The organism is Nocardioides sp. URHA0020 (assembly GCF_000620705.1).
GTDB lineage: Bacteria > Actinomycetota > Actinomycetes > Propionibacteriales > Nocardioidaceae > Nocardioides.
In genome coordinates, this window is record NZ_KK211169.1 from 285895 (window position 1) to 516580 (window position 230686).

204 protein-coding genes and 2 tRNA genes (1 of these 206 cut by a window edge) are annotated in these 230686 nt (G+C 72.1%); 125 read left to right on the plus strand and 81 right to left on the minus strand.

The window, feature by feature from the left end:
- Positions 1–68 precede the first annotated feature (68 nt).
- Genes N542_RS0116265 through N542_RS0116300 form a run of 8 tightly spaced genes read right to left on the minus strand, consistent with a single transcriptional unit; the run spans position 69 to position 8243 of the window.
- Positions 69–1013, minus strand: a complete 945-nt coding sequence (locus N542_RS0116265; protein WP_028644838.1) for an alpha/beta hydrolase — start codon at positions 1011–1013, stop codon at positions 69–71.
- A gap of 9 nt (positions 1014–1022) precedes the next feature.
- A complete protein-coding gene (locus N542_RS0116270) occupies positions 1023–2174 on the minus strand; it encodes an acyl-CoA dehydrogenase family protein (RefSeq protein ID WP_028644839.1) in 1152 nt (383 codons plus the stop codon).
- A 1-nt stretch (position 2175) separates the two neighbouring features.
- Positions 2176–3228: an acyl-CoA dehydrogenase family protein gene (locus N542_RS0116275; protein ID WP_028644840.1), complete on the minus strand. Its 1053-nt coding sequence runs from the start codon at positions 3226–3228 to the stop codon at positions 2176–2178.
- Positions 3225–4403, minus strand: a complete 1179-nt coding sequence (locus tag N542_RS0116280; protein ID WP_028644841.1) for an acyl-CoA dehydrogenase family protein — start codon at positions 4401–4403, stop codon at positions 3225–3227. Before N542_RS0116280 ends, N542_RS0116275 begins: the two co-directional genes overlap by 4 nt.
- Positions 4396–5637, minus strand: coding sequence for an acyl-CoA dehydrogenase family protein (locus tag N542_RS0116285; protein ID WP_028644842.1), 1242 nt, complete (start codon positions 5635–5637; stop codon positions 4396–4398). Before N542_RS0116285 ends, N542_RS0116280 begins: the two co-directional genes overlap by 8 nt.
- Before the next feature lies 1 nt (position 5638).
- The gene (locus tag N542_RS0116290; protein ID WP_028644843.1) at positions 5639–6694 is read right to left on the minus strand and encodes a phosphotransferase family protein; all 1056 of its coding nucleotides are present in this window, start codon (positions 6692–6694) and stop codon (positions 5639–5641) included.
- On the minus strand, positions 6694–7491 hold the full coding sequence (locus N542_RS0116295; RefSeq protein ID WP_028644844.1) for an SDR family NAD(P)-dependent oxidoreductase: 798 nt from the start codon (positions 7489–7491) through the stop codon (positions 6694–6696). The genes N542_RS0116290 and N542_RS0116295 overlap by 1 nt, the downstream gene beginning before the upstream one ends.
- Complete coding sequence (locus tag N542_RS0116300; protein WP_028644845.1) at positions 7491–8243, minus strand: SDR family oxidoreductase; 753 nt, start codon at positions 8241–8243, stop codon at positions 7491–7493. The genes N542_RS0116295 and N542_RS0116300 overlap by 1 nt, the downstream gene beginning before the upstream one ends.
- Before the next feature lie 39 nt (positions 8244–8282).
- Between N542_RS0116300 and N542_RS0116305 the strand changes: the two genes are divergently transcribed.
- The 4 genes from N542_RS0116305 (at position 8283) to N542_RS0116325 (ending at position 11296) form a co-directional block, all read left to right on the plus strand.
- Positions 8283–8921 carry a TetR/AcrR family transcriptional regulator gene (locus tag N542_RS0116305; RefSeq protein WP_028644846.1) on the plus strand — a complete coding sequence of 213 codons (639 nt, stop codon included), beginning with the start codon at positions 8283–8285 and terminating at the stop codon, positions 8919–8921.
- A gap of 191 nt (positions 8922–9112) precedes the next feature.
- Positions 9113–10153 carry an L-glyceraldehyde 3-phosphate reductase gene (mgrA, locus tag N542_RS0116310; protein ID WP_028644847.1) on the plus strand — a complete coding sequence of 347 codons (1041 nt, stop codon included), beginning with the start codon at positions 9113–9115 and terminating at the stop codon, positions 10151–10153.
- A gap of 13 nt (positions 10154–10166) precedes the next feature.
- Complete coding sequence (locus N542_RS25215) at positions 10167–10829, plus strand: GntR family transcriptional regulator (RefSeq protein ID WP_051551903.1); 663 nt, start codon at positions 10167–10169, stop codon at positions 10827–10829.
- Between the two features lie 14 nt (positions 10830–10843).
- Positions 10844–11296 (plus strand): hypothetical protein, encoded by a 453-nt coding sequence (locus N542_RS0116325; protein WP_028644848.1) that lies wholly within the window; start codon positions 10844–10846, stop codon positions 11294–11296.
- A gap of 7 nt (positions 11297–11303) precedes the next feature.
- Here the strand turns inward: N542_RS0116325 and N542_RS25220 are convergent, their stop codons facing one another.
- Positions 11304–12278, minus strand: coding sequence for a phosphatase PAP2 family protein (locus N542_RS25220; protein WP_051551905.1), 975 nt, complete (start codon positions 12276–12278; stop codon positions 11304–11306).
- Between the two features lie 102 nt (positions 12279–12380).
- On the opposite strand from N542_RS25220, the gene N542_RS0116335 reads away from it, so the two are divergent.
- Together N542_RS0116335 and N542_RS0116340 are read left to right on the plus strand one after the other, a co-directional pair.
- Positions 12381–14075 carry an ABC-F family ATP-binding cassette domain-containing protein gene (locus N542_RS0116335; protein WP_028644849.1) on the plus strand — a complete coding sequence of 565 codons (1695 nt, stop codon included), beginning with the start codon at positions 12381–12383 and terminating at the stop codon, positions 14073–14075.
- Entirely contained in the window at positions 14072–15115 is a 1044-nt protein-coding gene (locus N542_RS0116340; RefSeq protein WP_028644850.1) for a GNAT family N-acetyltransferase, read from the plus strand. The genes N542_RS0116335 and N542_RS0116340 overlap by 4 nt, the downstream gene beginning before the upstream one ends.
- A gap of 79 nt (positions 15116–15194) precedes the next feature.
- On the opposite strand, the gene N542_RS0116345 is transcribed toward N542_RS0116340, so the two are convergent.
- A complete protein-coding gene (locus N542_RS0116345; protein WP_028644851.1) occupies positions 15195–16454 on the minus strand; it encodes a S1C family serine protease in 1260 nt (419 codons plus the stop codon).
- A gap of 67 nt (positions 16455–16521) precedes the next feature.
- Positions 16522–17043 (minus strand): MarR family winged helix-turn-helix transcriptional regulator, encoded by a 522-nt coding sequence (locus tag N542_RS0116350; RefSeq protein ID WP_028644852.1) that lies wholly within the window; start codon positions 17041–17043, stop codon positions 16522–16524.
- 57 nt (positions 17044–17100) lie between these two features.
- Between N542_RS0116350 and N542_RS0116355 the strand changes: the two genes are divergently transcribed.
- Positions 17101–18342: an MFS transporter gene (locus tag N542_RS0116355; protein WP_028644853.1), complete on the plus strand. Its 1242-nt coding sequence runs from the start codon at positions 17101–17103 to the stop codon at positions 18340–18342.
- A 53-nt stretch (positions 18343–18395) separates the two neighbouring features.
- Here the strand turns inward: N542_RS0116355 and N542_RS0116360 are convergent, their stop codons facing one another.
- Both N542_RS0116360 and N542_RS25225 read right to left on the minus strand, forming a co-directional pair.
- Positions 18396–18989, minus strand: a complete 594-nt coding sequence (locus tag N542_RS0116360) for an HAD family hydrolase (protein ID WP_028644854.1) — start codon at positions 18987–18989, stop codon at positions 18396–18398.
- A gap of 53 nt (positions 18990–19042) precedes the next feature.
- The gene (locus tag N542_RS25225; protein ID WP_051551909.1) at positions 19043–20332 is read right to left on the minus strand and encodes a citrate synthase; all 1290 of its coding nucleotides are present in this window, start codon (positions 20330–20332) and stop codon (positions 19043–19045) included.
- 260 nt (positions 20333–20592) lie between these two features.
- On the opposite strand from N542_RS25225, the gene rplM reads away from it, so the two are divergent.
- The 4 genes from rplM (at position 20593) to N542_RS0116385 (ending at position 23588) form a co-directional block, all read left to right on the plus strand.
- The gene (gene rplM, locus N542_RS0116370; protein ID WP_028644855.1) at positions 20593–21036 is read left to right on the plus strand and encodes a 50S ribosomal protein L13; all 444 of its coding nucleotides are present in this window, start codon (positions 20593–20595) and stop codon (positions 21034–21036) included.
- Positions 21037–21073: 37 nt separating this feature from the next.
- Entirely contained in the window at positions 21074–21571 is a 498-nt protein-coding gene (gene rpsI / locus N542_RS0116375) for a 30S ribosomal protein S9 (protein WP_028644856.1), read from the plus strand.
- A 10-nt stretch (positions 21572–21581) separates the two neighbouring features.
- Positions 21582–22928: a phosphoglucosamine mutase gene (gene glmM / locus N542_RS0116380; protein ID WP_028644857.1), complete on the plus strand. Its 1347-nt coding sequence runs from the start codon at positions 21582–21584 to the stop codon at positions 22926–22928.
- Between the two features lie 66 nt (positions 22929–22994).
- Positions 22995–23588, plus strand: a complete 594-nt coding sequence (locus N542_RS0116385) for a hypothetical protein (RefSeq protein ID WP_028644858.1) — start codon at positions 22995–22997, stop codon at positions 23586–23588.
- On the opposite strand, the gene coaA is transcribed toward N542_RS0116385, so the two are convergent.
- Positions 23585–24565: a type I pantothenate kinase gene (coaA, locus tag N542_RS0116390; RefSeq protein ID WP_036508204.1), complete on the minus strand. Its 981-nt coding sequence runs from the start codon at positions 24563–24565 to the stop codon at positions 23585–23587. The two genes, N542_RS0116385 and coaA, sit on opposite strands and share 4 nt — an antisense overlap.
- A 65-nt stretch (positions 24566–24630) precedes the next feature.
- On the opposite strand from coaA, the gene glmS reads away from it, so the two are divergent.
- Genes glmS through tsaE form a run of 6 tightly spaced genes read left to right on the plus strand, consistent with a single transcriptional unit; the run spans position 24631 to position 31402 of the window.
- Positions 24631–26475, plus strand: coding sequence for a glutamine--fructose-6-phosphate transaminase (isomerizing) (gene glmS / locus N542_RS0116395; RefSeq protein ID WP_028644860.1), 1845 nt, complete (start codon positions 24631–24633; stop codon positions 26473–26475).
- Between the two features lie 7 nt (positions 26476–26482).
- Complete coding sequence (locus tag N542_RS0116400) at positions 26483–26833, plus strand: holo-ACP synthase (RefSeq protein WP_028644861.1); 351 nt, start codon at positions 26483–26485, stop codon at positions 26831–26833.
- Between the two features lie 40 nt (positions 26834–26873).
- Entirely contained in the window at positions 26874–28274 is a 1401-nt protein-coding gene (locus tag N542_RS0116405) for an NAD(P)H-hydrate dehydratase (RefSeq protein WP_028644862.1), read from the plus strand.
- Positions 28275–28290: 16 nt separating this feature from the next.
- Positions 28291–29421: an alanine racemase gene (gene alr, locus N542_RS0116410; protein WP_028644863.1), complete on the plus strand. Its 1131-nt coding sequence runs from the start codon at positions 28291–28293 to the stop codon at positions 29419–29421.
- 2 nt (positions 29422–29423) lie between these two features.
- Entirely contained in the window at positions 29424–30491 is a 1068-nt protein-coding gene (locus N542_RS25230; RefSeq protein WP_231482702.1) for an alpha/beta fold hydrolase, read from the plus strand.
- Positions 30488–31402: a tRNA (adenosine(37)-N6)-threonylcarbamoyltransferase complex ATPase subunit type 1 TsaE gene (tsaE, locus tag N542_RS26745; protein ID WP_028644864.1), complete on the plus strand. Its 915-nt coding sequence runs from the start codon at positions 30488–30490 to the stop codon at positions 31400–31402. Before N542_RS25230 ends, tsaE begins: the two co-directional genes overlap by 4 nt.
- Positions 31403–31461: 59 nt before the next feature.
- Here the strand turns inward: tsaE and N542_RS0116425 are convergent, their stop codons facing one another.
- Together N542_RS0116425 and N542_RS0116430 are read right to left on the minus strand one after the other, a co-directional pair.
- Positions 31462–32019, minus strand: coding sequence for a hypothetical protein (locus N542_RS0116425; protein ID WP_028644865.1), 558 nt, complete (start codon positions 32017–32019; stop codon positions 31462–31464).
- 11 nt (positions 32020–32030) lie between these two features.
- Positions 32031–33116: an ATP-dependent DNA ligase gene (locus N542_RS0116430; protein ID WP_028644866.1), complete on the minus strand. Its 1086-nt coding sequence runs from the start codon at positions 33114–33116 to the stop codon at positions 32031–32033.
- A 110-nt stretch (positions 33117–33226) separates the two neighbouring features.
- On the opposite strand from N542_RS0116430, the gene N542_RS0116435 reads away from it, so the two are divergent.
- The 6 genes from N542_RS0116435 to N542_RS0116460 all read left to right on the plus strand — a co-directional run bounded on the left by N542_RS0116435 (position 33227) and on the right by N542_RS0116460 (position 38197).
- The gene (locus tag N542_RS0116435; RefSeq protein WP_028644867.1) at positions 33227–33643 is read left to right on the plus strand and encodes an adenylyltransferase/cytidyltransferase family protein; all 417 of its coding nucleotides are present in this window, start codon (positions 33227–33229) and stop codon (positions 33641–33643) included.
- A complete protein-coding gene (locus N542_RS25240) occupies positions 33640–35238 on the plus strand; it encodes a class I SAM-dependent methyltransferase (protein ID WP_051551910.1) in 1599 nt (532 codons plus the stop codon). The genes N542_RS0116435 and N542_RS25240 overlap by 4 nt, the downstream gene beginning before the upstream one ends.
- Positions 35235–35489, plus strand: a complete 255-nt coding sequence (locus N542_RS0116445; protein ID WP_231482703.1) for a DUF6752 domain-containing protein — start codon at positions 35235–35237, stop codon at positions 35487–35489. The genes N542_RS25240 and N542_RS0116445 overlap by 4 nt, the downstream gene beginning before the upstream one ends.
- 109 nt (positions 35490–35598) lie before the next feature.
- Positions 35599–35677: transfer RNA gene (locus tag N542_RS0116450), tRNA-Gln, on the plus strand.
- A 1-nt stretch (position 35678) separates the two neighbouring features.
- Entirely contained in the window at positions 35679–37184 is a 1506-nt protein-coding gene (gene glmU, locus N542_RS25245; protein WP_051551912.1) for a bifunctional UDP-N-acetylglucosamine diphosphorylase/glucosamine-1-phosphate N-acetyltransferase GlmU, read from the plus strand.
- Positions 37185–37216: 32 nt separating this feature from the next.
- Complete coding sequence (locus N542_RS0116460; RefSeq protein WP_028644869.1) at positions 37217–38197, plus strand: ribose-phosphate diphosphokinase; 981 nt, start codon at positions 37217–37219, stop codon at positions 38195–38197.
- A 12-nt stretch (positions 38198–38209) separates the two neighbouring features.
- Here N542_RS0116460 and N542_RS25250 read toward each other — a convergent pair whose 3' ends face one another.
- Positions 38210–39232 carry an LCP family protein gene (locus N542_RS25250; protein ID WP_051551915.1) on the minus strand — a complete coding sequence of 341 codons (1023 nt, stop codon included), beginning with the start codon at positions 39230–39232 and terminating at the stop codon, positions 38210–38212.
- A 254-nt stretch (positions 39233–39486) separates the two neighbouring features.
- On the opposite strand from N542_RS25250, the gene N542_RS0116470 reads away from it, so the two are divergent.
- Positions 39487–40482 carry a hypothetical protein gene (locus N542_RS0116470; protein WP_155993143.1) on the plus strand — a complete coding sequence of 332 codons (996 nt, stop codon included), beginning with the start codon at positions 39487–39489 and terminating at the stop codon, positions 40480–40482.
- Positions 40483–40497: 15 nt separating this feature from the next.
- Here N542_RS0116470 and N542_RS0116475 read toward each other — a convergent pair whose 3' ends face one another.
- The 9 genes from N542_RS0116475 to N542_RS0116515 are packed head-to-tail and all read right to left on the minus strand — an operon-like array spanning position 40498 to position 50607.
- Positions 40498–41082, minus strand: coding sequence for an acyltransferase (locus N542_RS0116475; RefSeq protein WP_081795243.1), 585 nt, complete (start codon positions 41080–41082; stop codon positions 40498–40500).
- Complete coding sequence (locus N542_RS0116480; protein ID WP_036508209.1) at positions 41082–42005, minus strand: glycosyltransferase family 2 protein; 924 nt, start codon at positions 42003–42005, stop codon at positions 41082–41084. The genes N542_RS0116475 and N542_RS0116480 overlap by 1 nt, the downstream gene beginning before the upstream one ends.
- Before the next feature lie 11 nt (positions 42006–42016).
- On the minus strand, positions 42017–42937 hold the full coding sequence (locus N542_RS0116485) for a sulfotransferase (protein ID WP_028644873.1): 921 nt from the start codon (positions 42935–42937) through the stop codon (positions 42017–42019).
- The gene (locus N542_RS0116490) at positions 42934–43893 is read right to left on the minus strand and encodes a glycoside hydrolase family 26 protein (RefSeq protein ID WP_051551916.1); all 960 of its coding nucleotides are present in this window, start codon (positions 43891–43893) and stop codon (positions 42934–42936) included. Before N542_RS0116490 ends, N542_RS0116485 begins: the two co-directional genes overlap by 4 nt.
- Positions 43887–45356, minus strand: coding sequence for a lipopolysaccharide biosynthesis protein (locus N542_RS25255; RefSeq protein WP_051551918.1), 1470 nt, complete (start codon positions 45354–45356; stop codon positions 43887–43889). Before N542_RS25255 ends, N542_RS0116490 begins: the two co-directional genes overlap by 7 nt.
- Entirely contained in the window at positions 45349–46236 is an 888-nt protein-coding gene (locus N542_RS0116500) for a sulfotransferase (protein ID WP_028644875.1), read from the minus strand. The genes N542_RS25255 and N542_RS0116500 overlap by 8 nt, the downstream gene beginning before the upstream one ends.
- Positions 46233–47387 carry a hypothetical protein gene (locus N542_RS0116505; protein WP_028644876.1) on the minus strand — a complete coding sequence of 385 codons (1155 nt, stop codon included), beginning with the start codon at positions 47385–47387 and terminating at the stop codon, positions 46233–46235. Before N542_RS0116505 ends, N542_RS0116500 begins: the two co-directional genes overlap by 4 nt.
- Positions 47384–48778 carry an O-antigen ligase family protein gene (locus N542_RS25260; RefSeq protein WP_197025990.1) on the minus strand — a complete coding sequence of 465 codons (1395 nt, stop codon included), beginning with the start codon at positions 48776–48778 and terminating at the stop codon, positions 47384–47386. Before N542_RS25260 ends, N542_RS0116505 begins: the two co-directional genes overlap by 4 nt.
- On the minus strand, positions 48775–50607 hold the full coding sequence (locus tag N542_RS0116515; protein WP_081795244.1) for a YveK family protein: 1833 nt from the start codon (positions 50605–50607) through the stop codon (positions 48775–48777). The genes N542_RS25260 and N542_RS0116515 overlap by 4 nt, the downstream gene beginning before the upstream one ends.
- Before the next feature lie 202 nt (positions 50608–50809).
- Between N542_RS0116515 and N542_RS0116520 the strand changes: the two genes are divergently transcribed.
- From N542_RS0116520 to N542_RS27930, 4 genes are all read left to right on the plus strand, one after another.
- Positions 50810–51607 carry a hypothetical protein gene (locus tag N542_RS0116520; protein WP_028644878.1) on the plus strand — a complete coding sequence of 266 codons (798 nt, stop codon included), beginning with the start codon at positions 50810–50812 and terminating at the stop codon, positions 51605–51607.
- 154 nt (positions 51608–51761) lie between these two features.
- The gene (locus N542_RS25265; protein ID WP_231482704.1) at positions 51762–52835 is read left to right on the plus strand and encodes a hypothetical protein; all 1074 of its coding nucleotides are present in this window, start codon (positions 51762–51764) and stop codon (positions 52833–52835) included.
- 108 nt (positions 52836–52943) lie between these two features.
- Complete coding sequence (locus N542_RS25270; RefSeq protein WP_155993147.1) at positions 52944–56312, plus strand: PKD domain-containing protein; 3369 nt, start codon at positions 52944–52946, stop codon at positions 56310–56312.
- Entirely contained in the window at positions 56309–56968 is a 660-nt protein-coding gene (locus N542_RS27930) for a hypothetical protein (RefSeq protein ID WP_197025991.1), read from the plus strand. The genes N542_RS25270 and N542_RS27930 overlap by 4 nt, the downstream gene beginning before the upstream one ends.
- On the opposite strand, the gene N542_RS0116535 is transcribed toward N542_RS27930, so the two are convergent.
- The 3 genes from N542_RS0116535 to N542_RS0116545 all read right to left on the minus strand — a co-directional run bounded on the left by N542_RS0116535 (position 56884) and on the right by N542_RS0116545 (position 60225).
- Complete coding sequence (locus N542_RS0116535) at positions 56884–57759, minus strand: helix-turn-helix transcriptional regulator (RefSeq protein WP_155993149.1); 876 nt, start codon at positions 57757–57759, stop codon at positions 56884–56886. The genes N542_RS27930 and N542_RS0116535 overlap by 85 nt on opposite strands.
- 147 nt (positions 57760–57906) lie before the next feature.
- Positions 57907–59361: an exopolysaccharide biosynthesis polyprenyl glycosylphosphotransferase gene (locus N542_RS0116540; protein WP_036508212.1), complete on the minus strand. Its 1455-nt coding sequence runs from the start codon at positions 59359–59361 to the stop codon at positions 57907–57909.
- Between the two features lie 174 nt (positions 59362–59535).
- Positions 59536–60225 carry a helix-turn-helix transcriptional regulator gene (locus N542_RS0116545; RefSeq protein ID WP_036508215.1) on the minus strand — a complete coding sequence of 230 codons (690 nt, stop codon included), beginning with the start codon at positions 60223–60225 and terminating at the stop codon, positions 59536–59538.
- A gap of 567 nt (positions 60226–60792) precedes the next feature.
- Here N542_RS0116545 and N542_RS0116550 point away from each other — a divergent pair.
- The gene (locus tag N542_RS0116550) at positions 60793–61515 is read left to right on the plus strand and encodes a helix-turn-helix transcriptional regulator (protein WP_028644882.1); all 723 of its coding nucleotides are present in this window, start codon (positions 60793–60795) and stop codon (positions 61513–61515) included.
- Positions 61516–61533: 18 nt separating this feature from the next.
- Here the strand turns inward: N542_RS0116550 and N542_RS0116555 are convergent, their stop codons facing one another.
- The 3 genes from N542_RS0116555 to pepN form a co-directional block, all read right to left on the minus strand.
- Positions 61534–62211 (minus strand): LuxR C-terminal-related transcriptional regulator, encoded by a 678-nt coding sequence (locus tag N542_RS0116555; RefSeq protein ID WP_028644883.1) that lies wholly within the window; start codon positions 62209–62211, stop codon positions 61534–61536.
- The gene (locus tag N542_RS0116560) at positions 62201–63634 is read right to left on the minus strand and encodes a sensor histidine kinase (RefSeq protein ID WP_028644884.1); all 1434 of its coding nucleotides are present in this window, start codon (positions 63632–63634) and stop codon (positions 62201–62203) included. Before N542_RS0116560 ends, N542_RS0116555 begins: the two co-directional genes overlap by 11 nt.
- Before the next feature lie 465 nt (positions 63635–64099).
- A complete protein-coding gene (gene pepN / locus N542_RS0116565; RefSeq protein WP_028644885.1) occupies positions 64100–66529 on the minus strand; it encodes an aminopeptidase N in 2430 nt (809 codons plus the stop codon).
- Positions 66530–66713: 184 nt separating this feature from the next.
- Between pepN and N542_RS0116570 the strand changes: the two genes are divergently transcribed.
- The 28 genes from N542_RS0116570 to N542_RS25310 all read left to right on the plus strand — a co-directional run bounded on the left by N542_RS0116570 (position 66714) and on the right by N542_RS25310 (position 104519).
- Positions 66714–67379, plus strand: a complete 666-nt coding sequence (locus tag N542_RS0116570; RefSeq protein ID WP_028644886.1) for a 50S ribosomal protein L25/general stress protein Ctc — start codon at positions 66714–66716, stop codon at positions 67377–67379.
- A gap of 50 nt (positions 67380–67429) precedes the next feature.
- Positions 67430–68029: an aminoacyl-tRNA hydrolase gene (gene pth / locus N542_RS0116575; RefSeq protein ID WP_028644887.1), complete on the plus strand. Its 600-nt coding sequence runs from the start codon at positions 67430–67432 to the stop codon at positions 68027–68029.
- 46 nt (positions 68030–68075) lie between these two features.
- Positions 68076–68786 carry a hypothetical protein gene (locus tag N542_RS0116580; protein WP_155993153.1) on the plus strand — a complete coding sequence of 237 codons (711 nt, stop codon included), beginning with the start codon at positions 68076–68078 and terminating at the stop codon, positions 68784–68786.
- 37 nt (positions 68787–68823) lie between these two features.
- On the plus strand, positions 68824–69612 hold the full coding sequence (locus tag N542_RS0116585; RefSeq protein WP_028644889.1) for a 3'(2'),5'-bisphosphate nucleotidase CysQ: 789 nt from the start codon (positions 68824–68826) through the stop codon (positions 69610–69612).
- A 264-nt stretch (positions 69613–69876) separates the two neighbouring features.
- Positions 69877–70923: a phosphate ABC transporter permease subunit PstC gene (gene pstC / locus N542_RS0116590; RefSeq protein WP_081795247.1), complete on the plus strand. Its 1047-nt coding sequence runs from the start codon at positions 69877–69879 to the stop codon at positions 70921–70923.
- Positions 70920–72020, plus strand: a complete 1101-nt coding sequence (gene pstA, locus N542_RS25275) for a phosphate ABC transporter permease PstA (RefSeq protein ID WP_231482706.1) — start codon at positions 70920–70922, stop codon at positions 72018–72020. Before pstC (N542_RS0116590) ends, pstA (N542_RS25275) begins: the two co-directional genes overlap by 4 nt.
- A complete protein-coding gene (locus N542_RS25280; protein ID WP_036508218.1) occupies positions 72017–73747 on the plus strand; it encodes a substrate-binding domain-containing protein in 1731 nt (576 codons plus the stop codon). Before pstA (N542_RS25275) ends, N542_RS25280 begins: the two co-directional genes overlap by 4 nt.
- Positions 73744–76608, plus strand: coding sequence for a hypothetical protein (locus N542_RS0116605; RefSeq protein WP_028644891.1), 2865 nt, complete (start codon positions 73744–73746; stop codon positions 76606–76608). Before N542_RS25280 ends, N542_RS0116605 begins: the two co-directional genes overlap by 4 nt.
- Positions 76605–77519, plus strand: coding sequence for a sortase (locus N542_RS25285; RefSeq protein WP_155993155.1), 915 nt, complete (start codon positions 76605–76607; stop codon positions 77517–77519). The genes N542_RS0116605 and N542_RS25285 overlap by 4 nt, the downstream gene beginning before the upstream one ends.
- A 145-nt stretch (positions 77520–77664) precedes the next feature.
- A complete protein-coding gene (locus N542_RS0116615) occupies positions 77665–78897 on the plus strand; it encodes a hypothetical protein (protein ID WP_028644892.1) in 1233 nt (410 codons plus the stop codon).
- Between the two features lie 28 nt (positions 78898–78925).
- Positions 78926–79570 (plus strand): hypothetical protein, encoded by a 645-nt coding sequence (locus N542_RS0116620; protein ID WP_155993157.1) that lies wholly within the window; start codon positions 78926–78928, stop codon positions 79568–79570.
- A gap of 39 nt (positions 79571–79609) precedes the next feature.
- Positions 79610–81076, plus strand: a complete 1467-nt coding sequence (locus tag N542_RS0116625; protein WP_028644894.1) for an Ig-like domain-containing protein — start codon at positions 79610–79612, stop codon at positions 81074–81076.
- A 94-nt stretch (positions 81077–81170) separates the two neighbouring features.
- The gene (locus tag N542_RS0116630) at positions 81171–82010 is read left to right on the plus strand and encodes a phosphate ABC transporter ATP-binding protein (protein ID WP_028644895.1); all 840 of its coding nucleotides are present in this window, start codon (positions 81171–81173) and stop codon (positions 82008–82010) included.
- A gap of 137 nt (positions 82011–82147) precedes the next feature.
- Positions 82148–82543: a VOC family protein gene (locus tag N542_RS0116635; protein WP_028644896.1), complete on the plus strand. Its 396-nt coding sequence runs from the start codon at positions 82148–82150 to the stop codon at positions 82541–82543.
- A 971-nt stretch (positions 82544–83514) separates the two neighbouring features.
- Positions 83515–84528, plus strand: a complete 1014-nt coding sequence (pstC, locus tag N542_RS0116640) for a phosphate ABC transporter permease subunit PstC (protein WP_081795248.1) — start codon at positions 83515–83517, stop codon at positions 84526–84528.
- Position 84529: 1 nt separating this feature from the next.
- On the plus strand, positions 84530–85711 hold the full coding sequence (gene pstA / locus N542_RS25290) for a phosphate ABC transporter permease PstA (RefSeq protein ID WP_051551927.1): 1182 nt from the start codon (positions 84530–84532) through the stop codon (positions 85709–85711).
- The gene (locus N542_RS0116650; RefSeq protein ID WP_028644898.1) at positions 85708–87363 is read left to right on the plus strand and encodes a substrate-binding domain-containing protein; all 1656 of its coding nucleotides are present in this window, start codon (positions 85708–85710) and stop codon (positions 87361–87363) included. The genes pstA (N542_RS25290) and N542_RS0116650 overlap by 4 nt, the downstream gene beginning before the upstream one ends.
- A complete protein-coding gene (locus N542_RS25295) occupies positions 87363–90014 on the plus strand; it encodes a hypothetical protein (protein ID WP_036508223.1) in 2652 nt (883 codons plus the stop codon). Before N542_RS0116650 ends, N542_RS25295 begins: the two co-directional genes overlap by 1 nt.
- 8 nt (positions 90015–90022) lie before the next feature.
- Positions 90023–90976: a class E sortase gene (locus N542_RS25300; protein ID WP_197025993.1), complete on the plus strand. Its 954-nt coding sequence runs from the start codon at positions 90023–90025 to the stop codon at positions 90974–90976.
- A 90-nt stretch (positions 90977–91066) separates the two neighbouring features.
- Positions 91067–92665 (plus strand): Ig-like domain repeat protein, encoded by a 1599-nt coding sequence (locus N542_RS0116665; RefSeq protein ID WP_028644899.1) that lies wholly within the window; start codon positions 91067–91069, stop codon positions 92663–92665.
- 101 nt (positions 92666–92766) lie between these two features.
- Positions 92767–93612: a phosphate ABC transporter ATP-binding protein PstB gene (gene pstB, locus N542_RS0116670; protein ID WP_028644900.1), complete on the plus strand. Its 846-nt coding sequence runs from the start codon at positions 92767–92769 to the stop codon at positions 93610–93612.
- A gap of 10 nt (positions 93613–93622) precedes the next feature.
- Positions 93623–94369, plus strand: coding sequence for a lytic transglycosylase domain-containing protein (locus N542_RS0116675; protein WP_028644901.1), 747 nt, complete (start codon positions 93623–93625; stop codon positions 94367–94369).
- Between the two features lie 149 nt (positions 94370–94518).
- A complete protein-coding gene (locus N542_RS0116680) occupies positions 94519–97143 on the plus strand; it encodes a right-handed parallel beta-helix repeat-containing protein (protein WP_155993159.1) in 2625 nt (874 codons plus the stop codon).
- A 104-nt stretch (positions 97144–97247) separates the two neighbouring features.
- On the plus strand, positions 97248–100802 hold the full coding sequence (gene mfd / locus N542_RS0116685) for a transcription-repair coupling factor (RefSeq protein ID WP_028644903.1): 3555 nt from the start codon (positions 97248–97250) through the stop codon (positions 100800–100802).
- Positions 100799–101464, plus strand: coding sequence for a hypothetical protein (locus N542_RS0116690; protein WP_155993161.1), 666 nt, complete (start codon positions 100799–100801; stop codon positions 101462–101464). Before mfd ends, N542_RS0116690 begins: the two co-directional genes overlap by 4 nt.
- 3 nt (positions 101465–101467) lie before the next feature.
- Entirely contained in the window at positions 101468–102091 is a 624-nt protein-coding gene (locus tag N542_RS25305) for a MazG family protein (protein ID WP_081795250.1), read from the plus strand.
- Between the two features lie 17 nt (positions 102092–102108).
- Entirely contained in the window at positions 102109–102489 is a 381-nt protein-coding gene (locus tag N542_RS0116700) for a response regulator (protein WP_028644905.1), read from the plus strand.
- Complete coding sequence (locus tag N542_RS25310) at positions 102486–104519, plus strand: ATP-binding protein (protein WP_051551930.1); 2034 nt, start codon at positions 102486–102488, stop codon at positions 104517–104519. The genes N542_RS0116700 and N542_RS25310 overlap by 4 nt, the downstream gene beginning before the upstream one ends.
- Positions 104520–104576: 57 nt before the next feature.
- Here the strand turns inward: N542_RS25310 and N542_RS0116710 are convergent, their stop codons facing one another.
- Entirely contained in the window at positions 104577–104849 is a 273-nt protein-coding gene (locus tag N542_RS0116710; protein WP_028644906.1) for a DUF4242 domain-containing protein, read from the minus strand.
- 79 nt (positions 104850–104928) lie between these two features.
- Entirely contained in the window at positions 104929–107511 is a 2583-nt protein-coding gene (locus N542_RS0116715) for an ATP-binding protein (RefSeq protein WP_028644907.1), read from the minus strand.
- Between the two features lie 63 nt (positions 107512–107574).
- Here N542_RS0116715 and eno point away from each other — a divergent pair, with 63 nt between their 5' ends.
- From eno to N542_RS0116765, 10 genes are all read left to right on the plus strand, one after another.
- Positions 107575–108852, plus strand: coding sequence for a phosphopyruvate hydratase (gene eno / locus N542_RS0116720; protein ID WP_028644908.1), 1278 nt, complete (start codon positions 107575–107577; stop codon positions 108850–108852).
- Positions 108853–108867: 15 nt separating this feature from the next.
- Complete coding sequence (locus tag N542_RS0116725) at positions 108868–109452, plus strand: FtsB family cell division protein (RefSeq protein ID WP_028644909.1); 585 nt, start codon at positions 108868–108870, stop codon at positions 109450–109452.
- A gap of 170 nt (positions 109453–109622) precedes the next feature.
- Positions 109623–110117, plus strand: coding sequence for a DUF501 domain-containing protein (locus tag N542_RS0116730; protein WP_028644910.1), 495 nt, complete (start codon positions 109623–109625; stop codon positions 110115–110117).
- Positions 110108–111016 (plus strand): Ppx/GppA phosphatase family protein, encoded by a 909-nt coding sequence (locus N542_RS0116735; RefSeq protein WP_028644911.1) that lies wholly within the window; start codon positions 110108–110110, stop codon positions 111014–111016. Before N542_RS0116730 ends, N542_RS0116735 begins: the two co-directional genes overlap by 10 nt.
- Positions 111017–111120: 104 nt before the next feature.
- Complete coding sequence (locus N542_RS27935) at positions 111121–111345, plus strand: hypothetical protein (RefSeq protein ID WP_051551932.1); 225 nt, start codon at positions 111121–111123, stop codon at positions 111343–111345.
- 12 nt (positions 111346–111357) lie between these two features.
- Entirely contained in the window at positions 111358–112158 is an 801-nt protein-coding gene (locus N542_RS0116745; protein ID WP_028644912.1) for a uracil-DNA glycosylase, read from the plus strand.
- Positions 112155–112673: a glycine cleavage system protein R gene (locus tag N542_RS0116750; protein ID WP_028644913.1), complete on the plus strand. Its 519-nt coding sequence runs from the start codon at positions 112155–112157 to the stop codon at positions 112671–112673. The genes N542_RS0116745 and N542_RS0116750 overlap by 4 nt, the downstream gene beginning before the upstream one ends.
- Complete coding sequence (def, locus tag N542_RS0116755; RefSeq protein ID WP_051551934.1) at positions 112670–113194, plus strand: peptide deformylase; 525 nt, start codon at positions 112670–112672, stop codon at positions 113192–113194. The genes N542_RS0116750 and def overlap by 4 nt, the downstream gene beginning before the upstream one ends.
- A 13-nt stretch (positions 113195–113207) precedes the next feature.
- Positions 113208–113281, plus strand: a tRNA-Leu gene (locus tag N542_RS0116760).
- Between the two features lie 24 nt (positions 113282–113305).
- Positions 113306–113638, plus strand: coding sequence for a hypothetical protein (locus N542_RS0116765; protein WP_028644915.1), 333 nt, complete (start codon positions 113306–113308; stop codon positions 113636–113638).
- Between the two features lie 4 nt (positions 113639–113642).
- On the opposite strand, the gene N542_RS0116770 is transcribed toward N542_RS0116765, so the two are convergent.
- Complete coding sequence (locus tag N542_RS0116770; protein ID WP_197025994.1) at positions 113643–114716, minus strand: hypothetical protein; 1074 nt, start codon at positions 114714–114716, stop codon at positions 113643–113645.
- A 141-nt stretch (positions 114717–114857) separates the two neighbouring features.
- On the opposite strand from N542_RS0116770, the gene N542_RS25320 reads away from it, so the two are divergent.
- On the plus strand, positions 114858–116729 hold the full coding sequence (locus tag N542_RS25320; RefSeq protein ID WP_081795253.1) for a glycosyl hydrolase family 18 protein: 1872 nt from the start codon (positions 114858–114860) through the stop codon (positions 116727–116729).
- Between the two features lie 7 nt (positions 116730–116736).
- Here the strand turns inward: N542_RS25320 and N542_RS0116780 are convergent, their stop codons facing one another.
- Positions 116737–117090 (minus strand): MmcQ/YjbR family DNA-binding protein, encoded by a 354-nt coding sequence (locus N542_RS0116780; RefSeq protein WP_036508234.1) that lies wholly within the window; start codon positions 117088–117090, stop codon positions 116737–116739.
- An 82-nt stretch (positions 117091–117172) separates the two neighbouring features.
- On the opposite strand from N542_RS0116780, the gene N542_RS0116785 reads away from it, so the two are divergent.
- Both N542_RS0116785 and N542_RS0116790 read left to right on the plus strand, forming a co-directional pair.
- Positions 117173–118048 (plus strand): Bax inhibitor-1/YccA family protein, encoded by an 876-nt coding sequence (locus N542_RS0116785; protein ID WP_231482708.1) that lies wholly within the window; start codon positions 117173–117175, stop codon positions 118046–118048.
- Positions 118049–118459: 411 nt separating this feature from the next.
- Positions 118460–119035 (plus strand): fasciclin domain-containing protein, encoded by a 576-nt coding sequence (locus tag N542_RS0116790; protein WP_197025995.1) that lies wholly within the window; start codon positions 118460–118462, stop codon positions 119033–119035.
- Between the two features lie 220 nt (positions 119036–119255).
- Here the strand turns inward: N542_RS0116790 and N542_RS25325 are convergent, their stop codons facing one another.
- Positions 119256–119873 (minus strand): TetR/AcrR family transcriptional regulator, encoded by a 618-nt coding sequence (locus N542_RS25325; protein ID WP_051551937.1) that lies wholly within the window; start codon positions 119871–119873, stop codon positions 119256–119258.
- On the minus strand, positions 119866–120702 hold the full coding sequence (locus tag N542_RS0116800; protein ID WP_028644920.1) for an alpha/beta fold hydrolase: 837 nt from the start codon (positions 120700–120702) through the stop codon (positions 119866–119868). Before N542_RS0116800 ends, N542_RS25325 begins: the two co-directional genes overlap by 8 nt.
- Before the next feature lie 99 nt (positions 120703–120801).
- Here N542_RS0116800 and N542_RS0116805 point away from each other — a divergent pair, with 99 nt between their 5' ends.
- Positions 120802–121413, plus strand: coding sequence for a hypothetical protein (locus N542_RS0116805; protein WP_028644921.1), 612 nt, complete (start codon positions 120802–120804; stop codon positions 121411–121413).
- Positions 121414–121426: 13 nt separating this feature from the next.
- On the opposite strand, the gene N542_RS0116810 is transcribed toward N542_RS0116805, so the two are convergent.
- On the minus strand, positions 121427–122602 hold the full coding sequence (locus N542_RS0116810; RefSeq protein ID WP_028644922.1) for a hypothetical protein: 1176 nt from the start codon (positions 122600–122602) through the stop codon (positions 121427–121429).
- Positions 122603–122621: 19 nt separating this feature from the next.
- The gene (locus N542_RS0116815) at positions 122622–123647 is read right to left on the minus strand and encodes an SGNH/GDSL hydrolase family protein (protein WP_028644923.1); all 1026 of its coding nucleotides are present in this window, start codon (positions 123645–123647) and stop codon (positions 122622–122624) included.
- Positions 123648–123725: 78 nt separating this feature from the next.
- Between N542_RS0116815 and N542_RS0116820 the strand changes: the two genes are divergently transcribed.
- The 9 genes from N542_RS0116820 to N542_RS0116860 all read left to right on the plus strand — a co-directional run bounded on the left by N542_RS0116820 (position 123726) and on the right by N542_RS0116860 (position 135275).
- Positions 123726–125123, plus strand: coding sequence for a cystathionine beta-synthase (locus N542_RS0116820; protein ID WP_028644924.1), 1398 nt, complete (start codon positions 123726–123728; stop codon positions 125121–125123).
- Between the two features lie 24 nt (positions 125124–125147).
- Positions 125148–126671, plus strand: a complete 1524-nt coding sequence (locus N542_RS25330; RefSeq protein WP_197025996.1) for a glycosyltransferase family 2 protein — start codon at positions 125148–125150, stop codon at positions 126669–126671.
- Complete coding sequence (locus tag N542_RS27615; RefSeq protein ID WP_155993163.1) at positions 126668–126808, plus strand: hypothetical protein; 141 nt, start codon at positions 126668–126670, stop codon at positions 126806–126808. Before N542_RS25330 ends, N542_RS27615 begins: the two co-directional genes overlap by 4 nt.
- Positions 126809–126851: 43 nt before the next feature.
- Complete coding sequence (locus N542_RS0116835) at positions 126852–127304, plus strand: Zn-ribbon domain-containing OB-fold protein (RefSeq protein WP_028644926.1); 453 nt, start codon at positions 126852–126854, stop codon at positions 127302–127304.
- Positions 127301–128494 carry a lipid-transfer protein gene (locus N542_RS0116840; protein WP_028644927.1) on the plus strand — a complete coding sequence of 398 codons (1194 nt, stop codon included), beginning with the start codon at positions 127301–127303 and terminating at the stop codon, positions 128492–128494. The genes N542_RS0116835 and N542_RS0116840 overlap by 4 nt, the downstream gene beginning before the upstream one ends.
- 412 nt (positions 128495–128906) lie before the next feature.
- Positions 128907–130361 (plus strand): cytochrome ubiquinol oxidase subunit I, encoded by a 1455-nt coding sequence (locus N542_RS0116845; protein WP_028644928.1) that lies wholly within the window; start codon positions 128907–128909, stop codon positions 130359–130361.
- 14 nt (positions 130362–130375) lie between these two features.
- Positions 130376–131392 carry a cytochrome d ubiquinol oxidase subunit II gene (gene cydB, locus N542_RS0116850; RefSeq protein WP_028644929.1) on the plus strand — a complete coding sequence of 339 codons (1017 nt, stop codon included), beginning with the start codon at positions 130376–130378 and terminating at the stop codon, positions 131390–131392.
- A complete protein-coding gene (gene cydD / locus N542_RS25335; RefSeq protein ID WP_036508239.1) occupies positions 131389–134625 on the plus strand; it encodes a thiol reductant ABC exporter subunit CydD in 3237 nt (1078 codons plus the stop codon). The genes cydB and cydD overlap by 4 nt, the downstream gene beginning before the upstream one ends.
- A complete protein-coding gene (locus N542_RS0116860) occupies positions 134622–135275 on the plus strand; it encodes a response regulator (protein WP_028644930.1) in 654 nt (217 codons plus the stop codon). Before cydD ends, N542_RS0116860 begins: the two co-directional genes overlap by 4 nt.
- 11 nt (positions 135276–135286) lie before the next feature.
- Here N542_RS0116860 and N542_RS25340 read toward each other — a convergent pair whose 3' ends face one another.
- From N542_RS25340 to N542_RS0116880, 4 genes are all read right to left on the minus strand, one after another.
- Positions 135287–136858: a GAF domain-containing sensor histidine kinase gene (locus N542_RS25340; RefSeq protein ID WP_051551940.1), complete on the minus strand. Its 1572-nt coding sequence runs from the start codon at positions 136856–136858 to the stop codon at positions 135287–135289.
- Between the two features lie 35 nt (positions 136859–136893).
- On the minus strand, positions 136894–137334 hold the full coding sequence (locus N542_RS27940) for a pyridoxamine 5'-phosphate oxidase family protein (protein ID WP_051551942.1): 441 nt from the start codon (positions 137332–137334) through the stop codon (positions 136894–136896).
- A gap of 341 nt (positions 137335–137675) precedes the next feature.
- Positions 137676–138179 (minus strand): GNAT family N-acetyltransferase, encoded by a 504-nt coding sequence (locus N542_RS0116875; RefSeq protein WP_051551944.1) that lies wholly within the window; start codon positions 138177–138179, stop codon positions 137676–137678.
- Complete coding sequence (locus N542_RS0116880) at positions 138176–138541, minus strand: YchJ family protein (protein ID WP_028644932.1); 366 nt, start codon at positions 138539–138541, stop codon at positions 138176–138178. Before N542_RS0116880 ends, N542_RS0116875 begins: the two co-directional genes overlap by 4 nt.
- Positions 138542–138626: 85 nt before the next feature.
- On the opposite strand from N542_RS0116880, the gene N542_RS0116885 reads away from it, so the two are divergent.
- The 3 genes from N542_RS0116885 to N542_RS25350 are packed head-to-tail and all read left to right on the plus strand — an operon-like array spanning position 138627 to position 142430.
- The gene (locus N542_RS0116885) at positions 138627–140027 is read left to right on the plus strand and encodes a sigma 54-interacting transcriptional regulator (RefSeq protein WP_028644933.1); all 1401 of its coding nucleotides are present in this window, start codon (positions 138627–138629) and stop codon (positions 140025–140027) included.
- Complete coding sequence (locus N542_RS0116890; RefSeq protein WP_028644934.1) at positions 140020–140406, plus strand: OsmC family protein; 387 nt, start codon at positions 140020–140022, stop codon at positions 140404–140406. The genes N542_RS0116885 and N542_RS0116890 overlap by 8 nt, the downstream gene beginning before the upstream one ends.
- Positions 140403–142430 carry a vWA domain-containing protein gene (locus N542_RS25350; protein WP_036508245.1) on the plus strand — a complete coding sequence of 676 codons (2028 nt, stop codon included), beginning with the start codon at positions 140403–140405 and terminating at the stop codon, positions 142428–142430. Before N542_RS0116890 ends, N542_RS25350 begins: the two co-directional genes overlap by 4 nt.
- A gap of 370 nt (positions 142431–142800) precedes the next feature.
- On the opposite strand, the gene N542_RS25355 is transcribed toward N542_RS25350, so the two are convergent.
- From N542_RS25355 to N542_RS0116910, 3 genes are all read right to left on the minus strand, one after another.
- Positions 142801–143214 (minus strand): DUF2695 domain-containing protein, encoded by a 414-nt coding sequence (locus tag N542_RS25355; protein ID WP_051551946.1) that lies wholly within the window; start codon positions 143212–143214, stop codon positions 142801–142803.
- A 34-nt stretch (positions 143215–143248) separates the two neighbouring features.
- Positions 143249–144100, minus strand: coding sequence for an ABC transporter substrate-binding protein (locus N542_RS0116905; RefSeq protein ID WP_028644935.1), 852 nt, complete (start codon positions 144098–144100; stop codon positions 143249–143251).
- Positions 144101–144188: 88 nt separating this feature from the next.
- Complete coding sequence (locus tag N542_RS0116910; RefSeq protein WP_028644936.1) at positions 144189–144869, minus strand: hypothetical protein; 681 nt, start codon at positions 144867–144869, stop codon at positions 144189–144191.
- A gap of 93 nt (positions 144870–144962) precedes the next feature.
- Here N542_RS0116910 and N542_RS0116915 point away from each other — a divergent pair, with 93 nt between their 5' ends.
- Genes N542_RS0116915 through N542_RS0116935 form a run of 5 tightly spaced genes read left to right on the plus strand, consistent with a single transcriptional unit; the run spans position 144963 to position 147922 of the window.
- Entirely contained in the window at positions 144963–145745 is a 783-nt protein-coding gene (locus tag N542_RS0116915) for a sulfite exporter TauE/SafE family protein (RefSeq protein WP_028644937.1), read from the plus strand.
- Positions 145742–146371, plus strand: a complete 630-nt coding sequence (locus N542_RS0116920; RefSeq protein WP_051551947.1) for a YigZ family protein — start codon at positions 145742–145744, stop codon at positions 146369–146371. Before N542_RS0116915 ends, N542_RS0116920 begins: the two co-directional genes overlap by 4 nt.
- Complete coding sequence (locus N542_RS0116925; RefSeq protein WP_028644939.1) at positions 146368–146682, plus strand: hypothetical protein; 315 nt, start codon at positions 146368–146370, stop codon at positions 146680–146682. Before N542_RS0116920 ends, N542_RS0116925 begins: the two co-directional genes overlap by 4 nt.
- Complete coding sequence (locus tag N542_RS0116930; RefSeq protein ID WP_036508249.1) at positions 146679–147413, plus strand: VOC family protein; 735 nt, start codon at positions 146679–146681, stop codon at positions 147411–147413. Before N542_RS0116925 ends, N542_RS0116930 begins: the two co-directional genes overlap by 4 nt.
- Positions 147410–147922 (plus strand): DinB family protein, encoded by a 513-nt coding sequence (locus N542_RS0116935; RefSeq protein WP_028644941.1) that lies wholly within the window; start codon positions 147410–147412, stop codon positions 147920–147922. The genes N542_RS0116930 and N542_RS0116935 overlap by 4 nt, the downstream gene beginning before the upstream one ends.
- A 3-nt stretch (positions 147923–147925) precedes the next feature.
- On the opposite strand, the gene N542_RS0116940 is transcribed toward N542_RS0116935, so the two are convergent.
- From N542_RS0116940 to msrA, 3 genes are all read right to left on the minus strand, one after another.
- Complete coding sequence (locus tag N542_RS0116940; RefSeq protein WP_028644942.1) at positions 147926–149263, minus strand: ABC1 kinase family protein; 1338 nt, start codon at positions 149261–149263, stop codon at positions 147926–147928.
- Positions 149264–149303: 40 nt separating this feature from the next.
- Positions 149304–149663 (minus strand): VOC family protein, encoded by a 360-nt coding sequence (locus N542_RS0116945; protein WP_028644943.1) that lies wholly within the window; start codon positions 149661–149663, stop codon positions 149304–149306.
- Between the two features lie 162 nt (positions 149664–149825).
- Positions 149826–150464, minus strand: coding sequence for a peptide-methionine (S)-S-oxide reductase MsrA (gene msrA / locus N542_RS0116950; RefSeq protein ID WP_028644944.1), 639 nt, complete (start codon positions 150462–150464; stop codon positions 149826–149828).
- A gap of 95 nt (positions 150465–150559) precedes the next feature.
- On the opposite strand from msrA, the gene N542_RS0116955 reads away from it, so the two are divergent.
- The 3 genes from N542_RS0116955 to ilvA are packed head-to-tail and all read left to right on the plus strand — an operon-like array spanning position 150560 to position 154307.
- Positions 150560–151723, plus strand: coding sequence for a cystathionine gamma-synthase (locus N542_RS0116955; RefSeq protein WP_028644945.1), 1164 nt, complete (start codon positions 150560–150562; stop codon positions 151721–151723).
- A gap of 24 nt (positions 151724–151747) precedes the next feature.
- Positions 151748–153100 (plus strand): AI-2E family transporter, encoded by a 1353-nt coding sequence (locus N542_RS0116960; protein ID WP_028644946.1) that lies wholly within the window; start codon positions 151748–151750, stop codon positions 153098–153100.
- A complete protein-coding gene (ilvA, locus tag N542_RS0116965) occupies positions 153093–154307 on the plus strand; it encodes a threonine ammonia-lyase (RefSeq protein ID WP_028644947.1) in 1215 nt (404 codons plus the stop codon). Before N542_RS0116960 ends, ilvA begins: the two co-directional genes overlap by 8 nt.
- Before the next feature lie 88 nt (positions 154308–154395).
- On the opposite strand, the gene greA is transcribed toward ilvA, so the two are convergent.
- Positions 154396–154905 (minus strand): transcription elongation factor GreA, encoded by a 510-nt coding sequence (gene greA, locus N542_RS0116970; protein ID WP_028644948.1) that lies wholly within the window; start codon positions 154903–154905, stop codon positions 154396–154398.
- Positions 154906–155084: 179 nt separating this feature from the next.
- The gene (locus N542_RS0116975) at positions 155085–155483 is read right to left on the minus strand and encodes a DUF4307 domain-containing protein (protein ID WP_028644949.1); all 399 of its coding nucleotides are present in this window, start codon (positions 155481–155483) and stop codon (positions 155085–155087) included.
- A 71-nt stretch (positions 155484–155554) separates the two neighbouring features.
- On the opposite strand from N542_RS0116975, the gene mca reads away from it, so the two are divergent.
- From mca to N542_RS0117040, 13 genes are all read left to right on the plus strand, one after another.
- The gene (gene mca / locus N542_RS0116980; protein WP_036508518.1) at positions 155555–156406 is read left to right on the plus strand and encodes a mycothiol conjugate amidase Mca; all 852 of its coding nucleotides are present in this window, start codon (positions 155555–155557) and stop codon (positions 156404–156406) included.
- Between the two features lie 12 nt (positions 156407–156418).
- On the plus strand, positions 156419–156676 hold the full coding sequence (locus tag N542_RS0116985) for a hypothetical protein (RefSeq protein WP_028644951.1): 258 nt from the start codon (positions 156419–156421) through the stop codon (positions 156674–156676).
- Between the two features lie 49 nt (positions 156677–156725).
- Complete coding sequence (locus tag N542_RS0116990; protein WP_197025997.1) at positions 156726–157748, plus strand: LacI family DNA-binding transcriptional regulator; 1023 nt, start codon at positions 156726–156728, stop codon at positions 157746–157748.
- 28 nt (positions 157749–157776) lie between these two features.
- Positions 157777–158823, plus strand: coding sequence for an aldose epimerase family protein (locus tag N542_RS0116995; protein ID WP_197025998.1), 1047 nt, complete (start codon positions 157777–157779; stop codon positions 158821–158823).
- Positions 158824–158986: 163 nt separating this feature from the next.
- Positions 158987–159988, plus strand: coding sequence for an ABC transporter substrate-binding protein (locus N542_RS0117000; RefSeq protein ID WP_028644954.1), 1002 nt, complete (start codon positions 158987–158989; stop codon positions 159986–159988).
- 137 nt (positions 159989–160125) lie between these two features.
- A complete protein-coding gene (locus tag N542_RS0117005) occupies positions 160126–161700 on the plus strand; it encodes a sugar ABC transporter ATP-binding protein (protein ID WP_028644955.1) in 1575 nt (524 codons plus the stop codon).
- Positions 161693–162769 carry an ABC transporter permease gene (locus tag N542_RS25360; protein ID WP_155993165.1) on the plus strand — a complete coding sequence of 359 codons (1077 nt, stop codon included), beginning with the start codon at positions 161693–161695 and terminating at the stop codon, positions 162767–162769. The genes N542_RS0117005 and N542_RS25360 overlap by 8 nt, the downstream gene beginning before the upstream one ends.
- Positions 162766–163767: a galactofuranose ABC transporter, permease protein YjfF gene (yjfF, locus tag N542_RS0117015; RefSeq protein ID WP_028644956.1), complete on the plus strand. Its 1002-nt coding sequence runs from the start codon at positions 162766–162768 to the stop codon at positions 163765–163767. The genes N542_RS25360 and yjfF overlap by 4 nt, the downstream gene beginning before the upstream one ends.
- Positions 163764–164810 (plus strand): LacI family DNA-binding transcriptional regulator, encoded by a 1047-nt coding sequence (locus N542_RS0117020; RefSeq protein ID WP_197025999.1) that lies wholly within the window; start codon positions 163764–163766, stop codon positions 164808–164810. The genes yjfF and N542_RS0117020 overlap by 4 nt, the downstream gene beginning before the upstream one ends.
- 3 nt (positions 164811–164813) lie before the next feature.
- Complete coding sequence (gene araB / locus N542_RS0117025) at positions 164814–166493, plus strand: ribulokinase (protein ID WP_028644958.1); 1680 nt, start codon at positions 164814–164816, stop codon at positions 166491–166493.
- A complete protein-coding gene (locus N542_RS0117030; RefSeq protein ID WP_028644959.1) occupies positions 166490–167167 on the plus strand; it encodes an L-ribulose-5-phosphate 4-epimerase in 678 nt (225 codons plus the stop codon). The genes araB and N542_RS0117030 overlap by 4 nt, the downstream gene beginning before the upstream one ends.
- Before the next feature lie 24 nt (positions 167168–167191).
- On the plus strand, positions 167192–168688 hold the full coding sequence (gene araA, locus N542_RS0117035; protein WP_028644960.1) for an L-arabinose isomerase: 1497 nt from the start codon (positions 167192–167194) through the stop codon (positions 168686–168688).
- On the plus strand, positions 168685–170460 hold the full coding sequence (locus tag N542_RS0117040) for an amylo-alpha-1,6-glucosidase (RefSeq protein ID WP_028644961.1): 1776 nt from the start codon (positions 168685–168687) through the stop codon (positions 170458–170460). The genes araA and N542_RS0117040 overlap by 4 nt, the downstream gene beginning before the upstream one ends.
- 14 nt (positions 170461–170474) lie before the next feature.
- Here N542_RS0117040 and N542_RS0117045 read toward each other — a convergent pair whose 3' ends face one another.
- The 4 genes from N542_RS0117045 to N542_RS0117060 all read right to left on the minus strand — a co-directional run bounded on the left by N542_RS0117045 (position 170475) and on the right by N542_RS0117060 (position 175871).
- On the minus strand, positions 170475–170975 hold the full coding sequence (locus tag N542_RS0117045; RefSeq protein ID WP_028644962.1) for a DUF1269 domain-containing protein: 501 nt from the start codon (positions 170973–170975) through the stop codon (positions 170475–170477).
- A 155-nt stretch (positions 170976–171130) separates the two neighbouring features.
- Entirely contained in the window at positions 171131–172771 is a 1641-nt protein-coding gene (locus N542_RS25365) for an acetyl-CoA acetyltransferase (protein WP_081795270.1), read from the minus strand.
- A gap of 92 nt (positions 172772–172863) precedes the next feature.
- The gene (pntB, locus tag N542_RS0117055; RefSeq protein WP_231482709.1) at positions 172864–174330 is read right to left on the minus strand and encodes a Re/Si-specific NAD(P)(+) transhydrogenase subunit beta; all 1467 of its coding nucleotides are present in this window, start codon (positions 174328–174330) and stop codon (positions 172864–172866) included.
- 5 nt (positions 174331–174335) lie between these two features.
- Entirely contained in the window at positions 174336–175871 is a 1536-nt protein-coding gene (locus N542_RS0117060; RefSeq protein WP_028644964.1) for a Re/Si-specific NAD(P)(+) transhydrogenase subunit alpha, read from the minus strand.
- A 216-nt stretch (positions 175872–176087) separates the two neighbouring features.
- Here N542_RS0117060 and N542_RS0117065 point away from each other — a divergent pair, with 216 nt between their 5' ends.
- From N542_RS0117065 to N542_RS0117120, 12 genes are all read left to right on the plus strand, one after another.
- A complete protein-coding gene (locus N542_RS0117065) occupies positions 176088–177320 on the plus strand; it encodes a cytochrome P450 (protein WP_028644965.1) in 1233 nt (410 codons plus the stop codon).
- On the plus strand, positions 177320–178096 hold the full coding sequence (locus N542_RS0117070) for an SDR family oxidoreductase (protein ID WP_028644966.1): 777 nt from the start codon (positions 177320–177322) through the stop codon (positions 178094–178096). The genes N542_RS0117065 and N542_RS0117070 overlap by 1 nt, the downstream gene beginning before the upstream one ends.
- Entirely contained in the window at positions 178093–179448 is a 1356-nt protein-coding gene (locus tag N542_RS0117075; RefSeq protein ID WP_081795256.1) for a cytochrome P450, read from the plus strand. The genes N542_RS0117070 and N542_RS0117075 overlap by 4 nt, the downstream gene beginning before the upstream one ends.
- A complete protein-coding gene (locus N542_RS0117080) occupies positions 179445–179651 on the plus strand; it encodes a ferredoxin (RefSeq protein WP_028644968.1) in 207 nt (68 codons plus the stop codon). Before N542_RS0117075 ends, N542_RS0117080 begins: the two co-directional genes overlap by 4 nt.
- Positions 179648–180277 (plus strand): hypothetical protein, encoded by a 630-nt coding sequence (locus N542_RS25370; RefSeq protein WP_051551949.1) that lies wholly within the window; start codon positions 179648–179650, stop codon positions 180275–180277. The genes N542_RS0117080 and N542_RS25370 overlap by 4 nt, the downstream gene beginning before the upstream one ends.
- Entirely contained in the window at positions 180274–181734 is a 1461-nt protein-coding gene (locus N542_RS0117090) for an aldehyde dehydrogenase (protein WP_028644969.1), read from the plus strand. The genes N542_RS25370 and N542_RS0117090 overlap by 4 nt, the downstream gene beginning before the upstream one ends.
- A gap of 115 nt (positions 181735–181849) precedes the next feature.
- Positions 181850–182602, plus strand: coding sequence for an SDR family oxidoreductase (locus N542_RS0117095; protein ID WP_028644970.1), 753 nt, complete (start codon positions 181850–181852; stop codon positions 182600–182602).
- On the plus strand, positions 182548–183444 hold the full coding sequence (locus tag N542_RS0117100) for an NAD(P)-dependent oxidoreductase (RefSeq protein WP_231482710.1): 897 nt from the start codon (positions 182548–182550) through the stop codon (positions 183442–183444). The genes N542_RS0117095 and N542_RS0117100 overlap by 55 nt, the downstream gene beginning before the upstream one ends.
- Positions 183441–183839, plus strand: coding sequence for a carboxymuconolactone decarboxylase family protein (locus N542_RS0117105; protein ID WP_028644972.1), 399 nt, complete (start codon positions 183441–183443; stop codon positions 183837–183839). The genes N542_RS0117100 and N542_RS0117105 overlap by 4 nt, the downstream gene beginning before the upstream one ends.
- Positions 183840–183851: 12 nt before the next feature.
- Positions 183852–184445 carry a TetR/AcrR family transcriptional regulator gene (locus tag N542_RS0117110; RefSeq protein ID WP_028644973.1) on the plus strand — a complete coding sequence of 198 codons (594 nt, stop codon included), beginning with the start codon at positions 183852–183854 and terminating at the stop codon, positions 184443–184445.
- A gap of 57 nt (positions 184446–184502) precedes the next feature.
- Positions 184503–186596 carry an acyltransferase family protein gene (locus tag N542_RS0117115; protein ID WP_197026000.1) on the plus strand — a complete coding sequence of 698 codons (2094 nt, stop codon included), beginning with the start codon at positions 184503–184505 and terminating at the stop codon, positions 186594–186596.
- A gap of 43 nt (positions 186597–186639) precedes the next feature.
- The gene (locus N542_RS0117120; protein ID WP_028644975.1) at positions 186640–188130 is read left to right on the plus strand and encodes an aldehyde dehydrogenase family protein; all 1491 of its coding nucleotides are present in this window, start codon (positions 186640–186642) and stop codon (positions 188128–188130) included.
- 15 nt (positions 188131–188145) lie between these two features.
- Here the strand turns inward: N542_RS0117120 and N542_RS0117125 are convergent, their stop codons facing one another.
- From N542_RS0117125 to N542_RS0117190, 13 genes are all read right to left on the minus strand, one after another.
- Complete coding sequence (locus tag N542_RS0117125) at positions 188146–189714, minus strand: methyl-accepting chemotaxis protein (RefSeq protein ID WP_036508262.1); 1569 nt, start codon at positions 189712–189714, stop codon at positions 188146–188148.
- 188 nt (positions 189715–189902) lie between these two features.
- Entirely contained in the window at positions 189903–190481 is a 579-nt protein-coding gene (locus N542_RS0117130; RefSeq protein WP_155993167.1) for a hypothetical protein, read from the minus strand.
- Positions 190478–191065, minus strand: a complete 588-nt coding sequence (locus N542_RS0117135; protein ID WP_231482712.1) for a phage tail protein — start codon at positions 191063–191065, stop codon at positions 190478–190480. Before N542_RS0117135 ends, N542_RS0117130 begins: the two co-directional genes overlap by 4 nt.
- Entirely contained in the window at positions 191062–193011 is a 1950-nt protein-coding gene (locus N542_RS0117140) for a putative baseplate assembly protein (protein WP_028644979.1), read from the minus strand. Before N542_RS0117140 ends, N542_RS0117135 begins: the two co-directional genes overlap by 4 nt.
- Positions 193012–193019: 8 nt before the next feature.
- Positions 193020–193463: a GPW/gp25 family protein gene (locus N542_RS0117145; protein WP_051551950.1), complete on the minus strand. Its 444-nt coding sequence runs from the start codon at positions 193461–193463 to the stop codon at positions 193020–193022.
- Positions 193463–195241, minus strand: coding sequence for a phage baseplate assembly protein V (locus tag N542_RS0117150; RefSeq protein WP_028644981.1), 1779 nt, complete (start codon positions 195239–195241; stop codon positions 193463–193465). The genes N542_RS0117145 and N542_RS0117150 overlap by 1 nt, the downstream gene beginning before the upstream one ends.
- On the minus strand, positions 195234–195899 hold the full coding sequence (locus N542_RS0117155; protein WP_028644982.1) for a CIS tube protein: 666 nt from the start codon (positions 195897–195899) through the stop codon (positions 195234–195236). Before N542_RS0117155 ends, N542_RS0117150 begins: the two co-directional genes overlap by 8 nt.
- Complete coding sequence (locus tag N542_RS28325) at positions 195899–199228, minus strand: hypothetical protein (protein WP_155993169.1); 3330 nt, start codon at positions 199226–199228, stop codon at positions 195899–195901. Before N542_RS28325 ends, N542_RS0117155 begins: the two co-directional genes overlap by 1 nt.
- Positions 199225–199707, minus strand: coding sequence for a phage tail protein (locus N542_RS0117170; protein ID WP_036508269.1), 483 nt, complete (start codon positions 199705–199707; stop codon positions 199225–199227). Before N542_RS0117170 ends, N542_RS28325 begins: the two co-directional genes overlap by 4 nt.
- Entirely contained in the window at positions 199694–199873 is a 180-nt protein-coding gene (locus N542_RS0117175) for a DUF6760 family protein (RefSeq protein WP_028644986.1), read from the minus strand. Before N542_RS0117175 ends, N542_RS0117170 begins: the two co-directional genes overlap by 14 nt.
- Positions 199874–199925: 52 nt before the next feature.
- Positions 199926–200423 (minus strand): hypothetical protein, encoded by a 498-nt coding sequence (locus tag N542_RS0117180; protein ID WP_231482719.1) that lies wholly within the window; start codon positions 200421–200423, stop codon positions 199926–199928.
- 4 nt (positions 200424–200427) lie between these two features.
- Complete coding sequence (locus N542_RS0117185; protein WP_028644988.1) at positions 200428–200901, minus strand: phage tail protein; 474 nt, start codon at positions 200899–200901, stop codon at positions 200428–200430.
- 53 nt (positions 200902–200954) lie between these two features.
- Positions 200955–202529, minus strand: coding sequence for a phage tail sheath family protein (locus tag N542_RS0117190; RefSeq protein ID WP_028644989.1), 1575 nt, complete (start codon positions 202527–202529; stop codon positions 200955–200957).
- A gap of 158 nt (positions 202530–202687) precedes the next feature.
- Between N542_RS0117190 and N542_RS27225 the strand changes: the two genes are divergently transcribed.
- Complete coding sequence (locus N542_RS27225) at positions 202688–203689, plus strand: helix-turn-helix domain-containing protein (protein ID WP_081795258.1); 1002 nt, start codon at positions 202688–202690, stop codon at positions 203687–203689.
- 19 nt (positions 203690–203708) lie between these two features.
- On the opposite strand, the gene N542_RS0117205 is transcribed toward N542_RS27225, so the two are convergent.
- The 3 genes from N542_RS0117205 to N542_RS25380 are packed head-to-tail and all read right to left on the minus strand — an operon-like array spanning position 203709 to position 205153.
- Entirely contained in the window at positions 203709–204098 is a 390-nt protein-coding gene (locus N542_RS0117205) for a DUF4280 domain-containing protein (protein WP_028644991.1), read from the minus strand.
- 10 nt (positions 204099–204108) lie between these two features.
- Positions 204109–204594 carry a septum formation family protein gene (locus N542_RS0117210; RefSeq protein WP_028644992.1) on the minus strand — a complete coding sequence of 162 codons (486 nt, stop codon included), beginning with the start codon at positions 204592–204594 and terminating at the stop codon, positions 204109–204111.
- Positions 204587–205153 (minus strand): DUF4255 domain-containing protein, encoded by a 567-nt coding sequence (locus N542_RS25380; RefSeq protein WP_051551952.1) that lies wholly within the window; start codon positions 205151–205153, stop codon positions 204587–204589. Before N542_RS25380 ends, N542_RS0117210 begins: the two co-directional genes overlap by 8 nt.
- 321 nt (positions 205154–205474) lie before the next feature.
- On the opposite strand from N542_RS25380, the gene N542_RS0117220 reads away from it, so the two are divergent.
- The 3 genes from N542_RS0117220 to N542_RS0117235 are packed head-to-tail and all read left to right on the plus strand — an operon-like array spanning position 205475 to position 216575.
- A complete protein-coding gene (locus N542_RS0117220) occupies positions 205475–207844 on the plus strand; it encodes a carboxypeptidase-like regulatory domain-containing protein (protein WP_028644993.1) in 2370 nt (789 codons plus the stop codon).
- Positions 207844–210432, plus strand: a complete 2589-nt coding sequence (locus N542_RS0117225; protein WP_028644994.1) for a carboxypeptidase-like regulatory domain-containing protein — start codon at positions 207844–207846, stop codon at positions 210430–210432. The genes N542_RS0117220 and N542_RS0117225 overlap by 1 nt, the downstream gene beginning before the upstream one ends.
- Positions 210429–216575: a carboxypeptidase-like regulatory domain-containing protein gene (locus N542_RS0117235; protein ID WP_051551953.1), complete on the plus strand. Its 6147-nt coding sequence runs from the start codon at positions 210429–210431 to the stop codon at positions 216573–216575. The genes N542_RS0117225 and N542_RS0117235 overlap by 4 nt, the downstream gene beginning before the upstream one ends.
- Before the next feature lie 33 nt (positions 216576–216608).
- Here the strand turns inward: N542_RS0117235 and trhA are convergent, their stop codons facing one another.
- A complete protein-coding gene (gene trhA / locus N542_RS0117240) occupies positions 216609–217340 on the minus strand; it encodes a PAQR family membrane homeostasis protein TrhA (protein ID WP_051551955.1) in 732 nt (243 codons plus the stop codon).
- 92 nt (positions 217341–217432) lie between these two features.
- Between trhA and N542_RS0117245 the strand changes: the two genes are divergently transcribed.
- From N542_RS0117245 to N542_RS0117255, 3 genes are all read left to right on the plus strand, one after another.
- Complete coding sequence (locus tag N542_RS0117245) at positions 217433–218206, plus strand: isoprenyl transferase (RefSeq protein WP_036508275.1); 774 nt, start codon at positions 217433–217435, stop codon at positions 218204–218206.
- Positions 218207–218584: 378 nt separating this feature from the next.
- Complete coding sequence (locus tag N542_RS0117250) at positions 218585–219862, plus strand: PhoH family protein (protein ID WP_231482743.1); 1278 nt, start codon at positions 218585–218587, stop codon at positions 219860–219862.
- Positions 219863–220168: 306 nt separating this feature from the next.
- Complete coding sequence (locus N542_RS0117255; RefSeq protein WP_231482721.1) at positions 220169–220747, plus strand: lytic transglycosylase domain-containing protein; 579 nt, start codon at positions 220169–220171, stop codon at positions 220745–220747.
- A gap of 97 nt (positions 220748–220844) precedes the next feature.
- Here the strand turns inward: N542_RS0117255 and N542_RS0117260 are convergent, their stop codons facing one another.
- The 4 genes from N542_RS0117260 to N542_RS0117275 are packed head-to-tail and all read right to left on the minus strand — an operon-like array spanning position 220845 to position 224944.
- Positions 220845–222227 carry a class II fumarate hydratase gene (locus tag N542_RS0117260; RefSeq protein ID WP_028645000.1) on the minus strand — a complete coding sequence of 461 codons (1383 nt, stop codon included), beginning with the start codon at positions 222225–222227 and terminating at the stop codon, positions 220845–220847.
- Positions 222224–222907, minus strand: a complete 684-nt coding sequence (locus N542_RS0117265; RefSeq protein WP_028645001.1) for a hypothetical protein — start codon at positions 222905–222907, stop codon at positions 222224–222226. Before N542_RS0117265 ends, N542_RS0117260 begins: the two co-directional genes overlap by 4 nt.
- Positions 222908–222928: 21 nt before the next feature.
- Positions 222929–223198, minus strand: coding sequence for a TFIIB-type zinc ribbon-containing protein (locus N542_RS0117270; RefSeq protein WP_028645002.1), 270 nt, complete (start codon positions 223196–223198; stop codon positions 222929–222931).
- A gap of 54 nt (positions 223199–223252) precedes the next feature.
- Positions 223253–224944 carry a fumarate hydratase gene (locus N542_RS0117275; protein WP_231482722.1) on the minus strand — a complete coding sequence of 564 codons (1692 nt, stop codon included), beginning with the start codon at positions 224942–224944 and terminating at the stop codon, positions 223253–223255.
- A gap of 94 nt (positions 224945–225038) precedes the next feature.
- Between N542_RS0117275 and N542_RS0117280 the strand changes: the two genes are divergently transcribed.
- Positions 225039–225653, plus strand: a complete 615-nt coding sequence (locus N542_RS0117280) for a hypothetical protein (RefSeq protein ID WP_155993171.1) — start codon at positions 225039–225041, stop codon at positions 225651–225653.
- 9 nt (positions 225654–225662) lie between these two features.
- Here N542_RS0117280 and N542_RS0117285 read toward each other — a convergent pair whose 3' ends face one another.
- Genes N542_RS0117285 through N542_RS0117300 form a run of 4 tightly spaced genes read right to left on the minus strand, consistent with a single transcriptional unit; the run spans position 225663 to position 229975 of the window.
- On the minus strand, positions 225663–226898 hold the full coding sequence (locus N542_RS0117285) for an ABC transporter ATP-binding protein (RefSeq protein WP_028645005.1): 1236 nt from the start codon (positions 226896–226898) through the stop codon (positions 225663–225665).
- Between the two features lie 4 nt (positions 226899–226902).
- Positions 226903–227736, minus strand: a complete 834-nt coding sequence (locus tag N542_RS0117290) for a carbohydrate ABC transporter permease (protein WP_036508282.1) — start codon at positions 227734–227736, stop codon at positions 226903–226905.
- A complete protein-coding gene (locus N542_RS0117295; RefSeq protein ID WP_231482723.1) occupies positions 227736–228707 on the minus strand; it encodes a carbohydrate ABC transporter permease in 972 nt (323 codons plus the stop codon). The genes N542_RS0117290 and N542_RS0117295 overlap by 1 nt, the downstream gene beginning before the upstream one ends.
- Positions 228704–229975: an extracellular solute-binding protein gene (locus tag N542_RS0117300; protein WP_028645008.1), complete on the minus strand. Its 1272-nt coding sequence runs from the start codon at positions 229973–229975 to the stop codon at positions 228704–228706. The genes N542_RS0117295 and N542_RS0117300 overlap by 4 nt, the downstream gene beginning before the upstream one ends.
- 161 nt (positions 229976–230136) lie before the next feature.
- Here N542_RS0117300 and N542_RS0117305 point away from each other — a divergent pair, with 161 nt between their 5' ends.
- Positions 230137–230686: the 5' portion of an ABC transporter ATP-binding protein gene (locus tag N542_RS0117305; RefSeq protein WP_028645009.1), read on the plus strand. It continues 533 nt past the right edge of the window; the window shows 550 of its 1083 coding nt (coding positions 1–550); its start codon is at positions 230137–230139; the stop codon falls past the right edge of the window.

Below are 230686 nucleotides of genomic sequence, written 5' to 3' on the forward strand. Positions count from 1 at the left end.
TCGGGTGCGGGGGTCTCGACGACGCTCGCTGGCGCTCGCTGCTCGACCACCGGGACCCCCGGGTGGTTTCAACCACCGGCGTGGAGGACCTTCCGGAAGAGGGCGCAGGTCTCGTCGATGGCGGCTTGGGCGGCGGGGGAGTGGCGGCCCATGTCGACGAAGCCGTGGATCATGCCGTCGAAGGTGCGGACCTCGACGGGGACGCCGGCGGCCGAGAGGGCGGCGGCGTAGGCGAGGCCGTCGTCGCGGAGGGGGTCGAACTCGGCGACCACCACGACGGCCGGGGCGAGTCCGGCGAGGTCGCCGTGCAGCGGCGCGAGGCGCGGGTCAGCGGCGTCGACGTCGGTGAGGTGGCCGACGTACTGCTGGTCGAACCAGACCATGGTGTCGATGTCGAGGAAGTAGCCGGTGCCGTTCTCGGTGTGGGAGGCGTAGCTGCCCCGACCGTCGGTGACCGGGTAGAGGAGCAGCTGCCCGGCGAGCTGGACACCCTCGTCGCGCATGGTCTGGGCGACCACGGCGGACAGGTTGCCGCCGGCGCTGTCACCCGCGACGGCGAGGCGCGGGTCGCCACCGAGGGAGTCGAGCGACGTCGAGGCCCAGCGGGTCGCGGCGACGGCGTCCTCGAGGCCGGCCGGCCACGGGTCCTCCGGCGCGAGCCGGTAGTCGACGGAGACGACCACGGCCGCGCACTCGTTGGCCAGCGTGCGGGCCGTCAGGTCGTGGGTGTCGAGGTCGCCGATCACGAAGCCGCCGCCGTGCAGCAGCACGATCGTCGGCAGCGGACCGGGCAGTGCGGGGCGGTAGACGCGGGCCGGTCGTGGCCCGGCGCCGCCGGGAACGGTGATGTCCTCGACGGAGTCCACCTCCGGCAGCGACTCCGGCGGCCGTGCGTCGACGGTGAGCGCGCGGAAGCCGGCGCGCGCCATCTCCGGCGTGCCTGCCGACATGGGCGGCAGGCCGGCGGACTCGATGAAGTCGAGCAGTCCCTGGAGGTGCGGATCGAGCGGCATGGTGTCTCCCTAGGTGAACGCGTTGATGCCGGTCTCGGCGCGGCCGATGAGCAGCTTCTGGATCTGGCTGGTGCCCTCGTAGAGGGTCATCACGCGGGCGTCCCGGAGGTACTTCTCGGCCGGGTACTCGTCGACGTATCCGGCTCCGCCGTACACCTGGATCGCGTTGTTGGCGGCGCGTACGGCGGCCTCGGACGCGAACAGCTTGGCCTTCGACGCAGCGGTGCCGAACGGCTCACCGCGGTCGATCAGGTCGGCGCAGCGCCAGACCAGGAGCCGCGCCGCGTCGGCGTCGACGGACATGTCGGAGATCAGTGCCTGCACGAGCTGGAAGCCGGCGAGCGGCTTGCCGAACTGCGTGCGGGTGGTGGCGTACTCGACCGAGCTCTCGAGGCAGCCCTGCACGATCCCGACGCACCCGGCACCGACGGCGACCCGGCCCTTGTCGAGCGTCGTCATCGCGATCTTGAAGCCCTTGCCCTCCTCGCCGAGGAGGGCGGACGCCGGAAGGCGTACGTCGGAGAGGAACAGCTCGGCCGTGGCCTGGCCGCGCAGCCCGAGCTTGCCCTTGATCTCGCGCGCCTCGAAGCCGGGCGTGTCCGTCGGGACCAGGAACGCCGAGACGCCGCGCGGGCCGTCGTCGCTGGTGCGGGCGAAGACGAGCGCGACATCGGCCCAGGTGCCGTTGGTGATGAAGAGCTTCTGACCGTTCAGGACGTAGTCGCCGCCGTCCTTGCGGGCCCGCGACGTCAGGTTGCCGGCGTCCGAGCCCGTGTCGGGCTCGGTCAGCCCGAAGCACCCGAGTGCGGTGCCGCTGGAGATCCGCGGCAGCCACTCCTGCTTCTGCTCCTCGGTGCCGAAGCCCAGGACCGACTTGCCGAAAAGGCCGCTGGACACCGACACGATGCCCCGCAGCGCGGAGTCGGCCCGGCCGAGCTCCTCCATGCCGAGCACGTAGGTCAGGTAGTCGCCGCCCAGGCCGCCGTACTCCTCGGGGATGGTCAGCCCGAAGAACCCGATCTCGGCCATCTTCGCGATGATGTCGAGGTCGACCGCCTCGTCGCGGTCCCACCGGGTCCGGTGGGGGATCGCCTCGCGGTCCAGGAAGTCGCGGGCGAGGTCGCGGAACGCCTGCTGCTCCTCGTTGAGTGTCAGGTCCATGTCATGCTCCTGGTGCTGGCAGGTCGACGAGTACGGCGAGCGCGGCGCGGTGCGCCTCGGAGGAACCGAGCAGCAGCGCGTCGGCCTTGGCCCGCTTGAGGTGCAGGTGGGCGGGGTGCTCCCAGGTCATGCCCAGACCGCCGTGCAGCTGGACGGCCTCCTCGACCGCGTGCACCGCGACCTCGCCGCAGAAGGCGGCCGCGACCGCGACCGCGATCGGAGCGTCGGCGTCGTCGGTCGCCAGCGTCGCCGCGGCGTACCGAGCGGCCGCATCGGCCTGCTCCACCTCGGCGTAGAGGTCGGCGAGCCGGTGCTTGAGGGCCTGGAAGCCGCCGACGACACGGCCGAACTGCCGGCGCTCCTTGAGGTAGCCGATCGTCGTCTCGAGCGCCCAGCGCGCGACGCCGACCTGCTCGGCGGCGAGCAGTCCGGCACCGGTGAGCAGGGCCCGGTCGATCGCGGCGGCCGCGTCGTCGGAGACCAGGGTCCGCTCGGCCCCCGAGAGGTCGACCTCGCCGAGCGGGCGGGTCATGTCGAGCGAGGAGAGCCGGGTGGAGGTGGCGCCGCGTACGGCGTACAGCGCGTCGCCCTCGGGCAGCAGCAGCACGTCCGCGGGCAGGCCGACGGTCGTGAGCGCGGCCGGTCCGTGGTGCCGCGCGGTCGGGCGGACCAGCAGCGCCGCCGTGTGCTCGCCGGAGGCGAGCGACGGCAGGATCGTGGTGTCACCCAGCGCCGCGAGCAGGGTGGTCGCGACGACGCTCGACGTCAGGTACGGCGACGGCGCGGCCGCCCGGCCGAGCTCCTCGAGCACGGCCGCGGCCTCGACCGCGGACGCGCCGGCGCCACCGAGGGACTCGGGGACCAGCAGCCCCGGCAGGCCGAGCTCGACGAACGCCGACCACAGCGGTGCGGACACGTCGTCCGTGCCGTCGTAGAGAGCGTTCACGCGGTCGGTCGGCGCGTGCCTGTCGAGCACCTTGCGCACCGACGCGCGCAGGTCGGTCTCGACGTCGTCGGCCAGCAGGCTGACGTCGGCAGGAGCGGTGAGGCTCATCGGGGGAGGTCCTTCCACGGCACGTCCTTGTCGACGCGGTGCTCGGTGGGCAGGCCGAGGACACGCTCGGAGACGACGTTGCGCAGCACCTCCGACGTCCCGCCCTCGATCGAGTTGCCCTTGGCGCGCAGGTAGCGGTAGCCGGCGTCCTTGCCGAAGAAGTCGACGCGGGTCGGCCGCTTCATCTCCCAGCTCTCGTAGCGCAGCCCGTCGTCGCCGAGCAGGTCGACCTCCAGGCCGGAGAGCTGCTGGTTGATCCGCGCGAAGGAGAGCTTCATCGCCGAGCCCTCCGGGCCGGGCACGCCGGCGGCCATCTTCTGCCGCAGCCGGGTGGCCGTGATGCGGGCGACCTCGGTGTCGATCCAGCCGCGGAGCAGGCGCTCGTGGGTCTCCGCGGTGCGCAGCTCGGGGCGCTCGCGCCAGGTCTTCGCGACGTTCATGACCATGCCGAACTCGCGCGGGAACGCACCACCGCCGATCGCCACCCGCTCGTTGGAGAGCGTCGCGTTGGCGACCTTCCACCCCTCGCCCACCGCGCCCAGCCGGTCGGCGTCGGCGATCCGCGCATCGGTCAGGAAGACCTCGTTGAACTCGGCCTCGCCGGTGATCTGGCGCAGCGGACGCACCTCGACCCCCGGGTCGTGCATGTCGAGGAGGAAGTACGACAGCCCTGCGTGCTTGGGCTGGTCGGGGTCGGTGCGCACGATCAGGATCGCCCGGTCGGCGATGTGGGCCGACGACGTCCAGACCTTCTGGCCGTTGACGATCCAGGTATCGCCGTCGAGCACCGCCCGCGTCGACAGGCCCGCGAGGTCGGAGCCGGCCCCCGGCTCGGAGAAGAGCTGGCACCACACCTCCTCGCCGCACCACAGCGGGCGCAGGTAGCGCTGCTTCTGCTCCTCGGTCCCGAAGGCGAGGATCGTGGGTGCGGCCATGCCCAGGCCGATGCCGATCTTGCGCGGGTCGTTGTCGGGGGCACCGGCGGCGTGGAAGGCCTTCTCCACGATCGGCTGCATCCCCCGTGGCAGCCCGAGGCCGCCGAGTCCCTCCGGGAAGTGCACCCAGGCGAGACCGGCGTCGTAGCGCGCGTGCAGGAAGTCGAGCCGCTCGGTCGACGCCGCCGGGTGGGCCTCGAGGAGCGCGGCGACGCGGGCGACGAGCTCGGTCTCATCCATCGGTGGTGTGCTCCGCGGTGTGGCGGGCGATCTCGGTCTTGGCCAGCGAGTTCTTGTGCACCTCGTCGGGGCCGTCGGCGAAGCGCAGGGTGCGGATCCCGGCGTACGCCGACGCGAGCGGGAAGTCCTCCGAGAGACCGCCGGCGCCGTGCACCTGGATGGCCTTGTCGAGGATCCACTGCACGGTCTGGGGAGTGGCGATCTTGATCGCCTGGATCTCGGTGTGGGCGCCGCGGTTGCCCACGGTGTCCATCAGCCACGCGGTCTTGAGCACCAGCAGCCGCAGCTGCTCGATGCGCACCCGGGACTCGGCGATCCAGTCGCGGATCACGCCCTGGTTGGCGAGCGGCCGGCCGAAGGCGACGCGCGAGGCCGCACGCTGGCACATCAGCTCGATGGCCGACTCGGCCACGCCGATCGCGCGCATGCAGTGGTGGATGCGCCCGGGGCCCAAGCGGGCCTGCGCGATCGCGAAGCCGGCACCCTCCTCGCCGATGAGGTTGGAGACCGGGACGCGGACGTCGGTGAACCTGAGCTCGGCGTGCCCGCCGTGCTCGTGGTCGTCGTACCCGTAGACGGTCATGCCCCGCAGCACCTCGAGGCCCGGGGTGTCGCGGGGCACGAGCACCTGGCTCTGCTGCCGGTGCCGCGACGCCGAGGGGTCGGTCTTGCCCATCACGATCATGATCTCGGCGTGCGGGTTCATCGCGCCGGTGATCCACCACTTGCGGCCGTTGAGGACGTACTCGTCGCCGTCCCGCTCGATCCGGGTCTCGATGTTGGTGGCGTCCGACGAGGCCACGTCGGGCTCGGTCATCGCGAAGGACGACCGGATCTCCGCTGCCAGCAGGGGCCGGAGCCACCGCTCCTTCTGCTCCGGGGTGCCGAAGAGCGACAGCACCTCCATGTTGCCGGTGTCGGGCGCCGCGCAGTTGAGCACGGCGGGCGCGAGGTGCCCGGCGTGGCCGGTCAGCTCGGCGAGCGGCGCGTACTGCAGGTTCGTCAGGCCGGGGCTGTCGGCGTGCTCGCGGGGCAGGAAGAGGTTCCACAGCCCGAGCTCGCGCGCCTCGGCCTGGAGCTCCTTGAGGATCGGCGCCTCCGACCACGCCCAGCGGTCGTCGAGCTCGCCGAGCTGCTGGTGGAAGACCGGGCCGGACGGCACGATCCGCTCCGCCATGAAGGTCGAGAGCCGGTCGTGCAGCTCGGTGGTCCTGTCGTCGAGACCGAAGTCCATGTCAGTCCTCTGCTCGGTGTTGGCCGAGGGCGTCGAGCCCCGCGGCGATCAGTGGGTCGAAGCCGGCGCCGATCTGGTCGAAGCCGGCGCCGACGGTCTGGCCCTGGAGGTAGCGGAAGTTGATGCCTTCGAGGATCACCGCGAGCTTGAAGTAGGCGAGCCCGAGGTGGAAGCCCATGTCGCCGAGGTCGCGGCCGCTGGCCGCGGCGTACCTCTCGAGCTGGGTGGCGGTGTCCGGGTAGCCCGGTGCGGTGCTGACGTCGGAGACCAGCCCGCTGCCCGGGAGCGAGGCGAGCCGGTCGTAGACGAGCAGCAGCGCGATGTCGGTGCGGGTGTCGCCGAGCGTCGCCATCTCCCAGTCGACGACGGCCTTGATCTGGTCGTCGTCGCCGGTCAGCAGGTTGTCGAGGCGGTAGTCGCCGTGGACGATCCCGACGTACTGCCCCGACGGGTCGGCGTCATCGCCCGGCACCCGCTCGGTGAGCCGACGGTGCAGCTCCTCGGCGTCCGGGTGCTCGCGGGTCTTCGAGCCCTCGAGCTGCTTGCCCCACCGGCGCACCTGACGCTCCAGGAAGCCGGCCGGCCGGCCGAGCCCGTCGAGCCCGACCGCAGCGGGGTCGACCGCGTGCAAGGTGGCGAGGACGTCGACCATTCGGCCCGCGATGGCGGCGGTGCGCTCAGCGCCGAGGGGCTCGAGCTGGGTGCGGTTCCGGTACGCCGTGCCGATGATCCGCTCCATCACGTAGAACGGCGCGCCGAGCACCTCCGGGTCCGCGCAGTGCGCGTACGTCGTCGGCACCGGGACGTCGGTCGGCACCAGGGCGCTCATCGCCGTGAACTCCCGCCCCATGTCGTGCGCGGTGGCCTGCACGTGGCCGAGCGGCGGGCGACGCACGATCCACCACGACGCACCGTCGGTGACCTCGTAGGTCAGGTTGGACCGGCCGCCGGCGATCACCTGGCCGCTGAGCTCGCCGTCGATCTCGCCGGGGCGCTGGGCGTCGTACCAGCGGCGGAAGACGTCGAGGTCGAGGCCGGGGATGTCCTTCGTCTGCATCACGGCGCTCCTGCCTCGTCGACCTTCTGCTGCAGCCGGCGCATGCCGCCCAGCCACCGGTCCGTGTCGGCGGCGCGAGCGGCGTAGTAGCCCGCCACCTCCGGGTGGGGCAGGACCAGGAAGCGGCCCTCGGCGATGGCGGCGACGGCCGCGTCCGCGACCGCCTCCGGGGGCAGCGCGCTGTCGCGGGAGAGCAGTGCCTGCAGGGGTCCTGCGTCCTCGAGCATCTTGGTCTGCACGCCCTGCGGGCAGATCGCGTGCACGTCGACCCCGCGCGCGCCGTACGTCACGGAGAGCCACTCGGCGAAGCCGACGGCGGCGTGCTTGGTGACGGAGTACGGCGCGCTGCCGATCATCGTGAGCAGTCCGGCCGCCGACGCGGTGACGACGAACCGGCCGCCGAGGCCGTCGTCCAGCCAGCGCGGCACCAGCTCGCGCGCCGCCCGCACGTGGGCCATCACGTTGACGTCCATGACTTTGTCCCAGACGTCGTCGGGCGTCTGCAGGCTGTCGGTGCCACCGGCGCCGTCGATGCCGGCGTTGGCGAAGAAGACGTCGATCCGGCCCAGGGCCTCGGTCGCGGAGCCGATGACGGCCCGCACCCCCTCGGTCGAGGAGACGTCGCCCGGCACCGGCGTGCCGCCGATCTCCGCGGCGACCGCGCGGGCGTTGTCGGCGTCGAGGTCGTTGACGACGACGCGGGCGCCCTCGGCGGCCATCCGGACGGCCAGGGCGCGACCGATGCCACGCCCGGCCCCGGTCACGACGATTCCCTTGCCGTGGAGCTGCTCGGTCATCACACGCCGCCGGTCAGGGTGACGCCGCCGTCGAGGACGACGGTCTGGCCGGTCAGCCAGGCGGCGTCGTCGGAGAGCAGGAAGGCGACCGACCCGGCGACGTCCTCGGGGACGCCGAGGCGCTTGAGCGGGTAGGCGCGCGACACCTCCTCCTCGCGACCCTCGAAGAGCAGGCTGGCGAACTGGGTCTTCACCACCGCCGGCGCGACCGCGTTGACGCGGATCGTCGGGCCGAGCTCGACGGCGAGCGACTCGGTGAGGCTGATCATCATCGCCTTGGAGGCGCCGTACATGGAGATGCCCGGCGCGGGCCGCACCCCCGAGACCGAGGAGATGTTGACGATCGCGCCCCCGTGCTCGCCCATCCAGGCGGCGTACGCCTCCTGCGCCCAGGCGAGCGCGCCGAGCGCGTTGACCTCGACGATCTTGCGGGCCGCGCCGAGGTCGATCTCGATCAGGGGTCCGGCGACCGGGTTGATGCCGGCGTTGTTGACCAGGAAGTCCAGGCTGCCGAACGTCTCGAGGGTGCGGCGTACGGCGTCGGCGCGGTGCTCCGGGTCGTCCGCCTTGCCGGCCACGGCGATCGCGTGGTCCGGTCCGCCGAGGACGGCGACCGCCTCGTCGAGCGCCTCCTGCTTGCGGGCCGTGAGGCACACCCGGGCGCCCTCGTCGACCAGCCGCTGGGCGATGCCCAGCCCGATGCCTCGGCTGGCTCCGGTGACGATCGCGACCTTGCCGTCCAGTCCCTGCACGTGTGCGCTCCTTGTCGTTTGACTAAGCGCTTGCTTACCATGTCCCCCGTGAGTGCGTCCACCCCCGCGAACCCGCTGCTCCCCGAGCAGCCCGACGCCCGGACCCGGCTGGCCCGGGCGGCGGTCGAGGCGTTCGCCACGCGCGGCTTCCACGGCACGACCACGCGCGACATCTCGACCGCGGCGGGCATGAGCCCGGCCGCGCTCTACGTGCACCACCGGTCCAAGGAGGAGCTGCTCTTCGAGCTCGCCCTGGTGGGTCACGAGCGGGTGCTCGCGATGGTGCGGGCGTCGGTGGCGCTCTCCGCCGACCCCGTCGAGCAGCTCGGCGTCCTGGTCGAGGACTTCGTGCGCGACCACGCGCTCGTGCACACCGGTGCGCGGGTGATCAACTACGAGCTCGCGGCCCTGAGCGAGGAGCACCTCGCCGAGATCGTCGCCGTCCGACACGAGATCGACCTCGCCGTCCGCGACGTCATCGACCGCGGCGTCGCGGCCGGTGCCTTCCACACCCCCGACGCCCACATGACCGCGCTCGCGGTGCTGTCGCTCGGGATCGACGTCGCGCGCTGGTTCCGCGACGAGGGGCGCTGGACGCCCGACGAGGTCGCGGTGCACTACCGGCTGCTGGCGCTGCGGATGGCCGGCGCCGAGGGTGGTTTCGAGGCTCGGCGCTAGCGCGCCTCGCACCTCAACCACCGGCCTTCCCTCGCACCTCAACGACCGGGTCCGCGCCGAGGGTGGTTTCGAGGCTCGGCGCTAGCGCGCCTCGCACCTCAACGACCGGCCCTCCCTCGCACCTCGACCACCGGCCCCTCCCTCGCACCTCGGCCATCGGGCTCGCCACCACCCAGTGGCAGGATCGGCCCATGAGCTACGAAGCAGCCGAGAACCGGTACGACGCCTCGACCGGGATGACCTACCGCCACACCGGTCGCAGTGGTCTGCAGCTCCCGGTGATCTCCCTGGGGCTGTGGCAGAACTTCGGCACCGACCGGCCGGAGGAGACCCAGCGAGCGATCCTGCGGCGGGCCTTCGACCGCGGCGTGACGCACTTCGACCTGGCCAACAACTACGGGCCGCCGTACGGCCGCGCGGAGGAGAACTTCGGGCGCTACCTGCGCGACGACTTCGCGCCCTACCGCGACGAGCTGGTCATCTCCACCAAGGCCGGCTACGACATGTGGCCGGGTCCCTACGGGCAGGGCGGCGGCTCACGGAAGTACGTCCTCTCCTCGCTCGACCAGTCGCTGGGCCGGATGGGGCTCGACTACGTCGACATCTTCTACAGCCACCGCTTCGACCCGGACACCCCGGTCGAGGAGACGATGATGGCCCTGGACCAGGCGGTGCGGCAGGGCAAGGCGCTCTACGCCGGCATCTCGTCGTACTCCGCCGCGCAGACCAACGAGGCGGCCTCGATCGCGCGCGACCTCGGCACGCCGCTGCTGATCCACCAGCCGTCGTACTCCATGCTGAACCGCTGGATCGAGGAGGACCTGCTCGACGAGCTCGAGCAGCAGGGGATGGGGTGCATCGTCTTCTCGCCGCTGGCGCAGGGGCTGCTGACCGACCGCTACCTCGACGGCGTCCCGGCGGACTCGCGGGCCGCGCGCGACGGCTCCAGCCTGGGCAGTGACCACCTCGAGGAGTCCAGGCTGCGCCACGTGCGCCGGCTCAACGAGATCGCGCAGGGGCGCGGCCAGAAGCTCGCCCAGCTCGCCCTGCAGTGGGCGGTCCGCGACCCGCGCGTCACGTCGGCGGTCATCGGTGCCTCGAGCGTCTCGCAGCTCGACGCCAACCTGGACGCGCTGAGCTTCCCGGACCTGACCGAGGCCGAGCTCGGCGCCATCGACGAGGACGCCGTCGAGGCAGGCATCAATCTCTGGGTCACGAAGCCCGCGGAGTGAGTACGGTTCGGTCATGACCGTCGGGCACCAGCACGGAGCACTCCGGGAGCACCTCGTGGCAGCCCTCCGCGAGGACATCGTCTCGGGGCAGCTGGCGCCGGGCACGCCACTGCGCACCGAGGTGGTCATGCAGCGCTTCGGGGTCTCCAACTCCCCGCTGCGCGAGGCCTTCGCCCAGCTGGCCTCGGAGGGGCTGGTCGTCGTCCAGCGCAACCGGGGTGCCGTCGTCGCCCCGCTCGACCGGGCCCATGCCGCCGACGTCTTCCGGGTCAGCGTGCTGCTGATGGAGCACGTGCTGCGCTGGAGCCTGCCGCACGTGGTGGCCGGTGACATGGCGACGTTGCGCCGGATCGCGCTGGACTTCGACCTCGCCTACCGCAGCGGCGACCTCGTCACCGCGTTCGCGGAGTCCGACCGGTTCGGGGAGGCGCTGCTGGACCGGTGCGGCAGCCCCGAGCTCGCCCGCGCCGTGAGGACGCTCCTGCCCCAGCTGCAGCGGCTGGTCCGCCTGATCGACGCGGTGGACTTCCTCGCGCTCCAGCACTCGTGGCAGTCCGCCGTCCTGGCCTCGGCCGAGGACCGCGACGTCGAGAGCGCGGTCGTCGCCCTCCGCTCGATCTGGCGGCAGGTCGAGCGCGCGGTCGAGGACGTGGACGACGACGTCATCGGCGCCTGAGTGCGGACCGGACCATGACCGCTCCGGACCTGCACCCGGCCGTCGTGGCCCTGCGTCGCAAGCAGCGTGCCGGTGCGATCAACCGTCGCGTCGGCTGGGTCCTGCTGCCGGTCGTGGTCGCGGCGACGGCGTCGCACTACCTGCCGGGGGACCGGACCGCGCTCGGCGTGGTCCTCGTGGCGGCCGTCGTGGGACTGAACACGACCCACCTGGGACTGTCGGTCTACGTGTTCGGCCTGGTGCGGCCACGGCGCACGCTGAAGGTCTTCCACATCTACTTCGGCTACGCGCTCGGGGTGGTGATCTGGACCTCCCAGACCAACCTGGACAACGAGCCGCTGCACACCTACCTGACGATCCTGATGTTCCTCGGGATCGCCGGCCACCTCGTGCTCGCCGTGCGCTACGCCGCCCGGCGCCGGGCCGCGCAGCAGGTCGCCGCGGCGAGCTGGGGACCGTGGCCGTGACGCCGGGTCAGGTGCGGTCGCGGGCGCGGTCGCGGCTGTTCTCCCACAGCTGGCAGCCCACGAGCACGACGACGGCGAGCAGTGCGCCGGCCAGCACGTCGATCACGTAGTGCTCGGCGTAGTAGACGAGCGCCGTGCACATCGCGAGCGGGTAGAGCACGAGGAGCCAGCGGTACGGCGTCCGCAGCCGCTGGATGCCGTAGAGCGCGATCAGGAACGTGATGCCGGCATGTAGCGACGGCATCGCCGCGACCGGGTTGCCGACGCCCTGGAGCACCACGTCCATCCGGCCCAGGCCGATGTCGTGCCAGCCGCGGCCGGTGATCCGGATGACCCGCGCGTGCAGGGCGCCCTGCTCGGAGGCCATCCACGGCGGCGCCATCGGGTAGAGCATGTAGATCGCGAGCGCGCCGAAGTTGATGATCACGTAGCGACGCATCCACTTGATCCACTCGCCGCGGTTGCGCACCCAGAGCACGGCGGCGATCGTCAGCCCGGTCACGAAGTGGGTCGCGTAGACGGTCGTGAAGAGCACGTCGTACCAGCGCGGCTCGCTCGACCGCAGGCACGGGTCGCCGCACAGCGCGCGCTGGAGCCGCTCGGTCGGCGTCTGCCCGAAGCCGACCCACTCGTCGAAGCGGATCGGCATGGTCACGTGCACCGGCAGCCCGATCTCGTCGGTCAGCCCGCGGGTGAAGAAGTAGATGACCAGCCCGGCGACCGGGAGCCACCAGTCCTTGAGGAAGTTCAGGTGATAGCTCGGGCGCGCCTGGATGTTCCAGGCCACCGTGCCGAGCCAGAGCCACAGGAAGACCCCGACGGTGTCGTTGGGGATGCCCAGCGTCTCCGACCACAGCACCAGCAGCGCGGCGTACCCGAGCATCGCGGCGACCCGGACCTTGCGACTGGTGCGCGGGTAGGGCAGCGGCCGGGCCGTGGGGGCGGCGACGGTCTGCTCGTCCTCCTCGGCTCCCCTGGTCACAGAGGGATTCTAAGGACCGCCCGCACGTACGACGGACCGGGCACCGGTCTCGCCAACAACCCGGTGGCCGGGAGGGCCGCCGATGGCGGACAATCCTCCGACGTGGGACACGTGGATGTGGCAGGGGTGCGCTACGAGCTGCCGGACGGCCGGGTGCTGCTCGACGACGTGTCGTTCCGGGTGGGCGAGGGGGCCAAGGTCGCACTCGTCGGGGCCAACGGCGCCGGCAAGACGACGCTCCTGCGGATCATCACCGGCGACCTGTCCCCGCACGCCGGGGCGGTCACCCGCTCCGGAGGGCTCGGGGTGATGCGCCAGGCCGTCGGAGCCGCGCTCGGCGACGACCCCACCGTGAAGGACCTGCTGCTGAGCGTCTCGCCGCCGCGGGTCCGCGCGGCGGCGGCCGAGGTCGACCGCTGCGAGCTGGCGCTGATGGAGACCGACGACGAGAAGTCGCAGATGGCCTACGCCCACGCGCTGTCGGAGTTCACCGACGCCGGTGGCTACGACATCGAGGTCACCTGGGACGTCTGCACGATGGCGGCGCTGGCGCTGTCCTACGACCGCGCGAAGTACCGCACCCTCGGCACCCTCTCCGGTGGCGAGCAGAAGCGACTGGTCCTGGAGTTCCTGCTCCGCGGTCCCGACGAGGTGCTGCTGCTCGACGAGCCCGACAACTACCTCGACGTCCCCGGCAAGATCTGGCTCGAGGGCCGGGTCCGCGAGTCCGACAAGACCATCCTGATGATCAGCCACGACCGCGAGCTGCTCGACAACACCGCCACCCGCGTCGTGACGGTCGAGCTGGGCCACGCCGGCAACACCGTGTGGACCCACCCGGGCGGCTTCTCGTCGTACCACCAGGCGCGCCGCGACCGGTTCCTGCGCTTCGAGGAGCTCCGCAAGCGCTGGGACGAGGAGCACGCCAAGCTCAAGCAGCTGGTGCTCCACTACAAGATCAAGTCGGAGTACAACGACGGCATGGCGTCGCAGTACCGCGCCGCCCAGACCCGGCTGCGCAAGTTCGAGGAGGCCGGCCCGCCGACCGAGCAGCCCCGCGAGCAGCAGGTCACGATGCGGCTGCAGGGCGGCCGGACCGGCAAGCGTGCGGTCGTCTGCGAGGGCCTCGAGCTGACCGGGCTGATGAGGCCCTTCGACCTCGAGGTCTGGTACGGCGAGCGCGTGGCCGTGCTGGGCTCCAACGGCTCGGGCAAGTCCCACTTCCTGCGGCTGCTCGCCGCCGGTGGCAGCGACCCGGACGTCGAGCACCGCCCGGTCGGCGACGTCGAGATCAAGCCGGTCCCGCACGTCGGCAAGGCCAAGCTCGGCGCCCGGGTGCGCCCCGGCTGGTTCGTCCAGACCCATGAGCACCCCGAGCTGATGGGACGCACGCTGCTCGAGATCCTGCACCGCGGCGACGGCTCGCCCAACGGCCGCTCGGGGATGGGCCGCGAGCAGGCGGCGCGGGTCCTGGACCGCTACGAGCTGGCGCACGCGGGCGAGCAGCGGTTCGAGTCCCTCTCCGGCGGTCAGCAGGCCCGCTTCCAGATCCTGCTGCTCGAGCTGTCGGGCGCCACGCTGCTGCTCCTCGACGAGCCCACCGACAACCTCGACGTGCAGTCGGCCGAGGCGCTCGAGGAGGGGCTCGAGGCCTTCGACGGCACGGTCCTCGCGGTCACCCACGACCGCTGGTTCGCGCGCGGCTTCGACCGGTTCCTGGTGTACGGCGCCGACGGCGAGGTCTACGAGTCCGACGGCCCCGTCTGGGACGAGGGTCGGGTGCAGCGCGCCCGATGAGCGCGCTCCAGATCGTCGAGGTCGACGTCTTCGACGACGCGGCCCTCGACGCCTGGCACCGCGTCTACGAGGCCGCGGAGCGTGCGTGCGGGCCGGAGGTGGCCGCGACCTGGCAGCTCGAGGAGGTCCGGGCCCTGATGCAGGCCCGGGGCACCCGCTACTGGGACGGCGGCTACTCCGGCTTCGCCGACGGCCGGCTGGTGACCGTCGGGTGGGCCCAGCTGACCCTCCTCGACAACACCGAGCGGGCCGAGCTCGCCGTCCACACCCTGCCCGACGCACGCCGTCGCGGGCACGCGAGCGCGATGCTCGCCCACCTCGAAGGGGTCGCCCGCGACCGCGGCCGCACCATCCTGGTGGGAGAGAGCTCCTGGCCGTACGCCGCCGGGCCGTCGGGGGCCGGCCAGCCGGGTCGCGAGCTCGCCCGGTCCGCCGGCTACGATCTCGCCCTCGGTGACGTGAAGCGCCGGCTGGCGCTGCCGGTGGCCGACGAGGTCCTCGACGAGCTGGCTGCGGAGGCGGCGGGGCACCACGCCGGCTACCTGCTGCGCTCGTGGATCGGGCCGGTCCCGGACGAGCTCGTCGACGGCTGGGCCCGACTCACCTCGTCCCTCGACACCGAGGCGCCCACCGGCGAGCTGCACCTGGAGCCGGCGTACGCCGACGTGGCGACCGTGCGTGAGGGCGAGGCTCTCCTCGTCGCCCAGGGCCGCACCAAGGTCAACACCGTCGCCCTCGACCCCGAGGGTCAGGTCGTCGCCTACTCCGACATCGCGACGACGGTGCACGAGCCCGGCCGCGCCTACCAGTGGGGCACGCTCGTACGCCGCGACGCGCGCGGCCACCGCCTGGGGCTGGCCGTGAAGGTCGCCAACCAGCGGCTGCTCCAGCGCGAGCACCCGGACGTGCGCGAGCTGATCACCTACAACGCCGAGGTCAACCGCCACATGATCGGGGTCAACGAGCGGCTCGGGTTCGTCCCGGTCGCCCGCCTGGGCGAGTTCCAGAAGCGGGTGACGGAGAAAGGCCCCACCGGCTGACGGGAGACGGGCCGGTCAGTCGGTGGGGCCTGGAGCCCCTTCCTGGGTCTCGGGTCCAGGTCGGGGTGGTTCGGGTGAGTCAGGACTTGGACGAGGTGGCGTCCGAGTCGAGCGTGAGCGACGCGGTCTTGGTGTCGCCGCCGGACGTGTAGGTGACGGTGACCTTCTCGCCCGGCCGGTAGGAGCGGATCGTCGCGACCAGCGAGTCGGCGCCGGTGATCAGCTGGTCGTCGATCTTGGTGATCACGTCGCCCTTGGCGATCCCGGCGTCCGAGGCGGTCGAGCCGGAGCTGACGTCCTGGACCTGGGCGCCCTGGAGCACCTCCGCGCCGTCCTTGCTGGCGACGTCGGAGACCGAGATGCCGAGGCGCGCGTGGGTCGGGGTCTCGCCCTTGCTCATCTGGTCGACGATCGGCAGCACCTCGTCCATCGGGATCGCGAAGCCGAGGCCGATGGATCCGGCCTGCTCCTCCGAGGAGCTGGCGGTGCGGATCGAGGAGTTGATGCCGACGACGTTGCCGTCCAGGTCGACCAGCGCGCCTCCGCTGTTGCCGGGGTTGATCGCGGCGTCGGTCTGGATGGCGGGGTAGGTCGTGCTGTTGTTCTGGCTGTCGGTGCCCACGTCGACCGGTCGGTTCAGGGCGCTGACGATGCCGCTGGTGACCGTCGAGTCGAGCCCGAAGGGGGAGCCGATCGCGACCACGCTCTCGCCGACCTTGAGGTCGGCGGACTTGCCGATGGTCGCGGGGGTCAGGCCCGAGACGTCCTCGGCCTTGATGACCGCGGTGTCGGTCAGCGGGTCGGTGCCCACGACCTTGGCGGCGGCCGAGGTGCCGTCGTTGAAGAAGACGGTCATCGAGCCCCCGTCGCCGGCGATCGCCGCGACGTGGTTGTTGGTGAGGATCTCGCCGTCCGAGCTGAGGATGATGCCCGAGCCCGAGCCGGAGCCCTGGCTGCCGGTCACGTCGATCTTCACGACCGACGGGAGGACCTTCGAGGCCACCGCCTCGACCGAGCCCTCCGCGGCAGGGGAGTCGGGGGTGTCGACGACCTGCGAGCTGCTGTGGTCGGTCGGGCTCGCGGCGCTGCCGGAGCCGTTGTCGTCGTAGGCGCTCCAGGCGGCCGCACCGCCGACGCCCGCCGCGCCGCCGACGACCAGGGCCGTCGCCACGACGGCGGCGGCCAGGCCGGCGCGCCGGGGGCGACGCTGGGTGGGGAGGGTCTGGGTCTCGGGAGCGGCGTACGACGGGGGACCCTCGGGGGCCGGTCCCTGGGGCGCCGGGTACGAGAAGTACGGGTTCTGCGGGCCTTGCGGGGGGTTCGTCGGCTGCTCGCTCATGCCCCCACTGTGTTGGCACTGCCTGTGATCTACCTGAGACCCCGCTGGGCAGCCTCGAAGAAAGCGGCTAGTCCGGCTCGGTGACGGCCTCGGTGGCCAGGGTCATCTTCTTCAGCAGCGACGCCAGGGCGGCGCGCTCCTCGGCGTCCAGGACGTGCACCAGCTCGTCCTCGGCCCGGCCGCGCAGGCTCATCGCCCGACGCCAGATCGCCGCCCCGCTGCGGGTGACCTCGATGCCGACGCGGCGCCGGTCGTCGACGTCGGGCCGGCGCTGGATCCAGCCGGCCCGCTCGAGCGAGTCGAGCCGGCCCGTCATGCCGGCGTTGCTGATCTCCAGCGAGGCCGCCAGGGTCGACGGGCTGGCGTGCCCGGGGGTGTCGCTGACCATCAGGTGGTGGAGCGTGTCGTACTCGAAGTCCTGGAGCCCGGCCTCGACCAGCGCCTGCTGCTTGGTCAGCCTGAAGTGCTGCCGCAGCCGGCCGATCCGCACGACGATCGCCTCGACGTCGTCGTCGAACTCGACGTCGATCCAGTGGTCGCGCCAGCGGGCGACGTGCCGGTCGGCCCAGTCCTCGTCGGATGCGGTCACGACCGCAGCGTACGGCGTCGGGTGGCGGATAGTTCGCCAGCGAAGTAATGTGCGCGGGTGAGCTCTCGCCTGTCGGCCCTGCGCTACCGGGACTTCCGGTTCCTCGTCGGCGGCACGACGGCAAGCGCGCTCGGCAACGCGATCACCCCGATCGCCCTCGCCTTCGCCGTGCTCGACCTCGGCGGCTCGGCCTCGGAGCTCGGGCTGGTCGTGGCGGCCTTCGCGCTCGCGGAGGTCGTGACGGCGCTCTTCGGCGGCGTCCTGGGTGACCGGCTCCCGCGCAAGCTGATGATGGAGGGCTCGGCCGCCGGCAGCGCCGTCACGCAGCTCGTGATCGCGACCTCCCTGGTCGCCGGCTTCGCGACCATCCCGATGCTCGGCGTGGTGGGCGCGCTCAACGGCTGCCTGGCGGCGCTCAGCCAGCCGTCGTCGCGGGCGATGACGCGGCTGACGGTGCCGCCGGAGGAGCTCGCTTCCGCCGTGTCGATCCGGCCGCTGCTGCAGACCAGCGCCTCCACCGTCGGCTACACGCTCGGCGGCGTGCTGGTCGCGGTCGTCGGGTCCGGTTGGGCGATCGGCGTCGACGCGCTGACCTTCGCGATCGCGGCGTGCTGCTACTCCCGGATGCGCGTCGAGCAGACGCTGCCGACCGGGCCGCGCACCTCCATCCTCGCCGACCTCGGCGACGGCGCTCGCGAGGTCCTCGCGCACGCGTGGCTCTGGCTCCTGATCGGGCAGGCGATGCTCTACCACCTGTTCTACGGTGGGGCGCAGACCGTCCTGGGCCCGATCCTGATCGGCGGTGAGATCGGCCGGTCCGCGTGGGGCCTCGCGCTCGGGACGCTGATGGCGGGCTTCGTCGTGGGTGGGCTGCTCTGCCTGCGCTGGCGCCCGCGCCGCGGTCTGCTGATCGGCACCGTGCTGCTGAGCCTCACTGCGCTCTTCCCGCTGGCGATGGCGCTGTCGGACCACCTGTGGGTGATCCTCGTCGGGGCGTTCCTGCACGGCTTCGGGCTGCAGGTCTTCGACGTCTTCTGGGACCTCTCGATCCAGCAGAACGTCGCGCCGGACAAGCTGGCGCGGGTCTACTCCTTCGACATCGTGGGCTCCTTCGTGGCCCGGCCGGTCGGGCTGGCGCTCACCGGGCCGATCGCGCTGGCGGTCGGCTTCCGCGAGTGGATGCTGGTGGTCGGCTGCATCATGGGCGCCTCCGCGCTGCTGGCCCTGACCTCCTCGGAGGTGCGCCACCTCACCCGCGACCCGGTCGGCTCCGCGGCGACCGATCGTGTCCCTGCCTGAGGCGACCTCGGCGTACGGCGCCGGCCACCGCGGTCGTGCGGCTCCGCCGATGATCAGACCGGCAGGCCGCGACCGCGCAGCTCGCGGCGCAGGGCGTCGGCGCCGATGAAGACGACGGCGTGCATGCCGAGCGCGGCCGCCGCGTCGACGTTGGCCTGCCGGTCGTCGACGAAGACCAGCCGGTCCAGCGCGAGCCCGCTGCGCTCGGCGACGAGCTCGTAGGCGCGTGGGTCCGGCTTCGCCGCGCCGACCTCGCCGGAGACCACCACGTCGTCGAAGAGCGCGAGGAAGTCGAAGCGGGCCGGGGCGTGGGGATAGAGCTCGGCCGACCAGTTGGTGAGCCCCAGCAGCGGTACGCCGCGGGCGTGCAGCTCGGCGACGAGCTCGGGCATGCCCGGCACCGGCCCGAGCAAGGAGGCCGCGAAGTGGGCGCGGTAGGCCAGCGCGTGCTCGAGCCAGTGCGGGTGCGAGCGGCGTACGGCGTCCTCCGCGTCGGCCCAGGAGTCCCCGGAGTCGGGGCCGTGGTTCCACGCCATGAAGTCGAAGTCGTCGGCGTCCAGGAAGCGGCGCGCCTCGTCGGCGCCGACCCCCGCAGCGATGGCGTGCGCGGGGTCCCAGTCGATCAGGACGTTCCCGAAATCGAACACGACCCCGGACGGTGCGTCCGGGGCCGTGTCCTGGTGATCGGGGTGAGCTGCGCTCACTTCCACCGCTCGGACGCGGGGGCGAAGGTCAGCCCGCGGTCGCCGGTGTAGATCTGCTTCGGGCGGGCGATCTTCTGCTCCTTGTCCTGGACCAGCTCGGACCACTGGGACAGCCAGCCCGGCGTCCGGCCGATCGCGAAGAGGACCGTGAACATCTCCGGCGGGAACTGGAACGCCTCGTAGATCAGGCCCGAGTAGAAGTCCACGTTGGGGTAGAGCTTGCGCTTGATGAAGTACTCGTCCTCGAGCGCGATCTTCTCGAGCTCCTTGGCGATGCTGAGGAGCGGGTTGACCCCGGTGACCTCGAAGACGTCGTCGCAGGCCTTCTTGATGATCGTCGCGCGCGGGTCGAAGTTCTTGTAGACCCGGTGCCCGAAGCCCATCAGCTTCTCGTTGCCGTTCTTCACGCCCTCGATGAAGGCGGGGATGTTCTCCTTGGAGCCGATGCGCCGCAGCATCCGCAGCACCGCCTCGTTGGCGCCACCGTGCAGCGGGCCGTAGAGGGCGCCGACGCCGGCGGCGACCGCGGAGTACGGGTCGACCTGCGAGGAGCCCACCGAGCGCACGGCGTTGGTCGAGCAGTTCTGCTCGTGGTCGGCGTGCAGGATGAAGAGCACGTCGAGGGCCTTGACCAGGCGCTCGTCGGCCTCGAACTTCGACTCGCTCATCTTGAAGAGCATCGAGAGGAAGTTGGCGGTGTAGCTCAGGTCGTTGTCCGGGTAGACGTACGGCTTGCCCTGCGCGTGGCGGAACGCCCAGGCGCCGAGCGTCGGCATCTTGGCGATCATCCGGACGATCTGGATGTGCCGGTTCTCGGCGTCGCTGATGTTGCGCGCGTCGGGGTAGAACGTCGAGAGGGCTCCCACCGACGCCATCAGCATCCCCATGGGGTGCGCGTCGTACCGGAAGCCCTGCATGAACGACTTGACGTTCTCGTGCACGAACGTGTGATAAGTGATCTCGTGCACCCACGCCTCGTACTCCACCTTGGTGGGCAGCGCGCCGTGGACGAGGAGGTAGGCCACCTCGAGGAAGCTGGACTTCTCGGCCAGCTGCTCGATCGGGTAGCCCCGGTACTCCAGGATGCCCTTCTCCCCGTCGATGTAGGTGACGGAGCTGCGGCAGGACGCGGTGTTGACGAAACCCGGGTCGTAGACCGCGAGGCCCGGATTGTCCTCGCCGGCCTTGATCTTGCCCAGATCGGCGGCCTTGATGGTGCCGTCGGCGATCGGGACCTCGTACTCCTGTCCGGTGCGGTTGTCACGGACGGTGAGAGAATCAGTCACCCTCTCAACTTAGTCGGCGCCGTGGAGCCGTGCGAACCCGGTCTCCGTTGATGGACCCCGCGCCTGTCAATTCGACACGGTCAGCGACCCGCCCGTACTCTTGCTAGTCGCGCCTTCTGCCGCGTCGGGACACCTGCCACGGAGTCCCGGTGCAGACCCGGACGAGTTCGAGCCGGGCAGAGTTCGTCAGAGGGCGCCGAAGCACCAACACCCGTGCGGCACAGGGTCGCGCGGGACCTACGAACGAAGGAAGTTCCTCCGTGCGCACGTACGCCCCCAAGGCCGGCGACATCACGCGAGAGTGGCTCGTCATCGACGCCACCGACGTGGTCCTCGGCCGCCTCGCTGCTCAGACCGCCAATCTCCTGCGCGGCAAGCACAAGGCGATCTTCGCCCCCAACGCTGACACCGGTGACTTCGTCATCATCATCAACGCTGAGAAGGTCGCGCTGTCCGGCGACAAGAAGGTCACCAAGATGGCCTACCGCCACTCCGGCTACCCGGGTGGTCTGTCTGCCACTCCGATCGGTGAGGTCCTCGAGAAGGACGCCCGCAAGGCCATCGAGAAGGCCGTGTGGGGAATGCTGCCGAAGAACAAGCTCGGCCGCCAGGTCCTCAAGAAGCTGAAGGTCTACTCGGGTCCCAACCACCCGCACCAGGCCCAGCAGGCCACTCCGTACGAGATCAAGCAGATCTCCCAGTAATCGTCTTTTCGTCGAGAAAGTCTGAGTGAGGAACATCGTGGCTGACACCACCGAGGTCGAAGAGACCTACGAGGCCGACGAGCAGGGCATCGCCTACAGCTCCGAGAGCGCCCCGTCCGCTGACACCCCCGCCCGTCCGGCGACCATCGCTCCTGCTGCGGCCACCGGCCGTCGCAAGGAGGCCGTCGCCCGCGTCCGCATCGTCCCCGGCACCGGCCAGTGGACGGTCAACGGCCGGACGCTGGACTCCTACTTCCCCAACAAGCTGCACCAGCAGGTCGTGAACGAGCCGTTCGCCAACCTGCAGCTCGAGGGGCGCTTCGACGTCATCGCCCGCATCCACGGCGGTGGCATCACCGGTCAGGCCGGCGCGCTGCGTCTCGGCGTGGCCCGGTGCCTGAACGCGATCGACACCGAGACCAACCGCCCCTCGCTCAAGAAGGCCGGGCTGCTCACGCGTGACGCCCGCGTCATCGAGCGCAAGAAGGCCGGTCTCAAGAAGGCCCGCAAGGCGCCTCAGTACAGCAAGCGCTGACGTACTGCGCATGCCGCGTATCTTCGGCACGGACGGGGTCCGGGGCCTGGCCAACGGTCATCTGACCGCTGAGCTGGCCCTGGACCTTTCCGTTGCTGCTGCCCGGGTCCTGGCCGACCGCGGCGAGTTCGAGGGCCACCGCCCTCGTGCCGTCGTCGGCCGGGACACCCGCATCTCGGGACAGTTCCTCGAGCACGCTGTCGTGGCCGGCCTGGCCTCGGCCGGGGTCGACGTGCTGCTGCTGGAGGTGCTGCCGACCCCCGGGGTCGCGTTCATGACCCAGGCGCTCGACGCCGACCTCGGTGTCGTCATCAGCGCCTCGCACAACCCGATGCCCGACAACGGCATCAAGTTCCTCGCCCGCGGCGGGCTCAAGCTCGACGACGCCGTCGAGCGCGACATCGAGAAGCACCTCGACGAGCCGTGGGAGCGCCCCCTCGGGGGCGCGGTCGGCCGCGTGACGCCGTACGCGACCGCGGTGCAGGAGTACGTCGACCACCTCGTCGGCACCCTCGCCCGGCCGCTCGCCGGCATCAAGGTGGTGCTCGACTGCGCCCACGGTGCGGCGTACGACGCCGGTCCGCAGGCCCTGCGTGCCGCCGGCGCCGAGGTGATCGCGATCTGCGCCGACCCCGACGGCCTCAACATCAACGACGGCTGCGGCTCGACCCACCTCGGCCCGCTGCGCGCGGCCGTGGTCGAGCACGGCGCCGACGCCGGGTTCGCCCTCGACGGCGACGCCGACCGCTGCCTGGCCGTGGACCACACCGGCGCCGACGTCGACGGTGACCAGATCATGGCGATCCTCGCGGTCGGCATGTCGGAGTCCGGCCACCTCCCGAAGAACACCGTCGTCGCGACGGTGATGAGCAACCTCGGCTTCGTGCAGGCGATGCGCGCGGCCGGCATCGGCGTGCGCCAGACCAAGGTCGGCGACCGCTACGTCCTCGAGGCGATGCGGGTCTCCGGCTACGGGCTCGGCGGCGAGCAGTCCGGCCACGTGATCATGAGCGAGTACGCCACCACCGGCGACGGCACCCTGACCGCGCTGCACGTGCTGGAGCGGATGGCCGTCAGCGGTCAGACGCTGCAGTCGTTGGCGGCGGTCATGACCCGGCTGCCGCAGGTGCTGATCAACGTGCCCGACGTGGACAAGCGCCGTGCCAACGACGACCCCGTCGTCGCGGCCGCCGTCGCCGAGGAGGAGGCCGCGCTCGGTGACTCCGGCCGGGTGCTGCTGCGCCCCTCCGGCACCGAGGACCTGGTCCGGGTGATGGTCGAGGCGACGACTGCCGACGACGCCCGCGCGGTGGCCGAGCGGCTCGCCGACGTCGTCAAGCGCCAGCTCAGCCTCTGATCCACAGCTCGGGCCGCATCGTCGCGGTGCGGGTGCCTCGCGCCTGATCGTGGGTAGGACCCGGCTATGACCCGAGTCCGCGTCGCGCTGCTGATGGGCACCGTCGCGGTCCTGGCCGTGCTGGCGACCGCGGCGCTGGCGGTCACGACGTACGTCGCCGACGACCGCGCGCCCGCCGCGCCCGCCGCGCGTCCGCTCGTGGTGAGGGATCCCGCGACCGGCGCCCGGTTCGAGGTGCCGGGACGGCTCTGGGAGGTGCGCGGGGAGCGCAGCCGCATCTACCTCGCCGACGACAGCGGCCGCCCGACGGCGGTCGTGACCGGGCCGGCCGTCTACCGCGACGGCTACTGCGAGGAGCAGCCCGGCGACTCCAACCGCGGCTTCGCGGGCTTCACCGACGGGTCGTTCGACGCCTGGCGGGCGAGCCTGGGCGGCTCGGGGGAGGCTCACCGGGGCCGGATCGACCTGGCGGACGGCTCGGCGGCGTCGTTGCGCTGGGTGCTGGCGCCCGGTGGGACCGGGCCGTGCGCAGCGGCCCGGGTCGAGCTCGCGATGGTGAGCGCGGGCGACGTGCGGGTGGTGCTGGTCGCGGACGCGGGGGAGGGCGACACGCTCGCGCACGCCGACATCGTGCGGGTCCTGAGCAGCCTGAGGCGCTAGAGCTTGCGGAGTCGGACGTAGCGCACCGAGTGGTCACGGTCCTTGCGCAGCACCAGCGTCGCGCGCGAGCGGGTGGGAAGCACGTTCTGCGAGAGGTTGGGGCCGTTGATGGAGTCCCAGATCCGGGTCGCCTCGGCGATCGCCTCCTCGCGCGAGAGGGCGCCGTACTTCGCGAAGTAGGAGCCCGGGTCGCGGAACGCCGTCTCCCGCAGGCGCTGGAACCGCTCGACGTACCAGTCCTTGATGTGCGAGGTGCCGGCGTCGACGTACACCGAGAAGTCGAAGAAGTCGCTCAGCGTCAGCCCGCTGCGGCCGTCCTCGCGCACCCGCGCGGGCTGCAGGACGTTGAGGCCCTCGATGATCACGATGTCGGGCCGCTTGACGACCACCTTCTCGCCGGGGAGCACGTCGTAGGTCAGGTGGGAGTAGACGGGCGCCTCGACCTCGTCCTTGCCCGACTTGATGTCGACGACGAAGCGCATCAGCGCGCGGCGGTCGTAGGACTCCGGGAAGCCCTTGCGCTGCAGGAGCCCGCGGCGCTCGAGCTCGGCGTTGGGGTAGAGGAAGCCGTCGGTGGTGACCAGGGCGACGTTGGGGTGCTCGGGCCAGTGGGCGAGCATCTGCTGGAGCACGCGGGCCGTGGTCGACTTGCCGACCGCCACCGACCCGGCCAGGCCGATCACGAACGGCGTCCGGGTCGGCTGCACCTGGTGGAGGAACTCCTCCTGGTGCCGGTACAGCCCGCCCGCTGCCTCGACGTACAGGCTGAGCAGGCGGGAGAGCGGGAGGTAGATCTGCTGGACCTCCTCGAGGTCCAGCTGGTCGCCGAGACCGCGCAGCCGGCGGATCTCCTCGGCGCTGAGCGGGTTCTCCACCTCGGCGGCCAGCGCGGCCCAGGCGGACCGGTCGAGCTCGATGTAGGGCGACGACTCCCGGGTCGACTCGTCGGACACGCCCGAGCCGCCGTGGGAAGACATGCGCCAGATTGTTGCAGCCGGTGCGGGCGGGCGGTCGGGCGGTGCCGGTCGATACAGTGACCCCCATGTGCGGGATCGTGGGGTATGTCGGGGAGAAGCAGGCCCAAGATGTCGTCATCGCAGGGCTGCGACGGCTGGAGTACCGCGGCTACGACTCCGCCGGGGTCGCGCTGGTCGCCGGCGGCGTGATCGCCTCGGACAAGCGGGCCGGCAAGCTGGCCAACCTCGAGAAGGCGATCGCCGACCACCCCCTGCCCGGCTCGACGATCGGCATCGGGCACACCCGCTGGGCCACGCACGGTGCCCCGACCGACGCCAACGCGCACCCGCACAGCGGCGGCGTACGCCGGGTCGCGGTCGTGCACAACGGCATCATCGAGAACTTCGCCGAGCTCCGCGGCGAGCTGGAGGCGGCCGACCACGTGCTGCTGTCCGAGACCGACACCGAGGTCGCCGCCCAGCTGCTCGAGCTGCTGGTGCTGTCGGGACTCGACCTGACCGCGGCCATGCTGCAGCTGGTCGCGCGGCTCGAGGGCGCCTTCACCCTCGTCGCGGTCGACGCGCACGACCGCTCCCGCGTGGTGGCGGCGCGACGCAACTCGCCACTGGTCGTCGGGATCGGCGAGGGCGAGAACTTCCTCGGCTCCGACGTCTCCGCCTTCATCGAGCACACCCGCGAGGCGATGGAGCTCGGCCAGGACCAGGTCGTGACGATCACCCGCGACGGCGTCGAGGTGCTGAACTTCGACGGCACCCCGGCCGAGGGCCGCCGCTACCACGTCGACTGGGACCTGTCGGCCGCCGAGAAGGACGGCCACGACTGGTTCATGCGCAAGGAGATCCACGAGCAGCCGCGGGCCGTGGCCGACTCGCTGCTGGGCCGTCGTACGCCGGAGGGGCACCTGCACCTCGACGAGATGCGCCTGTCCGACCAGGAGCTCCGCGACGTCGACAAGGTCATCATCATCGCGTGCGGCACGTCCTTCTACGCGGGCATGGTCGCGAAGTACGCGATCGAGCACTGGACGCGGGTGCCGGTCGAGGTCGAGCTGGCCTCGGAGTTCCGCTACCGCGACCCGATCCTCGACTACTCCACGCTGGTCGTCGCGATCAGCCAGTCCGGCGAGACCGCCGACACCCTGCAGGCCATCCGGCACGCACGCACCCAGCGTTCGAAGGTGCTCGCGATCTGCAACACCAACGGCTCGACGATCCCGCGGGAGTCCGACGCCGTCATCTACACGCACGCGGGCCCCGAGATCGGGGTCGCGTCGACCAAGGGCTTCCTGACCCAGCTGGTGGCCTGCTACCTGCTGGCGCTCTACCTGGCGCAGGTCAAGGGCACGCGGTACGGCGACGAGATCGACCAGGTCATGCAGCAGCTGGAGGCGATCCCGGAGCAGGTGCAGCGGGTCCTCGACGACGCCGCCCAGGTCTACGACATGGCCGCCGACCACGTCGGCACCCGGTCGGTGCTCTTCCTGGGCCGGCACGCCGGCTACCCGGTCGCGCTCGAGGGGGCGCTGAAGCTCAAGGAGCTGGCCTACATCCACGCCGAGGGCTTCGCCGCCGGTGAGCTGAAGCACGGCCCGATCGCGCTGATCGAGGAGGGGCTGCCGGTGCTGTGCGTCGTGCCCCCGGCCGGTCGGGACCAGCTGCGCGACAAGATGGTCAGCGGCATCCAGGAGGTGCGGGCGCGCGGCGCTCGCACGATCTGCCTGGTCGAGGACGGCGATGACGCGATCACGCCGTACGCCGACGTGATCATCCGGCTGCCCAAGGTGCCGGTGCTGCTGCAGCCGCTGGTGGCCGTCGTGCCCCTCCAGCTCTTCGCCTGCGAGCTCGCGACCCTGATGGGCCACGACGTCGACCAGCCGCGCAACCTGGCCAAGTCCGTCACGGTCGAGTGATCGCCCGGTGATCGTCGGGGTGGGGATCGATGTCGTCGACATCGAGCGCTTCGGGGAGTCGCTGACGCGCACGCCCGGCCTGTCCGCCCGGCTCTTCACGCCGTCGGAGGCGTCTCGACCGCTGGCCTCGCTGGCCGCGCGGTTCGCCGCCAAGGAGGCGGTGGCCAAGGCGCTCGGCGCCCCCGTGGGACTGCACTGGCACGACGCCGAGATCGTGTCGGAGTCCTCGGGCCGCCCGCTCCTCGAGCTGCGGGGCTCGGTGCTCGCCCGTGCCGACGAGCTCGGGGTCGCCTCCGTGCACGTCTCGCTCTCCCACGACGCCGGCATCGCCTCGGCGGTCGTGGTGCTGGAGTCCTGAGGCCCTCTGCCGCGCTGGCCGGCCCGCTAGCGTGGGCGGCATGAGGCGTGCGCACACGGTGGAGCAGGTGCGGGCGGCCGAGCGGCACCTGATGGGTCGGCTGCCCGACGGAGCCCTGATGCAGCGCGCCGCTGCCGGGCTGGCGTACGCCGTGATCGACCTGCTCGGCTCGGCGTACGGACGGCGGGTGCTGCTGCTGGTCGGCTCGGGGGACAACGGCGGTGACGCGTTGTACGCCGGCGCCCTGCTCGCGCGGCGCGGCGCCCAGGTGGAGGCGTGGCTGCTGTCCGACCACGCCCACGAGGCCGGGACGGCGGCCCTGCGGGCGGCGGGTGGCCGGGTCGTCCGCCTCCCGCATGTCTCTGCGCATGCAGGAGGCGGACGACCCGAGGTGGTGGTGGACGGGATCGTCGGGATCGGGGGCCGAGCCGGGCTGCGGGCCGAGGCGCAGGAGGCCCTGGCGCTGGTCCGGGGGATCCCGGTGGTCGCCGTCGACGTCCCGAGCGGGGTCGACGTCGACACCGGCGAGCTCGACGGTCCGCACGTGAGCGCGGACGTCACGGTCACCTTCGGCACCCACAAGGTCGCGCACCTCGTCGACCCGGCGGCGGCCGCGTGCGGCGTCGTCCACCTCGTCGATCTCGGCCTGGGGCTGCCGGACCCGGTCGTCGAGGCGCTCCAGCCCGCCGACGTGGCCGCGCTGGTGCCGCGACCGGCGCCCGACGCGCAGAAGTACAGCCGCGGGGTCGTCGGCATCCGGGCGGGCAGCGCGCAGTACCCCGGGGCGGCGCTGCTCAGCGTCGCCGGCGCGGCCAGCGGCCTCGTCGGGATGGTGCGGTACGTCGGGCCGGAGTCCGTCGCCGACACGATCCGCGTGGTCCACCCCGAGGTGGTCGGCGACGGGCGGGTGCAGGCCTGGGTCGTCGGCTCCGGCGGTGGCGACCGGGCGGCCGCCGAGCTCGCCACGGCCGTCGAGGACGGGGTGCCGCTCGTGGTCGACGCGGATGCGCTCGCCCACGTCGAGGGCCGGCTCCCCACCTCGACGGTGCTCACCCCGCACGCCGGCGAGCTGGCGGCGATGCTCGGGGTGGACCGCACGACGATCGAGGCCCGGCCGCTCGAGCACGCCCGCCACGCGGCCACGACGTACGGCGCCGTCGTGCTGCTCAAGGGCCGCCACACCCTGGTCGCCCACCCCGACGGACGGGTCCGCGTCACGACGACCGGCACGCCGTGGCTCGCGACCGCCGGGGCCGGCGACGTGCTGGGCGGCCTCATCGGCGCGCTCCTGGCCGCCGGGCTCACGGCGTACGACGCCGCCTCGGTCGGCTCCTGGCTCCACGGGGCCGCCGCGACCCTCGCCGGGCGGGGTGGCCCGCTGGTCGCGAGCCAGGTCGCGGCGTCCATCCCGGCAGCCGTCCGGGGACTGCCGCGGGCGTGATGGGACAATCGGGTCCATGAGTCCGCTGCCGGTCGCCCGCGCCGAGATCGTCGTCGATCTCGCCGCGATCCGGCACAACGTCCGGCGCCTGCGCGAGCTGAGCGGCGTCCAGATGATGACGGTCGTCAAGGCGGACGGCTACGGCCACGGCATGTCCGAGGTCGCCCGCGCCGCCCGCGAGGCCGGGGCCGACTGGATCGGCGTCGCCACGATCGCGGAGGCGCTCGCCCTGCGCGCCGGGGGCGACACCGGCCGGGTGCTCTGCTGGCTGACCGTGCCCGGGGAGGACTGGGCGGCCGCCGTCTCCGCCGACGTCGACGTCACCGCCTACTCCGTGGCCGAGCTCGACGAGATCGAGGCCGCCGTCGCGACCTCGGGCCGCCCGGCCCGGGTGCAGCTGAAGATCGACACCGGGCTGTCCCGCGGCGGGGCCCCGGTGGACACCTGGCCCGACGTGGTCGCCGCGGCTCGCGCCGGTGAGCGGGCCGGCACCTGGCGGGTCACCGGCATCTGGTCCCACCTCGCCGCCAGCGACGAGCCGGAGCACCCCGCCAACGACGCCCAGGAGGCCGTCTTCCGGGACGCCCTGGCCGTGGCCGAGACGGCCGGGCTCCGGCCCGAGGTCCGTCACCTCGCCAACTCGGCCGCGGCGATCCTGCGGCCGTCGGCCAGGTTCGACCTGGTGCGCGTCGGGCTGGCGTCGTACGGTCTCGACCCCGCACCGGGGCACACCCCCGACCTCGGGCTGCGCCCCGCGATGACGGTCCGGGCGCTGCTCGCGCAGACCAAGCCCCTCGCCGCCGGCGCCTCGGTCTCCTACGGCCACACCTGGACCGCAGACACCGCGACCTCGGTGGGACTGGTCCCCGTGGGGTACGGCGACGGGGTGCCCCGCCACGCGAGCAACACCGCCCAGGTCCAGGTCGACGGCAAGCGCCGTACGATCCGGGGCCGGGTGTGCATGGACCAGTTCGTCGTCGACCTCGACGGTGACCTGCCCGCCGCCGGTGAGGAGGTCGTGCTGTTCGGGCCCGGCCAGCACGGCGAGCCGACCGCCCAGGACTGGGCCGAGGCCAGCGGCACCATCTCCTACGAGATCGTCACCCGCGTCGGCGGGCGCCTGACGAGAAGGTACGTCGAGTCATGAGCATGCGTGGACGACTGATCGGCGCCATCACGGTCGGAGCCGTCGGGATCGCGGCCGCCGGCGCGGGCGTCGGGGTCAACCGGCAGCGCCGGCGGATCGCTGGGCGAGCACCCGACGACGTCCCGGCCTTCGGCTCCCTGCACTCGGACCCGATCACCGTGGTCGCCGACGACGGCACCCCGCTGCACGTCGAGGTCGACGAGCCCGAGCGGCCGACCCGCGGGCGGCGCAAGCCGAAGCCGCCCCTCACCGTGATCTTCGCCCACGGCTACGCCCTGGAGCTGGACTGCTGGCACTTCCAGCGCGAGCACTACCGGGGCCGGGTCCGCACCGTCTTCTACGACCAGCGCTCGCACGGCAGCTCGGGCCGATCCCCGCGCGAGAACGCCACCATCGACCAGCTCGGCCGCGACCTGCTCAGCGTCATGGACGCCGTGGCGCCCGAGGGCCCGGTGGTGCTCGTCGGCCACTCGATGGGCGGCATGACCGTGGTCGCGCTCGCCGAGCAGCACCCCGAGCTCTTCGGCGACCGGGTGGTGGGCGCCGCGTTGATCTCGACCACCGCGGGTGGGCTCGAGCCCAGCCGCATCCTCTTCCCGATGGTGCCGGCGTGGGGGAGCGCGGGCCCCGTGGGTCGCACCATCTCGACCCTCGCCCGCACCCACCGGATCGTCGACGGCGTACGCCGCGTCGGCAAGGACGTCGCGCTCGTGGCGACCGCCCAGCTCGCGTTCGGCGACGACGTGCCCGGCAGCTACGTGGAGTTCGTGGACCGGATGCTGTCCTCGACGCCGTTCGAGGTGGTCGCGGAGTTCTTCCCCGGCTTCTCCTCCCTCGACAAGTTCGACTCGGTCGAGGTGCTGGCGAAGGTGCCGACCACGGTCATCTGTGGCACCGACGACAAGCTGACCTCGGTCGGCCACAGCCGCAAGCTGCACGCGCGCATCGACGGGTCGACGCTGCTGGAGTGCCACGGAGCCGGCCACATGGTGCTCCTGGAGCGGCACTCCGAGGTCAACGGCGAGCTCGACCAACTGCTGGCCGCGACCGGAGCCGAGGACGCCCGATGACGGTGGAGATCACCCGCGTCGGCCCCGAGTCGGCCCCCGACGTCCTCACGGTCGTCCGCGCCGCCTTCGAGGCCCGGCCTCCGCTGGACCCGCCGGCCGCAGCGCTCGACGAGACCGAGGAGTCGGTCGCGGCCAGGCTGGGCGCTCACGGTGGGCTGCTCGCCTGTCTCGACGGTCGCCCGGTGGGCGCCCTCGTGCTCGACCCGGTCGGCAGCACGACGTACCTCCGTCGCTTCGGGGTCGTCCCGGATGCGCAGGGTCACGGGGTCGCCGCCGCGCTGATCGACGCCGCCGTCGAGGCGGCCGCGGGCTCGGACGACCTCACCGTGGTGGCTCGCGAGGAGCTGCCGGAGACCGTGCGGTTCTGGGAGCGGCAGGGCTTCCGGGAGATCCGGCGGGACTCGCCGAACGTCGAGCTGCGCCGTCCGCTGCGCACCCACGTCTTCCAGGCGCCGGACGCCGACGCGATGCGGGGGCTGGGCCGCTCGCTGGCCGGGCAGCTGACGCGGGGCGACCTGATCGTGCTGAGCGGCGAGCTGGGCGCCGGCAAGACCACCTTCACCCAGGGCCTCGGCTCGGGTCTGGGGGTGCGCGGCGACATCACCTCGCCGACCTTCGTGATCGCCCGGGTGCACCCCTCGCTGGTCGGCGGGCCGGAGCTGGTGCACGTCGATGCCTACCGCCTCGGTGGGCTCGAGGAGCTCGACGACCTCGACCTCGACACGTCGCTGGACGACGCCGTCACCGTCGTCGAGTGGGGCGAGGGCCTGGCCGAGGGCCTCTCGGAGTCACGGCTGGAGGTCGCGATCGTCCGTGGCGACGAGGCGCACGACGGCCTGGACCCGCGCCGGGTCGAGCTCACCCCGGTCGGTCCGCGCTGGCACGCGCTGTCCTTCCGCGCCCTGGGCTGACGGCACCCCGTCGCCTCGGCCGTGTCGCGACGCGGGCACGGCCCCGCGAACGCGTCCCGCTAGAGGCCGGTGATGCCCTCGTCGCCGTAGCCCTCGGCCTGCCCGTCGAAGGTCTCGTGCTCGAGCAGGTGCAGGATCGGCACGCCCAGCCGACGCCGGGCCTTGGAGGTCCAGTCGAGGTGGAAGAACTCGGCGACGACGTGCGGGCGCGTCAGGATGATCGCCTCCCGGCCGTCGACCGCGGCCACCTTGGCCGCCAGGGCGTCGATCGGCGGGTCGGTGACGACCTCGCCGCGCGCGATCGCACCGCTCCTGGTCAGGGCGGAGAGCGTCTGCTCCAGCTCCGAGCCGGACCGCTCCGCGCAGTCCTTGCGGACGGCCTCGAGGTCGACCTCGCTCATCGGCATCGTCGGCGACGCGAGCATGTCGCCGGCGGTCAGCGAACCCATCGCGGACTCGATCCGCGCCGCGGCGTCCTCGAGCGGCAGCAGCACGTGGTAGGTCACCTGCTGGTCGAGACCCTCGTGGAGCGAGTGCACCTGCGCGGCGTCCTGCTCGCTGAGGGCCTGCTCGATGAGGAGTACGACGTCGTAGCCCTCGATTGCGTTCTCCGACATGTGTGCCTCTCTCAGTCGACGCTGAGGATCTTAGTCAGGTCGTAGCTCACCGGTTCATCGAGTTGCTCGTAGCCGCACGACTCCGGGTCGCGGTCGGTGCGCCAGCGCCGGAACTGGGCGGTGTGCCGGAAGCGTCGCCCCTCCATGTGGTCGTAGGCGACCTCGAGCACCCGCTCGGGACGCAGGGGGGTGAAGGACAGGTCCTTGCCGGCGCTCCAGCGGCTCTGCGTGCCGGGGACCCGGTCGGGATTGGCGACGGCCCACTCGGCCCACTCGCCCCAGGGATGCTCGCTGATGTCGCACACCAGCGGCTGGAGCTCCTCGATGAGCTCGGCCCGGCGGGCGGCGGTGAAGCTCGCGCTCACCCCGATGTGCTGCAGCGTGCCGTCGCTGTAGAGGCCGAGCAGGAGACTGCCCAGCAACGGCTTCTCGGGGGTGCTGGTCTTGTGCTCGCGGTAGCCGGCGACGACCACGTCGGCGGTGCGCTCGTGCTTGATCTTCAGCATGGTGCGGGCGTTCTGCTGGTACGGCGCGCTCAGCGGCTTGGCGACGACCCCGTCGAGCCCAGCACCCTCGAACTGGTGGAACCACTCCTCGGCCTCGGCCGGGTCCGTCGTCGTGCGGGTGAGGTAGCAGGGTCCCTCGAGCCCGGCCAGCGCCCCCTCGAGCGCCTCGCGACGCTCGGCGAGCGGCCGGTCGGCGTACGACGTGTCGCCCAGCGCCAGCAGGTCGAAGGCGACGTACGACGCGGGCGTCTTCTCGGCCAGCATCGCGACCCGCGACGCGGCCGGGTGGATGCGCTCCTGGAGCACCTCGAACTCCAGCCGGTCGCCGACAGCGACGAAGATCTCGCCGTCGAGCACGCAGCGCTCCGGCAGCTGCTCGCGCATCGCGGCGACGACCTCGGGGAAGTAGCGGGTCAGCGACTTGGTGTTGCGGCTGGCCAGCTCGACCTCGTCGCCGTCCTTGAAGACGATGCACCGGAAGCCGTCCCACTTCGGCTCGAAGCTCAGTCCACCGTGCTTCGCCGGGTCGGGGATGCCGGTGACGGACTTGGCGAGCATCGGCTGGACGGGGGGCAGCACGGGCAGGTCCACGTCGCGAGAGTAGCCCGGCGCGCCCCCGGGGGGACGTCGTCGGATGCGGTCGCCGACCCCCGATGCGCTAATCTGAGCGGGTCCTCCGTGCCCTAAGAGATGAGCAATGCATGAGTCAGGTGATCGGTTATGTGCCGGGGGTCTACGACCTTTTCCACATCGGCCACCTCAACATGCTGCGTCAGGCCCGTGAGGGCTGCGACGTCCTCGTCGCCGGCGTCGTCTCCGACGAGATGTGCATCCTCGCCAAGGGCGTGAAGCCGTTCGTGCCGCTCGAGGAGCGGCTTGCGATCGTCGACGCCATCGGCATCGTCGACGCGACGTACGCCGAGGTGACGCCCGACAAGCTCGACTCCTGGCGTGACATCGGCTTCCACAAGGTCTTCAAGGGCGACGATTGGCGCGACACCCAGCGTGGCCGCGACCTCGAGGCCAAGGTCGGTTCCGTGGGGGTCGAGGTCGTCTACTTCCCGTACACCGCGCACACCTCGAGCACCGAGCTGCGGCGCGTGATCGCCGCCTCGTGAGCGAACCGGTCACTGCGAGCCGCAGCACCGCGGTCTCCGACGCCGGCCTGGTGCTGCGCGAGACGCCGCCCGGGGCGCAGGTCGTCAGCTTCGACGGCCGCTACATCTGGGCCTTCACCGCTGTCCGCGACGGTCGGGCCGCGCCCGGCGGGCTCCTCGTCGAATGGCCCCCGGTGCTCAAGCGCTTCCTCAACGGCACCGTCCGGGTCGAGGTCTCCGACGTCGCCGGCGGGCGGGTGCTCATCGACGAGGAGGTCGTGCTCGGTGACGGCGCCGACGGGGCACGGGTGGAGGTCGTCGACGGCAGCGGCCTGCCGCTCGCCATCGACAAGGTGGGCCACCTGTGCCGCGCGTTCGAGGACACCGACGAGGGCATCCGCGACGAGATCCTGCTCGGGACCCGGCGGGCGCTCGACGACCTGCGTGACGTGTGCCACGTCGAGGCCTACCTCAACTACGGCGCCCTGCTCGGCGCCATCCGCGACGGCGCGATGATCGCGCACGACTCCGACACCGACGTCTGCTACCTCAGCCGCCATCGCCAGCCCGCCGACATCATCGCGGAGTCCTACCGCATCGAGCGCGTGATGCAGGAGCGCGGCTGGCGGCTGCTGCGGATGTCCGGGGGCGACATCAAGCTGCTGCTGCCGCTCAGCGACGGCCGCCAGTGCCACATCGACATCTTCGTCGCCTTCCGGGTGGGGGAGACCTTCTACCAGCTCGGCAACCGCAGCGGCCACCTCCCCGAGTCCGCGATCCTGCCGGTCTCCACGATCACGCTGCACGGTGTCGACTTCCCGGCGCCCGCGGACCCCGAGGCGATGCTGGCCTTCATCTACGGCCCGGGCTGGCGGGTCCCGGACCCGTCCTTCAAGTACGCCGACCCGGCGGCCGGCGTACGACGCCTCGACGGGTGGCTGCGCGGCTTCCGCACGACCATGGCGCCGTGGGCCGACTTCCACAACGGGCCCGGCAACGAGCTCCGCGGCCGCCGCTCGATGTTCGCGAAGTGGGTCGACGGTCAGCTGCCCCGCGGCGCGGCCATCGCCGAGATCGGCTCCGGCACCGGCCGCGACGCCATCTGGTTCGCCAAGCGCGGCCGCCCGGTGATCGCCTTTGACTTCTCCCGCGCCGCGCGCGCCGTGGTGTCCCGCCGCGCCGAGAGCCGCGACCTCCCGGTCGAGGTGCGTCCGCTGATCCTCAACGAGCTGCGGACCGTGCTCGTGACCGGCGCCGAGCTGGCGCGGGACCCGCACCACCTCTACGCCCGACACGTCATCGGTGCCCTCGACGACCAGGCCCGGGCCCAGCTCTGGGTGCTGTGCCGGATGGCGCTGCGCTCGGGCGGGTTCCTCTTCCTCGAGTTCAGCGCCGACGAGGGGACCGACGACCCGGACCCCCAGCCCGAGGGGCTGGTCCGTCGGCTCGACCCGGCGCTGGTGCGCCGCGAGATCGAGGCGGCCGGTGGTGTCGTCGAGCGCGAGCGGCACCGCAGTGGCCAGGACGTGCTCGGCAACGACGATCCCAGCGTCTGCCGGATGCGGGTCCGCTGGCCGCGCCCCAGACCACCCCAACCACGGAGGACAGAGCCATGACCGCTCCGCTGCTCACGCGAGCACAGGCCCGCACGCGGGCCGCCCAGGCGCGCTTCCAGTCGATGCGACGCCGCCAGAGCGTCCACGCCCGGCTGGCCGCGCTGGAGGAGGAGCTGCAGGAGTCGCGCCAGCTCAACCGGCGCATCACCGAGCTCATCGACGTGGTCGCCGAGCTCCTGGTCCCGATCGTGGACCGGGACGAGGAGCGCGTCAACGAGGTGCTCGAGCAGTACCGCAAGAGCATCGTCTGAGACCGTGCCGACCGCTGGCCCTAGGCTGGCGGGGTTCGTTGAACACCATCCCCGGTTGGTCTGCCGGGCGGAGCTGCCAGCCCCGCCAGGCGGGCCTCTGAGGATGCAATCCCCGGTTGGTCTGCCGGCAGGGCCCGCCTGACTTTGAATCAGGACTAGCGACGTAGGTTCGACTCCTACCCGGGGAGCATGAGCACTGAAGTGAAGACGGGTCTCACGGTCATCGTGCTGGCTGCCGGCGGCGGCACCCGGATGAGGTCCAAGACGATGAAGGTGCTGCACCGGATCGGCGGGCGCAGCATGATCGCGCACGTCCTGGTCGCCGCGCAGGCCCTCGACCCGGAGCGCGTGGTCGCCGTCATCGGCCACCAGCGCGAGGCGGTCGCCGCGCACATCCACGAGTCGTTCCCCGACGTCGTGCTGGCGGTGCAGGAGGAGCAGCGCGGCACCGGTCACGCCGTACGGATGGCCGTCGACGCCGCGGGCGAGATCTCCGGCACCGTCGTCATCGCCTACGGCGACACGCCCCTGCTCCGGGGCGACTCGCTGCGTGCGTTCGCCGACGAGCACGAGGCCGCCCAGCGGGCGGTCAGCATCCTGAGCGGCATCGTCGTCGACCCCTTCGGCTACGGCCGGGTGCTGCGCAACGAGGAGGGCGACGTCGAGGCCATCGTCGAGGAGAAGGACGCGACGCCCGCGCAGCGCCAGGTCCTCGAGATCAACTCGGGGATCCTGGCCTTCGACGCCGAGTTCCTGCGCAGCGCGCTGCCGCGGATCGGCAACGACAACGCCAACGGCGAGTACTACCTCACCGACACGATCGCGATCGCCCGCGAGGACGGCCTGACCGTCGGTGCCCACGCCATCGACGACGTGATGCAGACCGAGGGCGTCAACGACCGGGTGCAGCTGGCCCGGATCGGCGCCGAGCTCAACCGGCGCATCGTCGAGGGCTGGATGCGCGAGGGTGTCACCGTGATGGACCCGGCGACGACCTGGATCGACGCCGACGTGGTGCTCGCGACCGACGTGACGGTCCTGCCGGGCACCCAGCTGCTCGGCCTGACGGTGGTCGGCGAGGACGCCGTCGTCGGCCCTGACAGCACGCTCAAGGACTGCGAGATCGGGCCGGGCGCCCGCGTCGTCCGCACCCACGCGGAGCTGGCGGTCGTGGGTGGCGAGGCCACCGTGGGGCCCTTCTCCTACCTGCGGCCCGGCACCGTCCTGGGCGAGCGCGGCAAGATCGGCGGCTTCGTCGAGACCAAGAACGCCGTGATCGGCGACGGGGCCAAGGTGCCGCACCTGTCGTACGTGGGCGACGCGGAGATCGGGGAGGGCACGAACGTCGGCGCCGGCACGATCTTCGCCAACTACGACGGCGTGCACAAGCACCGCACGACGATCGGCCGGCACGCCCGTACGGGCTCCAACAACACGTTCGTCGCGCCGGTGGCGATCGGCGACGGCGCCTCGACCGGCGCCGGGACGGTCGTGCGCGAGGACGTCCCTCCGGGGGCGCTGGCGGTGTCGGCCGGACCGCAGCGCAACCTCGAGGAGTGGGCCCTGCGCAAGCGGGCCGGCACGGCGCAGGGGGACGCGGCCGAGGCCGCCCTGTCCGGTGGTGCGGCCGACGGCGTGTCCGACGGTCCGGGCGCCGGTCGAGGGACCCCCCGACCCATGGCAGAATCAGACTGAGACCTCTCCGGCGACCGAGGAGCAACAAGACCGTGACCGGAATGAAGAAGACCACCGAGAAGAACCTGATGGTCTTCAGCGGACGGGCCCACCCCGTGCTCGCCGAGGAGGTCGCGGCGCTGCTCGGCACCGATCTGGTGCCGACGTCGGCGTACGAGTTCGCCAACTCGGAGATCTACGTCCGCTACGAGGAGTCCGTCCGCGGGTGCGACGCCTTCGTGATCCAGAGCCACACGGCTCCGATCAACGAGTGGATCATGGAGCACCTGATCATGGTCGACGCCCTGAAGCGGGCGAGCGCCAAGCGGATCACCGTCGTGATGCCGTTCTACGGCTACGCGCGTCAGGACAAGAAGCACCGCGGCCGTGAGCCGATCTCGGCCCGCCTGATGGCCGACCTCTTCAAGACGGCGGGCGCCGACCGCCTGATCGCGGTCGACCTGCACGCCGACCAGGTCCAGGGCTTCTTCGACGGCCCCGTCGACCACCTGATGGCGCTGCCGATCCTGGCCGACCACATCAAGGTGAAGTACGGCAACCAGCCGCTCGCGATCGTCTCCCCGGACGCCGGCCGGATCAAGGTCGCCGAGCGGTGGTCCGCCCGGCTCGGTGGCGCGCCGCTGGCCTTCATCCACAAGTCCCGGCGCACCGACCGTCCCAACGAGACCGTCGCGAACCGGGTCGTCGGTGACGTCAAGGGCCGGATGTGCGTGCTCGTCGACGACATGATCGACACCGGTGGCACCATCGCCAACGCGGCCGACGCCCTGATGGCCGACGGCGCCGCCGGCGTGGTCATCGCCGCGACCCACGCGATCCTGTCCGACCCCGCGGTCGACCGCCTCAAGAACTGCCCCGCCGTCGAGGTCGTGGTCACCAACACCCTGCCGCTGTCCTCGGACCAGGAGTTCGACAAGCTGACCTGCCTGTCGATCGCGCCGTTGGTCGCCCGCGCGATCCGTGAGGTCTTCGAGGACGGCTCGGTCACCTCGATGTTCGACGGGCACACCTGAGCCCGGTCGGTCTCAGCGGACCTGCTGCGGGGTCCGGGTGATCGGGTTGAGGTTGGCCCACCGCGTCGTCCGGTCCGAGCGCACCGCCTTCCAGAGCCCCTGGGCGCGCTTGAGGTCCAGGTAGACGACGCTCTGCTGGCCCTCGTAGCCCAGCCCGGCGATCGGGGTGGTGAGGAACTCCACCTTGTCGGAGCGCATCCCCGTCATGGTGTTCATCAGGTCGCGCAGCTCGCGGGTGCTGAAGCCCTCGTCGACCGTGAGGTGCCGGGTCGCGGCATCGATCAGGTGGTACGACGAGCGGGGGTTGGCCAGCGAGAACTCGTGCCGCACCGAGTCCATCATCGCCCGCAGGAAGTACTGCTGACGCTGGATCCGGTCGAAGTCACCGCCGGGCAGCCCGTGCCGCTGCCGGACGTAGAGCAGCGCGTCCTTGCCGTCGAGCGTGTGCATGCCGCGGTCCCAGGTGACGTCGCGGGCGGAGTCGTAGACGGTCCGCGGGACCCACACCCGGACCCCGCCGAGGACGTCGGTGAGCGCCTCGAACCCGGACCAGTCGATCCAGGCGAGGTGGTCGATGTGGATCGAGGTGAGCTGCTCGACCGTGGCGACGGCCAGTGAGGGTCCGCCCCACGAGAACGCGGCGTTGATCTTGGCCCGGCCGTGGCCCGGGACGTCCACCCAGCTGTCGCGCGGGAAGGAGACGATCGCCGCCGTCTTCCGGTCGGCCGACAGGTGCAGCAGCATCAAGGTGTCGCTGCGCTGCGCGCCCGGTGTCCACCCGGCCGTCGCGGCCGAGCCCGTGGTCGCCTGGTCGGTGCGGGCGTCGGTCCCGATCAGGAGGATGTTGAGCGCGTCGGCCGCGGGACCCTCGGCGACGCGAGCGGGACGGTCGTCGAGCCCGTCGAAGACGCCGTCCATGCGGGTCACCTGCGAGTCGAGCCGGTGCTGGACGACGAGCAGCGTGCCGGCCGCACCGACCGCCAGCACGGTCAGGCAGCAGAAGAGACCAAGAAGCGCCTTGGTGGTCGAGCTCATGGGTCCCTGTCGTCGTCGACGCAGCACCGGATTGCCCCCTGTGGTGTCCCCTGGCCGACCTCCCCGACGTGCCCGCCGCGAGTCACGCTAGGCAGGTCCCGCAGCCGGTTCACCCGACGCCGGGCGTCGTACCCCGTATTGGTGACGGCACGGTCGCGGCCTACCCACAAACCGGGTAACTGCGGGCCACGACCCCAGGGCCGACCCGTCCGTGCCCTGCGATGGACCCCACACGTCGATCAGGGGAGTCGTCCATGTCATCGAGCCCACACGCGGGCGGCCCGTCCAGGACCACGCGAGCGGGGGCCCGACCGGTGCTGCTGGTCAGTTCCTGCGGCGGCCACTTCACCGAGCTCGAGCTGATCGCCGACCGGCGGGGGATCCATCGCGACGAGCGCCACTGGGTGGTGCCGCGGACGCCGCAGACCGAGACCGCGCTCGCGGGCGAGCGGGTCACCTGGGTGCGTCGCGTCGAGTCCCGTCAGCTGGGCTCCGCCGCCCGCAACCTCGCCACGGCGATCGCCCTGCACCACCGGCTCCAGCCACGCCTGGTCATCAGCGCCGGGGCCGCCCAGGCGGTGCCCCACCTGGTGGCCGCGGCGCTGCACCGGACGCCGGTCGAGTACGACGAGAGCGTGGCCCGCGTGGACGGCCCGTCGCTCACCGGCCGGATCGCCTCGCACCTGCCGTCGACCTCGCTGGTCGCACCCGTCGAGGGCTGGGGCCGGCGGTGGCACCACGAGCCGGACCTCTTCAGTGCGTTCACGGTCTCGGAGGGTCCCCGGTCGAAGGTGACGAGCGCGCTGCTGAGCCTCGGCACCGAGCACTTCGCGTTCGCCCGCGCCGTCCAGATGATGATGCTGCACCTGCCGCAGGACGCGGTGACGTGGCAGGTCGGCAACACCGACGTGCTCGGCGATGGTGCCCAGCTCAACCGCTGGCTGCCGCCGGACGTGCTGGCGACGGTGATGGCGACGACCTCGGTGGTCGTCGTGCACGGCGGGGCCGGCTCGATCCTCACCGCCCTCGGCTGCGGTCGGGTGCCCGTGGTGCTCGCGAGGTCGGCCGCGCTGGGCGAGCACGTCGACGACCACCAGGTCCGGATGTGCGAGTCGCTCGCGGCGCGCGGCCTGATCGTGCTGGTGCGGCCCGACGAGACGCTGCGGTGGGGGCACCTGGAGCGGGCGGCCTCACTGCGCGCGGACTACCGGTGGACGTTGCCCACCGGCCAGCCGCGCGTCGCCTCCTGACTGACGTGCACGGGGTCAGGCGAGCGGCTCGGGGTCGTCGAACTTCTTCACGATCCGAGCCGGGTTGCCGGACACCACGACGCGCTCCGGGACGTTGCCGCGGACGACGGCCCCGGCGCCGACGACCGAGTCCCTGCCGATCTCGGTGCCCTTGAGCACCAGCGCGTGCGCGCCGACCCAGACGTTGTCCTCGATGCGGACCGGTCGCCGGGTGGCGTCGTCCGGGGGGAGGTGCCGGCGGTCGGGATCGAGGTTGTGGAAGTCGCTGTCGGTGATGCCGCAGTCCGACACCAGGCACCCCGCGCCGAGGGTCACCTCCGTGGCGGCCACGATCCAGCAGCCGTTGAGCAGCGTGTCCGGGCCGACCCGCACCCGGCCGCCGCCGTTGACGATGACCCGACCGCGGACGCGGGTCCGGTCGCCCAGCTCGAGGCGGGTGCCCTCCGCGAGGCGCAACCGCCCGAGGATCACCACGTCGCGCCCGAGGCGGAGGCGACGGGGGTAGCGCACTCGGTAGGCGAGGCTGACCAGCCGCAGGGCCGCGCGCGCGGGGCCGCGCACCAGCGTCGGGAGCCCGCGCACGCGGTCCTCGGCGGACATCAGACCCCCCGGCCGAAGCGGTGGAGCGTGTTGAGGACCTGCTCGGGCCGGACGATCCCGGCGGCGACGGGCAGCGCGGCCACGGCTCGCCACTGCAGGGGGTTGGCCCGCAACGCACGGCCGGCCCAGCGCATCGACGACCGGCGCTCGCCGAGGGCGGCCTCGCCGAAGGCGAGCTGCCCGTAGACGCGGCTCGCGCCGTGGGCGTCCGCCGAGATCTGCGGGTGGTTCTCGAGCATCCAGACGAACGACTGGTTCTTGGTCTCCCAGGCCCGCGCGAACATCGAGGAGCGGCCCCACTGAACGGTGATCAGTGGCTCGTCCACGTGCGCGATCGGGCGCCGGGAGGCGGCGCGCAGCTTGATGTCCCAGTCCTCGTTCTGGCTGCCCGGGATGTCCTCGTTGACCAGACCCATGTCCAGCAGGGCGGAGCGGTCGAAGAGCATCCCCGAGGAGTGCAGCATCGCCATGATCGACCGGGTCAGCCGGGCATGGGTCACCTCGGCGGTGCCGGCGAGGCGCGGCGTACGGTGCCCGTCGAAGTCCACGAGCATCGCGCAGGTGATCATCTCCGGGCGGTCGGGCCGGGTGGCCCGCTCGATCTGGCGCGCCAGCTTGGTGGGCTCCCAGTGGTCGTCGTCGTCGCAGAACGCGACGTAGTCGGTGGCGAGCGCCAGGATGCCGGTGTTGCGGGCGCCGGCCAGCCCGGGGGTGCGGGTGTTGGCGACGGCGTGGACCGGTCGTGCGTCATCGCGGTGCACGGTCTCGTCCACCGGCGTCCCGTCGTGCACGACGACGGTCTCGATGCGCCCGGGGTAGGTCTGGCGTGCCACGGACGCGAGTGCTCGGCGCAGCAGCTCGGCGCGGTCCCGGGTCGGGATCACGACACCGACGCTGGGGTAGGTGGTGGAAGGGGACGGCATCGTTGCTCCTGTCACAGGGGGTAGCCGTAGCGGGCGAGCAGGGGAGCGGTGAGCGCGGTGACGGCACGTCGCTGCCGGTGCGGAGCGGAGGCACGCCAGGCCTCGTCGGCGCGGACCGGCACCGCGCCCGTGCGGAAGCGCATCGGGTTGCCGGCGCACGAGTGGCTGCTGCCGAGCAGGATCGTGTCCGCACCGACGTGGTCGACGGGCGCGTCGACCTCCGCCAGCTCGAGGACGTCGCGGGTGACCCGCGCCGGATCGGCGACGAAGTCCTCGTAGCGCAGCCGCTGGACCGGCACCCGCCGACGCAGCGCCTCGATCTCCGCGTTGTGCAGGAGCCAGAGCGCGGAGACCGCCGGCGCGGAGTAGCGCGGCATCCGGCCGTACTCCTCCGACACCGCCTCCGGACGCGCGACGTCCTTGCTCCAGGAGTAGGCGACGCCGCGGCTGTCCCGGACGCAGTGCACGACCCGGAGGTCGATCTCCGGCCGGGTCTGCAGGCACCACGCGAGCGACACCTGCTTGCTGGAGTCGACGACGACACCGCCGGTGAGCTCGGACGCGGCCCGGTAGAGCCGCACGTAGTGGTCGGCGTACTCGCGGACCTCCGCGGCCAGGGACCGGGGCCGCCCGGAGGCCACCGCCGGGACCCGCGTCGCGCGGTCGACGCGGGCCTTGAGGTGAGCCATCCGGGCGGCGTCCACGTGGTCCCAGCCGCCGAAGGCGAGCTCGCCGACCTCGTGCCAGAACGGGCAGTCGCGGAACGGAGCGCCGCAGCCGCAGAGCTCGCCGCGCACCAGGCCGCGGTCCCACAGGTGCATCACCTCGCCGAGCGCGGTCACGCCGTCCACCTCGGCCAGGGTGCGCTCCACCAGGGTCGTGCCGCTCCGTCCGACGCCCGCGAGGAAGACCACCCGGACCGGGGCGCTCATGACGACCGTCCCTGGTCGTCGGCGCGCGCGAGCTGGTCGAACGCGAGCGCGGTCGCGGTGCCGGGGTCGATGCCGAACTGCAGCACGCGCGCGGTGGGCTCGACGTCGAGGTCGAAGTAGACGACGGCCCGGACGAGCGGCTCGTCGGCCAGCCAGCGTCCGGCGGCTCCGAGCCAGGCGGCCCGCGCGTCGTCGTCCGCGGTGCGCGGCACCCCGAACTCGCCGATCATGACGGGCTTGTCGTGGCCCTCCGCCCAGGACAGGAACGGCGCGAGCAGCGTCGCGAGCGGCGTGAGCTCCCGGCCGGGGTAGGCGTCCGCGCAGAGCCAGTCCACGACGTCGTCCCCGGGATAGAACGCAGCGGCGTCGCGTCCGGGTGCGAAGCCGTCCGCGGTCGGGCACCACACCCACGAGACGCTGGGCGTGCCGACGTCGGCGAAGATCCGGTGCACCCGTCGCCAGGCCGCGACGTACGCCTCGGGGGAGCCGACCGACGTGCGGAGGTTGGGGCGGTCCATCTCCCAGCGGAACCGCAGGAACGTCGGCACCCCGGAGTCGGCCAGTGCCGTCGCCTGCTCCCGGATGCGCCGGTCGTAGCGGCCGCTGACGATGCCGGCGATGTCGGCGCCGTTCCACGACAGCATGGGGTACTTGCCGTCGGCGGCGACCTGGCTGAGGTCGGGCGGTACGAGGTCCTGGTCCCACGTCCGGAAGAGGTGCGCGATCTGGGTGTCGGTGCCCAGCTCGTCGTCGAAGCGCGTGTACGCCGCCGCCTGCGGTCCGTCGGCCGGCAGCTGGCGCGGCACCGCCGCACCGACCAGCAGCGAGGAGGCCGGGATGCGCGGCGGGGTGTCGCGTGCCGCCGGCCAGTCGCCGGTCGAACCGCCGCCGCTCGAGCACCCGGCGGCCCCGACGACGACCAGTGCCAGCGCGCCGACCGCGAGCCGGGTCAGCACGCCGCCGCCACGGGTTCCGGCCTGGTGCGAGCACGACCGAAGAGCCGGGCGAGGCCGAGCTCGCCGCGCAGCGCGACGTACGCCGCCGCGAGGAGGGTCCCGCCCACGACGACGCCGGTCCAGCGCCCCGGAGGGCCCCAGGCCAGGCCGCACGCCAGCGGCAGTGCGCCGACCAGGACGACGTTGAGGCACGCGCCGAGCAGCCAGGCCCGGCCGAACGGCAGTCCCGGCAGGGTGCCGCGGAGCTGGGCCAGGGCGAGCAGGTTCTTGACCACGATCGCCGCCGCCCACCCGCACGCGGCGCCGACGGCACCGAGACCCGGCACCAGCAGCAGGTCGAGGCCGACCATCACGACCAGGGCGGCGACGTTGTTGACCAGGAGCACGGTCGCGCGTCCGCCCATGTTGAGCACGGTCTCGACCATCCCGACCCCGGTCGCGACCAGCATCGCGAGCGTCAGCACCACGACGACGTCGACGCCGGTGCGGTACGCCGGCCCGAAGACGCCCAGCCACTCCGGGGACACCACGGCAGCCGTGATCAGCATCGGCCACAGGAGGGTGAGCACCCACAGCGTGGTCGTGCGATAGATGCCCAGGGCGGCGGGGAGCTCGCGGCGCGCCATGGTGCGCCCCAGCGCCGGCTCCCCGGCCGTGGCGATGGCCTGCTGCACGAGCTGGGCCACGGTGACGAAGCGGGTGGCCACGGTGTAGAGCGCGGCCTGGGCCGGCCCGGCGAGCGCCGCGACGAGCACGATGTCGAGACGCGCGAAGCAGATCTGGATCACCGACGCGGCGCCGCGCGCCAGCACGAAGTCACGGAACTCACGACCCTCGCCGTCGGGTCCGGGGGGCCACGTGCGCGACCGCAGGGCCGGGGTCAGCGCCCAGGCGGCGACCAGGGCGACGACGTACGGCACGGACCACGCGACGACCACCGTCGGCACGGTCGGGTGCAGCGCCGCGAGGCCGGTGAGCGCGAGCTGGAGCACCGGTCGACCCACCCGGTCGACCAGGACCGTCGGCACCATGTCGTGCTCGCCCCGGGTGACCGCGAGCACCGTGTCCAGCGCGGTCGCGGCGGGCAGGCACAGGGCGAGCACGACCACGACGACGGCGCCGGTGCCGAGCGCGGCACCGAGCCGGTCGGCCAGGGCGAGCGCGACGACGCCCACGCCGGCCGACGCGAGCAGCACCGGACGGACGCCCCGACGCGCGATGCGTCGCGACGTGCCGCCCGTGGCGTCGTCGGCGCGGGAGACGAAGAGCACGACCCCGGTCGGCGTCCCTGCTCGGAGCACCGCGGCCAGGATGAGGAACGCCGAGGTCACCGCGAACACGCGGCCGGCCTCGGCGGGGGTCAGCACCCGCGCCGTGAGCACCACGAGCGCGAGCGTGCTGAGCGCGGAGCCGGCGGCTCCCGCGAGGTTGACCAGGCTGCCCTGGCTCAGCCGGTCAGACACGCCACGAGGGCGCTCGCCCCAGCCACTCGCCGAGCTGCTCGTCGTACGGCTCGAAGTGCCTCTGGAGGTCCTGGCGCACGCTGTCGGCCAGGGGCAGCCGCACGCGGGCGTTGTGCCGGTCGAAGGCCGGGTCGGTGACCACCCGGGTGCCGAGCCACCCGAGCAGGTCGGCGAAGACGGGCTCCGGCTCCTGGAAGAACCGGTGGCTGTCGATCACGTGGATCCGGTCGCGGCCCAGGATCCCCGCCAGCCGCTCGAGCTGCGGCGCGTACTCGCCACGCGTGCGGTAGGCCTGGTGCCGGTGGGCCGGCGAGCTGTAGCGCGGGTCGGTGACCATCCGCTCCTCCTCGCCGCTCAGCCGGTCGTCCTCGGCGGCGAGGGCCGCCTCGAAGGGCAGCGTCTCGAACCCGCGCGCGAGCTCGTGGGCGTGGGCGGAGTAGGCCCGCTCGACGGGGTCGCGCACCAGCACGACGACGCGTACGCCGGGCAGCGTCGACCGGATCCGGTGCGCAGCGGCGGGATGGAACATGTAGTAGGGGCTGGACTCGAAGCAGAGCGCCTCCGTGTGGTGCCGCGCCGCCGCCCGGGCCACCGTCGACTCGTACGGGAAGTGGGACCGGTACCAGTCCGACCCGCGCTCGTAGGAGACGTCGAAGTAGTGGACACCCTTGCGCCACACGGGCCGGAAGAGGTGGGGCTGCTGGGCGAGCGCCTTGTAGAGGGACGTCGTCCCGCAGCGCTGGCCGCCGATGATCAGCAGCGACGGGAGGGCGCGACGCTGGGCGGTGGCCCGTCCCACCACGTCGCGCAGCGCTCGCGCGCCGGGACGCAGGCGGTCCTGGGAGCGGGCCGGGCGGAACCTGGTCGGGCTCGTGGTCATCGCGTCGTCCCCCTTGTCGAGCCGTAGAGGCTCCCCGTCTGCCGCAGCACCGGAGCGACCCACGCGGCCACCCCGGCACCCGGCGAGCTGGTGCCGACCTGTCCGTCACCCAGGTAGCGGGTCGCGAGCTCGAGCAGGAGGAGGACGGCGACGCTGCGCGCCCTCGCCGGGCGAGCCCGACCCTGCCAGTCGCCGAGGAGGGCCGGTGCCTCGTCGAGGAGCCTTACCCCAGGTTGGGTATTGCCCCGCTCACGGAGCAGCTGCTGGAGCCGGAAGTGCGCGGTGTCGAAGCCCCGCGGGCGTCCCACCGCGAAGCGCTCCCAGTCCCAGGCGGCCACGCTGCCACCGCACGCGGCGACGTTCTGGGGCGACCAGTCGCCGTGCCACGGTGCGGACGGCCAGTGGTCGAGGTCGACGACGTCGCCCACCCCGCGGGCGGCCGCGACGTACTCGGCCCGCGGTGCCGGGTCGGGCAGCCGGTCGATCCGAGCGCAGAGGTCGTCGACGTACGCCCGGACCGGTGGGTGCTCGGGGACCTCCAGGGTCGCGATGGCCTCCTCGGCCAGGTGTCGTGGCACCGGCGCGGGGATGCGGTGCCGGGACGGCACCGTCAACGCTCCCTGCACCAGCAGCGGGCGACCGCCCCAGGACTCGAGACCGAGCAGCTCCGGCACCAGCAGGTGGGGGCCCGTGCGGCCGGCGAGCACCCGCAGCGCCTCCGCCTCGTGAGCGACCAGGCGGGCACTGAGGTCGTCCACCCCCAGCTTGGCGACCAGCACCAGCCGCCCGGCGCCGTCGAGCGCCTGGACGACGGGCTTGCGGTTGGCACGCGGCGGGCCGAAGTGGACGGCGAGGTGGACCTCGGTCCCGGCGAGCTCGCTCAGGCGCTGCCGCAACGGATCGCCGTCGCGCTCGTCGGGCCTCGACCGACCCAGGCGCAGCCGGGTGCCCGCGGCGGACGCCACCAGGCGACGCGCGAGGTGGCGGCCGACCCCCTCCGGGCCGTTGCTGCGGGCCAGGGCGGAGCGCAGGAGCAGGGGGCTCGCCGTCGGCAGCAGCGACCGCACGACGCCGCCACGGGACAGCGGGAGGTACGACGCGGGCGCGGTCGTCCCCGGCCAGAGCTGGTCCGCGAACGGGATCTCCGTCACGGCGCCGCGTCCGTCGTCCGCAGGTCTGGCCGGTCCACGACCTCCGCTGGCGACTCCGCCCGGGCGCTCTCGAGCAGCGCCTTCGCAGCGAGCCCGATGGCCAGGAACTCCAGGCAGCCGGTCGGTCCGGTCCGGTCGTAGACGACGGAGAACCACAGGGCGATCACCATCGTGGCCGCTCCGGCCGTCGCCAGGACGTTCCTCGAGGCGAGGAACCGACGCAGCAGCACCAGGTGGAACATCAGGTAGAAGAAGGCCCCGAGGAAGCCCTGGCCGACGATCACGAACCACAGCTGGCCGTTGGTGCCGATCGGCAGGTTGCCGCAGTTGGAGCAGGTGGGCGACTTGCCGACGGCGATCGTGTCCTGGCTGCCGGCCTGAGCACGAGTGCCGCCGTAGCCGAGCACCGGTGACTCGTCACCGAGCTGGAGCGCCCGCGAGATGCTGAACCCCCGGATGTCGTCGCTGGGGGCGTCTCCCGTCTGGCGCTGCTCGGCCACCGCTCCCAGCGGGCTGACGGCGACCAGCACCAGCACGCACGCCGCCAGGCCGAGGCAGGCGATGCCGAGCAGCTCGCGGCCGGTGAGCAGGAGGCGGACCACCGCGAAGCCGATGACGATGACCAGGCCGATCCACAGCCCCCGGTTGAGCGAGAGCACCGTGGGCACGAGGGCGGCCAGCACGAGCACGGTCCACCGGGTCCGGGCCGCGTGGGTCCGGGCCAGCACCGCCGCCGCCACCGCCCACGGGATCAGCAGCCCCAGAGCGTTGCCCCAGGAGTTGGTGTAGGCGAACGGTGCCGAGGGACGCCCGTTGCCCGTCCCGATCACGTCCTGGATCTGGGCGGCGGCCGGGTGGACGAGCGCCAGCACGTACGCGTTGGTCAGCAGTCCTCCTGGCAGCAGGCGCTCCATGAGGGAGGTGACCTGGAAGTCCGGCGCGATCACACCGAGGAGCCCGCCGGCCACCGTCCACACCAGCATCAGGGAGAGCAGCCGCGCCAGTCGCGCGGCGGGCACCCGGACGGGGTCGACGTTGAGGGCCCAGAGCATCATCACGGTCGCCGAGCCGTACTCGGCGAACCGGAACAGCACCGGCACCACACGCGCCCCGGCGCCCTCGGCGACCGTGCCGGCGGGGTTGACGGGCAGCATCGAGACGCTGAGGACCAGCCACAGCAGGAAGGCCAGCCACCACCCGAAGCCGGGCGGGAGCCGCCACCGGCGCCAGGACACCAGCGAGATCGCCATGGGCACCGCGGCGATGAACCACCCGAGGTTGGCCAGGCCCAGGTACCACCACACCGGCAGCGGGACGATCAGCCAGGCCAGGGGAGCGAGCGGGTCGCGCGGCAGCAGCGCTGCCGCGATCCCCGCGTCGCGGGTGGTCACCATCTCCGGCTGCGCCGCGGCCACGTACGTCGCGCCGGATCACCGGCGGGCCCGACCACGGGGTCGGGGATCCAGGGGGCCGACGGTCGGCCCGGCTTCGTGCGGTGCCGGAGGTCGACCGGGGTGGGTGCCGGCCGGGTGGCGGGGCGGCGCACCGCGACCTCCGGTGTCGCGGCGGGAGCCGGCTCCGGCGCGTCGTCGAGACCGTCCTCGACGGAGCTCTCCTCGCCGGCGCCATCGTCGACGGTCTCCTCGTCGGCGCCATCGTCGAGGGTGCCCTCGTCGAGGGTGCCCGCGTCCGCCGCGTCGGCCGCTTCCTCGTCGAGGTTGCCGCCGTCGTTCTCACCGGCGCCAGCCGTGCCGGACAGCGCCCGCAGCTGGCTCGCCCACCGGGTCGCCGGGGGGTAGCCGTGGTGCAGGACCACCCCGACGACCTGCACCCCGCCTCCGGCGGAGAGGGTCTTCAGTGCCCGTCTGGCCAGCGGCGCCCGGTCCTTGCGGGCCTGGACGAGCAGGACGGCGGTGTCGCCGGGGGACGTCAGGAGCTCGACCAGGGGGCTGGCGCGGCGCAGGCAGACGACGGTGACGCCCTCGGCCGGCGCCGTGACGTGGGAGGCCGACTCGACGTGGTCGCCGAGGTCGTGGACCGTGAGCGGCGCCCGGGTGTGGAGCACGCCGTCGCCGACGAAGGTGCCGCGCAGCAGCCTGCTCCCGGGTGCGGCCGGTCGCAGGTCGACCCCCGGGGGGTGGTCACCCCCGTCCAGGACGACGTCGGCGCGGACGCCGGCGTGGGCGTACTGCCACCCGAGGTTGAAGGCCACGTGCAGTGCCGCGGGACCGTCGGAGGTGGAGGCGACGACGATCCGACGAGGCCCCGCACCTGCGGTGTGCAGCAGGTCGAGACGGCGACGCAGCTGCCCGAACGACAGGGCCTGGGGCGACTCCGGGGTGGCCACGAGGTGGACGACGCCGGTGGCGGGTCGGCGGATCTCCGCCAGCGCCGTCACCTGGAGCTCCCGCTGGGCGTCCTCCTCGTCGTCGAGGCGAGGTCGGACCCGTTCGCGGTAGACGCTGAAGCCGACGCCGGCGAGCAGGCCGAGCGCGCCGCCGGAGAGGAGCAGCATCTTCAGGTTCGGCGAGGCCGCCCGGGTGGGCAGGGCGGGCTGGTTGATCACCCGGCCGGGCGTGACCACGGTGCTCTCGGCGGCGACCAGCCCCTCCGAGAGGGTGGCGATCCGCGCGGCGATGGTCTGCAGCCGGGTCTGGATGTCGGTGGTGAGGTCGTCCGATGCGCCCCGGAGCTGGGAGCGGAGCTTGAGCTGCTCGCTCTGCGCGGCCTTCAGCCGTGTCTCGTAGCTCGTGGCCGAGTGGTCGAGCGACTCCTGGGCGACGTCCTCACGGTTGGCGAGGTAGGCGGCCGCGAACGCCTCGGCCCCCTTCTGGGCCGCTCGCGGGGTCCCCGCCGTGAACGTGATGTCCAGCACGGTGGTGTTCGCCGGCACCTGCACGCTCACCTGGCTCGCCACCGTGGCGGCGGAGAACTGGTCGCCGGTCTGGTCGAGCACGCGGTCGATCACGTCCGCCGACTTCAGCAGCTGTGCCTCGGTGTCGAGGTTGACGTCACCGCCGGTGGTGCGCTCGCCCACGGCCGTCGTCTGGGCCGCGCCGGTGTCGGTGACCAGCACCGACGCCGTGGCGGCGTACGTCCGCGGCGCCAGGGCGCAGGCGAGCCCGCCGAGGACGAAGCCCAGGGCCGTCGCCGCCATGATCGGCCGCCAGCCCCGGCGGAGTACGCGGACATAGAAACCTGCGTCGGACGTCGGGTCCATCGAATGCTTCCCCCTTGCTCACCCGGTGCACCGGACTCCAGCCTCGGCCGGTCCGATCGACGAGCGACCGGTTGTCCCGGACGGTCCCCTCAATTGGGGATACCTGGCCCCCAATCACCGTGCTGAGCGTCGGGTCCGCTGAGGCTTGTCGTGTTGCCGGTAGGTCACCGGTGCGTCGTCGGACGCCGAGACGGAGGTCGGGATGGTCGAGCTCGAGGTGCATCGCGCCCCGGCCACCCGGTCGTCGGCGACGGCATGGTTCGTCGCTTTCATCGTCGTCGAGGCCGCCGTGCTCCTGGCGATCGTGACGGGTCTCCTCCCGCACCTGCTGCCGGCGGGGCTGGCCACGCAGGTCGGGCACAACAGCGAGTCCTTCGCCCTGGCGATCCTGCTCTCGTGCACGGTTCTGTGGCAGCGCCGTCGCCCCGACGACGGCGGCCGGTGGTGGACGGCCGGCATGGCCGCGACCGCGGTCGCGCTCGGCGTGCTGGGTCTGCTGCTCCTCGGTCTGGACGGCGCGCCCCGTCTCAAGACGCTCAACGAACCCGTCTTCGCGGCCGCTCTGCTGGTGCCGTACTGCGCGGTCCGTCCTCGGAGCCGGTGGCTGGCGACCACGTCCCTGGTCGTGCTGGTCCTGACGGTCGCGCTCTTCGGCACCGACCTGGTCCGGTTGCAGGCCGAGTGCGTCGTCGCCCTGATCCTCGCGCCGGTCGGTCTGGACCTGGTCGCCCGCTGGATGCTGGCGCGACAGGTGAGCGACTCGGTCGCCGCGGCCTGGGTGTGGACGGCGTTCCTCTTCCTGACCCCCTTCGCCCTGATGGCGCTCAAGCCACTCGACCTCGGCTCGTTCCTGGACGCCACCGTGCTGTACGCCGCTCGCGGCAACGAGGCGTTCTGGGGCCTCGCCCTGGTGCATGCCCTGGGACTGCTCGCCTGGGCTCCGCGCGCCACCGGGCTGCGCCGAGGCGCCCACCCGACGGAGCAGGTGATGCCGGGCTGACCGACGCCCGCCCGGTCCCGCGACAGCGTGGGAGCGACAACTGCAGGACGTGACCGCACCGATCGATCGACATACCCATAATTGGGGAGGATGTCGCGTCGATCGGTATCTCGCGGCTACGGTCTGGGCTTCTCCTCGGGAGGGAGCTCAGTAGATGAACCCCGTCTTCACCCGGGTGCCCCGAGACCGAATGTCCTGGTCGGTCCTCGTCGCACCCCTGCTTGCCCTGTTGTTGTCCACCGGCCTGGTCCTCGTCGTGCCGTCGTCGACCGCGTCGGCTGCGGCCGCGCCGTCGTGCCGACTCTCACGCACCTTGGTGCCGAGCTGCCCGGGCGCTCTGTCCGGCGCGTTCATCGCGCCGCACTCCGGCGAGAGCCCCGCGGCCTCGGTCAGCCGGTTCGAGCGCGAGTCCGGCCGCCGGGCCAGCATCGTGCACTACTACTACCGCGGCGACCGGCTCTTTCCGAGCACCGCCGAGTCGCGCTCGTTGCGCGTGGGCTCCGGGCGCCGGATCCTCTTCGCCAACTGGAAGCCCGACGACGGGTACACCTGGCGACAGGTGGCGAACGGCGCCGCCGACGGTCGCCTGATCCGCGAGGCCCGGCACCTGCGCCAGAACTGGAACTACCGGACGTTCCTGGCGATCCACCACGAGCCCGAGAACGAGGTCGTCGCCCAGGCGGGCTCCGGGTTCACCGCTCTCGACTACCGCGCCATGTACCGGCACGTCGTGAAGGTGTTCCGCGCCCAGGGCGCGAGCAACGTCGTGTGGGTGATGAACTACATGGGCGCTCAGAAGTGGGCCACGCAGCCGTGGTACGACCAGCTGTGGCCCGGCCGCAGCTACGTCGACTGGATCGCGTTCGACCCGTACAAGACCGCCGGCCTCGGCGGCCAGGACGGAGGGTTCTCCACGCTGGTCAACCAGTACTGGGGAGCGACGTCGTGGCGGGGCGCCTACCGGTGGGCCCGTCAGAAGCACCCGCTGAAGCCGGTGATGCTGGCCGAGTGGGGGGTCGGCGAGCGATCGGGTGATGCCGGCTGGAAGCGCGACTTCTTCCGCGGCATCGCGCAGCAGCTGCCGAAGTTCCCGGCGCTGCGGGCCCTGGTCTACTTCGACAACGACGCCGCTGACATCGCGGGCAACGTCTCGATCGACACCACATCCCAGAGCCTGCAGGGGTTCCGCAGCTTCGTGCGCAGCGGAGCGGTCGCCAGAATTGGGTAATCCCCCCGGCTTCTCCTGATCCGTCCGGGACACCCGGCGAGCCTCGGTTTCGAGCCCCCATCCAGCGGGGCACGACGCAGGGGAAGTGCGGCCGTGAGAAGAACACTGGTGGGGATCCTCGTCGGGGCACTGGCCACGACACTGACATTCGTCGCAGCACCCGGCGTCGCCGCGCCAGGACACACCGTCCTGCCGTCGGCGACGCCGTCGGGTGTGACACCGGCGATCAACAACGGGCAGGTCAACTCGATCGTCCAGGTCGGCTCGACCGTGGTCGTCGGCGGCACCTTCACCAGCGTCACCCCGCCGGGTGGGGGCGCTCAGACCCGCAACTACGTGATCGCGTTCGACGCAAGCACCGGAGCCCTGCGGACGTTCGCGGCGAACCTCAACGGGACCGTGCAGGACGTCATGGCGGGGCCGACGGCCGGCACCGTGTACGTCGCCGGCTCCTTCACCACGGTCAACGGCACCGCGCAGAGTCACGTGACGCTGCTCGACGTGACGAGCGGCGCCATCGTCGGCGCCTTCCGTCCGGCGGCCACCAACGGGGTCGTCAACGCGCTCACGATGGCGCGGGGCCGACTCGTCCTCGGCGGCAACTTCACCTCGGCCGGCGGAGCGGCGCACGGTGGCCTCGCGGCGGTCAACCCGACCACGGGTGCCATCGACAACGGCTTCCTGGCGGTCGACGTCGCGGACCGGCACAACGACACGGGCAGTGGAGCCCAGGGCGCGGTGGGCGTCCGCGACCTCGAGGCCACCTCGAGCGGCGACAAGGTCGCAGTGATCGGCAACTTCAAGCACGTCGACGGACTCGACCGGGACCAGCTCGTGGTCCTCGACGCCACGACGACCTCCGCCAGCGTGGACCCCGACTGGCAGTCGAACCGCTACAAGCCCTACTGCTTCAACTTCGCCTTCGACACCTACGTCCGGGGGGTGGCGGTGGCACCGGACGACTCGTACTTCGTGGTCACCGCGACCGGTGGCCAGAACGGTGGGACCCTGTGCGACACCGCCGCCCGCTTCGAGTTCGGCTCGACCGGCAACGACATCCAGCCGACCTGGATCGACTACACCGGTGGCGACACCCTCTGGTCGGTCGAGGTCACCGAGAACGCCGTGTACGTCGGCGGGCACCAGCGGTGGATGAACAACTCCGACGCCAGTGACAGCAACGGCCAGGGCTCCGTCCCGCGCCCCGGCCTGGCGGCCCTCGACCCGGACTCCGGCATGCCGTTCGCCTGGAACCCGGGCCGCAACCCTCGCGGTGCCGCCGCGTTCGCCCTCTACGCCTCGTCGACGGGTCTGTGGGTCGGCAGCGACACCGAGTGGATCGGCGACTTCCGCTACAAGCGACCTCGGCTCGCGTTCTTCCCGCTGGCCGGCGGGTCCGCTCCAGCGGTGGAGACCACGCCCGGGCTGCCCGGCAACGTCCAGCTCGGTGGCTCGACGGCCACGTCGCAGGGCAACGTGCTCTACCGCGTCAACGCCGGTGGACCCGACATCGACTCCGTGGACGGCGGTCCGTCGTGGACCGCCGACGACGGTGGGTCGAACCCCTACCGCAACGACGGCAGCAACGCCGCCGGCTGGGGTCCCGGTGCGACGATCGACGGGACCGTCCCGGCGAGCACGCCGTCCGCCGTCTTCGACTCCGAGCGCTGGTCGCCCTCGGACGACCCACGGATGTCGTGGGACTTCCCGGTCGCGAACGGGGTGCCGATCCAGGTCCGGCTGTTCTTCGCCAACCGGTGCGGCTGCACCTCGTCGCCCGGCTCCCGGATCTTCGACGTGGACCTCGACGGCACCCGCGTGCTCGACGACTTCGACATCGTCGCGGCCGCCGGCGACCAGCGGGGCACGATGAGGGCGTTCGACGTCACCAGTGACGGCAACGTCGACATCGACTTCGCCCACGTGAACGAGAACCCGCTCGTCAACGCGATCGAGATCGTCCGCCGCGACCTGCCCCCGCCCTCGGGTGGCACCAACTCGCTCACCTCGATCCCCTTCGACGGGACGACGGCCGGCACGCCGGCGTCGGCGGACACCCGGGGTATCGACTGGCTCAGCGTCCGTGGCGCGTTCGTCGTCGGCAGCACCCTCTTCTACGGCCGCACCGACGGCTACCTCTACCGCCGGCAGATCACGGCGACGCAGACCGGTGCGGAGGTCCGGATCGACCCGTACAACGATCCCGCCTGGAGCGACGTCGACACCGGGTCCAACAACACCTACCGGGGTCGGCTGCCCAACTTCTACGGCGAGCTGTCGTCGGTCACGGGCATGGCGTACGCCGCCGACCGCATCTACTACACCCGGTCGGGCGACCCGAACCTCTACTGGCGCTGGTTCAGCGTCGACAGCGGCATCGTCGGCAGCCAGGTGTTCACCGCGAACGCGGGCCGGTCGTGGTCGGACACGCGCGGTCTGATGATCGTGGGCGCCAAGCTGTACGTCGTCAGCCGGACCAACGGCGGCATCTCCGTGATGGACTTCGCCGACGGGTCGCCGCAGGGTGCGCCGTCGCCCATCAGCACCTCGGTGGACTGGCGCGGTCGCGCCCTGTTCGTCGGCCCCGGCGCTCCGGCGAACAAGCCCCCGGTCGCGTCCTTCACGGCCAGCTGCTCGGGCCTGACCTGCCAGGTCGACGCCGGCGCCTCGAGCGACCCCGACGGCTCGGTGCAGGGCTACCAGTGGACGTTCGGCGACGGCCAGTCCGCGAGCGGGAAGACCGCGTCCAACACGTACGCAGCGGACGGCGGGTACACGATCACGCTGACCGTCACCGACGACGACGGTGCCACCGCGTCGACGACCAGGCCGGTCTCGGTGACGACACCGCCGCCCGGCACGGCCATCAGCTATGTCGGGTCGTCGACCTCCAACGCCAACACCGCGTCGCCCTCGGTCGGTGTGCCCGGTGCAGTGCAGGCGGACGACGTGCTCGTCCTGGTTGGCAGCTACGGCGCTGACGCGACACCCGCGACGCCATCCGGGTGGACGCTCAGGGACCAACGCGCGGTGAGCGGCATGACGAGCTTCGTCTGGACCAGGCGCGCGACCTCGGGTGACGCCGGCGCGAGCGTGGTCACCCAGCTCCCGGCCGTGGTGAAGTCGGCGCTGGTGCTGACGGCGTACCGAGGAGTGGACCCCACGCAGCCCCTCAATGCGATCGCCAGCAGCACCGACTCCGGCACGGCCCAGCACGTGAGCCCGACCGCGGCCGGCGTGGCGAACGGCTGGACGCTCCAGATCTGGACCGACAAGTCGTCGGGCACCACGAGCTGGACGCCGCCGGGCTCCGTCACGACCCGTGGCTCGACGTACGGGACGGGCGCCGGTCGGGTGACGGCCATCGCCACCGACTCCGCCGGTGGAGCCGGGACCGTCGGCGGGCAGACGGCCGTCACGGACGTCGCGTCCGGTCGGGGCATCGCGTGGACGATCACCGTGCGGAGGGCGTCATGATCCGCCCACGATCGGTACGCGCGGGATGTGCCTGGGCGGCGGTCGCCGTCATCCTCACAGGCTGCTCGTCCGCGGACTCCGATGACCCAGCTCCGGAGGCGGCCAGCCCGCCTGCCGCGGGCGCGACCGCGGGTGCGAGCAAGGACGCCGGTGCGACGGCGGGTGCGAGCAAGGACGCCGGTGCGACGGCGGGTGCGAGCAAGGACGCGGGTGCGACGGACGGTTCCACCGGTGCCGTCGCACCTGCCTCACCGACGGCGTCTCCCGGCCTGCCGCAACTCGGGGCGCACGGCGACCAGTCGGACGTGCTCGCCCGCCTGCCCGGGAAGGACACTGGCTGCGTCGCCGTGGGAGCAGAGCGGGACGTGCGCTCCGGGAGCTTCGCTGCCGGCCCCTTCGACACCGCGAGCTCCGAGGCGGGCTCGGGCAGCGTGCGTCTCTACTTCATCCCGCGGCACGCCGGGCGGATGCCGGGCGTGCGGGTGACCGGGCGCAACCTGGCGACCGGGGAGACGTTCGCGCGTCGCCAGCGCACCGTCGCGGATGCCGGACGGTTCCAGCTCTACGACCTTCAGGTCCCGGCAGCACGGGGCAGCTGGGAGATCACCGCAGTGGCCGGCCGTGACCGCGGCTGCTGGTCGGTGGACCTGGGTTGAGCGCCCGACCGGGGCCGGGCGCGTGGCAACGGGCTCGGCTGGGGGTCCCAGCCGGCCTGGCGCGCGACGGCGACGGCGGACAGCTGGGAGCTGACCTCGAGCTTGCTCAGCACCCGGCTGATCTGGGTGCGGACCGTCGCGATGGAGACGACGTGCCCGCGGGCGATGTCATCGGCTGTGTGGCCGCGCATCAGCGCGCGCAGGATGCGCGCCTCGGCCGGCGCCAGCCGACCCAGGTTGCGCTGCACGTGCGTGTCGGGCCCGGGCGCGACCTGCTCGAGGCGCGGCCGCGCGAGGTCGGTCGCTGCGCTCCTGCGGTGCTCGGGCCGGTCCGGGTTCTCTGACGACCCAGACGGCCCGGACAGCTCGGACACCAGGGCCGCGATGACATCGGTGATGCCGGCATCGCACCGGACCGAGACCGCTCCGGCCTGCTGGTAGCGGGCCTCGTCGAGGTCGTTGAGAGCCGGACCGCTCACCAGGACGGTCACCCCGCGCGAGCTGAGCTCCTCGACGAGCGTGACGACGTCCGTGACGCCACCACGGCTCAGGCTGAGCACCACGATCGAGGCTCCGGTGCGCAGCACGGCCTGGCACACGTCGGCCGTCGAGCACAGGGGCCGCAGCGCGACCACGACGGGGGTGCAGGTGCCGCTGTGGGACAGCGTCATCGCGATGGCCTCGGCCACCAGCGCGAAGCGGTCGACCACCGCCACCCGGCGGCGGTCGCCGGCGCGGCGCGCGACGTCGCTGGGGCGCTGGGCCCGTTCGGTGCATCGAACGTCTGCCACCGTCGATCATCCCCCTGCCGTGCCACCCCCGAGGTGGTCGGTCGGAGTGGAGCAGACGCGGATCGACGTGACCACAGCCCCAGTCGGATCTGGTGCTTTCGGTCTAGGCAGAATGCCTGAACGGGCCAGTGGATGCAATCGGTCTAGTCAATATGCGCCACGGTGCGCCAGCACCGCTGAGACCGTGCGCAGCACGATCACCGCGTCCAGGCGCAGCGACCAGTGGTCGACGTAGTGCAGGTCGAGCCGCACGGCCTCCGCCCACGTCAGGTCCGAGCGCCCGGACACCTGCCACAGCCCGGTCAGGCCGGGCTTCACGACCAGTCGGTGGCGTGGGTCGACGTCGTACCTCTCCACCTCACCCGGCAGGGCGGGTCGGGGGCCGACCAGCGACATCTGACCGAGGAGCACGTTGACGAGCTGCGGGAGCTCGTCCAGCGAGTAGCGACGGACCCACGTGCCGACCCGGGTGACCCGGGGGTCCTGACGCATCTTGAAGAGGACCCCGGACCCCTCGTTGTGGTCGAGCAGACCGTCGACCTGTGCGGCGGCGCCGGTCGACATGGTCCGGAACTTGTACATCGTGAACGGCACGCCGTCGCGCCCGACGCGCTGCTGGCGGAAGATCGCCGGTCCCGGGCTGTCGCGGCGGATGAGCAGCGCGATGATGCCCATCAACGGCAGGAGGAGCAGGAGCACCAGGGCCGCGCCGACGCGATCGAGGAGCTCCTTCACCCCGCGGGCCGCGGAGGGCGACGTCGCGTGCCGCAGTCGGAGCAGACCGGCGGTGCCGGCCGGGACCAGCCGGGCCGAGCGTGGGCCGACGTCGAGCAGCCCGGTGCCGACGTACACGTCGAGACCGGCCGCGTGCGCCGCCCACCCCAACCGGCGGGCGGACGAGGGGTCGAGGTCCCGGCCGGGGGCCAGGACCACCGCCGACGCCCGCGCAGCACGCGCCGCGTCCGTCGCGGTGTCCACGCCGATCCAGATGGCGACACCCTCCGCCGAGGCATCGAGCGGAGCTGCGTCGTCGGCGCCGTCGGCGGTCATGCACACCGCCGCCACGTCCCACCGCGAGCGCGGCCCGGCCCGCAGGTCGCCGAGCAGGCGGTGCACCTCGGGGCCGTCCCCGACCAGCACCACCCGCGTCGGTCCGCGGGTGCTGGCGAGACCCTGCGCCAGGAGCCGCGGCAGGAGGGTGGCGAGCATCAGGGCGGCCGTGGCCGCCACGAGCTGTGCGGGCGTCGCCGCCGGCGACCAGGCGGCCTCCGCGACCCAGCAGCCGACGCCGAGGATCGCGGCGGCCCGCGGGACCGCCCGCAGCCGGTCTCCACGGGTGTGGGCCGACCAGGCGCCCGACAGCCCGAGGGCGAGCGCCCAGGTGAGGCCGACCAGGCCGAGCGCCGCCGCGGACGGTGCGCTCCCGGCGGCCCGCAGGGGCACGAGCAGCACGACGGCGGCGACCAGGAGGTCGATCGCCGGCCACCACTGCTGGAGGTGTGACCTCGACAGCGCTGCGGAGGGTGCGCGGTCGGCGACCGCTGCGGCGACGGGCAGGGGCAGGAGCTCGGTGTCGGTCTCGGTGATCGACTGCGTCGTCATGCCCCAGCCCTGAGGTCGCGGATGCGGTCCCACCGACGCACACCACTGATGGCCAAAAACTAGGCAGTAACCGCGCCCGGGGCATGCCCCAAATCGGGCAAAGGTGACGCCGGTTCTGTCACGCGTCGCGGCAGGGCACTGCCCCGCGCCCCGCTCGTCCGGGCCGACGGAGTGCTAGCGGCTCGCCGGTCGCCAGCCGGCGCTGTTGGCGAGGCCCACGGCGGCCAGCTGGGAGGAGACCTCGAGCTTGGCGAGGATCGACTTCACCTGGGTGCGCACGGTCGCCTCCGAGACCACGCTGGCGGTCGCGATGTCGCGGACCGTCCGGCCGAGCATCAGCTCGCCGAGCACGGCCTCCTCGCGCGGCGTGAGCTGGGTCAGCCGCTGCTTGAGCGCCGCACGCTCCTCGCGGTGCTCGTGCCAGTGCCCGACGAGCGCCTCGCGCTCCTCGCGGTCGATGACCGGGAAGCCCTGGTTGATGCGTCGGACGGTCGCGAGGATGTCGTTGAGGGGCTGGGTCTTGCTCAGCACCTTGCGCGCGCCGTGCACGAGGCACTCTCCCCAGCGCGCCCGCTCGGTGGAGGCGGTGACGACCACGACGTTCACGCCGGCCTTCACCAGCGGCGTGATCAGCCGGACGCCGTCGCCGAGGCGTCCGAGGTCGAGGTCGAGCAGGACGATGCGAGGTCGCATCCGCACGACGGAGGTCAGCATGGCCTGGGCCGAGCCGTTGGTGTCCGCGTCCGCGATGCGGCGCACGGCGTACCCCTCGAGGTTCAGCGCCAGCTCCAGCGACTCCGCGAACAGCGTGTGGTCCTCGATGATGACGACCTTCACCTGGCTGCGCGGGCTGGGGGTGCTCAACGCAGCTCCCGGGTCCTGGGCAGGGTCCCGCGGCCCGCCATGGTCGGGCTCGGGATGGTCAGGAGCGGGTCGGGTGGCGCGGCGTCGGCGCCCCGGGCTCCGCGGCGCGGGCTCGCGCCGCACCGGCACTCGTCAGCGGTCTCGGCAACTCCACGCACGGCTCTCCCCCCGGACGCCACAGCCACACGCAGCCGGCCCCGGCACCCAACCCACATCGGTTTGCCCGCCGACGACAAGCCCGAGAGACGACTGCGGTGTCGTTCTCAGCGTCTCACAACGAGCACAGGATCCGTCGGGAATCGGCGGTCGCGGGACTGCTGGGGGTGCGACATACCCCAAATTGGGCATGGCCCCACCCGGGGTGACCGAGCCGACCGCAGCAGTCGCACGAGGTCTCGGTCACGGGGGATGGTGTCGGGGCCTCGGCCTGCCACGGCCGGCTCGCCGGCTCGGCCGAGCCGGGTCCCACCCTCGGTCGACGCGGTGGTCCGCCGCATCCCGAAAGTAGGGGAGATCACGGCTCGCGCGGATCACAGCAGTCCCAGCGGCCGCACGATGTGACACCTGATGATGGCCAGTATCACGACCACGGACGGCACGGGACCGCAGCCGACTCCAGCCACGCGGTCACGCCGCGCGGTCGAGGTGGTGCTCGCCTCGGACCTCTCCCTGGTGGCGGAGGCGGTCGCGGCCGCGCTCGCCAGCCGGGACATCCGCACCTCGCTGCTCTCCTGGCCGCGGGTGCCGCGCGACGACCCGGCGTACCGCCAGCTGAGCCGGATCAGGCCCGACGTGGCGATCCTGCTGTACGACGTCGACCTGTCGATCCGGATGGCCGAGGCCGGCGCGCTGATCCGGGGCTGGGACGGTCCCTGGCTCGTGCTGACCGGGGCGAGTCCCGGCGTCGCGTGGGGCGGGCTCCGCAGCGCCGGTGCGGCCGCGGTCCGCACCAGCATGACCGACCTCGACGAGCTGGAGGCCCTGATCCGGCACCTCTCCGCCGGCGAGGAGGCGCCGTGCGCCGAGCTCCTCGACGACTACGCCGTGGCCTGGCGCGAGGCCCAGGAGGAGAACGCCGAGGTCCAGTCGCGGGTGGACAGCCTCACGCCTCGGGAGCGGCAGGTGCTCGACCTGCTCCGCCACGGCATCCGGGTCCGGGGGATCGCCTCCATGCTGGGGCTGTCGGAGTCGACCGTGCGCAGCCAGGTGCGGTCCGTGCTGCGCAAGCTCGACGTCCGCTCCCAGCTGGCCGCCGTGGCGATGCTTCGTGCGATGGACGAGGCGGGCTGACGGCCGCGAGCGCTGCGGTCAGCTCACGTCGTCGAAGGATCCCCAGCCGAGGTCGTTGGCGAGCAGGACCGCCTCCAGCCAGCTCGTCACCTGCAGCTTGTCGACGATCGCCTGGACCTGCGACCGCACGTCGACGGACGTGAGCCCCGCGTCCCGCGCGATGTCGCGCATCTCGGAGCCCTCGACCAGCCGTTCGAGGACCCAGTGCTCGAGGTGGTTGAGCTGGGAGAACCGGGCGGCCAGCTCCTGACGCCTCCGGGTCTGTCGCTGGCGCTCGGCGAGCAGCCCGAGCCGCTCGGCGGCGTCGACCACCGGCAGCCCCGCCCGGATCCGGTGTGCGACGGTGAGCACGTCGGCCATCGGCGCCGTCTTCGCGAGCACCTGGACGGCGCCGCGGGTGAGGCAGTCGGCCCACACCGCCCGGTCGTCCGTGGCCGTCACCACCACGACCCGTGCGCCGAGCGCCGTGAACGTGGTGATCAGGTCGAGCGGGTCCCACCGCGACCCGAGGTCGAGGTCGAGCACGGCGATGAGCGGGGGGTCGTCGGCGTGCCGGGCGTCCTGTCCGCTGCGGGCGACTGCGGCATCGGCGTCCAGCCGGTGCGCGTCGAAGCCGTCGACCTCCAAGGCGGCGCACAGGGACTCGGCGAAGAGGGTCGGGTCATCGATGACCAGGACCTCGGTGTCAGCTCGCAAGAGCGGTCCTCGTCCGGGGCGCCGTGGGCGCGGTCCGGTGCGCCAGTGCGACGACGAACGCTGCTCCCGGCGAGTGGCTGGTGTCCAGGGTGAGCGTCATCCCCAGATCCGTCAGGATGCTGGCAGCGCGAGCGAGGCCGACCCCCTGGCCGTCGGAGTCGCTGCCGCGGCGGCCCCAGTCGAAGATGTTGGCCTGCAGGTCCGGAGGCACGCCGGGGCCGCTGTCGGCCACGACGAGCTGGAGCTCGCCCTCCTGCAGGCGCGTGTAGACGTGGACGCGGCTGTGGGCCGCGTGCACGCTGGCGTTGTGCAGCAGGATGCTGACCACCTCGGCGAAGGAGTCGGCCTCGACGCGGACCGGGGTCTCGCTGGCGGTCCACGTCACGTCGTGGCCCTGGGCGCGGCGCGCGAGCACGAGCGGGCGTACGACGTCGTCGAGGTCGGCCAGCTCCGCAGGTGCGTGCGTCGCATGCGTGTGGATCAGCCGCTGCAGCCGCGCCGCCTCGACGGCGAGCATCTCCTCGAGCCGCTCCCGGTGCTGGTGCGACAGGCGCGCCTCGTGCCGGATCAGCTCCGACGCCGAGGCGATGCCGGCGATGGAGCCCTTGACCTCGTGCAGGTGCTCGATGTCCTCGCGGGCGTGGGCGCGCAGCGTGCGCAGCTGGATCTGGAGTCGCAGTGCCGCCGCCTGGTCGTCCTGCACGGCCACCCACAGCAGGTCCAGGGCGGCGGAGGAGAAGAGGACGCAGGTCGTCGTGCTGGCCAGGATGGCCACCACCGCCCATGCCGGCGTGGTCGTCCATCCCGCCGCGCTCAGCCCGACCCCGACCGACCACAGCACCACGCTGGCGCTCACGCGTCGCGGACCGACCGGCAGCGTGGACGTGCGGGTCACCAGCACGCCGATGACGAGGGACACCAGCAGCAGTACGGCCAGCTCGACCGGTGGCAGCAGGTCGGCCAGCGCGGAGTCCCCGGACGGCAGGTCGGGCGCGGGCACCGAGGGCGACCAGCGACTCCACCCGGCCCGGCCGAGCAGCAGCAGCAGGCCGATGCCGACGCCGACCGGCACCGGCGAGGCCCGCAGGGTGTAGCGCCGCGCGAGCCGGGTCGTGACCAGGAGCAGGATGCCCACGACGACCGCCGAGGACAGGGCCACCGGGCTGCGGAGCGAGGAGTCGGTGCTGTCGGCGAGCAGGGGCAGGCTCTGGACCCCGACCAAGGTCGCGGCCGCAGCGAGCCAGGCCACCCCGTCGCGGGGGTAGAGGCGGCAGGCGATGCAGAGGAACGCCGCGCTCGCGAGCGCCGCCGGCAGGATCAGCTGCCCGGCCAGCGCCGCGGCGGCGGCCCAGGTGCGTGAGTCGGGCACCGTCAGGAGCACGCTCAGGTAGGTGGCGGCGACCGCGACGGCCGGCAGCGCCACGCTGCTCCTGATGAGATTCCTCGTTCGAGCGCCCCGTGACATCTGCTGTCCCCAATCCCCGCATGCCGAGCAAGCCCGGCGTCCCCCTGCTGTGAACGTGAACCGCACTGAGCCGAGTGCGGCGGAAAGGTGTCTCGTCGCGGACCGAGAACACCTGACGATCATTGGTAGTACCCCCCATCCGGCGGACAAACCGTTCGGAACGCTCCATGCCGAATATTGGGGACAGCGCGAGGACGACCATCGCCGTTCGTGGAGCTCACCAGCCGCCGGGTCACCCGTCGGGCCGATGGTCCCGGCCCGTCGAGGCGTGGCGGCGGGCCGTTGGGGACGACAGCGCCGCGCGCACGGGGCTCCCTCCCGAGTGTCTGCGACTGGTGAGCCCCGTACTCCAGGGTCGGCCGCGACCGCCCGCTGCGCATCCCCAAAATCGACGCCTCTCCCGATCGGTCGGGCGTCAGCGGCTCAGGAGACGGGCCTCGTCGCCGTGAGGTCGTCGCGCCAGTCCTCCCACTGCCGGCGCAGCACGGTGTGCAGGTCGCCGGTGAGCGCGTCGTCGAGCAGCGCGGCCTGGTCCTCGGTGAGGGCCAGCGGCGGACGGGCCTGGCCGACCGCCTGGGCGAAGGCCTGTCCCCGCCGGGCCCAGCCGGGCGCCTCGCGCAGGTAGCGCTCGACGTACGGCGCCAGCAGCTCGGGCTGCTCGGGCGACCACAGCCCGGTCATCAGCGCGACGAAGACCCGGTTGCCGACGGCCGGGCTGCTGAGCTCCGCCCACGCGGACTCCTTGGCCGAGACGCTCGGGCGGGCCGCCAGTGCTGCGGCGGCCCCGAGCTCGGCGTCGCTGCCGCGCTCGCGGACCCGTTCGGCCTCGACCTCGGCGGCGTCGTACGCCCCGAGCTCGGCGAGGCGGCGCACGACCCGCCACCGCAGCCTCGGCGTCAGCGGGAGGCTGCCGACGGCGTCGGAGCGCAGCCAGCCCGCCAACGTCTCGACGTCGTGGGAGCCCGCGGCGAACCCGTCGGCGAACGCCGAGGCCAGCTCGGGCGAGGTCGCGTGCAGCAGGCCGGTGCCACAGGTCGCGGCGAGCTGCTCGAGCAGCGCCGGCGCCGACGAGCCGGGCGCCCGCAGCGGGAGCACCCGGGTGAGCGCGCGGGTCAGCACGGCCGTCACGATGGCGGCGCTGCGCTCGCCGGGGAGGTGACGCGCGGCGAGGTCCACGAACGCGGCGGCGCCGATCGACCCCGTGTGCACGCGGTCGATGACCATCGCCCACAGCACGGCCCGCACGAGGTCGTCCTCGATCCGGCAGAGCCCGGCGTCGACCGCGCTCCAGGACGAGTCGTCCAGCACGATCCGGGCGAACGTCTCACCGTGGGAGTTCGGCACGACGACCAGCCCGGCGTACACCGGCAGCCGCACCGGCTCGTCGGCGACGTCGGCCAGCGTCGACCCGACCGCGACGCCGAGGCCGTCGTACGCCGTGACGCGCACCCGGTGCGGGCGGGTGCCGTCGCGGTGCAGCACGGGGACGTCGCCGTCGCGCTCGACGCGGAGCGTGTCGAAGCCCGTGGTGCGCAGCCACTGCTCGACCCACGTGCGGACGTCGCGGTCGGTGGTCTCGTCGAGCGCGTCGACGAGGTCGGCGAGCGTGGCGTTGCCGAACCGGTGGCGCGTCAGGTGCAGGTTGACACCGCGCAGGAACGCCTCGTCGCCCAGCCAGGTCGCCAGCTGGCGGAGCACCGAGTTGCCCTTGCTGTAGGAGATGGCGTCGAAGATCGTCGCCGCGGAGTCGACGTCGGGCACGTCCTCGGGCACCGGCGCGACCGGGTGGGTGGAGCGGCGCTGGTCCGCGTCGTACGCCGACGGCTTGCGGCCGACCTCGTGCCCGACCAGGGAGCCGGGGAAGCCCGCGGCGTCGCCCGCGACCCGGTAGCCCATGTAGTCCGCGAAGGACTCCTGCAGCCAGGTGTCCTCCCACCAGGTCATCGTCATCAGGTCGCCGAACCACATGTGCGACATCTCGTGCGCGATCACGGACGCCCGGAGGTCGCGGAGGTCCCCGGGCACGGCGCCGCGGGGGAGCAGCTCGTCGCGGTACGTGACGCAGCCGGGCATCTCCTGGGCACCCCAGTTCAGGCCCGGGACGAAGACCTGGTCGTAGGAGTCAAACGCGTAGGGCTCGTCGAACAGCTCCGCGAAGTGGTCGTAGCAGTCCTCGGTGATGCGGCGCAGCTCCTCGACGTCCCGGGCGAGCTCGCCGGCCAGCGAGGCGCGGGCGTGCCACCCGAACGGCAGCCCGGCGTGCTCCCACCGCACCGACGCCCAGGGCCCGGCGGCGACCACGACCAGCGACGGCGGGATCGGCGGGGTGGTGGCGAAGTGCCACCGACCGTCGGTCGGCGTGCCGCCCAGCGGACGGCCGTTGGCGAGCACCGTCCAGGCCGGGTCGGCTGCGACCGACATCGCGATCGGCGCCTTGAGGTCGTACTGGTCGAAGCAGGCGAAGACCTTCTGGCCGACGTCCATGCCCAGGTAGGCGCCGACGTACGTCGCGCCGTCGGCCGGGTCGACGGTGCGGTGCATGCCGTCCCCGTCGCTGACGTAGGGGAGGTCGGCGACGACGACGACCTCGTTGGCGGCGTCGGTGCGCAGCGCGGTGAGGTGGACCCGCCCGCCGTCGTACGCCGCCGGCGTGAGCTCGCCGTTGACCAGGACCGTCAGCCCGGTGGCCGCGACGAGCTCGAGGAAGGTCTCGCTGCCGCTGGAGCGGAACCGGACGGTGGTGCGCGACCCGAAGGTCGGCGAGGCCGGCTCGGTGAGGTCGAGAGCGACGTCGTACGCCACCTCGAAGAGCTGGGCGGCGCGCGCACGGGCTTCGTCGAGGGTCAGGCTCACGTCCCGACTGTAGGGATTTCGCCCTGGGGGCGCTGCGCCGGTAGTCTTCTGCAGTTGCCTCGGCGAGGGAGCACCGCAAGGTGGCTCCGTGATCGACAGGGCTGGCTATCCCGTCCGGATGCGCCGCCGTCGAGCCGAGGCCCCAGGACTCAGAAACAGCCAGCACGTACGAGGAGAGCACCCCATGAGCGAGAAGATCACCGCGGAGACCCGCACCGAGTTCGGCAAGGGCGCCGCCCGCCGCATCCGTCGCGACAACAAGGTGCCGGCCGTCATCTACGGCCACGGCAACGAGCCGATCCACGTGACCCTGCCGGGCCACTCCACGATGATGGCGCTCAAGCACGGTGGCGTGAACGCGCTGCTCGAACTCGACATCGAGGGCACGACCCAGCTCGCCCTGACCAAGCAGGTCCAGGTCGACCCGATCAAGCGCGTGCTCGAGCACATCGACTTCGTCGCCGTCGTCAAGGGCGAGAAGGTCACCGTCGAGGTGCCCGTGCACCTGAACGGCGAGGCGGCCCGCGAGACGCTCGTCGTCACCGAGACCTCGACCATCCAGCTCGAGGCCGAGGCCACCCACATCCCCGAGTTCGTCGAGGTCGACATCGAGGGCGCCAAGGCCGGCACCCAGATCCACGCCTCCGACCTCAAGCTCCCCCCGGGCAGCGTCCTGCTCCTCGACGCCGACACGCTGATCGTCAACATCACCGAGATGCAGTCGCAGGCGTCGCTGGACGCCGAGCTCGAGGAGGCCGAGGCCGAGGCCGGCATCGAGCGCGACGAGTCCGAGAACGACGTCGACGAGGTCGGCGCCCAGGACAGCACCGAGGCCCCTGCGGCGGAGTGATCCGCCGCCCGTCACCGGGCAACCTGCTCCACAGAAAGGGCCGGGGTTCCATGACCGACTCCACCACCCCCGTGTGGTTGGTGGTCGGGCTGGGGAACCCCGGCCCTTCCTACGCCGGCCACCGGCACAACGTCGGCTACCTCGTCGTTGACGAGCTCGCGTCCCGGATGGGCTCGCCGTTCCGGGCGCACAAGTCCGGGCGCGCGGAGGTCGTCGAGGGCCGGATGGGCGCCCCCGGCACCGAGGCGCCGCGCGTCGTGCTCATGAAGGCGCGCTGCTACATGAACGAGCTGGGCGGACCGGTCAAGCAGCTCGCCGGCTTCTACAAGGTGCCACCCGAGCGGGTCGTGGCGATCCACGACGAGCTCGACCTCCCCTTCGACACGATGCGGGTCAAGATCGGCGGCGGCGACAACGGCCACAACGGCCTGCGCTCGATGCGCTCCTCGCTGGCCACCGGTGACTTCCACCGGGTGCGGGTCGGCATCGGGCGTCCGCCGGGTCGCCAGGACGTCGCCGACTTCGTGCTCTCCAACTACTCCTCGGCCGAGAAGAAGATCCTGCCCTTCCAGGTCGACACCGCCGCGGACGCCGTCGAGTCGCTGGTCCTCGAGGGTCTCGAGCGCACGCAGCAGAAGTTCAACTCCTGACCTGGATTCGCAGGTGCGGCCGAGCGTCGTACGGCAGGCTGTCGCCGTGGCGGCGAAGGAGCTCGGAGGACGGCCGGCCGACGAAAGTCTTCGTCAGTCCGGCGGAGGCGATGGCGCGGCCGGCTCGGCGCTCCCTCCCCGTCCGTCTCGCCTGCGCCGCCTCCGTGGGTGGCACCTGCTCGCTGCTGCGCTCGGCCTCGTCGGAGTCCTCCTCGTCGCCTGGTACGGCGTCACGACCCGCGCCGCCGACCAGGTGCAGGTCCGGTGGGCCCAGCCGGACCCGACCTGCTCCGGGACGACGATCGGCGACCCCGAGGACATGGGCGCCGGCCGATCCCGACGGCTGCGGCCGATCCTCGCCGCCGAGGGCATGGCGTGCACGATCACGGTCGAGGTGACCAACCGGTCGTCGTACGGCATCCGGCTCGACCACGCCGTGGCCCCGTTCGGCGGGCCGGGCACCGGGTCCGTGGTCGTGGTGGATCCGCAGAGCTACGAACGCCAGCCGGGTCGGGCCGCGGACGATGCGTTGGACGCGACCCTGCCCGTCCGGGACGAGGTCCCGCCGGGGGAGCAGCGGTCGTTCAGCGTCCGCCTGGTGTTCAACCCCGCAGGCTGCAGCCAGGGCACCGTGTGGTCCGCCGGCTGGCCGGTGGTGACCTTCTCGGTCCTCGGTCGAGACGTCACGCGCGCGGCCGCCAGCACCCTGGCGGTCAAGCACACCGGCGAGACCCCCGGGTGTGCTCTCGTCGAGTGAGGCCGGCATGCCGACGCGGATCGCTAGGGTGGCGGCCGTGACCTTCGCACCCGGAACTCCGCCCGCTGCCGCGGCCACCGACGACCACGCGCTCGCCTCCTGGCTCGCGACGGTCGCCGGGGAGCGGCTGCTCCAGGTGCGAGGGGAGGGCCTGGAGGGACGCGAGCTCAAGGACGCCGGCGACCGGGCGGCGCACGTGCTGCTGATGGAGCTCCTCGCCGAGCACCGTCCCGGGGACGCCGTGCTGTCCGAGGAGGGCAAGGACGACAAGGCCCGGCTCACCAGCGAGCGGGTCTGGATCGTGGACCCGCTCGACGGGACCCGTGAGTTCTCCGAGGTGCCGCGCGACGACTGGGCCGTCCACGTGGCGTTGTGGCAGGGCGGCGACCTGACCGCGGGGGCGGTCGCGCTGCCCGCGCTGGGCGAGACGTTCGACACCGGCGCGCCCGCCGTCGTACCCCCGAGCACGTCGGCCCGGCCGCGGATCGCGGTCTCGCGCAGCCGCCCGCCCGAGTTCGTGCACGCCCTGGCCGCGGAGATCGACGCCGAGCTGGTGCCGATGGGATCGGCCGGGGTCAAGGTCATCTCCGTCGTGCGTGACCTCACCGACGCCTACGTCCACGCCGGCGGCCAGTACGAGTGGGACTCGGCCGCACCCGTCGCGGTCGCCCGGGCGGCCGGCCTCTTCACCTCGCGCATCGACGGCTCGCCGCTCGAGTACAACCAGGACGACGTCTACCTGCCCGACCTGATCGTCTGCCGGCCCGAGCTGGCCGAGCGGATCGTGGCGTTCGTCCGCGAGCACGGCGTCACCTCGGCGGGGTGATCCGCCACCCGCTGCTCGACGCCGACGGCGTCCTGCAGCGGGTCCCGGCGGCGGCCAGGTGGGTCCCGCCCGGCCCCACCTCGGCCAGCGAGCCGCCGAGCTGGTGGAGCGCTGTCACCGGTTGCCGGATTCGTACACCAAATCGACTATAGTCGCGTAATCTTCTCGGGATTGATGGCTATGGGTGCAACCGTCGCCTGAAGCTGCGCTCTGTCCGCCACGGACAGGCGCAGGTGTTGCTTCGTGTCGTGAGAAGGAATGCACATGTCAGGTGACGTGCTGGCGCCCGCCGCCCCCGGGCCCACCGGGGTGCCCGGGGAGGTCGAGGACGTCCCGCGACGGCTCACCTCGCGGCACTCGCTCCAGGACCAGGTCTTCATCCACGGGTCCCGGGCGATCGGCTACATCGTGCTGGTCATCATCTCGGCGATCGGCATCTTCCTGGGGCTGCAGGCGATCCCGACGCTGCGCCACTACGGCCTGTCGTTCTTCACCGAGTACCGGTGGCTGCCCAGCCAGGACGTCATCGGCATCGCCGCCGTCTTCACCGGCACCATCCAGGTCGCCGTGATCGCGATGCTCCTGGCCGTGCCGCTCGCGCTGCTCAGCGCGCTCTTCATCTCCGAGTGGGCGCCGCCATGGCTGCGACCGAGCCTGATCCGGATCACCGACCTGATGGCCGCGGTGCCGGGCATCGTCTTCGGCCTGTGGGTGCTGCTCTTCATCCAGCCGCACGCCACCCACGTGACCCACTGGCTCAGCAAGACCTTCGGCTGGATCCCGTTCTTCCACGTCCGCACGGACGTCGACTACCCGATCTGGAGCCAGGCGCCCGGCTACCCGGCGTACGCCGGATCCGCCGCGATCGCCTCCATCGCCGTCGCGATGATGATCTTCCCGATGGCCACCTCGGTGATGCGCGAGGTCCTGTCGGAGGCGCCTCTGGGCGAGAAGGAGGCCGCGCTCGCGCTCGGCGCCACCCGCTGGGCGATGGTGCGCACCGTGGTGATCCCGTTCGGCAAGAGCGGCATCATCGGCGGCAGCATGCTGGCGCTGGGACGTGCGCTGGGCGAGACCATCTCCGTGGTCCTGGTCATCTCCGAGGCCTTCGAGATCAAGCCCTACGTCCTCGAGTCCGGCGCCTCGACGATCTCGGCCCTGATCGCGAGCAAGTACAAGGAGGCCACGCCGTCGCAGCTCTCGGCGCTGCTGGCCGCGGGCTTCCTGCTCTTCTGCATGACGCTCGTCGTCAACACCGTCGCGGCCGTCATCGTCAGCCGGTCGCGCAGCGGGTCGGTGACCGAGCTGTGACCGCGACCCTGCCCCCGCCGACCGAGCTGCGCCCCGTCGCCGTGCCGCGCACGACGACCGAGGAGGTACGCCGCCCCAGCCACCGCACGCCGGAGGACCGGATCGTGCTGGTCGCGGCGCTCGCGGGGTCGGTGGCGACGACGTGGCTGCTCTACTTCCAGATCCTCCCGTACTCCAGCAAGCTCGGCTTCGTCCTGGTCTGGTACGCCGTGTTCGCGCTCTTCTACGGCGGGCTGACCAAGATGTCCCAGCCGTGGACCGTGGTCACCGACCGCCTCGTGACGACGCTGGTGATCGCGGCACCGACCGTCGTCGGGCTCGCACTGCTCAGCACCGTCGTGATGATCACGCTGAAGGGGCTGCCGGTGCTGCTGCACTGGAACTTCTTCACCGAGGACATGGCCGGCGTGCGCGCCGACGACCCGTTCACCAAGGGCGGCATCGCGCACGCCATCGTCGGCACCCTGATCCAGGTGATCATCGCGGTCGTCCTCGCGATGCCGTTCGGGGTCGCGACGGCGGTCTACATGTCCGAGGTCGGCGGCCGCGGCGCCCGGCTGGTGCGCACCTTCGTCGAGGCGATGACGGCGCTGCCCTCGATCGTCGCCGGCCTCTTCATCTACACCGTGTTCCTGGTCTACCTCGGCATGCCGTCCAGCGGCTTCGCGGCCGCGCTCGCGCTCAGCGTGATGGCGATGCCGATCATGGCCCGGGCCAGCTACGTCGTGCTGGGTGTCGTGCCGGGCGGCCTGCGCGAGGCGTCGTACGCCCTCGGTGCCGGCAAGTGGCAGACGGTGTGGCGCGTGGTGCTGCCGACAGCCCGGCCGGGCCTGGCGACCGCGCTGATCCTCGGCGTCGCACGCGTCGTCGGCGAGACCTCGCCGCTGCTCCTGGTCTCGGGTGCCAGCACGTACTTCAACACCGACCCGTTCAACAACCCGATGAACTCGCTGCCGCTCTACGTCTACACGGCCGTCAGCTCCGGCAACCCGACCTTCGAGGAGCGCGGGTACGCCGCCGCGACCGTGCTGCTCGCCGTGGTGCTCGGGCTCTTCGTGCTCACTCGCTTCGTCGCCAAGGAGAAGAAGTCCCGATGACCCTGCGCTCCTACGCCGTGGCGTTCCTCGCGCTGTTGCTGGTCGTCCTGTCCGGCCCCGGTGCCGCCAGCGCCGCGGCCCCGCACGCCCTGATCCAGGGCTCGGGGTCGAGCTGGGCGGCCAACGCCGTCAACCAGTGGGTCGCCGACGTCAACGACCAGGGACTCAAGGTCGTCTACACCGCCAACGGTGCCGCCCAGGGCCGCAAGGACTACGCCAACAAGTCGACCGACTTCGGCGTCACGGACTCGCCGTACCGCGGCAAGGACCCGACGACCGGTGTCCCGGACACCCCGCTGGGCCGCTCGTTCGCCTACCTGCCGATCGTGGCCGGCGGCACGTCGTTCCCCTACCACGTCGAGGTCGCGGGCAAGCTGGTCCGCACGATCCGGCTCTCCGGCGAGACCATCGCGAAGATCTTCACCAACCAGATCACCAACTGGAACGACCCGGCGATCACCAAGGACAACAACGGCAGGGCGCTGCCGTCGATCCCGGTGATCCCGGTGGTCCGCTCGGACGGCGCCGGCGTCACCAACCAGTTCACGACCTGGCTGTCGAAGCAGTACCCGTCGATCTGGTCGAAGTGCAACGGCGGCAAGACCGCACCCTCCGACTACTTCCCCCTCAACTGCGGCGATGCTCGGGGACCGCAGCGGGCCCAGGCCGGCTCCGACGGCGTCATGAACTTCGTCAAGAGCGCCAACACCAACGGCGCGATCGCGATGGAGGAGTACTCCTACCCGTTGATGGCGAACTTCCCGGTGGCCAAGGTCCTCAACAAGGCCGGCTACTACACGCTGCCGACGCAGTACAACGTCGCCGTGGCGCTGACCAAGGCCGAGATCAACAACAACCCCCAGGACCCCAACTACCTGACGCAGAGCCTCGACAAGGTCTACGTCAACCCCGACAAGCGCACCTACCCGCTGTCGTCGTACGTCTACGCGATCATCCCGACGGCGGCCGACGACAGCCGGATGTCGACCGCGAAGCGGCAGACGATCGCCGACTTCCTCTACTTCTCGATCTGCCAGGGCCAGTCCGAGATCGGTCCGATCGGCTACTCGCCGCTGCCGGTCAACCTGGTCAAGGCGGGCTTCACCCAGATCGGCAAGCTGAAGAAGGCCGACCCCAAGGTCGACCTCACCAGGCGTGACGTCAGCACCTGCCACAACCCGACCTTCATCGCCGGCAACCCGAACGCCAACCACCTCGCCCAGATCGCGCCGAACCCGCCGGACTGCGACCGTCCGGGCCAGGGACCGTGCGGCGAGGGGGCGGGTGCCTTCAACGAGAACCCCGGCACCTCGGGCAACCCCGGGTCGGGCGGCGGCAAGGGAGGCGGGTCGGGCGGCGGCAGCGGCACCGGGTCCGGCACCGGGTCCGGGACCGGCACCGGCTCGGGCACCGGGACCGGGACCGGCGCGGGCGCCGGGACCGGCACCGGTGGCACGACGGGCGACGGGTCGGTCGCCGGGGGAGCCGCGCCGGGCGCCGCGGAGCCGGGCGTGGTCGACGACCTCGGGCTGGGCGCCGGCGCCGGCGGTGGCAGCGGCACCGCCGACCAGAGCGCCAGCGTGGTCGCGACCACCCTCGCCGCCGACCAGCACTCGGGACCGCCCCTCGTGCTCAGCGCCCTGGTCATCGGGCTGCTGCTCTCCGCGCTGGTGGTGCCGGCCGCCGTCGGCAGCGCGCTGTCGCGCGGTCGGGGGAGACGACCGTGACGCCGGCCCGCGACCACACCTCGCGCCTGCTCCTGGTCTGCTCGCTCCTGCTCGGCAGCGTGGCCGGCTTCTTCGCGCTCACCGCGCCGCCCTCGGGCGCCGAGAGCGGCACCGGCAGCGGGGTCGAGCGGCACGTCACGGCGACGCGCGTCCTGCTCGACGCCACCGGCGCCGAGGAGAAGGTCAGCAGCCACGACATCACCCTCGACGTCTCCGAGACCAAGAACCTGCGCGGGCGCCAGGAGATCAGCGTCTCGTGGTCCGGCGCCCAGCCGACCGGAGGCGTCGTCGCCGACCCGAACTCGGCGGCGGGGCGCAACCAGGAGTACCCCTTCGTGCTGCTGCAGTGCCGTGGCGTCGACACCACCGGCACCGTGCCGAGGGGGCAGGAGCGGCTCAGCCCGCAGACGTGCTGGACCCAGACGACCAGCGAGCGCTACCTCGAGGACAGCGACAACGGGCTGCCGGCCTGGCGGTCCGACGCGTACGCCGCGCCCGACGACCGCAACGCCATCGTCGGGGCGCCCGACCCCCGCCCCGCGTCCTGCCCCCGTCGTACGGCGCCCGCCGAGCACTGGCTGCCCTTCCGCGCCGCCAACGGCACCGTCTACTACGGGGGGCCGAGCCCCGCCCTCGGGTGCGTCGGCACCCCGCCGGAGTCCGACGACGTGGAGTCCGGCGGCCTGCCGAGCAACACGACGTACGGCATCACCGGGACCAACGGCCGCGGGAGCTCGCAGTTCGCCGTGTGGACCAAGAACGAGAACGCGTCGCTGGGCTGCTCGAGCGACGTCGCCTGCTCGCTGGTCGCCGTCCCGATCGTCGGCATCAGCTGCGACGGCTTCGGGACCAGGCTGCCGGTGGAGCGACGCCTCTCGGCGTCGAAGTCGGCCGCGGCCGACGCGACCTGCCGCGCCCCCGACCGCTACCAGGGCGGCCAGGGTGCGGGGGTCCGCAACCCCAACCCGGCCGTGGCGGGATCGTTGTGGTGGGCGGAGTCGAACTGGCGCAACCGGATCACGGTGCCGCTGGACTTCGCGGTGACCGGCGACGTCTGCGACGTGGTCAGCACCAAGCAGCCACAGGCCCTCTTCGGGTCGGTGGTGCTGGCCGAGCTGACGTCGTCGTGGCAGCCGAAGTTCTGCACGGACTCGTCGCTCTTCCCCTTCACCCACGTCCAGGCCGCCGACACCGCGTCGCGCAACCTGCTGGACTCGGGTGGCATCGACGCGGCGCTCACCTCCGGCCCGCCCGTCGGCGGCTTCACCCGCACCGTCGTGCAGGCGCCGGTGGCGGTCGGCGGGTTCGCCATCGCCTACTCGATCGACACCGCCGACGGTGAGCGCTACGACAGGCTCAAGCTCAACGCCCGCCTGCTCGCCAAGCTGCTCTCGCAGAGCTATCCGGCGACCCCGACCGTGCGCAACAACTACGCCGCGCTGTCGGCCAACCCCTACAGCCTGCTGCTGGACCCGGAGTTCGTGGCCCTCAACCCCGGCCTGCCCACCACCGCCGTCTTCGAGGCCGCCACCACCCTCCAGACGCTCGCGACCGATGCCGACCTGATGAACGCGCTCACCCGCTACCTCGACGCGGATCCCGAGGCGCGGGCCTGGCTGGACGGCACGCCGGACCCGTGGGGCATGAAGGTCAACCCGCGCTACCGGGGGATCGACCTGCCGGTCGACTCGTGGCCCCAGCTCGACGACTGGCCGATGAGCGACCCGGCGGCCCTGGCCGCGATGACCGTGGGCTCCAACATCTGCTACAACCGCAGCCCCGCGCCGTACCTCGGGCTGATCGCGAACCCGACGGGCTACCTGGCGACGATCGTGCAGAACATGCAGTACGCCGTCGCGGCGCCCAAGGTGAAGTGCAACGCCGACGACGCCGGCGACCTCTCGCAGATCGCCCTGAAGCAGCAGGGCCGCCAGCAGGTCGGCCACCGCTTCGTGCTCGGTCTGGTCTCCGTCTCGTCGACCTACCGCTACAACCTCCGATCGGCCGCCCTGCAGACCCGGTCGACCGTGCCGGCAGGTCAGCAGTTCACGGGCGACGGTGGGCGCTGGTTCGTCCAGCCCGACGTCGACGGGCTCACCGCGGCGGCCGCCCTGCTGCACCCGGACAAGGGCGCCCAGGCGTGGGTCTTCGACCCCTCGACCCTGAGCAGGTCCAGCGGCATGGCCGCGTACCCGGGCCTGATGCCGGTCTACGCCGACATCCCGACCCGCGGGCTGAGCCCCGAGGTGTCGGGCCGGCTGACCACGCTGCTCTGCTACGCCGCCGGCCGAGGCCAGGTGACGGGCACGGCCAACGGCTACCTGCCCGCCGGCTACCTGCCGATTACCGCCGCCGACGGGCTCGGGGACCTGCGCGACTACACCCTCGCCGCGGCCGCCGCCGTCCGCGCCCAGGCGGGCGACATCCCGTCGGTCACGGACGTGCCGCAGACCAATGCAGACGAGGTGTGCTCCGGTCGGAGCGCCTCGCCGACCCCGACGCCCACGCCGACGCCCACCCCCACGCCGAGTGCGACGCCGTCCGCCTCCACCGCGGTCCCCCCGATCCCTCCGGCCGGCGTCGGCGCGCCGCCCGTGGTGCCGGCGGGGGCGAGCCCCAGCGGCTCCCCGTCGCCGTCGGCGACCCCGCGCGCCGACGGCGACGTTGTCACGAGCGAGGTCGCCCTCACCGCGGGTGAGCACTCCTCGCTGGGAGCCGCCGGGGTGCCGGCCGTGCTCCTGCTCGCGTTGGCGTCCGGACTCGCCGGGGTCTGGCTGCGCTGGGGCGAGGCGCTCGCCGCCGGAGCCGGGTCGACCGCCCGTACGGCGAGGACGTCGGTGCGGAAGCGGTGGCGCCGATGAGCGTGCTCCTCGCGCCCGACGAGCCGACCGTCGTCCGGACCGGACCCGTCGACGCCTCGGTCCCGCCCGGCCTCGCTCGCGAGCCGATCCGGCTCGGTGTGTCCCAGGCGCTGCTGGCCCTGGCGCTCGTCGCCGTCTGGCTGGTCGTCTACCTGACCGTGCTGAGCGGGTTCGAGCAGGGCCACGCCCAGAAGGGCCTGTACGACCGGGTGCGCACGGAGCTTGCCCTAGGCACCGCGCCGATGTCCGCCGGAGCCCCGGCCGGCACGCCCATCGCGGTGCTGGACGTCCCGGCGCTCGGCATCAGCAACCTGGTGGTCGTCGAGGGCACCCGTGCGGAGCAGACGGCCGACGGTCCCGGGCACCTCCTGGGCAGCGTGCTGCCCGGGCAGCAGGGCGTCAGCGTCCTGATGGGACGGTCGCTGGCGTTCGGCGCGCCGTTCGCCGACCTCCCGCGCCTGCGGGTCGGCGACCGGATCCTCGTCACGACGGGGCAGGGACGCTTCACCTACACCGTCAACGGCGTACGACGTCGCGGCGACCCGGTCCCGGCCGCCCTCCAGGCCAAGGAGGGACGGCTGTCGCTGGTGACGGCCGCCGGCGACGGGCGGTTCGGTGCCCTCGCTCCCGGCGACACGGTGTACGTCGACGCCGTCCTCGCGGACGCGGCGCCGGCCGGGGTGGTCGGCACGCGAGACCCGGTCTCGCCGATGGAGGTGCACGTCAGCGCCGGCACCCTCGCCGAGCTCGCGCTCGCGCTGCAGCTGCTCCTCGGTGCCCTGGTCGCGACGGTGTGGGCGTGGCAGCGCTGGTCGCACCGGGGCGCCTGGATCGCCGGCGCGCCCGTCGTGCTGGCCGCCGCGTGGCTCTGCTCGTCCCTGGCGTCCCAGTTCCTCCCGGCCCTCGTCTGAGGGCGTCCACCCACTGCGGCCGGACACACATCTAGACCGCTCGTCCCAGATCTCAACCACAAACCGCATAAATCAACTAGAGATTCTAGAGTCCATCCATCGCCGCCGCGCAGCTCGGCGGACTGTCAGCAGAGAAAGGCACACCATGCTCACCAGACGGACCAGCGTCGGGCTCGCCCTCGTCGGCGCCCTCGCTGTCGGCGCGCTGTCGGCCACCCCGGCGGACGCCGACCTCGGCCCGCAGGCCGGCGACGTCGTCAGCGTCGGCTCGGACATCCAGCAGAACGCCTTCAACTTCCTCGCCGACGGCTACCACGAGCTGCCCGGCTACAACACCGCCGGCAACAAGTGGCGGTTCATCAACTTCGACTCCTCGGGCGACGGCAACGGCCGCAGCTCCTACCTCTCCGGCACGGACACGGTCTTCAACCCGACGATCACGCTGCGCGCCGGTGCCGACAACGTCACCCGTCCCAGCGGTGGCACCGGCGGTCTGAACAGCCTGACGCGCGACGTCCCCGGCTGGATCGACGTCGCGCGCAGCCCCAACGCGCCGACCGGGGCCCAGCAGACGGCCGCCACCAACAACCTCGGGAGCCGGCTGCGCACGATCCAGGTCGGTCTCGACCGCGACCTGATCGCGACCTCCGCCGACGACCCGGCCACCGTCGGCGTCGACGAGACCTCCAACGCCCCCGACCACCTGACCGGTGCCCAGGTCCTGGCCATCTACGAGGGCACGTACAAGACCTGGGGCGACATCCCCGGCTGGGGCACCAACGCGGTGCCGGGCTCCGACGCCGCCGTCGCCGGACAGTCCATCGTCGCGCTCTACCTGCCCGCCACGGCCGGCATGAAGAACATCTTCCTCAACGAGCTCAAGCGCCTCAAGGGCAGCGACCCGTCCATCGACCCCGCGCTGCCGATCGTCCAGCAGAACGACCCGACGGTGATCACCGGGCTGCCGACGCTCGCGCAGCGCAAGAACGCGATCGTGCCCTTCCCGCGCGGTCGCTTCAACCTGCTGGGCAAGGGCTACTACGCCAACTCGCCCAACGGCAGCATCAACAACTACTCCTCGACCCAGGACCGGGTGGCGCTGACCGCGGCGGGCATCCAGCTCCTCGACGAGGACAGCTCGGGCACCAAGACGCTGGCCGACCCGTTCGGGGTGGACTTCGCCTACAACGCGATCTTCCGGGACTCCGACTACACGAGCGACGTGCCGTGGCAGCCGGGCAGCACCCTGAACTGGGTGCAGGCGCTCTTCTACAACCCCGGTGGTCCGGACCCGTTCGTGAAGACCGAGGCCGGTCAGGCCCTGCTGGCGGCGGCGGGGATCACCCCGGCGTACGACGCCAGCAAGGGCACCAACTGATCGTCGTACCCGGAGCGAGGACACCCAGGTGAGCAGCACCAAGGAGCAGGTAGCCACGATGAGCACGACGACACCACGACGCGTGCGCACTCGCGTGATCGTCGTCGTCGCGCTCGTCGCGGCCGCCCTGGTCGCCGCCGCGCTGTACTTCCTGCGCGGCGGCGAGGAGCAGGCGCCGTACGACGACGCCCGCTCGACCGGCCTGCTGACCCTCTGCGGGTCGGACGGCACCGCTGTCACCGAGGGCAAGATCGGCGACAAGCCGTTCGCCCCGGTGGTGCTCGGCTCCACGGCGGCTCCGGCCGGCTTCGACGGCGACGGTCGCGTCGCGGTGCTCTACGCCCACCAGCCCCGTGCGGGTGTGGACGCCGCGGAGTTCAGCGGCCAGCAGCTGATCGCCCCGACGTCGTACGCCGACCCGGGCGCACCCGCGGCGGCGCTCACGGCCAGGTCCACCACGCTGGCGGCCTTCGTGGCCGCCTTCCCGGCCACCGACGACGGCTACGTCCAGCTCCGCCTGGTGCTGTCCTCGCCCGAGGGCGGCGCGCTCACCGACCACTACGACACCGCCGACCTCCGGGTCGACGGTGACAGCTGGCACCTCGTCCGTGGCGGCCACGCCTCGTGCGCCGGTGCTGCCGACGCCGTCCTGACCGGCACCACCACCCCCTGACCCGACGCGGTCGACCCAGATCTTCCCGAGAGGAACACCATGAACGTCCGACTGAGAAAGGCGTGGGCGGCCGGGATCGGCCTCGCCCTCGTCGGCGCGGCCACCACCGGTGCCGTCGCCGCGGACTGGACCCCGGCGACGGCGGGCGACGCCGCGGCGTGGTACGCCGCCGACGACGACGCGGCGTCACCGGACCCGCAGCGGGCCGGCGCGCTCAGCCTGCTCGGCCCCGGGGGTGCGGCGGTGACCAGCGGCGCACTCGACGACCCGCTGGCGGCGTACGCCGTCGCTGCGGGCACCGTCCGAGCCGATGACGACTTCGCCACGCTGTTCGCCTATGTCCCCGACCTGGGCCTGGCGCCCGGTGCGTGGACCGGCTACCAGATCTCGGGCACGGCCCAGTTCCCGATCGAGGGCGCACCTGCTGAGGTCGGCACGAAGCCGGCGTACGCCCTGGACGGCGACGACACGACGCTCGCCGACGTGGTGGACGCCTTCCCGAGCTCGACCGACGTCTACGAGATCCGGCTGCGGACCAGCGCGGCGAGCGGGAAGGACGTCGGCCTCGGCCCGAGGTACGCCTCGACCTACGTGCGCGTCGACACGGACGCCAACACCTGGACCAAGACCGACGGCCCCGGCTCGACCGGCCAGGCCACGACGACCACGCTCGAGGTGGCGCCCAGCACCGGCGTCACCGTCGGCGACGCGGTCACCCTGAGCGCGTCCGTCTCCCCGTCGGCCGCGGGCACGGTCACCTTCAAGGACGGGGCGACCGCCGTCGCGCCGGCCGTCGACGTCGTCGCGGGCCACGCCGACGCGGAGATCACCGTGACCACGGCCGGGTCGCACGCCTTCACGGCGAGCTTCACACCCACGGATCCCGAGGAGTTCGCACCGTCCGACTCGAGCACCGTCAACCTCAGCGTCGCCAAGTCGGCGTCGACCCTGACCGGTGTGTGGCCCACCCGGGCGACGTACGGCAAGGCCTTCGCCGTCACCGCGACCGCCAAGGTCGGCACGGAGCCGGCCGCCGGCACCGTCAGCGTCAAGCTGGGCTCCAAGACGCTCGCGACCAGGACGCTGTCGGCCGGCAAGGCGACGCTCAGCGTCTCCGGCAGGGCACTCGTGCCGGGCAGTCGCACGCTGACGCTGGTCTATGGCGGCGGCGCCGACGTCGCCGGCGCGACGATCACCAAGGCGCTCGTCGTCGCCAAGGCCAAGGCGACCGTCACCGCGACGACTGCGAGGTCCGTCAAGCGGACCAAGGCCGGCAAGGTGGCGGTGACCGTCAAGGCCACCGGGGTCGTGCCGACCGGCTCGGTCAAGGTGTACGACGGCAGGAAGCTGCTCAAGAGCGGCACCCTGACGACGGCCAAGAAGGGCAAGATCACGATCACGCTGCCCAAGCTCAAGAAGGGCAAGCACCAGATCAAGGTCGTCTACGCAGGCTCGGCGTACGTGCTGGGCGCGACGAGCAGGACGACCACGGTCACGTCGAAGTAGTCCGACGCCCGGCCGGGAGGCCTCTGCGCCTCCCGGCCGGACGGCGGCACGACGCAGCGACATGGACGAGCAAGCACCGAAGGTGGACGAAGGCATGACGACAGAGATCCTCGAAGCGGTCCCGCCGGCGATCCCGTCGGGGGGCGGCAGCCGGGTCGCGCCGGCGGACCTGCGCGCGGACGCGATCTCCGCGTGGTTCGGGCAGCGCAAGGTCCTCGACCGGGTCAGCCTGGACATTCCCGGTGGTGAGGTGACGGCGCTGATCGGGCCGTCCGGCTGCGGCAAGTCGACGTTCCTGCGGATCCTCAACCGGATGCACGAGCTCGTCCCCGGTGCGGCCCTGGCCGGCTCGGTGCTGCTCGACGGAGAGGACATCTACGACCCCGACCGGCGGCTGACCGACGCCCGCAAGGCGATCGGGATGGTCTTCCAGAAGCCCAACCCCTTCCCGGCGATGTCGATCTACGACAACGTGCTGGCCGGGCTGAAGATCACCGGCACCAAGATCGGCAAGTCCGACAAGGACTCGCTGGTCGAGGAGTCGCTGACCCGGGCCGGTCTGTGGGCCGAGGTGCGCGACCGGCTCAAGCAGCCGGGCTCCGCGCTCTCGGGCGGCCAGCAGCAGCGGCTGTGCATCGCGCGGTCCCTCGCCGTACGCCCGCGGGTGCTGCTCATGGACGAGCCCTGCTCGGCGCTCGACCCGACCTCCACGCGTGTCGTGGAGGAGACGATCATGGAGATCGGTCAGCAGGTGACGGTCGTGATCGTCACCCACAACATGCAGCAGGCGCACCGCGTCTCGGCCCGCTGCGCGTTCTTCCTGGCCAGCCAGGGCACGCCGGGCGTCATCGTCGAGCACGGTCCGACGGCGACCATCTTCGAGAACCCCCAGGACCAGCGCACGTCCGACTACGTCAACGGCCGCTTCGGCTAGCTCGACGCCGTCCCCCAGACCCACCGGGTGCACCCCCTGGTGGAGGGAGCGGGTCCTCGCCTGGTGCACCCCCCGGCGAGGACCCGCTCCCGTCATATTGCGTTGATCTCGGCGGCGGGTGCCGCGACGCTGGTGCGGTGACCGCCTTCATCTCGCACACCACCGTCGACTGCACCAACGCCTACGACCTCTCCGAGTGGTGGAAGCCGGTGCTCGGCTACGTCGACATCGACGGTGACCCCAACCTGCCCGGGCACGAGGAGTGCATGATCCGGGACCCCGAGACGGGGCACCAGGTGCTCTTCATCGAGGTCCCGGACGCCAAGACGGCCAAGAACCGCCTGCACTTCGACCTGCGCCCCCGGGCCGCCACGCGGGACGAGGAGCTCGAGACCCTGCTCGCGCACGGCGCCACCGTCGTCGACGACCTGCGAGGCAAGTACGGCCCCGACAGCGGCTGGGTGGTCCTCGCGGACCCGGAGGGCAACGAGTTCTGCATCCTGCGTTCGCTGGCGGAGCTCGACAGGTCCTAGCCGACCGCCGCCCCCGGCGGTCGAGCAGCAACCGTGTCTCGTCGTACGGCGTCTCGGTGGTCGAGCAGGTTGCGCAGCAACCGTGTCGAGACCCCCGCAGGGAAGGCGGGCGTCGGGTCCGGTGCTCTCGTCGTACGGCGTCCCGGTGGTCGAGCAGGTTGCGCAGCAACCGTGTCGAGACCCCCGCAGCGATGGCGCCGCCGTCGGGTGCGGGGGTCTCGACGACGCTCGGGCCTGGCGGCCCTCCCTGCTCGACCAGCGGTGGGGTGCTCTCGTCGTACGGCGGTCGGGTGCGGGGGTCTCGTCGACGCTCGGGCCTGGCGGCCCTCCCTGCTCGACCAGCGGCGGGTGAGGTGCTGTCGTCGTACGGCGGTCGGGTGCGGGGGTCTCGACGACGCTCGGGCCTGGCGGCCCTCCCTGCTCGACCAGCGGTGGGGTGCTCTCGTCGTACGGCGGTCGGGTGCGGGGGTCTCGTCGACGCTCGGGCCTGGCGGCCCTCCCTGCTCGACCAGCGGGGCGCGGTGCTCTCGTCGTACGGCGGTCGGGTGCGGGGGTCTCGACGACGCTCGGGCCTGGGGGCCCTCGCTGCTCGACCAGCGGTCCGGTGCTCTCGTCGTACGGCGGTCGGGTGCGGGGGTCTCGACGACGCTCGGGCCTGGCGGCCCTCCCTGCTCGACCAGCGGGCTCGGGCCTGGCGGCCCTCCCTGCTCGACCTCCCTGCTCGGCCGGCGGGTCAGCCGAACGCGAGTTGAACGGCCGGGCGCGGCACCCCTGGCCCTCACGGGTGGGTCAGGGCGGCCGAGCATGACCCGTTCGGACTAGGCGCAACCTCGCGGGCGGCGAAGTTGGCGAAAGCAGGCGGTGCTGTTCGTTCGTCGTTCACCGACGACGAACCATTCGTTTCGGTGATCTCCTGACACTTCTGGCGTTTGCCCGCGCGCTCGAGAGAGCGCCTCGCCAGAAAGAACCAGGTGACGACACTCCCCGTCCACGACGCGATCGACGTCGAGGCCACCCCGCGCGCGATCTCGCGCAAGGCCACGGGTGCGGACAAGGTCTTCGTGGCCGCGATCCGCACCGTGGGCTCGGTCGTCCTCGTCATCACCGGCGGCGTCGGGGTCTTCCTCGGCTGGCAGGCGCTGCCGACGCTGCGGCACTACGGATGGAGCTTCTTCACGGAGTCGAGCTGGCAGCCGGAGGCCGACGTGCTCGGCATCGCGGCCGTGCTCAGCGGCACCGTGCTGGTCGCGCTGATCGCGATGTCGATCGCGTTCCCGCTGGCGCTGATCACCGCGCTCTACATCAGCGAGTACGCCCCCGCCGGGATGCGATCCCTGCTGGTGTCCCTGGTCGACCTGATGGCCGCGGTGCCCTCGATCATCTGGGGGCTGTGGGGCTCCTACCTGATCATGGAGCACGCGGCCGGCCTGGCGATGTGGCTCGACCGCAACCTCGGGTTCATCCCCCTCTTCCAGGTCGACGACGCGGACCCGAACGCCGCCGTCCCCGTCCTCTCGCGCTACAGCTTCAGCATGTTCGTGGCCGGCATCGCGGTCGCGATGATGGTGCTGCCGATGGCCTGCGCGGTGATGCGCCAGGTGTTCTCGCAGACGCCGCAGGGGGAGAAGGAGGCGGCGCTGGCGCTCGGCGCCACCCGCTGGGGCATGGTGCGCTCGGTGGTGCTGCCCTTCGGTCGCGGCGGCATCATCGGTGGCGCGATGCTGGGCCTCGGTCGGGCGCTGGGCGAGACCATCGCGGTGCTGCTGATCCTCTCGCCCTCCTTCGAGGTCAAGCCCCGGGTCCTCGAGATCGGGGGCAACACCGTCTCCGCGCTGATCGCCGGCCGCTTCGGTGACGCCAGCTCCAGCCAGCTCTCCGCGCTGCTCGCCGCCGGCTTCGTGCTCTTCCTGATCACCCTCGTCGTCAACACGGTCGCCGCGACGATCGTCAACAGAAGCCGCTCGGGCGCCGGGACGGACGCCTGAGATGACGCTCGCCCCCGAGACCGACGTCCCCGCAGCGGGCACCGTCGGCCAGACCTTCCTGCCGCGGTACGACGATGACGCGGCTCCCGCCGTGCCCCGGGCGTCGCTGGGACGCCTGACCGTCGACGAGAAGTTCGTCCGGATCGGCAGCGTGGCCTCGGGTCTGGGCATCGCCTGGCTGATCACGCAGCGGATCCTGCCGCTCGCCGGGCTGCCGTGGTTCCTGGTCGTCTGGCTGGTCGCCACCCTGGCGGTCACCGCGGTGACGGCGGCCATGAGCGGCGGCGCGGTCGAGGCCCGCGACCGGCTCGCCGCGACGGTGATGACCGTCGGTGCCGGCGTCGTCGGCGCCGTGCTGATCAGCGCCGTGGTGTTCGTGACCGTGAAGGGGTGGGCGGCGCTCATCCACGTCAACTTCTTCACCGAGGACATGTCGGGGGTCGGACCCAAGGACTCCTTCGACCGGGGTGGCGTCCTGCACGCCATCGTCGGCTCGTTGATCCAGGTCGGCATCGCGGTCGCGATCACGCTGCCCCTCGGGATCGGCACCGCGATCTTCATGACCGAGGTCGGCGGCCGCTTCGCCAAGCTCGTGCGCACGGTCGTCGAGGCGATGACGGCGCTGCCGTCGATCGTCGCCGGCCTCTTCATCTACACCGTGTTCATCGTGGCGCTGGGCTACCCGCGCTCCGGGCTCGCCGCCGGCCTGGCGATCTCGGTGATGATGCTCCCGATCATCGCCCGCGCCTCCGACGTCGTGCTCCGCGTCATCCCCGGCGGTCTGCGGGAGGCCAGCCTGGCCCTCGGTGCCAGCCGGTGGCGCACCGTGTGGCACGTCGTGCTGCCGACCGCACGCCCCGGCCTCGCCACCGCCTGCATCCTGGGCATCGCGCGCGGCATCGGCGAGACCAGCCCGGTGCTGCTCACCTCCGGCAACGCGCAGTTCCTGGTCGTCAACCCGACCGACGGCGTCATGAACTCGCTGCCGCTCTTCGTCTACTCCCTGGTCCGCACCGGAGAGCCCAACGCCGTCGCCCGTGCCTTCGCCGGCGCCACCGTGCTGCTCGCCGTCGTGATGGTGCTCTTCGTCGTCGCCCGCCTGATCGCCCGGCCCCAGCGCACCAAGCCCCAGCGCACCCAGCGCACCGCACCGCAGTCCGCCCGCACCGAGGAGAACCCGTGATCCGCCCCGTCCGAGTCGTCAGCCGCGTCCTGGTCGCCGTCGCCCTGGCGATGAGCTTCCTGGTCGGCTCCTCGACCTCGGCCCACGCCACCGTCTACGCCCAGATCGAGGGCACCGGCTCGACCTGGTCGGAGCTGATCCTCCAGCAGTGGATCGCCGACGTGGACGCCAACGGCATGAAGGTCGTCTACACCGGCGGCGGCTCGACCAAGGGCCGCAAGGACTTCTCGCAGGACAGCACCGACTTCGCGATCTCCGAGATCCCCTACCAGGGCACCGACGAGCGCGGCCAGTCCGACTCCAGCAACGGCCGCGAGTTCGCCTACCTCCCGATCGTGGCCGGCGGCACCGCCTTCACCTACCAGCTCAAGATCGGCAACAAGCTGGTGCGCAACCTCCGTCTCTCGGGCGAGACCCTCGCGAAGATCTTCACCAACAAGATCACCGACTGGAGCGACCCCGCGATCGCCAAGGACAACAACGGCCGGAAGTTCCCCTCGCTGCCGATCATCCCGGTCGTCCGCTCCGACGGCTCCGGCACGACCGCGCAGTTCACCACCTGGATGGACCACCAGTACCCCGGCACCTGGCGGCCGTACTTCGGTCAGTCCGGCCTGACGTCGTACTACCCCAAGAAGGGTGACCGGATGGTCAGCCAGGCGGGCTCCGACCAGGTCATGAACACGATCAAGGGCTTTGCCGGCAACGGGATGATCGGGTACGTCGAGTACTCGTACCCGATCAACGCCGACTACCCGGTGGTCAAGGTCGAGAACAAGGCGGGCTACTTCGTCGAGCCGACGCAGTACAACACCGCGGTCGCCCTCACCAAGGCCAAGATCAACCAGGACAAGAAGAGCCAGCTCTACCTGACCCAGATCCTGGACGGCGTCTACAACAACGCGGACCCGCGGTCGTACCCGATCTCCTCGTACTCCTACATGATCCTGCCGACCGGGGCCGACGACTCGCGGATGTCGACGGCGAAGCGGCAGACCCTCGCCGACTTCATGTACTACTCGTTGTGCTCGGGCCAGACCAAGGCCGGGGCGTACGGCTACTCGTCGCTGCCGCTCAACCTGGTGCAGGCCGGCTTCCAGCAGCTCGCCAAGCTGAAGAAGGCGGACCCGAAGGTCAACCTGACCAACCGCGACGTCCGCTCGTGCAACAACCCGACCTTCGACGGCAAGAACCTCAACCGCAACGTGCTCGCCGACAAGGCGCCCCAGCCCGCGGCGTGCGACAAGTCCGGGGCCGGCCCCTGCGGCACGCCCACCGGCACCAACAAGCCGAGCACCGACGACGACACCACGGGCGGGGGCGGCAAGGCGACGGGTGGCACCGCCGGCGGCACCCCGGGAGGTGGCGCGACCGGCGCCGCCGATGCCGGTGGGGCCGCGGCGGGCACCGACGCCCCGCCTGCGGCCGTCGACCCCGAGACCGGTGCGGTCGCGGCGGCTGGCGGGACGACCACCGCCACCAGCAGCGACGAGATCTACGCCGACCCCACCGAGCTGGCCGCGAGCCGGACCTCCGACGACAGGACGTTCGGCTGGCTGGCGGTCCTCGAGCTGCTCGCGCTGGTGCTGGTGCCCGGCCTGTACGTCGTCTCCATGCGGCGCCGCCGCCCGCAGATCGGGCCGCGCCCGTGATGCGCCGCCGGCAGCGCGCCGTCCTGGCCGGTCTCGCCCTCGTCACCGTGGCGATGGCCGCGTCCGCCGGGCCGAGCTCCGCCCTGACCCACCAGCCGGACGCCCACAGCGCGCCTTACCGATCCGCGCCCGGACCGCAGACGGTGGGTCGTGCGGCGGTCTCCGACGAGGGCTGGAAGCAGACGAAGTCGGTCCAGCGCTCGGTCGTCGACAACGACGGCAGCACCCGCGGCTACCCCTTCACCGACCCCTTCAAGGTGACGGTGGACGCCGACCACACCAAGAACCTGCGCGGCCGCGAGCGGATCGCGATCAGCTGGAAGGGCGCCCAGCCGAGCGCCGGACGGGCCAGTGACCCGTACGGCGTCGGCGGCCTGAACCAGGAGTACCCGGTCGTCATCATGCAGTGCCGCGGCGCCGGCGCGTCCGTCACTCCCGAGACCTGCTGGACGTCCTCGTTCTCCCAGCGCTCCCAGGTCTCCCGGTCCGCGAGCGACGCGACCTGGACGCACGACCGGTACGCCGACCCGGCGGACAAGGAGAAGGTCAGCGGTCCGGCCGACTTCCCGACGCCGGCCCAGTGCCCCTCGATCCTGCGCGACGGCGACTTCTACACGCACCTGACGCCCTTCGTCAGCAAGAAGGGCAAGGTCTACTCCGCCTGCGACAAGGACCACATGCCGCCCGAGGCGGCCGCCGAGGCGGCCTTCCCGGCCGCCGAGATCGCCAGCTACACCGACACGGACGGCAACGGCTCGGCGCAGTTCGAGGTGCGCAGCGACGTCGAGAACGAGTCGCTGGGCTGCAACGACACGACGGCGTGCTCGATCGTCGTGGTCCCGATCACCGGAGTCAGCTGCGACCAGGCGTCGGCGGCCAACCCCACCAACCTCACGCCGGTCGAGAAGTCGTGCCGCAAGACGGGGCAGTGGGCGCCGGGCTCGAGCAACTTCGTCAACCTCGCCGTCGACCAGGCGGTCTCCCCGGCGCTGTGGTGGTCGGAGTCCAACTGGCGCAACCGGTTCGTCATCCCGATCACGTTCGGGCTGCCGCCCGACACCTGCGACATCCTCGACCCGCGGGCACCGACCGGCTTCTACGGCTCCGAGCTGCTGTCCCAGGCCGCGTTGCAGTGGTCGCCGGCGTACTGCCTGAACAAGAAGCGGTTCAAGTTCCAGCTCAACCAGATGCCCGACGAGGCGGGCTGGAACCTGATGCGCAACGGCGAGGGTGCGGCCGCCGAGGTCTCCTCGGAGCACCCGGCCGGGACGGACCCGGTGGGCTACGCGCCGACGGCCGTCACCGGCTTCGGCATCAGCTACCTCATCGACCGGCCCGACAACGCCGGGGAGTACACGCGGCTGCGGCTCAACGCCCGGCTGGTGGCCAAGCTGCTGACCCAGTCCTACCTCGGCTCGGGGCTCGGCAAGGACCATCCCGGGATCGGCAGCAACCCGTGGGGGATCATGGCGGACCCCGAGTTCGTCAGGCTCAACCCCGGGCTGAGCCAGAACGCGAGCGAGGCCGGAGCCTCCCTGCTGTCGCTGTCGAACTCCTCGGACATCATCGAGCAGCTGACCTCCTGGATCGCCCAGGACGCCGAGGCCACGGCCTTCATCCGCGGCAAGGCGGACCCGTGGGGCATGAAGGTCAACCCGTCGTACCGGAACATCACCCTGCCGACCGCGGAGTGGCCGCTGCTGGACACGTTCGTGCCCCAAACCTCGATCGAGTGCTGGGACGCGAACCCGCCCAACTACTTCAGCCTGCTGGCTGCCCCGGTCACGACGCTGTCGAAGATCGCCACGGCGCTCCTGGACTCGTGGCCCAACACGCAGACGCGCTGCGACACCGACGTCAGCACCTCCCCGCACACCTACAAGGTCGGACGCGTCGACCGCCAGTCGTACGGCGCCCGCTTCATGCTCGGCATCGTCAGCCTCGGCGACGCGGCGCGCTACGGGCTGCGGACCTCGGCGCTCGAGACGAGGAAGGGCACGTACGTCGCGCCCACCGACCGGTCGCTGTCCGCCGCGCTGAGGCTGAGCAAGCAGCAGCAGAAGTACGGGCCCTTCGTCCTCGACCAGGCCGACGTGCGCAGGTCGCGGACCGCCTACCCGGGCGCGATGGTCGTCTACACGGCCGCGCGGCTGCAGAACCTGCCGAAGAAGGACGCCGCCAAGGTGGCGAAGTTCATCCGGGTCTCGACGAGCGAGGGGCAGCGACCGGGCAGCGGCAACGGCGAGCTGCCCCAGGGGTTCCTGCCCATCCGCCGGTCCGGCGTCACGGCCCGGTACTACGCCTCGGCGCAGACGGTGGCCGACGCCGTCGAGGCCCAGCGGAAGCCGGCCGCGGAGCCGACCGCCAAGCCGTCCCCGAGCGTCGACGGCAGCGGTGGCGACGGGTCGGGTGTCGGTGCCCCGGTCACGCCGCCGGACGCCGCGCCCGGTGATCCCGCTCCGTCGGTCGCACCCTCACCGTCGGTGAGCCCGTCGGCACCGACCGCGGCCACCCCGATGCCGGCCACCCAGTCGGTCGGGTCGGACCTCGCGGGCGGCCTGCTCCCGGCCCTCATCCTGCTCGGCGCGATCGGCTGCGCCTCGACCGCACTGCTGCGGGCCGGCGCCCCGTTCCTCCGGGGCCGGCGATGAGCACCACGATGGATCGCGCCTCCGCGACCGGGGCGGAGCAGCAGCAGCCGCGCCGCCTCACCCGGGCGAAGCCCCCGGCCCGGAGGCGGCCCCGGCCCGCGCCGGCACCGGCCGGTCCTCCGGGGAGCGCCGAGAGCACCGCAGCCGTGCTGTCGTCGGCCTTCACGATGATCGCCATCGTCTGCCTGTGGGTCGCGGTGCAGCTGCTCTTCCTGTCCTCGATCTCCCAGAGCCGCGCCCAGGACCTGCTCTACGACCAGTTCCGTCACGAGCTCGGTGCGGCCACGGCCCCGGTCGGACCGATCGTGCCCGCGGGCGACCCGGTGGCCGTCCTGGAGGTGCCTAGCCTCGGGCTCGAGCAGGTCGTCATCGAGGGCACGGCGTCGGGTGACCTGCTGGTCGGGCCGGGGCACCGGCGAGACACGCCGCTGCCGGGCCAGGTGGGCACGTCCGTGGTGTACGGCCGCGCGGCGACGTACGGCGCGCCGTTCGGCGACCTCACGAAGCTGCGGGCCGGTGACCGGATCGAGGTCACCGTCGGGCAGGGCCGGACCGTCTTCGAGGTGAGCGGGGTCCGCCGGGCGGGTGACCCGCTCCCGCAGCCACCGGCGGCGGGAGCAGCCCGGCTCACCCTGGTCACCGCCGAGGGCTCCGGCCGTCTCGGCGCCCTGGCCCCGCAGTCGGTCGTCTACGTCGACGCCGATGCGAAGAAGGGCCTCCCCGCGCCGTCCGGTCGTCCACCGGCGGTGCCCCGGTCGGAGCAGTCGATGGCCAGGGACAGCACGGCACTGCCGCTGCTGGCCCTCTGCCTGGCGCTGCTCCTGGCGCTGACCCTCGGGGTCGTCGCTGCCCGTCAGCGATGGTCGACGGCGCTCGTCTGGGTGGTGGCCACCCCGGTGGTGATCGCCCTGTCCTGGGCGTCGACGGACGTGGTGATGCGGCTCCTGCCCAACCTGATCTGACTCATCGGCATCGCCGTCTCGGGGCGGCGAGCAGCACGACTCACCTGCACGACTCACTCAGCACAACATCACAGGAAGCGAATCCTTCAGATGTCAGCACGCAAGTCTCTCGCGGTAGCCCTCGCGACGGTGATCGCCGGGTCCGCGCTCGTCATGACGGCGGGTCCCGCGTCGGCCGAGTACCGGTCCGACCCCGACGACACCACCGGGGTCACCCCGGTAGTGACCGACCTGGTCGGCGTCGGATCCGACACGACCCAGCACGCCATCCACCTGATCGCCCAGGCCTGGAACGCCGACCCGAGCCACACGTTCAAGATCGCGTCGTACGCCGCGACGGAGGCCGGTCACGCCCAGCTCCCCGGCAACACGATCACCCTGCCGGGCGGTCAGGAGATCCCCCGCCCGAACGGCTCCGGCGCCGGCCGGAAGACCCTCCGCCTCACCCAGGACCTGAACGGCGAGGTCGACTTCGCCCGCTCGTCCGACTCGCTGGACGTCGACGACGTCAACGCGAGCCTCAAGGCGATCCCGTTCGCGCTCGACACGGTCGTCACCGCGGTGTCCAACCTGACCGTCTCCAACGCGCCCGCGAGCCTGACGGCGCAGCAGCTGGTGTCGATCTACAAGTGCGAGTCGACCAAGTGGAACCAGGTCGGCGGCACGTCGGGCGACACCATCAAGCCGCTCGCCCCGCAGTCGGGCTCCGGCACCGCGAAGTTCTTCAAGAAGGTGCTCGTCGCCGCGAACGGTGGCACGGACTTCAGCTACGCCGGCTGCGTCACGCAGAACGACACCGTGCAGGAGCACGACGACTCGCTGGTCAAGAGCGACGCCAACGCGATCGTCCCGATCTCCAAGGGACGCGCCGAGCTCAAGGGCGGCACCGTCCGCATCGTCGGCGGCTTCGCCGAGAAGCGCGCGGTCTACAACGTCGTCCGTGGGCTGGACCTCAGCAAGCCGAACATCCAGGCCGTCTTCGGCCCCGACGGGTTCATCTGCTCCGCGGCCGCCAACCAGCTGATCGCGGACAGCGGCTTCAAGCAGCTGGCCACCGAGGCACACGGCGGCGTCTGCGGTGCCGGCGTCGACTCGACCAGCAACTTCACGCTGAACGAGCCGGTCACCACGAAGACCGCCGTGACGGCGACCAGCCCGGCCGCCAAGGCCGTCAAGGTCGTCGCCAAGGTGAGGGGCACGACGGCCCCGACCGGCACCGTGTCGTTCTTCGAGGGCGAGACCGCTGTCGCGTCCGACGTCCCGCTGGTCTCCGGCCAGGCGACGCTCAGCAGGTCCTCGGTCACCCCCGGCTCGCACACCTACACCGCGGTCTACAGCCCGAACGACTCGATCTTCCTCGAGTCGACCGGCACCGTGAAGGTCACCGTCAAGGCTCCGGTCGTCAAGACCAAGCCGGTGATCGGTGAGACGTTCCCGGCCAAGGTGAAGCTCAAGAAGAAGGTCCGGACGGCCGTCGTCAAGGGCGCGGTCACCGTCAAGGGCGCGACCGGCAAGGTGACGATCAAGAAGGGCGCCAAGGTCCTCAGGACGGCCACCCTCAAGGCCGGCAAGGCCGCGATCCGCCTGCCCAAGCTGACGAAGGGCACCTACAAGCTGACCATCGCCTACGCCGGCGACGCGAAGCACCTGGCGGGCACCAAGACGTTCACGGTCAAGATCGTCAAGTGACCTCCTGAACGCCACGCACGACCCGGCGCCGGTCCACCTCCGGGTGGGCCGGCGCCGACCCCGCACCGGACATCCAGCAGCACCGACGTACAGGAACGACGATGACCATCTCTGCCGACCACACCACCGTCATCCCGGCGATCGCCGGGCCGCCGCAGGCGCCCCGGGCCGCGCTGGCCCAGATCGAGGCCCGTGACATCACCGCCTGGTTCGGCCAGCGCAAGGTGCTCGACCGGGTGTCGTTGACGATGCCGGCCGGCCAGATCACGGCGCTGATCGGGCCCTCGGGCTGCGGCAAGTCGACGTTCCTGCGGATCCTCAACCGGATGCACGAGCTGGTGCCGTCGGCCCAGCTCGGCGGCGAGGTGCTCCTCGACGGCGAGGACATCTACGACCCGGAGAAGAAGCTCATCGACGCGCGCCGGGCCATCGGCATGGTCTTCCAGAAGCCGAACCCGTTCCCCGCGATGTCGATCCGCGAGAACGTCCTGGCCGGCCTCAAGCTCACCGGCACCAAGGTGTCGCGCTCGGCGAAGGACGACCTGGTCGAGTCCTGCCTGCGCAAGGGCGGCCTCTGGGACGAGGTCAAGGACCGCCTCGACGCACCCGGCGGCGGCCTCTCCGGAGGGCAGCAGCAGCGGCTGTGCATCGCCCGCTCGCTGGCGATCAAGCCGCGCGTGCTGCTCATGGACGAGCCCTGCTCGGCGCTCGACCCGACCTCGACCCGCGTCATCGAGGAGACCATGCGCGAGCTCGCCGACGAGGTCACCATCGTCATCGTCACGCACAACATGCAGCAGGCCGCGCGGGTGTCCGACACCTGCGCCTTCTTCCTCGCTGCGCAGGGCACTCCCGGCGTCATCGTCGAGCACGGGGATACTGCTGCCATGTTCCAGAGCCCGCAGGACCAGCGCACGAGCGACTACGTGCACGGTCGGTTCGGATGAGGTGCCGCCGATGACGGCTGGTCGCCTGATCGCGACGTTCGCCACCGCGCTGGTCATCGTCGCCGGTCTCGGGTACGCCGCCTCGCAGACCGTCCTGGCCCGGCAGCCGCTGGTCCTCTCCGAGCAGCAGCAGCAGTACGTCGAGGCGCCGCGCCCCGACACCACGCTGGCGCCCCAGCCGGACGCCCCGTCGGCGCCCACCGAGGTCGACCCCGCGTGGGTGGCCAAGATCGCCGACCTGGCCGGCATCCCGGCGCCCGCCGTACGCGCCTACGCCGACGCGCAGCTCTCCGAGCCGCGCGGGTGCACCGTCGGCTGGACCACCCTCGCCGGGATCGGCTGGGTCGAGTCGCAGCACGGGACCATCGGCGGCCGGACCCTGGGCGAGGACGGCCACTCCTCCGAGCCGGTGCTCGGGCCCGCCCTCAACGGCAAGGGCGGCTTCGCCGCCATCCGCTCCACGGCCGAGAGCGCCACCTGGCACGGTGACCGCACGTGGGACCACGCCGTCGGGCCGCTGCAGTTCATCCCGTCGACCTGGGACACCTGGGGCGCCGACGGGGACGGCGACGGGGTCGCGGACCCCAACGACCTCGACGACGCCGCCTTCACCGCCGCCCGCTACCTCTGCGCCGACGGCCACGACCTCAGCACGGGCGCCGGCTGGGCCGACGCCGTCTTCGGCTACAACCACACCCAGGCCTACGTCGACTCGGTCTACGCCGCCGCCACGGCGTACGCCGACCGCACCAGCTAGCCGGGTCCGGGCCGCGGACCGGTCGGTCCCGGCGGCTGGAAGGGCCTCAGCTCCCGTCTCAACCCGGAGTCCCCCCGACCGGCGGTTCGCCCGCATCCGGGCGCCGCGGCTCCTATCGTGGGAGCGACCTCGTGGGGAGGGTGTGACTGGTGCGCTTCCGGACGTGTCTCGTGCTGCTGCTCCTCGCCGCGGTGATCCCGGCGCTCGTCACGCTCCAGCCCGCTGCCAGCGAGCCCGCCGGACCGACGCCCGCCACTGCCGCGACCGCGACCGCGACCGCCGAGCGGGTGGGGCCGGGAGCGATCCGCAGCGAAGTCGCCTTCCGGAAGGCCTGGGCCGACCCCACCCGGCGCCGGATCGAGCTCGGCGCCGACATCGTGCTGCGCAACTGCCTGGTCGGCGACCCGATCCGCGAGTCGCCGTACCCGCTCGAGCTGGACGGCAACGGGCACGCCATCCGGCAGGCCTGCTTCGAGAAGCGGGTGCTGCGCCAGGACGGGACCGGCTACCTCTCGATCCACGACATCTTCCTGAGCCGGGGCGGCTCGGACGGTCCCGGCGCCGCGCTGACGTCGCGCGGCGAGATCTCCCTCGCCGACTGCGGGATCACCCAGAACCTCGCCGAGGAGCCGGGCGGCGGTGTCTTCTCGATGCGCCGGGTGACCGTCCACCGCTGCCACATCAACGGCAACCTCGCGAACGACGACGGCGGGGCGATCTACGCCCGCCGCGGCGGGGTGCAGGTCTACGACTCGGTGCTGAGCAACAACCTCGTGGACGGCTCCGGCGGCGCGATCGGGTCCACCGGCGACATCCTCGTGGTGCGCTCGATGGTCGACGGCAACACGACCGACGGCGACGGCGGGGCGCTGTACGCCGACGAGGACGGCGACGTGACCGTCATCGACTCCCTCATCGACGGCAGCGACGCCGACGGCCCGGGCGGCGCGATCTTCACCCTCGACGGTGACGTCGCGGTGCTCGGCTCGACCCTCAACGGCAACCGCGCCGACGACCGCGGCGGCGCGATCTCGGGTGAGTCCGACGTGCTCGTCGTCAACTCCAACATCGCGCGCAACCTCGCGGTCGCGCACGCGGGCGGCGGCGTCTGGGCGCGCGGCAACCTCACGGTCGTGAACTCGACGATCACCCAGAACTACGCCGAGGGCGAGGGCGGCGGCATCCTCTCCGCGGGCCGGACCAACGTCATCTCCTCGACCATCGTCCGCAACATCGCGCCGGTCGCCGGGGACGTCGGCAGCGCCCGCCGGCTCGACGTCTTCGGCTCGATCATCGGGCCACCGGTGTCCGAGGGCGTCACCGGCGACACCATCCCGACGCACCGGAGCTGCCGGGTCTACGACTCGCTCTCGCGCGGCTACAACTTCTACACCGACGACTCGTGCGAGCTCGAGAGCCCGCAGGACGTGCTGGGCGACAACCCCAGGCTCACCCAGATCGACGGTCACCCGCTCGGGTTCGTGCTGATGCCGGACGCCGACAGCCCGGTCCGCGCCCGGATCCCCAGCGGGTCGTGCCGCGGCGTGCTGCCCGACCCGCTGCCCGCGGGCCAGCTGCTCGTCGGCTACGTCGACTGGGACAGGATCCTGGCCCGCGACACGCTCGACCAGCTGCGGGACAACCAGCAGCCCTGCGACATCGGTGCGGTGCAGTCCGCCCAGCCGCCGCTGCCCGACCCGGTGCTCCCGCCGGTGGGACCGACGTCCCTGCCCGACCTCGGTCCCGAGCCCGACCCCGGTCCCGTCGCCAGCAGCGTCGCGACCCTGCCCGCGCCCGTCGTACGACGGTCGGCGGCGGCGTCCCTCGACACGCAGATCTCCCGCCTGGCGTCGCGCGCCGAGGGCCTGCTGCACGGTGCGAGGCGCTTCGACCAGCTGCTCGGCTGCACGTCGTACGTCGGGATCAGGACGACCGGCGACGTCCAGCACCGCTGGGGGTTCTCGTACGACGAGCGCGACGGCACCGGCCTCGACCTGCGGGCGGCCCTGGTGCGGGCGCCGCTCCGGTCCGCGGACGCCGTGCTCCTGCGGATGTCGACGTCGCGGGGCTGCCTGAGCGCCGCGCCCGACGCCAACGGCACCGGCGCCGACGCGCGGATGGCCGCCCGCTCGACGCTGTCGGGCGACCGGCTCCGGCTGCGCCGGCTGGCGCGGATCGAACGCGTCGTGAAGGCGATCGAGGACAAGACCGACCGCTTCGACGAGTGGGAGTCCTGCCTGTCCTGGCTGCCGGTCACCGAGGACGGCGACACCCGCCAGGACCTCGGCTTCCGCACCAAGCCCGCCGGCGTGGTGCTGCACCGGCCCGCGATCGGGATCGACTCCAGCGAGTGGGACGACCCCGACTACCAGCTGCTGGTCTTCAAGGGCCGCAACCGTCCGTTCGGCACCCGCGAGTGCGGCACCGAGCCGGGTGAGAGCGTCGACCGGACGGCGGCCCGGCCGTCCGCGAGCGAGGTGCGCGCCGACGTCCGCAGCTCGATCGCGTCGCTGCGCGAGGACCTCGACGACCTGATCGAGCCGGTCGAGGAGATCACCCAGTTCGACGAGTGCATGTACACCGTCGGCGTGCAGCAGCGCAGCGGGTACCTCTACCGCGACCGGGCCGGCGCGTGGTCGCGGCAGGGGGCGCTGTCCTTCGACATGCGCGGCACCCAGCTCCCGGCGATGAGCGTGATGGCGACCTCGGGGGAGGAGCCTCCCCAGATCGAGTGCAACGAGGACGCCGGCTGGGCCGACGAGGACGACGACTGAGCCGGAGGCTGTCGGCGGGCGCACGTAGACTCGGTGCGTCACCCCCCGTCAGCTGCTGACCGGGGGCTGTCGTGTTGTCCGCCCCGCCCCGAAAGGCCCCTCTCGTGCACCTGTCCGGCCTCGCCGACGCCGTCCTCGCCGACCCCACGCTGGCGCAGGCGATGGTGGACGCCCGCGAGGGAGTCCTGCCCACCCTGGACCTCACCGGGCCCGAGGCGATGCGGCCGTACGTCGTGGCCGGCCTGGTCCGCGAGGGCCGGTCCGTCCTGGCCGTCACCGCCACCGCGCGGGAGGCCGAGGACCTGGTGGCCGCCCTGGGCGACCTGGTCGACCCCGCCCTGGTCGGCTACTACCCGAGCTGGGAGACGCTGCCGCACGAGCGGCTCAGCCCGCGCAGCGACACCGTGGGGCGGCGGCTGGCCGTGCTCCGGCGCCTCCGGCACCCCGGCACGGACGCCTCCAACGGGCCGCTGCGGGTGGTCGTCGCGCCGGTCCGCTCGGTGCTGCAGCCGCAGGTTAAGGGGCTCGCCGACCTTGAGCCGGTCGAGCTGGTGCCGGGCGACACCGCTCCGCTGGAGGACGTGGTACGCCGGCTCGCGGGTGCCGCCTACTCCCGGGTCGACCTCGTCGAGAAGCGCGGCGAGTTCGCCGTCCGCGGTGGCATCGTCGACGTGTTCCCGCCGACGGACGAGCACCCGCTGCGCGTGGAGTTCTGGGGCGACGACGTCGAGGAGATCCGGACCTTCTCCGTGGCCGACCAGCGCACCCTCGAGAAGGTCGAGCGTCTCTGGGCCCCGCCGTGCCGCGAGCTGCTGCTCACCGACGAGGTCCGCGAGCGGGCCGCCGAGCTCGGCCGCCGGCACCCGCAGCTCCTCGAGCTCACCGACAAGATCGCGGCCGGCATCGCGGTCGAGGGCATGGAGTCGCTCGCGCCGGTGCTCGTCGACGAGATGGAGCTGCTCGTCGACCTGATGCCCGTCGACACCCACGTGCTGGTGCTCGACCCCGAGCGGGCGCGCAGCCGCGCGCACGACCTGGTGGCAACCAGCGAGGAGTTCCTGGGCGCGAGCTGGGCCGCCGCCGCCGGCGGCGGCACGGCGCCGATCGACCTGGGCGCCGCGTCGTACCGCGCCATCGCCGACGTCCGCGAGCACACGCTCGCGCAGGGCAAGGCGTGGTGGTCGGTCAGCCCGTTCGGGATCGACACCGCCGAGACCGACGTGGACGTCATCGCGGGCGCGGTCCACAGCCGCGGCCTGCCGGCCCGGCCGGCCGACGCCTACCGCGGCGAGATGGACCGCGCGATCGGCGACATCGCCGGCTGGCGCCGCGACGGCTACCGCGTCGTCGTGCTGCACGCCGGCCACGGTCCGGCCGAGCGGATGCGGGAGGTGCTGGCCGAGCAGGACGTGCCGGCCCGGGTGGTCGACGACCTCGAGGCCGCGACCGACCTCACCGACGCCGTCGTCACGATCACCTGCGGCGCGGCGACGCACGGCTTCGTCGACGACCTCAACCGGGTCGCGGTCCTCACCGGCGAGGACCTGTCGGGGCAGAAGGCCTCGACCCGCGACATGCGGCGGATGCCGGCCCGGCGCAAGAAGCAGATCGACCCGCTCGAGCTGCGCGCCGGCGACCACGTCGTCCACGAGCAGCACGGCGTCGGCCGCTTCGTCGAGATGAAGCAGCGCGAGGTCGGGGGAGCGGTGCGCGAGTACCTCGTCCTCGAGTACGGCTCGTCCAAGCGCGGCGGCCCGCCCGACCGGCTCTACGTGCCGGCGGACGCGCTCGACCAGGTGACCCGGTACGTCGGCGGCGAATCGCCGTCGCTGGACCGGCTCGGCGGCGCCGACTGGACCAAGCGCAAGAACCGCGCCCGCAAGGCGGTCCGCGAGATCGCCGCCGAGCTGATCAAGCTGTACGCCGCCCGTCAGGCCACGCAGGGCTACTCCTTCGGGCCGGACACGCCGTGGCAGCGCGAGCTCGAGGACGCCTTCCCCTTCCAGGAGACCCCCGACCAGCTCAGCACGGTCGACGAGGTCAAGGGCGACATGATGCGCACCATCCCGATGGACCGCCTGGTGTGCGGCGACGTGGGCTACGGCAAGACCGAGATCGCCGTGCGTGCCGCCTTCAAGGCCGTGCAGGACGGCAAGCAGGTCGCGGTCCTGGTGCCCACGACGCTGCTGGTCACCCAGCACCTCAGCACCTTCAGCGAGCGGATGAGCGGCTTCCCCGTCGTGCTCAAGGGCCTGAGCCGCTTCCAGACCGACGCCGAGGCCCGCCAGGTGATCGCCGAGCTCGCCGAGGGCTCGGTCGACATCGTCGTCGGCACCCACCGGCTCCTCAACCCCGACATCCGGATGAAGGACCTCGGGCTGATCATCGTCGACGAGGAGCAGCGCTTCGGCGTCGAGCACAAGGAGCAGATGAAGCGGCTGCGCACCTCCGTCGACGTGCTGTCGATGTCGGCCACGCCGATCCCGCGCACGCTCGAGATGGCGATCACCGGCATCCGCGAGATGTCCACGATCACCACGCCGCCGGAGGAGCGGCACCCGGTGCTGACCTACGTCGGTGCCTACGAGGACCGCCAGATCATCGCCGCCGTACGCCGCGAGCTGCTCCGCGAGGGCCAGGTCTTCTACATCCACAACCGGGTCAACTCGATCGAGAAGGCGGCCGCCCGGATCACCGAGCTGGTGCCCGAGGCCCGGGTCGCGGTGGCGCACGGCCAGATGGGCGAGCACCAGCTCGAGCAGGTGATGCTGGACTTCTGGGAGAAGCGCTTCGACGTGCTGGTCTGCACGACGATCGTCGAGTCCGGCCTGGACGTCTCCAACGCCAACACGATGATCATCGAGCGCGCCGACACCCTCGGCCTCTCCCAGCTCCACCAGCTGCGCGGTCGCGTCGGTCGGTCCCGGGAGCGCGCGTACGCCTACTTCCTCTACCCGCCGGAGAAGCCGCTGACCGAGACCGCGCACGAGCGGCTCGCCACGCTGGCCCAGCACTCCGACCTCGGTGGCGGCATGGCGATCGCGATGAAGGACCTCGAGATCCGCGGTGCGGGCAACCTGCTCGGCGGGGAGCAGTCCGGCCACATCGCCGACGTCGGCTTCGACCTCTACGTCCGGCTGGTCGGCGAGGCCGTCGCCGAGTTCAAGGGCGACGGTGGTGAGCCGGAGCTCAACGAGGTCCGCGTCGAGCTGCCCGTCGACGCCCACCTGCCGCACGGCTACATCACCAGCGAGCGTCTCCGCCTGGAGATCTACAAGCGGCTGGCCGAGGTGCGCACCGACGAGGACGTCGACCAGATCAACGAGGAGCTGCTGGACCGCTACGGCGAGCCGCCGATCGAGGTCGTCTCGCTGCTGCTGGTCGCGCGCTTCCGGGCGCGGGCCCGGCAGGCCGGCATCGGGGAGATCACGATCGCGGGCCGCAACGTGCGCTTCGCGCCGGTCGACCTGCCCGACTCGCGGGTCGTCCGGCTCAACCGGCTCTACCCGAAGTCCATCGTCAAGGCGCCGGTCAGCACGATCCTGGTGCCGCGACCCCAGACCTCCGGCATCGGCGGTCAGCCGATCTCCGGCATCGCCCTGCTTGAATGGGCCCGGCAGGTGATCGACTCCGTGATCGACCCCCAGGAGCAGAAGTGACCCGAGTGCGTGCGCTGGCCGGTCTGGCCGTCGCTGCGGTGCTGTTGACCGGCTGCGGCGCCGTCCCCGACCTCAACCCGGGCGTGGCCGTCCGCGTCGGTGACGACACCACCTCGACCCGGCAGGTCGCCGAGCTGGCGGCCGACTACTGCGGCTCCGCCCAGGCGCAGCTGCAGGGCCAGGCGCTGGCCGGGCACTACATCAACGGCCGGGTCGCGGGCAGCGTCGCGCTCCGCTCCGCCGCCGACCAGCTGCTCGCCGAGCACGGCGTCGAGGCGGACGCGTCGTACGCCGACGCGGTCGAGCAGGTCCGCGCGAAGCTCACCGCGCTGAAGCCGGCGGAGCGTGACGCGCTGATCGAGGTCGAGGGTGCCGAGACCTACGTGGCCGCGGCGGAGCTCGCCGTGGGCCGCGAGACGCTCGGCGGCTCGCCCTCCGACGACGACGCGAAGGCGGCCGGGGAGAAGGAGTTCGTCTCCTGGCTCGACGACCACGACGTGCGGATCGACCCCCGCTACAGCGTCGCGATCAAGCAGGGCAAGACGGTCCTGCTCGACACCGGACTCTCCCTGCCGGTGAGCAGGACCGCGAAGTCCTCCGACGCGACGACCCCCGACACGACGTACGCCGCCGGCCTGCCGTCGACCCAGCGCTGCGGGTGACCGGTGGTTGAGGAGGGACCGGGTCCCGTCTCGACACCACCGCTGCTGGAGTTCCTGGAGGTGATGCGGCAGCTGCGCGCGCAGTGCGCGTGGAAGGCGGGCCAGACCCACCGCTCGCTCGCGCGCTACCTGCTCGAGGAGACCCACGAGACCCTCGAGGCGATCGACACCGGCGACGCCGTGCTGCTGCGCGAGGAGCTCGGCGACCTGCTGCTGCAGGTCTACTTCCACGCGGTGATCGCCGAGGAGACCGGCGAGTTCACCATCGACGACGTCGCGGGCGACGTCACCGCCAAGATGCGCCGCCGCAACCCGCACGTCTTCGCCGACGCGGCCGGCGGCACGCCCGACGAGATCAACGAGGCGTGGGAGTCGATCAAGGCGACCGAGAAGCAGCGCACCGCCGTCACCGACGGGATCCCGCCGACACTCCCGGCCCTGCTGTACGCCGACAAGGTGCTGGACCGGCTCGCCCGGGCCGGGGCGACCCCGCCGCTCGCGCCCGCCGAGCAGGCCGATCCCGCCGAGGACCTGGGTGACCGGCTCCTCGCGCTCGTCGCCGAGGGCCGCCGGACGGGCACCGATCCGGAGCAGGCGCTGCGCGACGCCGTACGCCGGCTGCTCTGACCGTCTAGGGTCCTCCCATGGCTCGGGTGCTGATCGTGGAGGACGACGTCGAGGTACGCGACTGGATCGCGCACTGCATGCTGCACGACGGGCACGAGCTGCGTGGCGTCACGGACGGCCGGCAGCTGCGCGCGCTGCGGGCCGGCGAGCCCGACTACCGGCCCGACCTGGTGCTCATGGACTACGCGCTGCCCGACACCAACGGCGTGGACCTGCTCGCCGAGCTGCACGGCTTCTGGCCCGACGTGCCGTCGGTGTTCGTGACCGTGCAGTGGACCGGCGCGATCATCGAACGGATCGCGGGCACCGGTGCCGAGCACGTGAAGAAGCCCTTCAACCCCGACGACCTACGCGCTGCGGCGCGCCGGGCGCTCGTGGGCGGGGGGAGCCCGGAGTGATCCGGGTCCGGCTGCTCGACCTGGGCGCGTTCGCGGCGTACTTCACGCTGGCGGCCTACCTCGGGCGGCAGGCACTCGTCGACGGCAGCAGCCTCGCCCTGGTCTGGCCCGCTGCGGGCGTCGCGGCGGCCTGGCTCGCGGTGACCGGGTGGCAGCGGTGGATCGTCGTGGACGCGCTCGCCGTCTTCCTGCTGACCTGGGCGGTCTACGTCGCCACCGGCAGCTCCACCAGCGTGGGGCTCACCCTCGCGGTCGCCATGGTCGTCCAGGTCCTGGTCTTCGGCGTCCTGATCAGCCGCTGGTGCCCGGGCTGGTGGGGGTTCGGGGCGGAGCCGCCGGCCGGGGTGCAGCGGCTGCGCGACCTCGGGCTGCTGCTCGCCGCCGCCCTGGGGTCCGCGGTCGTCTCGGCGCTGGTGGGGCCGGGCCTGCTCGTCGTGGCCGTGACCGACACCGACTGGTCGGCCCTGGCGTCGTGGGTGGTGCGCAACTCCGTCGGCGTCATCGCGATCTTCCCGCTCTCCCTGCTCGCCCGGAACGCCGCACGCGCGCACACCCCCGGCCGGTCCCCGGCGCCCTTCGGCCCCTACCGCGGCAGCACGCTGGAGGCCGTCGCGCTCGTCGTGACCACGGGGGTCGCCGGCTGGCTGATCTTCTGGGTCAACGACGGCCTGCCGATCCCCTTCCTGCTGCTGGCGACGTCGGTCTGGGCGGGCACTCGCTTCTCACCGTGGGTCGCCGACGTGCACGCGCTGCTGCTCGTGGCCGGCGTGGTGTGCTGCACCGTCCTGGAGCGGGGCCCCTTCGCGCAGATCTCCTCACCCACGTCGCAGGTGCTCGCCGTCCAGGCCTACGTGGCGGTCGCGGTCGTGCTGACCCTGGCGCTGTCGGTCGGTCGACGCGAGAGCCTGGCGCTCGTCCAGAGGCTGGGGAGGTCCGAGCGCGCGGCCGTGGAGCAGGCGGCGACGATGCGGACCATCCTCGACGCGATGGCGGACGGCGTGAGCGTCGTCGACGCGGCCGGCCACATCGTGCTGCGCAACCCGGCGGCCGCCGTGCTGATGGGTGAGATCCAGGTCGACGCCGAGGGCACGCTCGACGTCGGTGGCTACGACCTGCGCTACGCGGACGGCACCTCGGTCACCGCCGAGGTGTCCCCGATCGCGCGTGCCTTCGCCGGGGAGGCGATCGAGCACGTCGACCTCTTCGTCCGCAACCCGGAGGCCCCCGACGGGCGGATCGTCGAGGTGACGGCGCGCCCGATCCCCGGCAGCGACCCGCCGCTCGTGGTGGCTGTCTTCCACGACGTCAGCGCCGACCGTCGCGAGCGTGACGAGCTCGCTTCCTTCGCGGGCGTGGTCGCGCACGACCTGCTCAACCCGCTCACCGTCGTCGAGGGCTGGTCGGAGGCGCTGCTCGAGTCGGCGCGGGCCGGCATCGTCGTACCCCCGGCGGTGCAGGCCGACCAGCTCGACCGGGTCCACCGTGCGGCGCAGCGGATGCAGCACCTGATCAGCGACCTGCTCGCCTACACCACCGCCCGGGACCTCCGGATCACGCCGGTGCGGGTGGACCTGCTCGCGCTGGCACGCGACATCGCCCGCGCCCGGGTGGAGGCGGGCCGGGTCAGCGACGCGCCCATCCCGGTGATCACCGTCGACCCGGCCCTCCCCGACGTGCTGGCCGAGCCCGTGCTGCTGCGACAGGTGATCGACAACCTGGTGGGCAACGCGGTCAAGTACGTCGCGCCGGGCGTGTGCCCGGAGATCGCCGTCAGCGGCCGGACGGTCGCCGGCGACGACGGGCCGATGGTGCTGATCGAGGTCGTCGACAACGGCATCGGCATCCCGTCGGGACAGCACGCCCGGGTCTTCGACACCTTCCACCGCGCGCACGCGGAGGGCTACCGCGGCAGCGGGCTCGGGCTGTCGATCGTCAAGCGGATCGTGGAGCGCCACGGCGGCACGGCGTCCGCGCGCGACAACGCCGACAGTCACGGCACGACGATGAGCGTGAGCTTCCCGGCCGCCTGAGCGACGTCGCCCTTGGTGGTCCGGTGGTGGATCCCGTGGTGGACGCCGCGATCGAGGTCAGTGGTAGAAGTACGGGTCCAGCACGCTCACCTCGGTGATCCGGTCGACCGGCAGGCCGTTGGTCTCGGCCGCGGCCCGGATCGCCTCCGGGTCCGGGCCGTCGTAGAGGCAGTAGGTCAGCGACTTGTCGGTCGTGACGTAGGACTGCACCCAGGTCACGCCGTGCCCGGCGTTGCCGCCGACGACCGCGGCGCAGGTGGTCGCGCCGCCCTGGTCGGTGGGGATGTGCAGGCCGTCGGTGAACGTGCGCTGGACGAGGTAGCGAGGCATGAGGCCCTCCGGGGGACGGAGCCGGCGGTCCCGGCTCGGTGTCCCTCAGCCTGCTGCGGAAGGAGGACCGGCACCTCGGTCATCGCTGCCCATCTTGCCGACCCGACGGCGCCCAGGAGGTCGCGACCCGGGCGGCGTCGCGCCGCGACTCCACGCCGAGCTTCGCCAGGATCGCCGAGACGTGGTGGGCGGTCGTCCGGGGGGAGATGAAGAGCCGGTCACCGATCTCGACGTTGCTCAGGCCCGCGGTCAGCAGGTCGAGCACGTCGAGCTCGCGGTCGGTCAGACCGCCGGGGTTCCCCGCGGTGGCCCGCCGCGGGCGGCGGGGGACCGCGCCGGGGTCGAGCTCACGCAGCCGGGCCGCGACCCGGTCGGCGTCGGCGGTCGCTCCGATGCGGTGGAGCTCGCTGACGGCCTCGGCCAGCTGCTCGACCGTCGCGCACTCGCTGCGGGCCAGCGCGGCGTCGTACGAGCACCCGAGCCCGTCCCAGAGGTCGGCCGCGTCGGCCCAGCGGCCCCGGACCATCGCGCCGTACGGTGCCGCAGCTCCGTCGAGGCGGGCGTCGTCGGGCGCGAGCGTCCCCGACCGCACGAGCCACCAGCCGAGCTCGCCAACCGCCCACGGGTGGCCGAGCGCGACGGCCGTCGCGAAGGTGTCCGCCACGAGGGCCGGGACCTCCGCGGGATCGCGCGCGGCCTCGGCCCGCCCGGCAGCGGCCGGCCACAACCGCTGCAGGTCGCCCGTCGGCACGGCGAGCTCCCACGCCGCCGTGGTCCTGGCCTGCGCGTCGCGGTCGCCGCGACGGGCGGCCACCCGACCCAGGACCGTGGCCGCCGTGATCCGGCTGATCAGGTCGGCGTCCGGCGGCACCTGCGCCGCGGCCCCAGCGGCCGCCGGCCAGTCACCGACCTCGAGGTGGACCCGGGCGAGCCAGGCCGTGGCGTAGTGGGTGAGGCGGTCCAGGTCCCGCTCGGCACACCAGTCCTGGCACGCCGCGAGCGCCCGCCGCGCGACGGCGTACCTGCGGACCTCCCCGGCGCCGGAGCCCAGGTTGACGAGGTGGGTGGCGACCAGCAGGTCGTCGCCGGCCCGGCGGGCGAGCTCGGCGGCCTCGGTGAGCGTCGGCTCGGCGCTGTCCGGGTCGACGAACCAGCAGCTGGTGCCGACCGTGCCGAGCGCCCCGGCCAGCGCCAGGGTGTCACCGCGGGCGCGGGCGAGCTCCACCGCGAGGCGGCCCTGCTCCAGGGCCTGCGGGATCTCGCGCGCGAGCATGTGCAGCCTCGCGCTGGAGGCCAGCGCCGCGACCAGCCCGCCGGAGCCCGGGTGGTCGCGTGCGGCCGCCACCGCCTGCTGCGCGGCGACGCGGGCGTCGACCGCGTGACCGAGGTGCCAGAGGTAGGCGGAGTGCCGGCTGAGCTGGGCGGCCTCGCTCTCGGTGTCGTCGACCTCGCGCCACAGCCGCAACGACTCCTCCGACGAGCTCAGCGCCTCCTCGGTCCACCCGAGGCGGTGGCACGCCTCGGCGTGCAGGCCGAGGACCTCGGCCGCGCGCGTGGCGGGTACGCCGTCGAGGTGGTCGCGAGCACGGCCCAGGTGCACCCGTGCCTCGTGGGCCGAGCCCAGGCGTGCGGCCTGGGCGGCGGCGAGCACGCCGTGGTCGACCGTGACGACGTCGTCGCCCGCGAGGTCGGCGTGGTAGCAGATGCGGGCGTCCTGGTGACGCACCCGCGCGAGCAGGTGGTCGAGCACGGCCCGGTGCAGCTCGCGTCGACGGGAGCCCGCGATCGCCCCGGCCACGGCCTCGCGGGCGAGCTCGTGCCGGAAGGCCGCGGTCCGCCCGTTGCTCTCGAGCAGGCCGGTCCGCTCGCACGCGTCGAGGTCGTCGGGGGAGCCGCCCACGTCGTACAGCAGGTCGACCTCGACCCGGTCCGGCACCACCGCGGCCAGGTCGAGCAGTGCCCGGGCGGACTCCGACAGCCGGGCGGTGCGGCCCAGCACGGCCGCCCGGACGGAGCCGGGCACACCACCGTCGGCGGCGAGCAGCTCGGTCACGAAGAACGCGTTGCCGGCCGCGAGCCGGTGCACCCGCTCGGGATCGAGGTGGGTGTCGTGCGCGAGCCGGCGCACCTCGTCCTGGGAGAGCGGGCCGACGTGCAGCCGGCAGCTGCCCGGCAGCTCCGCCAGGTGGCCGAGCACCTGGAGGACCCGGGTCGGTGCGTCGCCCTCCTCCCGGCAGGTGACCACGAGAGCGGTGGCCCGGGGGAGCCGGCGGCCGAGGTAGACGACCAGGTCGAGGGTGGCCTCGTCGGCCCAGTGGAGGTCCTCGACGACGACCACGGCGGGGCCGTCCTCGAGCAGCTCCACGAGGGCGGCGAACCGGCTCTGGCGCGGCAGGTCGCTCGCCAGCACGGCGGCCAGCTCGCCGCCGGCTGAACGGGCGAGGTCGTGCAACGGCTCGAGCGGACGCGACGCGGCCAGCGGCTCGCAGGCGCCCCACAGCACGCGGGCCGTCTCGGCGTACGTCGTGGCGAGCGTGCGGACGAGCGTCGTCTTCCCGGCCCCGGCCTCGCCCGAGACGACCACGGCGCGGCCCGCGCCCGAGAGCGCCTCGCCGACCGCGGCGGCGAGGCTGACGCCCACCTCGCGTGGCAGCGGCTGCACATCGGGATCGTACGGCCCACTAGGGTGGGAGCGACCCCACCAGCACCAGCCCAGGAGCATGACGTGGCATCCATCGAAGCAGTCGGCGCCCGCGAGATCCTCGACTCGCGCGGCAACCCCACCGTCGAGGTCGAGGTGCTTCTCGACGACGGATCGTTCGCGCGGGCGATGGTGCCCAGCGGCGCCTCGACCGGCGCCTTCGAGGCGGTCGAGCTGCGCGACGGCGGGGAGCGGTACGGCGGCAAGGGCGTCGGCCAGGCGGTCAACGCCGTCATCCAGACGATCGCCCCGGCGATCGAGGGACTCGCCGCCGACGACCAGCGCCTCGTCGACCAGACGATGCTCGAGCTCGACGGCACCCCCAACAAGGCCAAGCTCGGCGCCAACGCCATCCTGGGCGTCTCGCTCGCGGTCGCGCGCGCCGCCGCCGACTCGGCCGGGCTGCCGCTCTACCGCTACGTCGGCGGGCCCAACGCCCACCTGCTGCCGGTCCCGATGATGAACATCCTCAACGGCGGCTCGCACGCGGACTCCAACGTGGACGTCCAGGAGTTCATGATCGCGCCGATCGGCGCGCCGACCTTCCGCGAGGCGCTGCGCTCGGGCGCGGAGGTCTACCACGCCCTCAAGTCGGTGCTGAAGCAGAAGGGCCTCTCCACGGGTCTGGGCGACGAGGGCGGGTTCGCGCCCAACCTCGACAGCAACCGGGCCGCCCTCGACCTGATCGCCGAGGCCGTGTCGGCCACCGGCCTCACCCTGGGCAAGGACATCGCGCTGGCGATGGACGTCGCGGCGTCGGAGTTCTTCAAGGACGGCGCCTACGCCTTCGAGGGCGGCTCCAAGACCGCCGAGGAGATGTCCGCCTACTACGCCGACCTCGTCGCGTCGTACCCGATCGTGTCCATCGAGGACCCCCTCGACGAGGAGGACTGGGAGGGCTGGAAGGCGATCACCGACCAGATCGGCACCAGGACCCAGATCGTCGGCGACGACCTCTTCGTCACCAATGTCGAGCGGCTCCAGCGCGGCATCGACGGCGGTCAGGCCAACGCGCTGCTGGTGAAGGTCAACCAGATCGGCTCGCTGACCGAGACCCTCGACTCCGTCGAGCTCGCCCACCGCAACGGCTACCGCTGCATGATGAGCCACCGCTCGGGCGAGACCGAGGACACCACGATCGCCGACCTCGCCGTCGCGGTGAACTGCGGGCAGATCAAGACCGGTGCGCCCGCCCGCTCCGACCGCGTCGCGAAGTACAACCAGCTGCTGCGGATCGAGGACGAGCTCGGAGATGCTGCGCGCTACTCCGGCGCGTCGGCGTTCCCGCGCTACCTCGGCTGAGCGACCCTAGGGGACATGCCCGAGTCTCGTCGTACGCCGTCGCGCGCCCAGCGCCCCGGCGGCCGCACCGGACCCGGTCGGGTCGGCTCGGCCGGCCGGGGCGGGGTGCGTCCGGCGACCGCCGACACCCACGGTGCGGGCATCCCCGCGGTGCGCCGCAGGCCACGGCTGACCGGTCGTGCGACGGTGCTGGTGCTGGTGCTCGCCCTGCTGACGATCTCGTACGCGTCCTCGATGCGCGCCTACCTCGACCAGCGCTCCCACATCGACGACCTCAAGAGCCAGATCGCTCTGCGCCAGGCGCGGATCGGCGACCTCGAGCGCGAGAAGCGGCGCTGGGAGGACCCGGCCTACGTGCGTCAGCAGGCGCGTGAGCTCAACTACGTGATGCCCGGCGAGACGGCGTACGTCGTGCTCGACGAGGACGGCAAGCCGCTCGACAGCGAGGCCGAGCTGAGCGACCCCTCGACCGTCGCCCCCCAGGCCCCGACCGCCTGGTGGTCCACGGCCTGGCGCTCGGTCGAGCTCGCCGGCCACCCGCCCAAGCGGGAGGCGCCGCCCGCCTCCAAGATCGACGAGAAGATCGACGGCACCGAGTAGCCGCACGGCCGAGCCGGCTCGCCGGTGGTTGAGGTGCGAGCGGAGCGGCCGTCCGGTGGTTGAGGTGCGAGCGGAGCGGCCGTGCGGTGGTTGAGGTGCGAGCGGAGCGGCCGTGCGGTGGTTGAGGTGCGAGCGGAGCGAGCCTCGAAACCACCTGAGATGATCACCCGGTGATCGACCCCGCCGACACCGCCGCCATCCACGCCCAGCTCGGCCGTGAGCCACGCGCCATCCACGAGGTCGGCCACCGCTGCCCGTGCGGCAACCCCGACGTCGTCACCACGGAGCCGCGGCTGCCCAACGGCACGCCGTTCCCCACGACCTACTACCTGACCTGCCCGCGGGCCGCGTCGCGGATCGGGACGCTCGAGGGCTCGGGGCTGATGAAGGAGATGCAGGAGCGCCTGGCGGACGACCCGGAGCTCGCCGCGGCCTACCGGGCCGCACACGAGCGCTACCTCGCCGCGCGGACCGAGCTGGCGACCGAGGTCGGTCAGAGCGTGCCCGAGATCGAGGGCATCTCCGCCGGCGGCATGCCCGACCGGGTCAAGTGCCTGCACGTGCTGGCCGGCCAGTCGCTGGCGCAGGGCCGCGGCGTGAACCCCTTCGGCGACGAGGTGCTCGACGAGCTCGGCGAGTGGTGGAGGTCCGGACCATGCGTGTAGCGGCGATCGACTGCGGCACCAACACGATCAAGCTGCTCATCGGCGAGCTGCCGGCGGTCGACGTGCGGGAGATGCGGATGGTCCGGCTGGGGCAGGACCTCGACCGCACCGGGCGGATCGCGGACGAGGCGCTGGTGCGGGCCTTCGCCGCGATCGACGAGTACGCCGAGCTCATCCGCTCGTACGACGTCCCGCCGGGACGGGTGCGCTTCGTCGCGACCTCGGCCAGCCGTGACGCGTCCAACGCCGACGTCTTCGTGGCGGGCGTGCGTGAGCGGCTCGGCGTCGAGCCCGAGGTGGTGAGCGGCGACGTCGAGGCGGCGCTGTCCTTTGACGGCGCGGTCCGCAACCTGCGGACCCCACCTGCGCTTCCGGTGCTGGTGATCGACATCGGTGGCGGGTCCACCGAGCTGATCCTGGGCGCGACCTCGCCGTCCGCGTCGGACTCGATGGACATCGGTTCGGTGCGGCTGCACGAGCGGCACCTGCACTCCGACCCGCCGACCGCCGCCGAGATCGCGGCCTGCGTCGCCGACATCGAGGCCGCCCTCGACGCCTGCCTGGTCTCGCCGGCGGACGCGGCCACCGTGGTCGGGGTCGCCGGCACCGTCACCCAGCTCGCGACCGTGGTGCTCGAGCTGACGGCGTACGACCGTCAGGCCGTCGACCAGGTCGTCCTGCCGGCGGACGCGGTCTTCGCGGCCGTCGACCGGCTCCTCGCGATGACGGTCGAGCAGCGGCTCGCCGTGCCCGCCATGCACCCCGGCCGCGCCGACGTGATCGGCGCCGGAGCGCTCATCCTCGACCGGGTGCTGCGTCGCACCGGCGCCGCCTCCCTGGTCGTCTCCGACTGCGACATCCTCGACGGGATCGCGTGGTCGATCGCCACGCCGGGGTAGTCCCTGACGTTTGCGGGGTCGTGAGCGGTGTTCACGGCCGGAAGCGTCAGGGACTACCCCGGCGGACCGGGTTTGACCACCCCGCAGACGGGCACCTGAGCAGCATGAGCAAGAGCAGCCTGTTGATCGGTGTCGGCATCGGCTACGTCCTCGGCTCGAGGGCCGGGCGGGAGCGCTACGAGCAGATCAGGTCCGGGGCCAGCAAGGTGGCGCACAACCCGACCGTGCAGACGGCCGCCGGTCGCGCGCAGGAGGCCGTCGGCCACCAGGCCGCCGCCGTCGCGGACGCGGCGAAGGAGAAGGTCGTCGCCGCGACCCACCGCTCCTAGCAGACTGGTGGCGTGAGCTCCGTCCCTCCCGGCACCGGCTGGCCCGGCGACCCCGCGACGCCCGAGACCCCGGTGGCGCGCACAGCGGCGCAGGTACGCCGCCTCGCGCACGGGCTGCCGCTCGAGGAGCTGGACGCCCGGGTGTCCGTCTGCCGGGCCTGTCCCCGGCTGGTCCGCTGGCGCGAGGACGTGGCGGACACCAAGCGGGCGGCGTACCGGCAGGAGACCTACTGGGGCCGCCCCGCCCCGGGGTGGGGGTCGCCGACGCCGCGCATCCTCGTCGTCGGCCTCGCACCCGCCGCGCACGGAGCCAACCGGACCGGCCGCGTCTTCACCGGCGACCGCAGCGGCGACTGGCTCTTCGCGAGCCTGCACCGGGTCGGTCTGGCCCGGATCGCGACCAGCACGCACGCCGACGACGGCCAGGAGCTGATCGGCACCCGGATGGTCGCGACGGTCCGGTGCGCGCCGCCCCAGAACAAGCCGACCGTGGTCGAGCGCGACACCTGCGCCCCGTGGATCGAGGCGGAGCTGGGGCTGCTCGTCGAGCACGTGCGGGTGGTCGTCGCGCTGGGCGGCTACGGCTGGGACGCGGCCCTGCGGTCGTACGCCGCGATCGGGTGGGACGTCGTCCGGCCCAAGCCGCGGTTCGGGCACGGCGCCGAGGCGCGACTGGTCGGCGGTGAGCGCGAGGTCCTGCTGCTCGGCTGCTACCACCCGAGCCAGCAGAACACCTTCACCGGCCGTCTCACCGAGCCGATGCTGGACTCCGTGCTCCGCCGCGCCGCGGACGCTGCGAGACTGTCCGGGTGACCTCGCACGCCATCACCGTCCTCGGCCACGACCGGCCCGGCATCATCGCCGAGACGACCGCGCGCCTCGCCGAGCTCGGCCTCAACCTCGAGGACTCCTCGATGACCCGGCTGCGCGGACACTTCGCGATGACGCTGGTCTGCGCGGGTGACGCGGCGGCCGCCGACATCGAGTCCGCTCTCACCGGCCTGACCGCCGACGGCACGCTGACCGTCACGGTGCGCGAGGTCCCCGAGGAGGACGCGGCGCCGACCGGCGGTACGCCGTACCTGCTCACCGTGCATGGTGGCGACCGTCCGGGCATCGTCTCCTCGGTGGTGGGCCAGGTCGCGCAGGTGGGCGGCAACATCACCGACCTGACCACCCGGCTCGCCGGAGACCTCTACGTCCTGGTCGCCGAGATCGACCTGCCGGCCGAGGTCGACGTGGTCGCGCTCGAGGGCAGCATCGCCGCCGTCGCGACGACCCTCGGCGTCGGCGCGACGCTGCGTCGCGCGGAGGCCGACGAGCTGTGAGCGACCCGTACGTCGGGGGCCGCGTGCTCGACGTGGTCCGCGCGCCCGCCGCCGTGCTGTCCACGCCGTCGTCCGACGTCGACCCCACCGCACCCGAGATCGTGCAGCTGGCGGCGGACCTCGTCGCCACCATGCGGGTCAGTCCCGGCTGCGTCGGCCTGGCCGCGCCGCAGGTGGGCGTCGCCGCCCGGGTCTTCTGCGTCGACGTCTCGGCCCACCCGAAGACGCGCGAGCACCACGGCACGTTCGTGCTCTGCAACGCCGAGGTCGTCGAGGCCAGCCGCAACGAGCGTGCCCGCGAGGGCTGCATGAGCGTCCCCGACCTCACCGGCGACGTGAAGCGCGCGACCCGGCTCGTGGTCACCGGCCAAGTGCCCGGCACCGGCGAGCACGTCACGATCACCGCCGACGCCTTCGAGGCGCGCGCCCTCCAGCACGAGATCGACCACTGCTCCGGCCTGCTCTTCCTCGACCGGGTGGCCGGCGCGCACGCGCTCCACCAGCGCCAGACCTACTTGTAGGCTCCGGCGACCGGCCCCTGTATCCCAACCGGTAGAGGAAGCCGCCTTAAAAGCGGCTCAGTCTGGGTTCGAACCCCAGCGGGGGCACCGACGCCCCGCTAGCCTGCCGACATGGCGACCACGCGGACGTCGGAGCCGGGCCGGGTCCGAGGGCGCCGGCAGCTCTCCGAGGCTGCGGTCATCACCTGCGCCTGCTACCTGGCCGGTGCCGTCGTGCTCCTCCTCGTCCTCGGCGCAGTCGACAGCGAGGCGTCGGTCTGGCTGGCCGTCGTGCTCACCGTCGTGGTGGCGGTGGTCGGACTCGCGCTGACGGCTCGGTCACGCTCGCGCGAGCGGGGGCTCGGCATCCTGCTCGGTCTCGGGGTCGCTGTCGGCACCGGGCTCGGCACCGGGCTCGTCGCGGTGCTCGTCGTGGCGAGCCTGATCGCGTCGCGGACGACCTGACCGGTCAGGCGTCGCGCAGGTCCAGCTCGCGGCTGCGTCGCCAGGCGTAGACCGGCTGGTAGCGGTCGTGCAGCGTGGTCATCAGGCTGATCAGGCAGAGGAAGAAGAACGTCGTCCAGCCGGCCGAGGTGCGGTTGAGGGCGAAGTCGAAGATCCCGACGATCCCGACGTTCACGACCACGCGCACGACCACCGCCACCGCGGCGGACTCGATCGTCCACTCACGCCTCGAGAAGAGCAGCGTGATCGCGGCGTTGACGGCGACCAGGCTGCCGATCGACACGAAGAGCTCCACCGTGGACATCTCCACCGTCGGCAGGAAGAGCCCGTAGATCGCCGACACGAGGCCGACCAGCACGATCTTCTCGACCGTCATCCAGGAGATCACCCAGCCGCCGGCAAGGTGCAGCACGGAGAGCTTCTCGCTGGTGTCGACGGCGTCGGGGATCGGGTCGGAGACGACCCGGAACGCGTGGTCCGGCTGCGGCAGGCGCGGGCGTACGCCGAACCAGAGGATCGCCGCCAGCAGCACGAGCAGCCCGATCAGCAGCGGCCACGCCCACGAGTAGTCATCCAGGGTGTCCGTCACGTCGAGCTCGGCGATGTGCAGCCAGTACTCCTGCGGCAGCTTGACGAAGATCCAGATGAACGCGGCCGTGAGGAGCCACGCCCGCTGCGTCACGGGCCGGGTGCTCCAGCGGGTGCGCCACAGCTCGTAGGCGATGAAGAAGTACTCGAACGTGTTCGGGAAGACCAGCAGCACCCAGCGCTCATGGGTGACCTCGAAGGTGAAGGCCCCGACGAGCCGGTAGTAGAAGAGGAAGCGGGCGATGGCGAACGCGTGCAGGTTGTCCCAGTTGCGCATCGCGGAGAGGTAGGCGACGGACAGGTAGAAGATGTCCATCGCCTTGTCGTAGCTCTGGTAGCCCGGCGGGTCGTAGCCGAAGGCCTGGAAGATCGACTGGTCCGCGGCGTCGAGCACGAGGCAGGCGATGATCGCGGGCAGCGGGAACCGGGGGATCAGCAGGGGCAGCAGGAACCGGCCGGCGACGACGACGACGAACACGACATGTTCCACGGGGCTGATTGTGGCCCCTGCGCACGGCCGCCGCAGTCGCCGCGCCCAACCTGAGACCCCGTGCTCCCAGCGGACTCCCAGCGCCGCCCAAGCCGGCGCGGCCAGGCTGCGGCCTCGACCTTCCGCCCGAAAGGCCCGCCGATGCCCCGCTCCACCGTCCGTGTCGCCGCGGCGCTCCTCGTGCTCGCGCTCGTCCTGCCGATCCTGGCCCTGGTCGCCGAACGTGCCGACGCGGCCGTCCCGACGACCCGCGTCGTCGCGGGGGAGCAGGTGGTGATCGCCGGTGCGACGCCACAGCGCGTACGCCGTCCGGTCGTGCTCCAGCGCCTCGTCCGCGGCCACTGGCGAGCGGCCGACCGTTCCTGGACCTCCGGCGCAGGCCGCTACCGCTTCACGCTGCGCGCCCGGGCCGTCACCTACCGGGTGCTCGCGCCTCGCGTCGGGGCCGGGGGAGACCGGCTGCCGGCCTGGGTCTCGCCCCGGACGACGATCCGCGTGCTGCCCCAGTCCGCCCGGGTGATCGTGCCGGTCACCGCCGAGTCCGGCGCGACGGTGACCTCGAGCGGCCGCTTCACCCCGGTCCGTCCCGGTCGACCGGCGCTGCTGCAGGCGCTCCGGCCGTCCGGGTGGGTCACCGTGGCCCGGGCGACCCAGGACGCGCGCGGGCGGGTCTCGTTCGCGACGAGGCCGGCCGCGACCGCGACGTACCGTGCCGTCGGCGTGACCTGGCACGGTGCGCGTGCCGTCAGCACGAAGCCGTCGACGGTCGCGGTCAGCTCGCCGGCGGCGGGGCGCACGCCGTGGGTGACGGGCTACTACGCCGCCTGGTTCTGGCAGTGGCTCTACCCGCCCGAGGAGGTCGACATGACGGCGATGACGCACGTCGTCTTCGGTCGGGTCGCCCCCGGGGGCGGCTCGCTCGGCGGCCGGCCCGGTGGGCTCCAGCCCGGTGCGGTCTCGGCCCAGGAGCCCGGAGGCGCGCCCGACGGGAGCGGTCGCAGCGTCGAGGACTACCTGGTCGCGAAGGCGCACGCAGCCGGCACCAAGGCGCTGCTGATGCTCGGCGGCGACGGCCTCGACGGGGCCGGGTTCATGCGCTCGAGCAGCGACGCGACCCGCGCGAGGTTCGTCGACACGATCGCCGACTACCTCGTGCGGCACCGGTACGACGGCGTCGACATCGACTGGGAGAACTGCCTCGACGGCCACCCCGGGTGCGGCGAGCGCGTCGGGCAGGCGCCCGTCACCGCGCAGGAGGCGCGCCGGAGGCTCGTCGCCCTGATCGGCGACCTCCGGGTCGAGCTCGCGCGCCGTCCGCGCTACGCCAGCGCTCCGGCCCTGATCACGTTCCCCGGCTACGCGGTCAAGATCAACGAGATCCAGGACGGCAGGGTGGAGCCGTGGCAGGCCGACGTCGCCGTGCGCGTCGACCAGTACAACCTGATGTCGTACGGCATCGGCACGACCTGGAACGGCGCCGGCTGGCTGTCCTGGTTCTCCGGCGCCCTGTCCGGAGCGTCGGGCCAGACCCCGGTCGACCTCTCCTCCAGCGTGGCGGCGTACGTGCGCTCCGGGGTGCCGCGCCACCGGATCGGCATCGGCATCGGCATCGGCCTCTACGGCATCTACTACGGCCCCGGCATCACCGGTCCGCGGCAACCCACCGAGGACAACGAGGTCTACGAGACCGACGACGTGGCCCTCGCCTACTCCGAGCTCGACCGGATGGGCTACCTCGCCCACGGCGAGCGGAGGTGGGACGTCGCCGCGCAGTCGACCTACCGCGTGTACGACGAGGGCGGGTTCGTCCCCGAGCCCGAGGGCGGGCTGCCGCCGCGCGCTCCTGCCGGCCTGCTGTCCTACGAGGACGAGCAGTCGATCGCGGCCAAGGCCGCTTGGGTGCGCGACACCGGCGTGGGCGGCACCATCGTGTGGACCCTCAACTACGGCTGGCTCCCGCGCACGGGCACCAACCCGTTGCTCGACGCGGTGAAGGCGGGCTTCCGCGGGTAGTCCGGGGTCAGTCGGGCAGCACGTCGGCGCGTGCCTCGACCAGATCCGCGGGTGCCGTGAGCCGCCAGGCCTCGAAGACCAGTTCGGCGAGCTCGTCGCGATCGACCCCGTCGAGTCGGACGACCACCCAGCCGAAGCCCCAGGCGGTGAACTGCACCTCGAACACGTCCGGTCGCTCCGCCACCAGCGCGAGCTGCTCGGCGATGGTCTGCTTCAGCCCGACGGTGCACGTGGGCTCCCACAGGTACGCGAACACGCGGCGGCGTACGTCGAAGCGCCAGTAGCGGTCATGGTCCGAGCGCTCGACCTCCGGCAGCTGGTCCACCACCTCGTGGAAGTCGGAGATCTGCGAGCCAGGCACAGGGGGAGTCTGCCCGATCCGGGAACGTTGGGGACGCGGTCGGCGTTGGATCCAGTGAGCCCGCCTAGGATGGGCTCGTCCGGTGACCCGTCACAGCGACGACACCCCCGGCCTCGAGGAGAGACCAATGCAGAGCAACAACCCGGTGTTCCGCCGTTCCGAGGAGTTCAACACCGCCGGCGCCCAGCGCCAGGCCGGCTACTCCGACCCGTCCACCTGGGGCACCGGCACGCCCGGTCAGCCCGGACTCCAGACCCCGGTCGCCACCGGTGGTCCGATGACGATCGACTCGGTCGTGCAGAAGACCGCGATCGCGCTCGGCGTCGTCATCCTGACCGCGGCCGCGACCTGGATCCTCAGCCCGGACGTCAGCGAGAACACGCTGCCGGCCGACATCAGCGGCCTCATCGCCGCCGCGACGATCGGCTCGCTGCTGGCGTTCGTGCTGTCGATGGTCAACTCGTTCAAGCGGGTCATCAGCCCCGGCCTCGTGCTGCTCTTCTGTGCCGCGGAGGGCGTCGCCCTCGGCGCGATCAGCAAGGTCTTCGAGCTCGCCTACCCCGGCATCGTGATGAGTGCCGTAATCGGCACGTTCGGCGCCTTCGCCGGCACGCTGGCCGTCTACAAGTTCTTCAACATCAAGGTCACCGACAAGTTCCGTCGCATGGTCGTCGCGGCCATGCTCGGTGTGGTCGCGATCAGCCTGATCGAGGTCGTGCTGAGCCTCTTCGGTGCGCAGATCGGCCTCTTCGAGGACGGCAAGCTCGGCCTGCTCTTCGCCGTGGTCGGCCTCGCCCTCGGTGTGTTCATGCTGGTGCTCGACTTCGACTTCGTCGAGCAGGGTGTCGCCAACGGCCTGCCGGACCGCGAGGGCTGGCGCGCCGCCTTCGCGATGACGGTCAGCCTGGTGTGGATCTACACCAACCTGCTGCGGATCCTCGCGATCATGCGCGACTGACCGACGCCGTACGACGAAGGGCCCCGGGGCATCGCCCCGGGGCCCTTCGCATGTCCGTGCGGCGTCAGAAGAGCTCGTAGGAGGCGTCGTCGCCGCCATGGAACCCGAGCGCGTAGGCCAAGCGCCAGAGCCACCAGGGCCACAGCGATCAGGCCGTGCACGATGATCACCGGCCGTGGCATCAGGTCCTCGGCCCGCTTCGTCGCGGCCAACGCGACCCACGGCAGGACGTCGGCGCCGCTGGCGGAATCCGATGCAACCGGGTCGGTGGCCGGGTGCGAAGTAGTGCGTAAGACCGGCGCACGGGTCGCGACGCGATCAGGCGCCACCGCCACGCACACAGGGAGAGAAGACATGAAGCACCGGATCGCCGCAGGACTCACCGCCACCGCGATTGTCGCGACTGGACTGATGGCAAACACCGCCGCCCCGGCCTCGGCAAGTCTGGGTGACCGCAGCCTCGCCGCGGTCCTGGCCGCCGACGGTCACCACTTCGACCACAACTGGGGCGACTTCGACATCGTCGACGAGGCGGTGACGACCGTCCTCAAGGCCAAGCCCGACAGCCCCGTCGGTGTGCTGGCCAAGGGCAACGTCCGGTTGACGGCGTTCCTGCCGACGGACGCGGCCTTCCGGCGTCTCGTCACCAGCGTCACCGGCAAGAAGCCGGCGTCCGAGAGCGCCACCTTCAAGAAGGTGGCCGGTCTCGTCGACGTCGACACCCTCGAGGCCATCCTGCTCTACCACGTGGTGCCGGGCGCGCGGATCAACGCGGCGCAGGCGAGCAAGGCCGACGGTGCGAAGCTCAAGACGGCGGCCGGGCTGAACCTCCGCGTGAACGTGAAGCGCAGCGGTGCGATCAAGCTGCTCGACAAGGACAAGGACGCCTGGAACGCCACGGTCATCCCGTCCAAGGTCAACATCAACAAGGGCAACACGCAGATCGCCCACGGCATCAGCCGCGTCCTGCGGCCCGCGGACCTCTGAGGGATCATCGATCCGGTGCTGCGCCGCGCCGCCCCCCCAGCCGCGTGGCGCAGCACCCCCCTTGCGAGCGCGTCCCTCACGCGGTCGTCACCGGTCGGTCGCGATGAGCACCAGGTCGGGTCAGACCCCGATCGTCCACGGTGCGAGCCTCCACGGCTCGCCGTGGGCGACTCCCGGCACGGACGCCGTGATCACGTCCCGTCGTGCGAGATGACGTCGCTCACGGCTGCCGTCGCGGTCGCGTCACGGTGTCGGTGGAGTCGTCGTCGACCGACGCGATCACCCGCAGCGCGTGGTCGAGGAAGCTGATCGTCCAGGCGAAGCTGGAGTCGACGGCGGCGTCGATCCGGAAGCCGTCGGCCGACTCGAGGCTCGCGAACCCGTGCAGGAGGCTGCGCAGCATCCGCATGGCATGGATCTCCTGGGTCGGCTCGAGGTGATAGCTGCGCAGCATCGCCGCCCATGAGGCCAGGACCCGGTCGGTGGCGGGCACCAGCGGGTCGTCCGGGCCGGTCGGACGAGCCAGGTTGCCCGCGGCGTACCGCCCGGGGTGCTCGAGCACGTACCTGCGCATCGCGAGAGCGCCGGCGGTGAGCGCGTCACCGCCGGCCCGCCCCTCGATGGCTCGGCCCAGTGCGTCTCCGAGCTCGACCATGGCCAGCACGCCGATGCGGTGGGCAAGGTCGCCGTGGCTGGTCACGTGCTTGTAGAGCGACGGGGTCCGCACCCCCAGCCGGTCCGCGAGGAGCGTCATGCTCAGGTGGTCGAGCCCGACCTCGTCGACCAGGTCCGCTCCCGCCTCGGTCACCACCGCCTGGGTCAGGCCGGCCCTAGGCACCGCCGAGCGTCCTGGTCAGGAAGGGGATCGTCAGCGCCAGCAGCTGGTCCGGAGTCTGGACGTGCGGGTAGTGACCGGCACCCTCGATGACCGCCAGCTCCCCGAGCCCCGCCGGCAGATCGGCGAGGATCCGCTCGCCCTCGGCCCGAGGGTCGGCCCAGTCGGGGTCGAGGCTGCCCTCGACGACCAGGACCGGGCAGGTCACCTCGGCCAGCTTGGCGCCGGCATCGCTGGGGCTGGACCTGCACATCGCCTGCAGGGCCTTCATCCGCCCGGGCTCGGCCAGCTTGTCCTCGATCCGGGCCAGCTCGTCGTCCCAGTCGTCCGGCTTCACCGGCACCGCCAGATCGAGGTACCGGGTCCAGTTCTGCGAGCGCCCGCGGACTATCACGAGCGCCATCTGCACGTAGCCCCTGCGGAAGCGTGAGGCGGTGACGAGGCCCTTGAGGTCCAGCGACTGGGTGCGCGTGAACGGCGCCAGCTCGACGATGCCGGCGACCACGTCCGGGGCGTCGGCTGCGGCGACGGTCGCGGCGCCGCCGCTGATGGACTGGCCGATGATCACGGCCGGGCCGCCCAGGTGACGGACGAGCGTCACCAGGTCGGCACCGATGCTGGTCCTGCTGTAGTCGTCCCACTCCACGCTGGAGTCACCGCAGCCGCGGATGTCGACGTTCGCCACGCGGAAGCCCTCCCTGACCAGGGCCGGGGCGAGGAAGCGGTAGGAGTGCCTGCTGTCGCCGATGCCGTGGCTGAGCACGACCAGGGGCCCGTCACCGGTGAGGTCGTAGGCGAGGGTGTTGCCGTCGATGGAGAGGTGCGAGATCACGGTGGCTCCAGAGTGTGGCTAAGAGGATTAGCCTCCAGCCTAGTCGCATTCGCCGGTTTGTCGAGTCCCGGCCCGAGTCGCCCGGCTATCGTCGCCACCGTGCCCGGTCTGCAGCGCATCCTCGTGGTCAGCACGACGGCGAGTGAGGGTGAGCTGGCGCGGGTCCGTGACGAGCTCGGTCGCGACCCGGTCGTCATCACCGCCCCGACGGGCGATGCCGAGCGGGTGGCCCGCGCCCTCGACGTCGGGCCACAGGTCGAGGTGCTGCTGGCTCCGACGGGCTCGCCGGACGCCGACCGCGGTCATCGCCTCGACGACCTGGTCCGGCGCTACGCCGTGCACGACCGGTTCAAGGACGTCGTGGTGGTCGCGGACTCGGTGACCTCGGCACTGCTCCTGCAGACCCTTGCGCCCGGCCAGGTGTCCGCCGGGGGAGCGGTGACGACGGTGGGCCTCGCCCGCGGAGATCGTCCGGTCGCCGTACGGCGTGCGGTGGCCTCCGGGCTCGTGCTGGGTGTGGCCGCGGGTGTGGCGCAGCCGCTGGCGCCGATCCTCACGCTGCCGGGTCTGGTGGCGCTGGTCGGTCTGGTCCTGCTGCTGGTCCCGCGCTGGCGGCACCTGGGGCAGGAGCTGCTGCTCGCGACGGCGGTCGCCGCCGCGGTCGTCATCGCGATCGTCGCGGGCTCGGCCCGCTTCCCCGACGGCTGGTGAAGCGGGCCGGTCGTCACCGCACCTTGAGCCGAGCCCGCAGGGCTCCACCGTCGTCGACGAACGCGATCGTCGACGCGAACCTGTCGATGGTGCTCCCGGCGACGTCCCTGATGGCCGCGCCCGCCCTGGTCCGAGACTCCACCGTCACCTTGTCCGTGCGCCGGTCCACGAGGAGCAGGGTGCCCAGGTTGGCGTTGTTCCGGTAGGCGAGGACGGTGACGTAGCGTCCGGTCGGGCTGATCGCGGACACCTTGGCACCGCCCGTCATCAGGGAGCGGTAGCGGCTCGGGAAGCGCAGCTTGTCGCTCGTGTGCTTGGCCCGGTCCCACACCGCCGGCATCTCCGGGTCGATCTGATGCGGTCGCTTGGCGGTGTACGCGTAGCCGAGGAAACGCCCGTTCGCACTGAGCCTCGAGTACCAGGGCTCCCCGCGCACCGTGCTGGTCGTCCGGGTGCGCTGGTCCGACAGCACGGTCAGCGCCATCTCGCCGGTGATGGCCGGGATCACTCCCAGCAGCACGTGGCGTCCGTCATCGCTCATGTCGATCGGCCACGTGTACTCAGCGAAGCCGTTGGCACCGGTCACGAGACGGGCCGTGCCGGTGGACCTGCGCCACACGAACGCGTGCTCGATCTCGCCGCTGTGAGCACCACCCAGGGCCTTGAACGAGCTGTAGGCCACGAACGCTCCACCGCGGCCGACATCGGCGGCTCGGTAGTTCGCCGTCGTCGACTTCGCCGCGACGACGCGGGTCTTGCGGGTGACCCGGTCCCACGTCACCAGCGTCGTCGACCAGCTGCCGTCGGAGGTGGTGGTGTCGGGCACGAAGTCGGTCGCCCGCGTGTAGGTGACGTACCGCCCGTCCGAGCTGATCACGGGCGCGACGGCGGCAGCGCCCGCGGGCCTGCCGGCCCAGACGATCGTCCTCGTGCGCGTCCTGGTGTTCCACAGCACGGCCTGGGGCTGCGTGGCGGACGAGTGCGTCGGCAACCACGTGCCCGTCTGGTAGACGACGAAGCGGCCGTCCGCGCTGACCGACGGGCGGGACTCCGCATCCGACCTGGCCTCGACCAGCACCGTGCGACGTGCCGGCTTCGCCGCTGCCTCTGCTGCGGGGACCACGCCGACCAGCACCGCCGAGGTCAGGATGAGCGCGGACGTCGCCGCAGCCGGGATTCGTCGTCGCATGACACGGACTGTAGGCGCTCTACGACGCCTCGGTCGCTGTCTCCTCCTGCTCGTCGGGCGCCGCGCCCTCGGTGTCGGGGTGCCGGCGGCGGTGCCGCAGCTCCACCCAGCGACCGCGTACGCCGAGGCGCGAGCCGCCCACCTCGGTGCCCCCGAGCTCCGTGCCGGGGACGTCGACCGCCTGGACCGCCGCGGCGGCGATGGGCAGCACGCCCTCGCCGCGGTAGGCCTCGGGCTCGGCCTCGTCGTCCGGGGTCAGCCCGAGCGCCGCCAGGGTCGAGGGGAGCAGCACCTGGACCAGCGACCGGTAGCCGCTCGCCGACGGGTGGAACTGGTCGGGACCGAAGAGCACCGCCGGAGCAGCCGCGAACTCCGGCCCGAGGATCGAGCCGAGGGACACGGTGCGGCCGCCCTCCTCGAGCACGGCGATGGTCTGCGCCGCCGCGATCCGCCGCGACCACGCGCGCGCGATCTGCTTGAGCGGGGGCATGATCGGCTTGATCGTGCCGAGGTCGGGGCAGGTGCCGACCAGGACCGCGACGCCGGCGTCGTGCAGGCGACGTACGGCCTCGGACAGGTGCCGCACCGACGCCGCCGGGAGCACGATGTGGGTGACGTCGTTGGCGCCGACCAGGATCACGGCGACGTCGGGGTCGGTGGGCAGCGCCCGGTCGACCTGTGCTCCGAGGTCCGAGGACATCGCCCCCACCACAGCGAAGCCGCGCAGGTGCACGCGTCGGTCGGCGAGCTCGGCGACGCCACTGGCGAGCACGGCCCCCGGCGTCTCCTCGACCCGGTCGACGCCGTACCCCGCCGCACTGGAGTCACCGAGGATCGCGATCTTGATCGCGGGCCCGGGGCGACCCCGGCCGTACCAGCCGCTCGGGTCCGGCGGTCGCTCCGAGCTCGCCTCGCCGATCACCCTCCGGGCGGACTTGGCCTCGAACGTCAGCACGCCGTAGAGCGCGACGCCGAGGGCGGACAGCCCACCGCCGCCGTACGCCGCGGCGGACGCCAGCTTGCGCGCAGCTCCTGCTTTCCCCACGCCCTCACCCTACGGACTCGGAAGGGAGGCAGGGCGCGGGGTTTCCGCGGTTGCGAGAAGCACGCCTAGATTGAGGCCATGCAGTACGTGAACTCGCTCCTGGACCTGATCGGCAACACCCCGCTGCTCAGACTGTCCAAGTCCATGGGCTCCCTCAACGGCGCGACGGGACCGATCGTCCTGGCCAAGGTGGAGTACCTCAACCCCGGTGGCTCCGTGAAGGACCGCATCGCGACGCGCATGATCGAGGCCGCCGAGGCGTCCGGCGAGCTCCAGCCGGGAGGCACGATCGTGGAGCCCACGTCGGGCAACACCGGTGTCGGGCTGGCGATGGTCGCCCAGGCCAAGGGCTACAAGTGCATCTTCGTGTGCCCGGACAAGGTCAGCGAGGACAAGCGCAACGTGCTCAAGGCGTACGGCGCCGAGGTGGTCGTCTGCCCGACCGCGGTCGAGCCCGAGCACCCGGACTCCTACTACAACGTCTCCGACCGGCTCGCGTCGCAGCCGGGCGCCTGGAAGCCCGACCAGTACTCCAACCCGCACAACCCGCGCTCGCACTACGAGACGACCGGGCCGGAGATCTGGGCGCAGACCGAGGGCCGGATCACGCACTTCGTCGCCGGCGTCGGCACCGGCGGCACGATCAGCGGCACCGGCCGCTACCTCAAGGAGCAGAACCCCGACATCACGGTGGTCGGCGCCGACCCCGCCGGATCGGTCTACTCCGGCGGCAGCGGGCGGCCCTACCTCGTCGAGGGCGTGGGCGAGGACTTCTGGCCCGACGCCTACGACCGCGACGTCGCGGACCGGATCATCGAGGTCTCGGACGCCGACTCGTTCGCCACCACCCGCCGCCTGGCCCGTGAGGAGGCGCTGCTCGTCGGTGGCTCCTCCGGCATGGCGGCGTACGCCGCGATCCAGCTCGCGCACGAGCTCGAGGGCACCCCCGAGGGTGCCGACGCGGTGATCGTCGTGCTGCTGCCCGACTCCGGCCGCGGCTACCTCACCAAGGTCTTCAACGACGAGTGGCTGGGCCAGTACGGCTTCCCCGTCGAGGGCGTCGAGCGCCACGTGCAGAGCGTCGGTGAGGTGCTGCGCGGCAAGGACGGCCGGCTGCCCGACCTGGTCCACACGCACCCGGGCGAGACCATCGCCGAGGCGGTCGCGATCCTCCAGGAGTACGCCGTCTCGCAGATGCCCGTCGTCCGCGCCGAGCCGCCCGTGGTGGCCGCCGAGGTCGTCGGCTCGGTCTCCGAGCGCACGCTGCTCGACCTGCTCTTCACCGGCGCCGCCCGGCTGACCGACAGCGTCAGCGAGCACATGTCGCCGCCGCTGCCGAGCATCGGGTCGACCGAGGAGGCCTCCGAGGCCGTCGGCGCGCTCGAGGGTGCCGACGCGCTCCTCGTGCACGAGGACGGCAAGCCGGTCGGCGTCGTCACGCGGCACGACCTGTTGGCGTATCTGGCCCGCGGCTGAGCCTGGTTCCGCTACGTTGAGCCGGTGTCCACCGCGATCGAGCCACGTTCGCGGTTGGCCCGGCTGACGATCCTCAGCGTCGCCTTCGCAGCGGCCGCGATGCTGGCCGGGGTCCTCCTGGTCATCGAGATGGTCATCGCCCCCACGGTCGTCGACCTGGCGAGCCTGCCCTTCCTGTACGGACGGGACGTCCCGGGACGGTCCGTCCTGCTGGCGGCGGTCTTCGCGGCGGCCGCCGTCGTGATGACCCTGTCGGCGGCGCACGTGCGCGTGCTCTACCAGGTGCTGCGCCGCGACCGGCGGCTGCCGGGTCTCCACCGCGGCCGCGTCAGCGCGATGATGCTGCGGCGTACCGCCGTCGACGCCGGGATCGACGGGCCCGACGGGCACCAGGACGCCCGGCAGGAGGCGCTGTCCGAGGCCCTGCCGGTCGCGCTGCCGACGCTCGAGGAGCTCGAGTCCGTCGGTCCGGCCGTGCGGATCACGGTCCTGGTGCCGGCCCACGACGAGCGCCTGGTGATCGGTCTCGCCCTCACCTCGCTGCGCGAGCAGACGCGTCCGCCCGACCACGTGGTCGTCATCGCCGACAACTGCACCGACGAGACCGCCGACATCGCTCGCTCGATGGGCGCCACGGTCATCGAGACCGTCGACAACACGGAGAAGAAGGCAGGAGCGCTCAACCAGGTGCTCGCCGGCCTGCTGCCCGGGGCCGAGGTGCCCGACGTCTTCATGGTGATGGACGCCGACACCGCGCTCGTCCCGGACTTCCTGGAGATCGCGGCCGGTCGACTCGAGCAGGACGCCGACCTGATCGCCGTCGGTGGCATCTTCGAAGGTGAGCCGGGTGGCGGCCTGGTCGGTCAGCTGCAGCGCAACGAGTACGCCCGCTACCGACGCCAGATCGGCCGTCGCAAGGGCCGGGTCTTCGTGCTGACCGGCACCGCGACGCTCTTCCGCGCGTACGCCCTGCGGGCCGTTGCGGACGCCCGCGGGCTGATCCTCCCCGGACCCACCGGGAAGGTCTACGACACCTGGGCGATGACCGAGGACAACGAGCTGACGCTGGCGCTGAAGACCCTGGGGGGCCGGATGGTGTCGCCGCAGGAGTGCCGCTGCATCACCGAGATCATGCCGGACTGGCGGGCGCTGTGGCGCCAGCGCAGCCGGTGGCAGCGAGGCGCGCTGGAGAACGTCGGGGCCTACGGGCTGACCCGCACCACCGCGATCTACTGGTGGCAGCAGCTCGGCATCGGCTACGGGACCCTGGCCTTCCAGGCGTTCCTCCTGCTCATGCTGGTGACCCTGATCTCCGCGCCGGCGGTGGCCCTGTCGGGCTTCTGGGTCGGCATCGGCAGCGTGTTCCTGGTCGAGCGCATCGTCACCGTCTGGGGTGCCGGCTGGCGTGGTCGGCTGCTGGCCCTCCCGCTGGTGGTCGAGCTCGTCTACGACGTGTTCCTGCAGGCGGTCTACGTGGCCTCGCTGTGGAGCATCGCCACGGGGCGCACCTCCGGCTGGAACACGGTGGCGAGGGAGGAGACCCCGTGACGGTCCTGGGCATGCTGCTGCCGACCGACACCCTGCAGTCGGGCTGGTTCGGGGTGCTGGCCGCCTTCGTCGCGGTGAACACGCTGGGCTACGCCGTGCTCGCGCTCGGCAAGCTGGTCCCGCGCCGCCGGCGGTGATCACGCCGTACCCGACCAAGCAGTTGCTTGGTACGGTGCTGGCATGACGGACACGGCGACCCCGGCGATCGAGGGCTGGTTCACGACCGGTCCGGCCCCGGCACTGGTCGGGACGCGCTGCACGACGTGCGGCACGGTCTTCTTCCCCCGGGCGTCGGGCTTCTGCCGCAACCCCGCCTGCGACGGCGAGACCTTCGAGGACACCGAGCTCTCGCGGCGCGGGACCATCTGGTCCTACACGGATGCGCAGTACCAGCCGCCGGCACCGTACGTCCCGAGTGCCGATCCCTACGTCCCGTTCGCCATTGCGGCCGTCGAGCTGCCCGAGGGGCTGGTCGTGCTCGGCCAGGTCGCGGACGGGTACGGCGTCGCCGACCTGCACGTCGGGGCCGAGGCCGAGCTCGTCGTCGAGACGTTGTACGTCGACGAGACCGGCGACCGGACGATCTGGCGCTGGAAGCCGGTCGTCGAGATGGGCCAGGAGGCCGACCAGTGAGCGCGCACGACGTCGCCGTCGCGGGGGTCGGCATGCACCCGTGGGGCAAGTGGGGCAAGCACTTCGTGACGTACGGCGTGCACGCCGCCCGCGCGGCCCTCGCGGACAGCGGCATCGCCTGGCAGGACGTCGACCTGATCGTCGGCGGCGAGACCGTGCGCAACGGGTACGGCGGCTACGTCGCCGGCGCGACCTTCGCCCAGGCGCTCGGCTGGAACGGCGCGAAGGTCGCGACGTCGTACGCCGCCTGCGCGACCGGCGCCCAGGCCCTCGACACCGCGCGCGCCCGGATCCTGGCGGGTCTGAGCGAGGTCGCGCTCGTCGTCGGCGCCGACACCACCCCGAAGGGGTTCCTCGCGCCCAACGCCGGCGAGCGCTGGGACGACCCGGACTGGCTGCGCTTCCGGCTGCTCGGCATGACGAACCCGGCGTACTTCGCCCTCTACGCGCGCCGGCGGATGGACCTCTACGGCGCGACGCAGGAGGACTTCGCCCGGGTCAAGGTCAAGAACGCCAGGCACGGGCTGGAGAACCCGAACGCGCGCTACCGCAAGGAGGTCTCGGTCCAGGACGTGCTGAGCAGCGCCGTCGTCTCCGACCCGCTGCACCTGCTCGACATCTGCGCCACCTCCGACGGCGCGGCCGCGGTCGTGCTCTGCTCGACGGAGTACGCCGCCCGGCACGGCCTGGGTGGCGGTGTGCGGATCAACGCCATCTCGACCGTCACGCCGACCTTCCCCAACACGGTCATGGACATGCCCAACCTGTCGACCGACGCGACGACCGCGGTGGCTCCCGGCGAGCTGACCTTCAAGGAGTCGATCGGCGCCGCGGCGTACGAGGAGGCGGGCATCGACCCCTCCGACGTCTCGCTCGCGGAGGTCTACGACCTGTCGACGGCGCTCGAGCTGGACTGGATGGAGGACCTCCAGCTGTGCAAGCGCGGTGAGGCCGAGGTGCTCCTGCGGGCCGGCGACACCACGCTCGGCGGTCGGATCCCGGTCAACCCGTCCGGAGGTCTCGGCTGCTTCGGCGAGGCCGTCCCCGCGCAGGCGCTCGCGCAGGTGTGCGAGGTGACGTGGCAGCTGCGCGGCCGGGCGACCGGCCGTCAGGTCGAGGGCGCGCGGGTCGGCGTCACCGCCAACCAGGGGCTCTTCGGTCACGGCTCGTCGGTGGTCCTCAGCGTCTGAGGCGGCGTGCCGCGGCGGCGTACGGCGGCGGCGTACGGCGGGGTGGTTTCGAGGCTCGGGCCTGGCGGCCCTCGCACCTCAACCACCGGGCGGGCCTGGCGGCCCTCGCACCTCAACCACCGGGCTGGGTGGTTTCGAGGCTCGGGCCTGGCGGCCCTCGCACCTCAACCACCGGGGTCTCGTGGTCCAGGTCACGACCTGACGGGGTTCCGACGACCCCGGTGACCGGCGCTCGGCGGACTTTGAGAAAGTTTTCACAAGCGCCGAGAGCAGCCTCCGGAGAGGGACACGATCCGGGACCTTTGGCCCGATCCGGGGGACCCTCCGGCCCGGGCCAGGGGAGCAGGGTTGCTCCTAGCGTTGGCCCGGCGCAGTCGCTCTTGGCCGAGGAAAATGGTGAGTGGAGATCCACGTGGACAGCATTCTGGACATCGCTCGGTGGCAGTTCGGCATCATCACCGTCTACCACTTCCTGTTCGTGCCGCTGACGATCGGGCTGACCGCCCTGGTCGCCGTCATGGAGACCCAGTGGCTGCGGACCCGGGACCCGGCGTGGCTGCGACTGACCAAGTTCTTCGCCAAGCTGATGCTGATCAACTTCGCGATCGGGGTCGTGACCGGCATCGTCCAGGAGTTCCAGTTCGGCATGAACTGGTCCGACTACTCGCGCTTCGTCGGTGACGTCTTCGGCGCTCCGCTCGCGGTCGAGGCGCTGCTCGCGTTCTTCCTCGAGTCGACGTTCCTCGGGCTGTGGATCTTCGGCTGGGACAAGCTGCCGCGCAAGCTGCACTGCGCCTGCATCTGGATCGTGCACCTGGGCACGCTCGCGAGCAGCTGGTTCATCCTGGCCGCCAACTCCTGGATGCAGCACCCGGTCGGCTACCGGTACAACCCCGAGTCCGGTCGCGCCGAGCTCACCGACTTCTGGGCCGTGATGTTCAACAAGGTGCAGCTCGCGACCTTCCCCCACGTCATCCTCGCGGCGTACATGACCGGTGCGGCCTTCGTCGTCGGCGTCGCCGCCTGGCTCTACGTCTCGAAGCGGCACCAGGAGGACCGGCAGACCTACCGCAAGGCGATCCGCCTCGGCGCCTGGGTGGTGCTCGTCGCGGGCCTCGGCGTCGCCGTCAGCGGCGACTACCAGGGCAAGATCATGACCGAGGTCCAGCCGATGAAGATGGCGGCGGCCGAGGCCCTCTACGACACCGAGGCGCCGGCGTCCTTCTCCGTCATCACGATCGGCACGCCGGACGGGCAGACCGAGAAGTTCTCCATCAAGATCCCGCACCTGCTGTCCTTCCTCGCCACCGGCACGTGGGACGGGGAGGTCCAGGGCATCAACGACCTGCGGGCGCAGTACCAGGAGAAGTACGGCCAGGACCCGGGCGCGCGCTACTACGACCCGTCGGGCAACTACTCGCCGATCATCCCGGTCACCTACTGGTCCTTCCGCTACATGATCGGCCTCGGGATGGGCTCCGCCTTCCTCGCCGCCGTGATCCTCTTCCTCACCCGCAGGGGGAGGGCACCGACGACGAGGTGGTTCGGCCGGATGGCGATCGCGACGCCGATCCTGATGCTGCTCGCCAACTCCGCCGGCTGGATCTTCACCGAGATGGGTCGCCAGCCCTGGGTGGTCTTCGGGCTAATGAACACCTCCCAGGGCGTCTCGCCCGGGGTCAGTCCCACCGAGGCCTGGATCTCGCTGCTCGCGCTGACCGGCCTGTACGGCGTCCTCGCGATCATCGAGGTCGGCCTGATCGTGCGCTTCTCCAAGAAGGGGCTGGAGCCCTTCGAGGAGCCGCCGGACCCGACGCTGCGTGGCAGCGACGACGACCACGACCGCCCGCTGGCGTTCGCCTACTAGAGAGGAGCGACGACATGGAGCTCACCACCGTCTGGTTCATCCTGATCGCCGTCCTCTGGATCGGCTACTTCACCCTCGAGGGCTTCGACTTCGGGGTCGGCATGCTGCTGCCCGTGCTCGCTCGCGACGACCGCGAGCGGCGCCTGATGATCAACACCATCGGGCCGGTCTGGGACGGCAACGAGGTCTGGCTGCTGACCGCCGGTGGCGCGACCTTCGCCGCCTTCCCCGAGTGGTACGCCACGCTCTTCAGCGGCTTCTACCTGCCGCTGCTGCTCATCCTGCTCGCGCTGATCGTGCGCGGCCTGGCCTTCGAGTACCGGCACCAGCGCCCCGAGGCCGCCTGGCACTCCTGGTGGGACCGCGCGATCATCGTCGGCTCCTACGTCCCGGCCTTCCTCTGGGGCGTGGCCTTCGCCAACATCGTCCGCGGCGTGCCGATCGACGAGACCAAGGACTTCACCGGCACGATCTTCACGCTGCTCAACCCCATCGGCCTCCTGGGCGGGCTGGTGACGCTCTTCCTCTTCCTCACCCACGGCGCGATGTTCGTGGCGCTCAAGACCGACGGCGACATCCGCCACCGGGCGCGGGCGCTGTCGGTCCGGCTCGGCCTGGTGGCCGCTGCCGTCTCGGTCGCCTTCCTGGTCTGGGCGCAGATCCACACCGGCAACCTCGGCTCGGCGGTCCTCTTCGTGGTGGCTGCGCTGGCGCTGGTCGGCGGCATCGCGGCGGCGTACGCCGGTCGCGAGGGCTGGGGCTTCCTCGGCACCTTCGTCTGCATCGCGCTCGCGGTCGCCGGCCTCTTCGTGGCCCTCTTCCCCGACGTGATGCCGTCCTCGACGGACCCGGCGTTCTCGCTGAACACGACCAACGCCGCGGCGACGGCGTACACCCTGAAGGTGATGACGATCGTCGCGGCGATCTTCACCCCGATCGTGCTCTGCTACCAGGCCTGGACCTACTGGATCTTCCGCAAGCGGATCTCGGTCCACCACATCGCGGAGCACGTGCCCGAGCCGGTGGCATGAGACCCACCGATCCCGCCGTACGCCGGCAGCTGGCTCCGGCACGCAGCCAGCTCGCCGTCGTGCTGGTCGCCGGTGGCCTCGGCAGCCTGCTGCTCGTCGGCCAGGCCTGGGCGATCACCGAGCTGATCCTGGCGGTGCTGCACGACGGCGCGGTGTGGACCTGGGCCGCGGTGGTCGTGGCGGTGGCCGCAGCCCGGTCGCTGACCGGCTGGACCACCGACGCGATGGCCGCGCGGGCGGCGGCCCTCGTCGGCTCCGACGTACGCCGCCGCGTGGTCGGTGCGATCCTGCGCGACGGCGGCGCGGGCCGGTCCACCGGCGAGCTCGCCGGGCTGGCGACGCGGGGTGCCACCGCCGCCGAGCCCTACCTCACGCGCTACGTCCCGGCACTGGTCCTGGCGGGGGTGCTGCCCGTCGTCACCCTGGCCGCGATCGCCACCCAGGACCCGATGAGCGCTCTCATCGTGCTGGTCACGCTGCCGCTGATCCCGGTCTTCGGCATCCTCGTCGGTCTCGCGACCCGCGACCGTGCGCAGCTGCAGTGGCGCGCGCTGGCGTCGCTGTCCGGGCACTTCCTCGACGTGATGCGCGGGCTGCCGACGCTGGTGGCGTTCCGTCGGGCCGAGGCCCAGTCGGCCACGATCCGGTCGATCACCGACCGCTACCGCCGGCGCACCCTGCAGACCCTGCAGATCGCGTTCGCCTCGTCGGCCGTCCTCGAGCTGGTCGCGACCCTGTCGGTCGCGCTGGTCGCGGTGACCGTCGGCATCCGGCTCTCCCATGGCGACCTGGACCTGGAGACGGCACTGGTCGTGCTGCTGCTCGCCCCCGAGGCCTACTGGCCGCTGCGCCGGGTGGGCGCGGAGTTCCACGCCGCGGCCGAGGGAGTCGCGACCTTCGAGGCCGCCAGCGACCTGGTCGACGGCGCCGACGCCACACCGCACCGGCGGCCCGGGTCCATGCGGCTCGAGCACGTGTCGGTGCTGCGGGCCGGTCGCGCCGTACCCGCCCTCGACGACGTCACCCTCGACCTCCCCGACCGGGGCATCACCGCGATCACCGGACCGTCGGGCTGCGGCAAGTCGACGCTGCTCGCCGTGCTCGCCGGACTGCTCGAGCCGACCTCCGGCACGGTCCACGGCCCGACCCGCGACCGGATCGCGTGGCTGCCGCAGCGCCCGGTCTTCGTGTCCGGCACGGTGGCCGACAACCTGCGTCTGGCCGTGCCGGACGCCCCCGACGACCGGCTCTGGGAGGTGCTCCGCCGGGTCGCCCTCGAGGAGCGCGTCCGCGACCTGCCCGCCGGCCTCGACACCGTGCTCGGCGAGGACGGCGACACCCTGTCCGCCGGAGAGCGGGCCCGGCTGGCCCTGGCCCGGGTGGTGCTCGCCGACCGCGCGTGGGTGCTGCTCGACGAGCCGACCGCCCACCTCGACCCGATCACCGAGCAGGTCATCGCCGACACCGTCCAGGAGCTCGGCACGAGGGCCTCGGTCGTCGTCGTCGCGCACCGACCCGCGCTGGTCGCCCTGGCCGACCACACCGTCACCCTGGCCGTGCCGGCGGCCGTCGTGGTCGCCCGCCCGCCGTCGCGCGCGGGAGCACCGACGCTCGCCGACGAGCCCGTGCCGGAACGTCGTCGGGGCCTGCTCCTGCCGACCGTCCTGGGCGGCCTGGCCTCGGCGTCGGGGGTCGCGCTGACGGCCACCGCCGGCTGGCTGATCGTGCGGGCGTCGTACCAGCCCGCGATCCTCACCCTCCTCGTCGCGATCGTGGCCGTGCGCGCCTTCGGCATCGCCCGTCCGGTGCTGCGCTACGCCGAGCGGCTGTGGTCGCACGACGTGGTGCTCCGGATGCTCGCGCAGCGGCGCGTGGAGGTGTACGACGCCGTCGTGCCGCTCACGCCGGGTGCGCTGGGGCGGCGGCGCGGGGACGTGCTCGCCGCGATCGTCGACGACGTCGACAGCGTGCTGGACCGGGAGCTGCGGGTGCGGATGCCGGTGCGGGAGTTCGCCATCACCGCGACGCTCGCCGTGGTGGTCACGGCCCTGATGGCACCGTCGGCGGCGATCGTGGTGGCGGGGGTCTGCCTCGTGGGTGCCGCCGGCTACGCGCTGGCCCGGCTCGGCGCCGCCCGTGCCGAGCGCGCCGCGGTCGGCGCCCGCGCGCACCTCTCGGAGGTCGTCGTCGAGACCACGCAGACCGCCGGCGAGCTCGCCATGTGGCAGGCCGAGGACCGGGCCCTGGCCGCCGTCGGGGAGCTCAGCGCGGAGCTCGGCCGGCGCAGCGTCGTCGCGGCGACCTGGCTGGCCAGCGGTCGCGCGCTGGTGCTGCTCGCGTCGGGCGTCGGCGTCGCCGCGACCGCCGTCGTGCTCGCCCCGGCGGTCGCCGACGGCTCGCTCTCCGGGCCGATGTCGGCCCTGCTCGTGCTGCTGCCGCTCGCCCTGGGCGAGGTCGCCGGGTCGCTCGCGGACGCCGGTGCCCTCGCCGCTCGCACCCGCGCGGCCGAGGACCGGCTCGATGCCCTGGCCGCCCGCCCGCCGGCCGTCGCGGACCCGGCGTCTCCCGCGGTGCTGACGGGCGCGGGGGTGCGCGTCGACGGCGTGACCGCGGCCTGGGACGACCACGAGGTGCTGCGCGACCTCGACCTGGTGATCGAGCCCGGGCAGCGCGTCGCGATCGTCGGCCCGACCGGCTGCGGCAAGAGCACGCTGGCCGCCCTGCTGCTCCGCTTCGTCGACCCGGTCCGCGGCGCCGTGCGTCTGGGGGGCCGGGCGCTGCCCGAGCTGGCGCTGGACGACGTACGGCGCACCGTCGGTCTGGTCGACGACGACCCCCACGTCTTCGCCACCACCCTGGTCGAGAACGTGCGCCTCGCCCGCCCCGGCGCGAGTGACGCCGAGGTCGACCTTGCGATCCGGCAGGCTCGCCTCGGTCCCTGGGTCGACGCCCTGCCGGACGGGCTGGACAGCTGGCTCGGCGACGGGCACGCCGGCGTCTCCGGGGGCGAGCGGGCCCGGATCGCGATCGCCCGCTCGCTGCTGGCCGACCAGCCGGTGCTGGTGCTCGACGAGCCCGCGGCCCACCTCGACGGTGCGACCGCCGACGCGCTCGCGGCCGAGGTGCTCGACGGCGAGCCGCGCCGTACGGTCGTCTGGATCACCCACGCCGAGGCCGGCCTCGACCGCGTCGACCGGGTCGTGGAGCTGGGCACTGGTACAACGAGACCATGACCGACCAGCCGGCGACCATCCGCGTGTACCTGCTCGACGACCACGAGGTCGTGCGGCAGGGGCTGCGCGCCCTGCTCGAGAGCGCCGGCGACATCGAGGTCGTGGGCGAGTCGGGCTCGGCGGACGAGGCGACCCACCGGATCCCCGCGCTGCACCCCGACGTCGCGGTCCTCGACGCACGGCTCCCCGACGGCTCGGGGATCGAGGTCTGCCGGTCGGTGCGGGCGGTCGACCCGACGATCCAGGCGCTGATCCTGACGTCGTACGACGACGACGAGGCGCTCTTCGCCGCGATCATGGCGGGCGCCGCGGGCTACGTCCTCAAGGAGATCAAGGGCAGCGACCTGGTCTCCGCCGTCCGTCAGGTCGCGGCCGGCAACTCGCTGATCGACCCCAGTCTGACCGCCCGGGTCCTCGAGCGGGTGCGGCATCCGCAGACGACGGCGCCCGAGCTCGCCGAGCTCACCGAGCAGGAGCTCAAGCTGCTCGCGCTGATCGCCGAGGGACTGACCAACCGGCAGATCGGCGAGCAGATGTTCCTCGCCGAGAAGACCATCAAGAACTACGTGTCCAGCATCCTGTCGAAGCTGGGCCTGGAGCGGCGTACCCAGGCCGCCGTGCTCGCCAGCAGGCTGCTCGGCCCCCGCTGAGCCGCGCCAGGTCAGCGCAGGGGCACGCGCCACACGAACGACGTGCCGCGTGGCCGTCTCGCGGTGAGGTCCAGCGCGCCCCCCAGGGCGGCGGCACGTCGACGGGCGTTGCGCAGGCCGCTCTCGCTGGTCACCTCGGGGACGCCGACCCCGTCGTCGAGCACGCTGAGCCGGACCTCGTGGGCGTCGACGCACAGCTCGATCTCGGCGTGGTCGGCGCCCGCGTGGCGGGCCACGTTCGACAGCGCCTCGCGCAGGACCGGCAGCAGCTGGTCGCGGATGGCGGGCGGTACGGCGGTGTCCACGGGCCCGGTCGTCTGGACGGCGGGGGTGAAGGTCAGCACCGGGCCGTACTCCCGCACCAGCAGCCGCAGGTCGGCGCGCAGCGACGGGCCGTGGTCGCGCCGCTGGAGCTCGAAGATCGTGCCGCGGATGTCCTTGATCGTGAGGTCGAGGGCGTCGACGGCCTGGTCGATCCGGGCGGCGACCTCCGGGCTCGCGACCAGGGACCCCGCGGCCTGGAGCTGCAGGCCGGTCGCGAAGAGTCGCTGGATCACCTGGTCGTGCAGGTCGCGCGCGATCCGCTCGCGGTCGGAGGTGACGGCCAGCTCCGCACGGTCGCCGATCGCCTGGGCCCGGTCGAGCGCGAGCCCGGCCTGGTCGGCGAAGGAGGACAGCAGGGACCTCTCCTCGTACGACGGTGTCGACGAGGTGCGGTCGAAGAGCATCACCAGCAGCCCGCCCGCGACGAGGTGGGTGCGCAGCGGCACCAGCGTGGCGGCGAAGTCGCCCAGCACGGTGTCGACCGGCACGGCGTCCGGCTCGGGCCAGGGTCGCTCGGCGAGCACCGTCAGCGCCTGCTCGACGGCGTCGGCGGCAGCGGCCTCCGCGGCGATCGTGTGCACCGGGACGCCGTTCTGGAGGCGCAGCACGGCGACCGCGCTCGCGCGTGCGGTCGACCGCGCGGCCCGGGCGAACTGCTCCAGGGCCCGCTCGACGTCGATCGGCGGCTGCATGGCCTCGGACAGCTCGGCGGAGGCCTCGAGCCACGCGCGACGGCGCTCGCTGAGCCCGTACGCGCGGGCGTTGTCGATCACGAAGCCGGCCGTGCTCGCCAGCGCCTCGACGAGGAGCTGGTCCTGCTGGGTGAAGGACTCCCCGCCGGCCTTCTCGGTCAGGTAGAGGTTGCCGAAGACGGTGCCCCGGATCCGGACCGGGACGCCCAGGAAGGAGCCCATCGGCGGATGGTTCGGGGGGAAGCCGGACGACTGCGGGTGCTGGGTGAGGTCGTCGAGCCGGAGCGGCTGCGGGTCGTGGATCAGCAGGCCGAGGATGCCGCGACCGTGCGGCAGGTCGCCGATGCGGGTGCGCTCCTCCGCGGTGAGCCCCGTGGTCACGAAGTCGACGAGCACGGCGTCGCTGCCGACCACCCCGAGCGCGCCGTACGTCGCGCTCGTCAGCTCGGTCGCGGCCCGGACGATCCGCTCGAGCACGGAGTGCAGGTCGAGGTCGGAGGAGATGGCGGTGACGGCCTCGAGCAGCGCCCGGGTGGAGGTGGGCAGGTGGTCGTCGTCGCCGGGCACAGGGTCAGTGTGCTCCACCGGCGCGTCGCTGACGGTCAGACCGCACGGCGTACGGGCAGGGTCTCGAGCGGATCCCAGTCGGCTCCCACCTGGCGGCCGGTCAGCTCGGTCCACCGCACGCGCAGGTAGAGGTTGCGGCCGCCGGCCGCCCACGGGCGCGGCTCCCACGTGGTGCGGATCCGCTCGAGGTCGAGCGGATCGGTGACCACGTCCGCCCGACCCCGGGCCACGACGCTCCAGCCCCGCCACCGGTCGTGGTCGAACTGGTCGACCTCGAAGGCGAGGACGGCGTCGCGGCCGTGGGTGCCGAGCACGCTGTACGGCGAGGTCCGCACGATGATCGCGTCGCCGACGACGGAGAAGTTCACCGGGACGATGTGCGGGCCGTCCGGGGTGGAGAGCGCGACCCGTCCGGCGATCCCGGCGCGCAGCAGCTGCTCGCACTGGACCGGACTCAGGTCGATCACGTCGAGCACGTCAGCCTCCTCAGGTGGGTGTCCGTCACCATGGTGCTTCGTGCCGGCGCGCTGCCGCAGGGCCGTTGGTCCCGAGTTTGTGGCCCTCAGGCCGGCGGGACCCTCCGCACGCACGTCGCAGCCCTGCTTCTCGGCCTCTTCCTGCACTTCTCGGGCGTTGCAACGGCCGAGAAGTGCGGCGATCCCCGGTGAACCGGGGATTTCTGGGGCGGGTGGGACGACCCACCGCCCTCGCCCACTTCTCGGCCTCTCCCTGCACTTCTCAGGCGTTGCAACAGCCGAGAAGTGCGGCGATCCCCGGTGAACCGGGGATTCCTGGGGTCGGTGGGGCGACCCACCCCTCACTCCCGCAGCGTCATCAGCACCAGGGTCGGGAAGTCCGGGGCCAACCAGACCGGCCGCACCTCGCCGACGGCGACCCAGCCACGGTGCCGGTAGACCTCCACCGCACGGTCGTGGACGGGCACGACGTCGAGCACCGGCCGGCGACCGGAGGCGAGGATCCACTCGACCGCGGTGTCGTGCAGTCGTCCACCGACCCCGGTGCCAACCGTGTCGCTGCCGACGAAGAGCACGGCCAGCTCGGCGAGGTCCTCGGTCCCGAGCGCGGCGACGAAGTGCTCGCGCAGCTGACCGCCCAACGCGTGGACGGCGACGTGGCCGACGACCGCACCGTCGCGCTCCGCGACCCACGCCCGCTCCTCGCCCGGGCGCACGAGGAAGTCCTCGACCGGGATCGGGAGCGGCCAGCGCAAGGGGTACTGCGTCGCCGCCTGCTGCGCGGTGAGCACCTCCACCAGCTCCGGCAGGTCGGACTCACGGCGCTCCCGGATCGTCACCGTCATCCGAGGTCCCCGTCGACGTACACCCAGCGACCTGCCCGCTGCTCGAACCGGCTGCGCTCACGCTGCTCGCCGGGCACCCCACCGACGTCGTACGACGCGACGAACTCGACCCAGTCCTCCCCGGCGCCGACGACGGTCAGCCCGGTCCAGGTCCGGCGCGGGTCGGGGGAGAGGTGCTCGGGGCGGGTCCGCGGGTGCCAGGTGCGGAAGACGTAGTCGGTGTCGCCGACGGCGTACGCCGCGTAGCGCGACCGCATCAGCTCCTCGGCCGTCGCGGCGAGCGCCGCCCCGCGATGCAGCCGGCCGCAGCAGGCGTCGTACGACGTGCCGGACCCGCAGGGACAGTTCTCTTGCCAGGCCACGGTGGTGACCCTACGAGGATCCGGGACGAAGTCGTAGCCCGTTCTCGGACCCGTGCCGTGTGGGCCCCCGCAGTAGCGTGAGGGAGTGACTTCTGCTCCCACGGCTCCGCCCGAGATCACCACGGTCGGCGAGCTCCGCGCCTCCGGCCACGTCCAGCTCCAGCTCCGCGAGGAGATCCGCGCCAACCTGTTGGCCGCGCTGCGCGAGGGCCGCGACCCGTGGCCGGGACTGCACGGCTTCGAGGACACCGTCATCCCGCAGCTCGAGCGCGCGCTGATCGCCGGTCACGACATCGTGCTGCTCGGCGAGCGCGGCCAGGGCAAGACCCGGCTGCTGCGCACCATGGTCGGCCTGCTCGACGAGTGGACGCCCGTCATCGACGGCTCCGAGCTGGGCGAGCACCCGTACGACCCCATCACGCACGCCTCGCAGCGCCGCGCGGCCGAGCTCGGCGACCACCTGCCGGTGGCCTGGCGGCACCGCAGCGAGCGGTACGCCGAGAAGCTCGCCACCCCCGACACCAGCGTCGCCGACCTGATCGGTGACGTCGACCCGATGAAGGTGGCGGAGGGCCGCTCGCTGGGCGACCCCGAGACGATCCACTTCGGGCTCATCCCGCGCAGCCACCGCGGCATCATCGCGATCAACGAGCTGCCCGACCTGGCCGAGCGGATCCAGGTCGCCATGCTCAACGTGATGGAGGAGCGCGACATCCAGATCCGCGGCTACGTGCTGCGGCTGCCGCTCGACGTGCTGGTCGTCGCGAGCGCCAACCCCGAGGACTACACCAACCGCGGGCGCATCATCACCCCGCTCAAGGACCGCTTCGGCGCCGAGATCCGCACGCACTACCCGACCGAGCTCGAGGACGAGGTCTCGGTGATCCGGCAGGAGGCCGACCTGGTGGCCGACGTACCTGACCACCTCGTCGAGGTGCTGGCCCGCTTCACCCGCGCGCTGCGCGAGTCGAGCTCCGTCGACCAGCGCTCGGGGGTCTCGGCCCGCTTCTCGATCGCCGGCGCCGAGACGATCGCGGCCGCGGCGCTGCACCGCGCGACCGTCCAGGGCGAGCCCGAGCCGGTCGCCCGCGTGGTCGACCTCCAGACCGCCGTCGAGGTGCTCGGCGGCAAGATCGAGTTCGAGAGCGGCGAGGAGGGCCGCGAGGCCGAGGTGCTCAACCACCTGCTCCGCACCGCCACCGCCGAGACCGTCCGCCACCACTTCCGCGGCATCGACTTCGGCCTGCTCGTGCAGGCGATCGAGGCCGGCGCCATGGTCACCACCGGCGAGCAGGTCACCGCCCGCGACTTCCTCACCGGCCTCCCGGTCCTGGGGGAGTCGGAGCTGTACGACGAGGTCTGCGACCGCCTGGGCGCCACCAACGACGGGCAGCGGGCCGGTGCCATCGAGCTCGCGCTCGAGGGCCTCTACCTGGCCCGCAAGGTCGGCAAGGACACCGACGGGTCCGAGACCGTCTATGGCTGAGCTGCACCTCGACGTCGAGGTCGGTGCGGGTTCCCGGATCATCGACGCGGGCCCCCTCTTCGAGCACCCGTGGACCGACGCCGGGATCGGCGTCGACACCGACGACACCGGGGCGCACCTCCTGCTGGTGAGCGTCGGCGTGTGCGTGCTCAACGTCGTCTACCGCGAGGCGCGTCCCGGCATCCAGCTCGACGGCGTCCTGGTCCGGGTCGCGGGTGACTTCGACGCCGAGACCTGGTCGACGACCGCCATCACGTACGCCGTGGAGATCGACTCTCCCGAGGACGAGGCGACGATCGCGCGGCTGCTCGCGCAGGTCGACGAGGTCGCGGAGATCCCGCGCGTCGTGAGCGGAGAGGTCACGGTGGGCCGGCGATGAAGAACCGCTCTCGCTTCACGAGGTACGACGGCGGCGACCCGCTCGCCCCGCCCGTCGACCTGGCCGAGGCGCTGGACGCCATCGGCGAGGACGTGATGGCCGGCTACTCGCCGGAGCGGGCGATGCGCGAGTTCCTGCGCCGCGGGGGTCGCGACCAGAGCGGCCTCGACGACCTGGCCCGCCGGGTCGCCGAGCGCCGCCGCGAGCTGACCGAGCGGCACAACCTCGACGGCACGCTGCAGGAGGTGCGCGAGCTCCTGGACCGGGCGGTGCTCGAGGAGCGCAAGCAGCTCGCCCGAGACGCGATGATGGACGACGGCGACCGGGCCTTCCGCGAGATGCAGCTCGAGGGTGCGTGGCCGCAGGAGGGCTCGCCCAACACGGCGTCGGCGGTGAGCGAGCTGTCGTCGTACGACTGGCAGAGCCAGCAGGCCCGTGAGGACTACGAGAAGATCAAGGACCTGCTCGGTCGCGAGATGCTCGACCAGCGGTTCGCCGGCATGAAGCAGGCGCTCGAGAACGCCACCGACGAGGACCGCGCCGCCGTCAACGAGATGCTCGGCGACCTCAACGAGCTCCTCGAGAAGCACCGGCTGGGTGACGACACCCCCCAGGACTTCGACGAGTTCATGGCCAAGCACAGCGAGTTCTTCCCCGAGAGCCCGCAGGACATCGACGAGCTGCTCGAGTCCCTCGCCCAGCGCTCGGCGGCGGCCCAGCGGATGATGAACTCGATGTCGCCCGAGCAGCGCCAGGAGCTGATGGAGCTCTCGGCCGGTGCGTTCGGCTCCCCGCAGCTGATGGAGTCGCTCAGCCGGCTCGACGACAACCTGCAGTCCCTGCGGCCCGACCTCGACTGGGGCGGCTCTGAGCAGATGGGCGGCGAGGAGGGCCTCGGACTCGGCGACGGGACCGGTGTCTTCCAGGACCTCGCCGACCTCGACCAGCTCTCCGACCAGCTCTCGCAGTCGTACGGCGGCGCCCGGATGGACGACCTCGACCTGGACAAGATCGCGCGCCAGCTCGGCGACGAGGCGGCCGTCGACGCGCGGACCCTGCAGCAGCTCGAGAAGGCGCTGCGGGACTCGGGCACCCTCAAGCGCGGCTCCGACGGCCAGCTCCGGCTGACCCCGAAGGCGATGCGTCAGCTGGGCAAGGCGCTGCTGCGCGACGTCGCCGAGCGGATGTCCGGTCGCCAGGGCAACCGTGAGCTGCAGAAGGCGGGCGCCGCCGGCGAGCTGTCCGGGGCGACCCGGGAGTGGGCGTTCGGCGACACCGAGCCGTGGCACGTCCCGCGCACGATGCTCAACGGAGTTCTGCGGCGCGCCGGCGACCCCACCGGCCCCCGGCTGTCGATCGACGACGTCGAGGTCCAGGAGACCGAGGCGCGCACGCAGGCTGCGGTGGCGCTGCTCGTCGACACGTCGTTCTCGATGGCGACGGACGGCCGCTGGGTCCCGATGAAGCGCACCGCCCTCGCGCTGCACACGCTGATCAAGTCGCGCTTCCGCGGCGACGACCTGCAGCTGATCGCCTTCGGCCGGCACGCCGAGGTGATGGACATCGAGCAGCTCACGGCGCTGGACGCGATGTGGGACAAGGGCACCAACCTCCACCACGCGCTGCTGCTCGCCAACCGGCACTTCCGCAAGCACCCGAACGCCCAGCCGGTGCTCCTCATCGTCACTGACGGCGAGCCGACCTCCCACCTGGAGCCCGACGGCGAGGTCTACTTCTCCTACCCGCCGCACCCGCTCACGGTCGCGTACGCCGTCCGCGAGCTCGACAACGCCGGCCGCCTCGGCGCGCAGACGACGTTCTTCAAGCTCGGCGAGGACCCCGGCCTGGGTCGCTTCATCGACCAGATGGCGCAGCGCGTCGACGGCCGGGTCGTGGCCCCCGAGCTCGACGACCTCGGCGCCGCGGTGGTCGGTTCGTACCTCGGCTCCCGCGGCCGCGGCGCTGCCGGCGGCTACGGCGACTGGTTCGGCGGCAACGGCCGCGGCTTCTGGGTCGGCGACTGACCGCCCGCGGTGGTGGAGGTGTGAGGCGCGTCAGCGCCGAGCCTCGAAGCCCCCGCTCCCGGTGGTGGAGGTGTGAGGCGCGTCAGCGCCGAGCCTCGAAGCCCCTGCTCCCCGGTGGTGGAGGTGCGAGGCGCGCCAGCGCCGAGCCTCGAAACCTCCGCAGCGTAGGCAGCGCAGTGAGCACGGCATGGTCCTGTCCGGCTGGGTGGTTTCGAGGCTCGGGCCTGGGGGCCCTCGCACCTCAACCACCGAGTCGTCTCTGGGTGGGTGGTTTCGAGGCTCGGGCCTAGCGGCCCTGCACCTCAACCACCGAGCCGTCGGCTCGGTCATCGTCGATCCAGGACGGCCGGCCGGGGGATCGGGCGACCGATCAGCCGTGCCGGCCGGGCTCCTGCTCGCTGAGGGGGCGACGCTCCCAGTTGGCACACGGCTTCGTGGACGTCCGGCGTACGCCGGCGCAGTCGGGCATCTCGTCGGGCTGCGACAGCTCGTCGGTCATCAGGTCACGGATCAGCAGAGCGCGCTCCATCCGGTAGGCGTTGCGGGTCAGGTGGCAGTCGCAGGAGACGCCGATCCGGTGCAGCCGTTCCTCCAGGGCGGTCGCAGTGGGTGACTTGATGTCGCGGAACCACTGGGTCCACATCAACGACCCGTCGCAGCCGACCGCCTCGACCCGTCGTGCCACGAAGCAGCCGAGGCACTCGTAGAGACCCGGCTCGCTGCCGGGGTCGGCGACCATCCTCAGGTAGAGCTCGGTTTCGTCGCCGACAGACATCTCGGGCATGGCAGATGTCTACCGGCGGCCACCGACAGCCCCGTCAGTGGTCGGGATGGAGGATCGCGGCGAGCTCCTCGATGCCGTCGACCAGGCGGGTGCCGGGGCGGGCCCAGGCGGCGTTGGCGTCGACGGCATGCACGGGTACGCCGGGCGGGAGCACGCCGGACGCCACCAGGTCGTCGGCGAGCCGCTGCGCGCCGGCGAGGTCGTAGCCGCACGGCGCCACCACGATCACCTCGGGCGCGGCCTCGTGGACGGACTCCCAGAGCACCCGCTCGGACTTCGCGCCGGGCTTGCCGAGCAGGCACAGGCCGCCGGCAGCCTCGACCATCTCGGGCACCCAGTGCCCCGGAGCGTACGGCGGGTCGGTCCACTCGAGCAGCATCACGCGAGGCCGAGGCAGGTCGGCGACGCGCGACCGCACCGCAGCGAGACGCTCGCGGAGCCCGGCCACCAGGTCGGCCGCCGCCGTCTCGTGGCCGGTCGCCCGGCCGAGCACGCCGATCGACGTGAAGACCTCGTCGATCGTGTGGGGGTCGATGGTCAGCACCTCGGCGCGGCAGCCCAGGTAGGACAGGGCGTCGTCGACGACCGAGACGTCGACGGCGCAGACCGCGCACAGGTCCTGGGTGACGACCAGGTCGGCGTCGAGCTCGGCGAGCGCGTCCGCCGACAGGTGGTAGAGGTCCTCACCGCGCGCGACCGCGCCGACGACGTACGCATCGATCTCGGCGGCCGACAGGCCCTCCGGCATGGCGGAGGTCGACACGATCCGGCGGCTCCTCGCCTCGGCGGGGTAGTCGCACTCGAAGGTGAGCCCGACGACGTCCGCACCCGCACCGATCGCGAACAGGATCTCCGTCGTCGACGGGAGCAGGGAGACGATCCGCATCCCTCGACCCTAGCCACCGGTCCAGCGGCCCAGCGGTCGAGAGCAGCCGGGCGGATCGAGACCGAGGGCCCCGACCCGCCCGGACGGCTCAGGCGGCGGCCTTGAGGGCGCGCGCGGTGAGCTTGACCGACTTCGGGATCGACGGCGCGGTGGCGTCCATCGACATCGCACCGGTGTAGACGATGACCCGGCCCTTGCGCACGAAGAGCGTGTTGAACACCGACGACGTCTTGTGGCCGGCGATCGTGCAGGTCGACCGCATCTGGTAGCCCCAGCGCTCGTTGCCCAGCTTGAACCGGATCTTCTTCATCGAGGTCTTGCACTTCGGCGCGTCGCCACCGGTGCCGCCACCCCCGCCGGCGCTCGAGCCGGGACACTTCTTGGCGTACGCCGCGTAGCCGTGGAGGTACTTCACCGCGGCCTTGGCCGTCGGGAACTTGTAGGCCTGCACCGACACGCTCGGACGAGCGCCGGTGGCCAGGTAGGACGAGGGGTCGCTCGGGTCGTACTTGGGGGCGTACGACGCCGACCGGCCGCGGGCGCCCTTGATGACCTTGGTGGTGTTGCACTTCTTGCCCGGGCCGTAGACCTTGGTCGTCGACACGGTGGCGGTGCCGCCCTTCAGGTGCGGGTAGATCTTCGCGACGGCAGCGATCTTGGGGACGCCCGGAGCCTTGGCCGCCGCGGTGGCGGGGCCGGCGACGGCGGGTACGACGAGTGCGGGGACGGCCAGCGCGATCAGCGCCCGGCTCAACCAGCGGCGGTTCATGAGGTCTCTCTTCTCTGTGGTCCGGAGTGGATGTGAGGACCATGTCGCCTCCCGCTTGAGGTCGACTGGGAGCCCACTTGGAGAATGGCCGCGATGGATGACGTCTCCGCGACCGTGCTGGTCCTCCTCGGCCTGGCCGGGTTGGCGGCGGGCTTCGTCGACGCCGTGGTCGGCGGCGGTGGGCTGATCCAGCTCCCGGCGCTGCTGCTCGGGCTGCCGAGCGCCTCGACCGTCCAGGTGCTGGCCACCAACAAGGTCGCGGCCATCAGCGGGACGACGGTGAGCGCGGCGACGTACTACCGCCGCATCCGCCCGGACCCGAGGACGTTCCTGCCCCTCATGGCCTTCGCGTTCGTCGGCTCGGCGGCCGGCGCGCTGGTCGCCAGCCAGATCCCGCGCGACGCCTTCGAGCCGATCGTGCTCGTGGCGCTGGTCGTGGTGGGCGGCTACGTGCTCCTCAAGCCGCAGTTCGGCGACGCCACCGCGCTGCGCTTCTCCGGGCACCGCCACACGGCGGCCGCGATGGGCACCGGCCTCGCCATCGGGTTCTACGACGGCGCCCTGGGCCCCGGCACCGGTAGCTTCTTCGTGATCACCCTCGTCGGCCTGCTCGGCTACAGCTTCCTCGAGGCGTCCGCTAAGGCCAAGCTCGCCAACTGGGCGACCAACCTGGCCGCGATCCTGGTCTTCGCCCCGCAGGGCGCGGTCCTGTGGCAGGTGGCGGCGGTGATGGGGCTCTGCAACATCGTCGGCGGGTACGTCGGCGCGCGCACCGCCGTGGCCCGGGGCGCTCGCTTCGTGCGGGTCTTCTTCATCGTCGTCGTCTCGGCCTTCATCGTCCGGATCGGCGGCGACGTGCTCGGCGTCTGGTCATGAGCAGCTACCTGACCGTCGCGCGCGGGGCCCAGGTCGAGATCGAGGTCAAGCGCTCGCGCTTCCTGTGCACCGTCGCCCGGGTCGACGACGAGGTCGCGGCGCGCGCGCTGGTCGAGCGGCTCCGCAGGCAGCACGGGGACGCGGGCCACCACTGCTCGGCGTTCAGGATCCACCAGGACTCCGTGGAGAGGTCCTCCGACGACGGCGAGCCGGCGGGCACGGCGGGGGCGCCGATGCTCGAGGTGCTCCGTGGTGCCGGGCTCGGCGACGTCATCGCGGTCGTGACCCGGTGGTTCGGCGGCACCCTGCTGGGTGCGGGCGGCCTGGTGCGCGCGTACGGCGATGCCGTGCGCGCCACTCTCGACAGCGCCGGCACCCTCCAGCGGACCCTGGCGCGGGAGCACCTGCTCGAGCTCGACCACCTCGACGCGGGTCGCATCGAGAGCGAGCTGCGGTCGCGCGGCTTCGCCGTGCTCGACACGGCGTACGCCGTCGGCGTCTCGCTCACCCTCGGCGTGCCACCGGCCGACGAGCCGCGCCTGGCCGCCGTCCTGGCCGAGCTCACCGCCGGCACCGCCACAACCACGGTGGCAGGCGAGCGCTGGGTCGATAGCCTCTCCCCATGAGTGTTCTCGTCGACCTCGCCGACCTGCCCCAGCGGCTGCAGGAGTTCGACCGCGGCTACCTGCTCACCACCAAGGACGACACCGTCAAGGCGGTCTCGGTGCGCGCGGTCGCCGAGGATGCCTCGTTGCGCATCGACACCCCGGGCCGGGGCTCGATCACCAACGTCGGCGTCAACCCGGTCGTCACGGTGCTCTTCCCGCCTCTCGCCGATCCCGGGATGTCGCTGCTCGTCGACGGGACTGCGGTCGCGGACGGCGACGACGTCATCGTCACCCCGACGGGCGCCGTCCTGCACCGGCCGGTCCCATGAGCATCACCCCCTTCTGGGTCAGCGCGTTCCTCGACCTCGCGCCCGGCGACCTCGACCGCGGGCTGGCGTTCTGGCGCGACGTGACCGGGTACGCCGTCTCGGCTCCGCGCGGCGAGACCGACGAGTTCGTCAGCCTCCTGCCGCCCGACGGCGACGACTACCTGCGCGTCCAGCACCTCGAGGACGGGCCGGGCCGGATCCACCTCGACCTGCACGTCGAGCACCCCGCCGTCGCCGCCGAGGCCGCGATCGAGCTCGGCGGCCACGTGCTGGTCCGCCACGAGGAGGGCTACGTCGTGGTCCGCTCACCCGGCGGCCTGATCTGCTGCTTCGTCACCCATCCGGCCACCCGGCGCCCGGCCCCGGCGACCTGGCCCGGCGGGCACCGCTCGCAGGTCGACCAGCTGTGCCTCGACGTCCCGCGGGCGGCGTACAACGGTGAGGTCGCCTTCTGGCAGGGGCTGACCGGGTGGGAGCTGACCGACCTGGAGGAGACGGAGCTCGAACGCCTCCAGCCGCCCGCCGACCAGCCGCTGCGCTGGCTGGTCCAGCGGCTCGACGACGCGGACGGACCCGTGCGCGCCCACCTGGACCTCGCGACCGACGACCGCGACGCCGAGGTGGCCCGGCACCTCGCGCTCGGGGCCACCCAGGTGGCCCGGCGCGACGGCTGGACCGTGCTGACCGACCCGGTCGGCACGCCGTACTGCATCACGAGGAGGATGCCGTGACCCGGGTCGACCCGCCACCCACCGGCGACGAGGCGGCGACGCTGCTGGGCTACCTCGACTACCACCGCGAGACGCTGCGGACGAAGGTCGCCGGCCTCGACGCCGCCCAGCTCGACACCACGCTCCCGCCGTCGGCGATGACGCTGGGTGGGATGGTCAAGCACCTGGCCTTCGTCGAGCACTGGTGGTTCCGGTGCGTCCTGGAGGGCCACGAGTACGGCGAGCCCTGGGCCTCGGTCGACTGGGACGCCGACGCCGACTGGGACTGGCACAGCGCCGTCGACGACACCCCCGAGGAGCTGCTCACGCTGCTCGACGCGGAGATCGCGGCCTCCGACCGGACGATCCGCGGCGCGGGCGACCTCGGCCAGCTCTCGCAGCGCACCGGCCGGGCGGGCTCGCCCTTCTCGCTGCGCTGGATCCTCGTCCACATGATCGAGGAGTACGCCCGGCACAACGGCCACGCCGACCTGATCCGCGAGTCGATCGACGGCGCCACCGGCGAGTGAGCGCTAGGCCGGGTCGGCGAAGCCCGGCAGCGACGCGGTCAGGATCTCGCGGAACGGCACCTCGGCGCCGAGCTGGCTCAGGATCCCGATGGCGCCGAGCCAGGTGCGGTGGATCAGCAGGTACGACGGCGGCAGGTTGATCTTGAGGGCCAGCGTGTACGCCGGGTCGCGCGGATTGTTGACCCGCTGGAACTGCGCCTGCATCCACTCCCGCGAGAACTGGAAGCGCTCGACCTGGGTCGGCTCGACGAAGGGCGAGAGGTAGTCGAGCAGCAGGGCCGGGTCGATGGTCACGCGGTCCTTGACGAAGCCCTCGTCACGCAGCCCCGCGAGCAGCTGCTCGTCGTCCTCGATGGCGGCGATCCGGATCAGGGAGCCCATCGCCAGCGGCAGCGCGCCCTCGGCCAGCCGGGCGACGGCGCCGAAGTCGAGGATGCCCATCCCGCCCGGACTCCCGTCCTCGGTGGGCAGGATCCGGAAGTTGCCGGGGTGGGGGTCGGCGTGGAGCATGCCGGTGCGCGCCGGCCCCTCGACGAGGAAGCGCACGAAGAGCTCGCCGTAGTGGTCGCGCTCCTCCTGGGTGCCGTCCGAGATCACCGCGGCCAGCGACGAGGTCGACTCCAGCCACTCCGTGATCAGGGTGGTGTCGCCGGCGGCGACCACGTCGGGCACGACGAAGTCGGGGTGGTCGCGGAACGCCTCGGCGAACGCGTGCTGAGCATCGGCCTCGAGCCGGTAGTCCAGCTCCTCCTCGGTGCGGGCCTGCATCTCGGCGATCAGCGGCTTCACGTCGATGCCCGGGACCAGGGTGCCCATGGTCCGGGCGAGCCGGGAGAGCTGGCGCAGGTCGGAGCGGAGCGCGTCGCCGGCACCGGGGTACTGCACCTTCACCGCGACCTCGCGGCCGTCGACCCAGCGGCCCCGGTGCACCTGCCCAATCGAGGCGGCCGCGGTCGGGCCGCCGTCGAGCCAGGCCAGCTGCTTCTTCCAGTCCTTGCCGAGGTCGCGGGCGAGGGCCTCGCGGACCTGCTGGGTCGGCATCGGGGGCGCGGAGTCCTGGAGCTTGGTCAGCTGCTCGCGGTAGGGGCCGGCGACCTCCTCGGGGAGGGCCGCCTCGAGCACCGAGAGCGCCTGACCGAACTTCATCGCGCCACCCTTGAGCTCGCCCAGGGTGCGGAAGAGCTGCTCGGCCGTGCGCTGCTGGATGTCGGACATCACGGCCTCGGCGGGCTTGCCGCCCATCCGCTTGCCGAAGCCGAGCGCGCTGCGGCCGGCGTACCCCAGCGGCAGGGCGGCCAGCCTCGCCGTCCTGGCCACGGCCTTGCGGGGCAGCTCGGTCATGGGTCCAGTGTCCCAAACGGCTCCTAACGCGGCCGTCGCGTCAGCTCGTGCACAGGCAGAAGGGGTGTCCGGCCGGGTCGAGGAAGACCCGGAACGTCGTGCCGGGCTGGTGCTCCGGCTTGGTGGCACCGAGCTCCAAGACCTCCGCCTCGCCCCGGTCGAGGTCGGGGACGACGACGTCGAGATGGAGCTGCTGGGGGACCTCCTGGCTGGGCCACGTGGGCGCCCGGTAGTCGGCGACGGTCTGGAAGCTGATGCAGCTGCTGCCGTCGGCCGGCCGGATCTCGTGCCAGTCGTCCTCGGAGGTCACCTCCCACCCGAGGAGGGTGCCGTAGAACCCGGCGAGCGCCGCGGCGTCGGGGCAGTCGTAGACGAAGGTCGGGAAGCGCGCGATGGTCATCTCGGCAACCTAGACGCGCCCGCCGACAGTGTCACTGCGCGAGCGGCGGGCGCCCTGCACCCGGAGCCGGTGCCCGCCGCCGCATGGTCTGCGAGCGGCGGCCACCGGACCCGCGACCCTCAGCCACGACAGCTCAGGGTGGCTCAGGCGGGCTCAGATGCCTCAGCCAGGGAACTTCACGCCGGTGTTGGCGTGGCAGCGGTAGCCGAAGGGGTTCTTGGCGAGGTACTGCTGGTGGTGGTCCTCGGCGTAGTAGTACGTCGGGGCCTGGCGGATCTCGGTGGTGATGTCACCCAGGCGGCGGCGCTTGAGCTCGTCGCCGTAGACCGTGGTCAGCTCGCGAGCGACCTGCTCCTGCTCGGGGCTGGTGAAGTAGATCGCCGAGCGGTACTGCGTGCCGACGTCGTTGCCCTGCCGGAAGCCCTGGGTCGGGTCGTGGACCTCGAAGAAGGTCTTCACCAGGTCGGCGAAGGACACCGTGCTCGGGTCGAAGACGATCCGGACCGCCTCGGTGTGGTTGGTGCGGCCCGAGCACACCTCGTCGTACGACGGGTGCGGGGTGGTGCCGCCGGCGTACCCGACCGACGTCGACCAGACGCCGGGGAGCTGCCAGTAGATCTCCTCGGCGCCCCAGAAGCAGCCGAGGCCGAAGAACGCGACCTCGAAGCCGTCGGGGACGTCATCGGTGACCAGGGGTGCGTCCAGGACGCGGTGCTTCTCGGCCAGCGGGAAGTTGCGCTCGCTGCGGCCGGCCAGGGCCTCCTCGGGGGCGACCAGCTGGGCCTTGCGGGTGAGGAACACGTGCTCTCCTTCAGATCGCAGTGATGATGCACAGTCTGTAACACCGCCGGGGGGCGTGGCGTTCCCGGCCGTCGAGGGCCGGATAGCCTCGGAGGATGAGCGAGCAGCAGCACCGGAGCAAGTCGGGGTTCGAGACACGGGCGATCCACGCGGGCTACGAGCCCGACGCGGCGACCGGAGCGGTCATCCCGCCGATCTACGCGACCAGCACCTACAAGCAGGACGGCGTCGGCGGGCTGCGCGGCGGCTACGAGTACAGCCGCTCCGCCAACCCGACGCGCACCGCCCTCGAGGGCAACATCGCGGCGCTGGAGGAGGGTGAGCGGGGCTTCGCCTTCGCCTCCGGGCTCGCCGCCGAGGACACCCTGGTCCGGGCCCTGTGCCGTCCCGGTGACCACGTGGTCATCCCCGACGACGCGTACGGCGGGACGTTCCGGCTCTTCGACAAGGTGGAGCAGGCCTGGGGCCTGGACCACAGCCCCGCGCCGGTCTCCGACCTGGACCGGGTCGCGGCCGCGATCCGCCCCGGCCAGACCAGGCTCGTCTGGGTCGAGACGCCCACCAACCCACTGCTCAACATCGGCGACATCGAGGCCCTGGCCGCGATCGCCCACGACGCGGGGGCCCTGCTGGTGGTCGACAACACCTTCGCGTCGCCGTACCTCCAGCAGCCGCTGACCCTCGGCGCCGACGTCGTCGTGCACTCGACGACCAAGTACTGCGGCGGGCACTCCGACGTCGTCGGTGGCGCGCTGGTCGTCAGGGACCTGGAGATCGCCGAGAAGGTGACCTTCCACCAGAACGCCATCGGCGCGGTCGCTGGCCCGTTCGACGCCTGGCTCACCCTGCGCGGCCTCAAGACCCTCGCGCTGCGCATGGAGCGGCACTGCGACAACGCCGAGAGGGTCGTCGACTTCCTGACCAGCCACCCGGCCGTCGGCGAGGTGATCTACCCCGGCCTCGAGACGCACCCCGGGCACGAGGTGGCGCAGCGCCAGATGAAGCGGTACGGCGGCATGGTGTCGTTCCGGGTCCGCGGTGGCGAGTCCCAGGCGCTGGCCGTGTGCGAGCGCACCGAGGTCTTCACGCTGGGGGAGTCGCTCGGCGGGGTCGAGTCGCTGATCGAGCACCCCGGACGGATGACCCACGCGAGCGTCGCGGGCACCGATCTGGAGGTCCCGGCCGACCTCGTCCGGCTCAGCGTCGGCATCGAGACCGCGGACGACCTGGTGGCCGACCTGGAGCGTGCGCTGGGCTGACGCCGACTTGGGTACCTTGTCGGCGTGAGCAACGACGCTGGCGGGCCCGAGCTGCCCCTGGAGCCCGAATCCGCCCGGCGACGGCTGCCGGGCATCCCGCGGCGCCAGCGGCCGGTGACCGAGGCCGAGGACCGCGAGGAGCGGCTCGCCGCCCGACTCGCCCACCAGTTCGCGCACCTGCGTGACGAGCGGCAGGCCCAGCTGGACATGCCGGCCGTGGTCGTCGGTCCCTCGGTGATGAGCCGGCAGGTCCCGTGGGGGGTCGACCTCGCGGCCGCCTGGGCCTGGCGCTTCCTGGTCATCGTGGCCGCGGGCGGGATCGTCTTCCTGGCGATCGGCTACCTGTCGGTCGTCGTGCTCCCCGTGGTGATCGCGATGCTGATCGCGGCGCTCGTCATCCCGATCGTCGACCTGCTGGTGCGGATCGGGCTGCCGCGCGGCCTCGCCGCGCTCGGCGTCGTGATCGCCGGCATCGCGCTGGTGGGGCTGCTGCTGACGCTGGCCGGCCAGCAGATCGCCACCGGTGCCACCGACCTGGCCGACCAGACGGTCGCCGGGCTCGACGAGATCAAGGACTGGCTCAAGGACGGCCCGCTGCACGCGAGCGACTCCCAGATCAACGACTACATCGACCGCGCGCAGGACGCCATCACCAAGCAGTCGGAGGGCGGCGAGGTGGTCGGCCGGATCACCGAGGTGAGCACGGCCGTCGGGCACGTGTTCGCCGGGTTCTTCATCGTGCTCTTCTCGACGTACTTCTTCCTCGCCGACGGCGAGCGGATCTGGTCCTGGCTGGTGCGCCTGTCCCCGCGCGCCGCCCGCGGCCACGTCGACAGCTCGGGCCGGGTCGCGTGGATCTCGCTGACCCAGTTCGTCCGGGCGACCGTGATCGTGGCCCTGACCGACGCCATCGGGATCGCGGTCGGCGCTGCGATCCTCGGGGTGCCGTTCGTGCTGGCGATCGGCGTCCTGGTCTTCCTCGGCGCGTTCGTCCCGCTCGTCGGTGCCACCGTCGCCGGTGCCGTCGCCGTGCTGGTGGCCCTGGTCGCCAACGGGCCGATCACCGCGCTGCTGATGCTCGCGGTGATCATCGGCGTCCAGCAGCTCGAGGCGCACGTGCTCCAGCCCTTCCTGATGGGCCGCTGGGTCTCGGTGCACCCGCTCGCGGTGATCCTCTCGATCGGCGCCGGTGTCCTCATCGCCGGCGTGGCGGGCGCGCTGGTCGCCGTACCGATCGCGGCCGCCGTCAACGCCGTGGTCCAGCACCTCGCGGCCTACACCAGCCCGGGGGACGACCCGGTCGAGGAGCTGGAGGAGGACTACGAGGAGACGGGGGAGACCGTCGACGTGAGTCAGGGGCCGAGCGACGATGAGTGACGTGCCCAGCGTCGACCTGGCCGACATCCGGGCCGCCCGCGAGGTGCTCGCCGGCGTCGCGATCGAGACGCCGATGGAGGAGTCCCGCTGGCTCTCCGCGCTGGCCGGTGGCCCCGTCTGGCTGAAGTGCGAGAACCTCCAGCGCACCGGCTCGTTCAAGGCCCGTGGCGCCTACGTCCGGATCGCCCGGCTCACGGCGGAGGAGCGGGCGCACGGCGTCGTCGCGGCGTCGGCCGGCAACCACGCCCAGGGCGTCGCGCTCGCCGCCCAGCTGCTCGGCATCAGGTCCACCGTCTTCATGCCCGAGGGCGCGCCGATCCCCAAGGAGAAGGCCACCCGGGCGTACGGCGCCGACGTGGTCTTCCACGGCCGCTACCTCGAGGACGCGCTGGTCGAGGCGCACCGCTTCGCCGAGCGCACCGGGGCGGTGCTGATCCACCCCTTCGATCACGTCGACATCGTCGCCGGTCAGGGAACCGCGGGTCTGGAGATCCTCGAGCAGACCCCCGACGTCGAGAACGTGCTGGTGCCGACCGGCGGCGGTGGCCTGCTCGCCGGGATCGCGATCGCGATCAAGGCGGTGCGGCCCGACGTGCGTGTGGTCGGGGTGCAGGCCGAGGGCGCCGCGGCGTACCCCGGATCGCTGGCCCAGGGCACGCCGGTGGCCCTCACCTCGATGAGCACGATGGCCGACGGGATCGCGGTCGGGCGCCCGGGCGACATCACCTTCGCCGCCGTGCGCGACCACGTCGACGAGATCCTGACGGTCTCCGAGGACGCCATGGCCCGGGCCGTGCTCGCCACGCTGGAGCGCGCCAAGATGGTGGTCGAGCCGGCCGGAGCCGCCGCGGTCGCCGCGCTGCTGGAGCACCCCACGGCGTTCCCGACCCCGGCGGTCGCGGTGCTGTCGGGCGGCAACATCGACCCGCTGCTGCTGGGCAAGGTCATCCGGCACGGCATGGCCGCCGCCGGGCGCTACCTCAACCTGCGCGTCTGCATCCCCGACGTCCCCGGCGGCCTGGCCCGGCTGCTGGTCGAGGTCAGCGCCGCCGGCGCCAACGTGCTCGAGGTCGTCCATGAGCGGATCTCGCCCACGCTGCACGTCGACGAGGTCGAGGTGCACCTCCAGCTCGAGACCCGGGGCGAGCCGCACGCCCAGCAGGTGCTGGCGCGCCTGCGCGAGAGCGGCTACCGCATCGCCCCGTGAGCACCGCCCCGTGAACACCCCCGTAAATGCCGAGTCGGCGCCACCTTCCACCCATCGGTGAGAAAGTGGCGCCGACTCGGCGACGGGGTCAGCCGGTGAAGGGGACCGCGTCCATGATCACGACCTGGAGCGACTTGCCGTTCGGGGCCTCGTAGGTGACGGTGTCGCCCTTGGTGGAGCCGAGGATGGCGGAGCCGAGGGGCGACTGCGGCGAGTAGACCTTGAGGCCGCCGGCGGCGTCCTCCATCTCGCGGGCGCCGAGCAGGAAGGTCTCGACCTCGTCGTCGGAGTCCCCGACGAACTTGTAGGTGACCTTCATGCCGGGCTCGACGACGCCGTCGTCGGCCGGGGTCTCGCCGACCTCGGCGCGCAGGAGCATGTCCTCGAGCTGGCGGATCCGCCCCTCGAGCTTGCCCTGCTCCTCGCGGGCGGCGTGGTAGCCGCCGTTCTCCTTGAGGTCGCCCTCGTCACGGGCCGCGCTGATCCGGGCAATGATCTCCTGGCGGACCGGGCCCTTGAGGTCCTCGAGCTCGTGGGTGAGCTTGTCGAACGCGTCCTGGGTGAGCCAGACCTTGCCTTGAGCTGCTGCCTGCGTCATGGGGTAACTCCTGCTTGCTTCGAGGTACGGCGGAATCGCTCCGCCGCATCGTCGGTGGGTGCCCCGCACGAGATGCCGGTAAACGGCAGGTGCGCTGATCGGGGTGTGTCCGATCGCGCGGGGCCGTCCTCGACGGCCTCGCGGGGAGCGTCAGACCGACGAGTCTAACAACAGGTCGGTCAGCGGGGGCGGTTCTGGCCCGGGGCCGTGCAGCCGAGCAGCTCGACGGAGGTCGCCCGTCGCTCCGTGCGCACCGACTGGTCGCTCTCGCCGTCGCGGGGCACGAAGACCAGCTCGCCGACCACCGTGTGGTCCTCCGCGAAGGCCCGGAGCGTGCAGCTCGCGACGACCCCGCTGTCGGCCAGTCGGACGTCGACCGTCGCCGTCGACTCGTGCTCGTCCACGACGTCGTACCCCACCAGGTCCGAGCGGACCTGCGGGGTGGACTGGTCCCAGATCGTCCAGCCCAGCCAGCCCAGGAACGCGGCCACGACGACCACGGACACCGCGATCACCGCCCGGCGCCGCCAGGGTGCCGGCGCGCCGTACCGGTCGGCGAGGTCGGTCGGCTGGGTCACCCCAAAATCCTCCCATCTACGATGGGCGGGTGACGCAGCGCCCCTCCGGCCCCCGAGCCGGCCTCCGCCTGATGCATGTCCACGCCCACCCCGACGACGAGTCGAGCAAGGGAGCGGCGAGCACCGCGATGTACGTCGCGCAGGGGGTCGACGTCCACGTCGCCACCTGCACGGGGGGTGAGCGCGGCTCGATCCTCAATCCCAAGATGGATCGCCCCGACATCCTCGAGAACATGACCGAGATCCGGCGCCAGGAGATGGAGCGGGCCCGCGACATCCTGGGCGTCCGGCAGGACTGGCTGGGCTTCGTCGACTCCGGCTGGCCCGAGGGCGACCCGAAGCCGCCGCTGCCCGAGGGGTGCTTCGGCCTCGTGCCCCTCGAGGAGGCGACCGCCCCGCTGGTGAGGCTGATCCGCGAGTTCCGGCCGCACGTGATGACGACGTACGACGAGCGGGGCGGCTACCCGCACCCCGACCACATCAAGTGCCACCAGATCAGCGTCGAGGCGTTCGCCGCGGCAGCCGACCCGGAGCGCTACCCCGAGCTGGGCGAGCCGTGGCAGGTGCTCAAGCTCTACTACCACCACTCGTTCAACAAGGCCCGGATCCAGGCGACCCACGACGCGATGATCGCCCATGGGCTGGAGTCACCGTGGACCGAGCGCCTCGCGGAGTGGAAGGACGAGCCCGAGTGGGACGCGCGGGTGACCACCCGGGTCCCGTGCTCGGACTACTTCGGGGTGCGCGACCAGGCGCTGCTGGCGCACGCCACCCAGATCGACCCCGACGGCTTCTGGTTCGCGATCCCGCGCGAGCTGCAGGTGGAGGTCTGGCCGACCGAGGACTTCGAGCTGGTGACGAGCCACGTCACCTCCCCGCTGCCGGAGGACGACCTGTTCGCCGGCATCACCGAACCGCTCTGAGAGACTGTCCCCATGCAGGTGCACACCGTCCTTCCCCAGGTGATCTCGTTCGTCGACCAGGTGCCGAAGGACAACGACGTCAAGGCCGGCTGGGTCGCGTTCGCGATCTTCATCGGCCTGATCCTCGCCGTCGCCTTCCTGGGCTGGAGCCTGGTCAGGCAGCTGCGCAAGGTGGACGCCGCGGAGGAGGCCGGGCTCTACGACCCGTCCGACCGGAAGCCGACCCCGATGCCGACCGTGGAGCAGGCTCCGGAGCGCCCGCAGGGCTGACGCGCGGACGTCTGCGCCGTCGGTCCGCGCGCGCCCTACGATGCGGGGCATGCAGATGCCGCGAGAGGCTGGGCGACGCTCGCCGAGCATGGCCGAGGTCGCGGCCCAGGTCGGGGTGTCGCACCAGACCGTCTCCCGCGTCCTGAACGGGTCTCCGCTGGTCAAGGAGGAGACCCGGGTCAAGGTGCTCGCGGCGATCGACGAGATGGGCTACCGGCGCAACAACGCGGCCCGGATGCTCGCGACCAACCGGTCCGGTCGGATCGGGATGATCTCGGCCCACCTCGCCCTGCACGGCCCGAGCATGATCGCGGTCTCGGTCCAGGAGGCCGGCCACGCGGCGGGCTACGAGGTCTCGCTCGTGGGCGTCTCCGACTTCTCCCCCGAGTCCCTCCAGGGTGCCGTCGACCGGCTCCTGGACGAGGCCGTCGAGGCGCTGGTGATCGCCGTGGCGCACCGCACCGCGACCGAGCGCGCCCTGTCGCTGGACCTGCCCGTCCCGGTGGTGCTCGTCCAGGGCGTCAGCCCCGGCCAGCCGATGGCCTCCGGCATCGACCAGGTCGAGGGCGCGCGGCTCGCGACCGAGCACCTGCTCGGCCTCGGTCATCGGCGAGTCGCCCACGTCACCGGCCCGTCCGACTGGGTCGAGGCCGGTCAGCGCCGAGAGGGGTGGCGGCGCGCGCACGACCACCGCCACCGCCTGCCCGGGCCGGAGCTGGCGGGGGACTGGTCGGCCCGCAGCGGCTACGAGGCCGGCCGGCGGATCGCCGAGGACCCCGGGGTCACCGCGGTCTTCGCCGCCAACGACGCGATGGCGCTCGGGGTGCTGCGCGCCTTCCACGAGCGCGGCGTCGACGTCCCCTCCCGGGTGAGCGTCGTGGGGTTCGACGACGTGCCGGAGGCGGCGTACTTCTGGCCCGGCCTGACCACCGTCAGCCAGGCCTTCTCGCTCCTCGGCCAGCACGCCGTGGACCTCACCCTGCGGGCCCTCGGCGGCGAGGCCGCACCGTCGGCGGACCTGATCGCGCCGCGGCTCGTCGTCCGCGGGTCGAGCGCCGCTCCCAGCTTCTGAGCGGTCCCGTGATGTTAACGTTCACATCGTGCGCGAGAGCCTCTTCGGTACGACGCCCGACGGCCGCCCGGTCCACTGCCTGACCATCGGCAGCCCGCCCGGTCCGGTGCTCGAGGTGCTCACCCTCGGTGCCACGGTGCACCGCCTCGAGGTCGCCGGAGAGGACGGCGTACGGCGCAACGTCGTGCTCGGTCACGCCACCGTCGCGGACCGGCTGGCGAGCGGTGACTACCTCGGCGGCACGATCGGGCGCTACGCGAACCGGATCGCCCACGGCCGGTTCGCGATCGACGGCGGCGAGGTCCGGGTGGGCACCCACGACCGTGGCCACAGCCTCCACGGCGGCCCGGACGGGTTCGACCGCCGGACCTGGGAGGTCGTGGCCCACGACGCCGACGAGGTGGTCCTCGAGCTGGTCAGCCCCGACGGTGACCAGGGGTTCCCCGGCGAGCTGGCGGTCCGGGTCGCCTACCGGGTCGACGGCGACACGGTGCGGGTCGACCTGGCCGCCACCACGGACGCTCCGACCGTGGTCAACCTGACCAACCACGCGTACTTCAACCTCGACGGCGCCGGTTCCGGCACGATCGACGACCACGTGCTGACGGTGCCGGCCGACCTGTTCACCCCGGTCGACGACACCGGCATCCCGCTCGGCGACCACGCCCCGGTCGACGGCACGCCCTTCGACCTCCGGCGACCGGCGCGCCTCGGCGAGCGCGTGCGGGCCGAGCACGAGCAGGTCGTCGACGCGCGCGGGCTGGACCACAACCTCGTCGTCCGAGGCGCGGGCCTGCGGGTCCACGCCGTCCTCGAGTCGCCGCGGACCGGCACCCGTCTGGAGCTGCGCTCCGACCAGCCGGGGCTGCAGGTCTACACCGGCAACTTCCTCGACGGCAGCAGCCGAGGGGCGCCCGGGCGCCTCCACCGGCAGGGCGACGGCATCGCCCTGGAGCCGCAGCTGCACCCCGACACGCCGCACCACCCCGACTGGCCGTCCGCGGTGCTCCGGCCCGGCGACGACTACCGCGCGACCCTCGAGTGGCGGTTCTCGGCGACCGGTCGCCCGAGCTGAGTGGCGTTGGATCGTTCACATCGGCGGGCCGCCGAAGTGAACGCTCACATTGCTGGCATCAATCTGGTCGCAGGGCTTGACGGGGGCGAATGTTAGCGCTCACACTCATCGCTCAGTGACACCGGTCACAGGGTGGAGAGCCCGACGATCTGGAGGAAGACCAGTGCTGAAGAAGACTCTGATCGCGGCTACCGCGATCACCCTGAGCGCGTTCGCGCTCACCGCCTGCGGCAGCGACTCCGACGGCGGCGACGACAAGGCCTCGGACGCCGGCGGCCCGATCACCATGGGCTTCGCCCAGGTCGGTGCCGAGAGCGGGTGGCGGACCGCCAACACCAAGTCGATCCAGGACTCCGCCAAGGATGCCGGTGTCGACCTGAAGTTCACCGACGCCCAGGGCAAGCAGGAGAACCAGATCCAGGCGATCCGGTCCTACATCCAGCAGAAGGTCGACGTCATCGCCTTCAGCCCGGTCGTGGAGACCGGCTGGGACGCCGTCCTCCAGGAGGCCAAGGCCGCCAACATCCCGGTGATCCTCACCGACCGGGCCGTCGACAGCAAGGACACGTCGCTCTACAAGACGTTCCTCGGCTCCGACTTCGTGGTCGAGGGCCAGAAGGCCGGCCAGTGGGTCGTGGACAACGCCGCCGACGCCGATGTCAACGGCGACGGCAAGATCAACGTGGTGCAGCTCGAGGGCACGACGGGCGCTGCGCCGGCGATCGACCGCGGCGAGGGCTTCGCCGACACGATCAAGGCCGACCCGTCGATCAAGGTGGTCGCATCCCAGACCGGAGACTTCACCCGTGACGGCGGCAAGCAGGTCATGGAGTCCTTCCTGCAGTCCCAGGACGGCATCGACGTGCTGTTCGCGCAGAACGACGACATGGGCCTCGGCGCCATCGAGGCGATCGAGGCCGCCGGCCTGACGCCCGGCAAGGACATCAAGATCATCACGGTGGACGCCGTGCACGACGGCATGCAGGCCCTGTCCGACGGCAAGATCAACTTCATCGTGGAGTGCAGCCCGCTCCTCGGGCCGCAGCTGATGGACGTGGCCGAGAAGGTCCTCGCCGGTGACAAGGTCGACCCGCGGATCCTCACCAAGGAGACCACCTTCAACCAGGAGCAGGCCACGGCGGCCCTGCCCGACCGGCAGTACTGAGCCATCGCCAGCGCCGCTCGCCGAGCGGCACGCACCGCACGGCGGCGCCGGGTCCCTCCCTCTCGACCTCCGGGTCGGGCCCGGCGCCGCAGCCATCACCACCGCCACTCACTCGTGAAGGGAGCGAGATGACCCAGATGGACCTTCAGCCCGCACACGGTCCGAAGGCCTCGTCCGACGCTGACCGACCGGTGATCGAGATGCGCGACATCTCGATCACCTTCGGCAGCGTCCAGGCCCTGAGCGAGGTCTCGCTCCGGCTGCGCGCCGGTGAGGTGCACGCACTGATGGGTGAGAACGGTGCCGGCAAGTCGACCCTGATCAAGGCGCTCACCGGCGTCTACTCGATCGACGCCGGCACGGTGCTGGTCGACGGCGAGCAGCACGAGTTCAGCTCGCCGGCCGCCTCGCAGGCCGCGGGGATCAGCACCGTCTACCAAGAGGTCAACCTGCTCCCGAACCTGACCGTCGCCGAGAACATGCTGCTCGGTCGCGAGCCCCGTCGGTTCGGTGGCATCAACGTCCGCGCGATGAACCGCCGGGCCCGCGCCACCCTCGAGAGCCTGGGCATCGACGTCGACCCCACCTCCGAGCTCGGCGAGCACCCCATCGCGATCCAGCAGCTCGTCGCCATCGCGCGCGCCGTCGACGTGGAGGCACGCGTGCTCATCCTCGACGAGCCCACCTCCAGCCTGGACACCGACGAGGTGGCCAAGCTGTTCGAGGTGATGCGCCGGCTGCGCGACCAGGGTGTCGCGATCGTCTTCGTCTCCCACTTCCTCGACCAGGTCTACGAGATCGCCGACCGGATGACGATCCTGCGCAACGGCCGGCTCGTCACCGAGCGGATGGTCGCCGAGACCACCCAGCTCGAGCTGGTCAAGCTCATGATCGGCCGCGAGCTCGAGGTCCTCGAGCGCCTCGACCGCAAGGTCAGCGCGCGGACCGCCGACGAGTCGGGCGTCCCCGTGCTCAGGGCGGTCGGGGTGGGCCGCAAGGGCGCGCTGGAGGCGACCGACCTCGACCTGTACGAGGGCGAGGTGATCGGCCTCGCCGGCCTGCTGGGCTCCGGGCGCACCGAGCTGGCACGCCTGCTCTTCGGTGCGGACTCCACCGACACCGGTGAGGTCGTGATCCGCTCCGAGCGGCGCCGGCTGCGCAGCCCGCGCCACGCGATCGACCGCAAGGTCGCCTTCTCCAGCGAGGACCGCAAGGCCGAGGGCGTCATCGGCGACCTCACGGTCGCCGACAACATGCTGCTCGCCCTCCAGGCGTCGCGGGGCTGGCTGCGGCCGATCCCGCAGGCCACCCGCACCAAGCTGGTCGAGCAGTACCTCCAGGCGCTCGACATCCGTCCGGCCGACCCCACGGCGCTGATGCGCAACCTGTCCGGCGGCAACCAGCAGAAGGTGCTGCTCGCCCGGTGGCTGATCACCGAGCCCGAGGTCCTGATCCTCGACGAGCCGACCCGGGGCATCGACATCGGCGCCAAGGCGCAGATCCAGGCCAAGGTCGCCGAGCTCTCGGCGCAGGGCATGGCGGTGGTGTTCATCTCCGCCGAGCTCGAGGAGGTGCTCCGACTCAGCGACCGGCTGGTCGTGATGCGCGACCGCCGCAAGATCGACGAGCGGCCCAACAACGACGTCACCGTCGGCGACGTCCTCGAGATCATCGCGGGCGAGACCCGCGAGGAGGAGGGTCCCCGTGCCTGAGACGCAGACGGGCCTGCAGCGCGCCCTCCGGCACCCGCTGGTGTGGCCGGTCCTGGCCCTCGTGGTGCTGCTGGTCGTCAACGTGGTCGCGAAGCCCGGCTTCTTCGACATCCGGATGCAGGACGGACACCTGTACGGCAACCTCATCGACATCGTGCGCAACAGCGCCCCGGTGCTGCTGGTGGCACTGGGCATGACCCTGGTCATCGCGACCCGAGGCATCGACCTGTCGGTCGGGGCGATCGCCGCGATCTCCGCCGCGATCGCCTGCACCCGGATCGTCGGAGCGGGCGACGAGGGGGCGTTGACCACCGCGGTCATGGCGTGCACCTACGCGCTCGCCGTGTGCATCGTGCTCGGTGCCTGGAACGGCTTCCTGGTCTCGGTCCTCGGCATCCAGCCGATCATCGCGACGCTGGTCCTGATGGTCGCAGGCCGCGGCATCTCGATGGCCATCACCGACGGCCAGATCACCACGGTGCACAACACCTGGTTCAGCGACCTGGCGACCGGCTACGTGCTGACGCTGCCGATCGCCTTCATCATCGCGCTGGGCATCCTGGCCCTGACGGCGGTGCTGACCCGACGTACGGCGCTCGGCATGCTGATCGAGGCCGTGGGCATCAACCCCGAGGCCAGCCGTCTCGCCGGCGTCCGCTCGCGCACCATCATCTGGACGGTCTACGCGTTCTCCGGCTTCTGCGCCGGCATCGCCGGCCTGGTGATCGCCGCCAACACCAACTCGGTCAACGCCAACAGCCTGGGCCTGTGGATCGAGCTGGACGCGATCCTCGCCGTCGTCATCGGCGGCACGTCGCTGGCCGGTGGCCGGTTCTCCCTCACCGGCACGCTGATCGGGGCGCTCTTCATCGCGACCCTCGCCCGCACCGTCAACAACATCGGGATCCCGTCGGAGCTGAACTACCTCTTCAAGGCCGTCGTCGTGATCGCGGTGTGCCTCCTGCAGTCGCCGAAGGCCCGCTCCGCCTTCCGGGTCCGCCGCAGCAGCGGCCCGGGCAGTCCCGGCAGCACCGCCCCCGCCCTCGTGAAGACAGGTTCCGCAGCATGAGCACCGCCACCGTCCCCGTCGACTCCCTCTGGGACCGCGTCAAGGGCTACAGCCCGCCGCCGCGCTACCTGCCCGTGCTCGCGACGCTCGGGCTCCTCGTGGGCATGTTCGCCATCGGCGGCGTCCGCTACGAGGGCTTCTCCGACCCGCAGGTGCTGCTCAGCCTGCTGATCGACAACGCCTTCCTGATCGTGCTGGCCGTCGGCATGACCTTCGTGATCCTCACCGGCGGCATCGACCTCTCGGTCGGCTCCGTGGTGGCGCTGTCCACGATGATCGCCGCGAAGACGCTGGAGCTGGGCTGGCCGCCGTACCTCTCGATGGCGGCGGTGCTCGCCACCGGCACGTTGCTCGGGCTGCTGATGGGCCTGCTCATCCACTACTTCGACATCCAGCCCTTCATCGCGACCCTGGCGGGCCTCTTCCTGGCCCGCGGGCTCACCTTCCTGATCAGCATCGAGTCGATCTCGATCAGCGACCCGACCTTCACCAAGCTGGCGTTCAAGACCGTCACCTTCGGTGACTACTACCTCCGCTGGACGGCGATCATCGCCCTGGCGACGGTCGCGATCGCGGCGTACGTCCTGGCCCGGACCCGCTTCGGGCGCACCGTCTACGCGATCGGCGGCAACGAGAGCTCCGCCATGCTGATGGGGCTCCGGGTGGCCTTCACGAAGGTCGGCGTCTACGTGATCAGCGGCTTCTGCGCCTCGCTCGGCGGGCTGCTCTTCTCCTTCTACATCCTGTCCGGCAACAGCCTGCACGCGGTCGGCACCGAGCTCGACGCCATCGCCGCGGTCGTCATCGGCGGGACGCTTCTCACGGGCGGGCGGGGGTACGTCGTCGGCTCGCTGCTGGGCGTGATGGTCCTCGGGATGATCAAGACCCTGATCTCCTTCGACGGGACCCTGAGCTCGTACTGGATCCGCATCATCACCGGTGCTCTGCTGCTCGCGTTCGTGATCGTCCAGCGTTTCGCCACCCGGCGGAGCTCGTGACCGAGGCGGCCGCACGTCCACCCGCGGAGCGGGTGCCGGTGATGGCGGACGTCGCGCGCCTGGCCGGCGTCTCGCACCAGACGGTCTCGCGGGTGGTCAACGGGCAGAGCAACCTGCGCCCGGAGACCCGCGACCGCGTGCTGCAGGCGATCCGCCAGCTCGGCTACCGGCCCAACTCGGCGGCTCGCGCCCTGGTCACCCGGCGCTCGGCGACCATCGGGGTGATCGGGTCCAAGAGCGGCTTCTGGGGTCCGAGCACGGTGCACCGCACCATTCAGGCGGCGGGACGCGAGGCGGGCTACTTCGTCAGCTCCGCCAACCTGCAGAGCCTGACGCGGGAGGAGCTGGTCGATGCGATCAGCCACCTGCGTGACCAGAGCGTCGAGGCGATCGTGCTGATCGGCGGCACCGACGACGCGGTCCAGGTCGCCCGGGCCCAGGAGGACCTGGGGACCCCGGTGATCGTGGTCGAGGGCGACGAGACCAAGACCCGCTGGACGGTCGGGGTCGACCAGGCGGCCGGGGCCGCGCTCGGCACCCACCACCTGATCGCGCTCGGGCACCGCGACATCCTGCACCTGGGGGGTCCGGCCTCCTGGACCGAGGGCCGCTCCCGCCTCGCCGGCTACCAGCAGGCGATGCACGAGGCCGGGCTGCGCACGCTGCCGCACGTCGAGGGCGAGTGGACGGCCCGCAGCGGCTACGAGGCCGGGCGCGAGATCTCCCGCCGCGACGACGTGAGCGCCGTCTTCTGCGCCAACGACCAGATGGCCCTGGGGCTGCTGCGCGCGCTCAACGAGGCCGGGCGCTCGGTCCCGGGCGACGTCAGCGTCGTCGGCTTCGACGACATCCCCGAGGCGGCGTACCTGCTCCCACCCCTCACCACGGTGCGCCAGGACTTCACCGCCGTCGGCCGCCGCGCGATCGAGATCATCCAGGCCGCCCTGGCCGGCAAGACCGCCCCCGAGCGCCTGATCAGCCCCGAGCTCGTGGTGCGCGCCAGCAGCGCCGCACCCACCCCCCGAACGAAGTCGAGGAAGTAGCAGATGTCCGTCCCGCAGCAGTACGTCGTCGGTGTCGACTTCGGCACCCTGTCCGGGCGCGCCGTCGTGGTGCGCGTGGCCGACGGTGCCGAGCTCGGCACCGCCACCCACGCCTACCCGCACGGGGTGCTCGAGCGGTCGCTGCCCGACGGCACCGAGCTGGCCCCGGACTGGGCGCTGCAGGTGCCCGAGGACTACCGGGAGGTGCTGCGCACCGCCGTGCCCGCGGCCGTGACCGCTGCGGGCATCGACCCGGCGGACGTCATCGGCATCGCCACCGACTTCACCGCGTGCACGATGGTGCCGACGCTCGCCGACGGCACCCCGCTCAACGAGCTCGAGGGGCACGCCGGCAACCCGCACGCCTACGTGAAGCTGTGGAAGCACCACGCCGCCCAGCCGCAGGCCGACCGGATCAACCGGCTCGCCGCTGACCGCCGCGAGCCCTGGCTGCCGCGGTACGGCGGCCTCATCTCGTCGGAGTGGGAGCTCGCCAAGGGGCTGGAGCTCTACGAGGCCGACCGGGCGACGTACGACCGGATGGAGCGCTTCGTCGAGGCGGCCGACTGGATCGTGTGGCAGCTGACCGGGCGCTACGTCCGCAACGCGTGCACGGCCGGCTACAAGGGCCAGCTCCAGGAGGGTGCCTACCCGTCGACGGAGTTCCTCGAGGAGCTGGCCCCGGGGTTCGGCGGGTTCGTGCCCGACAAGCTCGACCAGCCGATCGGACAGCTCGGCGACCGCGCCGGCTCGCTGACCGCGGAGGCGGCGGCGTGGACCGGCCTGCCGGAGGGCATCGCCGTCGCCGTCGGCAACGTCGACGCCCACGTGACGGCGCCCGCGGCGCAGGCCGTCGGGCCAGGTCAGATGGTCGCGATCATGGGCACCTCGACCTGCCACATCATGAGCTCCGACGTGCTGCGCGAGGTGCCCGGCATGTGCGGGGTCGTCGATGGCGGCATCGTGGCCGGGGCGTGGGGCTACGAGGCCGGCCAGAGCGGGGTCGGCGACATCTTCGGGTGGTTCACCGAGACGTCCGTGCCCGCGTCGTACGCCGAGCAGGCGGCCGCGGCCGGCCAGACCCTGCACGAGCTGCTCACCGAGCTGGCCGCGCGCCAGGAGGTGGGGGAGCACGGCCTGGTCGCGCTCGACTGGCACAGCGGCAACCGGTCGGTCCTGGTCGACCACGAGCTGACCGGGCTCGTCCTCGGCCAGACCCTGGCGACCCGGCCGGAGGACGTCTACCGCGCGCTCCTCGAGGCCACCGCGTTCGGGACCCGGGTGATCGTGGAGACCTTCCGCGACAGCGGCGTGCCGGTCGAGGAGTTCATCGTCGCCGGCGGGCTCGCCAAGAATCGGCTGCTGATGCAGATCTACGCCGACGTCACCGGGCTGCCGCTCTCGGTGATCGGCTCCGAGCAGGGTCCGGCCCTGGGCGCGGCGATCCACGCCGCCGTGGCGGCGGGTGCCTACCCCGACGTCGCGACGGCCGCCAAGAGCATGGGCCGGGTGGAGCGCGCGGCGTACCTCCCCGACGACGCCCGTGCCGAGGTCTACGACGCGCTCTTCGAGGAGTACCTCGCGCTGCACGACCACTTCGGACGCCGAGACCGCGCGATGCGGCGGCTCAAGGCGATCCGACGGGCAGCGGTCGAGCGCCGCCGGGCCGGGGGCGCGTCATGACCGCGGTCACCGACACCCAGGCCACGATCGCGGCGGTCCGCCGGGACGTCGCGGCGCTGCACGCGGAGCTGACGCGCTACCAGCTGGTCGTGTGGACCGCCGGCAACGTCTCGGCCCGGGTGCCCGGCCACGACATGCTGGTGATCAAGCCCAGCGGGGTGTCCTACGACGACCTGACGCCGGAGAACATGGTGGTCTGCGACCTGCACGGCGTGGTGGTCGACGGCGCGCACGCCCCGTCGTCCGACACCGAGGCGCAGGCCTACGTCTACCGCGAGCTGCCCCACGTCGGCGGGGTCGTGCACACGCACTCGACGTACGCCACCGCCTGGGCGGCCCGCGCCGAGCCGATCCCGTGCGTGCTCACCATGACAGCCGACGAGTTCGGCGGCGAGATCCCGGTCGGGCCCTTCGCGGTCATCGGCGACGACTCGATCGGGCGCGGCATCGTCGAGACGCTGCGGGGGAGCCGCTCGCCGGCCGTGCTCATGCAGAACCACGGGGTCTTCACCGTCGGGCCCACCCCCCGGGCGGCGGTCAAGGCGGCGGTGATGTGCGAGGACGTCGCACGCACCGTCCACGTCTCCCGCCAGCTCGGCGCACCCGTGCCCATCGCCGCCGCCGACGTCGACCGCCTGTTCGACCGCTACCAGAACGTGTACGGCCAGCGCTGAGGCGCCGGTCACCGAAGGAGAGACATGACGACCACCGCGCCCGAGATCTGGTTCCTGACCGGGAGCCAGGGCATGTACGGACCGGAGACGCTGGAGCAGGTCGCCGAGCAGTCGCAGCAGGTCGCGCGCGAGCTCGGCGCGACGATGCCGGTGCCGGTCGTGTGGAAGCCGGTGCTGCTCGACGCGGCGGCGATCCACCGTCGGATGCTGGAGGCCACCAGCGCGCCCGAGTGCGTCGGCGTCATCACCTGGATGCACACGTTCTCGCCGGCCAAGATGTGGATCGCCGGTCTCGACGCGCTCCAGAAGCCGTTGCTGCACCTGCACACGCAGGCCGGCATGGAGCTGCCGTGGTCGACGATCGACATGGACTTCATGAACCTCAACCAAGCCGCCCACGGCGACCGCGAGCACGGCTACATCCAGACCCGCCTGGGGATCGCCCGCAAGACGGTCGCCGGGCACGTGCGCTCGCCCGAGGTGGCCCGGCGTACGGCGCTCTGGGCCCGCGCGGCCCTGGGCCGCCACGAGCTGCGCCAGCTCAAGCTGGTGCGCTTCGGCGACAACATGCGCAACGTCGCCGTCACCGAGGGCGACAAGGTGGAGGCGCAGCGGCGCTTCGGCGTCGCCGTCAACACCCACGGCGTCAACGACCTCGTCGAGGTGGTCGACGCCGTCGGGTCCGACGAGATCGACAAGCTCGTCACCGAGTACGCCGACACGTACGCCGTCGCTGCGGAGCTGCTGCCCGGCGGCGACCGGCACGAGTCGCTGCGCTACGGCGCGCGGGTCGAGCTGGGGCTGCGGGAGTTCCTCACAGCGGGTGGCTTCGGCGCCTTCACGACCAACTTCGAGGACCTCGGTGGGCTCCGCCAGCTGCCCGGGCTCGCCGTCCAGCGCCTGATGGCCGACGGCTACGGCTTCGGTGGCGAGGGCGACTGGAAGACCTCCGTGCTGCTGCGCGCGGCCAAGGTGATGGAGGCCGGGGAGCCGGGCGGCAGCTCGTTCATGGAGGACTACACCTACCACCTGGTGCCGGGCGCGGAGAAGGTGCTGGGCGCCCACATGCTCGAGGTGTGCCCCTCGATCGCCAGCGGCACGCCGACGCTGGAGGTGCACCCGCTCTCGATCGGCGGTCGTGAGGACCCCGTACGGCTGCGCTTCACCGCGGCGCCGGGGGAGGCCGTCGTCGTCGGCCTCTCCGACCTCGGGGACCGGATGCGGCTGACCCTCAACGAGATCGACGTGGTGGAGCCCGACGAGGAGCTCCCCCGGCTGCCCGTGGCGTGCGCCGTCTGGGAGCCCCGCCCGTCGCTGTCCGTCTCCGCCGAGGCCTGGCTGATGGCGGGCGCACCGCACCACACCGTCTTGTCGAGGTCGGTCGGGCGGGAGGTCTGGGAGGACTTCTCCGAGATGACCGGGGTCGAGGCGCTCGTGATCGACGCCGACACCACGACCCGGCGCTTCCAGCAGGAGCTCCGCTGGAGCGCGGCGTACCGGCGGCTGGCCGAAGGTCTGTGACGTCCTCGGGTCCGTGGGGCTCGGGGGCGCCGAGCTTCGACCTCCGCGAGATCCCGTTCTCGTACCGCGGCTCGTGGCTCGACCTGTCCCCGGTCGTCGGCCTCGACGCCTGCTCCGACACCGTCCACCTGGTCTCCCACCGCAACGGCTTCCACGCAGTCCTCGGGCTGCGGCCGGAGCGCTCGGGATCGGCGGTCGAGCCCGAGTGGCACGCAGGCGCGACGTCGCTGACGTGGCGGCACGGTGACGCGGCCACGGGGGCCACGGCGGCCACGGTGGAGGCCGCGTTCGACGGCCCCGACGCGATCCGGCTCCGGGGCGACGGGCTCGCCCTGCGGTTGGTCGACGCCGCCGGCGCACTGACGCCGTTCACGGGCAGCTACCTCTTCGACGACCCGGTCGACGGAGCGGCCGTCCTCACCTCCTACGAGACCGGACGCCGCTACCGGGTCACGTCCCTGGCCGGCCGGATCGAGGTGATCGGTGCCGGTGCCCTCGGCGTCGCCGAGCGAGCGGTGCTCCTCGGCGGTGACGGTGCGGCCTGGGAGGCGGTGGTCCAGGAGATCGAGACGGCCGCCGACCCCTACGCCAGCGGCCGCAGTTTCGACGAGGTCGTCGCCGGCGTGGCCGCCGACTTCGACGACTACCTGGGCGCGGTCGCACCGTGGCGGGACGACACCACGCCCGCGGCGGCCCTGGCCTGCTACGTCCTGTGGTCGGCGACGGTCGCCCCCGACGGCTTCATGACCCGGGAGTCGGTGCTGATGTCGAAGCACTGGATGGACAAGGTGTGGAGCTGGGACCACTGCTTCAACGCGCTGGCCCTGGCGTCGGGGCTGCCGGAGGTCGCACTCGACCAGTGGCTGGCGCCGTTCGACCACCAGGACGGCAGCGGCGCGCTCCCGGACTCCATCACGCACTCGGAGGTGCTGCGCAACTTCGTGAAGCCGCCGGTCCACGGCTGGGCCCTGCGCCGGCTGCGCGCCGGCGCCGGGCGCCTGCTGACCGAGGCCGAGCTGGTGGAGGTCCACGACCGGCTCGCGGCGTGGTCGCGGTTCTGGCTCGACCACCGGCGGCGGCCCGGTCATCCATTGCCCTACTACCAGCACGGCAACGACAGCGGCTGGGACAACGCGACCACCTTCGACCGGGAGCGGGTCGTCGAGGCGCCCGACCTCGCGGCGCTCCTGGCGGTGCAGCTCGACGTCCTCGGCGACCTGGCCGCGGAGATCGGGCGGCCCGCGGAGCACTGGCACCGGAGCCGGGACGAGCTGGGCGAGGCGCTGCTGGCCCGGCTGTGGACCGGTGCGGAGTTCGTGGCCGTCGGAGCACTCGACGGTCGGGCGAGCGGGGCGAGCAGCCTCCTGAGCCTGCTGCCCCTCGTGCTGGGGGAGCGGCTGCCCGCCGCCGTACGGACGACGCTGGCAGACCGGGTGGCGCGCCACCTGACGCCCTGGGGGCTGGCCACCGAGCCCGTCGACTCGCCGCTCTACGAGGCGGACGGCTACTGGCGCGGACCCATCTGGGCGCCGTCGACCGCGCTCGTCGAGGACGGGCTCCGCTCGTCCGGGTTCGTCGAGCTCGCGGACACCGTGAGCGAGCGGTTCCGGCGGTTGTGCGAGCAGTCCGGCTTCGCCGAGAACTTCGACGCCGGCACCGGCGCCGGGCTCCGGGACCGGGCCTACACCTGGACCGCCTCGGTGTACCTCACGCTCGCCGCCGCGCACGTCGAGCGGGACGCCCGGAGCACCGACTCGGGCCGCACCGACTGACGCGGCCGGTGCTGCTACCCCGCGGACGGACCGGTCTCGGGCACCAGCGCGCGCAGCTCCGGCGAGAGGTCGTCGTCGAGCTCGGCGATCAGCAGGGTGGCGTCCATCGCCTCGATCGCGGGGCCGATCAGCTCCGCCTTGGCGTTGCTGCTGAGGACCAGCAGCGCGGAGGTGCCCGGGGTGATCTGCTCGCGGACCCGGGCGATGAAGTCGTCGCTCACGCCACGACGCAGCCGGGCCACCAGGCCGCCGACCGCCCCACCGACGGCGGCGCCGGCGATCGGGGCCAGCACGAAGATGCCGGCCACCCCGCCCCAGAAGGCGCCCTTCGCACTGCCCTCGCCGGTGCCGTGCCGCAGCTGACGGACGGTCGGCTCGTCGGCGCCGGGCATCCAGATCAGCTCCACGGCGTCGTGGACGACCAGGGCGTCCTTCTGCTCCAGCCCCTTCAGCCGCAGCGCACCGGCCTCGGCGCCCACGGGTGTGTCGAAGCACCACACGGTCAGACTCGTCATCTCGTTCTCCCATCAGTCGACGAGGACCGCGCGGAGTGCGGCCTCCGGTGCGAGGCGCACGCCCTCGCCGGTGCCGAGCCGCCACACCGTGACGTCGCCACTCCTCCACCGTCGCGGCTGGCGGCGCGCGAGGGGTCACCCGTCCAGGGTGATCCTCAGAGCACCGTCTCGAACTCGGCGGCCTGGAGCGCGGTCGCGGCGCGGTCGGCCTCGGTGGCGCCCTCGGGGTGGACGGCGTCCATCGCGCCGCGGGTGGTCGAGACCCGGTTGCCGTGCTTGAGCGAGCGGGCGTAGACCCGCTGCCCGACCGGCTCGGCGGAGGCGAGCAGGTCGAAGGTGTCGCCGTCGTCCTCCAGGGCCATGGCGAGGAACCGCTCGCCGGTGTCGTCGAGGCGACCGATCACGACGGCGGACCGGCGTCCGCTGCGGCCGTGGCGCACGGCGTACGTCTCGATGGTGGCCCAGCCCTCGGGGTGCTCGGTGAAGGCCGGCGCCGGCCAGGAGGCGATCTCGGCCTGCAGCTCGCTGCTGCGGTCGGTGCGCCACGGCACGGGGCGCGCGGAGTAGACGCCGACGGAGTACTTCGCCTGCATGCCGCCGTTGGCGGTGACGAGACCGAGCTCGTCCGGGTCGGTGCGGCAGCGCTGGACCGCCTCCGCGATGGCGTGCATCGAGTAGTTGTTGCCGGCGCCGCCGAAGAAGGGCAGGCCGCCGGTCAGGGTGAAGCCGCGCGGGTCATCCGGCTCCAGCCCGAGGCCCTCCAGCACGGTGGACACCGCGACCGGGAAGCACGAGTAGAGGTCGAAGAACGTGACGTCGTCGAGCTCGGCGCCGGCGACCTCGAGCGCCTCGCGCACGGCGAGCGTGGCGGTCGGGTAGGTGCTCAGGTCCTCCCGGTCGAGGAGGTCGGGAGCGCGCAGGTCCGCGTGACCGTGCAGGAAGACCCACCTCTCCTCCGGTACGCCGAGCCGCCGCGCCGCGCCGACCGACATCAGCAGCGCCGCGGCGCCCTGGTTGACCTGGTCGCGCGCGATCAGGAACCGGGGGTAGGGGTCGACGATCGGCCGGTTGCGCTGGCTCGGGGTCGCCAGCTCCTCCGCCGTCCTCGCGGTCGGGGCCGCGGCCAGCGGGTTGACCGCCGCCACCTCGCTGAACGGCGCGAACAGCTCGCCCATGCCGGCGGCGTACTCCTCCAGGCTCTGTCCGACCCGAGCGCGGCGGGCGTTCTCGAAGAGCGCGTACTGGATCGGGGCGTCGGTCAGGCCGTGGACGGCGGTGTGCCAGGTGACCAGGCCGCGCAGGCCGGTGCCGCGGTCCTCCAGCTGACCACCGACCACCTCGGTGAAGTCGGGCGCGGCCTCGTGGTCCGTGAAGTGCCGGGTGGTCGAGATCGCCTCGGACCCGGCGACCAGGACGACGTCGCGCTCGCCGGTGGCGATGGCGGCCGCCATCTCGGTGACCAGCCGCTGCGGCGCCTGGCCGCCGACGACCTCGAGGACGGCGTACGCCGGGTCGGCGCCGATCCGGGCGGCCACCGCACGGGGGAAGTTGTCGGCGCGACCGAGCGGCGCCTCCGCGATCGGGGTGGAGGTCTCGAACTGGCGGACCCCGGCGATGGTGTCGATCTGGGCGGCGAGGTCGACCGTCGCCCCGGCATCGGCGAGGGCGTACGCCGCCGCGCGCCCCGCGAGGCCGACCGCGGACAGGCCCTCGTAGCCGGGCTCGTCGATGCGCTCGGCGCACTGGCCGACGCCGACGAGCACGGGGGTCCGGGGGTCGAGGTCGCTGGCGGGCATGGCGAGACCGTACGGCGGGGCCGGCCACCCGGTCCGGGTGGCCCCACCTCCCGAGACGACCGCCACGGTGATCGCGCGTGCTGCGGATCCGCTCAGCGCAGGTTGCGGACGATCTCCTCGACGCGGTCCTTGGCGTCGCCGAAGAGCATCTGTGAGTTGTCCTTGAAGAAGAGCGGGTTCTGCACGCCGGCGTACCCGGTCGCCATCGACCGCTTGAAGACGATCACGTCGCGGGCCTTCCAGACCTCGAGCACGGGCATCCCGGCGATCGGGCTGCCGGGCTCGTCGAGCGCGGCCGGGTTGACGGTGTCGTTGGCGCCGATGACCAGCACGACGTCGGTGTCGGCGAGGTCGTCGTTGATCTCGTCCATCTCCAGCACGATGTCGTAGGGGACCTTCGCCTCGGCGAGGAGCACGTTCATGTGGCCGGGCAGGCGACCGGCGACGGGGTGGATGCCGAAGCGGACGCTCACGCCCTGGGCGCGGAGCTTGGCGGTGAGCTCGGCGACGGGGTACTGCGCCTGCGCGACGGCCATGCCGTAGCCGGGGGTGATCACCACGGACGAGGCGTTGGCGAGCAGGTCGGCGACCGCGTCGGCCTGGATCTCGCGGTGCTCGCCGTAGTCGCGCTCCTCCCCGGAGACGGCGCCGTCGGAGCCGAAGCCACCGGCGATCACGGAGACGAAGGAGCGGTTCATGGCCGTGCACATGATGTAGCTGAGGATCGCACCCGAGGAGCCGACCAGGGAGCCGGTGATGATCAGCAGGTCGTTGTCGAGCAGGAAGCCGGCCGCGGCCGCGGCCCAGCCGGAGTAGCTGTTGAGCATCGACACCACGACGGGCATGTCGCCGCCGCCGATCGCGGCGACCAGGTGGAAGCCGAGGAAGAGCGCCAGCGCCAGCATCGCCAGCAGCGGGACCAGCGCGACCGGGTCGGCCGCGTAGCCGTCGTACGACATGAACCACACGAGCAGCGCCAGCGACGCCAGGAGGACCAGCAGGTTCAGGAGGTGCCGGTGGGGCAGCACGAGCGGGGAGGACCTCATCCGGCCGCTGAGCTTGAGGTTGGCCACGATCGACCCGGTGAGGGTGACGGCGCCGATGAAGACGCCGAGGAAGACCTCGACGTCGTGGATGGTGGCCTCCGCGCCGACCTGCGGTGCGTGGGGGTCGAGGAAGGAGTTGATCCCGACGAGCACGGCGGCGAGACCGACGAAGCTGTGCAGGATCGCGACCAGCTCGGGCATGCCGGTCATCTCGACCGTGCGCGCCCGCCAGGCGCCGATGGCGCCGCCGGCGCCCATCGCGAGCACGATGATCAGCAGCGTGACGCCGACGCCGTTGAGGTTGTCGCCGTCGTCGAGCTCCGCGTTCTGCGCGGCCTTGAGCAGCGTGGCCACCAGGGCCAGGCCCATGCCGGTCATGCCGGCGAGGTTGCCGGTCTTCGCGGTCTCGTGCTTGGACAGCCCGGCCAGCGCCCCGATGAAGAGCACGCCGGCGATGATGTAGAGGCCCTGGATGAGGCCGTCGAGGTGTTCCCAGGTCAGGAAGTCGGACACGTCGCTCAGTCCTTCCGGAACATCTCGAGCATCCGCAGCGTCACCAGGAACCCGCCGAAGATGTTGATGGAGGCGACCAGCACGGCGAGCGTCGCCATCACCGCGATGGCGGGGTTGGTCGAGCCGACCTGCAGGATGCCGCCGACCAGGATGATCCCGGAGATCGCGTTGGTCTCGCTCATGAGCGGCGTGTGCAGGGCGTGCGCGACGTTGGAGATCACGTAGTAGCCCACGAAGACGGCGAGGGTGAAGACCGTGAAGTGGCCCAGGAAGTCGGGCGGTGAGTACGTCGCTGCGAGCACGAACAGCACCGCGGCCAGGGCGCCGGCGAACACCTTGCGGCGCGGGTCCGGTGGTGGCTTCGGTGCGGCGGGCTCCCGAACGGCGGGCGCCGCCGCCGGTGCAGCGGAGACCTGGACCGGGGGCGGCGGCCACAGGGACGAGCCGTCATGGGCGACCGTGATGCCGCGCACGATGACGTCGTCGAGGTCCAGCGCGAGGACGCCGTCCTTCCCCGGGGTCATCAGCTTGAGCAGGTTGACCACGTTGGTGCCGTAGAGCTGCGAGGTCTGCGCCGCCAGCCGGCCCGGCAGGTCGGTGTAGCCGATGATCGTCACGCCGTTGGCGGTCACCACGACCTCGTCGGTCCGGGTGAGCTCGGTGTTGCCGCCGTTGGCGGCCGCCATGTCGACGATGACCGACCCGGTCCGCATCCCGGCGATGGTGTCGGCGGTGATCAGCTTCGGGGCCGGCCGGCCCGGGATCAGCGCGGTCGTGATGACGAGGTCCGCCGCGCGGGCCTCCTCGTCGTACATCACCGCGGTCGCGGCGACCTGGGCCTCGGTCATCTCCTTGGCGTAGCCGTCGGAGGAAGCAGTTGCCTCCATCGCCGGGTCATGGACGGTGACGAACTGCGCACCCATCGACTCGACCTGCTCGGCGACTTCGGGGCGGACGTCGAAGGCCCGCACGACCGCGCCCATGCTCCCGGCCGCCCCGAGGGCCGCCAGGCCGGCGACCCCGGCCCCGACGACGAAGACCCGGGCAGGCGGCACCTTGCCGGCCGCGGTGACCTGACCCGTGAACTGCCGGCCGAAGGAGTGCGCGCCCTCGATGACGGCGCGGTAGCCGGCCACGTTGGCCATCGAGCTCAGCACGTCCATCGACTGCGCGCGCGAGATCCGGGGCACGGCGTCCATCGCGAGCGCGGTGACGCCCGCCGTCGCGAGCGCCTCGACCAGCTCGGGGCTGCGCGCCGGCGCCATCATCGAGATCAGCACGGCGCCCGGTCGCAGCCGGCCGATCTCCTCGGTCGTCGGCGCGTTGACCTTCACCACGATGTCGCTGGACCAGACGTCGTCGGCGCCGCCGACGGTCACCTCGGCCGCGCCGTACGCCGCGTCGGGCTGGTCCGACGCCGCGCCGGCTCCGGACTCGACGACGACGTCGTACCCGAGCTTGTGCAGCTGGGCCGCCGAGGCGGCGGTGGCCGCGACCAGCGTCTCGCCGGGCTTGGACTCGTGGGGGATGCCGATTCGCACGGGTACTCCTTGTTCGTGGCTGCGGGTGACGCCGGCACTGCCTGGAACTCCGTCTGGCGCAGGTTAGAGCAGACGACGGCGAAGTCGTCCGCATCGAGTCCAAGATCTCAGCCCGAGGACGGTTGCGCGACGACCGCGCAGTCCCTAACCTGAACAGGTGTCCAATCACCTGCCCAGTTGCGTGGTCCGGGTCGGCGCAGAGCCGCGAGCTGTCCGATGACGGTCGCCACCGAGCCCATCGTCTTCGACCCCTACGACTACGCGTTCCAGGAGGACCCGTACCCCGTCTACCGGCGCTGCCGGGACGAGGAGCCGCTGCACCACAACCCGGAGCACGACTTCTGGGTGCTGACCCGGCACGCCGACATCCAGCACGCGATCCGCACCGAGGGCGTCTACTCCAACGCGATGGGGGTGTCGATCGACAAGAGCGCCTGGGGCCCGGACGCGCACAAGGTGATGTCCTTCCTCGGCATGGACCCCCCGCGCCAGAAGCGGCTGCGGTCGCTGGTCTCCAAGGGCTTCACGCCGCGCCGGGTGACCGAGCTCGCGCCGCGCATCCAGCAGCTGACGGACCACTACCTCGAGCAGTGCCTCGAGCGGGGGTCGTTCGACTGGATCGCCGACTTCGCCGGGCGGCTGCCGATGGACGTCATCTCCGAGATGATGGGCGTGCCGGAGGCCGACCGCGTCGAGGTACGCCGTCTCGCCGACCTCGTCGTGCACCGCGAGCCCGGCGTCCACGACGTGCCCCGGGCCGGCATGGAGGCCAGCCTCGACCTGGTCGTCTACTACGCCGACATGGTCGAGCAGCGCCGGAAGCGGCCGACCGACGACCTCACCAGCGCCCTGCTGGCCGCCGAGATCGACGGCGACCGGCTCACCGACGAGGAGATCATCGCCTTCCTCTTCCTGATGGTGGTCGCCGGCAACGAGACCACGACCAAGCTCCTCGGGCACGCGCTCTTCCACCTGACGCGGCACCCCGAGCAGTACGACCGGGTCTTCGCCGATCCGACGCAGCCCGCCGACCTGGTGGTGCCCTGGATCGAGGAGACCCTGCGCTACGACACCTCCAGCCAGATGGTCGCCCGGCACCTCCTGGAGGACGTCGAGGTCGAGGGCACCGTCGCCCCGGCGGGCTCCAAGCTGCTGCTGGTCATCGGCTCGGCCAACCGCGACGACCGGGTCTTCTCCGACCCCGACCGCTACGACATCCACCGCGACAAGGACGAGGTCGGGCAGCTCCTCAGCTTCGGCGGGGGCCGACACTTCTGCCTCGGCGCCAACCTGGCCCGACTCGAGGCGCAGATCGCGCTGCGCGAGGTCGTCCGGCGGGTCGACCGGGTCGCGGTCGACCACGACGCGTGCCGGCGGGTGCACTCCATCAACGTCCGGGGCTTCGCGTCGGTCCCGGTCACGATGTCGCGGCGCGCGGTGAGCCGCTGATGGCCCGCTTCGCCCACCCGGACCGTCGTCCGGCCGTGGTCACCGGCGCGTCGTCGGGGATCGGCGCCGCGACGGCGCTGACCCTGGCCGCGGCCGGTCACCCCGTCGCGCTCGGCGCGCGGCGGACCGACCGGCTCGACGAGCTCGCGACCCGGATCCGCAGCCAGGGCGGTGAGGTGGTCGCGCACGCGCTCGACCTCACCGACGACGAGTCCGTCGAGGGCTTCGCCGACCAGGTCGCCGCCGACCTCGGCGACGTCGAGATCGTGGTCAGCAACGCCGGGCTCGTCCAGCCCGGCACGACGTACGAGGTCGACACGGCGCAGTTCGCGCACGAGCTCGACCTCAACGTGGTCGGCGCCCAGCGGCTCGCGCGGGCGTTCGTCCCCGCGATGGTCGAGCGGCAGCGCGGCGACATCGTCTTCGTCTCCAGCGACGTGGCGGTGCGCGCCCGACCCTTCATGTCGTCGTACGCCGCCGGCAAGTGGGGGCTCGAGGGCCTCGCGCACGCGATGCAGATGGAGTTGGAGGGCACCGGCGTCCGCGCCTCGATCGTGCGCCCCGGGCCCACGCAGAGCGAGATGGGCAGTGCCTGGGCCGACGACGACGCGGCCTTCGTGATCACCCAGTGGGTCCGCTTCGGGTTGGCCCGGCACCCGCGGCTGCTCAAGGCGAGCGCGCTCGCCGACGCCATCACGACGATCGTCACGGCGCCTCGCGGCGTCCACCTCAACCTGATCGAAGTCACCCCCGAAGCCTCCGTGGAGCCCCGATGACAGTGACCACCGAGTCCGCGATCGCCGACATCCCCGAGGTGTCGTACGTCGTCGAGGACGACGGCTACGGCCACCTCGCGGAGATGCGGGTCGACCCGATCGGCCTCTTCGAGCGGGTGCGTGCCGAGTGCGGCGAGATCGGCCGCTTCCGGCTGGCCGACAAGGACGTCGTGCTGGTGTCGGGGGCGCAGGCCAACGAGCAGTTCTTCCGGGCGCCGGACTCGACGCTCGACCAGGCCGCGGCGTACCCCTTCATGACGCCGATCTTCGGCAAGGGCGTCGTCTTCGACGCCTCACCGGAGGAGCGCCAGCAGATGCTCAAGAACCAGGCGCTGCGCGGCGACATGATGCGCGGCCACGCCGCCACCATCGAGGCCGAGATCGACCGGATGGTCGCCGACTGGGGCGACGAGGGCGAGATCGACCTGCTCGACTGGTTCGCGGAGCTGACCATCTACACGACCTCGTCCTGCCTGATCGGCAAGCCCTTCCGCGAGGAGCTCGACTCCTCCTTCGCGCACCACTACCACGAGCTCGAGCAGGGCACGGACGCGATCGCGTATGTCGACCCGTACGCCGACATCGAGTCCTTCCGCCGGCGCGACGCCGCGCGCGAGAAGTTGGTCGATCTGGTGCAGGGGATCATCGACAAGCGGGTCGCCCGCGGCACGGTGCCGCGCGAGGACCGCGACCTGCTCGACGTGCTGATCTCGATCGACATGACCGCCGACTACATCACCGGGATCTTCATCTCCATGATGTTCGCCGGCCACCACACCTCCTCCGGCACGGCGTCGTGGGCGCTGATCGAGATGATGCGCAACCCCGACGTGATGGCGTCGGTCGTGGCCGAGCTCGACGACCTGTACGCCGACGGCTCGGAGGTCTCGTTCCAGGCCCTGCGGTCCATCCCGCGGCTCGAGGCCGCGCTCAAGGAGACGCTGCGCCTGCACCCGCCGCTGATCATCCTGATGCGCGTCGTGGCCGAGGAGATCGAGCTGGCCGGTCACACCATCTCGCCCGGGACCGTCGTGGCCGCGTCGCCCCGGGTGTCGAACCGGCTCGCCGAGGACTTCCCGGAGCCCGAGCGCTTCGACCCCTCGCGCTACCTCGACGAGCGCCAGGAGGACCTGCAGAACCGCTGGACCTGGATCCCCTTCGGCGCCGGCAAGCACCGCTGCGTCGGCAACGCGTTCGCGATGATGCAGATGAAGGCGATCTTCTCGGTGATCCTGCGCGACTACGAGTTCGAGATGGTCCAGCCGTCGGAGACCTACCGCGACGACGTCTCGAAGATGGTGATCCAGCTCCAGCAGCCGTGCCGGGTGAGGTACACGAGGCGCGACCGATGAGCTTCCGCGTCGTGGCCGACCTCGGCCTGTGCCAGGGGCACCAGATGTGCACCGGCGAGGCCCCGGACGTCTTCGGCTTCGACGACGCCGCCGACGAGGTCGTCGTCCTCCAGGAGCGTCCCGACGAGTCCCTGCGCCCGCAGGTCGACTCGGCCGTGAAGTACTGCCCAGCGATGGCGCTGGCCGTAGAGGAGGAACAGTGAGTCTCACCCGTGCGGAGATCGACGAGTTCTGGGAGACCTGGCTCGAGGTCAACCGGGAGGCCGAGCGGATCGGCGACTGGCGGATCATGGCCGAGTGGTACGCCGAGGACGCGACGTACGGCTGGATGTACTCCGTCGACGAGCACTTCATGGCGGTCGGCCGCGACCAGATCCGCGACTACGCCATCGGCATCGAGATGGACGGGTTCGACGGCTGGCACTACGACTACGTCTGCACGATGGTCGACGAGCAGAAGTCGATGGTGCTGGGCTTCTGGAAGCAGCGCTCCGGCATCGTCGACGACGAGACCGGGCGGGAGTACGAGATCCTCGGCATCGGCGGGTCGTGGTTCGGCCTCGAGCGTCAGGTCGGTGGCACCGACGACGGCCTGATCAAGTTCGCCTGGCAGCGCGACTGGTTCGACATGCCGTCGACCGCACACACCTTCATGGAGATCCTCAAGTCGGGCAAGGCACCCGACACCCTGCTGGAGCGGATCAAGGTCTCGGGACACGAGGTGCCCGGCCACTACCACCTCGCCGACCTGCCCTCGACGGTGTGGCCGCCGCCGGTCGAGGCCGGCGAGCACGTCACGCAGCAGCAGGCGCCGGAGGTCACCGCATGACGATCGCGACCCCCCCGGCCCAGCAGCTGATCGACGGCAGGCTCGTCGCGGCGTCGGACGGCACGACGTACCCGATCCTCGACCCGGCCACGGGTCAGGAGATCGGGCGCGCCCCCAACGGCACGGCAGCGGACGTCGAGGCCGCGGTCGCTGCCGCGCGTCGGGCCTTCGACGAGACCGCCTGGTCGACCGACGTCGAGCTCCGGGTGCGCTGCCTGCGCCAGCTCCACCAGGCGCTGCTCGACCACGCGGACACGTTCCGCGACCTGACGACCGCCGAGGTCGGCATGCCCGGGTTCATGATGGGCGCGGCCGGCTTCGACGTGCCCGTCGAGGGGCTGTCGTGGGTCACCCACCTGCTGGAGTCCTACGAGTTCGAGTCCGACCTCGGTGTCGCGAAGCCGATGGGTATCAGGAGCCGGCGCACCGTCCGCCGCGAGGCGGTCGGTGTCGTCGCTGCCATCACGCCGTGGAACGTGCCGACCCAGATCAACCTCGCGAAGGTGGGTCCGGCGCTCGCCGCCGGCTGCACGGTGGTGCTCAAGCCCGCGCCGGACACCCCGTGGGTGGCCGCCGAGCTGGGCCGCCTGGTCGCCGAGCACACCGACATCCCGGCGGGCGTCTTCAACGTCGTCACGCCGCTGTCCAACGAGGTCGCCGCCGCGCTGTCGACCGACCCGCGGGTCGACATGGTGTCCTTCACCGGCTCGACGCAGGTGGGGCGCGCCATCATGGCCGCGGCCGCGCCGACGTTGAAGAAGGTGTTCCTCGAGCTCGGCGGCAAGTCCGCCGCGATCGCGCTCGACGACGCCGACGTCTCCGCGGTCGCCGCCGCCACGGCGTTCACCGCCTGCATCCACGCCGGCCAGGGCTGCGCGATCACGACCCGGCTCGTCGTGCCGCGCGCGAAGTACGACGAGGCCGTCCAGGTCGCGGCGGCCACGATGGAGTCCATCGGCGCCAAGGACCCTGCCGACCCGGGTGCGATCTGTGGCCCGGTGATCTCCGCGGTCCAGCGCGACCGGGTGGAGGCCTACCTGCGGCTGGCCGAGCAGGAGGGCGGCACCTTCGCCACCGGTGGCCACGTGATCGACCAGCCAGGCTTCTGGGTCGAGCCGACCGTCATCGCCGGCCTCGACAACTCCTCGCGCCTGGCGCAGGAGGAGATCTTCGGCCCGGTGCTCGTGGTGATCCCGCACGACGGCGACGACGACGCCGTCCGGATCGCCAACGACTCGGCGTACGGCCTCTCCGGGTCGGTCGACTCCGGTGACGTCGAGCGCGCCACGGCCGTCGCCGCTCGGATCCGCACCGGCACCGTCGCCGTCAACGGCGGGGTGTGGTTCAGCCCGGACGCGCCGTTCGGTGGCTACAAGCAGTCGGGCATCGGCCGGGAGATGGGCGTCGCCGGCTTCGAGGAGTACCTCGAGATCAAGACCGTGGCCTTCCCCGCGTGAGCCTGCGAGCGCGCGGGCCGGCCAGCCGGTCGAGCCGCCCCGCGACCGAGGGACCAGGTCGCGACGGCGGGTCGGGACCGAGTGGACCGAGTGGGACGAGAGAGAGCAGGAACCCATGAGCAAGCGTTTCGAGAACAAGGTCGTCGTCGTCACCGGCGCCGCCCAGGGCATCGGTGAGGCCTACGCCAAGGCGCTCGGTGCCGAGGGCGCCTCCGTGGTCGTCGCCGACCTCAACGTCGAGTCCGGCGAGCGGGTCGCGCAGGAGATCGAGTCGGCCGGGGGCACGGCGCTCTTCGTGCGCACCGACGTCGCGTCGCACGAGTCGGCGGCCGCGATGGTCGAGGCCGCGGTGGCGGCGTACGGCGGGATCGACGGCCTGGTCAACAACGCGGCGATCTACGGCGACATGGCCTTCGACCTGCTGATCAGCGTCGACTGGGACTACTACAAGAAGTTCATGTCGGTGAACATGGACGGCGCGCTGGTGATGACCCGCGCGGTCTACCCGGAGATCCGCAAGCGCGGCGGCGGCTCGATCGTCAACCAGTCGAGCACCGCGGCGTACCTCTACTCGGGCTTCTACGGGCTGGCCAAGGTCGGGGTCAACGGCCTCACCCACCAGCTCGCGCACGAGCTGGGCGGCCTGCAGATCCGGGTCAACGCGATCGCCCCCGGTCCGACGGACACCGCGGCCACCCGCACCCAGGCCGGCGACGCGGCCAAGGACCTGGTCAAGGGGCTCGCGCTCAAGCGGATGGGCCAGCCCGAGGACATGGTCGGGGCCTGCCTCTTCCTGCTCTCCGACGAGTCGTCGTGGGTCACCGGGCAGATCATCGCCGTCGACGGCGGACAGACGTTCCGGGCATGAGCTCCGCCGTCATCAGGGTGGGCTTCGTCGGCCTCGGCAACATCGGCAAGCCGATGGCGCTGCGCCTCGCCTCGAGCGACGCGATCGAGCTCACCGTGTACGACGTCGCTCCGGCCCCGGTCGTCGAGCTCGAGCAGGCCGGGGCCCGAGCCGCGTCCAGTGTCGCCGAGCTGGCCGCCGAGGTCGACGTCGTGTGCGTGATGGTGCGCGACGACGACCAGGTGCGCGAGGTGCTGGGGGAGATCCTCGGCGTGGGTGGCGACGGGCAGACGGTCGTCATCCACTCGACGGTCGGCCCCGACACCCCGGCCCAGCTCGAGGACACCGCAGGGCGGCACGGGGTCAAGGTCGTCGACGCACCGGTCAGCGGCGGCGCGATGGGTGCCGCGGACGGCACGCTCGCGATCATGGTGGGTGGGACCGACGAGGCGTTCGCGGCCGCCCGCCCGGCGCTCGACGTCATGGGCTCGCTGGTGACCCACGCCGGCCCGATCGGCTCCGGCACGAAGCTCAAGCTGGCCCGCAACCTCATGCACTTCGTGGCCTTCACCGCCGCGACCGAGGCGCAGCGCCTCGCGGAGGCCGCGGGCCTCGACCTGGTCGAGCTCGGCAAGGTGGTGCGACACACCGACGCGATCACCGGCGGACCGGGTGCGATCATGCATCGCGCGACGACCGCGCCGATCGCCGAGGACGACTTCTGGTACGGCGTCTTCCAACACGTGGCAGCGCTGGGGGAGAAGGACCTGACCTTCGCCATCGCGCTCGCGGACGAGCTCGACGTCGACGTACCCATGGCACGTGAGGCACTGGACAGACTCGGAAGGGGACTGGGGCTATGACCGGCAAGTTCGACGACCTCCCGGAGCAGCGCCGCATCGGCCTGGAGAAGATGGAGGAGGTCTACGGCTTCGACATGACCGACGGTGCCGGCGACTTCTTCGGCATCACCGCCGACCACCTCTTCGCCGAGATCTGGAAGCGGCCGGGCCTCTCCGACCGCGACCGGCGGCTGCTGCTGATCGGCCTGCTGGCCGGCACCGGCGGGCACGACGTGCTGACGATCCAGATCCCCGCGGCGTACAAGAACGGCGAGCTCGACGACGAGCAGCTGCGCGAGATCGTCATCTTCCTGTGCCACTACGCCGGCTGGCCGAACGGGGCCCGCATCAACTCGATCGTCGAGGACACCATCGCCCAGGCCAAGCGGAGGGCCGCCCGCGACGGCCGCGACTAGGATGAGGGACCCATGTCCAGCCAGATGTCCACGGTGCCGCGGCAGAACCTGAACCCGCGGCAGGCCGAAACGGTCGAGAGGCTCTTCGGCGAGGCCGCGGTCCTCCTCGAGGAGGTCGGCCACGAGCAGCTCACGATCCGGATGGTCGCGGCCCGCGCGGGCGTGTCGCCCGCGACGGCGTACACCTACTTCGCCTCCAAGGACCACCTGTTCGCCGAGCTGTTCTGGCGTCTGGTCAACGCCGACGAGGGCCCCCAGCTCACCGGAGGCACGCCGACCGAGCGGCTCCGGCAGCTCGTCCGGCACCTGGCCGAGCTGGTCGCCGCCGCGCCCGCGCTGGCCGGCGCGGTCAACAAGAGCCTGCTGGGGTCGGATCCCGAAGTGGACCGGCTCCGTCGCGACATCGGTCTGCTGTGGGTCGACCGCTTCCGCGAGGCCATCGGCCCGGACGCCGACCCGGAGCTGATCACGACCCTGACGCTGGTCATCAGCGGGGGGATGCTGCAGGCCGGGGTGGGTGTGTTCACCTACGCCGAGCTCGGTGACACGCTCGAGACTGCGGTCGACGTGATCATGACGGGCCGGGGCCCGGACGGCTCCCGGTGAGCCTGCGGACGGCCTTGCGATGCTGATTCTGGGCGGGTCGCGGATATAGTTCGCGCCGTGCGTGGGGAGGTGCGGAAGGTCCGGAGAGCCGACATCCAGGGACTCCGCGCCCTCGCGGTCACCCTGGTGGTGCTGGCCCACGCCGGCGTCCCGCACCTCGCCGGTGGCTTCATCGGCGTCGACGTCTTCTTCGTGATCTCGGGCTTCCTGATCACCGGTCTGCTGCTCCGCGAGCAGGCCAGTCGCGGCAGGATCTCGATCCCGAGCTTCTACGGGCGGCGGGCCCTGCGGATCCTGCCCGCGGCCACGGTCGTGCTGATCAGCGTGGTCGCGCTGCTGTCCGTGACCGCCTCGACGACCCGGGTGGACCGGGCGGCCCACGACGCGGGCTGGTCGGCGCTCTCGCTGGCCAACGTGCACTTCGCCCGGATCGGCACCGACTACTTCGCCGACCAGACGCCCTCGCCGTTCCAGCACTTCTGGTCGCTGGCCGTGGAGGAGCAGTTCTACCTGGTCTGGCCCCTGCTCCTCGCGCTCGCCGCCCCCCGGCTGAGCCGACGGGCGCTGCCGTGGGCGGTCGGCGTGCTCTTCCTCGCCTCGCTGGTGTGGTCGATGGTCGACACCGCGAGCTCGCCGGTCGCGGCGTACTTCTCCTCCACCGCCCGCGCCTACGAGCTCCTCGGCGGTGTGATCCTCGCCATCGTCATGGAGCGACGGACGCTGCCGGACCGGTTCAGCGGTCCGGTCGCCCTCGCGGGCCTCGTCCTCGTCCTCGTCGCGGCCGTCGAGCTGAGCGCCGGAGCCGCCTTCCCGGGCTACCTCGGCCTGGTCCCGGTGGCCGGAGCGGTGCTGCTGCTGCTGGCGGGTACGGCGTCGCGGCCCGGCCTGGTCAGCCGCGGGCTGGGCGTCCGGCCGCTGACCTTCGTCGGAGACATCTCCTACTCGCTCTACCTGTGGCACTGGCCGGTCCTGATCCTGGGGCGCGACGCGTTGCCGGCCGGCTGGAGCAGGCCGGTGGAGACCGTGGTGCTGATCGCCGTCTCCGTCGCGCTCGCGACCCTGTCGTACTACTTCGTCGAGCGGCCGTTCCTCGACGCCAAGAGGCTCTTCGCCGGCGCCCGCCGCGCGCTCGTGCTGTGGCCGGTGGCGCTGGCCACCGTCGCCGTCACCTGCTTCGCCGGCCAGGCCTACAGCGGTCACGTCGAGGACGTCCGTCAGGACGAGGCCAGCCAGTGGTTCGAGCAGCACCAGGACAAGATCCCCACGGGCATCAAGGCGGACCCCCGGGCCACCGGCAAGCAGGGTGTCGCGGTCAGCAAGCGCATCGGTGCGGCCCTCGCGCTGGTCGACGAGGGGGCCCCGATCCCTCCCGGCCTCGACGTCGCCGCCCTCGGCAAGGACAACTGGCACCGCAAGTTCGGCTGCGCCGCCGGATTCACCGAGGTCAAGGTGCGCCACTGCGTGTACGGCGACCCGGACGCGAGCACCGTCGTCGCCGTCGTGGGCGACTCCCACGCCGGCCACTGGATGCCCGCGCTGGACCTGCTCGGTCGACGCCAGCACTTCCAGCTGGTGCCGGTCATCAAGGTCGGCTGCTCCGCCTTCGACGTCAAGCAGGAGTTCGCGGCCATGCCGCAGGACAAGTGCGACGCCTTCCGCACGTGGTCGCGCCAGGAGCTCGACCGCCTGGACCCCGACGTGATCATCGCGAGCACTCGGGCCGAGCTGTGGATGAAGCCCCAGGGGGGCAAGAGCGTCGACCAGCAGTGGCGGGAGGGCGTCAAGAAGGGCGTCCGGGCGCTGAGTGCCCTCGCCCCGGACGTGGCCGTCTTCAGCGACATCCCGCACCGCCCCGACCCCGACGAGTGCCTCGCCGCCCCGGACGCGATCCAGCGGGACTGCATGACCACGGAGAAGATCCCCGGCACGAAGTTCAACCACGTCACCAAGTCCGCCCTCGCGGGGACCGACGCCCACTGGATCGAGGTGGTGCCGCTGGTCTGCTACCGGGGTCGCTGCCCCGAGGTCGTCGACGACAAGCCCGTGTACTACGACGACAGCCACCTGTCCGTCACCTGGGCGCGGCACATCGGCCCGGGACTCGGCGAGCTGCTCGGCGACACCATGAAGGCGTCGCGCCGCGCGGGCTGAGGCACCCTGTTGCGGTCACGCTGACAGCACTACTGTGACCGTCATGACCCAGGCACCCGCGCGTCCGCAGTCCGGCTCCACCTTCGAGTCGTTGAACCCCGCGACCGGCGAGGTCGTCGGCACCCATCCGGTGCAGACCGCGGAGGAGGTGCAGGCCGCCGTCGACCGCGCCCGCGTCGAGGCCGAGTGGTGGGCCGCGCTGGGCTTCGCGGAGCGCAAGGCACACCTCAACGCCTGGAAGACCCTGATGACCCGGCGCCTCCCCGAGCTGGCCGACCTGGTCAGCCGGGAGATGGGCAAGCCGGCGTCCGACGCGATGCTCGAGGCCGGACTGGCCGTCGACCACATCGCCTGGGCGGCCGGCAACGCCAAGAAGGTGCTCGGTCGGCACCACGTGTCGTCCGGGATGCTGATGGTGAACCAGTCGGCGTCCGTGGCCTTCAAGCCGCTCGGCGTCGTCGGGGTGATCGGCCCGTGGAACTACCCGATCTTCACGCCGATGGGCTCGATCGCCTACGCGCTGGCAGCCGGCAACGCCGTGGTCTTCAAGCCGAGTGAGTACACCCCCGGCGTCGGCGGGTGGCTGGTGCAGACCTTCCAGGAGGCGGTCGGACGACCCGTGCTGCAGCTGGTGACCGGCCTCGGCGAGACCGGGGCCGCGCTGTGCCGGGCCGGCGTCGACAAGCTCGCCTTCACCGGGTCGACGGCGACGGGCAAGAAGGTGATGGCCGCCTGCGCCGAGACCCTGACCCCGGTCGTGATCGAGGCCGGTGGCAAGGACTCCGTGATCGTGGACGCCGATGCCGACGTCGAGGCCGCCGTCGACGCCGCCCTGTGGGGCGCGTGCTCGAACGCCGGGCAGACCTGCATCGGCGTCGAGCGGGTCTACGTCCACGAGCAGGTGTACGACGAGTTCGTCTCCGCCATCACCGCGAAGGCCACCGGGCTCGAGGCGGCCGAGGGCGGCAAGATCGGCCCGATCACCATGCCGAGCCAGGTGGAGGTGATCCGCAGCCACGTCCAGGACGCACTCGACCGCGGCGGCCGGGCCGTGCTCGGCGGCGCCGGTGCCGTCGGTGACCGCTTCGTGCAGCCGACGATCCTGGTCGACGTGCCCGAGGACTCCTTGGCCGTGCAGGAGGAGACCTTCGGGCCCACGCTGACGATCTCCAAGGTGCGGACCATGGACGAGGCGATCGAGAAGACCAACGCGACCCGCTACGGGTTGGGCAACACCGTCTTCAGCAAGGCCCGCGGCATGGAGATCGCCGAGCGGGTGCGCTCGGGCATGACCGCGATCAACGGCGTGATCACCTTCGCCGGCATTCCCAGCCTGCCCTTCGGCGGCGTCGGCGACTCCGGCTTCGGTCGCATCCACGGGCCCGAGGGCCTCAAGGAGTTCACCTACGCCAAGGCGATCGCCCGGCAGAGGTTCAAGCCGATGATCAACCTGACCAGCTTCGACCGGACGGCCAAGGCCGACAAGCAGTTCGCCCAGGTGCTCGGCCTGCTGCACGGGCGCGGCCGGAAGTGATCCGGCCGCGCACGCTCAGGAGGTCGTGAACCGGCCCACCTCGGTCCGCAGCTCCTGGGACATCCGGGCGAGCTCCTCGATGGCCGACATGGTCTGGCTGACGGCGTGGGTCGTCGTGTCGGCGGCGGCCGCGACCGTCGAGATGTTGGTGGCGATCTCGCCGGAGCCCATCGAGGCCTCCGCGACGTTGCGCGACATCTCGTTGGTCGTCGCGGTCTGCTCCTCGACCGCCGAGGCGATGGTCAGCTGGTAGTCGTTGATCGAGCTGATGATCGTGGCGATCTGGCTCATCGCGTCGACGGCGCCACCGGTGTCGCCCTGGATCGCCTCGACCCGGCGGGCGATGTCCTCGGTGGCCCGGGCGGTCTCCTGGGCGAGCTCCTTGACCTCGGTCGCGACGACCGCGAAGCCCTTGCCGGCCTCACCGGCACGAGCGGCCTCGATGGTCGCGTTGAGCGCCAGCAGGTTGGTCTGCTCGGCGATCGAGGTGATCACCTTGACCACGTCGCCGATCTCCTGGCTCGACGTGCCGAGCCGGCCGACCGAGTCACCGGCCTGCTCGACGATGCCGACGGCCTCGGTCGCGACGCGGGCCGCGTCGTTGGCCGACGTCGCGATCTCGCGGATCGAGGCGCCCATCTGCTCGGCGCCGGCGGCGACGGTCTGCACGTTGCGCGACACCTCGTCGGCCGCACCCGAGACCACGGTCGCCTGGGCCGAGGTCTCCGCGGCTCCGGACGCGATCTCCTGCGAGGATGCCGAGAGCTCCTCGGACGCCGCGGCCACGGCCTCGGCCGACTGCGCCACCGTGACGACGATCGTGCTCACGGACTCGATGGTCCGGTTGAAGGCGATCTCGAGGTCGCCGGCCTCGCCCGAGGACCTCTCTTCGAGCCGGTAGGTCAGGTCGCCACCGGCGAAGCGCTGCAGCGCGTCCACCGACCCCTGCAGCGGGCGGACCAGGCTGCGCGTGATCAGCCACGCCAGGGTGGCGGCGATCGCCAGCCCGAGCAGGGCGAAGAGCAGCACCTGACCGCGCATGCCGTGCGCGGTGCCCATCAGGTTGTCGGAGGCCTCGGCGGCATCGTGGGAGAGGGCGTCGACGAGGTCGCCCAGGACGGCGTCCATCTTCTCGTTCGCCTCCTGGATCTTCTCGGCGTCCGCACGCTGGCCTGCCTGGTCACCGACGGCGGCGTCGACGAACGCCGCGATGGACGTGGTGTAGGTCTGGAAGGCGGCCTCGAGCGCGGTGACGGCCTCCTTGTCGTCGGGGTCGAGGTCGAGCTTGCGCAGATCGGCGATCATGTCGGCGACCTGCTGGGTGTCGTCGGCGACGTCGGCCTGGGCCGAGGTCGGGTCGTCGAGGGTGACGGCCTTGAACCCGTCGACCTTGAGCTCGCTCGAGCGGGTGTCGAGCTGCTGCACCAGCGACCGGGCATCGTCATGGGTCCGGGTGCGCTGCGCGTCGTACGACACGTTGCCGGCGCCGACCCACGCGACCAGGGCGACCAGCACGGCGGACGCGAGCCCGATGCAGGTGATGACGGTGATCCGACGACCGACCGTCCAGCGGATGTTCCTCATGGCGGTGCTCCTTCTGCGGCGGAGGCCGCCCACGGAGCGGTGCTGCGCCGGCATGCGTGTAGCCGGGGCGGCCACGGAGGCACTGCTGCGGCCGATGGGTGAGATCGGACGCGCAGCCGCCGGTCTGAGGAGTCGCGATCCTGGTCTAGGACAGTGCGACCCGGTCGAGCACCGGTGCGGGGAGCTGGTCAGCCCGCGGTGACGAAGTAGACGACCAGCGCGATCAGGAGGAGCAGGGTGGTCCCGCCGAGGATCCAGATCCACAGCGGCACCGGCTTTTTAGGTGCCGGGGCGGGCGCGGGAGGCGGTGGCGGCGCGGCGGCGACCGGCGCGGGGGCCGGTGGGTTCATGAGGCCGCCGCAGCGGGCGCAGACCTCAGCGGTGAGCAGGTTGCCCTCCGCGCAGTGGGGGCACGGGGCCGAGCCGACCATGACCCGGCCCGAGGTGCCGGGCAGCCGGCGCAGCGAGTCGCCGGTGGTGGAGCCCGAGTCGAGGACCACCTTCGACGGCGTCCAGAAGAGCGGGTAGTCGCACTGGACGCAGAAGTCGTCGGACTCGCGGCGGGTCAGCGCCACCATCGCGACCGTGCCGCACTCGGGGCAGGTGACCTGCTCGTCGGGTGCCGAGGTCGGCGTGGGGACGGCGAGGGGGGGCGCGAGCGCCTCGGTCGGCTGGTCGTCGGCGAAGAGCGGTCTGGCCGCGCTCCGTCCCGTGTCGTCCGGCTCGTCGCCGGAGAGCACGTGCTTGCCGGTCAGCGTCTCGCTCACCCCGGCCACTCCTCCTCGGTTGTCCAGACCCGGTCGGGTCCCACGTACAGCTCGGCCCGGACGTGCGCCGGGACCTCGTCCCGCACCACGTCGATGAAGTCGGTGAGCTCCAAGAGTCCCGTCGACTGCACCCTCATCACCACCCACGCGGTGTCCTCAGGTGCGTCGCCGGCACGCCAGATGCCGCCGCCTTCCTCGATCACGGTCGGGCCCTCGCTGATCAGCTCCAGGTAGGACCTGAGTCCGCGAGCGGTCCCGCGCCACGTCAACGTCTTCGCTGCACCCGCAACGATACGGCGTTGGAGGCTCTCGGGTTGGGAATCGTCGATCGTCTCGACGCCGATCCACGAGGCGAGGTAGGGCAGCATCGGGCTGGGCGCGACCATCGTGTCGGCGACGTGCTCGACGTTGTCGGCGTCCTCCAGGAGCGTCGTGCCGAGCTCCTGGAAGATCGACACGAATCGCACGAAGAAGTCGTGGTCCAGCATCGAGACCGGCAGCTGGTCCAGCATCCACGACGGCGAGCGCGGGGGCCGGGTCTGCCCGCCCGGCACCACCGTCGCGCTGATCCGCTCGATCGTCACCGCACCACGACCTGGTGCCCGGCGGAGAGGAAGAGCGACTGCTTGTCCAGGCGGATCACGTCCTTGCCGCCGCCGAGGCGTCGACCGGTCCGCAGGTCGTACTCGAAGAGCAGCACCTCCTCGACCCGCTCCACGCCGTCGACGCCCTCCAGCAGCTGGGTGATGACCGCGAGGTTGACGTCGGCGTCGAAGGGCCAGCCGGTGCCGTCCGAGCCGCCGACCAGGGGGTTGAGGAACCGCGCCAGCGCGTCCATGGTTCGCTGGCGGACCAGTGCGGCGGGTCGCCCGGGAGCGCCGTGGAGCAGGGCGACGACCGAGACGCCCTGGTAGTACGGCGTGCTGACCTCGACCGAGGTGCCGACCAGCCGGTGCTCGTCGAGCGCCTCGACGATCGTCGTCATCAGCGGCGGCGAGATGGCGAAGTCGTCGAGCTTGTGACCCGTCGGCTCACTGCGGACCTGGGGGACGACGAGCAGCTGGACCGCGCCGTTGCCCCGACCGGCCGGGCGGCAGCGGGCCCGCGCGACCTCGATCGACGACTCGATCGTCAGGCGCTCGAAGTCGCGAGCCGTGACGGCCCGGTTGCCGGTGCGCAGGGTGAGCGGGCCGCGGACCTTCGCCTCGACGATCGACTCGGCGTCGACGCCGCCACCGGCCGGCCCGAGGTTGATGGTGCCGTTGACGAACGGGACCGCCGTACGCATCACCGTGAGGGTGCGTGCGCCCACGTTGCCCCGGCTGCCGCCGCCGTGGCGGTAGCCCGAGACCTCGATGAACGCGCCGTCGCGGGGGATCGTGCCGTGCTGCCGGACGGAGCCGTCGGGGTAGCGGATCCGGGGGCCGAAGTGCACCACGCCGGTGCCGCTGTCCCACACGAAGTGCCGGTCGTTCGGGGTCGAGGCGGAGAAGTCCTCGACCTCCGTCCAGCTCTCCACGCGGTCGCCGTCGACGACGCGCAGCGTCTCGGACTCACGGCGCGGCAGGACGGGGTACCGGTCGACCTGGAAGGTCTGCCCGGGGGCGCCGTTGCTGCGACCGAGGATCTCGGAGCCGACCGTCTCGGCGTGCTCCGCGCCGATGGTGCCACCCAGCGCGGAGACCTCGATGCCGCGCACGCGCGGCGAGTTGCGGTAGATCGGCTGACCGCTGCGCGGCGCCATCAGGCGGGCCCGCAGCCAGTACGCCGACTCGTTGGCGACCGTCAGCGGCTGGTGCTCGACGGGGACGAGGAGCACGATCTCGCCGGGCCGGTTGAGGCCGCCGGTCGTGTCCTCGTAGATGCGGGTGGGCAGCCAGCCGTCGCCGTTCCAGACCTCCCAGACGAGCGGGGGGTTGCGGGGGTCGACGCCGATGCCCTCCGCGCGAGCCTCGACCTGGAGGCGCAGCACCATGCCGGCGAGGCTCTCCCGGAAGCCGAGGTAGAACGCGTCACCCGGGGTGATGGTGTCGGCCGGGAAGCAGCTGGCCCCGTCGGTGCCGAAGCGGAGGTCCTCCCAGACGTCGAGGATCTGGTCGCCCTGGGCGGAGGCGGACTTCGCCGCGAGCAGCTCCGGTGGGGCGATGACGAGCTCGTCGACGGTGCTGAAGACGACCCCCTCACCCTCGGCCGCGCTGGTCTGCGTCATCACCTGGGTGTTCGCCGGCACGATGACCGGCTGCTCGAGGACGGCCGAGAGCCAGAAGGTCAGGTCGGTGCGGGCGACCGACGGCGGGAACGGCTCGATCCCGACCATGTTGAGGAAGTGGACGTAGAGCCGGTCGGGCACCTGGTTGACCCGGTAGAGCACCATCTCGCTCATCCAGGCGAAGAGCTCGATCAACGCCACGCCCGGGTCGGAGACGTTGTGGTTGGTCCACTCGGGGCAGTAGCGCGGGATCAAGCGCTTCGCTTCGTCGACGATGTCCTGGAAGGTGCGGTCGTCGAGGGCGGGCGTGGGCAGCGGCATCGGGCGTCCTACTCGGCGTCGTGAGGGATCACGTAGAAGGGATAGACGAGGTTGCGGCGGTCGTTGGTGGCACGGACCCGGTAGGTGATCTGGATCCGGACCAGTGCCTGGTTGTCGGGATCGGCCTCGGGCCTCACGTCCTCGACCACGATGCGGGGCTCCCACTGGGCGAGCGCCTCGCGGACCGCCTCGGCGATCAGGCCGAGCAGGTTGCCCGTGACCGGCTCGAAGAGCAGGTCCCAGATCCGGCAGCCGAACTGCGGTCGCATCAGGCGCTCGCCGGGTGCGGTCATCAGCACGATCTCGATCGAGCGGTCGAGGTCCGGTACGCCGGAGGACAGCGCGATCGCGCCGGTGTGGTCGACACCGAGCGGCCACATGAAGCCGCTCCCGATGAACGACGAGTCCGGCTGGCCCGGCTCGTCGTACCGGCGCAGGGAGCCCTCGGACATCAGTTGATCGCCACCATTCCACCCTTGAGCGTCAGCATGCCGCCGCCGTCGACGGACGCGGTGGCGCTGGCCTTGACGTCGAGCATCGTGGCCTCGACCTTCGCGGTGCCCGACGACTTCGCCTCGATCTGCGCGCCGTTGATCTTGACGGCGGTCTTCGCCTTGATGTTGATGTTCATGCCCTCGATGTTGATGTCCCCGGAGGCGGTGAACTCGATCGTGGCCTTGCCGTTGGTGATGGTCACCGGCTTGTCGGCGACGGTGAGCTCCAGCTTGTCCTCGCCGAGGCGGATCAGGTGGCCGTTCGAGGTCTTGAGGAGGATGTGCTTCTTGTCGGGTGAGGTGCCGTCCGCGAGCTCGATCAGGTGGCCGGTCCGCGAGTTGATCCGGCGGTAGGCGACCTTGCCGTCGTCGCCGACGTTGTCCGAGGTCGGCAGCCCGTTCTTCTTGCTGAACAGACCGCCGAGGACGACCGGGCGCCGGGTGTCTCCCTGCTCGAAGCCGACCAGGACCTCGTCGTTCACCTCCGGCTGGAAGACCACTCCGCGGGTGGGTCCGCCGCCGAGCGTGACGACCCGGGCCCACTCCGACTCGATGCCCGAGCCGATCGTCGGGAACTTCACCTTGACCCGGCCGATCTTGCCCTCAGTGTCGTTGATGTTGGTCACGACCCCGACCATCAGGCCGCCGATCGTCGCGCCGGCGCTCTCGACCGGCGCCGCCAGCAGGTCGACGAGTCCCTCGGGCCGGAGCGGCCCGGCCGTGAAGTGGGTCTCGAAGCCGCCGCCGCTGAAGACGTGCTGCACCCGGGTGACCAGGTAGCTGCCGGTCACGGGTCCCGCCCGCGACACCGCGACCTTCGTGAACGGCTTGATCGCTCCGTCGAAGATGCAGCTGCCCCGGGTGGTGGCGGCCGCCGACGTGGACTCCGCCAGCAGGGTCTCGCTCACCAGCGTCGCCTCGTCCACCGTGAGGGGCGATGCCCCGGAGACCCGGGTGCCGGCGCCCTCGGCGGCCGCCCGACCCGGGAACTTCGAGGTGAGGGTGGACTCGGCCGCAGCGGTGGCGTCGGCGACGTTGGCGACCGCAGCCTGCTGGGCGTCGTCCCAGCCGGTCACCGTCACCTTGCCGGTGTGGAGTCCCGACGCCCGGGTCGACAGGCGGAAGAGGTCCTCGCCGAGGGCGAGCTCCACGACGGCCGAGGTGGGAGCGTTGCTGATCTTCTTCACGGAGAGCCTGCCGAAGTCCACCCACCACACCATCCCGCAGCGGCGCACGATCCAGTTCAGGTAGGCGAGGTCGGTGCCCGTCTGCAACAGGTAGGGGTGGGTCTCCGTCGTGGCGTCGATCTCCGACTGCAGGCCGGTGCCGGCGACCATCTTGGTCATCACGTCGTGGTAGGTGGAGTTGAGGAAGGCCGTCGTCTCGGTGTGCTGGCCGAGCTTGTACGCGGCGTCGTCGACCGTCACGGTGACCACGGTGCTGTACTCGTCGTGGTCGAGGCTGACCCCGGTCACCAGGCCCTTGAAGAGGTTCTTCTCGGTGGCATGGTCCGCCAAGGTCGTGATGGTGACCTGGGCGCCCAGGCCGAACTTCGGCAGCACCTTGATGTCGAAGGAGTCCTCGACGTAGCGCAGCGTCGCGCGGCCGACCAGGTTGAGCCCGAGGTCGACCTCGACGCTCAGCAGCTGTGCGGTGTCGGGGAGCGCGGCACCGTCGACGGTCACGATCGGGCTGATGATCCCGACGCCTCTGTTGGCCGAGGGCACGTCAGGCACCCCCGTCCAGGCGCGGGACGGTGAGCATGGTGCCGGGGCGCACCGCCAACGGGTCCTCGAGGCCGTTCGCGGAGGCGAGCAGCCGCCAGCGGGTGGAGTCTCCGTAGTAGCGCGCGCTGATCCTGTCGAGGGTCTCCCCGGGCTGGACGCGGTGCACGCGGTGCGGCTTCGGCGTACCGGACGTGGGGTTCTGGGCGCCGAACGCCAGGGAAGGCTCGTACTGGCGCAGCTCCAGCTCCATGTTGGCGCGCAGCGGCACGCCCGCGGAGGAGAAGTAGGTGAAGCTCAGGCGCAGCCCCTCGATGACCGCCTTGAACGAGTGCAGGTCGCCCCAGTGGAAGGTCACCGTCGGGGGGCGCACGTTGCTGGTCGTCTCGTCGCTGCCGGGCAGCGAGGGGTCGACGTCCATCAGGTCGACGATCTTGCCGGTGTGGGTCGAGACCGGGGTGCCGTCGTTGGTGGTGTCGAAGATCAGGTCGACCTTGAGCCAGCCGGAGTTGGCGCCGGCGTAGCGCAGCGTGGGTACGCCGCGTCCCGGCATCGGGTTCGAGACCCAGTTGTTGCGCCGACCGACCGTCACGGTCTCGGGGTTGTAGAGGCACGGCACCTTGTCGGTGGTGCCCTCGATCTCCAGGAAGGCCTTCTCGAGCTCGGCCATCAGAAGCCCCCTCGTCCGTGCGAGCGACCGCGCCGCTCGAGCTCTTCGATGACCCGACGCTCGATCCGCTCGACCACCTTGTCGACCAGCTCGTCGGTGGCGGCGGCCGACAGGGTGCGGTCCGACATGTCGGCGCCGGACCCGCCCTGGTCGTAGTGCCGCCGGATCGGTGGGCTGCTCGACGGTGACGGCGTGGGGGACGACATGGAGGAGCCTCCTGGCTGGACGGCGCGACGGACGAGGGGCGCGTCCGGGGTGGCGAAGAGATGGGCGGTGGAGTCGACCAGCGAGCTGCCGGGCCCGCCGGGGCTGGTGTTGCTGCGCCGTACGACCGGCGCGGAGGACGGGGTGCTGGGCGTGGTCCGCGCGACCTCGGGGACCGGTGGGGGCGGCGGCTGTGACGGGGCCACGCTGATGCGGGGCGGCGCGACGGTGAGACGGCGTACGTCGGCGGCCGGTGCGCGGCCGGTCGGGGCCGACGCCGCGCCGGGCAGCCCCCCGGGGAAGGTGGTCGTGGGGGCCGTGCCGCCGGCCCGGCTCCTCGACGCGTCGGGGCCGGTCGGTGCGTCCTGCCAGGGCTGCCACGTCCTGGCCGCGGGCGTGCGACGGACGGGTGCGGTGCCGGTCGGCGGGCCGGCAGCAGGGGCGGAGGCGAGCCCGGTGGCGAGTTCGGCCGCGAACCGGCCGGTCGGCGTGCTCACCGGGGCGCCCGCGGTGCGTCCGGGCGCGCTCGCGCGGGCGGTGGTCGTGGGTGGCCGGGTCGTGAGGGTGGGTGGCCGGGTCGTGAGGGTGGCGGCGGAGGCGCCGGCGCCGAAGTCGCGGGGCGCACCCGAGGGCGTGATCGTGCGCCGCCACAGCCGGGACTCGCCGGAGACGGCCGCGGCCGGTGCCGCCACCGGGCTGCCCGCCGGGCGGATGCTCTGCGGGGCGCCGAAGCCGGTGGCCAACGTGCGGTTGGCGTCCGTCCCGTGCGCGGTGGCCCGCCGGATGGTCATCAGCTCCGGCATCCCGACCTGGGCCCGCGCGAACCCGGGGGTCGCCACGTGGGCGCCGACGCGGGTGACCGGCGCGGTCGTCCGGCGTACGACCGCGGGCGTCTCGTCGGCGGAGCGTCGGGCTGGTTCGTGGGCTGCGTCGGCTGGCGCGGCTGGCGCGGCTGGCGCGGCTGCCGGGGTGCCGGCCGGGGTGCCGGCGGCCGGTGCGGTCGCGGCTGGCGTCACCGGGGTGGTCGTGCCGGCCGAGGTCCCGGTCGCGGCCGAGCGTCGGACCGTCGGAGCGGGATCGGTCGGGTCGCCCGTGGTGGTCCGGGCCACGGGTGCGGCCGGGGAGGCCGGGTCGTGCGCGAGCCGGACGGTCGGCGCCGGCACCGAGGCGCGGACGTCGGTGGCGGGTCGGACGTCGGTGGCTCGGCGCCAGAGCCGGGGCAGCCGGCGCAGGTCGGGGGTGGCGGCGTCGGGCGGTGTGCTGTCCACGGGCGGACGGCGGCGGACGGTGGACGACCCACCGCCGTCCGGTCCCGCAGCGCCGGAGCCGGGCGCGGTGACCGCGGTGCTGCCGACCGCGGACGGCAGCCGACGTACGACGGGCGCGGCCGCCCGGGGCGCCGCACCGACCGCCGCGGGCGCGGCTGTGGTCGACCCGGCCGCGGTGGGTGCCGATCCGGACGTGGCGGCCAGGGGAGCGGGGGGCGCAGGGCTGGTCGCGGGGCTGGTCGCGGGGTTGCTCGTGCTCCCGGCAGCGCTGGTCGTGGGTCCGGCCGCGGCCGCAGTGCTCGCCGCGGGGACGGCGGCCGCGGTGCGGGTGGCGCTGAGCGTGCCGGCCTGCCCGCGCGCGTCGGCTGCCTGACGCATCACCAGGCTCCCGGCCGACCAGGCGTGCCGTCGTACGGTCGCCGGTGCATCGAGGCCCGCCGCGATCAGGCCTGGCCCGGCCGCGGGCACGGTCTCGGGGGAGCGGACCGACGACTCGAGGACACCCTCACGGGCCGCGCCCGCACCGGCCGGGCGCAGTCGGCCGGGCGACGCCAACCGGGACACGACACTCGCCAGCCCCGCCTGAGTCGCGGGGGAGCCAGCGGCGGAGAAGCCGGTCGTGGACGTGCTGGCTTTAGGGCCTCCCTGGCCGAGGGGAGTCCGGCGGACCAGCCCGTCGAACCGCGACTGCTGGGAGCGCAGTTGCCACGCCGGCCGCGCGACCCGGCGCAGCGGTGGCACATCCACCGATTGCGCGCCGGGAACCGTGGAGGACCCACCGCCACCCGGGGCCCGGGCAGCTGTCGGCGACCGGCCCGGGGTCGGCGGTGGCTGATCCACCGATTGCGCGCTGGAAACCGTGGAGGACCCACCGCCACCCGGGGCCGGGGCAGCAGTCGGCGACCGGCCTGGGGCTGGCGGTGGCTGATCCACCGATTGCGCGCCGGAAAGCGTGGAGGACCCACCGCCACCCGGAGCCGGGGCAGCAGTCGGCGACCGACCCGGAGCCAGCGGTGGCGCATTCACCGAAGGCACGCCGGAAACCGTGGAGGACCCACCGCCACCGGGAGCCGGGGTGACCCGCACGCCCGGGACGACCGCACCCGAGGCCGTCGAACGGACGGCCGGGCGCTCCGATGAGGAGGCAGCGGAGGACTCCGTGGTGGTGGACGTGCGCGGGGTGCGGGTGGTGGCGCGACGGACCGCCGGCTGGCTGGAGACCTGCTGGGCCGCGGCCTGGTTGGCCTGCCGGGCCGCCATGCCGGCGTTGAGCTTGGCGCGGTCGTTCTGGGTCAGCATCGGGCCGACGGCCGCGACCTCGTCGTGGCGGCGCACCCGGGCGACCTCCCCGCGCAGGCCGCCGACGATGCCGCCGGGGGTCCAGGTCGTCTCGTTCGGGACCTCACGGGCCGCGCGGGGCAGGGTGCGCTCGGGCAGCCGGCGGATCGCGACCGGTCGCGCCCCGGCCAGCCAGGTCGGCGCAGCGCTCGCGACGGAGCCGGGAGCGGTCGTACGGCGTACCGCGGCGGGCTCGACGTCCCCGGCGGGCGCCGGCTCGGCCTCGGCGACGGGCGTCCACCAGCGCGGGGGAGCCGCACTGGCGCCGATCCCGCGCGGGTCGGGCCCGACCAGTGCGCGGCGTACGTCGACCGGTCGCGAGGTCGCCGCCGCGAAGCGGGAGACCGACGAGGCGAGGCTGCCGATCCGGCTGGGCAGCGGGCGACCGACCGGCGGCCCGGGCAGCCGCATCCGGCGTACGACGTCGCGCCCCAGCCGGTGGTCGGCCGAGGCCTCCGTGGGCTCCGTGGCGTGCGAGGACTCTGAGGACTCTGAGGACTCTGAGGACATGGTCGTCATGACGCCTGGGTGACCGCCCGGAACCCGTGGTGGGTGACCTCGAGCTCTTCCTCGAGCGGGTCGGTGCTGGCGACGGAGAAGTCGGGACCCTTCCAGCGCACCGGGAAGACGTCGATGAACTCCCAGGAGCGCAACCGGTTGCCGACGGGGTCGATCACGGTGACCGCGCCGGTCGACCGGGTGAGCTTGTTGTCGTTGCTCGCGAAGCCCTCGCCGGAGGACTTGTTGAACCAGTCGAAGAGCGCGTTGCTGTTGGTGACGCCGCGCCGGAAGGTCAGGTTGGGCCAGGTCATCCGGCCCGGCACCCGGTGCACGTAGCCGTTCTGCCCGCCCTCGCGGATCTCGTCGACCTGCACGGTGACGTCGAGGCCGGAGACCTCCTTGAAGACGCCGAGCTCGACGCCGTCCAGCTCGAAGAGGAACCGGTTCGCGATGGGGAGGTCGCCGCCGAGGGGCGTCGTGATGTCACTGTTGGCCATACTCGCGCACCGCCTGCCAGGCTCGGTCGTTCAACGAGACCACCGCTCGCACCATGCGCACCCGGTCCATGTGCTCGAGGTCGAGCAGCTCGTCGAGGCGCCAGTGCAGGTGGTACGCGAGAAACGCTATCTCCTGCCATAGGGCTTCCGTGGGGTAACGCATCATTGCGCGCTCACCTCGGCCCCCTGCCGCGCCCCGCTGGGCGTTGCTCGGCCCATCACTGGGCCTTGCGCGGGATCTCCTCGACCGCTCGACGCAGGTTCGGTCGCGGACCCGGATCCGTCGTCGTGGCCGAGGCGGCCGCCGCGTCCGGCTCCGGGTCCGCCGGGTGGGCGGTCGGAGCAGGAGCGGCGGCCGAGTCGACGCCGAGGAGTGAGGACGACGCCTGGGCGTTGACCAGCGCGTCGTACTCCTCCTGGCTGCCGAAGTTGATCACCCCGTAGAAGTCCTGGAGGAACGCCAGGTCGACAGCGAACAGGCCCTCGATGTCGTACGAGGTCACCAGCTCCATGCTGCCGAGGGACTCCACGACCCGCGTCAGCACCAGGATGGTGAGACGCGGATCGTCGGGGCCCTGCACGGTCGGGTCGCGCAGCGGCTCGAGCTCGTCGCGCGCTGTCGCCAGCCGCATCGTGCCCGTCTTGTGCAGACGACCCTGCCCGTCCACGTAGCCACGCGGAAGGGTGAATTCGTACGACGTACGCAGTGAGCTCACGGGCCTACTTAACCCGGTCGAGGCGCTCGATGACCAGCGTGATGGTCTCCTTGACGGCCTCGCTGGACTCCGTGCTCACGGCGTCGGTCGCGATCTTGCTCGGCCAGCCCTTGATGAAGTTGAAGCGGCCGATCTCCACGAACGAGGTGTCGTAGAGGACGATCGAGCCGTTCTTGCGGGCGCTGGCGCGGTCCATCGTCAGACCCTTGTCGCGGATCGCGATGAACCACTTCCAGATCGGGTCGGCCATGGCGTCCGAGGGCGCCATCCGGGTGATGGTCAGGTCGGGCGCCTTCTGGGTGTTGCCACGGGTCTTGACGATCTGCATCCGACCGGTGGGGCCGTTCTGCTGGATCGTGACGACGTCGTGCTCGACGTCGAGGCCCGAGACGCCGGACAGGATGATGTTCTCGCCGTCGATCTCCAGGTAGAAGTTCTGGGCGACGATCGGGTCGGTTGAGATGAGGTCGTTGGGCATGACTGGGGACTCCGGTCTCTAGTGAGTGCTAGTGGGGTGACGGGGTCCCGGCGTCAGCCGGCGACCTGCTTCTTCTGGCTGATGCGGAAGACGACGAACTCCGCCGGCTTCACCGGAGCGATGCCGACCTCGACGACCAGGAGGCCCTGGTCGATCGACTCGGGCGGGTTGGTCTCGGCGTCGCACTTGACGTAAAACGCCTCGTCCGCCGAGGTGCCGAAGAGCGCACCGGCCGACCACAGGCCGCGGAGGAAGGCTCCGACGGTCCGCTTCACGCCCTCCCACAGCGCCATGTCGTTCGGCTCGAAGACCGCCCACTGGGTGCCGGTCAGGATCGTCGCCTCGACCATGTTGAAGAGGCGACGGACGTTGATGTAGTTCCAGTCGGTGTCGGAGGAGAGGGTGCGCGCACCCCAGATCCGGATGCCGCGGGTGCCGAAGGGCCGGATGCAGTTGATGCCGATCGGGTTGAGCAGCGACTGCTCGTTCTGGGTGACCGCGCGCTCGATGTCGAGCACGCCGCGCATCGTGTCGTTTGCCGGGGCCTTCCACACGCCGCGGGTGTCGTCGGTGCGGGCCCAGACGCCGGCCACGTGGCCCGACGGGGGGATCAGGATCTCGCTGTTGCCGTTGACGCCGGTCGGGTTCTCGACCTTGACCCAGGGGTAGTACAGCGCGGCGTACGCCGAGTCGTACATCGCGACGTCGCTGCGCCACTCCTTGATCTGCTGGGGCGACATGCCGGGAGGGGCGTCGAGGACGGCCATCCGGTTGCCGTTCTGCTCGCAGTGCGAGATCAGCGCGGTCTGCACGGCCTTCCACAGGTTGAGGTCGATGGTGCCGTCCTCACCGGTGGCAGCGGTGACCAGGTCGGGGACGATCACCATGGTGACGTCCTCGGCGACGGCCAGGCCGTTGATGCCCTTGCGGGCCGACTCGGAGCCGGCGAACTTCGCACCGGTGACCGGCACCGGGGTGGGCGCGGCCTTCTCGAGCGCGTACAGGCCGGGCTTCACGAGCTCGAGCTGCGAGGCCAGGTCGACCTTCTCGTCGAGGTTGAGGTCGATCTTGATCCGCGTCGAGGTGGCGTTGACCTTGGTCGCGACGTTGCTGTCGCCCTTGTCGAAGCCCAGGCCGGAGAAGGTCTCCACGGCCGCGCCGCCCTCGAGGACGGTGATCGTGAACGTGGCGGGACCGTCGACGTCCTCCTCGCCACCGTCGTCGGTGCTCACCTGGAGCGTGATGTTGGCGTCGGGCTCGAGGCTCTCGACGGCGACCGGCAGCCCGAGGGAGCGGTCGGCGGCGGGGAGCGCCAAGCGCGACGGCTCACCGGCGGGCTCGGTGTTCGGGACCCGGCAGATGTAGGCGATGCTGCCGCCGTTGGCGAAGTAGCCGTACACCGAGAGCGGCAGGATGCAGCCCTCGGAGAAGCCGCCGTAGAGGCTTTCGAACTGCGTCCAGCTCGTCACGAGCCGGGGGGACAGACCCTGGGGGTCGTTGGGGTCGTCGCTCGGGAAGGTCGCCGTGAACCCCACGAAGGCGGCCACCGCGGTCGGAGCGGCGGACAGAACCTTCTGTGAGGAGGGGACCTCTTCGACGTAGACGCCGGGTGCGGTGTAAGTGGGCATCGTCTGTATCCGCTCTCAGGACAGGTGGCAGGACATCGTGAGACTGCTCCCGCGGTGGGGGGGCCCGCAACGAGAACAGCGACACATGGCCCGAAATGACTACGTCAGTGGCTCATTGATGTCTTGACGGTTGAGCGCCGCGCTCCCGATCATCGAGCATGGCCAACCGCCCCGCCACTCGGCTCGAGCTGCGGCCCGGCGACCAGCCCCGCCTGGCGGCGATGACCCGCAGCCCCACCGTGCGTGCCGGGCTGGCCCAGCGCGCGCGGATCCTGCTCCTGGCGGCCGAGGGGCTGTCCAACACCGAGATCGCCGACAAGGTCGGGGTGTCGCGACCGACGGTGCTGGTGTGGCGGCAGCGGTACGTCGAGCGCGGCATCGACGGTCTCTCCGACCGGTCGCGCCCGGGCCGTCAGCCGCACGCCTCGGCGCCGGACGTGCTGCACGCCTCGCTCGCCGTGCCGCCGCGCCGGCTGGGGGTCACGCACTGGTCCTCGCGCGTGCTCGGCGACGAGCTCGGCATCGGCCGCGGCACCGTCGTCCGGGCGTGGCACGCCTACGGGATCCAGCCCGTGCGAGGCGGCTACCGGTTCGCGGTCACTCCGCCGCTGACCGGTCGGGTGGTCACGGTGCTGGCGCTCAGGCTGGGGATGCCGGAGAGCTTCGCGGTGCTCGACGTGCGGGAGCCGTCGCGCGCCGGGGACCGCTCCGACGACTCCGCCGCGGACGACGCCCTGCGTGATCTCGCCACCGCCCTGCGTCGCGACGTGCCGGCCGCCCCGCTCGACCCCGCCGGGGCGCTGCTGGGCTTCCTCGACGAGCTCAACCGCGCCCGACTGCAGTGGCCCACCGCGTCCCGGTTGCACCTGGTCACCGACGGGCGCGGGCCGGTCGGCCTCCCGGCGCTGCGCGAGGCCCTCGCCGTGCGCTCGCGGGTCGCCGTGCACACCGCCCGCGACCTCGCACGGTGGCCCGACATGCTCGCCGCGTGGCTGGCGATGGCGGCGTACGGCGACGCGGACCCGGCCGCCCTGGTGGCGGCCGTCGAGCGGGTCCGTGCCGGGCTGGCGGCGGGGGAGGTGTTCACCTGGTTGCACGCGGCCCGGTCGGCGCCGGCACGACGTGCGCGATCCGCTCCGCCGCGCCCAACCGACAAGTGACTTACGAGCCAGCCGGAGATCAGCCCGACGTCGTCCGCACGGCGCCCGGCATCGTCATCTGGATCACGCCGCCGTAGACGCACTGGCACATCGATCCCGAGACCAGCGCCGGCTGCCCGCCGAGGGTGGTCTTCATCGCTCCGGGCAGCCACGGTCCGGGCACGAGGGGGACGCACGGCATCGGGGTGAGCACGCCCAGGGCCGCGGCGGTGGCCGCGGCCACGGTCGGGTTCGCGAGGCTGTTGCACATCACGAAGGGCGGAATGTTCGCGCCGCCCGCGTTGTCCATCACCGTCGCCGCCGGCCGACCCTCGATGATCACCTTGCTGGTGCCCTTCGGCACCAGCGTCGACGGCGCCATGCCGAAGGAGCACTGGAGCATCGCTCCCAGGACCGCGTTCTGACCCATGACCTTCTCCTCAGCGCTTCGTGCCCTTGGCCGACCCCTGGAGTGGCTCACCCGCGCTCGTCACGAAGCAGATGACGTCGCGGTCGTCGTCCTCCCAGCTGCGGGCCGAGGGCAGCAGGTAGGTGTAGAAGAGCTCGGAGTCGAGGTAGTCGACACCGACGTACTTGCCGTACTCGCCGGCGCACGCGCCGTTCGCGAACTTCGCCAGCGCGTCGTCGCCGGGGTAGGTGTCGGCGTCCTCGCCGGTCTCGTACGGGACCAGCGCGTAGGACTCCTGGGCGTGCTCCTGCGAGCAGTCCACCTCGGTCAGCTCGCTGAGCTGCGCCTTGACCTCGCTCTGGCCCTCGAAGCACTGGCCGGGCTTGATCTCGAAGACCGACACCCCCTCGCCCTCGTCGTCGTCGCCGCCGAAGAGGCCGCAGCCGCCCAGCAGGGGCAGGACGAGCGCGACGGCGAGAGCGCGGGCGCACCGCCGGCGGGAGGTGCGCTCAGGCATCCGGCTCGTCGTCCATCCGAGAGGCCAGCGCGCTGATGCGGTCGACCGACGGCGCCTGGAGCTCCCAGGCGAAGGTGTCCGCAGCCACCGTGACCATCAGGCTGAAGGAGGCCTTGAGCGAGCCGCCGGAGGCGGCCCAGATCTCGCGCACCTTGTTGTCGCTGTCACCGAGCCCGAGCCGGACCGTCGAGGAGAGGTCGTCCGGGAGCAGGTCGTCGGGGACCGCCTCGACGCCCGCCAGGATGCTCACCACGTCGCCGAGCAGCTGGTGCTCGTCGCGCGGGCTGCCCGCCCAGGCGCTGACCAGGTAGCCGAGCTGCATCATCGGCTGCGGACGGCGGCGCTGGGCCGGGCCACCCTCGGGGCTGCGGGTCGCGGGTGCCGAGGGCTGGTTGCTGCGCTGGATGTCGTAGAGGAACAGGTTCACCGTGATCCGGGAGAGCTGGGCCGACCAGGTGCCGCTGGGTGCGTCGAAGGAAACGTCGCCCATCTCCTCCGGGAGCGGGAGCCGCGTGCGGAGCAGCTTCTCCAGGCCCGCGTCGACGTGGCTGATGAACACGGCGCGAGTCTGGCACGCATCGGCGGAGCACACAGGGGATCGCCCAGATCGCCCCGCGGGCCGACGGCGTCCGTACGGGGTAGTTGGCACCACCCGAACGGGCCAGGGGGATGATCACTCCGGGTTTCGTCATTCGCCCACGCCCGAGGGCCGTCCATTCCTAGGATCGGACGGTCAGCCAGCAGGCCAGACTCGCGGCAGGAACGACGTGCACGGGACGCGGATCCAGGAACCCAGGAAGGGCTCGAGCCGAGCCTTCCCTGTGCTCGGCGCGCCCGGTCGGATCGTCGCCGAACGTCCCCGAGATCGGGGAGGGCGGCCGTGCGGGTAGCAACCGAGCACCGCCTCGTCCTGGCGAACCCGGGCGAGACCGTCGAGGTCCGCGTCGACGTCGTCAACACCGGCGAGCTGATCGAGGGCGTGACCGCCCACCTGATCGGTCTGCCCGACGGACAGATCAGCGTCGAGCCGCAGCTGCTGCCGCTCTTCCCCGACTCCCAGGGCCAGATCACCCTCTCCGTCGGCGTACCGACCCACCAGCCGGCGGGCATGCACCCGCTGACCGTCGCGGTGGTCTCGCATGGTGCCGGGTCCCCGACGCAGCACGTCGACATCGACCTCTCCGTGTCGGCCCGCCCCGCGGTCAAGCTCGCGGCCGACCCGCAGGCGATCCGGTCCAAGCGGTCCGGACGGTTCGTCCTGATGGTCGAGAACAGCGGCAACGTGGCGCTCGACGCCGTCCTGGGGACGACCCAGGAGGACAAGAGGACCAAGACCCGGCTCTCGCCGGAGACCCTGCGCGTCGAGCCCGGAGCGACCGTGCCCGTGATCGTCGCGGTCAAGGGCCCGCGGATGCTCACCGGCTCCGAGACCGATCGGATGGTGACCGTCGGCCTGGTCGCCAAGCGCGCCTACGCCATCCCCGCGATGGACGAGACCGAGACGGGTCCGGAGCTCGAGCGCGAGACGACGATCCGGCTGCGGCAGAAGCCGTTGGTCAGCCGGGGTCTGCTCACCGCCCTGATCCTGCTGGCGATCGTCGCGCTGTGGGCCGCGATCTTCCTGCTCGGGCTGACCCAGGTGCTCTCCGGGGACCCGAAGACCAAGACGGCGCCGGCGTCCTTCTTCCCGGTCGCCGCGGACACCGGCACCGGCGCCGACGGCGGCACCGACGCGGGTCGCGACGGGAGTGCCGGCGGCTCCGGGGGTGGCACGGCGGAGGACGGCGACGAGTCGGTCGACGTCGCCCCACCTGCGGGAGCCATGCCGAAGACCGGGCTGCTGCCCGCTGGCGTCGGCGGCGAGATCGCCGGCACGGTGACCGCGGCCAGCGACCAGATGCCCGCCGGCCGGATCACGGTGCAGGCCTACCGCCAGGGCCGCGACGGGCTGGTCCAGGTGAGCTCGGCCGCGACCCAGACCGACGGCACCTACAGCCTGGCCGGGCTGTTCCCCACGGCGTACGCGCTCAAGTTCAGCGCCGACGGCTACCACTCGATCTGGTACCCAACGGCGCCCTCGAAGACGGGTGCCAAGAAGGTGGACGTCGCGGCCCAGGGCAAGGTCGAGGGCATCAACGTCGTGATCCAGGGCAAGCCCGCGAAGATCACCGGCGACATCGACCCGGGCGACTCGCTCGTGCCGGTCGCCACCAAGGTGGTCGCCCGGCTGACCACCGCGACGGGCGGCGCCGAGGCGGTCGCCACGACGGTCGCGAAGGGTCCGAGCTACACGCTGAGGAACCTGCCCGCCCCGGCCACCTACGAGCTGAGCTTCACCGCCCCCGGCTACCAGGCCACCAAGGTGGTGACGACGGTCGCGGGAGGCGAGCCCCGGATCCAGCCCACCGTCGTCCTCAACGCCGGCACCGGTCAGATCAGCGGCCGGGTCACCGACGGCACCGACCCGATCGGCAACGTCACGGTCACCACCACCGTGGCCGGCAAGGAGGTCTCGGTCATCACGCCGACGACCGGTCAGGTCGGCGTCTACGCGCTCGACCACCTGCCGACGCCCGGCACCTACATGCTCACGTTCACCAGCGAGGGGCACGGCTCCCGAGCGGTCATCGTCGACCTGGAGGCGGGGCAGAGCAAGACCTCGGTGAACGCCCGCCTCGTCGCGGGCACCGGCAGCATCGCCGGGGTCGTCCGCGACGCCGACGGCAACGGGCTCGGCGGCACCTCGGTCGTCGTCGGCGGGTCGGTCCAGAGCGGCGGCAGCGTCGACACCAGCACCCTGCCGTCGACCACGACCCTGACCGACGGTGCGGTCGGCAGCTTCGCCATCGGCGGGCTCACCGCTCCCGGCGACTACACCCTCACCTTCATCCGCGACGGCTACGCGTCCGAGACCGTCCCGATCAGCCTGACCGCCAACGGCGCGCCGCCCCAGGTCAACGTCACCCTCGGCACCCAGCTCGGCGGTATCCGCGGCACCGTCACCGGTCCCGGAGGGCGGGTGTACGTCGGCGCCACGGTCACCGCGACCAACGGCGCCCGCGCCTGGAGCACGACCAGCAGCGCGGCCGGCGGGACGCTGCCCCACGGTGGCTACCTCTTCAGCGCCCTCCAGCCGGGCACCTACAGCGTCACCGTCACCGCCGACGGCATCAAGCAGCGGACCGGCATGGTCACGGTGCGGTCGGGCTCCGTCGCGACCCAGAGCTTCACGCTGCGGGCGGCGGGCTGATGTACGTCGAGCTGAGCCAGCGCCGGATCGTCGCCGTACCGCAGCGCCCCGAGCCCCTCGAGATCACGATCAGCAACACCAGTGACGTCATCGGCGGCTACACGCTGCGGTTCCTGGGCGCCGACCCCAGCTGGATCGAGGTGGAGGAGAGCGACATCTCGCTCTTCCCCGACGAGACGAGGACGATCACGGCGCTGATCACGGTGCCCGAAGGCATGACGGCCGGCGACCGACGGATCACCGTCCAGGTGCGCGAGCTGACCCCGCCCGAGGCGACCAGCATCGAGGAGGTCGTGCTCGTCGTGCCCGAGGCGCGGTCGGTGCAGATGCGGGTCGACCCGATGTCGCTGCAGGCCGGCAAGATCGGCCGCTTCGGGCTCCTGGTGGACAACACCGGCAACACCACGATCCACAGCCGGCTGACGGGCACCGACGCCGAGGGCAAGGTGCGCTTCGACTTCCAGCCGCCGGTCCTGGACCTGCACCCCGGCGAGCACGCCGTCGTCGAGCTCAAGGCGAAGGGCAAGCGGCCCTTCGTCGGCGGACCCTTCGTCCGGATCCTCGACATCGGCCTCGAGGACCCGAGCCCGGTCGACGCCCCGGTGTTCGAGGCACCGCCCGAGACCGTCGAGCAGAAGCTGACGGTCAAGCGCCTGAAGAAGAACCCGGCGGCACCCGCCCCCGGCTCCGAGGAGCCGGTGCTCGCCAACGCGTCGTTCGTCCAGCGGGCGGTCCTCGGCCGGGGCCTGCTGTCGTTGCTCGGGCTGCTCTTCGCGCTGTCCGTCTTCGCCGTGGTGATCACGCTGGCCCTGTCGCGGATCGTGGGGCAGTCCGCCGCCGACCGCAACCTCGCGCTGGAGATCGCGCAGGCGCGCAACGCCGCCGCCACGTCCGGCAGCAGCGGCATGTCCGGGACGGTGCTGCTGCTGACCTCGGGCCAGCCGGTGCCGGGCGTCGCCATCGACGTCTACCCGGCCGACGACACCTCGACCCCCATCGCGAACACCGCCACCAGCGACAAGGGCACCTGGGCGGTCGCCGACCTGCCGGCCGGCGACTACAAGGTCACGTTCCGCGGCGCCGGCTTCGTGCAGCTGTGGTACCCCCAGGCCCTCTCGGCGGACAACTCCGAGACCGTCACCCTCGAGGCCAACAGCCAGAAGGCCGGTCTCGACGTCTCGCTCGGCGGCGTGCCGGCGTCGATCAGGGGCACGGTGCTCGGGGACGACGTCTCCGCGGCCTCGCTCGCCCTCACGGTGCCGGTCGCCGGGGGCGGGAGCGGTGCCGGGCCGGCCGGCGCCGTCGTGCAGACGGTGCCGATCGGCTCCGACGGGTCGTTCGAGCTCGTCAACGTGCCGTCGCCGAGCGTCTACGAGCTGGTCGTCACCAAGACCGGCTACGCCACGGCGAGCCAGCGCGTCGACGTCAGCGCCGGCGAGGAGCGCGACGGCGTCGAGATCTCCCTGCGCAAGGGCGACGGCGTCATCACCGGGGCGGTCAGCTCGGCCTCCGGTCCGCTGGGCGGGGTCACGATCTCCGCGACCTCCGGGCAGACCGAGGTCACGACGATCTCCCTCACCAACCAGAACGTCGGCACCTTCACCCTGCGCGGCCTGCCCACGCCGGCCAGCTACACGGTCGTGGCCAGCAAGCCCGGCTTCGCCTCGCAGACGATGACGCTCACGCTGGCCAAGGGCCAGAAGCTGACCGGGGTCGGGCTGACGCTGGGCAAGTCGTCGGGGTCGCTCAAGGGTGCGGTCTCGCTGCTGCCCGACCGGGCTCCCGCGGCCGGGGTCGCCGTCACCGTGACCGACGGCGAGCACACGATCGTCACCGCGACCCAGAGCTCGGGCCACATCGGCGACTGGAAGGTGGGGGGACTGGCCGTCCCCGGCACGTACACCGTCACCTTCAACCGCGCCGACTTGGCGGCCCAGACCCTGTCGGTCTCGCTCGACGCCGCCGGTCAGATCACGCCCGGCTCGCAGGGCGGGACCGTCACCTCGGCCGGGATCGAGGTGGCGATGCAGCCCTCGGCCGCCGTCGTCAAGGGCACGATCCGCCAGCCGAGCGCCGCCGGGGCCGCGTCGGCCCAGCCGGTCGGCGAGGTCAGCGTCCAGCTGAGCTCGGGCTCGGCGACGTACTCCGTCATCACCGCGTCGGTCCCCAGCACCAAGCAGGGCAGCTACCGCATCGAGAGCGTGCCGCCCGGCACCTACACGTTGAGCGTGAGCCGCAACGGCGTCAGCCCGACCTCGACGATCGTGCAGCTCACCGCCGGCCAGGTCCTCGACTACAGCCCGGTGCTGGCCGCCGCGGCCGCCATTCGTGGCACCGTCACCCTCGGGGGCTCGGCCGTCCCGGCTGGCTGGTACGTCGAGCTCTACCGGTCCTCCAGCTATCCCGACGACCCCTACCGGACCGTCCGCACCGCGTCCGACGGCTCCTTCGAGTTCGACGACGTCGACGCTCCCGAGGTGTACGTCGTCGAGGTCCGCCCCACCCGCGGCAGCGCGCCTGCCGGCTCCCGGACCGTCCAGCTCTCCGCGAGCGAGCAGCGGACCATCACCGTGAAGGCGGACCCATGACCCCCGGCCACCCGATCTCGGAGCCCGCACCCGGCCTGGTGGTCTCGACGCTCCTGCGCACCGCGGCCGGGTCACCGCTGCCGGTGGAGGTGACCCTGACCAACAACGCCGCGTCGCCGCGTGTCCTGGTGGTCGGGGCGCTCGGCGTCGATGCCGCCTGGCTGCCGGCGCCCGTGCGGACCGGCGTCCTGGAGCCGGGTCAGAGCATCATCGTCACGCTGATCGTCTCGCCGTCCCTCGGCACCGTGCCCGGGCACTACCCGTTCGCGTTCACGGTCCAGGCGCTGGATCCTCTGACCGGCCGACCGGCCGGGTCGGCCGTCGTGATGGTCGACAGCGCCATCGTGGTCAACCCGCGCAACCAGCTCACCCTCGAGCTGCGCCCGCGCTCGATCAGCACGGTCTCCTCGCGCAAGGTCATGCTCAGCCTGCGCAACACCGGCGCCGAGCCGGCCCGGGTCACCCTCGAGGTGCAGACCTCGCCGCGCGTGCGGGTGCGCTTCCGCAAAAAGGTGGTCGAGGTGCTCCCCGGCGCCACCGAGCAGGTGCGCGGCCGCGCCACGGTGACGCACCGCCGGCTCTTCGGCGGGGACAGCAACCACACCTACACCGTGAGCGCGAGCGGCACCGAGTCGCTGCGCCACGTCGAGGGCTCCGTCACCCAGCACCCACTGGTCGGGACCATGCTGATGAAGGCCGTCGCGCTGCTCTCCGTGCTGGCCATCTGGATCGGCGCGGCCGTCATCTTCATCCCCCAGCTCGCGCACCGGATCGGCGACCGGTCCAGCGAGACGAGCACGAGCAGCGCCGGCGGCGGCGACGGCCAGGACTCCCAGGACTCCCCGGGGTCGGACGACTCCGGCTCCGGCGGCTCGGACGGCGGCTCCGGCTCCGGTGGCTCCGACGACAAGGCCGGGGGCGCCGGCGGTGCTGGCGACAAGGGCGACAAGGGCGGCAAGGGCGGCACCGAGCCGGCCGTCGCCACCGACAAGAGCGTGACCGCGCTGTCGGGCACCGTCGCCGGTGAGGCGCCCGCCGGCGTACGGGTGAGCCTGGAGCCGACGTCGCTGGTCGACGAGGACGCGCAGGGTGGCGTCGGGGTCGGCGTCCCGAGCCCGCAGCTGGCCAAGACCGGGATGAGCCTCGCGTCGTCGTTCCTCAACCGCGCGCTGCCGACGACGCCGCCGAACCGGACGGCGACGACGACCACCGACGGGTCGTGGGCGTTCGCCGGCGTGAAGAAGCCCGGCTACTACCTGCTCACGTTCAGCAAGCGCGGCTTCCAGAAGCAGTCCTTCGTCGTCGACTCCACCAGCGAGGCCTCGGCCAAGCCGCTCGAGGTCACCCTCGCGGCCGGCCAGGGCACCCTGTCGGGCACGGTGACCGGCCCGCGCGGCAAGGTCGGGGCGGCGACCGTCACGATCACCGACGGCACCAACACGATCACCACCAGCAGCAACTCGCGCGGGCGCATCGGGCACTGGGCGGTCAAGGGGCTCTCGACGCCCGGCGACTACGTCGTGCAGGCGGCCAAGCCGGGGCTGTCGAGCGAGTCCCGGATGGTGCGCCTGTCCGCCGGTGGCAGCGCGACGGCGGACCTCGGGCTGCGGTACGGCGTGGGCAGCCTGGTCGGCAAGGTCCGCTCGACCAACGAGTCGGGCGAGCTCACCGGGGTCGGCGGCGCGACCGTGACGGTCACCAGCGAGGACGGCGCCGTGCGGACCGCCACGACGCTGACGCGCGGTGCCGCCTCGGCACGCGGCAGCAGCGCTCGGGTGGGAGCCGACTTCGTCGGCACCTACACGGTCCCGGGCCTGCCGGTGCCGGCGACGTACACCGTGACCATCACCGGGGCGGGCCTGCAGACCCAGACGAGCAAGGTGCGGTTCAAGCGCGGCCAGTCGCGCGCCAGCACCGGCGCCGACCTGACATCGTCCTCCGGCTCGGTCGCCGGGACGATCACCGGCCTGGACACCGACGGCGACCGGAGCGGTGTGGTCGGGGCCGGGATGACCCTGTCCAACGCCGACAACACCTACAAGACGATGTCGACCTCCCAGCCCTCCGGCGGCTACCTCTTCGCCGGCGTCGAGCCCGGCACGTACTCGCTCGAGACGAAGTTCTTCGGCTTCGTCAGCGACCACGTCACCGTCACGGTGCGCGCCGGCCGGACGGCGACGGCGGACCGGCAGATCTCCGAGGTCGAGGGCGGCGTCCTCGCGGCTCGGTCGGCGGTGCAGGGCCGCGCCATCGACGGCAGCACCGGACTGGCCATCAACTGCCCGGTCGGCGACGACGACTGCGTGGTCGCCGACGTGGTCGATCGCGGTGTCGACGAGGGGCCGGCCGACGACCGCGCGTACGACATCACGTTCCTGCCCACCGACGAGTTCACGCTCCCGGACCCGCTGAAGGACCCGGCCGGTGGCCTGCTGCCGGGCATGCACACCGTCACGGTGTCGGCGCCGCACTACTCCTCCACCAGGACCAAGATCCGGGTCGGCGCAGACGAGACCGCCAACCTCGGCACCGTGGCCCTGCTGCCGGCCCCGAAGATCGTCGGCACCATCACGGCGGTCACCGGGTCGCCCACCGGCAGGACCTGTGTCTTCGCGGTCGCCCAGGGCGGTGCCGCGCCCGCCGCGGGCTGTGACACGAGCTCGTCCGGCGGCGCCCACGCCTGCCAGGCGGACGACGCCACGTTCACGGACGTCTCCACCGACCGGGTCTGCGCCTTCATCGCGGGCGGGACCGGGAGCTACTCGATCGAGGTGCCCGCCGAGGGCACCTACACCATCTACGTCCAGTCCGCCGACGTCGAGTACGTAGCGCCCCACCCGGCCGGGGTCCTGCTCGAGGCCGGTGTCTCCCGCAACCAGTCCTACGTCCTGAACCGCCTCGGCCGGGTCCTCGTCTCGGTGCGCCGTACCGGCTCCACCGGCGGGCTCGTGCCGGCGGTCGGCTCGGTCATCGGACCGGTCCCGGGCGGCGGCACGCCGGTGCCCAGCACCGCCAAGACCGACGTCAACGGGGCCATGCAGTTCAAGGGCGTGGCGCCGGGGACCTACACGATCTCCAGCGACCTCGACCCGTCCAGGACCACGACCTTCTCCGTGGGGCTGAACCAGGACCAGCCCGCCCGGATCAACCTGACGTCGCCGATCGACGCGGCGGTCGGGCAGGTGAGGTCCAGCGTGGACGGCGTCACCACGAGCGTCGAGCAGGCCACCGTGCGGGTGACGGCCCCCATCGACTACGACGCCGACGACTCGATCGTGCGCGACACCGTCGAGATGAAGACGACCAGCCAGGGCTGCTTCATCATCGAGAAGAGCCTCTCCGAGTCCCCGGCGGTGCCGGGGGCCGGGGGCTGCTCGTGGCCGGTGGGCCCGGACCCGTCACGCGGCAAGATGACCTTCCTGTCGCCGGTGACCACCTCGGTCTACCTGTGGGCCCCGGGCTACGTGGAGGACACCCGGCCCAACGTCACCCTGACCACCGGCTCGACGCTGAACAGCTTCACCCTCGCTCCGCTGCCGGTGCCGCTGGGGACGGTGCAGCCGGTCCTCGACGCGACCGCGCCGGCCGACCCGGTGTTCGACTGGAGCCAGGTGGCGTTCAGCGCGGCGCCCGCCGCCGGCCCGACCAACGCGATCAGCGTCCGGGCGACCGGCACCGGGTCCGGTGCCCTCACCTGGACCGACAACCGGCTCCCGGGCACCACCGACATGCTGATCCCCGGCCACTACACGATCACCGCCACCCGGGCCGGCTACCTGTCGGACACCGAGGAGCTGACCTGCCCGCTGGCCACCACGAGCCTCATCCGCTGCTCGTGGACCGACGACCCGATCACGATGACCAAGCTGTCGTCGCTCGAGGTCACCGCGCTGGACGGTGCGACCCCCGTCCTCGGGGCCACCTACGTCCTCACCCACGGCGCCGAGACGCGCACGCTGACGGCCGCGGCCGACGCGGGCTCGGTGACCTTCACCGGCCTGGACCCGAGCTACGACGACGACTACAAGGTCGAGATCCGGGCCGCCGGGTACGCGTTCGACGACACCGACACGCTCCCGCTCGCCTGCACGCCCGAGCCCACCGGGTCGCTCCACTTCGAGCTGGTGCCCGGTACGACGACCTCGTGCGCGGCCACCCTGACCCGGCTCGGCGTCATCTCCGGCACGCTCAAGGGGGTGCCCGGCCTGCCGCCGGCGTCGCTCCCGGAGACGGGACTCGTCAACGCCCCCGTCACCGCTCAGGAGTGCACCGCCATCAACACCGACGGCGACTGCACCGCGGTGACCGGCCCGGTCTTCCCCGGCACGACCGGAGCCGGGGGAGCGTTCAGCATCACCGGCACCGCCGACGACGCGGGCCTGGACACCGCCAAGGACTGGCTGGTGCGGGCCACCGTCGCCGGCTACTCCCTCCCCCCGGCCCCGGGCGCGATCCGCGGCGTGGTGGTCGAGGGGAGCGACTTCGTCGCCGGTACGGCGTCCGCCGCGCTCACCATGCGCCTGGACGCGGTCAACGCCTCGGTGGTGCTGACCATCAACAACGTGCCGATCACCGGCACGGCGTCGGTCGACCTGATGACCCTGGACGAGAACAACCAGCTGGTCCCCGTGCAGAGCGCCGTGCGTGGCACCTCGGCGTTCACGCTGACCGGGGTCATCCCGGGGGCTTACGTCATCCGAGTCTCGGGCGGCGGACTGCAGGCGCAGACGCAGTCGGCCACCATCTCGACCACCGGCCAGATCATCACCATCACGGTGGTGCGCATCTCCAACGTCGCGCGCGCCACGATCACCGCCGACGCGCCCGCCGGGGCGCTGGCCGGCGCCGACGTCAGCATCTGCCCGACCGAGGACTGCGACTCGGTGCTCGCCGGCAGCGACACGGTCGCGCTGTCCAAGACCACCGACGCGGCCGGCGGCGTCGTCTTCCGCACCGTCCCGGACGGCGACTACTGGGTGAAGGTCACCAAGACCGGCTACCGACCGCAGACCCTGGGCCCCTTCGAGTTCGACTACCTGATCGGTGACCTGCCGCTCATCACGGCCCAGATGGTGCAGGTGAAGCGCACCGTCACGATCACCGTGAAGCGGAGCTGGTCCAACGACGCCCTGACCGGGGGAACGGTGAGCCTCCAGCAGGGCAGCAAGACGCTCGCCCCGGTGCCGCTGACCGCCTCCGGGAGCGACCTCTCCGCGACGTTCAACCAGGTCACGTGGGGCTGCTGGACGGTCACGCTGACCCGGCCGGACCGCCACCTCGGCACCGTCGGGTCGCTGCAGGACCGCCCGACGGACCCGGACATCGCCAGCTGCTCGGCGTCGGACGAGATGAAGGTCCCGTCGACGGACGACGACACCGCGGCGACCGCCTCGCTGTCGATCGACGAGGGTCGGATCGACGTCACCGTCGCCGCGACCCCCGAGCCGAGCTTCGGGCATGCCGCGCCGGCGATGAAGGTGACGATCAAGAGCGGCAGCAACGTCGTCTACACCCAGAGCCCCTTCACGCTGGGGACCCTCGACGTCTGGCTGCCGACCGGCAAGACCTACACGGTGCGCGCCGAGCCGGTGACGGCGGACGCGTTCTGGCCCGCGGACCAGACGGACGTCCCGCTGCCCGCGACGAAGCCCGCGGGCGACGCGAAGATCGCGTCGCTCTCCCTGGTCGAGAAGTCTGCCAAGCTCAACGTCGACGTCTCCGGCAACGGCCCGGGTGGTGCTGTCCTCACCCTGACGCCGCCGGCGGGCGAGTCGGTGCCGGCGGCGTACCTGCCCTCGGTCACGACCGGTGCCGACGGCAAGTACACCCTCACGCTGCCGGGCGGCGAGTGGTCGGTGAAGGCGTCCGTCACCGGCGACGACGACGAGGACACGATCACCCTGGCGGCACCACAGACCTACACCTTGCCCGCGCTGACGGTGAAGCTGCCGGCGACGGGGGCCACGGCCGGCAAGCCCGGCGCGTTCACGCCCGCGGGGTCGAAGATTCCGGCGGACCGGGCGGCGCTCGCCGGCGTCACGGCCAGCCCGGCGACACCGTGGACGTCGGGTCAGCGGGTCGTCCTGGCCAGTGGGACGGCGCACTGGGACGGCACGGCCTGGGTCGCGGGCTCCGCGCCGTAGCGCGGCCGGGTGCCCGCTCCGGGTGGAGGCGGCTCAGCGCAGGGAGTACGTCGCGAGCGAGACGCCCACGTAGTGCGCGACGAACGCCAGGATCGTGAAGGTGTGGAACACCTCGTGGAAGCCGAACCAGCGTGGCCACGGGTTGGGGCGCTTGAAGCCGTAGACCGCGCCGCCAAAGGTGTAGAGGGCCCCGCCGACGACGATCATCGTGAACGTCGCCATGCCCACGCCGACGCCGAGCTTGGTGGCACCGTCGAGGAAGGCGGGCAGGAAGAAGACCGCGGCCCAGCCCATCGCGATGTAGAGCGGGACGTAGAGCCAGCGCGGGGCGTCGGTCCAGAAGACCCGGAAGAGGACCCCGAGGATCGCGCCGCCCCAGACGGTGGCGAGCAGCACCCAGCGGGTGGTGCCCTCGAGGAGCAGCAGGCTGAACGCCGTGTAGGACCCGGCGATCAGCAGGAAGATGTTGGCGTGGTCGAAGCGGCGCAGGAACGCCCACGTCCGGGGCGACCAGGTGCCCGTGTGGTAGATCGCGGACACCGTGAAGAGGATCAGGGCGGTGCCGGTGAAGGCGGCCGAGCCGATCCGGGTCGTGCTGGTGGGGGAGAGCGCGATCAGCACGATGCCGGCCGCGAGCGTCACCGGCGCCGTAGCGAGGTGCAGCCATCCGCGCAGCTTGGGCTTGATGTCGGCCGTGAGGTCGGCGACCGCGCCCTGCAGGTGGTCGAGCCCCGCACGCATCGTCTGGTTCACGGACTGATCCATGCTTCGAACTTACCCGCCGAAGGTCACGAAAACACCACGGGCGGTGAACGTCACGTCAACGGCGTACGGCTCCCCGCCGTTACCATCGGAGGGTGGACTGGAAGCGGGGAGCTCGTCGGGTGCTCTATCCGGCGTACGAGGCCCGCGTGCTGCGCCGGATGCCGGTCGAGGGCCTGCCCCAGCACGTCGGCGTGATGCTCGACGGCAATCGGCGGTGGGCCAAGGCGGTCGGTCGTGACACGGCTCACGGCCACCGAGCAGGCGCCGCCAACATCGAGCCGCTCCTGGGCTGGTGCGACGAGGTCGGCATCGAGGTGGTGACGCTGTGGCTGCTCTCCACCGACAACCTGAACCGTCCCGAGCGTGAGCTCGCCCCCTTGCTCGACATCATCGGGGAGGCCGTGGAGTCGCTCGCCGACCAGCAGCGGTGGCGCATCCACCCCGTCGGCGCGCTCGACCTGCTCCCCGCGGCGACCGCCGAGCAGCTCAAGGCGGCGGCCGAGCGGACCCGCGACGTCGACGGGATGCTGGTCAACGTGGCGGTCGGGTACGGCGGCCGGCGCGAGATCGCCGACGCCGTACGGTCCCTCCTCCACGAGTCGGCCGCCAAGGGCATGTCGCTCGAGGACCTGGCCACCGTCATCGACGTCGAGCACATCGCCGAGCACCTCTACACCAAGGGACAGCCCGACCCCGACCTGGTGATCCGGACCTCGGGGGAGCAGCGCCTGGGCGGCTTCCTGCTCTGGCAGAGCGCGAAGTCGGAGTTCTACTTCTGCGAGGCCTACTGGCCGGACTTCCGCCGGGTCGACTTCCTGCGTGCGATCCGGGCCTACGCGCTGCGCGAGCGCCGCTTCGGGTCCTGATTTCGCGCCCTCGGACGGTCCGTATTTCGGCCGCGTGACGTTCACCGAAAGGTTGGGCGTGTCGCCTCCGGTGGCCTCCTCGGGCGGCGTACTTTCCGAAGTGTCGGGGAGTGGGGAAGCTCTCCGTATCGGGAGGCCCGTTCGTGATTGCTCACGACTGCACAGCGCAGCAGCAGCGTTGCTGGTGCGCGACCGGGAGCCGGCACTCCGGCGCTCGGGCTCGTTCCGGTCCATCAGTGTGAGTTGCTGGCCGGACGCGGAGTGCCCGCCGGCCTGTTAAGGGGTGTCATCGTGCCGACCCAGGCTCAGAAGTCACAGCGCTCCCCCACCGCCGCCAGGACCCGTGCCACCGCCGCACCCGGCGTCCGCACCTATGTCCTGGACACCAGCGTGCTGCTGGCCGACCCGGGCGCCCTCAAGCGCTTCGCGGAGCACGAGGTCGTGCTCCCGGTCGTGGTGATCACCGAGCTGGAGGGTAAACGGCACCACCCCGAGCTGGGGTTCTTCGCCCGCAGCGCGCTGCGGGCGCTCGACGAGCTCCGCGTCGTCCACGGCCGGCTCGACGAGCCGGTCCCCGTCGGCGAGGAGGGCGGCACGCTCCGGGTCGAGCTCAACCACACCGACCCGACCTCCCTGCCCTCCGGCTTCCGGCTCGGCGACAACGACACGCGGATCCTCGCGGTGGCGCACAACCTCTCCGAGGAGGGCTGCGACGTCACGCTCGTCTCCAAGGACCTGCCGCTGCGGATCAAGGCCTCCGCGGTCGGTCTCGATGCCCAGGAGTACCGCGCTGAGGCGATCAGCGACTCCGACTCCGGCTACTCCGGCATGGCCGAGCTCGAGGTCGCGGCGACGGACCTGGACGAGCTGTACGACGACGGCGTCCTCGACCTCGAGGAGGCCCGTCAGCTGCCGTGCCACCAGGGCCTGGTGCTGCTCTCCGACCGCGGTACGGCGCTGGGCCGGGTCGGTCCGGACAAGCAGGTGCACCTGGTGCGCGGTGACCGCGAGGCGTTCGGCATCCACGGCCGCTCCGCCGAGCAGCGGATCGCGCTGGAGATGCTGCTCGACCCGGAGGTGGGGATCGTGTCCCTCGGCGGCCGGGCCGGCACCGGCAAGTCCGCGATGGCGCTGTGTGCCGGGCTCGAGGCGGTGATGGAGCGCGGCCAGCACAAGAAGGTCGTCGTCTTCCGCCCGCTCTTCGCGGTCGGCGGTCAGGAGCTCGGCTACCTGCCCGGCTCCGAGACCGAGAAGATGTCGCCCTGGGGCCAGGCGGTCTTCGACACGCTCGGCGCGATGACCTCCAAGGAGGTCATCGACGAGATCCTCGACCGGGGGATGCTCGAGGTGCTGCCGCTGACCCACATCCGTGGTCGGTCCCTGCACGACGCCTTCGTGATCGTCGACGAGGCGCAGTCGCTGGAGCGCAACGTGCTGCTGACGGTGCTCTCCCGCATCGGCGCCAACTCCAAGGTGGTGCTGACCCACGACGTGGCCCAGCGCGACAACCTCCGGGTCGGCCGGCACGACGGCGTGGTGGCGGTGATCGAGAAGCTGAAGGGCCACCCGCTCTTCGCCCACGTCACCCTCACCCGGTCCGAGCGCTCGCCGATCGCGGCCCTGGTCACCGAGATGCTGGAGAACGTCACGCTGTGATCATGGTGCTGCTGGGCCTCCTGTGACTGTTGTGACGGGGGAGGTGGGACGCTACGGAATTGGCCCTAGAGATCGGGCAGTTCGGTTTGCAACCACCTTCCTCGTCAGGCAGGGTGGCCGTGATCTTCTCGTGACCTGGCGACAGCGTCGTCGCCTGCGAGCGTCCGGGCAGATCTCCGCACGAGTCGTCTACCCCGGAACCCCGAGGCCTTGTCGAAACACGCGAAGTACGTCCCGAAGCACCGGAACGTTCCCGAGCCGACGCTGCGTGAAGCACCCCGGAAGGCGCTGCGCCACGGGGTCGTGATGACGTCGGTCGCCCTCGCGGTCACCGGCATCGCCGTGTCCGGTGGCGTGCTCGGCGGGGCGCCCGCGAAGGTCACGACGACCGCCAACGACCTCGGTGCCCAGCGCGGCGACGAGTCGGCGAGCGCGGGCACCGGAGCAGGCGTGGGTGCCGCGGCGATCGACCGGGCGGTGACGTCGCGGTCCGCGGATCGCCGTACCGACGCCGACCCGGCCAAGGTGAGCGCCCTGTCGGCCACCAGCGGCCCGGCGCGGACCAGCTCGGTCGACCTCAGCCAGGGCGACCCCAAGGACATCGCGCGGACGCTGATGGGGAAGTTCGGCTTCGGTGCCGACCAGTTCGGCTGCCTGGACTCGCTGTGGACCCGCGAGAGTGGCTGGAACCCCGCCGCGCACAACGCCTCCTCCGGCGCCCACGGCATCCCGCAGGCCCTGCCCGGCTCGAAGATGGCCTCCGCCGGCCCCGACTGGGAGCACAACGCCGCCACCCAGATCACCTGGGGCCTGGGCTACATCCAGGACCGGTACGGCAGCCCCTGCGGCGCGTGGGGCCACTCCGAGTCCCACGGGTGGTACTGAGGGGCCCGTCGTGGATCCCCGGTTAACCGGGTATCCCTGAACTCCTCAGGCACTGCAGAGCCCCAGAAGCTCACGAAGTGCCTGAGGAGTACGCCGCTCAGGGGTGCGTCATCGACTCCACGTCGAGGGCCTCGTCCAGCTGGGCCTCGGTGAGCTCGCCGCGCTCGACGTACCCCATCGCGAGCACGGTCTCGCGGATCGTGGCGCCCTCGGCCAGGGCCGCCTTGGCGATCTTGGCCGCGGCCTCGTAGCCGACGTACTTGTTCAGCGGGGTCACGACGGACGGGGAGGACTCGGCGTACTGCCGCATCCGGTCGGCGTTCGCGGTGATCCCGTCGACGCAGCGCTCGGCCAGCAGCCGGGAGGCGGCGGCCAGCAGGCGCACCGACTCCAGCACGTTGCGCGCGATCACGGGCATCGCGACGTTGAGCTCGAAGCTGCCGCTCGCCCCGGCCGCGGTGACGGCGGCGTCGTTGCCGATCACCTGGAAGCAGACCATCAGCGTCGCCTCCGGCAGCACCGGGTTGACCTTGCCCGGCATGATGCTGGACCCCGGCTGGAGGTCGGGGAGGTGGATCTCCGCGAGCCCGGTGGTCGGGCCCGACGACATCCAGCGCAGGTCGTTGCAGATCTTGATCAGGCCGACGGCGACGGTCTTCAGGACCCCGCTCAGCTCGACGAGCGAGTCGCGGGTGCCCTGCGCCTCGAAGTGGTCGCGGGCCTCGGTGAACGGCTGCCCGGCCTCCTCGGAGAGTACGGCGATGACGCGCTCGGCGAAGCCGGGCGGGGTGTTGATGCCCGTCCCGACCGCGGTGCCGCCCAGCGGCAGCTCGCGCACCCGGGGGAGGACGGACTCGAGCCGCTCGACGCCGTACCGCACGGTGGCGGCGTAGCCGCCGAGCTCCTGGCCGAGCATCACCGGGGTGGCGTCCATCAGGTGGGTGCGCCCGGACTTCACCACGCCGGCGAACTCCTCCGCCTTGGCGCCGAGGCTGTCGGCGAGGACCCCGAGGCCCGGCAGCAGGTCGTCGGCGACGGCGAGGGTGGCGGCGACGTGGATCGCGGTCGGGAACGTGTCGTTGCTCGACTGGCTCGCGTTGACGTGGTCGTTGGGATGGACCTCGGTGCCGGCCCGGCCCGCGAGCGAGGCGATGACCTCGTTGGCGTTCATGTTGGAGCTGGTGCCCGAGCCGGTCTGGAAGACGTCGATCGGGAACTCCGCGTCGTGCTCACCGGCGACCACGGCGTCCGCGGCCGCGACGATGGCGGCCGCCGGCGCCGGGTCCAGTACGCCGAGGTCGGCGTTCACCTTCGCCGCGGCGGACTTCACCCGACCGATCGCGTGGATCAGCGCGGGCTCGATCGGGGTGCCGCTGATCGGGAAGTTCTCGACCGCTCGCTGGGTCTGCGCGCGCCACAGGGCATCCACGGGGACGCGGACCTCGCCCATGCTGTCGTGCTCGGTGCGGTAGTCGCTCATGCGTTGGACGGTACCCGTGCGACGTAGAGCCAGTACCGCTCCGCACGCTCCTGGAGGGTGACGTCGTGGGCCTGCTCCTCGGCCGAGCCGAAGACCGTCGTCAGCGCCGCGAGGAGGTCGGGCGAGCGCGATGCCGACCAGACGGCGAGCGCGCCGCCGTCGCGCAGCGCCGCCCGCACGCTGTGCAGGAACGGCGCGCGGTAGAGCTCGGCGTTGCCCTCGTGGACCAGGAAGTCGGGGCCGTTGTCGACGTCGAGCAGGACCAGGTCGTACGACGAGGGCGCGGCCTCCGCCAGCGCGACCGCCACGTCGGCCACGACGACCGTGACCCGCGCGTCGGCCAGCAGGGCGGGGCCGTGCGGGACCGTCCCGTTGCGCATCCAGTCGACGAGCGCCTGCTCGATCTCGACGACGGCAACCTTCTCGACCCGCGAGTCGGCGAGCACCTCGTGCATCGTGAAGCCCAGTCCGAGCCCGCCGACCACGACGGCGACCGGCGCCTCGACGACGTCCAGGGCGGCGGTCGCCAGTGCGCGCTCGGTGGTCACCTCGACGGTGTCCATCACGAACACGCCGTTGGCCCGCAGCTCCAAGGAGCTCGGACCGTTCTCCGGGCGCCGCTCGCGCAGCACCAGCTCCCCGCGCTCCGACTCGGCCCGTGCGATCTCGGCATACTCCACCCGGGCCACGCTACGGGTGACCTAGTCGAAGAGCTCGCTGAGCCAGCTCTCCTTGCGCTTCTTCTTGTAGTGGCCGGGCTGGCTGGGCTGCTGGTAGCCGTGCTGGCCGCGGTCCCACGAGGGGGCCGGGGGAGCCGGCGCCGGCGCGGTCGACTGGGTGTGAGCCCGCTCGAGGATCTTGTCCAGCTCGCCGCGGTCGAGCCACACGCCCCGGCAGGTCGGGCAGTAGTCGATCTCGATCCCGCTGCGCTCGCTCATCGTCAGCACGGTCCCGTCGGTGGGGCACTGCATGGAGGGTCCTCTCGTCGCTTACCCGGTCGAACGGGTGGGCCACGTGGAGGGTTCCTACTGCGCCGAACGCACCCGGATCCCGGTCACGGGCACGGTGACGGTGCCGGAGGGGTCGGTGAAGAAGTCGTTGCCCTTGTCGTCGACGACGATGAAGGCGGGGAAGTCCTCGACCTCGATCTTCCAGACCGCCTCCATGCCCAGCTCGGCGTACTCGAGCACCTCCTGGCTGCGGATGCAGTCCTGCGCCAGGCGCGCGGCCGGGCCGCCGATGGAGCCGAGGTAGAAGCCGCCGTGCTCGTTGCAGGCCTCGGTGACCTGCTTCGACCGGTTGCCCTTGGCCAGCATGACCATCGAGCCACCGGCGGCCTGGAAGGCCTTCACGTAGGAGTCCATCCGACCAGCGGTGGTGGGGCCGAACGACCCGGACGCCATGCCGGCGGGGGTCTTCGCCGGTCCGGCGTAGTAGACCGGGTGGTCCTTGAGGTACGCCGGCATCTCCTCGCCGGCGTCGAGCCGCTCCTGGATCTTGGCGTGCGCGATGTCGCGCGCCACCACCAGCGGGCCGGTGAGCGAGAGTCGCGTCTTCACCGGGTGCTTCGAGAGCTCGGCGAGGATGTCGGCCATCGGCTGGCGGAGGTCGATCGCGACGACCTCGCCGCCCGAGATGTCCTCGGCCACCCCGGCGTCGGGCATGTAGTGCGCCGGGTCGGTCTCGAGCTGCTCGAGGAAGACCCCGTCCGCGGTGATCTTGCCGAGCGCCTGCCGGTCGGCCGAGCACGAGACCGCGATGGCGACCGGGCAGGAGGCGCCGTGACGGGGGAGGCGCACGACCCGGACGTCGTGGCAGAAGTACTTGCCGCCGAACTGCGCGCCGATCCCGAAGGACTGGGTCAGCTTGAAGACCTCGTCCTCCAGCTCGACGTCCCGGAAGCCGTGGGCCGACATGGAGCCCTCGGTCGGCAGGTTGTCGAGGTAGTGCGCCGAGGCGTACTTGGCGGTCTTCAGCGCGAACTCCGCCGACGTGCCACCGATGACGACCGCCAGGTGGTACGGCGGGCAGGCGGCCGTGCCGAGCGAGCGGATCTTCTCGTCGAGGAACTGCAGCAGGCGTTGGGGGTTGAGGATCGCCTTGGTCTCCTGGAAGAGGAACGACTTGTTGGCCGAGCCACCGCCCTTGGCCATGAAGAGGAACTTGTACTCCGGCTTCCCGCTGGTCTGCGGGGTCGAGTAGATCTCGATCTGCGCGGGCAGGTTGGTGCCGGTGTTCTTCTCGTCGTACGTCGTCAGCGGGGCGAGCTGCGAGTAGCGCAGGTTGAGCCTGGTGTACGCGTCGTACACCCCGCGCGAGATCGCCTCGCCGTCGTCGATGCCGGTGATCACGCCCTCGGACTTCTTGCCCATCACGATCGCGGTGCCGGTGTCCTGGCACATCGGCAGCACGCCGCCGGCGGAGATGTTGACGTTCTTGAGCAGGTCGAGCGCGACGAAGCGGTCGTTGCCCGACGCCTCGGGGTCGTCGATGATCTTGCGCAGCTGCGCCAGGTGCGCCGGGCGCAGGTAGTGGCTGATGTCGTGCATCGCCTCCGACGTCAGCCGCTGGATCGCCTCGGGGGAGACCTTGAGGAAGGTCTCGCCGTCGACCTCGATCCTCGACACGCCCTCGGTCGTCAGCAGCCGGTACGGCGTGTCGTCCCGGCCGACGGGCAGCAGGTCGGAGTACAGGAACTCGGGGGAGGTGGTCGCCACGAGTGGCAACGATATCCCCGGGTTATCCCGGGACCTGAGTGGGTAGGAACCGCTCGGCCATCACGAGGGTGGCCTCATCGGGGAGGTTGTCGTGATGCGAGTACGTCGGGGAGCGGTTGCCGTGGTCGGGGCGATGGTGACGATCGGCCTGCCGGCCGTGGTGGTCACCGCAGGGCCTGCCGAGGCCAGCGTGAAGTCGCAGTGCAAGGGCCAGGACAAGGTCCTGATCCGGCGGGTCGAGACCGCCAGCAAGAAGTTCGTCGCGACGCACGTCGAGGCGATCACGCTCGCCCGCGGCACGGCGTTCGAGCAGTCGGTGACCCTGGAGCACTCGAAGACGCTGACCGCCTCGACCAACATCACCAGCGAGGTCGGCGGCTCGGCCAACTGGGGCTTCGCCTCGCTCAGCGCGAAGGTGTCGATGACGGTGGCCGCGGAGGGCAAGACGACCGGCACCAAGACGGTCAAGAAGACCTTCAGCATCTCCGAGAAGAGCAAGGACCGCCGCTTCGTGCTGTTCACCGGGCGCTACAAGGTCTCGGGTCGCTGGCACTACCTGTCCTGCTCGCGTGCCCCCGGTCGCGGGGTCGAGAAGTACGGCCAGATCAAGAGCTTCGCCGGTTCCGACTCCGGCACGGTCCTGTGCCCGCGCTCGCGCTACAAGTCGAGCGACTACCGCTACACCGTCGCCGTCCAGGGCGGCTGCTGACACCGGGGATCAGCCGGCCACGGCGTCCTGCTCCGCCTGCTGCTCGGCCGCCTGCTCGGTCGCGTGGTCGAGGATGCGTCCGGCGTTGTCGCGGTCGACCGTGAGGTTCTCGCCGGTCGCCGGGTCGAAGAGGTGGATCTTCGAGCCGTCCACCCAGATCTCGGCCTCCTCACCCTCCTGGATCCGGCTGGCGCCGTCGAGCGAGACGACCAGCTGGGTCCGCAGGGACTCGCCGTCGAGGTCGCGCTCCAGCTGGCGCAGCTGCTCCTCGACCTCCGGGGGCGCCTCGAACGGGATGTAGGCGTAGGTCTCGTTGCCGAGCCACTCCACCGTGTCGACCTCGGCCCGGAAGGTGGAGCCGCCGGTCGGGTCGGTCTTGACGCTGGCGTCCTCGAAGTACTCCGGCCGGATGCCCGCCATCAGCAGGCCCCTGCCCTCGGCCTTCGCAGCCTTCTCCGGCGAGATCTGCACGCTGCCGAAGGGCAGCTTCACCGACGTGCCCTCGACCGTCGCGGGCAGGAAGTTCATCGGCGGCGACCCGATGAAGCCGGCCACGAAGAGGTTGCCCGGGTTCTCGTAGAGCTCCCGCGGCGTCGCGAGCTGCTGCAGCACGCCGCGCTTCAGCACCGCGACCCGGTCGCCGAGCGTCATCGCCTCGGTCTGGTCGTGGGTGACGTAGACCGTGGTGATGCCGAGCCGCTTCTGCAGGCGGGAGATCTCGGTGCGCATCTGCCCGCGCAGCTTGGCGTCGAGGTTCGACAGCGGCTCGTCGAAGAGGAAGGCGTCGGCCTCCCGCACGATCGCGCGACCCATGGCGACCCGCTGGCGCTGCCCGCCGGACAGGTTGCCCGGCTTGCGGTCGAGGTGCTCGTCCAGCTCGAGCGTCTTCGACGCCGCGCGGACCTTCTTGTCGACCTCGTCGTCGGACTCCTTCGCCAGCCGCAGCGGGAAGGCGATGTTCTCGTAGACCGTGAGGTGCGGGTAGAGGGCGTAGTTCTGGAACACCATCGCGAGGTTGCGGTCGCGCGGCGCCAGGTCGTTGACGCGCTTGTCGCCGATCATCATGTCCCCGGAGGTGATGTCCTCCAGGCCGACGATCATCCGCAGCAGCGTCGACTTCCCGCAGCCCGAGGGCCCGACGAGGATCATGAACTCCCCGTCGGCCACGTCGATGCTGATGTCGTTCACAGCCGGGAAGCCGTCGCCGTACTGCTTGACGATGTTCTTCATGTCGATAGCGGCCATGAGGTCACCCCTTCACTGCGCCGGAGGTCAGGCCGGCGACGATCTTTCGCTGGAACAGCAGGACGATGATGATGATCGGGACGGTGACGACGACCGACGCGGTCGCCAGCTGCCCGTACGGCGGGTTGAACGGGTCGGGGCCGACGAAGAAGGACATCTGCGCGGGCACCGTGCGCGAGCGCGTGGTGGAGGTCAGCGAGATCGCGAGCACGAACTCGTTCCAGGCGAAGAAGAAGGTGAGGATCGCCGCGGTGAAGACGCCGGGCGCCGCGAGCGGGACGATCACCTTGCGGAAGGCCTGCCACGACGTGGCGCCGTCCACCTGCGCCGCCTGCTCCATCTCCCACGGGATCTCGCGGAAGAACGCCGACAGGGTCCAGATCGCCAGCGGCAGCGTGAAGGACATGTAGGGGATGATCAGGCCGGGCCAGGTGTTGAAGAGGTGCAGCGTGCGCCACATGTCGAAGAGCGGACCCACCAGGGACACCACCGGGAACATCGCGATGGCCAGGGCCAGCGACAGCACCGCCCGCTTGCCGCGGAACTCCAGCCGCGCGATGGCGTACGCCGCCAGCGTCGCGAGGATCACCGACAGGAAGGTCGCGATCAGCGCGATGCCGAAGGAGTTGCGCAGCGCGTCGAGGAAGTCGTTGTCGGTGAGGATGTCCCGGTAGTTCTGCAGCGTCGGGTCCTTGGGCAGGAACTGCGGGCTGCCGACCCCGGTCTCGGCCGCCGACTTGAACGACAGCGAGATGATCCAGACGACGGGCAGCAGGCACCAGACGAGGATCAGCACGAAGCCGATCGCCGTGCCGATCCGGTTGCGCGTGGCGTTCATCAGCCCTCACCCCTCGCCTGCGCCAGGTCGACCCGGAAGAACTTCGTGATCAGGTAGGCGATCAGCAGCACGGTCAGGAAGAGCAGCACCGACAGGGCGGAGCCCATGCCGAGCTGGAACTGCTCGATGACTTGTCGATAGGTGAGGAACGACGACGACTCGGTGCCCTGGGCGCCCTTGGTCATCACGTAGATGTTGTCGAAGATCCGGAAGGCGTCCAGGGCCCGGAAGAGCACGGCGACCATGATCGCGGCCCGCATGTTCGGCAGGATCACCTTGAAGAGCCGCTGCCACCAGGTGGCCCCGTCGACCTGGGCGGCCTCGAGCATGTCCTCCGACACCTGCGACAGGCCGGCGAGGAGCAGCAGGGACATGAACGGCGTGGTCTTCCAGATCTCGGAGACCATGATGGCGAACATCGCCGGCCAGTGGGCGCCGAACCAGTTGGTGTCGGGCCCGATCCACGGCAGCCACTCGAACCAGCTGTTCACCCAGCCGTTGTTGATGCTGAAGGTGAACTGCCAGGCGAAGGCCGAGACGACGGTGATGATGCCGTAGGGGATCAGGATCGACGTACGGACGGCGCCGCGGGCGAAGACGATGCGGTGCATGACCATCGCGAAGGCGAAGCCGATGACCAGCTCGACGGCGACGGTGACCACCATGATGATGACGGTGTTGAGGGTGTCCTGCCAGAAGAGCGGATCGGTCAGGATCGTCGTGTAGTTGCTGATGCCCTGGAACGACCGGTCGTCCGGTGTCGTGAGGCGGTAGCGGAAGAGCGACAGGTAGAGCGCGCGCAGCATCGGCCACGCGGTCACCAGCAGCATCAGGATCACCGCGGGGGCGACCAGCTTGAGGCCCAGCCGGTTCTCGGCCTTGGCCCGGTCGCTGGCCACGGCCTTGCCGGGCCGGTCGGGCTTGCCCGGCTTGCTGGGTGTTGCGGGTGTGGCAGCGGTCGCGATGCTCACAGCAGCCTCCGTCCGTGCAGCACGTCGTCGATGAAGGAGGCGGAGTCGCCCGGGGTGCTCGTGCCGACGCTCCCGGGCGGGTGCCAGGTGCTCTGGATCGAGCCGGAGATGTCGCTCCAGTACGGCGTGACCGAGCGCGGCGTCGCGGCGTTCAGGCTGTCCTGGAAGAGCTTCAGCAGGTCGTCGGGGTAGATCTTGTGCAGCTTCGGGTCCTCGTAGCCGGCCGCGCTCGCCGGCATGTTGCCGGTGAGCTCGGCGTTGAGGCCCTGACTCTTGGCGTTGGTGATGCACTCGACGGCCTTCAGCGACTCGTCGACGTGGTGGGAGTACTTGCTCACGCCGACCCCGATCCCGCCGTACGGCGGTCGCGACTCCTTGCCCTCGACCGTCTGGGGGTAGCGGGCGTAGCCGATGTCCTTCTTCAGCTCCGGCTGCGCCGCGTCGTAGTTGGTCCAGATGTAGGTCCAGTTGGTGAGGAACGCGCCGACGGGGGAGCCGAACGTCGCCCCGGCGGTGCCCTCGTTGGACACGGAGAGGTCCGACGGTGCCGCCTTCGAGCGGGCGAGCTTGCGGATGACGGCCGCAGCCTGGTCCCCGGCGTCGGAGTCGATGTCGATGCTGGCGTCGATGCCCTTCTCGGTGTCGCTGACGATGGCGCCGCCCGCGCCGGCGATGAGCGCGTTGATCCAGACGACGTAGCCCTCGTACTTGTTGGCCTGCACCGCCACCTTGCCGCCGTTCTTGCTCGCGGCGTCGATGATCTGGTCCCACGTGACCGGCCGGCCCATGTCGATCCCGGCCTTCTTCACGAAGGACTTGCGGTACCAGAGCACCTGGACGTTGGACCAGAACGGCGCGACGACCAGGTCGCCGTCCCAGGTGGCCGCCTGGGTCGCACCCTTGAAGGACTGGTCCTTCAGCTTGTCCTGGAGCTCCTGCGGGAGCGGGGCGAGGTAGCCGGCGTTGGCGAACTCCGCGGTGTACGGCGGGTCGATGCTCATGATGTCGATGCCGGGGTCCTCGGCGGCGAGGCGGCGGGCCAGCTGGATGCGCTGCTGGCTCGCGTCCTGGGGCAGGACCTGCGTGGTGATCGTGTAGTCGTCGGTGGAGCAGCTCTTGGCGACCGCGGCCTGTCCGCCGCTGTCAGGGTTGATGTACCAGGTGAGCTGCGCCTTGCCCGAGTCGGCGTTCGCCGCGCACGCGGCGAGCAGACCCGAGGCGGTGATCAGTGCTGCGGCGGCGGCGACCCCGCGCCGGACTCGATCCATGAGCCGCTCCCTCCCGAGTGGTCTACCTCACATGTAGCCCGGGCGAGGGGTGTCCTAAACACGCGGCGTCGCCGACCGGCGCGGGACCGGCTACTGTGAGCCCGCTCACCTTTACGACGGATCGTCCGGCACGTACCTGCCGGTGAAGGAGTTGTTCAAGCATGGCCACAGTTCGATTCGAAGAGGCACAGCGTTGGTACCCCGGTGCCGACAAGCCCGCGGTCCCGGGGATCTCCCTGGAGATCGGCGACGGAGAGTTCATGGTCCTCGTCGGACCCTCCGGGTGCGGCAAGTCCACGACCCTGCGGATGCTCGCCGGGCTCGAGGAGGTCAACAAGGGGAGGATCTACATCGGTGACCGCGAGATCACCAACATCCCCCCGAAGGACCGGGACATCGCGATGGTGTTCCAGAACTACGCGCTCTACCCGCACATGTCCGTCGCGGACAACATGGCCTTCGCGCTCAAGATGGCCAAGGTGCCCACCGAGGAGCGCAACAAGCGGGTCCAGGACGCGGCGCAGATCCTCGGGCTGACCGAGTACCTCGACCGCAAGCCCAAGGCCCTCTCCGGTGGTCAGCGCCAGCGCGTCGCGATGGGCCGGGCGATCGTCCGCCAGCCGCAGGTCTTCTGCATGGACGAGCCGCTGTCGAACCTCGACGCCAAGATGCGCGTGCAGACCCGCACCGACATCGCGAAGCTTCAGGCCG

Coding starts and splice junctions, on each gene's coding strand:
- N542_RS0116265 (WP_028644838.1), bottom strand. CDS start 1,013: ATGCCGCTCGATCCGCACCTCCAGGGACTGCTCGACTTCATCGAGTCC.
- N542_RS0116270 (WP_028644839.1), bottom strand. CDS start 2,174: ATGGACCTGACACTCAACGAGGAGCAGCAGGCGTTCCGCGACCTCGCC.
- N542_RS0116275 (WP_028644840.1), bottom strand. CDS start 3,228: ATGAGCCTCACCGCTCCTGCCGACGTCAGCCTGCTGGCCGACGACGTC.
- N542_RS0116280 (WP_028644841.1), bottom strand. CDS start 4,403: ATGGATGAGACCGAGCTCGTCGCCCGCGTCGCCGCGCTCCTCGAGGCC.
- N542_RS0116285 (WP_028644842.1), bottom strand. CDS start 5,637: ATGGACTTCGGTCTCGACGACAGGACCACCGAGCTGCACGACCGGCTC.
- N542_RS0116290 (WP_028644843.1), bottom strand. CDS start 6,694: ATGCAGACGAAGGACATCCCCGGCCTCGACCTCGACGTCTTCCGCCGC.
- N542_RS0116295 (WP_028644844.1), bottom strand. CDS start 7,491: ATGACCGAGCAGCTCCACGGCAAGGGAATCGTCGTGACCGGGGCCGGG.
- N542_RS0116305 (WP_028644846.1), top strand. CDS start 8,283: ATGTCCCCCGTGAGTGCGTCCACCCCCGCGAACCCGCTGCTCCCCGAG.
- mgrA (WP_028644847.1), top strand. CDS start 9,113: ATGAGCTACGAAGCAGCCGAGAACCGGTACGACGCCTCGACCGGGATG.
- N542_RS25215 (WP_051551903.1), top strand. CDS start 10,167: ATGACCGTCGGGCACCAGCACGGAGCACTCCGGGAGCACCTCGTGGCA.
- N542_RS0116325 (WP_028644848.1), top strand. CDS start 10,844: ATGACCGCTCCGGACCTGCACCCGGCCGTCGTGGCCCTGCGTCGCAAG.
- N542_RS0116340 (WP_028644850.1), top strand. CDS start 14,072: ATGAGCGCGCTCCAGATCGTCGAGGTCGACGTCTTCGACGACGCGGCC.
- N542_RS0116345 (WP_028644851.1), bottom strand. CDS start 16,454: ATGAGCGAGCAGCCGACGAACCCCCCGCAAGGCCCGCAGAACCCGTAC.
- glmM (WP_028644857.1), top strand. CDS start 21,582: ATGCCGCGTATCTTCGGCACGGACGGGGTCCGGGGCCTGGCCAACGGT.
- N542_RS0116385 (WP_028644858.1), top strand. CDS start 22,995: ATGACCCGAGTCCGCGTCGCGCTGCTGATGGGCACCGTCGCGGTCCTG.
- coaA (WP_036508204.1), bottom strand. CDS start 24,565: ATGTCTTCCCACGGCGGCTCGGGCGTGTCCGACGAGTCGACCCGGGAG.
- glmS (WP_028644860.1), top strand. CDS start 24,631: ATGTGCGGGATCGTGGGGTATGTCGGGGAGAAGCAGGCCCAAGATGTC.
- N542_RS0116405 (WP_028644862.1), top strand. CDS start 26,874: ATGAGGCGTGCGCACACGGTGGAGCAGGTGCGGGCGGCCGAGCGGCAC.
- alr (WP_028644863.1), top strand. CDS start 28,291: ATGAGTCCGCTGCCGGTCGCCCGCGCCGAGATCGTCGTCGATCTCGCC.
- N542_RS25230 (WP_231482702.1), top strand. CDS start 29,424: ATGCGTGGACGACTGATCGGCGCCATCACGGTCGGAGCCGTCGGGATC.
- tsaE (WP_028644864.1), top strand. CDS start 30,488: ATGACGGTGGAGATCACCCGCGTCGGCCCCGAGTCGGCCCCCGACGTC.
- N542_RS0116425 (WP_028644865.1), bottom strand. CDS start 32,019: ATGTCGGAGAACGCAATCGAGGGCTACGACGTCGTACTCCTCATCGAG.
- N542_RS0116435 (WP_028644867.1), top strand. CDS start 33,227: ATGAGTCAGGTGATCGGTTATGTGCCGGGGGTCTACGACCTTTTCCAC.
- N542_RS0116445 (WP_231482703.1), top strand. CDS start 35,235: ATGACCGCTCCGCTGCTCACGCGAGCACAGGCCCGCACGCGGGCCGCC.
- glmU (WP_051551912.1), top strand. CDS start 35,679: ATGAGCACTGAAGTGAAGACGGGTCTCACGGTCATCGTGCTGGCTGCC.
- N542_RS25250 (WP_051551915.1), bottom strand. CDS start 39,232: ATGAGCTCGACCACCAAGGCGCTTCTTGGTCTCTTCTGCTGCCTGACC.
- N542_RS0116470 (WP_155993143.1), top strand. CDS start 39,487: ATGTCATCGAGCCCACACGCGGGCGGCCCGTCCAGGACCACGCGAGCG.
- N542_RS0116475 (WP_081795243.1), bottom strand. CDS start 41,082: ATGTCCGCCGAGGACCGCGTGCGCGGGCTCCCGACGCTGGTGCGCGGC.
- N542_RS0116480 (WP_036508209.1), bottom strand. CDS start 42,005: ATGCCGTCCCCTTCCACCACCTACCCCAGCGTCGGTGTCGTGATCCCG.
- N542_RS0116485 (WP_028644873.1), bottom strand. CDS start 42,937: ATGAGCGCCCCGGTCCGGGTGGTCTTCCTCGCGGGCGTCGGACGGAGC.
- N542_RS0116500 (WP_028644875.1), bottom strand. CDS start 46,236: ATGACCACGAGCCCGACCAGGTTCCGCCCGGCCCGCTCCCAGGACCGC.
- N542_RS0116515 (WP_081795244.1), bottom strand. CDS start 50,607: ATGGACCCGACGTCCGACGCAGGTTTCTATGTCCGCGTACTCCGCCGG.
- N542_RS0116520 (WP_028644878.1), top strand. CDS start 50,810: ATGGTCGAGCTCGAGGTGCATCGCGCCCCGGCCACCCGGTCGTCGGCG.
- N542_RS25265 (WP_231482704.1), top strand. CDS start 51,762: ATGAACCCCGTCTTCACCCGGGTGCCCCGAGACCGAATGTCCTGGTCG.
- N542_RS27930 (WP_197025991.1), top strand. CDS start 56,309: ATGATCCGCCCACGATCGGTACGCGCGGGATGTGCCTGGGCGGCGGTC.
- N542_RS0116540 (WP_036508212.1), bottom strand. CDS start 59,361: ATGACGACGCAGTCGATCACCGAGACCGACACCGAGCTCCTGCCCCTG.
- N542_RS0116550 (WP_028644882.1), top strand. CDS start 60,793: ATGATGGCCAGTATCACGACCACGGACGGCACGGGACCGCAGCCGACT.
- N542_RS0116570 (WP_028644886.1), top strand. CDS start 66,714: ATGAGCGAGAAGATCACCGCGGAGACCCGCACCGAGTTCGGCAAGGGC.
- pth (WP_028644887.1), top strand. CDS start 67,430: ATGACCGACTCCACCACCCCCGTGTGGTTGGTGGTCGGGCTGGGGAAC.
- pstC (WP_081795247.1), top strand. CDS start 69,877: ATGTCAGGTGACGTGCTGGCGCCCGCCGCCCCCGGGCCCACCGGGGTG.
- N542_RS25280 (WP_036508218.1), top strand. CDS start 72,017: ATGACCCTGCGCTCCTACGCCGTGGCGTTCCTCGCGCTGTTGCTGGTC.
- N542_RS25285 (WP_155993155.1), top strand. CDS start 76,605: ATGAGCGTGCTCCTCGCGCCCGACGAGCCGACCGTCGTCCGGACCGGA.
- N542_RS0116615 (WP_028644892.1), top strand. CDS start 77,665: ATGCTCACCAGACGGACCAGCGTCGGGCTCGCCCTCGTCGGCGCCCTC.
- N542_RS0116625 (WP_028644894.1), top strand. CDS start 79,610: ATGAACGTCCGACTGAGAAAGGCGTGGGCGGCCGGGATCGGCCTCGCC.
- N542_RS0116630 (WP_028644895.1), top strand. CDS start 81,171: ATGACGACAGAGATCCTCGAAGCGGTCCCGCCGGCGATCCCGTCGGGG.
- pstA (WP_051551927.1), top strand. CDS start 84,530: ATGACGCTCGCCCCCGAGACCGACGTCCCCGCAGCGGGCACCGTCGGC.
- N542_RS25295 (WP_036508223.1), top strand. CDS start 87,363: ATGCGCCGCCGGCAGCGCGCCGTCCTGGCCGGTCTCGCCCTCGTCACC.
- N542_RS25300 (WP_197025993.1), top strand. CDS start 90,023: ATGGATCGCGCCTCCGCGACCGGGGCGGAGCAGCAGCAGCCGCGCCGC.
- N542_RS0116665 (WP_028644899.1), top strand. CDS start 91,067: ATGTCAGCACGCAAGTCTCTCGCGGTAGCCCTCGCGACGGTGATCGCC.
- pstB (WP_028644900.1), top strand. CDS start 92,767: ATGACCATCTCTGCCGACCACACCACCGTCATCCCGGCGATCGCCGGG.
- N542_RS0116675 (WP_028644901.1), top strand. CDS start 93,623: ATGACGGCTGGTCGCCTGATCGCGACGTTCGCCACCGCGCTGGTCATC.
- N542_RS0116700 (WP_028644905.1), top strand. CDS start 102,109: ATGGCTCGGGTGCTGATCGTGGAGGACGACGTCGAGGTACGCGACTGG.
- N542_RS0116710 (WP_028644906.1), bottom strand. CDS start 104,849: ATGCCTCGCTACCTCGTCCAGCGCACGTTCACCGACGGCCTGCACATC.
- N542_RS0116725 (WP_028644909.1), top strand. CDS start 108,868: ATGCCCGAGTCTCGTCGTACGCCGTCGCGCGCCCAGCGCCCCGGCGGC.
- N542_RS0116735 (WP_028644911.1), top strand. CDS start 110,108: ATGCGTGTAGCGGCGATCGACTGCGGCACCAACACGATCAAGCTGCTC.
- N542_RS27935 (WP_051551932.1), top strand. CDS start 111,121: ATGAGCAAGAGCAGCCTGTTGATCGGTGTCGGCATCGGCTACGTCCTC.
- N542_RS0116765 (WP_028644915.1), top strand. CDS start 113,306: ATGGCGACCACGCGGACGTCGGAGCCGGGCCGGGTCCGAGGGCGCCGG.
- N542_RS25320 (WP_081795253.1), top strand. CDS start 114,858: ATGCCCCGCTCCACCGTCCGTGTCGCCGCGGCGCTCCTCGTGCTCGCG.
- N542_RS0116790 (WP_197025995.1), top strand. CDS start 118,460: ATGGCAAACACCGCCGCCCCGGCCTCGGCAAGTCTGGGTGACCGCAGC.
- N542_RS0116810 (WP_028644922.1), bottom strand. CDS start 122,602: ATGCGACGACGAATCCCGGCTGCGGCGACGTCCGCGCTCATCCTGACC.
- N542_RS0116820 (WP_028644924.1), top strand. CDS start 123,726: ATGCAGTACGTGAACTCGCTCCTGGACCTGATCGGCAACACCCCGCTG.
- N542_RS0116835 (WP_028644926.1), top strand. CDS start 126,852: ATGACGGACACGGCGACCCCGGCGATCGAGGGCTGGTTCACGACCGGT.
- cydB (WP_028644929.1), top strand. CDS start 130,376: ATGGAGCTCACCACCGTCTGGTTCATCCTGATCGCCGTCCTCTGGATC.
- cydD (WP_036508239.1), top strand. CDS start 131,389: ATGAGACCCACCGATCCCGCCGTACGCCGGCAGCTGGCTCCGGCACGC.
- N542_RS0116860 (WP_028644930.1), top strand. CDS start 134,622: ATGACCGACCAGCCGGCGACCATCCGCGTGTACCTGCTCGACGACCAC.
- N542_RS0116875 (WP_051551944.1), bottom strand. CDS start 138,179: ATGACGGTGACGATCCGGGAGCGCCGTGAGTCCGACCTGCCGGAGCTG.
- N542_RS0116890 (WP_028644934.1), top strand. CDS start 140,020: ATGGCTGAGCTGCACCTCGACGTCGAGGTCGGTGCGGGTTCCCGGATC.
- N542_RS25350 (WP_036508245.1), top strand. CDS start 140,403: ATGAAGAACCGCTCTCGCTTCACGAGGTACGACGGCGGCGACCCGCTC.
- N542_RS25355 (WP_051551946.1), bottom strand. CDS start 143,214: ATGCCCGAGATGTCTGTCGGCGACGAAACCGAGCTCTACCTGAGGATG.
- N542_RS0116905 (WP_028644935.1), bottom strand. CDS start 144,100: ATGCGGATCGTCTCCCTGCTCCCGTCGACGACGGAGATCCTGTTCGCG.
- N542_RS0116910 (WP_028644936.1), bottom strand. CDS start 144,869: ATGAACCGCCGCTGGTTGAGCCGGGCGCTGATCGCGCTGGCCGTCCCC.
- N542_RS0116915 (WP_028644937.1), top strand. CDS start 144,963: ATGGATGACGTCTCCGCGACCGTGCTGGTCCTCCTCGGCCTGGCCGGG.
- N542_RS0116920 (WP_051551947.1), top strand. CDS start 145,742: ATGAGCAGCTACCTGACCGTCGCGCGCGGGGCCCAGGTCGAGATCGAG.
- N542_RS0116925 (WP_028644939.1), top strand. CDS start 146,368: ATGAGTGTTCTCGTCGACCTCGCCGACCTGCCCCAGCGGCTGCAGGAG.
- N542_RS0116930 (WP_036508249.1), top strand. CDS start 146,679: ATGAGCATCACCCCCTTCTGGGTCAGCGCGTTCCTCGACCTCGCGCCC.
- N542_RS0116940 (WP_028644942.1), bottom strand. CDS start 149,263: ATGACCGAGCTGCCCCGCAAGGCCGTGGCCAGGACGGCGAGGCTGGCC.
- N542_RS0116945 (WP_028644943.1), bottom strand. CDS start 149,663: ATGACCATCGCGCGCTTCCCGACCTTCGTCTACGACTGCCCCGACGCC.
- N542_RS0116955 (WP_028644945.1), top strand. CDS start 150,560: ATGAGCGAGCAGCAGCACCGGAGCAAGTCGGGGTTCGAGACACGGGCG.
- ilvA (WP_028644947.1), top strand. CDS start 153,093: ATGAGTGACGTGCCCAGCGTCGACCTGGCCGACATCCGGGCCGCCCGC.
- greA (WP_028644948.1), bottom strand. CDS start 154,905: ATGACGCAGGCAGCAGCTCAAGGCAAGGTCTGGCTCACCCAGGACGCG.
- mca (WP_036508518.1), top strand. CDS start 155,555: ATGCATGTCCACGCCCACCCCGACGACGAGTCGAGCAAGGGAGCGGCG.
- N542_RS0116985 (WP_028644951.1), top strand. CDS start 156,419: ATGCAGGTGCACACCGTCCTTCCCCAGGTGATCTCGTTCGTCGACCAG.
- N542_RS0116990 (WP_197025997.1), top strand. CDS start 156,726: ATGCAGATGCCGCGAGAGGCTGGGCGACGCTCGCCGAGCATGGCCGAG.
- N542_RS0117005 (WP_028644955.1), top strand. CDS start 160,126: ATGGACCTTCAGCCCGCACACGGTCCGAAGGCCTCGTCCGACGCTGAC.
- yjfF (WP_028644956.1), top strand. CDS start 162,766: ATGAGCACCGCCACCGTCCCCGTCGACTCCCTCTGGGACCGCGTCAAG.
- araB (WP_028644958.1), top strand. CDS start 164,814: ATGTCCGTCCCGCAGCAGTACGTCGTCGGTGTCGACTTCGGCACCCTG.
- N542_RS0117030 (WP_028644959.1), top strand. CDS start 166,490: ATGACCGCGGTCACCGACACCCAGGCCACGATCGCGGCGGTCCGCCGG.
- araA (WP_028644960.1), top strand. CDS start 167,192: ATGACGACCACCGCGCCCGAGATCTGGTTCCTGACCGGGAGCCAGGGC.
- N542_RS0117045 (WP_028644962.1), bottom strand. CDS start 170,975: ATGACGAGTCTGACCGTGTGGTGCTTCGACACACCCGTGGGCGCCGAG.
- N542_RS25365 (WP_081795270.1), bottom strand. CDS start 172,771: ATGCCCGCCAGCGACCTCGACCCCCGGACCCCCGTGCTCGTCGGCGTC.
- N542_RS0117065 (WP_028644965.1), top strand. CDS start 176,088: ATGACGGTCGCCACCGAGCCCATCGTCTTCGACCCCTACGACTACGCG.
- N542_RS0117070 (WP_028644966.1), top strand. CDS start 177,320: ATGGCCCGCTTCGCCCACCCGGACCGTCGTCCGGCCGTGGTCACCGGC.
- N542_RS0117075 (WP_081795256.1), top strand. CDS start 178,093: ATGACAGTGACCACCGAGTCCGCGATCGCCGACATCCCCGAGGTGTCG.
- N542_RS0117080 (WP_028644968.1), top strand. CDS start 179,445: ATGAGCTTCCGCGTCGTGGCCGACCTCGGCCTGTGCCAGGGGCACCAG.
- N542_RS0117090 (WP_028644969.1), top strand. CDS start 180,274: ATGACGATCGCGACCCCCCCGGCCCAGCAGCTGATCGACGGCAGGCTC.
- N542_RS0117095 (WP_028644970.1), top strand. CDS start 181,850: ATGAGCAAGCGTTTCGAGAACAAGGTCGTCGTCGTCACCGGCGCCGCC.
- N542_RS0117105 (WP_028644972.1), top strand. CDS start 183,441: ATGACCGGCAAGTTCGACGACCTCCCGGAGCAGCGCCGCATCGGCCTG.
- N542_RS0117110 (WP_028644973.1), top strand. CDS start 183,852: ATGTCCAGCCAGATGTCCACGGTGCCGCGGCAGAACCTGAACCCGCGG.
- N542_RS0117120 (WP_028644975.1), top strand. CDS start 186,640: ATGACCCAGGCACCCGCGCGTCCGCAGTCCGGCTCCACCTTCGAGTCG.
- N542_RS0117125 (WP_036508262.1), bottom strand. CDS start 189,714: ATGAGGAACATCCGCTGGACGGTCGGTCGTCGGATCACCGTCATCACC.
- N542_RS0117140 (WP_028644979.1), bottom strand. CDS start 193,011: ATGCCGCTGCCCACGCCCGCCCTCGACGACCGCACCTTCCAGGACATC.
- N542_RS0117145 (WP_051551950.1), bottom strand. CDS start 193,463: ATGTCCGAGGGCTCCCTGCGCCGGTACGACGAGCCGGGCCAGCCGGAC.
- N542_RS0117155 (WP_028644982.1), bottom strand. CDS start 195,899: ATGGCCGAGCTCGAGAAGGCCTTCCTGGAGATCGAGGGCACCACCGAC.
- N542_RS28325 (WP_155993169.1), bottom strand. CDS start 199,228: ATGACGACCATGTCCTCAGAGTCCTCAGAGTCCTCAGAGTCCTCGCAC.
- N542_RS0117170 (WP_036508269.1), bottom strand. CDS start 199,707: ATGGCCAACAGTGACATCACGACGCCCCTCGGCGGCGACCTCCCCATC.
- N542_RS0117175 (WP_028644986.1), bottom strand. CDS start 199,873: ATGATGCGTTACCCCACGGAAGCCCTATGGCAGGAGATAGCGTTTCTC.
- N542_RS0117185 (WP_028644988.1), bottom strand. CDS start 200,901: ATGCCCAACGACCTCATCTCAACCGACCCGATCGTCGCCCAGAACTTC.
- N542_RS0117190 (WP_028644989.1), bottom strand. CDS start 202,529: ATGCCCACTTACACCGCACCCGGCGTCTACGTCGAAGAGGTCCCCTCC.
- N542_RS27225 (WP_081795258.1), top strand. CDS start 202,688: ATGGCCAACCGCCCCGCCACTCGGCTCGAGCTGCGGCCCGGCGACCAG.
- N542_RS0117205 (WP_028644991.1), bottom strand. CDS start 204,098: ATGGGTCAGAACGCGGTCCTGGGAGCGATGCTCCAGTGCTCCTTCGGC.
- N542_RS0117210 (WP_028644992.1), bottom strand. CDS start 204,594: ATGCCTGAGCGCACCTCCCGCCGGCGGTGCGCCCGCGCTCTCGCCGTC.
- N542_RS0117225 (WP_028644994.1), top strand. CDS start 207,844: ATGTACGTCGAGCTGAGCCAGCGCCGGATCGTCGCCGTACCGCAGCGC.
- N542_RS0117235 (WP_051551953.1), top strand. CDS start 210,429: ATGACCCCCGGCCACCCGATCTCGGAGCCCGCACCCGGCCTGGTGGTC.
- trhA (WP_051551955.1), bottom strand. CDS start 217,340: ATGGATCAGTCCGTGAACCAGACGATGCGTGCGGGGCTCGACCACCTG.
- N542_RS0117255 (WP_231482721.1), top strand. CDS start 220,169: ATGACGTCGGTCGCCCTCGCGGTCACCGGCATCGCCGTGTCCGGTGGC.
- N542_RS0117260 (WP_028645000.1), bottom strand. CDS start 222,227: ATGAGCGACTACCGCACCGAGCACGACAGCATGGGCGAGGTCCGCGTC.
- N542_RS0117270 (WP_028645002.1), bottom strand. CDS start 223,198: ATGCAGTGCCCCACCGACGGGACCGTGCTGACGATGAGCGAGCGCAGC.
- N542_RS0117280 (WP_155993171.1), top strand. CDS start 225,039: ATGCGAGTACGTCGGGGAGCGGTTGCCGTGGTCGGGGCGATGGTGACG.
- N542_RS0117285 (WP_028645005.1), bottom strand. CDS start 226,898: ATGGCCGCTATCGACATGAAGAACATCGTCAAGCAGTACGGCGACGGC.
- N542_RS0117290 (WP_036508282.1), bottom strand. CDS start 227,736: ATGAACGCCACGCGCAACCGGATCGGCACGGCGATCGGCTTCGTGCTG.
- N542_RS0117300 (WP_028645008.1), bottom strand. CDS start 229,975: ATGGATCGAGTCCGGCGCGGGGTCGCCGCCGCCGCAGCACTGATCACC.